This window comes from Bradyrhizobium sp. CSS354 (assembly GCF_029051725.1).
Taxonomy (GTDB): domain Bacteria; phylum Pseudomonadota; class Alphaproteobacteria; order Rhizobiales; family Xanthobacteraceae; genus Bradyrhizobium.
In genome coordinates, this window is sequence record NZ_JAACFU010000009.1 from 170,437 (window position 1) to 370,317 (window position 199,881).

Genomic DNA, 199,881 nt, shown 5'->3' on the forward strand with positions numbered 1-199,881 from the left:
CAAACCACGTCCTGTGGTTATGGGTCCCGGATCGGCGCTCCGCTTCGCTGCGCTTGTCCGGGACGACACCATTTGCTTTGAAGTTGCGTCCTATCCAGCGAGCCCTTTCTTCTCCAATTCCCGTCCCGTCTCCAACATCAGCCGCCTGAGCCAGATCGAGCCAGGGTCCATCTGTGCGCGGGTCGGGTAGAACATGAACTGCTCGTCGATCCCGGGGTCGAGCGGCGGCGTCACCGTGACGAGGCCGAGCTGCTTGGACAGCGCCGCGATCAGCCGGCGCGGCACGAAGGCGACGAGGTCGGTGCGGGCGACGACGTGCAGCGCTTCGAGATAACCCGGGACGACGAGAGCGATGTGCCGGTCGATGCCCTTGGTGCGCAGCCAAGTGTCGATGAGGTCCTCCGGCTGGCCGCGGATGATCACGCCGACATGGCGTGCGGCCAGGAACGTCTCGCGCCGCTTCAGCTTCGTGGTCGTGGGGTGGCCGCGCCGCACCGCCAGTGCGTCGCTGTCGGTGTAGAGCAGCTGGCGGTGAAAGCCCTTGAAAGCGTTGCCGATCGAAATCACCAGATCGATGGTGCGGGCGAACTCGGCGTGGAAGATCGCCGGTCCCCGCCACGGCACCACGTCGATGCGGACGTTGGGCGCAAGGCGTGTCACCTTTTCCATCAAGGGCGGCATCAACAGCTCGACTGCGAGATCCGGCATCATCAGGCGGAATTGCCGCTCGCTGCGCGCCGCATCAAATTCATCCGATAGGAACAGCCCGCGCACCTGATCGAGAGCCTGAGCCAGCGGTGCGCGTAGCGCTTGCGCCCGCGGCGTCAGCTCCATCCGCGCGCCTGTGCGCACCAAGAGCGGATCCCCGAAGATGTCGCGCAGACGCTGGAGTGCATGACTTGCCGCCGGCTGCGACAGACCGATCCGCAAGGCGGCACGGCTGACGCTGGCCTCGCGCAGCAGCGCGTCGAGCGCGGTCAGGAGATTGAGGTCGAGCGAATTCAAATTCATGAGGTGAATAGATATCATATCCACTATCGATTTGAAGAATTTAGCACCGGCGGCGATAATTTGCGTGTTCTCACAAAGGAGATGCCGCCATGAGCGCGAGCGCAAACAAGAAACTGATGCAGGATATCTTTGCAGCCGCCGCTAGCCCCGATCCGGCTGCGCGCGACCGCGCCTTGTTCACCGAAAGTCTTGCCGACGACGCCAAGTGGATCGTGACCGGCCAGTACTCCTGGTCGCGCACCTTTTCGGGCAAACAGGCGATCCTCAACGACCTGCACGCCTATGTGCGGACCCGCCTTGTCGACCGGACGCGGACGGAGGCCCACCGCTTTATCGCGGACGGCGATATCGTCGTCGTTGAAGCGAAGGGCGACAACGTCACGCCCGAAGGCGTGCGCTACGACAACGACTATTGTCTCGTGTTTCGGCTCGAGGACGGCAAGATCAAGGAGATCCGGGAATATTGCGACTCGGTGCTGACCGAGAAGGCCCTCGGTCCGTTTCCACAAACGGCCGTGAGGGTCGCGAGCTGAGCGCGCGGTCGGAGATCGGATACGAGCTGCGGAAGCCCCTACGGCGGACATAGCGGACGAGCGGGCCCGGGCCGCCCGTGCCCGGTTTTCCAGAGGGGTTCGGAACCTTTGGAATCCTCCTGCGTTCGTTCGGTTCCGGGGCAATCGCGCCCCGGCATTGCGCGCGTTTGGGAATTGCATGCTGGCTGGGGTTTCGGACGTTACTACACAGGTGGGCCGCAGCTTTCCAGGACTCCGCGAACGACTGAGAGATGCGACGGCGGCTGCGCACCGCGAACTCGATGCGCAGCTTTCGTCATTCGATCTCAGCGTGTTTTCCGGCTACCGCCGTTTCCTGCAAGCCAGCGCCGGGGCCTTGCTGCCGCTCGAAGCCGCGCTGATGGACGCGGATGTCGGTAAAATGTTTCCGGACTGGCCGGAACGGGCGCGCAGCGCTGCGATTGCGGACGATCTTGGCCGGCTCGGTGGTGCCGCACAATCCACAGTGACCGTGCTGCCGCTGACACGCAGCGGCGTGCTGGGCACCATGTACGTGCTGGAGGGCTCCCGGCTCGGGGCCAAGTTCCTGCTGAAGACGGTCGCGGACGCCGGCGATCCGCGCATCAGCGAAGCCACCGCTTATCTCAGCCATGGTGTAGGCAAGCGGCTCTGGCAGAGTTTCCTGGTGAAGCTCGCAAGCGAAGAGGCTTGCGATGAGGACGAGGCGATCGATGCGGCGCGCATCGCCTTCGCCGCGTTCGAGCAGGCGGCGGACCGGGCATGAACGAGGCTGTCAATCTCACCAATTGCGATCGCGAGCCGATCCACATTCCCGGCAGCGTGCAATCGTTCGGCTTCCTGCTCACGCTACTGTCGGATTTCACGATCTGTATGGCCTCGGACAATGTCGGGAGCTTTCTCGGGGCCGACGTCTCCGACCTGCTCCAGCAGCCGCTCTCGCGCGTCATCTCGGAAGCCGCTGTCGAGACCATTCGCAGCCGCGTCGATCATCTCAGCGGGCCGGACGCGACCGAGCGCCTGTTCGGCGTCGAGCTTAAGGCTGGCAAGCCGCCCTACGATCTCTCGATCCACTTCTCCGGCGCCTATCTCGTCGTCGAGGCGGAGCCCAGCGTCAACGAGCCCGGCGTCAATTCCGGCGAGCTCGTCCGTCTGATGCTGGAGCGTATCCGCAAGACGCGCGGCATGACCGAGCTCGCTCGCGAGGCCGCGCGGCAGCTCAAGGTGCTGACCGGCTTCGACCGCGTCATGGTCTACCAGTTTCACCCGGACGGATCGGGCGAGGTGATCGCGGAGGCCGCGGAAGCGGGACTCGAACGGTTTCTCGGCCTGCACTATCCGGCGTCGGACATCCCGAGGCAGGCCCGCATTCTCTATCAGCGCAACTGGCTGCGCATCATCGCGGACATCGATGCGCAACCCGCCGCGCTGGTGTCGACGGCCACGCACAATGCGGGGCTGCTCGACCTGTCGATGAGCGTGCTGCGCTCGGTGTCGCCGATCCACATCGAGTACTTGCGCAACATGGGCGTTGGCGCCTCGATGTCGGTGTCGATCCTGCGCGACGGCAAGCTGTGGGGCCTGTTCGCCTGCCACCATTATTCGCCGCGCTACATCTCTTTCGAGAAGCGTACGGCATCCGAGCTGTTCGGGCAGATGTTCTCCTGGATCGTGGAGGGACGCGAGCGCGAGGGCGACGTCGCCTATGAGGCGCGCGCCCACCATGTGCAGGAGCGGCTGATCGAGACCGCGGCCTCGCACGAGCACAGCCGGCGCGCGATCGTCGATTTCCTCGGCGACTACCGCAACATGATCGAGTGTGACGGCGTGGCGGTGTGGTCCGACAACAGGATCGTGCTCCAGGGCGAGACGCCGACCGAAGACGAGGTGAAGGAACTCGTAAGCTTCATCAATCGGACGTCGCCGGGACGGATCTTCGCGAGCGCCGAGATCGCCAAGGTCTATGCTGCGGGCCAGTCCTTCCGCGACCGCGCGGCGGGCTTTCTCGCCATCCCGATCTCGCGCGCCCCGCGCGATTGCCTGATCTTCTTCCGGCGCGAGGTCACGCGCTCGGTCCATTGGGCCGGCGATCCCAACGAGGTCTACGACCAGGGTCCGAACGGGCCGCGCCTGACGCCACGCAGGAGTTTCGAGCTGTGGCAGGAGACGGTGGCGGGCCAGTCGAAGCCGTGGTCGGCGGCCGACATCCGCATTGCCGAGAGCCTGCGGGTGACGCTGCTCGAGGTGATCCTGCAACTGTCCGATCTTGCCGCACGCGAGCGGCGCGGCGCGCAGGAGCGGCAGGAGTTGATGATCGCCGAGCTCAACCACCGCGTTCGCAACATCCTGAGCCTCGTCCGGGCGCTGGTGGCGCAGAGCAAGGATACCGCGACCACCGTCGAGGAGTTCGCCGGCGTCCTCGGCGGCCGCATCCAGGCCCTGGCGCGCGCGCATGACCAGATCACCAATCTGAACTGGGCGCCGGTCGCATTGCGCTCGCTGCTCGAGTCTGAGGCAGGCGCCTATCTCGGCGCGCGCGCAGACCGGGTCAAGATGGGCGGCCCCGACGTGGCGCTCGATCCCAAAGCGTTCGCGACGCTGGCCCTCGTCGTGCACGAGATGATGACCAACTCCGCCAAATACGGCGCGCTCGCCGATTCCACCGGCAGCGTAGAGGTGGCGTGGCGGCTCGATCCGTCGTCGAGCCTCGTGATCGACTGGAAGGAGACCGGCGGTCCGCCGGTGCAGCCGCCGTCGCGCCGCGGCTTCGGGACCACCATCATCGAGCGCTCCGTGCCGTTCGACCTCAAGGGCGAAGCCGAAATCCGGTTCGACCTGCTGGGGGTGCAAGCAACGTTCGTCATTCCCCCCAACTTCGTCGAACTCGTCCCATCCATCGCGGGAGCCGCCATGCGAATAGAAGAACAGCAATCCTCGCGTCCCAGGATTTCCGACACGGCGCTGATCGTCGAGGACAACCTCATCATCGCCATGGCCGCCGAGGTCATCCTGCTCGATCTCGGCGCCCGCCATGTCGATACCGCCGCAAGCGTCGATCAGGCGCTGCGGGCGATCGAGCGCACGCGCCCGGGCTTTGCCTTGCTCGATCTCAACCTCGGCAACGAGAGCAGCATAAGGGTGGCGCAGAAGCTGACGGAAATCGGCGTGCCCTTCATGTTCGCGACCGGCTATGGCGAGCGGGCGCCGATCCCAACGGAGCTGGCCGCCGCGCCTGTGATTCAGAAGCCCTACACGCTGGAAGTGGTCGAAAACGCGCTCGGCAAATTGCAGCAGGCCGGCAGCTGACAGATCGTCATCCGGATAAGCTGCAGCGGCCTGCACGGCGCTGCGGGCTTCGCGCCAAGCCCTTGCTCACCTGCCGATAAAATCAGCAGATGTTGGGCCGTCTGACCCATGCGCGCGCGAAAAATTTGAAGGTTCAATTAACGAGTGTCCCCCATTGTGTCGCGGTGCAGCGTGGGTCGCGAAAGACGCGACGCGCGGCTGCCAGGGTGGCCGGTGACAATCGCCGGATTAGGCCGGCCGCTCGAATTGACATGCATCTGGGTGGACAGTGGGAATGCCGAAGTTTCGTTTGCGGATCAGGGGACGCCTGTACGCAGGTTTCATGGCCTTGGTGGCGGTTGGTCTCGTGATGGCGGTGGTCGCCATCTGGAATTTGCGCTCCGTCCAGGATCAGGTCGCAAAACTCTCCACGTTGTCGGACAGCACGGCGCGCGTCCTGGAGATATCGACCCATCTTCAGGCCATCCAGCGGGCCAATCTGCGCTACATTTACGACGCCAACGAGCCTGCGATGCGGGAGGCTGCCGAGCGAGAGACCGCGGCGACCGGGCTGTTGCAACTCGGAGCAAAGGGCACCCTCTCGGAGGAGCGGCGGAAGCTCTACAACGATCTGATCGCCGACATCGCCAAAATGAAAACCCTGCGTGACAGTCTCGGCGACGCCGTCAACGAGGCGCGGACCGGCAAGGCGACGCTGTTGCCGAGTGGCGAAGAGCTGACCGTCAAGATGGCCAAGCTGGTCGATGTGGCCCGCGCGGCCGCCGATGACGACACGGTGTCGCTCGTCGCGGACGTCGAATCCCGGGTCCTGCTGGTTCGAATCGCGAACTGGCGCTTCCTCGCTCTGCGCGACACCAACGGGCCCACCGTCTTCAGAACCAATGTCGACAGGGCGGTGCAGCGGCTGGCAGCCGTCGAAAGGAGCCCGCAGGCGGCGGACCTTCGCTCGTCTCTGACGCCTGTGAAGACCGCCCTCGGCATCTACAAATCCGCGTTCGAAACGACCTCCGCCGCGATGCTGCGGTCCGACGAGATCTACCACAAGGATCTCGCACCGCTCATCTCCGCTAGCATCGCCAAACTCAAGGTCACGGAAACCGCCTTGAAGACGGACTACAAGGATTCGCGCACCGCGGCCGATGCTGTGATCGACGGCACGACGTCGCTACAGGGGATCGCGGGCGGCCTCGCCGTCCTGTTCGGACTGATCGTCGCCTTCCTGACCGCCCGCAGCATCGTGGGGCCGCTGACCTCGATGACGCGCGCTATGGGACTGCTTGCCGGGGGCAATCTCGCCGTCGAGATCCCCTCGCGCGGCAAGGCCGACGAGATCGGCGACATGGCAAAGGCGATCGACGTTTTCAAGAACAACATGATCGAAACCGAACGGCTGCGCCATGAGCAGACCGCAACCGAGGCCCGGCAGGCCGAGAGCCGCAAGGCCGACATGGCCCGGCTCGCCAGCCAGTTCGAGCAGGCGGTGGGCGAGATCGTCGATACCGTATCCTCGGCATCGCACGAGCTCGAGGGCTCGGCCGGCACCCTGACCGCGACCGCGAGGCGCGCTCAGGATCTCTCCACCGAAGTGCAATCCGCCTCCCAGGAAGCCTCGGCCAATGTGCAGGCGGTCGCCTCCGCGACCGAGGAGCTGTCCTCCTCGGTGACGGAGATCGCGCGCCAGGTGCAGGAATCGGCGCGGATCGCGGGCGAAGCCGTCGGTCAGGTGAGCAAGACCAACGCGCGCGTCAGCGAGCTCTCCAAGGCCGCGGCCCGCATCGGCGACGTGGTCGAACTGATCAGCACCATCGCCGGCCAGACCAACCTCCTGGCGCTGAACGCCACCATCGAGGCGGCGCGCGCGGGTGAAGCCGGCCGGGGCTTTGCCGTGGTGGCCTCGGAGGTCAAGGCGCTCGCCGAGCAGACCGCGAGGGCCACCGGTGAGATCGCCCAGCAGGTCTCGGGCATCCAGGCCGCGACGGAGGAGTCGGTCGGCTCGATCCGGGAGATCAGCGGCACCATCGAGCGGCTGTCGGAGATCTCGTCGACGGTCGCCGCCGCCGTGGAGGAGCAGGGTGCGGCGACGCAGGAGATCTCCCGCAATGTCCAGCAGGCCGCCCAGGGCACGCAACTCGTGTCGTCCAACATCGGCGACGTGCAGCGCGGCGCGTCCGAGACCGGCTCGGCCTCTTCGCAGGTGCTCTCGGCGGCACGCTCGCTGTCGGCCGACAGCAACCGCTTGAAGCAGGAAGTCGCCAACTTCCTGAACTCGGTCCACGCCGCCTGAGCCTCAAAGCAAAAGGCCACGCGCATGCGCGTGGCCTCGCATTGCGACGTGCCGCGATCAGGCCACTTTCGTCGTCATGTGCTTGAACATGTTGCTGCGGGCTTCGTCGTCCATCTCAGCCTTGAAGGTGAACTTGTCCTTCAGTGCGATCGCGCGCGTCGCCGCAGGCCGCGCCGTGACCTCGTCCACCAGCCGCTTGACGTTCGGATATCGCGCGAAGGCATCGTCGCCGAGCTTGAACGGCACCATCCGCGCCCAACCCCACAGCGCCATGTCCACGATCGAATAACTGTCGCCGACCATGTAGCTGCGGCCTTTGAGGTGACCGTCGAGAATTTTGTAGTGGCGATCGGTCTCGAACTGGTAACGGTTATGCGCGTAGTCGTGGTTCTGGTCTTTCGGCGCAAAATGCTTGAAGTGCACGGCCTGACCCGAATAGGGCCCGACGCCGGTGGCGATGAACATCAGCCATGACAGCATCTCGCCGCGAACATTGGCGGCGGGCAGGAATTTGCCGGTCTTCTCGGCCAGATAGAGCAGGATGGCGTTGGAATCGAACACGATAGTGCCGTTGTCGTCGATCGACGGCACCTTGCCGTTCGGATTGATCTTTAGATAGTCCGGCGTGAACTGCTCGCCCTTGCGGGTGTCGATCTTCACCGGCTCGAAGGGCAGACCGGCCTCTTCGAGATAGAGCGCGACCTTGGTCGGGTTCGGCGAGCCGTTGAAATAGAATTTAAGCATCGGGCATCTCCCCTGTGTTTGTTGGCCGAGAGTGGAGGCAGCAACATGTCCGCAAGCGGCCTTGTCTTGCCTGAACCTTATCGGGGAGGGCAACCGGCGAGTTTGCCGGGCGGTATCTGCGTGTCACGCAGATCAGCCGGCGTAACAAAGGCCGATCGCCGCCGTAATGACCATTGCCGCGCCCACGACCTCCAGGCGCAGCCCGAGCCGGGTAGCGATATGCATGTCGGAGGCCCGCGCCGCGCGCTCGGATCCGCGCGCGTAGCCGTGCACGATGACGTCGTGATTGAAGCTGTCATGGGCCTCGTTGCTGCTGGCGAGCCCGACACAGACCACGAGCACGCCGAACAAGGCGAGGCCGAAAAATCCCAGCAGCGCGATCAGGAACATCGGAAACATGCCGACCAGGAAGATCGGCAGCAGCGGCACCAGCAGCAATGTCTCGGACTGTCGTCGCATGCTCGACCGGTCAAGACGGGGCGTAGGCGGTTAATGTAGTCCCGGCGGCCGCCGGGTTCAACCAGTCTCGTCATTCCGGGCTCGCGCCAGGAGGCGCATACGGAATGACGAAGGGTAGCCTACCCCGCCGCCATACCGGCACGGATCTCGGCGCGGAGCTCGTCGATCAGCTTGAGACCCTTCTTGGTCTCGATATGCCAGAAGGTCCAGCCGTTGCAGGCTTGCGCCCCTTGCGCCACTGCGCCCATGCGGTGGATGGAGCCGACCTTGTCGCCGAACATGATGGCGCCGTCGGCGCGGACCAGCGCGCCGAGCTTCTTCTTGGCATCGAACAGCTTGGTGCCGGGCATGATCATGCCACGCTCGATCAATTCCGAGAACGCAACCCGCGGCGCTTCGCGCGCCGTCATGAACGGGGCGAGGCTTGCCTCCGGCAGCGGCTCGACCGCGGCGATGCGCGCTTGTGCCGCTTTCGCATAGGTCTTGTCGCGCTCGAAGCCGATATAGGAGCGGCCGAGGCGCTTTGCGACCGCGCCGGTGGTGCCGGTGCCGTTGAAGGGATCGATCACGAGATCGCCGGGTTTGGAGGACGACAGCAGCACGCGCGCGAGCAGGCCTTCCGGCTTCTGCGTCGGGTGCACTTTCTTGCCATCGGCGCCCTTGAGGCGCTCCTCGCCGGTGCAGAGCGGGATCAGCCAGTCGGACCGTGCCTGCACGTCCTCGTTGGCGGCCTTCAGCGCCTCGTAGTTGAACGTGTAGCCCTTGGCCTTCTCGTCGCGCGCGGCCCAGATCATGGTTTCGTGCGCGTTGGTGAAGCGGCGGCCGCGGAAATTCGGCATCGGGTTCGTCTTGCGCCAGACAATGTCGTTCAGGAGCCAGAAGCCGAGGTCCTGCATGATCGCGCCGACGCGGAAGATGTTGTGATAGGAGCCGATGACCCAGATCGTCGCCGATGGCTTCATCGCGCGGCGGGCGGCAAGCAGCCAGGCGCGAGTGAAATCGTCATAGGCGGAGAACGAATCGAACTTGTCCCAATCGTCGTCGACCGCATCGACATGGGATTCGTCGGGGCGCTTGAGATCGCCCTTGAGCTGAAGATTGTAGGGTGGATCGGCGAACACCAGGTCGACCGAACCAGCCTGAAGCTTCGACATCTCGGCGACGCAATCGCCGAGGACGATGCTGTGCGAAGGAGACTCAAAATTTGTGCGGGGCGCCCTTGCAGACGCCCCGCGACGCGACTCTACCATGACTCAAGAACTCTGACTCAGGCGACGCTGTCGGCGACGCGGGACCAAACAACCGACTGACCGTTACATTGAAGCGGCAAAGTAAAAATCGACTTAACCCGCCGCTTTCGTGAGCAGCCTTCACCTCGCGCCTCGCACGCGGTTCGCTCCGCGCATTCGCCGTGTTTTGCAGTGTATTTCGTGTTTGTTCGCGTTGCGGGAGTGGCCAGAGCGCAAAAAAGACTCCAAATTTCTCTCGGAAAAAATTGCACGACGCCCGGAAAAAATTGCTGGCATTGCCATGCTGTCGCACTAGGCAATAATTGCCGAGCGGGATATTGATTAATGCAATGGAAATTTTACGTGTATGGCGCGTTGAGCTTTCGCGCTCTTGCGCCGGATTGAGCCAGGACCGAGGGAAGCCGCCATGCGCTACGATGATTTCCGCCGCAGCGACGACATCGAGGATCGTCGCGACGATGGTGGCGGCGGCGGTGGAGGAGGCGGGTTCGGTCTCCCCATGGGCGGCGGCGGGCTCGGGATCGGCACCATCATCGTGCTCGGCCTGGTCGGCTACGCCTTCGGCATTGATCCGCGCATCCTGATCGGCGGCGCCGAGATCCTCACCGGCGGCGGCCAGGCGCCGTCCTACCAGACCGATCGCCAATCGTCGTCCAACGCCAAGCGCGGCGCGCCGACCGACGAGATGGGCAGCATGATCTCCGGCATCCTCGGCGAGATCGACGATCGCTGGAGCGAGATCTTCCAGGCCTCGGGCCAGACCTTTACCGGTCCGAAGGTCGTGCTGTTCCGCAACGTCACCAATGGCGGGCGCTGCGGCCGGGCGGAGTCGGCGATGGGACCGTTCTATTGTCCGCCCGACAGGACCATCTTCCTCGACACCGGTTTCTTCCGCGAGGTCGAGACGCGTTTTCGCGGCTGCTCCGGCAAATCCGCCTGTAACTTCACCACCGCCTACATCATCGCCCATGAGGCCGGCCATCACATCCAGAACCTGCTCGGCATCATTCCGCGCGTGACGCGGCTGCAGCAGCAGGCCGGCAGCAAGGCGGAGGCCAATGCGCTGCAGGTGAAGGTCGAATTGCAGGCCGACTGCCTGTCCGGCGTCTGGGTCAACCGCGAGGCGAAGAAGCGGCCGAACTTCCTCGAGCCGGGCGACATCGACGCTGCGCTGACCACTGCGAGCGCGATCGGCGACGATACGCTGCAGCGCCAGGCCACGGGCCGCGTCGTGCCCGATTCCTTTACCCACGGCTCGGCGGCGCAACGCAAGCAGTGGTTCATGACCGGATATCAGCAGGGCACCGTCCAGGCCTGCAACACGTTTGGCGGCGGACAGTAGGGGTTATCCGTGATCCTGAGGTGCTCGCCAATTGGCGAGCCTCGAAGGATGCGAGCCCGTGGCCCATCCTTCGAGGCGCGCAAGAGCGCGCACCTCAGGATGACGTCAGCAGGCCAGAAGAGAAGGTGCGTTGCAATGACCTCCATCGACGAAACAAAACAATTCGTCCCGCTCAATATCGCGGTGCTCACCGTGTCCGACACGCGCGCGCTCGCGGATGATAAATCCGGCCAGACGCTCGCCGACCGCCTCCTTGCGGCTGGCCATCATCTCGCCGCGCGCGAGATCGTCACCGACGACGTCGAGGCGATCCGCGCCATCATCCGCCGCTGGATTGCGGATGCGGGCGTCGATGTCGTCATCACCACCGGCGGCACCGGCTTCACCGGGCGCGACGTCACGCCGGAGGCGGTCGAGCCCTTGTTCGAGAAGCGCATGGACGGTTTCTCGATCGCATTCCACATGCTGAGCCACGCCAAGATCGGCACATCGACGATCCAGAGCCGCGCCACTGCCGGCGTGACCGGCGCGACCTACATCTTCTGCCTGCCAGGTTCGCCCGGTGCCTGCCGCGACGGCTGGGACGGCATCCTCAAAGCCCAGCTCGACTACCGCACGCGTCCCTGCAATTTCGTCGAGATCATGCCGCGGCTGGACGAGCACCTGCGCCGGCCGAAGGCCCAGGGCGCGACGGTGTGAGCGCTTGCGTCCCTTCCCCCCTTGTGGGGGAAGGTGGCGCGAAGTCCCGCAAGGGGCGAGGGCACATTTATGCGCATCTCGCCCGCTGTTGCAGCATCAGAGATCCCGCTCCCACGTTTCCCCAATCAGATGCTGCCCGAAGCTGTGATGCGGCTCGGTAGCGACGAGCTTGAATCCTGCACTTTGATAGATGCCACGCGCGGCGACCAGGATGCTTTGCGTCCACAGCGTCATCCTGCTGTAGCCCCTCTCGCGTGCGCCCTGGATGCATTGCTCGACCAGCGCGCGGCCGACACCGAGCCCCCGCGCTTTCTTCTCCACCTGCAACAGGCGCAGCTTGGCAATCTCGTCCGTGGCCTTGACCAGAAAGATCGAACCGACCGGCTCGCCATCCACTTCCGCAATCCAGCAGTGCTCGCGCGCGGCGTCATGATCCTTGATGAACTGTGCGCAGATATCGGCGACCAGGGCCTCGTAGCTGATATCCCAGTTGTAGTCGGCCGCATAGGCGGCGGCCTGCCGGGAGATAACCCAGCCCATGTCGCCGACGCGATGGCTGCGCAGCATGAAAGCCGCGGGTTGGCTTCGACGCTCCAGCACAGCCTTGATGGTCGCCATGGCCTGCGTGAGCCGCGTCGCATCGCTGGCCGAAAGCTGAGCCAGCATTACGGCGACCTCATTTTGCGAGCCCAGGTTCAGCTTGGCAAAGGTCTGGCGCCCCTTGGCGGTGAGGCTGAGCTGGTATTGCCTGCGATCCGCGGGCAGGGGCCTGCGGGTGATCAGGCCCTTTTCGTCGAAGCTTTGCACGATCCGGCTGAGATAGCCGGGGTCGAGGCCAAGCTCGTTGCCGATCTCCTTTGCGGCAAGGTCGTCCCGTTGCGCGAGCTCGTAGAGCACGCGGGCCTCGCTGAGCGAGAACGGGCTTTTTCCAAGGTGCTGGTCGAGCACGCCAAGTTTGCGGGTGTAGAAGCGGTTGAAGGCGCGGACCGCTGCGATGTGGTCGTCGGTAGGATTGAACGACATGGGTCACCTCGATATTTGCCATTGTCAAATAATTATTTGACTTTGGCAAGTATTGAGGTGCCTCAGCCGACCATGACGATCCGGCTGCGCAGCATGATCCGCGACGAGCGGCCGAGCCGCCGGAGCAGCCGCGCCTCGGAGCGGCGGGCCTGGGGCGGGTAGCCGCCGATGCGGTCGTAGTGATCACGCGCGATCAAAAGTCCCTGATCGCCGAAGGGACCGACGAGCTTGCGCATCAGGGCCCGGAGGATATCGCGGAAGCCGGCATCGGCGTAGGGCGAGCGCGCATAGCGGAAGACGGCCGCACGATCCCGGCCGCTGGTCGAGACGGACTGGATGAATTGGGTGGTTTCCTCGATCCAGCCGGTTTCCAGCACGGCGCCCGCAGGGAGGAACATTAGCCAGGACGAGCGGGCCTGGAGTGCGCCAGCGGCGAGCGCGGCGCCTTGCGTGGATCCTTCGAAGCCGATGAAACGGCAACCCGCGACGTCGGCAACGCGCTCGATGACGCCATTGCGGGTGCCGTCGACCAGGAGCACTTCCCGGATGATGCCCGCGGCGGCACCGGGTACCAACGCGGCCAGAGTTGCGACCGCCGTCTGCTCGACGCCTTCGGTCGGAATAATTACGCTTAGCATGATTGAGGCTTCAGTCTCCGCACTTCGGGAGAAACGTAGCTGTTATGATGTTGTCATAAACACGCGGCGCTGCCGAGTGCAACTTTTCGGTCGGGCCGCGGTCTACGATGGTAAACCGCTGTAGCGATCGCATCCAAATATGTCCCGTGCGGGGTGGCAATATTGCCGAATGTTTCCGCGCCAGCTGTCCTGGACCGTATTACTCCAGAGGAGCCGCGATATTGCGCGATGGGCGGGCCGTTCGCAATCCTGCAAAGGGAGGATGCGCCAGCGGACGAGCGCGAGAACGTGAACGTGCAATCACGCTGCTGACAAGGGCTTCGAAATGAACGCCGATCAACTTGCTGTTAACTCGCCGGCAACATCGCCCAGGCCGGACGGCGCGGCGGCCTTGCGGATCCGCGCCGTGATGCTGGGCGAACGCATCAATCCCTCCGGCCTCGAGATGGGGGCGACCGTCTCCTCGACGCCGGCCGCCTTCCGCGTTCATGCCGGCCTTGCGGTCATTTTCCGCTACGGCGTCGTGGTGCTGATCGGTCTCCTCCCATTGGAGGAGAAGGTACTGATCGACAGCCTGAAGACCCGCGTGATCGGCGAGCTCAGCCCCTACGAGGAGGAGATCGCGCATGCGCAACTCTGCAAGGACGAAAGCGCCGAGGCGATCCAGCCGGGAGGCCCGATCTGCCTCGCCAAATTCTCCGACGACCGGCTGCTGCTGATCGCGGACGCGCTTGCCAAGAGCACCTCGCTCGCGCGTGACGAGCGCCGCGTCGCCGCGGTCTTCGACGTGATCGAGCCGTTTGCGCGCATGCTCGCCGAGCAGGGCCGCACGCCGCCCCGGCGCAAGGGCATCCTGCAATTGATCGGCAATGCGCTTCTCGTCCAGCAGCGCGTGGCCGGCCGTGTTGCGGTGGCCGAGAAACCCGACGTGCTCTGGGAGAAACCCGAACTCGACCGGCTCTATGCTCGCCTTGAAGACGAGTACGAACTGAAGGAGCGCCTCGACACGCTCGAGCGCAAGCTCACCGCCGTGTCCGAGACCGCCAACGCGCTCACCGACATCATCGACACCCAGCGCTCGCTCCGCCTCGAGGTCGCGGTGGTGGTGCTGATCGTGATCGAGGTCGCGATCGGGTGTTTCCAGATTTGGTCGGGGACGCATTAGAACACGCGGGCCGCTGGATCAATTTACCCCGTGAGCGAGATGCTCGTGGCTGCGCCCTCGCCCCTTGCGGGAGAGGGCAGCACCGCAAGGAGACACAAACTCACAGGGGTGAGGGGTATTTCTCCGCATACTCACATGCATACGTGAGGGACGAAAGAACCCCTCATCTGGCGCTTCGCGCCACCTTCTCCCGCAAGGGGAGAAGGGAAGCAACGCCGATCCTACGCCGTTGATTACGAGCTGACGGCCCGCAGCACCGCCGCACAATGTCGTGCGATCATCAGTTCCTCATTCGTTGGAATGACGAAGACATCGACTGCGCTATCGCCATGGTTGATGCGCTCGCGCGCCGCAGCATTCGCAGCGGCATCGATGCGCACACCGAGCCAGTCGAGACGCTCACCGATCGCGCTGCGGATTTCCCCGGCATGCTCGCCGATGCCGCCGGTGAAGACCAGGCAGTCCAGCCCGGCAAGTGTCGTCGCCATCGCCGCCACCTCCTGCGCGGCGCGGAAGGTGAAGAGCTCGACCGCCTCCCGTGCCGCAGCTTCGCTGCTCGCAAGCAGCGTGCGCATGTCCGAAGCGATGCGGGAGACGCCGAGCAGGCCCGCTTCGTGATAGAGCAGGTGCTGGACATCTTCGACCGACATCTTCTCGTGCTGTTGCAGATAGAGCAGCACGCCCGGGTCGATCCTGCCGCAGCGCGTGCCCATCACCAACCCGTCGAGCGGCGTCAGTCCCATCGTGGTGTCGATGCTGCGGCCGTCGCGCAAGCCGCACAGGCTCGCGCCATTGCCGAGATGCGCGATCACGGTGCGCTTCGCAACGAGCCCCGGTGCGATTCCGGCGAGACGTCCCGCGACATATTCGAACGAGAGGCCGTGAAATCCGTAGCGCCGGACGCCGCGCTGTTCATAACGTCTCGGAATGGCGAAGCGGCTGGCGGGCGGCGCAATGCCGTGGTGGAAAGCGGTGTCGAAGCAGGCGATCTGCGTCAGGTCGGGCCTTATCGCCGTGATAGTGCGGACCGGCGCCAGACACCGCGGCTGGTGCAGCGGTGCCAGCGGCGTCAGGGCTTCAAGCTTTGCGGTGACATCGTCCGTCAGCTCGACCGGCGCGCAATAGTCCGGACCGCCATGGACGACGCGATGGCCGACGGCGCGCAAGCGATGGTCGCCGAAACGATCCTCGATGAAGCCGAGCACGTCGGCGAACAGATGATCGCTGTCCGCATCCGATGCTTCCCGCCGTTTCTCGAACAGGTCTTCGCCCGCGGGGCTCTTCACGACGAGCCGCGGCTGCGCTTCGTGCTCGTCGAGCAGGCCCTTGCAGAGCAGGGTGGGCTCGGCCGCCCAGATATCGAACAGGCCGAATTTGATGCTCGACGATCCCGAGTTGAGAACGAGAACCGTGTTCAACATGGCTGCCGTCAATCGCCTGCCTCCGCCGGCGTGTTGCCGCCGGCGCTGTTCTGCCAGACCCATTCCTGGATTTCCGGCATGTCCTCGCCGTATTCGCGCACATAGCGCGAATGCTCGATCAGCTTGTCGCGGAATTGCTGCTTCACCTGCGCCGCCTTGGTCGCGAGCCCCGGCACGCGCTCGATCGCCTCGATCGCGAGGTGATAGCGGTCGAGCTCGTTGAGCACGACCATGTCAAACGGCGTCGTCGTGGTGCCTTCCTCGGCAAAGCCGCGCACGTGCATGCCGGCGTGGTTGGTGCGGTTATAGGTCAGCCGGTGGATCAGATAGGGATAGCCGTGATAGGCGAAGATCACCGGCTTGTCGCGGGTGAACAGGCCGTCGAAGTCGCGGTCGGACAAGCCGTGCGGGTGCTGCTCCCTGGGTTGCAGCGTCATGAGGTCCACGACGTTGACAACGCGGATCTTCAGCTCGGGCAGCGCCTTGCGCAGCAGGTCGACGGCGGCGAGCGTCTCCAGTGTCGGCACGTCGCCGGCGCAGGCCATCACGACATCGGGCTCGCCATTCGCATCTTCGGTGCCGGCCCAGCTCCAGATGCCGATGCCGGCATCGCAATGCGTGGCTGCCTCCTGCATCGACAGCCATTGCGGCGCCGGCTGCTTGCCGGCGACGATGACGTTGATGCGGTCATAGGTACGCAGGCAATGATCGGCGATCCACAGCAGCGTGTTGGCGTCCGGCGGGAAGTAGATGCGAACGATGTCGGCCTTCTTGTTGGCGACGAGATCGACGAAACCGGGATCCTGATGGCTGAAGCCGTTGTGGTCCTGACGCCAGACATGCGAGGTGAGCAGGTAGTTGAGCGAGGCGATCGGGCGCCGCCACGGCAGATGCCGCGTCACCTTCAGCCATTTGGCGTGCTGGTTGAACATGGAATCCACGATGTGGATGAACGCCTCGTAGCAGGAGAAGAAGCCGTGCCGTCCGGTGAGCAGATAGCCCTCTAACCAGCCCTGACAGAGATGCTCGCTCAGGACTTCCATCACGCGTCCGTCCTGGGCGAGATGCACGTCGTAAGGTTTTGTCGGCTCCATCCAGACGCGTTCGGTGGCCTCGAACACCGCATCGAGCCGGTTTGACGCGGTTTCGTCCGGGCCCATGATGCGGAAATTGCGGGCCTCGGCGTTGAGGCGGATGACGTCGCGCAGGAATTTTCCGAGCTCGCGGGTTGCCTCCGCCGCGACGCCGCCCGGCTGAGCGACCTCGACGGCGAAGCTGCGGAAGTCCGGCAGCTTCAGCTCCTTCTTCAGAAGGCCGCCATTGGCGTGTGGATTGGCGCCCATGCGGCGATGGCCTTCGGGCGCGAGCGCCTGGAGCTCGGCAATGAGCGCGCCGTTCGCGTCGAACAGCTTTTCCGGCTCGTAGCTGCGCATCCACTCTTCGAGAATATTCAGATGCGCCGGGTTCTCGCGACAGTTCGCGACGGGCACCTGATGCGCACGCCAAAAACCTTCGACCTTCTTGCCGTCGACTTCCTTGGGGCCGGTCCAGCCCTTCGGGCTGCGCAGCACGATCATCGGCCAACGCGGGCGTTCGACGCTCTTGCGGCCGTCGCGGGCGTGCTGCTGGATCGACCGGATACTGGCGAGCGCGACGTCGAGCGCGTCCGCCATGATCTGGTGCATCAATTTGGGATCGTCGCCCTGGACGAACAGCGGCTCGTGCCCGAGCCCGCGGAAGAGATCGCGGATCTCGTCGTCGCGCATCCGCCCAAGCACGGTCGGATTGGCAATCTTGTACCCATTGAGATGCAGGATCGGCAGCACCGCGCCGTCATGCGCAGGATTGAGGAATTTGTTGGAATGCCAGGACGCCGCGAGCGGGCCGGTCTCGGCCTCGCCGTCGCCGACGACACAGGCGACGATCAGGTCGGGATTGTCGAATGCCGCGCCATAGGCGTGCACCAGCGCGTAACCGAGCTCGCCGCCTTCGTGGATCGAGCCCGGCGTTTCCGGCGCCGCGTGACTGGGGATGCCGCCGGGGAAGGAGAACTGCCTGAACAGCTTGCGCAGTCCGTCGGTATCGCGCGCGATATCGGGATAGATCTCGCTGTAGCTGCCTTCGAGATAAGTGTTGGCGACCATGCCGGGGCCGCCGTGGCCGGGACCGCAGACATAGATCATGCTCAGATCCAGCGCACGGATGACGCGGTTGAGATGGGCATAAATGAAGTTCAAACCGGGCGTCGTGCCCCAATGGCCGAGCAAACGCGGCTTGATGTGCTCGGGCCGTAACGGCTCGCGCAGCAGCGGGTTGTCGAGCAGGTAGATTTGCCCGACGGAGAGATAGTTCGCGGCGCGCCAATAGCGATCGAGGAGATCGAGGTCGCCGCTCGCGGCGGCCGATTGTTGTTGATTTGTCATATTCCTGCCGACCTTCACCCGGGATCGTCACCAACCGAGTTCCGGCGAGATCGATCCTTCGGCAGCATCAAACGGGATCGCCGTGACGCCACTGTTGCGTGAGGTCAAAAGCAAGCGCGCGAAGTTTGGGCAGCTCTACTGTGCATGGGATTGTTTTCACGATTTTTGTTTGCGTTCTTGATTTGTTCCTGCGGCGTGCTATCTTGGCTTCATGAGTCCAGCATCCTCTCATGCTCTCAAGCACCCGCCGGTCACGGCGCCCTCCGAGCCGGCGGGTGCGCCTTCTGACTTCCCTGAGCTGGCGGTCGCCATCGACCGCCAGCGCAGGCGAGGCCGGGGCGCGCAGTCCAACGCCAGCGGCCGCTTCGAGGCCGAGGCGCGCGTCGCATTCGACGATGGCTGGCAGAGTCTTGAAGAATTGCCGCCGTTCAAGACCAGTGTCGCGGTCGACACCTCGCGCAAGGTGATCACGCGCAACGATTCTCCCGACATCGGCTTCGACCGCTCGATCAATCCCTACCGCGGCTGCGAGCACGGCTGCGTCTATTGCTTCGCGCGGCCGACGCACGCCTATCTCGGCCTGTCGCCGGGGCTCGACTTCGAGTCGAAGCTGTTCGTGAAGCCCGAGGCGCCGGCGCTGCTCGAGAAGGAGCTTTCGGCGCCCGGCTACGAGCCGCGGATGATCGCGATCGGCACCAACACCGATCCCTATCAGCCGATCGAGCGCGAGCGCAAAATCATGCGCGGCATTCTGGAGGTGTTGGAGCGCGCCGGCCATCCCGTCGGGATCGTCACCAAGTCGGCGCTGGTGACCCGCGACATCGACATTCTCGCGCGCATGGCCAAGCGCAACCTCGCCAAGGTCGGGATCTCCGTGACCTCGCTCGATCCGAAATTGGCGCGCACAATGGAGCCACGGGCGTCAACGCCGCCGAAGCGGCTGGAGGCGCTGAAGCAGCTTTCCGAGGCCGGCATTCCGACCACCGTCATGGTCGCGCCCGTGATCCCCGCGCTGAACGATTCCGAGATCGAGCGCATCCTGGATGCCGCCGCCCATGCCGGCGTCAAGGAAGCCTCCTACGTGTTGCTGCGGTTGCCGCTCGAGGTGCGCGATCTCTTTCGCGAATGGCTGATGGCGAACTATCCGGACCGCTATCGCCACGTCTTCACGCTGATCCGCGACATGCGCGGCGGCCGTGACTACGACGCGAAATGGGGCGAGCGCATGAAGGGGACCGGCCCGATGGCCTGGACCATCGGTCGCCGCTTCGAGATCGCCTGCGACAGGCTCGGGCTGAACAAGCGGCGCCCCAAGCTGACGACGGATCATTTTGCCAAGCCGAAGCGGAACGGCGATCAGCTCAGCCTGTTCTGAGGGACGAAGTGGAAGAGGCGTCGTATGAGTCAGGAACTGGCAGCTCCAATCCCGCGGCTCACCGTCATCACGCTGGGCGTGAACGACATCCGCGCCAGCATTGCCTTTTACGACGCGCTCGGTTTCTCGCGCCGGCTGAAGGTGACCGGTGAGGCCGTTGCGTTCTATGATACTGGCGGTCCGGTGCTCGCGCTCTTTCCGTGGGATCAGCTCGCGGTCGACGCCAAATTGCCTGATCACCCGAGGCCATCGACGTTCCGCGGCATGACGCTCGCATGGAACTGCCGCGCGCGTGAGGAGGTGGACGCGGTGCTGGCTTTCGCCGTCGGCAAGGGAGCCGCGCTGCTGAAGGCCGCGCATGAGACCGATTACGGCGGCTATTCCGGCTATTTCGCCGATCCTGACGGCCATCCATGGGAAGTCGTGGTCGCGCCCGGCATCGAGGTAGGCGAGGACCGGCGGGTGCATCTGGCGGAATAGGGCGGCTGACTTGAATAACGGGAATTGTCCGAGGTTCCCGGTTGCGCAGGCCATGCCGCTTGCGCACGATCCCGGCCATGATTCGGGATCAATCCGCCAAGAAGCCGGTCAAAGACGCGCCCAAGAAGGCTGCGCCTGAGAACAAGAAGGCTGCGCCTAAGAACGACAAGGCTGCGCCTAAAAAAATTTCCAAGGCGCTGGCGGGCACAAAGGGCGCCATCATCGTCTCCCCAAGCTTCCGCCGCGAGCGCGCGCTGATCAAGCGTGGCGTCTGGCCGGTGGCAGGCTGCGATGAGGCCGGCCGCGGGCCGTTGGCCGGTCCTGTGGTGGCGGCGGCGGTGATTCTCGATCCCGACCGCATCCCGCGCGGCATCGATGATTCCAAGCGCCTGACGGCCGAGGAGCGCGAAAGGCTGTTCGACAAGATCTGCGCCACAGCCCAGGTCTCGGTGGCAGTCGCCTCGCGCGCCCGCATCGACCGCGACAACATCCTGCGCGCCTCGCTGTGGGCACTGAAGCGCGCCGTGGTGGCGCTGCCCGAACAGCCCCGGCATGTCTTCGTCGACGGCCGCGACCGGCTCGATACGGAATGCGATTGCGAGGCCGTGATCGGCGGCGACGGCATCGTCCTATCGATCGCAGCGGCCTCGATCATCGCCAAGGTGACGCGGGACCGCCTGATGTGCGCACTGGCTCAGGACTGTCCCGGCTACGGTTTCGAGCAGCACAAGGGCTACGCCGTGCCCGAGCACCTCGATGCGCTCAACCGCCTCGGCCCCACCGTCCACCACCGCAGCTTCTTCGCCCCCGTCGCCGCCGCACGCGCCAAGCACATGCCCTGGACGGTCGAGCCGGCGCAGGATCTGTTTGCGGTGACCGAGATCGAGCTGCAGGTGGATACGGGCTTGGAAGTCGACGCGTCGGCCAATCTCTAGCCGAGACTCGGTTGCCACGACGCGTCACGCCCTTTATCAAAACAGTCGTCAGCGAATAGGGCCGGCTTGACGGGTTGGCTGCATCTTTCGGACGTTGCATGCGGTTTACCTCCCTGGTCATCGAGCTCATTCGCGCGCGGCCGCGGCTGATCGTCTGGATCGTCGTGCTGCTCCAGGCCGCGATGTGGCTGTTCGTGGCGCTGGTGTTTTATCGCAGCCCGCCCGGCAGCCTCGCGACCCTGCTGGCCTTCGGCCGCGAATACCAGGTCGGCACTGATTTGGGCCCGCCCTTGCCGATCTGGCTCGCCGACATCGCCTATCGCGCCGCCGGCGGCCACGTGTTCGGCGTCTATGTCCTGGCCGAGCTCTGCGGGATCGCGACCCTCATCACGCTCTATCATCTCTCCCGCGCGGTGGTCGGCCCCCAGCAGGCAGTGCTGGCCGTGCTGCTGACCATGACGCTGCTGGCCTTCTCCTCGCCCACACTCGACTTCAGCCCCCTGGTGCTGGCGCGGCCACTCTGGGCGCTGCTGCTGCTGCACTCCTGGCAGATCATCGGACAGCGCCGCGGCAACGCCTGGTTCGCCTGGTCGATCGAGGCCGGCCTCTTGCTGCTGACGACGCCGGCTGCGATCTTCCTGCTGCCCCTGATCGTCGTCTTCGCGCTCGCCACCGCGGGTGGCCGCCGTACATTGCGCGCATTCGACCCGCTGTTTGCGCTGGTGGTCGTCGCGGTGCTGGCTTTGCCGTATGCCGTGTGGCTGATGCGGGCCGAGGCACTCGTCCTGCCGGCCTTGCCTGCGGTCAGCGAGCTCAATGCCCGCGCACTGCACGCGGCCTGGCTGCTCGGGGGTCTTCTGCTCGGCGCGGCGGCGATCCCGGCTCTGACGGTCCTCAACACCGGCTTGTTCGTTCCCAAGAGCGAGGAGGCGCCGATCATCTTCCGCCCGCCGGTCGAGCCGCTCGCGCGCAATTTCGTCTATTTCTTCGCACTCGCGCCGGCGCTTGGCGCGGTGCTGATCTCCGGTCTGCTGGGCCTCGACGCCGTCGTCGGCGGCGCCGGCGTCGTGCTGGTCTTGACGGGGCTTGCCGTGGTCGTGGGGGCCGGCGACCTCATCGCGATGCGTCGCGCGAGAATGCTGCGGATGGTCTGGGCGGCCGCCGTCATCGCGCCCGCAATCGGCGTCGTGCTCGCCGTCCTGCTCCTGCCGTGGACCGGTGCCAATGAGATCGCGACCTCGATGCCGGCGCGGGCGATTTCGGACTTCTTCGACGAGAGCTTTGCCCGCCGCACCAATCATCGTCTGCGTGCGGTCGCCGGCGAGACCCAGCTTGCGAGCTTGATCACGCTGCATTCCGGCCGGCCGCATCTCTTCATCGATGCCGAGCCCGCGCGCACGCCCTGGATCAATCAGGCCAAATTCACCGAGACCGGCGGCGTCGTGGTCTGGCGGGCCTCCGATACCGCCGGGACGCCGCCGCCGGACATCCTCGCGCGCTTTCCGGGCATCGTCCCGGAAGTCCCGCGCGCCTTCGAATGGCTGGTGACCGGACGCCAGCAACTCCTGCGTATCGGCTGGGCCATCGTGCGGCCGAAGGGGGCGTAGTCGCTCCCTCTTTCCGTCGTCATTGCGAGGAGCGCTTGCGACGAAGCAATCCAGAGTCCCTCCGCGGAAGGATTCTGGATTGCTTCGCTGCGCTCGCAATGACGGGGAGAGGTCATACGGCTCCTTACGCGCCCGCCAGCACCTTCGCGATCGCGCGCAGATCCTGCCAGGCCAGCCGCTTGTACGACGGCGAGCGCAACAGATAGGCGGGGTGGAAGGTCGGCAGCGCGCGGATGGTGCGCGCGTCCGTCTCGTAGTCGAACCAGCGGCCGCGGGTACGCATGATGCCTTCGCGGGTCGACAGCAGCGTCTGCGTCGAGGGATTGCCGAGCGTCACAAGCACATCCGGATTCACCAGCTCGATCTGGCGCTGGATGAACGGCAGGCAGATTTGCGTTTCCTGCGGCGTCGGCGTGCGATTGCCGGGCGGCCGCCAGGGGATCACGTTGGCGATGTAGGCGGTGCTGCGGTTGAGGCCTATGGCTCCTATCATCAAATCGAGCAGCTTGCCGCTACGTCCGACGAAGGGCAGCCCCTCGATGTCCTCGTCGCGGCCCGGTGCCTCGCCGACGAACATGATGCGCGCCTGCGGATTACCGTCGGCGAAAACCAACCGTGTCGCTGTGTGCTTCAGCGCGCAGCCGTCAAAGCTCTGCATCAGCTCGCGTAGCGCCTCCAAGGTCGGCGCGGTGCGTGCGGCCTCGCGCGCCGAGGCGATCGCGATGTCGGGCGCGGGTGCCGCCTCGCCGCGGATGACCGCGGGAGCCGCAACCGGCCGTGGCGCCTCGAGCGGAGGTGCGGCGCGCGGGGCCGGAGGCGGGGCGTCGACTTCCGCCAGGCGGTCAATCGGTTCCTCCACGAGCGCGCAATCGACACCCGCCTCCAGATAGAAGGCGAGAAGCTCTCGGACGGTGGGCGCGGGTTCGGGGATCATTTGGAAAGTCAGACTTTTATATCAGTTTGGAGCGCCTTGCACCCCGGCGGAACGCGATTCCGAGGTTGTCCTACCCGGAAAAATCGGAAACAAGAGGGCGCAATCGACCAAGGACCGTCTCAAGGGCTGAGATCAGATGAGCACCGAAGAACTACCCCCGCGCGAATCCATGGAATTCGACGTCGTCATCGTCGGCGCCGGCCCCTCGGGCCTGGCTGCGGCGATCCGGCTGAAGCAGATCAATGCCGATCTCAATGTCGTCGTGGTGGAAAAGGGCTCCGAGGTCGGTGCGCATATTCTCTCCGGCGCCGTGATCGACCCGGCCGGGCTCGACAAGCTGATCCCGGACTGGCGCGAGGATTCCGATTGTCCGCTCAAGACGCAGGTCAAGGACGATCGCTTCTACTGGATGACGGGCGGCGGTGCGATCAGGCTGCCGAACTTCATCATGCCGCCTCTGATGGACAACCATCACTGCTATATCGGCTCGCTCGGCAATGTCTGCCGCTGGCTCGCGCGCAAGGCAGAGGCGCTCGGCGTCGAGATCTATCCGGGCTTTGCCGCCGCCGAAGTGCTCTATGACGAGCAGGGCGCGGTGAAGGGCATCGCCACCGGCGACATGGGCATCGGCCGGGACGGCAAGCCGAAGGACTCCTTTACCCGTGGCATGGAATTGCTTGGCAAGTACACGCTGTTCGCGGAAGGCGCGCGCGGCAGCCTGACCAAGCAGCTCATCGCGAAGTTCGCGCTGGATACCAAGAGCGAGCCTGCGAAGTTCGGCATCGGGCTCAAGGAAGTCTGGCAGATCGACCCCGCCAAGCACCAGAAGGGCATGATCCAGCATTCGTTCGGCTGGCCACTCGATCTGAAGACCGGCGGAGGCTCGTTCCTCTATCACTACGACGACAACCTCGTTGCCGTCGGCTTCGTCGTGCATCTCAACTACGACGATCCGTATCTGTCGCCGTTCGACGAGTTCCAGCGTTTCAAGACCCATCCGTCGATCCGCTCCACCTTCGAAGGTGCCAAGCGGCTCGCTTATGGCGCACGCGCCATCACCGAGGGCGGCTATCAGTCGGTGCCGAAACTCAGCTTCCCCGGCGGCGCGCTGATCGGCTGCGCGGCCGGCTTCGTCAACGTTCCCCGCATCAAGGGCGTGCACAACGCGATGGGCACGGGCATGCTCGCCGCCGAGCACGTTGCGTCAGCCATTGCCGCCGATCGCGCCAACGACGAGATCGTCGACTACGAGAATGCCTGGCGCTCCTCCTCGGTCGGCAAGGATTTGTTCCTGGTCCGCAACGTCAAGCCGCTGTGGTCGAAGTTCGGCACGGTGCTCGGCGTTGCGCTCGGCGGCTTCGACATGTGGTGCAACACGCTGTTCGGCGGCTCGCTGTTTGGCACCCAGTCGCATGCGAAGCCCGATCGCGCGACGCTCGATCCGGCCAAGACCCACGCGCCGAGGGCCTACCCGAAGCCGGACGGCAAGATCTCCTTCGACAAGCTTTCGTCGGTGTTCCTGTCCAATACCAATCATGAGGAGGATCAACCGGTCCATCTCAAGGTCACGGACATGAACCTCCAGAAAACCTCCGAGCACGACGTGTTCGCCGGTCCCTCGAATCGTTATTGCCCGGCCGGCGTCTATGAGTGGATCGAGGAAGGTTCGGGCCCGCGCTTCCAGATCAACGCCCAGAACTGCGTCCACTGCAAAACCTGCGACGTGAAGGATCCCAACGGCAACATCACCTGGGTTCCCCCGGAGGGCGGCGGCGGTCCAAACTACGAGGCGATGTAGGCGGGGTCAGCAAGCCACGATCCATGTGACCCAAGCCCAATGTGACCAATATTGCGTGACATTGGCCCTATGACGCACGTTCGCGTGAGAACCCGGCCGCGGTCGCGGTCCGTGGTCACGATAAGGCCATACTGGCGGCGTCTTGGGGCGCTCTTGACCGGTGACTTGGCCGATTTGGGGCGTGCGGAGGCGATCGCCCGGCCCGAATCCTTGCGGTGAAGCGCCAAAAGCGGCATTGTCGGCCCGACAGTTCCGGGTCCCCATGCCACCGGCCGCGTTCGCATGCGATACGGCCTTCTGCAAACCCAGGCACTACCAACTCAAGGCGAGCCCTGATGCTTTCAAATCGTTTCAACCGTTGGACTGTTGCCGCCATTGCCCTCATGGGCTCAGCGATCGCGACGGTCCCCGGCGCGGTCCTGGCGCAGACGCCGGATCATCCGTCCGACACGGCGGCGCAGTTTCCGACCCGAAACGATCTGAAGGCGCTGACCACTTCCGGCAGCTATCTCGCCGCCCGCCACGCCAGCGTCGAGCGCGATGCGGCCTCTGCCGCCGCGTTCTATCGCTCGGCCCTGCGCACCGATCCCAAGAACAACGAGCTGCTCGACCGCGCCTTCATCTCCTCGGTTGCAGACGGCGACATCGATGAGGCCGTCAAGCTCGCCGAGCGCATCCTGACCATCGACAAGACCAACCGCGTTGCACGCCTCGTCGTCGGCGTGCACGATCTCAAGTTCAAGAAGTATGCGGCCGCGCAGACCAACATCAACCAGTCGATCCGCGGTCCGATCACCGATCTCGTCGCCACGCTGCTGTCGGGCTGGGCCGCCTATGGTGCGGGCGATGCCAAGGGCGGCGTCGCCGCCATCGACAAGCTGGCCGGTCCGGAATGGTATCCGCTGTTCAAGGACCTCCACGCCGGCATGATCCTCGAGCTCGCCGGCAAGGAGAAAGACGCGGGCACCCGGTTCGAGCGTGCCTACAAGCTCGACGATTCCATGCTGCGCGTCACCGAGGCCTATGCGCGCTGGCTGTCGCGCAACAAGGACTCGGCCGCCGCGACCACGGTCTACCAGGCTTTCGACAAGAAGCTCGCCCGCCATCCGCTGATCGTGGAAGGGTTGCGCGACACCAAGGCCGGCAAAAAGATGCCGCCGCTGGCCGATAGCGCGCAAGCCGGCGCCGCAGAAGCACTCTACGGCATCGGCGCCACGCTGACCCGCCGCGGCGGCGAGGATCTGGCGCTGGTCTATCTCCAGCTCTCGCTCTACCTCCAGCCAACCCATCCCCTGGCGCTGCTCTCGCTCGCCGATCTCTATGAATCGGTGAAGCGGCCGCAGATGGCGATCAAGGTCTATGAGCGGGTGCCGTCGTCCTCGCCGCTCAAGCGCAACGCCCAGATCCAGCTCGCCATCGATCTGGATTCCGCCGACCGCACCGAGGAGGCGATCAAGATCCTCAAGGGCGTCACCACTGAGGACTCCAAGGATCTCGAAGCGATCATGGCGCTCGGCAACATCGAGCGCGGCCGCAAGAAGTTTGGCGAATGCGGCGCAACCTATTCGCAAGGCGTCGACGTGCTGCCGGCCGGCAACGACAAGGCCAACAGCGTCTGGTACTATTATCGCGGCATCTGCGAGGAGCGCTCCAAGCAGTGGGGCAAGGCCGAAGCCGACATGAAGAAGGCGCTCGAGCTGCAGCCCGACCAACCGCACGTCCTCAACTATCTCGGCTATTCCTGGATCGACCAGGGCATCAATCTCGACGAAGGCATGAAGATGATCAAGCGGGCGGTCGAGCAGCGCCCGGATGACGGCTACATCGTCGATTCCCTCGGCTGGGCCTATTACCGCATCGGCAATTACGAAGACGCGGTGAAGAACCTCGAGCGCGCCATTGACCTCAAGCCCGAGGATCCCACCATCAACGACCACCTTGGCGATGCCTATTGGCGCGTCGGCCGCACGCTGGAAGCCAAGTTCCAGTGGGCCCACGCCCGCGATCTCAAGCCCGAAGCGGATGAGCTTCCGAAGATCGAGGCCAAGATTGCAAACGGTATGACCGACGACAATTCGAACTCCTCGGCTGCGCAGGCGGAGAAGGAGAAGAAGAAGGACGACGGCAAGGGCGGCTGAGTGAGTTGAAGTTGGGGGCGTGTCGTCAATGCCGGCGTTGATTGAAGAAGGGCGCGCGAAGGTCAATCTGAGCCTTCGTGTGGTAGGCCGTCGTACCGATGGCTATCATGATCTCGAAAGCGTCGTCGCCTTTGCCGACTGCGCCGACCGGCTCACGCTGGAGCCCGCCGGCGAGCTGAAGCTCACCACGACGGGGCCGCTCGCGGCGGCTTGCGGCGATATGGCCGACAACCTCGTGTTCAAGGCGGCCAAGCTCCTGGCCGAAGCCGTCCCGAACCTGAAGCTGGGCGCCTTCGCGCTCGACAAGGTGCTCCCGGTTGCGGCCGGTATCGGCGGCGGCTCGGCCGACGCCGCGGCGGCGCTGCGGTTGTTGGCGCGTCTCAACAATCTGGAACTCGACGACCCGCGGCTGCAGAAGGTTGCGCTTGCGACCGGTGCCGACGTGCCGGTGTGTCTGTTCTCGCGCGCCTGCGACATGACCGGTGTCGGCGAGCAGCTGCTGCCCTTGATGCTGCCGAGCATGCCCTGCGTGATGGTCAATCCGCGCGTGCCGGTCGCGACCAAGGATGTGTTTCAGGCGCTGGGCCTGCGCAACGGCGAGCTCCTGGTCGGCGCCACGTCCGTCTTCGACGCCCCGGCCTGGCCGGGCGAGGGCGCCTCCATTGACGATTGGGTCGACACGCTCAAGGCCGTCGCCAACGACCTCGAAGCGCCTGCGATGCGCATCGAGCCGGTGATTGGGGACGTGCTGGAAGCCTTGCGTGGCTCCGCCGGCGTCAAGCTCGCCCGCATGTCCGGCTCGGGTGCGACGTGCTTTGCGATCTATGGCACATCTGCTGAGGCGCATGCCGCCGCTGAGAAGATCCGGAGGGGTCATTCCGGCTGGTGGGTGCACTCGGGGACGTTGAGCTAAGCCAGCCCGAGAAACTCCCGGATCTCACTCAACACCTCCTGCGGCTTGTCATGTTGCAGCCAGTGTCCGGCCCCGGCGATGGTCTCGACGCGCGCCTGCGGAAAGTAGCGCTCCAGGCCCGCGGCCCTCGCGCCAGCCAGAAAGCTTTCGCCGGCATTCAAGAGCAGGGTCGGACAGGTGATGCGCGACCACAGCGCGATGTGATCGTCCGGCCAGAGCCGGTGCGGCGCAGAGGCGCGCTGGTAGGGATCGAACTTCCAGCTATAGGTGCCGTCCTCGTTCTGCCGCGCGCCGTGGGTGGCGAGATGCAGCGCGAGGTCGCGGGACAGTCGCTTGTTGTGAAGGACCATCTGCGCCGCCGCGTCTTCGAGGGTCGAATAGCGGCGCGGTGCGCGGTCGTGCAGCTTGTCGAGCTGACCGACCCATTTGCCGATGCGCTCATGCACCGGCTGTTTTGGTGTATCCGGCAACATCGTGACGCCGTCGAGCACGACCAGCTTCGAGACCTGTTCGGGGAATGCCCCTGTAAAGATGAGGCTGACCATGCCGCCCATGGAATGGCCGATGAGAGTGACTTGAGGTGCTGCGATGGCACGGACGAGCTGGACCAGATCGTACACATACTCCGTCAGCGCGTAGCTGCCGCCTTTTGTCCAGTCGGAATCGCCGTGACCGCGCAGGTCGGGTGCGAGCACGTGAAAGTGCGGCTGTAGCGACCGGGCGATGACGTCCCAGCTCCGGCAGTGATCGCGGCCGCCATGAACCAGGATGGCGACGGGCGCGCCGTCGTTGCCCCAGTCGGCATAATGCAGCCGCAGACCGTGAGACTCGTAAGTGCGGCTTTGCGGAGCGAGCATGGTGGCGCTATCCATTCACGGGCCGTCGGGCCAGTGCGAGCGACAGGCCGAGCCCTGCGATGAAGACGCCGGAGCCCTGGGTGAGACGTCGCATCAGGTGCGGCCTTCCGATCAACTGCGTGCGTGTCGCGGAAGCCATCAGCACCACCACGATGTCGGCGAGCGTGTTCAGCGTCACCGAGATCGCACCCAACGTGATGAATTGCAGCGTCGGGCTCGATCCCGTCGGGTCAAGGAACTGCGGAATGAAGGCGAGGAAGAATGCGGCGGTCTTCGGGTTCAGCGCCTCGACCAGCACGCCGTCGCGAAAGGCGCGCTTGTCGCCGACCGGCTCGCTGTCGAATGACAGCACACGACCGGCGCTGCGAAATGTCCTGATCCCGAGCCAGACCAGATAGAGTGCGCCGACAAATTTCACGGCGGCGAACAGCTCGGCGCTGGCAAGGATGATCGCGGAGATGCCGAGGCTGCCCGCGACCACATGAACCAGCCCGCCGAGCGCGGTGCCCGCGGTCGATGCAAAACCGCTGGCGCGCCCTTCCGACAAGGTCCGTGCCGCCACGTAGAAAATACCGGGGCCGGGAATGGCGGCGATGAGACAAGCGGCGGCCAGGAACAGCCAGAAATTCGTGTTGATCATCCTGCTTTGGTAGCGATGCTTGCCGCGATTGCAAGGCCCGTCAATTAAGGCCCGTCGTTTAGCCCATCCGGCGGAAGATCACGCTGGCATTCACCCCGCCGAAGCCGAACCCGTTCGAGATCGCGTGCTGCATCGGCATCGGGCGCGCCACACCGGCGACGATGTCGATGCCGTCAGCGCCGGGATCAGGGTTTTCGAGATTGAGCGTCGGCGGCGCGATCTGGTCGCGCAGGGCGAGCACGGTGAAGACCGCTTCCAGTCCACCGGCAGCACCGAGCAGATGGCCGGTGGCCGATTTGGTCGCGCTCACGGCGATGCCGCGATTGCGGCCGAACAGCGCGGCAATCGCGCCAAGCTCGCTCTCGTCGCCGGCCGGCGTCGATGTCGCATGCGCGTTCAGATGCTGCAAATCCGCGGGCGCAAGCTTGGCCTGCCGGAGCGCGATCTCCATCGCGCGCCGGGCGCCGTCGCCGTCAGGCGGACCCGACGTCATGTGATAGGCGTCGGCGGTCGTACCGTATCCGACGATCTCCGCGATCGGCGTCGCGCCACGCGCCAACGCATGCTCCAGCTCTTCGATCACCAGGATGCCGGCGCCTTCGCCCATGACAAAACCGTCGCGGTCGCGGTCGAACGGGCGCGAGGCGCGCGCGTCATTGAACCCGCTCGACAGAGCACGGGCCGCAGCAAAGCCGCCGAGGCTGACGATGTCGATGCAGGCTTCCGCGCCGCCGCAGATCGCCACATCAGTCTCGCCCGCGCGGATCATCCGCGCAGCATCGCCGATCGCCTGAACGCCGGCGGCGCAGGCCGTGACCGGTGTGCCCAGCGCTCCCTTGTAGCCATATTTGATCGAGATGTGGCCGGCGGCGAGATTGGCGAGGAAGGAGGGGATCGTGAACGGCGACAGCCGGCGCGGGCCGCGGTGTTCGGTGATGCGCACCGCCTCCGCCATGGCCGGAAAACCGCCGACGCCGGAGGCGATGATCGTCGCGGTTCGTTCCTGCGCCGCCGCGTCCTGCGGCATCCAGCCTGCCTGCGCCACAGCTTCTGCGGTGGCGAGCAGCGCGAACAGGATGAAGCGGTCCATCTTGCGCTGGTCTTTCGGCGCGGCGGCCTGCGCGGGATCGAAGCCGCCGTCCGCGTCATCGGCCTTGTCGGGCACGAGGCCGGCGATGCGTGCGGGCAGCGCCTGCGACCATTCCGGCAACGGGCGCAGCCCGCTTTGGCCGGCCAGTAGCCGGCGCCAGGACAGTTCGACACCGCAGCCAAGCGGCGACACCGCGCCCATTCCCGTCACGACGATACGACGCATGTCAGTCTCCAGCCGGCGCGACGGCCGGGTTCATGGCTTTGAGCGAGATCAGCCGCTTGCGCATGACACGGCTGGCGCGGGGACCCGCGATAATGACCGCATTGGTGAGCGTGATCGGCTGCATGTCGGCGGCATCGACCACGACCGGATTAAAGGGGCGACGATTGCGCCGGTTCGCGAGCAGGATGGCTTCGCCCTTCGGGGCGAGATGCTTGTTGCCCCAGGCGAGCAGGGTTGCGATCACGGGGAAGAAGTCCCGCGCCTTGTCCGTCAGCACATATTCATAGCGCGGAGGCCGTTCATTGTAGCGGCGGCGGACGAACATGCCGCTTTCGGTGAGATGGGCCAACCGCCGGGACAGGATGTTCGGCGCGATCCCGAGGCTTTGCGAAAACTCGTCGAACTTCGTTGCGCCCTGGAACGCATCGCGGAGGATCAAAATGCTCCACCATTCGCCGACCGTCTCCACGGCGCGGCCGACCGGACATTCCTGGATGGAGGGGGATTTGGGCTGCATGAGGGGAAGGTAGGAGAGTTACTTGCAAAATGCAAGTTAGCAGGCGAACCGTTGGAATACTCCGACGGAGGTGTGCCGCAAGACGGCGCATAGGATTTGAATGCAAGTTGGAAGGCGGCCCTCGCACACCTAGCTCGTCATTGCGAGCGCAGCCAAGCAATCTAGAGTCCCTCTGCGGGAAGATTCTGGATTGCTTCGCTGCGCTCGCAATGACGCTGTTGATGCAGTGGTGGCGCGTACCTCAACGATGTCGTCCCGGCGAAGGCCGGGACCCATACCCACGACTGTTGTTGTGATGCACGATGGTGGCCACAGCCGCTAAGACAACGCTGACCGGGGTAATGGGTCCCGGCCTTCGCCGGGACGATACTGAGGGTGTAGTTACCAGCAAGCGCTAAGGATGCGAGAAGCTAATGCGACCGTGCCAGGCAGAACGCCACAACCTGCTCCAGCGCGCTCTTCATCGGAGAGGACGGAAACAGCGCGAGCGCATCAACGGCCATGGCGCCGTAGTGCTGGGCGCGGCTCCGGGTGTCTTCGAGCGCACGATGCTTGTTCATCAACCCGATGGCGTGGTCGAGGTCGGTGTCGCCGATCTCGCCGCGCTCGAGCGCGCGGATCCAGAAGGCGCGCTCGGTGTCGTTGCCGCGGCGGAAGGCGAGCACGACCGGCAGCGTGATCTTGCCCTCGCGGAAATCGTCGCCGGTGTTCTTGCCGAGCTTGGCGCTCTTGCCGCCATAGTCGAGCACGTCGTCAACGAGCTGGAAAGCGATGCCGAGATTCATGCCGACCGAGCGGCAGGCGGTCTGCTCCGCCTTGGGGCGGTTGGCGATCACGGGGCCCACTTCGCAGGCGGCGGCGAACAGCTCGGCGGTCTTGCCGCGGATCACGGCGAGATATTCGTCCTCGGTGGTCGCGGTGTTCTTGGCGGCGGCAAGCTGCATCACCTCGCCCTCGGCGATGGTCGCGGCGGCCGCGGAGAGAATGTCGAGCGCGCGGAGCGAGCCGACCTCGACCATCATGCGGAAGGCCTGGCCGAGCAGGAAATCGCCGACCAGCACGCTCGCCTCATTGCCCCAGAGCATGCGCGCCGACAGCTTGCCCCGGCGCATCTCGCTCTCGTCGACGACGTCGTCATGGAGCAAGGTGGCGGTATGCATGAACTCGACGCTGGCGGCGAGCTTGATATGACCGTCGCCGGTGTAGCCGGCGAGGTTGGCCATGGCCAGCGTCAGCATCGGCCGCAGGCGCTTGCCCCCGGAGGAGATCAAATGGTTGGCGACCTCCGGGATCATGGTCACGTCCGAACCGGTCCGCGACAGGATCGTGGCGTTGACGCGCTCCATGTCTCCGGCGACAAGGGCAACCAGCTCTTCGATCGACGCGCCGGGAGTTTCGAAAGGTACGATGACGGCCACGCCGGTCTCCAATATTTGCCCCGGAAGGGCTATTCTGATGGAAAGACAATAGAAACTGGACGGGGATGCGGCAAGGGCCGTGGAACCATTGACATTTGGCGCTTAATCCCCGTCAGGCAGGAGGCCTGTGTTTTGCGAGAACTGGTTCGGACCAACGATATGGTGCTGGTGTCGGCGATCGGCGCGCTGCTCGACGGCGCCAACATCCATCATCTGGTGCTGGACCAGAACATGAGCATCATCGAGGGCTCGCTCGGCATTTTGCCGCGGCGGATCCTGGTCCATGAGGACGACGCCCTCGAGGCCCGGCAGCTCCTGACCGAGGCCGGCCTCAGCCACGAACTGCGCGGCGATGAGTGAAGCGCTGGCAGACCTCACCGAGGACGCCTTTCTTGGCGGGCAATTGCGGCTGAAGCAGAAGCGGTCCGGCCATCGCGCCGGGCACGACGCCATTCTGCTCGCGGCGGCGACGGAGGCGAGGGCGGGCGACCGTGTCGTCGATCTCGGCGCCGGCATCGGCACGGCGGGCCTTGCGTTGGCTCGGCGCGTTGCGGGGATCAGGCTCGGCCTGGTCGAGATCGATCCCGAGCTGGCGGAGCTTGCGCGCGCCAATGCGGCAGCGAATGCGATTGCCGCCGAGACGATCGTGCTCGACGTCACCGCGGACGCGCAGGCCTTCGTAGCCAGCGGGCTCGCGCCGGACAGCGTCGACGTGGTGCTGATGAACCCGCCCTTCAACGATCCCGCTCGCCATCGCGGTTCGCCCGATCAGGCGCGCCAGATCGCGCATGTGGCGACGGATGAGACGCTGAATGCCTGGGTGCATGCGGCGCGGCGCATCCTCCGATCGAATGGCGCGCTGACATTGATTTGGCGCGCAGATGGGATCGCGGAGGTTCTGGCGGCGCTGTCTCGCGGCTTCGGCAGCCTCGCGATTCTGCCGGTTCACGGTGAAGCCGGGCGGCCTGCGATCCGCGTGCTGGTGCGCGCGATCAAGGGCGGGAGGGCCCCGGCACGATTGTTGCCGGGCCTCATGCTCAACGAGGAGTCACGCGTGCCGAAAAAAGAGGTGATGGATATTCTGGAGGGAAGAGCGGTTCTACCCCTGGTGGAACCGTGCTGAGCTATTGCGGAAGCGATTCCGACTGCTGCTCTTGGGGAGTCGTCAAGCGGATCGCCATGAACAGCGCACCGATCAGCAGCATCAGCAGATAGATTTTCATGGTGTTCTCCGCTGGCCCATTGCAGCCTCTCAACGGGGTTTCTGCAAAACACGTTCCGGGCCCTTCCAATGACAGTCGCGTGATAAGAAATGGTTAATCAGAGGTAACGGCATGGCCGAACAATTGAACGATCGTGAGAGTTCCGGCCTGGCCGACAAGCTCATGCAATATCTGCCGGCGCGCTTCCGTCCCGGCACGGCCGTGGTGCCGGTGGTGCGGCTGTCCGGTGTGATCGGCGCGGTGACGCCGCTGCGCCCAGGTATGACGCTCGCGACCGTTTCGCGGGTGCTGGAGCGGGCGTTTTCGACGCGCAACGCCAAGGCGGTGGCGCTGGTGATCAATTCACCCGGCGGCTCGCCGGTGCAGTCGCGCCAAATCTACCTGCGCATCAAGCAACTCGCGGCGGAGAAGAAGCTGCCGGTGCTGGTGTTCGTCGAGGATGTAGCGGCCTCCGGCGGCTACATGATCGCCTGTGCCGGCGACGAGATCATCTGCGATCCGTCCTCGATCCTTGGTTCGATCGGCGTGGTCGGCGGCAGCTTTGGTTTCCAGGAGGCGATCAAGCGGCTCGGCATCGAGCGGCGCCTCTACACCGCCGGCGCGCACAAGGCGATGCTCGACCCGTTTCTTCCTGAAAACCCCGACGACGTCGCCAAGCTGAAGGCGCTCCAGCGCGAGATCCATCAGATCTTCATCGCGCTGGTGAAGGAAAGCCGCGGCGCACGCCTGAAGGGCTCCGACGACACGCTGTTCACGGGCGAATACTGGGCCGGCGAGAGTTCGATCGCGCTGGGGCTCGCCGACAGCATCGGCGATCTCCGCTCAACTCTTCGTGCCCGCTTTGGCGAGAAGGTTCTCACCCCCGTGATTGCCCAACCAACCGGTCTGCTCTCCGGCCTTTTGGGCCGGAAATCGCCCGGCGCGGGGCAGCTTTCGGCCATGGAATCAATGGCCGGCCTGCCGGACGACCTGATCTCGGCAGTCGAGACGCGGGCGATCTGGGCGAAATTCGGGTTCTAGATGGAGCCCTGCCGCGCCATTTGGCCCCAAGGAGACTTGAAGCCGAGCCAATTGCGGCGCGGCCCGGTCTGCGCAAGAATGTGCGTGGGGGCTGAGCACTGAACAAGGAACGACCGATGCCGCCGTTCGTCGCATTCGCGGGCGTCCTGGGCGGGCTTGCCGTGGTCCGCTGGGCCTACAAGACCGCTGTCAGGATCAACCAGGAGCTGGAGGAGATGCGCCTCTCGCGCGTCGCCGAGGCCGCCCATATGGGAGCCGTCCAGACCCTGAAACAGGATCCCGTGACTGGAGCCTATCGGCCGGGTTAGTTGGTGCAGTCGTCATGGCCGGGCTTGTCCCGGCCATCCGCGTCTTGCCTGACGCACGAAGAACGTGGATGCCCGGGACAAGCCCGGGCATGACGGACAACTGGGCCCGAATCCACCCCCTTTGCCTTGATTCCCACCCCTGCCGTCGATACGGTCCCGCGCGATTCAACCCCCCGCGAGAGCCCGATCTGACGATGGACGCCTCCTTGCCCGCCCATATGCGCCCGGAACGCTCGTTCCAGGGTTTTATCCTCGCGCTCCAGCGGTTCTGGGCCGAGCAGGGCTGCGTGATCCTGCAGCCCTATGACATGGAGATGGGCGCGGGTACCTTCCATCCGGCGACGACGTTACGCGCACTCGGGCCAAAGCCCTGGAATGCGGCCTATGTGCAGCCCTCGCGGCGGCCCAAGGACGGCCGCTACGGCGCGAATCCGAACCGGCTGCAGCACTACTACCAGTTCCAGGTGATCATGAAGCCGTCGCCGCCGAACCTTCAGGAGCTGTACCTGAAGTCGCTCGCCGCGATCGGCATCGATTCCGCCATGCACGACATTCGCTTCGTCGAGGACGATTGGGAGAGCCCGACGCTGGGCGCCTGGGGCCTCGGCTGGGAGTGCTGGTGCGACGGCATGGAAGTCAGCCAGTTCACCTATTTCCAGCAGGTCGCGGGTGTCGAATGCGCGCCGGTCGCGGGCGAACTCACCTATGGGCTCGAGCGGCTCGCGATGTACGTGCAGGGCGTCGATCGCGTCTACGACCTCAACTTCAACGGCCGCGACGGTGACGCCAAGGTCACCTATGGCGATGTCTTCCTGCAGGCCGAGCGGGAATATTCGAAACACAATTTTGAGATCGCGGACACCGCGATGCTGTTCGAGCAATTCAAGATGGCTGAAAGCGCGTGCAGAAAGTACCTAGAAGCTGGCTGGAAGGACGGCAAGCGCGAGGCCCATCTGATGTCGCTGCCGGCCTATGACCAGTGCATCAAGGCGAGCCATGTGTTCAACCTGCTCGACGCGCGCGGCGTGATCTCGGTGACCGAGCGGCAGAGCTACATTCTTCGCGTGCGCGAATTGGCAAAAGCTTGCGGCGAGGCCTGGATCCATACTGAAGCGGGCGGAGCTGGCTGATGCCCGATCTTTTGCTTGAACTGTTTTCCGAAGAAATCCCCGCGCGCATGCAGGCCAAGGCGGCGGAGGATTTGCGCCGCATGGTCACCGACAAGCTCGTCGCCGAAGGTCTCGTCTACGAAGGCGCCAAGGCGTTCGCGACGCCGCGCCGCCTCGCGCTGACCGTGCACGGCATCCCTGCGCGCCAGCCTGACCTGAAGACCGAACGCCGTGGACCGAAGATCGGCGCGGCCGATGCCGCCGTGCAGGGTTTTCTGAAAGCGACGGGTTTGACGTCGCTGGATGAGGCCAAGATCCAGCGCGACCCGAAGGGCGACTTCTACATCGCGCTGATCGAGAAGCCCGGCCGCGACGCCATCGATGTGCTCGCGGAAATCCTTCCCGTCATCATCCGCACCTTCCCCTGGCCGAAATCGATGCGCTGGGGCGCGCGCTCCGGCAAACCAGGATCGCTGAGCTGGGTGCGCCCGCTGCACGCGATCATTGCGACGTTCGGGCTCGAAACCGAAGAGCCCGATGTCGTCAAATTCTCGGTGGACGGCATCGAGGCCGGCCAGACCACCTACGGCCATCGCTTCATGGCACCTAGCGCGATTTCCGTGCGCCGCTTCGAAGACTACGAAGCGAAGCTGAAGGCGGCAAAAGTCATCCTCGATCCGCAGGCGCGCAAGGACATTATCTTTGCCGACGCCAAGGAGCTGACCTTCGCGCAAGGGTTCGAACTGGTCGAGGACCAGGTGCTGCTCGATGAGGTTTCGGGCCTCGTCGAATGGCCCGTCGTCATGATGGGATCCTTCGAAGCGGAATATCTCGCGATCCCCGATGAGGTGATCCGCGCCACCATCCGCAACAACCAGAAGTGCTTCGTCGTCAAAGATCCCAAGACGGGCAAGCTGACCAACAAGTTCGTCCTCACGGCGAACATCGAGGCGCCCGACGGCGGCAAGACCATCGTCGCCGGCAACGAGCGCGTGATCCGTCCGCGCCTGTCGGATGCGAAGTTCTTTTATGAGACGGATCTGAAGACGAAGCTGGAAGACCGGCTGCCGAAGTTCGAGCAGATCGTGTTTCACGAGAAGCTCGGCACCCAGGCCGCGCGCATCAAGCGGATCGAATGCCTCGCCGCCGAGATCGCCCCGCTGGTCGGCGCCGATGTCGCCAAGGCGACGCGCGCCGCGCATCTGGCGAAGGCGGATTTGCTGACCGAAGTCGTCGGCGAATTCCCCGAGGTGCAGGGCCTGATGGGCAAGTACTACGCGCTCGCGCAGGGCGAGGATGCCTCCGTCGCCGCGGCCTGCGAGGAGCACTACAAGCCCCAAGGGCCAGCTGATCGCGTGCCAACCGATCCGGTCAGCGTCGCAGTGGCGCTCGCGGACAAGCTCGACACGCTCGTTGGCTTCTGGGCCATCGATGAGAAGCCGACGGGAAGCAAGGACCCCTATGCGTTGCGTCGCGCGGCGCTGGGTGTGATCAGGCTGATCGCTGAGAACGCACTGCGTCTGTCGATCATGAAGATGGCGGCGTCCGCACTCGCCGGCTTGTCCTTGAAGCCTGCCGATGCGCAGAAGCTTCCGAGCGACCTGCTTGCCTTCTTCGCCGATCGCCTCAAGGTCCAACTCCGCGAGCAAGGCGCGCGGCACGATCTCGTCGACGCCGTGTTCGCGCTCGGCGACCAGGACGACCTTCTGATGATCGTCCGCCGCGTCGAGGCGCTCGGCAAATTCCTCGAGTCCGAGGACGGTAAGAACCTGCTCGCCGGCATCAAGCGCGCCAGCAATATCCTCGGCATTGAGGAGAAGAAGGACAAGCGCACGTTCGACGGGGCGCCCGATGCCGCGCTCTACGGTCTCGGCGAGGAGAAGGCGCTGGCCAAGGCGATCGGCGAAGTGAAGGCGGAGGCAAGCGCTGCTGTCTCCAAGGAAGACTTCGCGGCTGCGATGAGCGCGATGGCAAAGCTGCGCCCGCCGGTCGATGCGTTCTTCGAGAAAGTTCGCGTCAACGACGAGGATGCGAAGGTGCGTGAGAACCGCCTGAAGCTGCTCAACGAAATCCGCAGCGCCACGCGTGCGGTGGCGGATTTCTCGAAGATCCAGGATTGAGCGCGGTCTCGCGGCCGCCAACACTGTCATTCCGGGCTCGCGCTTCGCGCGCCCCGGAATGACGAAAGCACAAAAATGCCCCGCCCGGCGGGGGGAGGACCGGGCGGGGCCTGATGTCCGACTAAACTGCTCGCGTCAGCCTGATTGATGTGACGCGCCGGACACCTAGTTGATCCCTCACAACGCTAGTCCATCACCTCGACGATGCGCCGCGAGCGCGGCTCGACCAGGACGGTCTCGCCGTTCACGACGGTGTAGCGGTAGGTGGTGGCGCCGAAACGTTGCGGCACGTCATAATAGGTGACGCCGCTTTCAGGTAAGGTGGCACCGACCACCACGCGATCCGGGATACGGAAAGCCGGCACACGTTGTTCGACGACATAGTCGCGGAAAGCCGGCCGCTGCTCGACCGCAATGGTCGGGCCGCTGTCGACGACGACGGGCGCGCGTCCCACGGTGACGCTGCTTTGCGCCTGCGCCGCAAGGGGCGAACCGATCGCGGCCGCGAGCGCTGCAAGAGCAAGAATCCTGTTCCGCATGGGCAACTCCTTCGAGAAGGTTTTCGGGAAGCGCCAATGGCGCGACCGGTTGCCAATGCATGCGTCTTCGCGATGTTCCGGAAAACGCCCGCCGCATACGCGGCATTTTCGGGCAGTTTTCGCGAAGCCGGGAACTCGCGCGTGCCCAGTGCGTCTCTACCCGCGGAACCCAGTCCGCTATGATCCCGCCGCGATTCGCCCCCACCCCACGGAAAGAAAATTCATGCACATCACCGTCGCCCACATCTCGCCGATCCTGTCGCTGCTTGCGGGTGTGCTCATCCTGATCATGCCACGCCTGTTGAACCTAATCGTCGCGATCTTTCTCATCATAAATGGTGCGATCGGGCTCGGATTGTTGAAGTGGCTCCATCTCTAGGCCTTCATTCTACGGAACTCTCCGACTTGCGCGGACCTGCCCAAAGTGGTGTAAGGCCCGCAATTACCCATTCCTCTCGCAGGTTGTGTGCAAGCTATGGCCAAAGCCGCCTCGAAAACTCCAGCGAAAATGCCAGCGAAATCAAAGTCCTCCGCCAAGGCGAAAGCCGCGCCGGCGGCCCGCAAGGCACTTGCCAAGCGCGCTCCGAAGCCGATGGCCAAAGCCGCTGTTAAGCCGGTTGCCAAGGCTGCTGCCAAGCCGGCTGTGAAGCCTGCCGCCAAGGCTATTTCCAAGGCTGTTGCAAAGGCACCGACGAAGCCGGTTGCGCCGAAGGTCGCCGTGAAGTCGGCACCGAGCAAGGCTGCCCTAACCAAGGCTGCGCCTGTTGCGGCCAAGGCCGGCAAGTGGGTGTTCACCTTCGGGGACGGCAAGGCCGAGGGCAAAGCGGAGATGCGCGATTTGCTCGGCGGCAAGGGCGCCAACCTCGCCGAAATGGCTAATCTCGGCCTGCCGGTGCCTCCCGGCTTCACCATTCCGACCTCGGTCTGCACTTACTTCTACGCGCACGACAAGTCCTATCCGAAGGAATTGCAGTCGCAGGTTGAGAAGGCGCTCGACCATGTCGGCAAGTTGACCGGCAAGATCTTCGGCGATTCCAGGAACCCGCTGCTCGTCTCCGTGCGTTCCGGCGGCCGCGCCTCGATGCCGGGCATGATGGACACCGTGCTCAATCTCGGCCTCAACGACGAGACCGTGGAAGCGCTGTCGGAACTGTCAGGCGATCGCCGCTTCGCCTATGACAGCTATCGCCGCTTCATCACCATGTATTCGGACGTGGTGCTCGGCTTCGAGCATCATCATTTCGAGGAAATCCTCGACACCTTCAAGGACAGCCAGGGCTACACGCTCGACACGGATCTCACCGCCGACGACTGGGTCGATCTGGTCGGCAAGTACAAGGACGCGGTCGCGCGCGAAACCGGCAAGGATTTTCCGCAGGATCCGCACGACCAGCTCTGGGGCGCGATCGGCGCGGTGTTTTCATCCTGGATGAACGCTCGCGCGGTGACCTACCGCAGACTGCACGACATTCCGGAATCCTGGGGCACCGCGGTCAACGTGCAGGCCATGGTGTTCGGCAACATGGGCGAGACCTCGGCGACCGGCGTTGCCTTCACGCGCAATCCCTCGACCGGCGAGAGCAAGCTCTACGGCGAGTTCCTGATCAACGCGCAAGGCGAGGACGTGGTGGCGGGCATCCGCACGCCGCAGGACATCACCGAGGAAGCGCGCAAGGACTCAGGCTCCGACAAGGCGTCGATGGAATCGGCGATGCCGGAGGCCTTCAAGGAGCTGACGCGGATCTACACGCTGCTCGAGAAGCACTACCGCGACATGCAGGACATGGAGTTCACGGTCGAGCAGGGCAAGCTCTGGATGCTGCAGACCCGTGGCGGCAAGCGCACCGCGAAAGCGGCGCTGCGCATCGCGGTCGAACTCGCCAATGAAGGCCTGATCAGCAAGAAGGAAGCGGTGACGCGGATCGACCCCGCCTCGCTCGACCAGCTGCTGCATCCGACCATCGACCCCAACGCCAAGCGCGACGTGATCGCGACCGGCCTACCGGCCTCGCCGGGTGCGGCCTCCGGCGAGATCGTGTTCTCCTCGGACGAAGCGGCCAAGCTTCAGGCCGACGGCCTCAAGGTGATTCTGGTCCGGATCGAGACCAGCCCCGAAGACATCCACGGCATGCACGCCGCCGAAGGCATCTTGACCACCCGCGGTGGCATGACCTCGCATGCTGCAGTGGTCGCGCGCGGCATGGGCAAGCCCTGCGTCTCCGGTTGCGGCACCATCCGCGTCGATTACGGCCGCGGCACCATGAGCATCGGCTCGCGCACCTTCAAGACCGGCGACGTCATCACCATCGACGGCTCGCTCGGCCAGGTGCTGGCCGGCCGCATGCCGATGATCGAGCCCGAACTGTCCGGCGAGTTCGGCACGTTGATGAAATGGGCCGACCAGGTCCGCAAGATCGGCGTGCGCGTCAACGCGGACACGCCGGAGGACGCGCACACCGCGATCAAGTTCGGCGCGGAAGGCATCGGCCTCTGCCGTACCGAGCACATGTTCTTCGAGGAGACGCGTATCCGCACCGTGCGCGAGATGATCCTCTCCGAGGACGAGCAGTCGCGGCGCGCTGCACTGGCAAAGCTGCTGCCCATGCAGCGCGCCGACTTCGTCGAGCTGTTCGAGATCATGAAGGGTCTGCCCGTCACGATCCGTTTGCTTGATCCGCCGCTGCACGAGTTCCTGCCGCACACCCATGCCGAGGTCGAGGAAGTGGCGCGCGCCATGAACACCGACCCGCGGCGCCTGGCCGACCGCGCGCGCGAGCTGTCGGAGTTCAATCCGATGCTCGGCTTCCGCGGCTGCCGCATCGCGATCGCCTATCCCGAGATCGCCGAGATGCAGGCGCGTGCGATCTTCGAAGCGGCGGTCGAGGCCGAGAAGCGCACCGGCAAGGCCGTCGGCCTCGAGGTGATGGTACCGCTGATCGCCACCAAGATGGAGCTCGACCTCGTCAAGGCGCGCATCGACTCCACCGCAAAGGCGGTGATGCGCGACACCAACACCAAGCTGACCTATCAGGTCGGCACCATGATCGAGCTGCCGCGCGCCTGCCTGCTCGCAGCCGAGATCGCGGAGAGCGCCGAGTTCTTCTCGTTCGGTACCAACGACCTCACGCAGACGACGTACGGCATCAGCCGTGACGATGCCGCGAGCTTCCTCGGGACCTACGTGTCCAAGGGCATCCTGCCGATCGATCCCTTCGTCGCGCTCGACCAGGAAGGCGTCGGCGAGCTCGTCAAGATCGGCGTCGCGCGCGGCCGCAAGACGCGCGCCTCGCTCAAGGTCGGCATCTGCGGCGAGCACGGCGGCGATCCCGCCTCCGTCGCCTTCTGCCACGCGATCGGCCTCGACTACGTCTCCTGCTCGCCCTACCGCGTCCCGATCGCCCGCCTCGCCGCCGCGCAAGCCGCGCTCGGCAAGGCGATCGCGAGCCAGGCATAAGCGGGCGAGTTAAAATGTTGAGAGCGAAAGAGGCGGGGCAAACCCCGCCTCTTTCATTTGAAGCGATGCTCTCGCCACACTGTCATCGCGACCACCACACACTCGCTGTCATCGCCCGGCTCGACCGGGCGATCCAGTACGACGAGACGTCAGTGCTTGAACGCAGAAGCCTCAGCGTACTGGATGCCCGCCTTCGCGGGGCATGACAGCGGTTGTTGATGTGACGATGGAACCGAACCGCGCGGCCCGTAGCGATACGTGCGCGCAAGAGTTCCTTCACCATTCGCGTTGACCAATTGTTTACCCCGTCGCGTGAGGGCGCATTTACCAAGGCGCATCGTCACCCCGTGAAAACACCTGCGATTGCTTGCGTGTGCCGCATGCGCAACGCCGATTAACGCCCCGGCAACCTAAATTAGATACTCACGATAAAGATCGAATTGCACGGATGTACTGCGGCTCGATTTTTCTAGCGTAAGCGTAGCGTGAGCGTATCGATGTTTTTGTTGCGTACCCATCCGAAGGGCGCGCGGTTCGCGTCCTTCGGCATCGGTCTCTGCATCTTCGCATTGATGCCGAGAGAGACCGGCTATCAGGACATTGCCTCGCTGCTGGCGCGCCAACCCGGCGTCGCGGAGCGTTGGCAGAAGCAGGTGTTCTCTGCTGCGTCCTCCATACAGCTCGCCACCTACAGTTTTTCCCGGCCGATCGGCACTTCGGCGCCGCAGAGCGCGATGGTTCGCCTCGCGAGCCTCGACGGCCGCGACGTCACCGGCGCGATCAGCCGCAATCCGGCGCTTCAGGCGCCGCCGCGCTACCAGGCCGCCGATTTTCCCAAGGTCGATCGCTCCATGAAGGGTGATCGCCTCGCAACGGTCACACCGACGCAGGCTCCCGAAGCGGGCGCGCCGACGGCAGCGCCGACGCAGGAGGATCCCGCGACGTCGAACAGCTCGGTGTTCGGCGCCAAGACCGTCGCGCTGCCGCAGGCGATGTCGCCGGAATCCGCGGCCGCGCTCGATCCCGAACTCGCGGAAGCGCTACGCGCGCCGCCGCTGCCGCAATACACCAATGCGCCACAAGCCAGCGACGCTGCGCGCTCGCTCGCGCTCCAGCCGCTCGAAGCGCTGAAGCAGGCCACCATTCCGGCTGCACCGCCGCGCGATCCATTCCGCGTCAAAACCTCGAACCTGTTCTTCGGCAGCTCCTCGCTCGGCGGCAATGTCGAGAGCATCGAGAGCTGGCAACCCGGTGCGGAGCCGCTGATCGTGATGCCCGACTCCGACATGAAGGTGACGGCATCGCTGTCGCCGCCGTCGGTGGATATTGCGAGGGATATCGAAAGCGGCGAGAGCGTCGCGCCGAAGGGTGAGGTCAACGTCGACAACCAGCGCGCCAGGTCACCGGCGGAGCGGCTCGCGCTCGACGACAAGTCGCGCGCGAAGTCCGAAAAATGCCTCGCGGAAGCCGTCTATTTCGAGTCTCGCGGCGAGGCCGTGCGCGGCCAGATGGCGGTTGCGCAGGTGGTGATGAACCGCGTGTTCTCCGGAAAATATCCGGACACGGTGTGCGGCGCCGTCTATCAGAACAAGCACCGCCATCTCGCCTGCCAGTTCACCTTCGCCTGCGACAACAATGCCGACGTGATCCGCGAGCCCGAGATGTGGGAGCGTGCGAAAAAGATCTCGAAGGCCATGCTCGACGGCCAGATCTGGCTAGCCGAGGTCGGCAAGTCCACGCACTACCATGCCTATTGGGTGCGCCCGTCCTGGGTCGCCGAGATGAAGAAGATGTACAAGACCGGCGTCCACACCTTCTATCGCCCGCGCGCTTGGGGCGACGGCAGCGAGGAACCGAGCTGGGGCACACCCGCGCAGACCGCCGCGCTCTCCGCCGAGCTCACCCAGGAAGCCAAGAGCTCCGCCGAGATGGGCGTAAGCGAACGAAGGTAGTCCTTCACAAGAGTTCGTCATGCCCGGGCTTGTCCCGGGCATCCACGTTCTTTGTACCGAGTTGCAAGGCGTGGATGGCCGGGACAAGCCCGGCCATGACGGAGAAGGAAGCTCGCCTCACATCTCGATATCCAGCGCGCAGTCGAAATTCGGCGCAGAATGCGTCAGCGCGCCGACTGAGGCGTAGTCGACGCCGGTCGCCGCGATGGCTGGGATCGAGTCCAGGGTGACACCGCCGGATGCCTCCAGCTCGAGGCGTCCCTCGTTGATCCCAACGGCTTCGCGCAGCGTCGCAATGTCCATGTTGTCGAGCAGCACGGCATCGGCAAGGCCGGTGTCGAGCACCTCGCGCAACTGCGGAAGCGTGTCGACCTCGATCTCGATCTTGACGAGATGGCCGGCATGGGCGCGGGCGCGCTCCAGCACCGGACGGATGCCACCGGCGACCGCGATGTGGTTGTCCTTGATCAGGATCGCGTCGTCGAGCCCGAAGCGGTGATTGAAGCCGCCACCGCAGCGTACCGCGTATTTCTCCAACGCGCGCAGCCCAGGCGTGGTCTTTCGCGTGCAGCAGATTCGCATCCGGGTGCCCTCGGTGCGCGCAACATAGTCCGCCGTGAGCGTCGCAATGCCCGACAGGCGGCCGACGAAGTTCAGCGCGGTCCGCTCCGCCGTGAGGATGGCGCGTGCCGGCCCCGAGATCGTCAGCACCTGCTGTCCGCGGGCGACGCGCGCGGCGTCGCGAACATGTGCGCGTACCTCGATGTCAGGCGAAAGCTTTTGCAAGGTGGCGAGCGCCAGCGGCAAGCCGGCGATCACGCCGGATTGCCGTGCGACCAGGATCGCTTGCGCCTTGGTTGCCTCGGGAATCGTCGCAAGCGAGGTGATGTCGCCGGCGCGTCCGAGATCCTCATCGAGCGCGCGCAGCACGGCCTCGTCGATCGCGAGCGGGGAGAGGAAGGCGTCGGGATATTGCAGAGAGATCGGGGTGATCATGGGAAGAACTCCGTCAGACGGTCAAGGGTGGCGCGGTTCGTGATTTCGGACATTTGGTCAGGCTGTCCGCGATCTCGCGCACTGCTGCGAGCGTCGTCATCGTGCGTTGCGCGAGGGCGGGAACGTCCGCGGAATGGTCGGAGCGGAAATGCGCGCCGCGGCTCTCGCACCGGTTCGAGGCCGACGCCGCCACGAGCAGGGCTGCCGTTGCCATGTTGCGGACCGCAATGCTCGTGGCCTCGCGCTCGAGCGCGGCGAAGCTGCGAACCGCGTCCGCAAGCCCGTCATCATCGCGGATCACGCCGACATGCGCGCTCATCAGCATCCGCAGCTGCTTCACGGCCGCAGCATCCGGCGCGCCGCCCCGCGGTATCACCACGTCCGCAAGGCGGGCGGGCGAGGGGCTGGTGCGGCCGGCGATGTCATCGGCGATGCGTGCGGCGTAGACCACGGCCTCGAGCAGCGAATTCGACGCCAGCCGGTTCGCGCCATGCGCGCCGGTGGACGACACTTCGCCGCCGGCCCAGAGCCCGTCGATCGAGGTGCGGCCGCGATCGTCCACCGCGATGCCGCCCATGTGGTAGTGTGCCGCGGGTGCGATCGGGATGGCCTGCGTGGCGGGATCGATGCCGGCGGCGATGCAGCTTGCATGAACGGTCGGGAATTTGTCGGCAAAACGTGCGCCCAGCGCCTGCCGCGCATCGAGGAAGGCGCCGCGCCCCGCCGAAATCTCCGCGAACACGCCGCGGGCCACGATGTCGCGCGGAGCGAGCTCGGCGAGCGGATGCCGCGCCGCCATGAAACGCTCGCCACGGCCGTTGATCAGCGTCGCGCCTTCACCGCGCAACGCTTCGGTGGCGAGCGGCGCGGGATCGCGACCGACCATGATGGCGGTCGGGTGAAATTGCACGAACTCGGGATCTGCGATCACCGCGCCGGCGCGTGCGGCGATCGCAAGGCCGGATCCGCTGGCCTCGCGCGGATTGGTGGTGACGGCATAGAGATGGCCGATGCCGCCCGTCGCGAGCACCACCGTCCGCGCAGCGAGCAGGATTGGGCGTGCTTCGGCCTCGCCAGCTTGGCGCAGTTGAAGACCGGCGACCGCGCCGTCCCCGGTCAACAGCGCTTCGGCGAAAAAGCCTTCGATCAGCCGGATCGATGGCGTGCGCCGCACCGCATCGCTCAGCGCAGCGATGATAGCGGCGCCCGCGCCGTCGCCGCGCACATGCACGATGCGCCGCGCCGAGTGTGCGGCTTCGCGCCCGACTGCGAGCCGGCCTTCGAGATCGCGGTCGAACGGCACGCCATAGGCGAGAAGATCGTGAATCCGCGGTGCGGCCTCGCGCGCGATCCCCAGTGCGACAGCTTCGTCGACGATGCCGCCGCCAACGGCAACCGTGTCCGCGGCGTGCGCTTCCGGCGTATCGCCTTCAGCCATTGCCGCGGCGATTCCACCTTGCGCCCATGCGGACGACGCGCCCTGTCCGAGCGGCGCGGCCGAGATCAATGTCACCGGCCGCGGCGCGAGCTTGAGCGCGCAGAACAATCCGGCAAGGCCGCCGCCGACGACGACGACATCGTCGGTGCGGGGGAGGGTGTGGATGTTATCTTGCATGTTCCGCTCTCAATTCTTCAAATTGATCATCCGCTCGACCGAGCGCCGCGCGCGTTGCGCAAGCGTGGGATCGATCGTCACCTCCTCGCGAAGCGTCAGCAGGCTCTCCAAAATGTTGGCGAGCGTGATGCGCTTCATGTGCGGGCAGATGTTGCAGGGACGCAGCATCTCCACATCGGGCAGCTCGGCGCGCACATTGTCGGCCATCGAGCATTCCGTGATCATCACCAGCCGCCGCGGCCGCCGCTCGCGCACCCAGTTGATCATGTGCGCGGTCGAGCCGGTGAAATCGGCCTCGGCCAGCACATCCGGAGGGCATTCGGGATGCGCGATGATCTGAACGGAGGGATCGGCCTCGCGGTAGCTACGCAGCTCGGCGCCGGTGAAACGCTCGTGCACCTCGCAGGCGCCCTTCCAGGCGATGATCTTCACGTCGGTTTTCGAGGCCACGTAGGTGGCGAGATAGCGGTCGGGCAGGAAGATCACGCTTGGCGCGCCGAGGCTCTCGACCACCTGAACCGCGTTCGACGAGGTGCAGCAGATATCGACCTCGGCCTTCACCTCCGCGGAGGTGTTGACATAGGCCACGACAGGCACGCCGGGAAATTTTTCGCGGAGCAGGCGGACGTCGGCGCCGGTGATGCTGGCAGCGAGCGAGCAGCCGGCGCGCGTATCGGGAATCAGCACCGTCTTGTCCGGATTGAGCAGTTTCGACGTCTCCGCCATGAAGTGCACGCCGCACTGGACGATGATGTCGGCCTTCACCCTGGTGGCTTCGACCGCGAGCTGGAGCGAATCACCGCCGATGTCGGCGACGCAGTGGAAGATCTCCGGCGCCTGGTAATTGTGGGCGAGGATCACCGCGCCCCGCGCCTGCTTCAGCGCGTTGATCGCCTTGATCGTTGGGGCCATCAGCGGCCATTCGATCGGCGGGATGACGTGTTTCACGCGCTCGTAAAGCGGTGCGGTGGCTCGCTCGACCTCCGGAGTCCATTCCAGCGAAGGCATCGGCAGCGAAGGTCCGGTTCGCGCCTGCTCGGCCCGTGCCGTGGTGATGACGTGGCCCTGGGGCCGGTTGGCAAAGTCGTCGGGGCCGTAAATTCCAGTTAGCGGCATCCATGCCTCCCGTGCATGTCAATTATGCTCAGTATGAGTATATCATTAGCCTGAGAAATCCGGCCGAGGGGCTGGTGGACTATCGAATATGCTCAACTTGAGTAAATCGAACATAACACCCTCCGCGGCAGGCCGCCAGATCTCGCCGCACACATTTCCGTCAATGGACACCCGGCTCCGTTAGGTCGGACGCTCGGCGCGCGTCGGATAAGGCCGCGAGGAAATGCAATGCTCCGGCGCCAGCTCTTCGCGGAATGCAATCGTTTTTGACTTGGGGTTTTCATGCAGATGCATTAAACGAGCTGGCTCGCGGTTGCCATTTTGCGAAATCCGCGACGACGCACGAGGAACAGCATGTCGACACAGATGGGCGAACTCGGTTCGGTTTCCCGTTCCTCCACCTGGCGCACGCCGGCGATCATCATTCTCTGCGGCTGCGCGATCGGGATGCTCGGCTTCGGCCCGCGCTCGGCGCTCGGCTTCTTCGTGCAGCCGATGAGCCATGAATATGCCTGGGGCCGCGACGTGTTCGGGCTCGCGATCGCGTTTCAGAATTTGCTGTGGGGATTGGGCCAGCCCGTCGCCGGCGCGGTCGCCGATCGCTTCGGCCTGTTCCGGGTGATGTGCGTCGGCGCTCTGCTCTATGCCGGCGGCTTGCTCCTGATGCGCTATTCCTCGACTCCGCTGTCGCTGAACATCGGCGCCGGCGTCATGGTCGGCTTCGGTCTCGCCGGCTGCTCGTTCAATCTGGTGCTCTCGGCGTTCACCAAGCTCTTGCCGGCCGAGAAGCGCGGCCTTGCGCTCGGCGCCGGCACTGCGGCGGGATCGTTCGGGCAGTTCCTGTTCGCGCCGATCGGTGTGGCCTTGATCGACAATTTCGGCTGGCAGCAGGCGCTCACCGTGTTCGGTTTCCTGATGCTGCTGATCATCCCGCTGGCGCTGGCGCTCTCGACGCCGCCGGTCGCAAGCACGGCAAACGCGACGCCTGCGGACCAGCAGACCTTCACCAAAGCGCTCGCGGAAGCCTTCGGCCATCGCTCCTATGTGCTGCTTGTCCTCGGCTTCTTCACCTGCGGGTTCCAGCTCGCCTTCATCACGGTGCATCTGCCGGCCTTCCTGGTCGACAGCGGCATCTCCACGCAAATCGGCGGCTGGGTGATCGCGGCGATCGGCCTCTTCAACATCATGGGATCGCTAAGCGTCGGCTATCTCCAGAACAGCCTGCCCAAGCGCTATATCCTCTCGACCATCTATTTCACCCGCGCGCTTGCGACGCTTGCCTTCATCTCGTTCCCGATCACGCCGTTCTCGGCGATTGCGTTCGGAGCGGTCTCCGGCCTGACCTGGCTGTCGACCGTGCCGCCGACCTCGGCGCTGGTCGCGATCATGTTCGGCACGCGCTGGTTCGCCACCCTGTATGGTTTCGCCTTCGTCAGCCATCAGGTTGGCGGCTTCCTCGGTGTCTGGCTCGGCGGCATCGTGTTCGAGCGGTTCGGTTCCTACACGCCGATCTGGTGGCTCTCGATCCTGTTCGGCGTGCTCTCGGCGCTGATCAATCTTCCGATCGTGGAGAAACCGGTCCAGCGGGCGGTTGCGCAGCCTGCCTGATCGGCTAAACATCCCCTGAAACAAGTCAGGGAGTTTTGCTGTGGCCACTTTCAAGGCGATCCGGATCGACAAGGCGGACAAGGGCACCACCGCGCAGCTCACGCAGTTCGACGAAGCCGAGCTGATGGAGGGCGACGTGACCGTCCGCGTGGAATGGTCGACGTTGAACTACAAGGACGGCCTCGCGCTCACCGGCAAGGCGCCGGTGGTGCGCCGTTTCCCGATGATTGCGGGCATCGATTTCGCCGGCACGGTCGAGCAGTCCTCGCATCCGCAATGGAAGGCGGGCGACAAGGTCGTCTGCACCGGCTGGGGCATGGGCGAGACCCATCTCGGCGCCTATGCCGAGAAGGCGCGTGTGAAAGGCGACTGGCTGGTCGCTCTTCCGCAGGGCCTGTCCGCGCGCGACGCCATGGCGATCGGCACCGCCGGCTTCACCGCGATGCTGTCCGTGCTGGCACTGGAAAAGCACGGACTGTCGCCGAAGAGCGGTCCGGTCGTGGTGACGGGCGCGGCGGGTGGCGTCGGCTCGGTCGCAACCGCCGTGCTCTCGAAGCTCGGCTATCACGTCATCGCCTCCACCGGCCGTGCGTCCGAAGCGGACTATCTGAAAGAGATCGGCGCGACTGAGGTGATCGACCGCAACGAATTGTCGGCGGCCGCCAAGCCCATTGCCAGGGAGCGCTGGGCGGGTGGCGTCGATAGCGTCGGCTCGACCACGCTCGCAAATCTCCTGTCGATGACGAAGTATGGCGGCGCGATCGCGGCGTGCGGCTTGGCTGCCGGCATGGACCTGCCGTCTTCCGTCGCACCCTTCATTTTGCGCGGGGTGTGCCTTCTCGGCATCGATTCCGTGATGTGCCCGATCGAGCCGCGGAAAGCCGCGTGGCAACGCCTGGCGTCCGATCTGGATCGGACGAAACTAGCTGAAATTACTCATGAAATTCCGCTTTCCGACGTTCCGGAGTGGGGCGCTAAAATCCTGGCCGGCCAGGTCCGCGGTCGCACGGTGGTAAAAATTGTCTAACGGCGTTCAGACTTTACCAACCATGCTGCTTCAATGTCGCCATGGTTAGTATGGTAAGCAGCGGGTAAAGAGATAAGGCATAGCCCGCTGCGGGGTTGGTTCGGAGTTGAGCATGCTTGCGCGTATTGTGTTGGGGGCGGTCACGGCGGTAGCGACGTTTGCGCCGGCCATTGCTGGAAGCATGAACGCCGATGAGGCGCGCCGCTTCGTCGCGGGGAAGGTGTTTGCTTTCACCTGCTTTGACGGCACCCGGGGCGCGGGCCGCATCATGGACGACCTCGGCGCCGCCGGCGCCGTGCAGTTCTCGGGTGCAGGTCCGGTGAAACATCTCCGCCTGCCCGGCAACACGCTTCAGATCCGCGGCCAGAACGTCTGCGCCTCGATCAAGGGCATTCCGTTCGAGCCCTGTTTCAACCTTGAAAAGACCGACGATCGCAGTTTCCGCGGCTCGGTGTCGGGAATGGGCTTCGCCTATTGCGACTTCCATCACCAGGGCGGCAACCAGATGCTGATGGCGCGCGCTGTCGCGCGGCCGCGCTCGCTGCGCACTTCGGAACACACGGGTTCGGTCGGCACGCCCAACACCGAAGTCGCCGCGCGTGTCGAGACCCCGCGCGTCGAGAGTAGCCGGCTCGAGCCGGTGAAGCCGCAAGCCAAATCAGAGCCCGCCAGGGACGACGCCCCGCTGGAGCTGCGCCGCTCGACCCAGTGAGTTGGCTGCACGGGACACTCCGCGCACTTTACCGTTGAGAGCTGTCATCAGACACGAAGCCGCCGCGCCGTAGTCATACGGACGACGGCTTTCATGCGTTGGTAGCTGTTCGCGCCCCAGTTTGCGTACGGCCGGGGGGCGCGGCCCGATCAAAGGGTTCAACGATGTCGCTGTACTTCTTCCGTATCAGCACCGGCCGCTATTCCGGTGCTGCCGACCAGCCATATGAGTTCGAGGATCGCGCTGCGGCCTGGACCGAGATGACCGAAGTCTGTGCCAATTTGCTCGGCGGCATCTCGCGCGGCCTGAAGCAGAACGCCGAATGGCGCATGGAGCTGCTCGACGAGAACAAGGAGCCGGTGTTCCGGATCAGCCTGATCGGCGAGAGCCAGAAGGCCCTCGGTCGCACTGGCTAGAAATCGGGCATCCTACCGCCGCGTGTGGTTAACCTATTAAGCGCGCGGACCGTGCCGTATTTCAAGGGATTTCTGGCGAGTCCGGTATTTGTACGGGGGCTGTCGTTAACCGGATCACCACACCTGAAGCTCAGTTTTTAGGCAAGGGCGATCAACGCCGAGGGCGGCCTACAATGACTTGGCCGCGTAATCCCCGGGAAACGCGCCCATGTCGAAACTCATCCAGAATCTGCAAATCGGTACCAAGCTCGCGCTCGCTTCGGCGTTCGGCATTATTCTCGTCGGCGCCATGATCGCGAGCCAGGTCATCGGCAACAACACCGTGCGTCATTCCAACCAAGCAGCGATTGCGCAGCAGGAATTGGTGCGCGAGGCCACCGAAGCCAAGCTTGGGATACGCGGCATGCAGCTCGCCGTACGGGACATGCGTCTTGCCAACAATCAGGGTGACTTGCAAAAGGCGAGCGAGACTCTGCTGGAGCGGTCGAAAGCGCTGAACGGCGTCGTCGATTCCATGCTCAGATTGACGCACTCCCCGGAAAATCGCGCGCGGATGGAGAAGCTCAAGTCTACGTCAGCCGATTACCTGAAGGGCGCGCAGCAGAACGCCTCAGTTCGCAGCGAGGCCATTGCCGTGGCGGCCACGGACCCCGCCCGCGCCGCCAAGATTTCCGAGGAAGGCGCGCGCCATGTCCGTGAGGTGACGCTGCCGCTCGCTACGCAACTGGATAATTTGACCAGCGAGATTGCCGATTTCGCCAAGCATAAAAGCGAGGAAGAAATCGCTGCCGCGACACAGGAGATGGCCGCGAGCGAGCGTCTCGGCATGGTGGTCGGCGCGTGCGCCGTGCTCGTCCTCATAGGTTCGTGGCTGATGTCCTTCCTGACCATCGCCCGGCCGATCCGCGCGCTCACAGTTGCCATGGACAAGCTCGCTGGCGGTGACTTCTCTGTTGTCCTGCCGGGTCTCGGCCGCAAGGACGAGGTCGGCGGCGTCGCCGCGGCCGTCGAGAAATTCAAGATCGTGTCGGAGCAGAAGGCGCGCGAGGAAGCGGAAGCCAAGATGCGGCAGGACCAGATGGCGGCCGAGCAGCGCAAGGCGGACATGCGCAGGCTTGCCGACAGTTTCGAAGGCGCCGTCGGCGAGATCGTCGACACCGTCTCCTCGGCCGCGACGGAGCTCGAGGCTTCGGCCTCGACGCTGACCTCGACGGCGGAGCGGGCACAGGAACTGACGATAGTTGTGGCCGCGGCCTCCGAGGAGGCGTCGACCAATGTGCAGTCGGTTGCCTCTGCGACCGAAGAGCTGTCGTCCTCGATCACCGAGATCAGCCGGCAGGTGCAGGAATCGGCGCGGGTCGCGAGCGAGGCGGTTACCCAGGCCCGAACCACGACCGATCGTGTCGGCGAATTGTCCAAGGCGGCGGCTCGCATTGGCGACGTGGTCGAGTTGATCAACACCATCGCCGGCCAGACCAACCTGCTGGCGCTCAATGCCACCATCGAGGCGGCACGCGCCGGCGAGGCCGGTCGCGGCTTTGCCGTGGTGGCTTCCGAAGTGAAGGCGCTCGCCGAGCAGACCGCGAAGGCGACCGGCGAGATCGGCCAGCAGATTTCGGGTATCCAGGCGGCAACGCAGGACTCGGTCAGTGCGATCAGCGCGATCAGCAACACCATCGAAAAGCTGTCCGAGATATCGTCCACGATCGCGGCGGCCGTCGAGGAGCAGGGCGCGGCGACGCAGGAGATTTCCCGCAACGTGCAGCAGGCGGCCGAAGGCACCCATCAGGTCTCGTCCAACATCACCGACGTGCAGCGCGGTGCAGGCGAAACCGGCTCGGCATCCTCGCAGGTGCTGGCGGCGGCGCAGTCGCTGTCGGGCGACAGCAATCGCCTCAAGCTCGAGGTCGGCAAATTCCTCGACACCGTGCGCGCAGCCTGACGCGGCATGTCCTGAGAGAACTGCAACCCCCGCGCGTAGAGGCGCGGCATTTGCGCGCGTGAATATCGCGGAGACGCGACGGAGACCGCGCACGGTTAACCTTCCGGAAAACCGATGCAGTCATGATCTCCGCAATATTCCGGGCGCTGAGTCGCCCTGCTTGTATTGCGTATCGATCGTATTGGAGCACATCCCATGAGTGGCCCTTCCATTCGCCTCACCCATAAGGTCATGGCGATCGGACTGTTCGGATTGTTGGGTCTCGTCGCCTTCGGCGCGATCTATCAGATTGGCAGCCTCTCCCAGGACGCCTCCCGCGCCGTCGCCAACCGGGCTCGTGCGATTGCCGATCTCGACAAGCAGCTCTCGATCGAGATGCTGGAGGCGCGCCGCAACGAGAAGAACTTTCAGCAGCGCCGCAACGAGAGCTACGCCAAGGCGCACGCGGAGTTGATCGGGCCGATCAACCGCGATTTCGAGGAGGTCGAGCGTCTGATGGCGGCCGGCGGCATGAGCGCGCTCTCCGAACGGATGAAGCAGGCCCAGGACGGCTTCAAGCGATACGCGTCGGACTTCGGAAAATTGGTTGCCGCGGAGACCCGGCTCGGCCTGAACGAGACGCTGGGCCTGTCCGGCTCGCTCCGCGCCGCGGTGCACGACATCGAAGCCAAGCTCAAGGAGATCGACGATCCCAGGACCACGAGCTGGATGCTGATGATGCGCCGGCATGAGAAGGACTTCATGCTGCGGCGCGACCAAAAATACATCGCCGAGATGAAGAAGGCGGCGGTCGAATTCTCCAAGGCGATAGAGGTCGTCGCAGTTCCTACGGCTGTGATGAACGACATCACGGCCAAGCTGCAGAAATACCAGTCCGAGTTCACGGCGTGGGCCGACACTGCACAGCAGAGCGCAGCCCTCGACGCCAGCATGATGAAGATCTTCCGCGAGCTCGAGCCGGGTATGGTCGAGGTGCGCAATACAGTCGAAGGACTCTACAAGAAGGCCGAAGCTGCAGAGGCTGCGACCCGCGATGCCGTGCGCATGTGGATGATGGTCGCCTTCGCCATTACCGTCGTCGTGCTCGCCGCGGTCGGCTTCCTTCTGGGACGTTCGATCTCGAAGGCGCTTGCCGGCATGGTCGATGCGATGACGCGGCTTGCGCGCGGCGAGCTTTCGATTTCCGTTCCCGGCATCGGGCGCAAGGACGAGATCGGCGAGATGGCTGGTGCCGTCGAGGTGTTCAGGACCAACATGGCGGAGGCGGAGCGGCTGCGCACCGAGCAGATCGAAGCCGAGGCGCGCGGGCGCCAGCAGCGCAAGGCCGACATGCGCCGGCTTGCCGATAATTTCGAAGGCGCGGTTGGCGAGATCATCGATACTGTCTCGTCGGCTGCAACCGAGCTGGAGGCGTCCTCGAACACGCTGACGCAGGCCGCCGAGCGCGGCAACGGGCTTGCTACCGTCGTGGCGGCCGCCTCCGAAGAGGCCTCCGCAAACGTGCAGTCGGTGTCTTCAGCGAGCGAGGAAATGACCTCCTCGATCTCCGAGATCAGCCGTCAGGTGCAAGAATCGGCGCGTGTCGCCGATGTCGCCGTCGAGCAGGCCCAGCGCACCAATGCGCGCGTCGCCGAGCTGACCAAGGCCGCCTCCCGCATTGGCGACGTGGTCGAGCTGATCAACACCATCGCCAGCCAGACCAATCTGCTGGCGTTGAATGCAACGATCGAGGCGGCGCGGGCGGGCGAAGCCGGCAAGGGTTTTGCGGTGGTCGCGACCGAAGTGAAGGCGCTCGCCGAGCAGACTGCGAAGGCCACCGGCGAGATCAGCCAGCACATAGGTGCGATCCAAAACGCAACGCAAGACTCAGCCGGTGCGATAAAGGAGATCGGCGATACCATCGCGCGGATGTCGGAGATCTCGTCGACCATCGCCGCCGCGGTCGAGGAGCAGGGCGCCGCTACGCAGGAGATCTCCCGCAACATCCAGCACGCCGCGAATGGCACTTCCGAAGTCTCGGCGAATATCGGCGACGTCCAGCGCGGGGCAGGCGAAACCGGGGCTGCCTCGGCGCAGGTGCATTCGGCTGCGCAATCGCTGTCGCAGGAGAGCAACCGGCTCAAGAGCGAAGTCGCGCGTTTCCTGGAATCGGTACGGGCGGCGTAGCGGCGGCCGCCTCGCATGTTGCGGCGCAAGCGGGCGCGCTCGCGTCGCGGCATGAGGGCGCTGCGCAGGTGCAACGGATGGTTGCAGGAGAAATAGCGACTATCAGGCTTGTCCCGTAATTTTACGTAGCTCCCTGTTAACGCCTGCTTGCAACTATGGGTGCAATCTCACGGGATAAGAACCAGCCAGCATTGTTGAACTGACCTCCGTCTCGCCACCGTCGTGGTGATTTGCGGCGCAGACAATTTGCGCGTTGCTAGGTAACATCGGGATTTGTCGTGATGTCGAAATTGTCCATCGTCTTCAAGCTTCTGGCCGTGCTGTCGGTCCTCGTCCTTTCGCTCGCCGGTGTCGGCGTGACGGCGATCGGCACCATGCAGAACATCAATTCCCATACTATCGAGATCGCGGAGAGCTGGCTGCCCAGCGTGCGCGCGCTCGGCTCGCTTCGCGCCGACATCAACGAGCTGCGCGTCGCGCTGCGCCTGCATCTGATGCAGGACACCGCCGAGGGCAAGGACGCCGCCGAGAAGCGCTTGGCCTCGCTGCGGGCGCGGATCGACCAGACGCGCAAGGTCTATGAGCCGCTAATCACCACCGCCGAGGAGCGCTCGCTCTATGGGCAATGGAGCACGGCGTGGGCCGAGTATCTGAACGGCGTGCAGGACGTGATGGCGCTGTCGCGCAAGAATGTCGGCCGCTTCCCGACCGACGCCAACGAGCTGTTGCAGACCAAGGTCGCGAAGATGGCCCAGGCCGCCGACCCGCTGCTTCAGAAGGGCATCGAGATGAACAATCGCGGCGCCGAGCTGGAGACCAAGCAGGCCGCCGACAGCTACGCCATGATCTTCCGCGTGCTGGTCGGCATCATCGTGTTCTCGGTCGTGATCGCGATCGGCGCCGCCTATTATCTCGTGCGCGACGTTTCTCGTGGCATTGCCTCGATCATCCGCCCGATGCAGTCGCTCGGCGAAGGTGACCTCTCGGCCGAGGTGCCGCATCGCGGCGAGCGCACCGAGATCGGCTCGATGGCGGATGCGCTGCAGATCTTCAAGGAGGCGCTGATCGCCAAGAAGGCCGCCGACGAGGCTGCTGCGCGCGACGCCGAGGCCAAGATCGAGCGCGGCCGCCGCGTCGACGCCATCACCCGCAAGTTCGAAGCCATGATCGGCGAGGTCGTCGGCACCGTGTCTTCGGCCTCGACCGAGCTCGAGGCCTCCGCCTCGACGCTGACCAACACCGCGCAGCGCGGACAGGAACTCGCGACCGTCGTCGCAGCCGCCTCCGAGGAAGCCTCGACAAACGTCCAGGCGGTGGCATCGGCTTCGGAGGAGCTGTCGTCCTCCATCACCGAGATCAGCCGCCGCGTGCAGGATTCAGCGCGAATGGCGGCGGAGGCCGTCGAGCAGGCGACGCGGACCAACGACCGCGTCAACGCGCTGTCGCAGGCGGCGTCCCGCATCGGCGACGTCGTCGAGCTCATCAACACCATCGCAGGCCAGACCAATCTGCTGGCGCTGAACGCGACCATCGAGGCCGCGCGTGCCGGCGAGGCGGGCCGCGGCTTCGCGGTCGTCGCCTCCGAGGTCAAGGCGCTGGCCGAGCAGACTGCAAAAGCCACCGGCGAGATCGGGGCGCAGGTCTCGGGCATCCAGGCGGCGACGCAGGAATCGGTCAGTGCCATCCAGGAGATCGGCGGCACCATCGAGCGGCTGTCCGAGGTGGCTGCGGCCATCGCCGCCGCCGTCGAGGAGCAGGGCGCGGCGACGCAGGAAATCTCGCGCAACGTGCAGCAGGCCTCGGTCGGCACGCAGGAGGTCTCGTCGAACATCACCGACGTGCAGCGCGGTGCGATCGAGACCGGCGAGGCATCGACCGAGGTGCTGTCGGCGGCGAAATCGCTGGCGACCGACAGCACCCGTCTCAAGGTCGAAGTCGCGCAATTCCTGGAATCGGTTCGCGCGGCCTGACCCTCAAGTGCTCGTTTGCGGAGCCGGCGGCGGTGCGACCTGCCGCCGGAACAGGATGCGCTGGTAGAGCCAGCCGATCGCGACCAGCACGATGCCGAGGCACATGAAGGACAGCGCGCGGTAGACGCCCGTCAGCGTCGACATGTCGATGACGAAAGCCTTCAGGATCGTCAGCGCGATCACGACGGCCGACGCCAGTCGCGCCCGCTCGGAATTGACGAGAATGCCGACGCCGAGCAGCACCACGCCGAAGCCGAGCCAGCCGATCGAATAGGTATATTGCTCGGCGCCAGTGGTCACCCCGGTGGAGAGGATCGGGCCATGATAGAAGCGGCGGATCTCCAGCGTGACATAGGCAAGCGCGAACAGCAGCGCGCCGCCCGCAATCGTGTTGGCGTAGGCCTTGCCGCGTCCGCCAGCCACGGCATAGGACAGCAGCAGCATCAGCACCGCCGGTAGCGCGTAGCCGAGCAGCAGCAGGTTGAACACGGCGCCGCCGACGTCGGTGCGCCACAGCAGCGGGTTCTCCAGGATCAAGAGGCCGAAAACGCTGATGAGCCCGGCGATCGCCGTGAGCACGACCGCGCCGACATTGTGCACGACGCTGCGGCTGCGTTGCCTCAGGCGCTCCAGCCCGATCGCCATGGCGAGCGTGATGCAGACTTGGAGGGCGAATTCGAGCAGCGATGGTGCTGACGTCATGTTGCCGCCGGTCGCAAAATGGCGGATCTCCATGAAGGCGAGCAGCGCGGTGAACAGGATCGCGGCGCTCTCGACCATGCGCAGAGGGGCGTCGTCACCGCGGCGGCGCAGGAACAGGCTCGCCGCCCAGAACGATGCCGCCGGCAGGCCGTAGCCCCACAACAGCCAGTTGAAGATCGGCGTGGTTCCGACGGCGTCGCCGACGATGCGCGGATCATAGCCGATACGAGCGGTGACCAGGCCTGCGAAGATCGCGGCCAGCCAGCGCAGGAACGGGATCGGCCGCTGCATTGAGATCCAGGCGGTGCCGAGCGACATCAGCGCCAGTGCGATCGTGAGCCAGCCCTTCTCCAGCGCAAACGTCAGCGCCAGCGCCAGCGCACCGAGCGTGCCGGTCGCGAACAAGGCCGTGGAGATCATGGCGCCCGGCCGGGTCTCGCGGCGCGCAAGCGCTTCGGTGGCAGCGCCAAAGGCGGCGGCGAGCAGCACCGCGAGAATGGCGAACGGGATCGAGCGGTCGAGATGCGCGATGCGTGCGTAGAGCGCGACCAGGATCGCGATCGGCGTCGCGACACCCGCGACCGACCACACCACCGGAATGATCGCCGAGTTCGAACGTCCCTGCGCGAGGAAGCCCGCGATGCCGAAGCCGGCGGCGAAGATCGCCGCCATCACCAGATGCAGCGTCACCGCGCCGTCGATCGCCGTCGGTGCGATGCCGGCGATGGGGCCGCCCGGCAGCACCAGCATGTCCGGGTTGGCGCGCACCGCCCATTCGGCGAACACGACGAAGACGGACGCGGCGGCCGCGCCGAGCGCGCCGGTGGCCGCCGGCGCCCGCCAGGCGACCAGCAGCGTCGCGCCGACGAGCAGCGTGAAGGCGATCAGCGCCAGGTCCGCATGCGCGCTCGACAGCACGATCAGCATCGCGCCGAACAGATAGGCACCGAGCGATCCCGACGAGACCGGCTCGATCTCACCGTCCTCGATCGTCGGGCCGAACATGAAGCCGCAGACGACGAGAAGAGCGGCAAGAATGAAGCCTGCAATCACATGGAAAGCGTGCGGCGCGACCTGCAAGTCGCTGGTGTCGAGACCCGGAAAGATCCAGAGCACGGCAAAGGCGATGGTAGTGACCGCAAGCCAGCGCCACAGCCGGATACGCGCGAGACCAAAACTCGCGGCGGTGACGATGGCGAGATAGATGTAGAGCGCCCAATAGTCCGGTTTGCCGCTGGAGACGAGGATCGGCGTCACGAACGCGCCGACCACGCCGAGGCCCGCAAGTGCGGGCCCGTGCAGAAGCGCCGCGGCCAGCGTGCCGAGCGCGACGAGGCCGAGCAGCACGAAGGCGGTCGCGGGGACGAGGAAGCCATAGAGCGCGTAAGCCGCGTAGATGGTCGCAAATGCCACCGCCGTACCGGCCGCGGTGAGGATCGCGGGAATGTTGGCGATCGGCAGCGCGGCGATGCTGGAGATGCTCTCCTTGCGCCGCGACCATTCGCCGGCGCCAAGCAGCGCAAGCGCGAACACGCCGCCAAGGAACACGCGCACGCCGGGGCCGACGAGGCCGGCCTCGATCGAATAGCGCACCATGAAGAAGCCGCCGAGCGCGAGCGCAAGGCCGCCGATCCACACCACCCAGCGCGTGCCGAGCCGTTCCTCGAAGCCGGGCGCGGGTGCGGGCAGCGGCGGCGTCGCGTCGGCCTCGGTGCTCGCTTCGAGCGGGGGCGGTGAAACGTCCTCCGTGGCGAGCAGGGGCGGCGCCTCGGCTTCCGCTTCGGCTTGGGGCACAAGCGGCGGCGGCGCTGTGGAAGTCGTCGCGGACGCTTCAGCCCACACATCTGCCGGGATACGCGGCGGCTGCACGGGCCGTTGCGCGTGGAACGTCTCTTCGAGCGAGCTCAGCCGTCGTCGCAGCTCAGCCGTCTGGCTGGAGGCCTTGATCGCGATGATGAAAGCGATGATCGCAATGATCAGCGCGAAGACGTCAAACGGGCCGTCAGACATAAAGCCTCCAGGCAATCGGCGGGCAGGGGCCGATCACGCATATCTCGGGTTAGCGCCGGGAGCGTACGCGCAAGCCCGGCGCGGGCCGCTCCTGGAGCACGTCGCGACGGAAGCGGTAGAGCGCCGCCGGACGTCCGCCCGTCTGTGTCGACATCACCCCGGTCGGTTCGACCAGGGCTTCCATTTCGACCAGGCGGCGGAAATTTTGTTTGTGCAGGTGTCGGCCGGAGATCGCCTCCACCGTATACTGCAATTCGGTAAGTGTGAACTCGGCGGGCAAAAGTTCAAAGACCACAGGACGATACTTCAGTTTTGCACGCAGTCGCGCGATCGCTGTCGCAAGAATCCGGCGGTGGTCGAAGCGCATGGATGTGCCGAGCGCGGACAGCGCCTTGCGCGCTAATGCCGCAGGGCGGCCGTCGCGCCGTGCTTCCTCGACCAGCCCGGCCTCGTACAGGAGCTCGTAGCGGTCGAGCACGCGCTCCTCGTCCCATGATGCGCCGTCGAGACCGAAATAGAACCGCACGCGATCCTTGCGCGGCAATGCGCGCGTCGTCTCCGGCGTCTCCTCTTCGGCCCACTCGGTCAATGCGGGAATGATGTCGCGCGCGATGGTCGCCGGCGGCCCCTCGCGCCGGTCCTCCCAGGGTAGAAAGCCATACCACGGCGCGAAGCTCGCACTCGTGTCTGCCAGTTCGCCGCCGATGGCGCGCGTCAGTGCGAGATAGCCGATCGACACCATGTGCGCGCCGGTGTCGCCGGCCTCGGCATGCCGGCCGCGATCGCCGAACGTGTAGAGCTGTTCGACATAGCCGAGCCGCAGGCCCGTCTGTTCCTCGACCCAGGCCCGCAGGCCGATCTCGAAAGTGCGATGGCTCGGCGCATCGAACGGGCCGAACGGCAGGCCGGCCAGTCCGTCACTGTCGCGCGCGGTGAGGATCAGCGGCTCATGATTCTCGATCGCGACGATCGCGGCAGTCAGGCCGATCTCGATCGGCGTCAGCAGCTTTTCGCTCATGCGATGGCGATCGCCGGTGTCATTCGAGCTCGATCACGAAGGGGCGGCCCTCGACCATCATCGCGCCCGGACCCATCTCGTCGAGCGCGCGCAGCATGCGGCCGTTGCGCCCCAGCGCACGGTCGGCAAGGCCGACGATGCGGCGGTTCGGCGAGGCGATCGGGGAAGCCGCCCGGATCTTCTTTGCGATCTCGGTCTCGTCGCGATCCGGATTGAGTGCGCATACGGCGGCGAAGGCGCTCGCGGTGGAGCGGCTGATGCCGGCATAGCAATGCACCACCAGCGGCGCGTCGCGGTCCCAGCTGCGTACGAAGCTCAGCACCTGCTCGATATGCGTTTCCGATGGCGCGACGAAACCGTCCATCTCCTCGGTGATGTCGTCCATCGACACCTTGAGATGGTTGGCCGGCAGCACCGACACCGGCCGCGCGACCTGCTCGACATTGGCCATCACGGTCAGCACATGGCTGGCCTTGGTGAGGCGGACGGTTTCGGGAAGGGCGGCGAGGGAACAGACGTGGATCATGGCGGACCTTTTTCCGCAGATTATAGCGAGCGTTGGCGGGGTGGGCAAAGCGAAGCGTACCCACCACTTTCGTCTCATTTGCGAAAAATGGGTGGGCACGGCGCAAGGGCGCCCCTACCCGCCCCGCAGGACTTTAACCCACGACAACGATCAGGCAAACACTGCGCCAAACCGCTCCAGAAACTGCTTCTCGGCCCGGGCAGCCGTCCAGGGAGTGAGATAGTCGCGCCGGACGCTGTCGGAGAGGCCGGGATCCTTGCCGAACAGGCGCTTGGCCTCGCTCTCGCTAAAACCGGCGAGCGTCGTCGCCTCCAGATAGGCCGCGCCGCGATCGGCGGCCTTGATCGCCAACGTGATCTCCTCCGGCAGCACCGGCGGCAGGCCAAAGCGGATGTGGATGGCTCCGAGCAGGCGTTTCTCGACCGCCTTGTAATGGCCGTCCAGAACCGCCTTGAACGGCGATATCATATCGCCGATCACATATTCGGGCGCATCGTGCAGCAGCGCGGCGAGCCGCACGCGCAGATCCACGCGCGGGTTCTCGTGCCGCATCACGGTTTCGACCAGCAGCGTGTGCTGCGCGACCGAGAAGATATGCGCGCCGATGGTCTGGCCGTTCCAGCGGGCGACACGCGCCAGCCCATGCGCGACGTCGGCGATCTCGATATCGAGCGGGGAGGGATCGAGCAAATCGAGCCGCCGGCCCGACAGCATGCGCTGCCAGGCACGAGACGCCACATCGCGTGACGACTTCCTGGCCGTCATTTGGACTTGAGGCGCGGCTTGCGCTGCGTCTTGCCGCAGCTCGCGTGACAATGGCAGTCGACGAGATGATCGTTGACCATGCCGGTCGCCTGCATGAAGGCATAGACGATGGTCGGGCCGACGAATTTGAAACCGCGCGAGGACAGCTCCTTGGAGATCTGCATGGAGAGCGGCGTCGAGGCCGGCACGCTCGCGGTGGTCTTGAAATGATTGACCTTGGGCCTTCCGTCCATGAAGTCCCACAGGAATTTTGAGAAGCCGGGGCCCTTCTCCATGATGTCGAGATAGGATTTCGCGCTCGCTATCGCGCCGTCGATCTTGGCCTTGTTGCGCACGATGCCGGCATCGTTCATCAACGCGTGAACTTTCTTCTCGCTGTAGCGTGCGATCTTTTCCGGCTGGAAATCGTCGAAGGCTTTGCGGAAATTATCGCGCTTGCGCAGGATCGTGATCCAGGACAGGCCGGCCTGGAAACCGTCGAGGATCAGCTTCTCATAGAGCGCGCGGTCATCATATTCCGGCACGCCCCATTCGGTGTCATGATAGGCGACGTAGAGCGGATCTTCGCCGGGCCAGGGGCAGCGGGTCTTTCCGTCGGGATGCAGGCGGGGAGCACGGCTCATGCGATGGGTTGCTTCGTTGGAATGCGCACGACGTCTGGTTCCGCAAGTGTCAATGTCAAGCCGCCGGCGGTGAGCGGCTGGCCGGCATCGAGCGCGTCGGCAACGCGGTCGATGCGCACCAACGCAATGCCCTTTCCTTTCGCCGACGAGCCCATCGTGCCGACGGGCTTGTCGCCGGCCATGACGCTGACGCCGGGCTCTGGCGAGGAGTCCTCGAGCAGCACCTTCACGCTGCGGGTGCGCGCGGTGCCGCGATGCTGCATGCGCGAGACGACCTCCTGACCGACATAGCAGCCCTTGTCGAAATCGACGCCGGAAAGGCGGTCCATGTTGGTCTCGTGCGGGAACGCATCGCTGTACGTGAAATCGAGCCCGCCGCGCGGCACGCCGAGCGCGATGCGGTGGGCTTCGTATGCGGCGGCATCGACGAGCTCGGCGCCGATCAGATCGGACAGCTTCTGTTTGAGATCTTCGGGGATCAGGATGCGGTAGCCGAGGCCCTCATTGCGCGGATCGGCGAAGGCGAGGTCGGGCTGGGCCGCGGGCTTGCCGTCCCAGGCCGCGAGCACGCCGAGATCGTCGGACAGGTTTTCCACCGTGACCTTGGCGCGCAGCTTGTAGAATTTCAGCTTGGTAGCGAGACCGTCGGCAAGCGGCTTCGGGCAATCGATCAGGAACCCGCCTCCATGGCCGGCAGGCGCTTCCGTGATCAGGAAATCCACGATGATCTTGCCCTGCGGCGTCAGCAGCGCGCCGAATCGACCCAGGCCCGGCTTCAGCTTGTCGACATCGGTCGTGACGAGGCCATTGAGGAAGTTGCGCGCATCCTCGCCCGCGACCTTGATCACGCCCCGGTCCGGAAGAAACGCTGATTTCATACGAAAATCTCTTGCGACATGTTGCTCCGGAACGTAAGCCCGCAAGGCAAAAACGACAAGACCTCAAGCCCTGCGCTTGGGGACGAGAGAGGCCTTCAGCCATGACCCAGCGTTTCGACGTGATCCTCAAGGGCGGCACTGTCGTCAACCAGGACGGCGAGGGAGCCCGCGATATCGGCGTCGTCGACGGCCGCATTGCCGAGATCGGTGCGCTGTCGCAGGCTTCCGCCGCGGAGGTGATCGACTGCAAGGGCCTGCACATCCTGCCCGGCGTGATGGACACGCAGGTGCATTTCCGCGAGCCCGGGCTGGAGCAGAAGGAAGACCTCGAGACCGGCTCGCGAAGCGCCGTGATGGGCGGCGTCACCGCCGTGTTCGAGATGCCGAACACCTCGCCATTGACCGTGACCGAGGCCACCTTCACCGACAAGGTGAAGCGTGCCCATCACCGCATGCATTGCGACTTCGCCTTCTTCATCGGGGGCACCCGCGAGAACGTGCAGGACCTGCCGGTGCTGGAGCGAGCGCCCGGTTGCGCCGGCGTCAAGGTGTTCATCGGCTCCTCGACCGGCGCGCTCTTGGTGGAAGACGACGAAAGCCTGCGCCGCATCTTCCAGGTGATTCGCCGCCGCGCAGCGTTCCACGCGGAGGACGAATACCGCCTCAACGAGCGCAAATCGCTGCGCATCGAGGGCGACACGCGCTCGCACCCGGTGTGGCGCGACGAGACCGCGGCGCTGATGGCGACGCAGCGGCTGGTGAAGCTCGCGCACGAGACGGGCAAGCGCATCCATGTGCTGCACATCTCGACCAAGGAAGAGATCGAATTTTTGCGCGACCACAAGGATGTCGCCTCCTGCGAGGCGACGCCGCATCATCTCACGCTGGTCGCGCCCGAATGCTACGAGCGGCTCGGCACGCTGGCGCAGATGAACCCGCCGGTGCGCGGCGCCGATCATCGCGCCGGGATCTGGCGCGGCATCGAGCAGGGCATCATCGACGTGCTCGGCTCGGACCACGCCCCGCATACGCTTGAAGAGAAACAGAAGACCTATCCGGCCTCGCCCTCCGGCATGACCGGCGTGCAGACGCTGGTGCCGCTCATGCTCGACCACGTCAATGCGGGTCGGCTGTCGCTGGCAAGATTCGTCGATCTCACCAGCGCCGGCCCAGCGCGTCTCTACAACATGGCCTGCAAGGGGCGGATCGCGGCCGGCTACGACGCCGATTTCACCATCGTTGATCTCAAGCGCAGCGAGACCATCACCAACAAATGGGTCGCGTCCAAGGCCGGCTGGACCCCCTATGACGGGTTGCGCGTCACCGGCTGGCCCGTCGGCACCTTCATCCGCGGCCGCCGTGTGATGTGGCAGGGCGAGCTCGTGACCGCCGCGCAAGGTGAGCCGGTGCGGTTTCTGGAGACGTTGAAGGCGTAAGTAATTTGCGGTGAGGCAGCACGCGCGCGCAGCACACTCGATGTCGTCCCGGCGAAGGCCGGGACCCATACCGCGAGGTGTCTCGGTTGCGAAAGTCGCAGTACCGAACGACTAGCCTCCACATAATTTCTTCCCGGGGCTATGGGTCCCGGCCTTCGCCGGGACGACATTGGGAGACATGGGAGCGCACAATGACCCAACCGACATCCCTCATCAGCACCGAGCAACTCGCAGCCCAGCTCGGCGATCCGAATCTCCGCCTCTACGACGGCACGACCTACAACGAGCCGGTGCCGCCAGGCAGCGACGTGCCCTATCGTGCCGTGCCCGGCGACAAGACGTTCGAGGCCGGCCACATCCCGGGCGCCGATTTTCTCGACCTGCAAGGCGAGTTCTCCGACGCCTCTGCGCAGCAATTCTTCATGATGCCTGATGTGGCCCAGCTGGAGGCCGCCTTCGGCCGCCACGGCCTCGATGCATCCAAGTCCGTCGTGCTCTACAGCATCGGCACCATGATGTGGTCGACGCGGTTCTGGTGGATGCTGCGCTCGCTCGGCGTTGACGCGCGGGTGCTCGACGGCGGCCTCGACAAATGGAAGGAAGAGGGACGGCCAGTCGTAACAGGCGCCCCGAAAGGCTATCCGGCCACGACCTTCAAGGCCACACCGCGCGCAGGCTTCTTCGTCGACAAGAATGCAGTGAAGGCACGGCTCGGCGATCCCGCGACTGTTATCGTCAACGCGCTCGGTCCGCAGTTTCATCGCGGCCTCGAGCCGAGCCGCTACGGGCGGCCCGGCCGCATTCCAGGCAGCGTCAACGTATCAGCGGCAACGCTCGTCAATGCCGACAAGACTCTGACGACGCTCGCCGATGCCGAAGCCAAATTCGTCGCCGCAGGCGTCACCCGCGACAAGGATGTGATCTGCTATTGCGGCGGCGGCATCTCGGCGACGATCGACCTGCTGCTGCTGACGCAGCTCGGTTACGACAAGCTGACGCTCTACGACGCCTCGATGGGCGAGTGGGCGAGGGAACCAGCGCTCCCGATCGAGACTGATTAGGACATTCCCTGGTCCCTCCCCAAGGGAGGGACAGAAACTTGGGAACCTTTCCCTTGGGGCGGCATCCAATGTCCGGAACGAAGCCAAACCAGCAGGTGACCGCCATGCCACGGACCGCAGCCGGCCTGTCCGCCAGCGCCAAAACATCAGAAGTCAGGACATTGGAAGCCGAACTGGTCGAGCGGGCGCGGGGCCGTGACGAGGCCGCGCTGCGCGAGATCATGCAGACCAACAACCGCAGGCTCTATCGTTTGGCGCGCGGAATTCTGCGCAGCGACAGCGAAGCCGAGGATGTCGTTCAGGAAACCTATGTCCGCGCCTTCACCCATCTCGACGGCTTCCGCGGCGAGTCCGGACTGTCGACCTGGCTGTCGCGCATCGCCATCAACGAGGCGCTAGGCCGGGCGCGAAGCGCCAGGCCGCATGTCGAGCTGGGCTCGGTGCCCGAAGCGACGCTCGAGGCGCAGATCATCAAATTTCCCGCTTCTCCCGCAGGCGATCCGGAAAGGACCATGGCCCAACGTGAAATCCAGCGCGTCGTCGAGCGCGCCATCGATGAATTACCGGATGTCTTCCGCATGGTCTTCGTCGCACGCGTCATGGAAGGCATGAACATCGAGGAGACCGCCGAGTTGCTCGGCGTCAAGCCCGAGACCGTGAAGACGCGACTGCACCGTGCGCGCACCATGTTGCGCGAGAACGTCGAGAAGGAGATCGGTCCGGTGGTAATGGATGCGTTCCCGTTCGCCGGGTGGCGCTGCGAGCGGCTGACCGTGTCAGTGCTGAAGCGGCTCGGCATCGGCGGCTGAAGTTTTTCGGGAACGTTCGCGCCATAGTCCCATCCAACGCCTGTGAAGCAACGCGCCGGCAAAACGTCCGGCACCACAGGAGTTTCAAACCATGTTCGTTCGTTGGAGCGCGGCGATCGCCGCTGCAATTTTGTTGTCGAGCCCTGCGCTGCTGCAAGGCGCCAGAGCCGCCGACAAGCTGACCGATCCGCAGATCGCCCATATCGCCTACACCGCGGGCGTGATCGACATCAACGCAGCCAAGCAGGCGCAGAAGAAGGCCAGGAACAAGGACGTGAAGGCGTTCGCCGAGGACATGCTGCGCGACCATGAGGCCGTCAACAAGCAGGCGCTCGCGCTGGTCAAGAAGCTGAACGTCACGCCTGAAGACAACGACACCAGCAAGGCGCTGTCAAAGCAGGCGAGCGAGAAGCTCGCCGAACAGGACAAGCTGAGCGGTGCGGCCTTCGACAAGGCCTATGTCGCAAACGAGGTCGCCTACCACAAAACGGTCAACGGCGCGCTGGAAACCCAGCTCATTCCATCCGCCAGCAATGCCGAACTGAAGAGCCTGCTGCAGACCGGTCTGAAAATCTTCCAGGGCCATCAGCAGCACGCCGAGCACGTCGCGGCGGAGCTGAAATAGGGAGGCGATGATGCCGGGACGATTGTCTGCGATCGCGTCAGCGGTCCTGCTCGTGGCGTCGGCCGTCCCGGCGCACGCTGCGACCATAGAGATCACGATGGAGAATCTCGAGGTGTCGCCGAAAGACGCTTCGGCCGAGGTCGGCGACACCATTGAATGGATCAACAAGGACGTCTTCGCCCACACTGCGACCGCTGGGAACGGCGATTTCGACGTGAACCTGCCGGCGAAAAAATCAGGGACGTTGGTTCTGAAGAAGGCGGGCACGGTCTATTATTACTGCCGCTATCATCCCAACATGAAAGCGACGCTCAAGATCGAGCCGTAACGGGCCGGGAGCATGCCCGCTTGCGGCGGAAACCGGCCCCGCCTGCGTGGCGGGGTCATTTTCGGACGCGCTTACTGTCGGGAGATGTCGATCGAGAATTCGCCGTTGCGGATGCGGCCAGGAAAGCCTTCGACGAACTTCGCCACCGCATCCTCGCCATAGGTGCCGACGAGCTCGGCAAGAGCCGCGAACAGGCTGGCCTGCGCCAGGCAGTCGCCGTCGACGCCATCATGGCGCGCTTCGGCCCAGGCCTCGTTGAGATAGCTCAGTGCGGCCTGCTTCTGCTCGTGATCGGGCAGCGGCGCGCGTGCGGGGGCGTAGGACACTGGATGGCTCATGAGACTCGATCAGGGCTGGGGCGCGATCCACGGCGATGCGCTGTGCGAGAGGTGTAGCACGCGCGTTAACGCCCGCTAGGCCACATCTTTAGGAACGGTTAACGGCTGTGTACAAAGTCGATGACAGGGTTCCCGCCGCCGTCATTCCGGGCTCGCGACTTTCGTCGCGCCCCTGAATGACGAATGGAGAGTTCAGTTCGCGTAACGCGCCGTGAGATCGCGCGAGATCTTCGAGCCTTCCTCGATGTAGCGGCGGATCGCCACCGTCGCGGCCGGCGTGCAGCTCCGGTAGGTCTGCTGAAAACCGTTATAGCCGCGGTTGAAGCCGGCGATCATGCGGGTGCGGCGTTCGCCCGCGGGTGTTTCGGCATCGATCAGCGCCTGCATCTCGCTGCGCCATTTGTTGCCCTCGTTGGACCCGCAGATGCCGCGCAGATAGTGCAGCCCACCGAGGATCTCGGCCAGCCGCTGCAAATCGCCGTCAAACGGCGCTGCCCCGTCCTGAGCCCTCGTGGGCACCGAGGCGCAGGCGAGAATCAGGACAAAAATGGCCAGAAATCGCGTCGACATCGGCCGGGTGTATGCCTCCTCAAGGCGGTGGACGCAAGGCGCCGGGCCGTCAGGGGCCGATCAGCCGGTGGGCGGACTGGATGACCTCTTCCAGCCCGCCGGTCAGCTTGAGGTCGCCAAGGCTCGCCAGGGCCTCCGGGGCGATCCAGCGGTAGTCGTCGAGCTCGTCGTTGAGAACCGGCTCCCGGGCCACCCAGCGGGCAGCAAAGGACATGATCAGGTAGTGGCCGGCGCCGGCCGCGGCGGGGAGCACTTCGCGCCAGCCCGCGAGGCCGATGATGTCGATATTGAGCCCGGTCTCCTCCTCGATCTCGCGGCCCAGCGCTTGGTGCAGCGATTCGCCGAATTCGACCCGGCCGCCCGGCAGCGAATAAAACCCCTTTGCCGGCGAGCGCGCGCGACGGGTCAGAAGCACTTTGCCGTCACGAAAAATCGCGGCACTGACCGCGATCTGGGGACGGGTGGGCTGAACGATCGCGGCCATGACGTCACCTGTTCGGGCTCAGTTCGCCATGATGGTGTCGATGTCGGCTTCCGCGCCGCCATTGATGATGCCGCCGCAAGCCGCGATCAGCGGCTTGACCCAGTGGGCGGCCTGCTCGGCGAGGCGAACGCGGGTCGTGTCCTTCTCGACCTCGCGCATGGCCGAGCCGACCGCCGTCAGGATCGAGGTCATGGTGTCGGCGAGGTGGTCGAACTGGGCGCGCACATTCGGGTCGGCCTTTTCATAGGCTTCGATCGCCAGATCCCGCGCCTTGAAATTCGAGGCGGTGAAATGCTCGGCATAGGACAGTGGCGACCAGGTCAGAAAATCTTCCGCGCATTCCGGCATGTCCGGGACCATTTCCAGCAGCATCACGGCTTCATTGAAATGGTTGAGATAGTCGGTGGCAAGCCCGGTCCGCGGGTTGATGTTGGCCACGCGCAGCCGCTCGGCCCAGGCCGCTGCCTCGGGCGCCGTCTGTCCATGCATTCGCGCCGGCTGGGAGACCGTTGAGCTCATCTGCCGCAGTGTTAACGTTCGGGGTTAAAAGGACCTGAACGGACCCTATATAGGCCCTCAAGGATGTGTGGACGCTTCGTCATAACTTCGGCCCCCGCGGCTTTGCGGCAACTGTTCGGCTACATCGAGCAGCCGAACTTCCCGCCCCGGTTCAACGTGGCCCCGACACAACCGATTCCGGTCGTGCTGGTCGAGAACGGCGCGCGCCATTTTCGCCTGATGCGCTGGGGCCTGCTGCCGGGCTGGGTGAAGGATCCCAAGGGATTTACGCTCCTGATCAATGCGCGTTCCGAGACTGTGCTGGAGAAGCCCGCCTTCAAACGCGCGATTCGCCGGCGCCGCGGCCTGATTCCCGCCGACGGCTATTACGAATGGAAGACGGAGGATGGCCGCAAGCAGCCCTTCTACATCCATCGCGCCGACGGCGCGCCGCTCGGCTTCGCCGCATTGTTCGAGACCTGGGCCGGGCCGAACGGCGAGGAGCTCGACACGGTCGCGATCGTCACGGCGGCCGCGGGCGAGGATCTCGCCACGCTGCATGACCGCGTGCCCGTCACCATCAGCCCGCGCGATTTCGAGCGCTGGCTCGACAGCCGCAGCGACGACGTCGATGCCGTGTTACCGCTGATGACAGCGCCGCGCATCGGCGAATTCGCCTGGCACCCGGTCTCCACCCGCGTCAACCGCGTCGCCAATGACGACGACCAGTTGCTCCTTCCGATCAGCGCGGAGGAGATCGAGGCGGAGGTAGAGGCCGCGAAACCGAAGCGGGCGGTGCGGAAAGCGGCGGCCGGGTCGGCCGATGACGGGCAGGGGTCGTTGTTCTAGGCGGCTTCGGCCTCACACAATCTCCCTCGCCCTCAGCTCCGCGATCTCCGCCGCGTCAAATCCCAGCTCGCCCAGCACCGCATCCGTATCCGCCCCCAGCTCCGGCGCCATCCGGTCCAGCCTGCCGCCGCCATGCGCGAGCTTGAATCCGCTGCCGGCGAAACGAAGCCGCCCGTAGGGCGTATCCAGCTCCTGGATCGCGCCGCGCGCCTTGATCTGCGGATGGTCGATCACTTCCTCGACCTTCCAGATGCTGGCGCAGGGCGCGCCGGCATCTTCCAGAATGGTTTCCCATTCGCGCGCCGGCCTTGCCGCGAGCGCCTCTTCGATGATGGCGCGCAGCGCCGGCTCGTTCTCGTTGCGCGCGAACCAGTCGGCAAAGCGCGGATCGCCGAGCGTGTCCTCGCGGCCGAGCGCAGACATCAGCGCGCGATATTGCTTCTCGTTGTTGACGGCAAGCAGGATGTGACCGTCGCCGCATCTAAACAAATTCGCCGTGGTCCTGCGGCTGACGGCCTGATTGCCCGACAGCTGCTGGCGATGGCCGGCGACCGACCAGTCCGCGATCTGCCCCGACAGGAACGCCATCGTCGCCTCCAGCATGGAGACGTCAATGAGCTGCCCCTTGCCGGTGCGATCGCGCTGGTACAGCGCGCTCGACACGCCGAACGCAGCCGTGGCGCCCGACAGCACGTCGCACACGGCAAAGCCTGCACGCGTCGGGCCGGTTTCGGGATGACCCGTGATCGCCATGATGCCCGACAGCGCCTGCATCTTGCCGTCATAGCCGGGGCGCAGCCGATCCGGACCGGTCTGGCCGAAGCCTGATACCGCGCAGTAGATCAGCTTCGGATTGATCGCGGACAGCGCCTCATAGCCGATGCCGAGCTTGTCCATCACGCCGGGGCGAAAATTCTCCATGACCACGTCGACCTGGCTCGCGAGCTTCTTCACGATTGCGATCGCATCGGGCTTTTGCAGATCGAGCGTCAGGCTGCGCTTGTTGCCGTTGATGGCCTGGAACGCCGGCGCGAGCCCGCGCTCCGCCCATTCGCGGCTGAGCGGCGTGCGGCGCATGTCCTCGCCCTCGCGCCGCTCGACCTTGATGACGTCGGCGCCCAGGAGCGCGAGCTGGTAGCTCGCATAGGGGCCGGCCAGCACTTGCGTGAAGTCCAGGATCTTCACGCCCTCGAACGGTCGCGTCACGTCGCTCTCCCTTTTTGTTTTTGGTTGTCGGAGGACGTCAGGCGGCGCGATTGCCGCGCGCGATCTCCTTCTGCTTGTCGAATTCGGCACGGCGGCGCGCCAGCTCTTCAGGCGAGAGCTGCGCGACGTTGTTGTAGTCGAGCTTCCAGGAAGCGTCCTCGCTCCAGCGCAGCGGTGACTGCATCGTGGTCTGCGGGCCGCTTGCGGTCTCCAGCAGCGTGAGCGCCAGCTCGATCGTCTGTGCCTGCGAGGCCACGTCGTGCGGCTTGCCGGCGGAATTGCCGAGCGGAAAATCCGAGAACAGGAAGCGCGGCACAGCGGCGTGCTCGATGATGTCCTTGGCGCAGCCCATGATCACGGTCGGAATGCCGTTGGCCTCGAGATGCCGCGCCACCAGCGCCGTAGTTTGGTGACAGACCGGGCAGTTCGGCACCAGCACGGCGACGTCAACCTTGTCGGCAACGGCCCGCGCCAGGATTTCGGGCGCGTCGGTGTCGAGGGTGACGCGATGGCTGCGGTTGGTCGGCGCGCCGAAGAACCGCGGGGCCACCTCGCCGATGCGCCCGGCGGCGCTCGCCTTCAAAAGCTGCGGCAGCGGAAACCAGGTGCCGTTGTCGGTGGCCGTGGTGTGCTTGCGGTCGTAGCCGATATGGGAGATGCGAAGGTCGTGCTGCTTCGCCGTGTCGCCGTCATAGACCTGGTAGAATTTCGCGCCGCCATTATACGCCGCGCCCGGTCCCTGGTCGCCCTTGTCCGGATCGTACGGCGCGGCCGTCGTGATGATGGTGACGCGTGATTGCGCCAGCGGCTTCTTCAGCGGCTGGAACGGCGCCTCGGTGTAATGAGCCCAGCGATACGCCGTGGTGTAGCCAATCGCGGCGTAATAGTCCCGCGTGCGCTGCATATAGGGAACGGGGGCGTCATAGTCGGGCGCAAAGCCGAATTCGTCGTCGCGCGAAGCGGTCATGGGGCGCGTCTCCTGGTTCTTGTTGGCGACAGACTAGAGATAGTCGGGGGTGAGCTCAAGAGTAAGCGAGCTCACCGAAACACATGCAGCGCCACATGCTGCAGCAGCATGATGGCCTTGGCGTCGATGATGCGGCCGTCCGCGATCATCGCCAGCGCCTCGTCGATGCCGAGCTCCAGCACCTCGATGTCCTCGCCTTCGTGTTCGAGACCGCCGCCGTCGCTGACCCGCATCTCCGGCTCGTACTCGGCGACAAAGAAATGCAGCTTCTCGGTGATGGCGCCGGGACTCATGAACGCCTCGAACACCTTGTGGACGTGGTGCAGGCGATAACCCGTCTCCTCCTCGGCCTCGGCGCGGATGCGCATTTCGGGCGAGGCGTCGTCCAGCACGCCGGCGGCGGCTTCGATCAGGAGATCGTCGTAGCCGCGAATGAACGCCGGCAGGCGGAATTGCTTCACCAGGATCACGGTACGGCGTGCCAGATTATATGGCAGCACGGCGGCTGCGTTGTCGCGCTCATAGGTCTCGCGGTGCTGCGTCTGCCATTCGCCATTGGCGCGCCGGTACTCAAACGTGGTGTTCTTCAGCGTGGTCCAGCCGTCCGAGAGCACGCGGACGTCCTTGATGCGGACGCGGTCGGAAATGGTCATGGCTCGATCTCAATTGCTTGGCGTTGTGGTGCGGCCGTCGAGCCACTTCTGGAACATCACCGAGGTCGATTCCTCGAAACCCAGCGACTGGTAGAACGCATTGGCCTGCTCATTCCCGCGCCGGACCAGGAGCTGGAGCTTCAGAATTCCAGCCGCGCGCAGCCAGTCCTCGGCCGCTGCCATGATGACGCGTCCGTAGCCACGCTTCTGTCTATCCGGGTCGACGGCGACGTAATAGACCCAGCCGCGATGGCCGTCATGGCCGACCATCACGGTGGCGACGATGGCGCCGCCGTCGCGGCCGAGCAGGATGGTGGAATTGTCGCGCCGCCGCGCCAGCGCGATGTCGGCATGCGGATCGTTCCAGGGCCGGGTCAGGCCGCAGCGCTGCCACAGCGCGACCACGGGCTCGACATCGGGGTCGGTGATCGCATCGATCCTGAGCGCACTCACAGCACTTTTCCCGGGTTCATGATTCCGAGCGGATCGAGCATCGCCTTGAGCTGTCGCATCAGCTCGATTGCGGTCTTGTCCTTCACGTCGGGCAGCTCGTCGCGCTTGAGCACGCCGATGCCGTGCTCCGCCGAGATCGAACCGCCCATGCGCAGCACGATCGCGAACACGACCGCGTTCATCTCGTGCCACCGCGCCAAATAATCCGCGGTGTTGGCGCCGATGGGCTGGCTGACATTGTAGTGCAGATTGCCGTCGCCGAGATGGCCGAACGGCACCGGCCGCGCGCCGGGGATCAGTTTGACCACGGCTTCATTGGCCTCGGCAATGAAGGCGGGCACCGTGGCCACCGGCACGGAAATGTCGTGCTTGATCGAGCCGCCCTCCGGCTTCTGCGCCGACGACATCTCGTCGCGCAGCTTCCAGAAGCCGGCTCGCTGGGTGAGGTTGGCCGCGATCACCGCGTCGTCGACGATCTCGTCCTCCATGGCGCGGCCGAGGATCGCTTCCAGCGGCGTGCGGGCATCGTCACCCGGCGAAGACAATTCCATCAGCACGTACCAGGCATGCTTCTGCGCGAGCGGATCGCGCACGTCGATGCCGTGGCGGATCGAGAAATCGACCGCCATCTCCGAGAGCAGCTCGAAGCTCGTCAGCGCATTGGCGGCCTCGCTTTGCGCGATTGCCAGCAGTTTCAGCGCGGCGTCCGGCGACTTCAGCCCGACGAAGGCGGTCTCGATCGACCGCGGCTTCGGAAACAATTTTAGCGTCGCCGCGGTGATGATGCCGAGCGTGCCTTCGGCGCCGATGAAGAGGTTATGCAGATTGTAGCCGGTGTTGTCCTTCTTCAGCTTGGAGAGCACGTTGAGCACGCGCCCGTCCGCCAGCACCACCTCGAGCCCCAGCGCCATCTCGCGCGCGACGCCATAGGCGAGCGCGGCCGTGCCGCCGGCATTGGTCGAGAGATTGCCGCCGATGGTGCAGCTCCCTTCCGCGCCGAGCGAGAGCGGAAACAGCCGGTCGACGTCCGCGGCCTTCTGCTGCGCGATCTGCAGGACCACGCCGGCCTCGCAGGTCATGGTGTTCGACGCAGTGTCGATCTCACGGATCTTGTCGAGCCGCCGCAGCGACACCACCACCTCGCCATTGTGCGGCGTCTGGCCGCCGACGAGCCCGGTGTTGCCGCCCTGCGGCACCAGCGCGATTCTGTGCGCGGAGGCGAGCTTGCAGATTGCGGCCACTTCGGCGGTCGAGCCCGGGCGCAGCACCAGTGGCGAGCGGCCGTGGAACAGATTGCGCTCCTCGGTGACATAGGCCTCGATGTCGGCCGCATCCGTGATGGCGTGCCTCTCGCCGACGATCTTGCGGAATTGTTCGATCAAATCGGGGGCAAGCGGAGGGGTGGCGGGATGATTAATGTTCATTGTCTTGTCTCTTCTCAAGCTTCTTACTCTTTGCGCATGATCTTGCCGGAAAACCGCTACACACTTTTCCGGATCATGCGCTATCGCGCCACGGCCGCCCGGCGCAGCCGATCATTGATCGCTTCGCCCAGATCCTGTTCGGGGATCGCCATCACCGCAATCGCCCGCGGGCTCCTCACATCGAGGGCGCGAAGATAGCCGAACAGATTGGCGGCGGCTTCATCGAGATCGCCGGTGGGGGACAAATTCATGACGGCGGTGGCAGCCTCCAGGCCAGGCAGGCGCGCGGGGCCGAACGCCAGCAGCGCTTCGCCCGGCGCGACATCCTGCGCATTGAGCCGCACATTGGCGCGTGGCGCGTAATGCGAGGCCAGCATGCCCGGCGCCAGCGGCTGGCTGTCGTCGCTGTCGGCCTCCGCCGGCAGTCGCGCCAGCGGCGTGCCGAGCACGACCTCGATCCGCTCGCGTGACAGCCCGCCGGGCCGCAGCAGCATCGGCGCCGCGAAGCAGCCGACGATGGTCGATTCGACGCCGACCGTAACCGGCCCGCCGTCGACGATCAGGTCGATCCGCCCCGCAAGGTCGCCCTCGACATGGGCAGCCAGCGTCGGCGAGACGTGGCCGGAGAGGTTGGCCGACGGCGCCACCACAGCCCCGCCAAAGGCGCGCAGGATCGCCTGCGCCACCGGATGGGCCGGAATGCGGATCGCGACCGTATCGAGGCCCGCGGTGGCAAGCTCGGCCACGGGGCAGTTTTCCGTCTTCGGCACCACCAGCGTCAGCGGCCCCGGCCAGAACGCCTCCGCAAGGCGCAAGGCGCAGGCGTCGAATCGCCCGATCCTCCGCGCCGCCGCGAGGTCGGCGACATGCGCGATCAGCGGATTGAAGGCCGGCCGCCCCTTGGCGGCGTAAAGATGGGCGATCGCGCCGGCATTTCCAGCGTCCGCCCCGAGCCCGTAGACCGTCTCGGTCGGGAACGCGACCAGCCCGCCGGCGGCCAATGTCCGGGCGGCAGCTTCCGCGCCGGCCTCGCCGGCCGGTAAAATCAGCGTTTCAAGACCCGTTTTCACAGGGATAAGATTCCTCAGCTCGGCCGCTTGCGGTGCGCCAAACCCGACGCTATAAGCCGGCCTCTTGTCGGAGTGTGGCTCAGCCCGGTAGAGCACTGCGTTCGGGACGCAGGGGTCGCAGGTTCGAATCCTGCCACTCCGACCATTCTTCCAAAAGTCGACGTTTTCCTAGAGGCTCGTTCCCCAAAGGCTTGGCGGACCGGCCGCCGGCGCCCGGGAGCGCCTTCTTGCAACGATTTTCAGGGCGGGTCCACGGCCGATTTGGCCGGACAGGGCGGCGTGTTGCGAAGGCATGGCTCGGCGTTTGCCGATATCGATAACTCGGCGTTGCAAGCTAGGTCAGAGGACTACCGCCTGGCCACCAGCACACCGACCATGAACGCAATCATCAGCGCCGGCAGCGGCGCCTCGCGGACCATGCCGCGAACGATTTGCGTCCAATCTTGCTCCGGGACGAGTTTCGGAGACCTGATCTCGGGCGCTGGCTTGATGCCCCATTCGGAGGCGAGTTCGGCAATTTCGCCTGAGGCAAGCCGCACGCCGTCGCGGAAGATGGCGGCGTCCGCGCGCTCGCGCGGTGCCAGCAACATCATCGTCGTGACGGCGGTACGCAAGGTCATCTCGCCGTAGCCTTGCAGCCTGACCGATTCCTCGGGGTCGGACGTCATCGCAAATACCTCACAGCGCCAAATGCTTTACAATGCGAAGTGGCGCGCGATGGTGAAGGCCATCGCCGCGCACAGGACCAGCGTGGATACCGCGCCGGCCACGCCGCGCGCGAGATCGGCCCGCGTCAGGTGCCTGGTCATGATTTTGCTCCATGCTCGGCATGGCAATGGCGGGGAGGCGGCGTTGGTTCCTTGCGCGGCGGGCGAATCGCGCGAACGCTGGCTACTTCCGCAGCAGCTCGCTCAGCGCCGCCGTCGCTTCGGCGCAGCGGATCTCGTCGATTTCGCGCGACAGGCTGAGCGCGCTCGATCTGAGCTCTTCGACTTTCCAGCTATCAGGGTGCTGGGTCTCGAGTTGACCGAGCCGCTTGTTCAGATCGTCCAATCTGGTTTGCAATTGTTCGACGCTGGCGGCCCCATTCACCACCCAGACTCGTTGCGCACGCATCGTAGTTCCCCTGCTCGTCTCACGGCGTTGTGAGAGGGGTTCGTGGCCGCAATGGGAATTTCTTTTGTCGGGCTTCAGACGAACGGGAACCGTTGCAGATCGGCAACGCGAGTTCCTTCGCGTCGGCGTGCGTCTGGAGGTCGGCCCGTCACGGCATCAGGCCGCGCGCGGCCACTCGGTCGATTGCTTTTCAAGCCGGCTTTCGAGAATGGCGATGCTCACCCGGATATTGTCGCGCCGGGCCCGCAGGTTCTGCGCGAGCATGGGGTAGGCGACGTTCTGGGGATCGGAGTTTCCAGCCTTCCGCTCTTCCTCCAGAATGTCGGCGTCGATCATTCGCATGCGCCAGCGCAGATCGGAGATCAATGCGTGGAGCTGGGTCGGCATGGTCGCTTCGAAACGGGACGTCGGATGCATGATCGCCTCACGATGAGACAGACCCACTGCGGGTCTGAGGGATTTGCCTCCCTTGCAGCAAGCGGAATGCCAGTGACGACTGAGCGAGTTTCTCCGCGATTGCTCGCCCTCGCGCCGGAACGTTTGCCACTCTTTCCCGTTGCTGCAGGGGCCTCGATAACGAGGCGATCGAGGGACCCATGCCGCTCATCCGCTATTTCGTCTTCACCGGCGGCGCTCTGCTCGCCCTCCTGTACCTTGCTGATTACTACCTGGCCGGCCCCGTGAGCGCGGCCGCCGACACCGGGCCGGACCTCTCGATCGCCCGGATTCATTCCGCGCAGACATGGCCGGAGAAGATCGTCTTCGACACCAACGTACGACAGATTCCGTTGACCAAAACTGTGGCGTCATCGACATCGGACGCGGCGGCGCCGGCCGCGCCGGAAGGTACACGCCAGGCATTTGCGATGGCGGCGCAGCCCGCCACGGAGCTCAAGACTTCGGAGTCCAAGGCTTCGGACGCCAAGGCCGCAGAGCCCAGGCAGGCCAAGGCGGCCGCCCCGAACAAGCGCGTCGCGGAGCGGCATCGTCGCCGCCCGCCGTCGCGCATGGCGGCGCGCGATCAGTTCTTCAACGAGCCCGCCGCCGCAGGATGGTGAGCGGCGCGTTCGGCGTGACGGTCGGGCTGCCTCTCGGTTGGGCACCGTGCCGGACAGCGAGGCTGTGCGCGCGACGCATCGCGCGATAGTCTCTGCCGCGACTTGACGGGAAGCGGCCGAGGAAGAATTCGTGGCAAGATTTGTGACTGTGGCAGCCGGCCAGCTTGGCCCTGTCGCGCGGACCGAGACCAGAACCGCGGTCGTGGCGCGCCTGCTGACCTTGATGCGCCAGGCGCACGCCAACGGCTGCGACCTGATCGTGTATCCCGAGCTCGCGCTGACCACGTTCTTTCCGCGCTGGTATTTCGAGGATCAGGCGGAGATCGACAGCTTTTTCGAACGCGAGATGCCGGGGCCGGAGACCAGAGGTCTGTTCGATCTCGCGCGCGAGATCGGCATCGGATTTTACCTTGGCTATGCGGAGCTGACGGTCGAGTCCGGAATTGTCAGGCGCTACAACACCTCCATCCTGGTCGAGAAGAGCGGCGCCATCGTCGCGAGATATCGCAAGGTTCATCTGCCCGGGCATGCCGAGCACGAGCCCTGGCGCGAATTCCAGCATCTGGAAAAGCGCTATTTCGAGCCCGGCGATGGGTTTGGCGTGACCGAGGCCTTTGGCGGCGTGATGGGGATGGCGATCTGCAATGACCGCCGCTGGAGCGAGACCTACCGGGTGATGGGCCTGCAGGGCGTCGAGATGGTGATGATCGGCTACAACACGCCAGTGCACAATCCGCCCGCGCCCGAGCATGACGATCTCTCGCTGTTCCACAATCATCTGGTGATGCAGGCCGGCGCCTACCAGAACGGCACGTTCGTGGTCGGCGTCGCCAAAGCGGGTATCGAGGAGGGCATCGATCACATCGGCGGAAGCTGCATCATCGCGCCCTCCGGCGAAATCATCGCGCGGTGCACGACCAAAGGCGACGAGATCGCGCTCGCCCGCTGCGATCTCGATCTCTGCAACTCCTACAAGCGCACCACCTTCAATTTCGACGTTCACCGCCAGCCGCAGGCCTACGGGATGATCGTCGAACGGAAGGGCGTGACCCTCATGGCCGACGGAACGCCGGTGCGAACGAAGGAGTGATGTTTCTTTTCTCTGTCGGCCACACCCACCGCTGTGCGCAATTGCGCACTAGGCCGGGACGACGGTCGAGCTTGTGACTTGATGCGAGCGCCTCACTGCCCGACGGGCAAAACACCTGCAGGGGTGTCAATCCCACCGCGCAAAAATATTCCACTTTACCGAAATTCGGAAATGGCGTATGTGTCGGTCATCCCGGCTCATCCTTGAGGGGCGATCTCGTTGTCGTCTTGATTGCGAGCCGGGTTGCGATGGACGCGGCAGCGTCGGCATGAGAGGTGCGGGCAGGGCGGGTAGTCCTTGTGAGCCCGTGGCCACGTGCGGACGAGCGGCGCTGTGAAGTTCGTCTCGTCGGTATTTCGATGGCTACGTGCACGATGCCGTCGAACCCTGCGGCGAAATGGCGAATGCGCGTACGGCAAAACCGTGTGGTCCTGGCCGTCGTTGCTACGGTCAAGCTGTCGCGGAGGTGTGTGCGAGCCCAACCGGGCAGACAGCATCATCCAATTCGCGAGGCGAGGGAGGCCAGAAGGAAAGTTCGGCTCCCGGGAGAGCACGGCATAAGCCGTCCGACCATCGCGCAGGGAAGGCCGAGTGATTGGCTACACCTGTATGCTGCTGTGCGGTTTTCCTGCGTGTGCTTTTCGCGCAGCGGACCGCGGGTGCCAGCCGGCACCCGGCCTTCCCTGCGCCCTCTTGGACAAGAGGGTGAAGTGACGAAGCAAGGCTCGGGCGAATTGCGCCGCGAGGACGCGAAGCTGTGTCTGCGGCTACACACTCCCTGTCATCGCCCGGCTTGACCGGGCGATCCAGTACTCCGAGACAGTTATGATTGAATCGCGAAGCCGCGGCGTACTGGATTCCCCGCTTTCGCGAGGAATGACAGTGGTGCTGGGAGGACGAAGCCGTCACCTCAAACTCCGTCATTGCGAGCGCAGCGAAGCAATCCAGTCTGCCGCCGCAGAGGGATTCTGGATTGCTTCGCTGCGCTCGCAATGACGATCTAGAGAGAGTGTCCGGCAAACCCTCCCTGGGACGACGCCGGAGTTGGTGGCGATCAGTTCGACTCAAACCCCGATCACAACCAATTGCTTTTCGAGCGTCTTATTTGGAAACAATCATTCCCTATTATCCCGCAATGCAAAAGACCGCCCGCAAATCCCGTTCCGTCGTCCGTCCGCCCGGCCGTCCCCGGGAGTTCGACATGGACACTGCGCTCGACAGGGCGGTCCGCGTGTTTTCCGAGCGTGGTTATCATGCCACCTCGATCGGCGATCTCACCGCGGCGATGCGGCTGGCGACCGGCAGCGTCTACAAGGCGTTTCGCGACAAGCATGCGGTGTTTCTCGCCGCCTTCGAGCGCTACGTCGTGTTGCGCCAGGAGCAGACGCGCCGCGCCGCGGCGCAGGGCGGCACTGGCCGCGAGCGGCTCCGCAACCTGCTGCTGTCGTATGTGGAGCACTCCCAGGGCAGCGAGGGGCGGCGCGGCTGCCTCGTGGTCGGCAGCGCGGTCGAATTGTCCGCGGTCGATCCGGTGGTCGCCGCGCTCGTCAGCGCGCGGCTCGAGACCAACGAAGGCTTCATCGCCGGCCTCATTCGCGAGGGGCAGGCCGACGGCTCTATACCCCGCCATGTCGCCGCCGACGACACCGCGCGGCTGATGATCTGCATCACGCAGGGTCTGCGCGTCGTCGGCAAGGCGCGTCTTTCGCTCGACGGCAAGCGCCTGGTCGCCGTCGCGATGAAGCTGCTCGCCTGAATTTTTTGTCATATTAGGAAACAATCGTTTCCGATATCTGGAGACCGCGTGAATGACGATGAATGCCACGATCGAGACCGCGCCCGAGCCGGATGCGGTGTCGCAGCGACTGACCTTTGTGCTTGCCGCGGCCTGTGGCATGGTCGCCGCCAACATCTATTACGCCCAGCCGCTGATCGCCCCGATCAGCGCCGCGCTCGGCCTGTCGCACGCGGCGGCGGGGCTGATCGTCACCATGACGCAGATCGGCTACGGCGTGGGCCTTCTCTTCATCGTGCCGCTCGGCGACCTCGTCGAGAACCGTACCCTGATCTGCTCCGTCATCACGCTCGGTGCGGCAGCCCTGCTCGCTGCGGGGTTCTCGTCCCACGCGCTGCCGTTCCTGATCGCCGCGCTGTTCATCGGGCTCGGCTCGGTCGCGGTGCAGATCATCATTCCCTATGCGGCGCATCTCGCGCCGGCAGCCATTCGCGGCCGCGTCGTCGGTAACGTCTCGACCGGCCTGATGCTCGGCATCATGCTGGCGCGGCCGGTGTCGAGCTTCGTCACGGCGATGCTGTCGTGGCACGCGGTGTTCTTCTGCTCGGCCGCGCTGATGATCGTGCTCGCAGCCGTGCTCTGGATGACGCTGCCGAAGCGCAACCCGGTCGCGCGCATGCACTACGGCGAGTTGCTGCTGTCGATGCCGCATCTGGTGCGCACCACGCCGCTGCTGCGCCGACGCGCGCTCTACCAGGCCAGCCTGTTCGGCGCCTTCAGCCTGTTCTGGACCGTGACGCCGCTGCTGCTCGCGAGCGAATTCGGATTCACGCAGCGTGGCATCGCGCTGTTCGCGCTTGCCGGTGTCGCCGGCGTGTTCGCGGCCCCGATCGCCGGGCGGCTTGCCGATCGCGGCCATAGCCGCATGGCAACATTGGTCGCGCTGCTGCTCGCGGCCGTGGGCTTCCTGATCACGCATGTCGGCGCGGCTGGATCGGTGTTGAACCTCGCCTGCCTGGTCGTGGCCGCGATCGCGATCGACATCGGCGTGCAGGGCAACGTCGTGCTCGGCTTCCGCGCGATCTTCGCGCTGGGGCATGAGCATCGCAGCCGCCTCAACGGCCTCTACATGGCGACGTTCTTCACCGCGGGCGCGGCGGGCTCGGCGGTCGGCGCCTGGGCATTTGCGCAAGGCGGCTGGACGCTCGCATCGGCCATTGGCCTCGCGCTGCCCATCGCAGGCCTGATCTATGCGGCCACCGAGTAGGGGGCGCGGTGGTCCAAATTGTGCGATCCGGCCCGTTTACCAACGCCGTCCGGCCGGCAATTTCCGCCTCGCAGTTTCCCTGCCGGTGTAGTACTTTGGTCGCAAGCGAGCCTGGTTAACGGGCGGCAGGGGGAGGCTGATGAGGCGTGCGGGGCTGGTTGGCGTAGCGCGGGTACGACCGTGGTCGTGGCAGGCGTTCCTGCTTGGATTCGTCGTTGTCGCAATGTCGGCTGCGCTCCAGGGCGTCTGTGTCTCGCTCGGCGCAAAACTCTATTTCGCGGCGTTCCTGCCCGGCCTGTTCGTGCTCGGTCTTGTCGCGGGCGCACCGGCGGCGGCGTTCGCCTCGGTGCTCACCATTCCGCTGGTGTGGTGGGCGTTCATGCCGCCCTTCTTCGAGTTCAGTTCGCTGACCAGCGCGCATGCCGATTCCATCAAGCTGTTCTGCCTGCTCGCCGTGCTGGTGATCGGCCTTGCCGATCTCTGCCGCGCGACGATGGCGATCATCAGCCGCGGCGGGTTGAAACCGCGAAACGAGAGCGCGGCAACGAATTCGCAATAGATCGGCACTGCGCGGCCGCGCGCGTTGCGCGCAGGCAACAGTCCGGAAACCATTCGCGCGCTTGCCGCGCGACGCTAACTTTTCGAAAAAGATTTGGCCGCAATTTCTCCCCCGGGAATGACGAGGGAGTTTTCGGACATGAACGGCCAAATCACCGGCCAAGTCACCGGTCACGCCATCTTGGAGAATGTGCGCCGCTACCGCGGCATCGCATCGCTCTATCGCCAGACCGCTGCATTCCGCCCGGGCCAGAGCTGGTCGCTGCTGGAGCAGGCGAGGGATTGGGAAGCGCGGGCGCTGCTGGAGCTGGAAGCCTATTTCGCCGCGCGGATGGATTACGCCGCGACGCGTGCGGCCTGATCGTTAACCATCGGCGCGGCCTTGGGCAGGCCCGCCGAAGGCTCGGTCGTGGGGGCGTGCACGGAAAACACGGGGCGACTACGGAGTTATCTCGACGCCCGCTTATGCTAGCAACGTCCCGACCGAGACATCCCAATTCGGCCGGGGCAAGCGATGACCACCTTCAACCGCATCTTCACGACCGAGCGCCTCCTCCAGATCATCGTCATTCTGGCGGCCACGGTCGCGATGAAGCTGATGGGCTGAATTTCGACGGGCTATTGCGCGCCGAATTCGGGCAATTCGGGCAGATAGTTCGCCCCCTCCGAGCCCAGAAAATCGAACATCGCCTGCGCCGGCGGCAACAGCACCTTGTCGCTGCGGCGGATCACGTACCATTGCCGCACGATCGGCAGCCCCGCGACGTCGAGCACGACGAGCCGGCCCTCGGTGAGCTCGTGCGCCACGGTGTGGGCCGAGATGAAGGCGATGCCGAGCCCGGCGATCACAGCCTGCTTGATGGTCTCGTTGCTGCTCATCTCCATGCCGATGATCGGCTCGAGATCCGACCTCTGGAACATGCCTTCCATCAATGTCCGCGTGCCCGAGCCGGGCTCGCGGGTGAGGAAGGTCTCGTGCACGAGGTCGGTCAGGTTGAGGCCGGAATCCTTCTCCAGCCAGTGCCCCTTGCGTGCGACGATGATATGCGGATTGCGCCCGAGCTGACGGACGTCGACGCTGACATCGGCCGGTGGCCGACCCATCACCGCGAAGTCGAGGTCGTAGCCGTGCATGGCCTCGCGGATCTCCTCGCGATTGCCGATGGTGAGCTTGAGCTCGATCTTCGGATACCGCTTCGAGAACGCCGCGATCGCGTGCGGCACGAAATATTTTGCGGTCGAGACCGCGCCGAGATGCACCGTGCCGCCGGTCCGCCCGGCGAGCAGGTCGAGCGCGCCCTGGCAGTCGGCGATTGCGGCTTCGACGCGCTCGGCGAGGGTAAGCACCTCCTTGCCCGCCTCCGTGAGCAGCATGCCGTCGCCGGTCCGCTGCAGCAGCGGCAGGCCGGCGAGATCCTGAAGCTGGCGCAGTTGCTGGGTCACGGCCGGCTGCGTCAGGCCGAGCTGGGTCGAGGCTGCCGTGACGCTGCCCTTCGCCGCTAGCGCCCCAAGCGAGCGAAGCTGCCGGATCGTCAGATGCCGGAGCTGTGCCGCTGAATGGGCATTATAAGATATTTCTTTGGCGCTCATTATGAATAGAAATTTTCCTTATTAAGCCGCCCCTGTCAATCTCGTCGTTGTTGGCACTGACCGCACCGACCTCCAGCGAGGAGGGAACTGGATACGGCACCAGCAAAGGGATGGACGCAGATGACCGGGCAATTCAGGCTGGACGACCACCTTCAACGGTATTCGGAGACGGCGCCGCATGCGCTGGCCGTGGCGGCCGCGGTCGACGCCATCGCGGCGGCCGCGATCGAGATCGCCGATCTCATCGCCACGGGAGATCTCGCCGACGCATCGGGCCTGACCACCGGCCGCAATAGCGACGGTGACGTCCAGCGCGATCTCGACGTGCAGGCGGATGCGATCCTGCGCCGCTGTCTCGGCAAGCTGCCCATCGCGGCACTGGCGTCAGAGGAGATGCGCGAACCCCAGATCGGTGACCGCGCGGCGAAGATCTGCGTTGCGATCGATCCGCTCGACGGCTCCTCCAACATCGACATCAACATGACCGTGGGCACGATCTTCTCGATCCTGCCTGCGCCCGATGATCTCGCGCTCGCCTTCCACCAGCGCGGCTCGGCGCAGCTCGCAGCGGGGTTCGTCACCTACGGCCCGCAGACCTCGCTGGTGCTGACGCTCGGCGAGGGCGTCGACATCTTCACGCTTGACCGCAAGTCCGGTTGCTTCCGTCTCGCCCGCAGCGCCGTGCAGATCTCCGAGACCTGCGAGGAGTTCGCGATCAACGCCTCGAACCGGCGGCATTGGGAACAGCCGGTGCGCGCCTTCGTCGACGAATGCCTCGCCGGTGTGGAAGGGCAGGCCAACCACAATTTCAACATGCGCTGGGTCGGCTCGCTGGTTGCCGAGGCCTATCGCATCCTCACCCGCGGTGGCGTCTTCCTCTATCCCTCCGATGCACGGCCCGGTTATGGCGACGGCCGCCTACGCCTCGTCTACGAGGCGCACCCGATGGCTTACATCATCGAGCAGGCCGGCGGCTCTGCTTCGACCGGGCGCGAACGCATTCTCGAACTCTCGGCGCAGAGCCTGCATCAGCGCGTGCCGCTGATCATGGGTTCGAGCAACGAGGTGCAGCGCGTCGAGGAACTGCATTGCGATCCCTTGCTGGTCGCCAGCGTCTCAGCACCGCTGTTTGCGCGGCGCGGCTTCTTCCGGCTGTAAGCGAGGCATCCCATGTCCAGGAAGCATCCGATCATCTCCATCACCGGCTCCTCCGGCGCCGGCACGACGTCGGTCAAGAAGACCTTCGAACAGATCTTCTTCCGCGAGAAGGTCAACGCCGCCTACATCGAAGGCGATGCCTTCCATCGCTACGATCGCGCCGAAATGCGCATGCAGATGGCCAAGGAGGCCGATCGCGGCAACAGGCATTTCAGCCATTTCAGCCCCGAGACCAACCTGTTCGAGGAGCTGGAGCGGGCGTTCCGCGACTATGGCGAGACCGGCACGGCGACGACGCGGCACTATGTCCACGATGCCGAGGAATCCGCGCTGCATGGCGCCGCACCCGGCACCTTCACAGAATGGAAACGGCTGCCGGAGAGCTCCGACCTGCTGTTCTACGAGGGCCTCCATGGCGCCGTCGTCACCGACAAGGTCAATGTCGCGCGCTATGCCGACCTCAAGATCGGCGTCGTGCCCGTCATCAATCTCGAATGGATCCAGAAGCTGCACCGCGACCGCAGTGCGCGAGGCTACTCGACCGAGGCCGTCACCGACACCGTTCTGCGGCGGATGCCCGACTACATCCACTACATCTGCCCGCAGTTCTCCGAGACCGACATCAACTTTCAGCGCGTGCCGACGGTGGACACCTCCAATCCGTTCATCGCGCGCTGGATCCCGACGCCGGACGAATCGATGGTCGTGATCCGCTTCAAGAACCCGCGCGGCATCGACTTCCCGTATCTGCTCTCGATGCTGCCGCAAAGCTGGATGTCCCGCGCCAATTCGATCGTGTGTCCCGGCGCGAAGCTCGATCTTGCCATGCAGCTCATCCTGACGCCGCTGATCATGCAGCTGATCGAGCGCAAGCGAAACCTGAAGTGAACGAGGGGAGAATCCGATGAACATCTCCGTCCACGCCGACGCCGACCTCACGGCGGTATCGCATAGCGATGTCGCCAACGCCGTCCGCTTCCTCGCGGTCGACGCCATCGAGACTTCGCAGTCCGGCCATCCCGGCCTGCCCATGGGCATGGCCGATGTCGCGACCGTGCTGTTCTCGCGATTCCTGAAATTCGACTCGGCTCACCCCAATTGGCCAGACCGGGATCGCTTCGTGCTGTCGGCGGGCCATGGCTCGATGCTGCTCTACGCGCTGCTGCATCTGACCGGCGGCGATGTCAGCCTCGACGACATCAAGGCCTTCAGGCAATGGGGCTCGAAGACGCCGGGCCATCCGGAATATGGCCATACGCCGGGCGTCGAGACGACGACCGGTCCGCTGGGGCAGGGGATTGCGACCGCGGTGGGCATGGCACTCGCCGAGCGGATGGGCAATGCGCGGCATGGCGACGGCCTCGTCGATCACTTTACGTATGTGATCGCCGGCGACGGCTGCCTGATGGAAGGCATCAGCCAGGAAGCGATTTCGCTCGCCGGCCATCTCGGGCTCGGCCGCCTGATCGTGCTGTTCGACGACAACGGCATCTCCATTGACGGGCCGACGTCGCTTGCGACGTCCGACGACCAGCTCGCGCGCTTCGCTGCCTCCGGCTGGTCGGTGCGCCGTGTCGATGGGCACGATCCCGAAGCAGTTGCGCAGGCGATTGCCGAGGAGCGTGAGAGCGCAAGACCGTCGCTGATCGCCTGCCGCACCATCATCGGCTATGGCGCGCCGGATCGTCAGGGCACGGAGAAGGCGCATGGCGCGCCGCTCGGCATCGAGCAGACGGCGGCGGCGCGGCGAACTCTCGGCTGGGACTATCAGCCCTTCGTGGTGCCCGTCACGATCATCAAAGCATGGCGGATGATCGGACAACGCGGGCAGGTCGAGCGTCTCGCCTGGCTCGATCGCTATGAATGCGCGACGCCCGAGCAGCGCGATCTGTTTGTCGAGGGCAAGGCGGTTGCCCTGCCGAACGCCTATGCCCAGGCCTCGGCGAAATTACGCGAACGCTTTGCGACCGAGCGTCCAAAGCTCGCGACGCGGCAGGCTTCGCAACAGGTGCTCGACGGCATCGCCGGGACCATTCCCGGATTCGTCGGTGGCTCGGCGGACCTGACGCATTCGAACCTGACGCATGCGAAGGCGCAGACCCCGGTCAAGCGCGACGCGTTCGCCGGCGATTACATCCATTATGGCATCCGCGAGCATGGCATGGCCGCCGCAATGAACGGGCTCGCGTTGCACGGCGGCTTCGTTCCCTATGGCGGCACCTTCCTCGCCTTCTCCGACTATAGCCGGCCGGCGATCCGCCTTGCCGCCTTGATGCGGATCCGCGTCATTCATGTGATGACCCATGACTCCATCGGGCTGGGCGAGGATGGCCCCACGCACCAACCGGTCGAGCATCTCGCAGCGCTCCGCGTCATTCCGAACCTGCTTGTGTTCCGGCCGGCCGACGCGGTCGAGACGCTGGAAGCATGGGACTGCGCGCTCCAAGCTGAAAATCGTCCCTCCGTGCTGTGCTTGTCCCGCCAGGCCCTGCCGACTTTCCGCAGCGATGCGCGCGGTAGAAACCGGGTCGCGCGCGGCGCCTACCTCATCGTCTCGCCCGAGGGCGGCCGCGACGTGACGCTCATCGCAACGGGTTCGGAAGTGTCCATCGCGCTGGAAGCGGCTCGCCTGCTCGCCACCGAGCACGTCCGCGCGGCCGTGGTCTCCGCGCCCTGCTTCGCGTTGTTCGAGGAGCAGCCGGAGGACTACCGCGCTGCCGTGCTCGGCACGGCGCCACGGATCGGCATCGAGGCGGCAGTCGCCGGTGGTTGGCATCGATGGATCGGCACTGACGGCGAATTCGTCGGCATGCGAGGCTTCGGTGCTTCGGCGCCCGCGCCAGTGCTCTACCGCGAATTCGGCATCACGCCGCAAAGCGTTGCGGAAGCCGCCCGGCGGGCGATTGCCCGCACAGACAAGCAATAACAGGAGGAATTGTCGTGGCCCGTATCACCCTTCGTCAGCTGCTCGACCACGCCGCCAGTCACGGCTACGCGGTGCCGGCGTTCAACATCAACAACATGGAGCAGGGCATCGCGATCATGCAGGCGGCGGCCGAGGTCGACGCGCCGGTCATCATCCAGGCTTCGCGCGGCGCGCGCAGCTATGCCGGCGACCTCATGCTCTCGCACATGATCGACGCGCTGGAGCGGACCTATCCGGACATCCCGCTCTGCATGCACCAGGACCATGGCAATGACGAGGCGACCTGCGCGTCCGCGATCGCCCATGGTTTCACCTCGGTGATGATGGACGGCTCCCTCAAGGCCGACGCCAAGACCGCGGCCGATTACGACTACAACGTTGCGATCACCCGCCGCGTCGTCGATCTCGCGCATTGGGTCGGTGCCTCCGTCGAAGGCGAGCTCGGCGTGCTCGGCTCACTCGAGCATGGCGGTGGCGAGCAGGAAGACGGTCACGGCGTCGAAGGCACGGTCAGTCACGACCAGCTGTTGACCGATCCCGACCAGACGGTCGACTTTGTCCGCGCCACCAAGGTCGATGCGCTCGCGATCGCGATGGGCACCTCGCACGGCGCCTACAAGTTCAGCCGCAAGCCGGACGGTGACATTCTGGCGATGCGGGTGGTCGAGGAGATTCATCGCCGGCTGCCGAACACGCATCTCGTGATGCACGGCTCTTCCTCTGTGCCGCAGCCGCTCCAGGACATGTTTAACCAGTTCGGCGGCGAGATGCCGCAGACCTGGGGCGTGCCGGTCGAGGAGATCGTCCGCGGTATCAAAAGCGGCGTGCGCAAGGTCAATATCGACACTGACTGCCGGCTGGCAATGACCGCGGTGTTCCGGAAGGTCGCCGCGCAGACGCGATCCGAGTTCGATCCGCGCAAATTCCTCAAGCCCGCGATGGATGCGATGCGCGAGCTCTGCCGCGACCGCTTCGAGCAGTTCGGCACCGCTGGCCACGCCAGCAAGATCAAGGTCATTCCCTTGAGCGAGATGGCGCGGCGCTACCGCGCCGGAGAACTCGATCCCAGCGTCGACGCCCGCGAGTCCGTCGCGGCCTAATCATTCAGAGAGAGAAGAGCAGGAGAGAGCCATGAATGCACATGCAGGAACCGTCCGCGGCAAGGAAAGATATCGCTCGGGCGTCATGGAATACAAGCGCATGGGCTATTGGGAGCCTGACTATGTGCCAAAGGACACCGATGTCATCGCGCTGTTCCGCGTTACGCCGCAAGAGGGCGTCGACCCGATCGAGGCCTCGGCCGCAGTCGCCGGCGAATCCTCGACCGCAACCTGGACGGTGGTGTGGACCGACCGCCTGACCGCCGCCGAGAAGTATCGTGCGAAATGCTACCGCGTCGATCCGGTGCCGGGCACGCCGGGCTCGTATTTTGCCTACATCGCCTATGACCTCGACCTGTTCGAGCCTGGTTCGATCGCCAACCTCTCGGCCTCGATCATCGGCAACGTGTTCGGCTTCAAGCCGCTGAAGGCGTTGCGGCTGGAGGACATGCGCTTCCCGGTCGCTTATGTGAAGACGTTCCAGGGACCGGCAACCGGTATCGTGGTCGAGCGCGAGCGGCTCGACAAGTTCGGCAGGCCGCTGCTCGGCGCGACCGTCAAGCCCAAGCTCGGCCTCTCGGGCCGCAATTACGGTCGCGTGGTCTACGAGGCGCTGAAGGGCGGGCTCGACTTCACCAAGGATGACGAGAACATCAACTCGCAGCCCTTCATGCACTGGCGCGACCGCTTCCTCTATTGCATGGAGGCGGTGAACCGCGCGCAGGCGGCTTCCGGTGAGGCGAAGGGCACCTACCTGAACATCACCGCGGGAACGATGGAGGACATGTACGAGCGCGCCGAGTTCGCGAAGGAGCTCGGATCGTGCATCGTCATGATCGATCTCGTGATCGGCTACACCGCAATCCAGTCGATGGCGAAATGGGCGCGGCGCAACGACATGATCCTGCATCTGCATCGCGCCGGTCACTCGACCTACACGCGGCAGAAAAGCCATGGCGTGTCGTTCCGCGTCATCGCAAAGTGGATGCGGCTTGCCGGCGTCGACCACATCCACGCCGGCACGGTGGTCGGCAAGCTCGAAGGCGACCCCAACACCACGCGCGGCTATTACGATGTCTGCCGTGAGGACTTCAATCCGACCAAGCTCGAACACGGCCTGTTCTTCGACCAGTCCTGGGCGAGCCTGAACAAGATGATGCCGGTCGCTTCCGGCGGTATCCACGCCGGCCAGATGCACCAGCTGCTCGACCTGCTCGGCGAGGACGTCGTGCTCCAGTTCGGCGGCGGCACCATCGGCCATCCCATGGGCATCGCGGCCGGCGCGATCGCCAACCGCGTGGCGCTGGAAGCGATGATCCTCGCCCGCAACGAGGGCCGCGACTACGTCCATGAAGGTCCCGAAATTCTGGCCAGGGCGGCCGAGACCTGCACGCCGCTAAAGGCTGCGCTCGAGGTCTGGAAGGACGTCACCTTCAACTATGAATCCACCGACACGCCGGACTTCGTGCCGACCGCGCTCGAAACCGTTTGAGGAGATTTGTCATGAAGCTGACCCAAGGCTGCTTCTCGTTCCTGCCGGATCTGACCGACGATCAGATCACCAAGCAGGTGCAGTATTGCCTGACCAATGGCTGGGCGGTGAACATCGAGTTCACCGACGATCCGCATCCCCGCAACACTTATTGGGAGATGTGGGGCCTGCCGATGTTCGATCTCCAGGACGCCGCCGGCGTGATGATGGAGCTCGCCGAATGCCGCAGAGTGTATGGCGACCGCTACATCCGCCTCAGCGGCTTCGACTCCAGCCATGGCTGGGAATCGGTGCGGATCTCGTTCATCGTGAACCGCCCGCCGCAGGAGGCCGAGTTCGAGCTGGTGCGGCAGGAGGTGGGCGGACGCGCGATCCGCTACACCACCGTGCGCCGGCAGCCCGCGCACGCGCCAACCTAAGTCATTCTCCTCCGCGCGGAGCACTCCCTGCTCCGTTTCCTTGGCGGACCACTGCTTCGCCGCTCCCCCGCGGCGAAGCCCTTTTCTTCGAGGTGCCGATGCTGGATGTCCCCCACCCCTTGACCACTGAACCCGGCGAGACCAGTTTCGATCTCCGCAAGGAGGCCGAAGCGGCTGGAATCACCGGCACGCTGCAGCAGCTCGAGCAGGAGCTGATCGGATTGAAGCCGGTGAAGAACCGCGTGCGCCAGATCGCGTCGCTCCTGCTGATCGAACGCATCCGGCAGCGTGCGGGGTTGGCTTCCTCGCCGCCGACGCTGCATATGTCGTTTACCGGAAATCCCGGCACCGGCAAGACGACCGTCGCGCTGCGCATGGCAAAGATCCTGCACGGCCTCGGCTTCGTGCGACGCGGGCAGGTGATCTCGGTGACGCGCGACGATCTCGTCGGCCAGTATATCGGCCACACCGCGCCGAAGACCAAGGAGATCCTGAAGAAGGCGATGGGCGGCGTGCTGTTCATCGACGAGGCCTATTATCTGCACCGTCCCGACAACGAGCGCGACTACGGCCAGGAGGCGATCGAGATTCTGCTTCAGGTTATGGAAAACCAGCGCGAGGACCTCGTCGTGATCCTTGCCGGCTATGGCGAGCGGATGACGAGCTTCTTTGCGTCAAACCCCGGCTTCCGCTCGCGCATCGCGCATCACATCGACTTTCCGGACTATGCGGAGGCCGAGCTGCTCGTCATCGCGGAGCTGATGCTGAAGGAACGGGGTTATCGCCTCTCGGCGGCGGCGCGTGAGGCGTTCGAGAAATACATCGCACTGCGACGGACCCAACCGTTCTTCTCCAATGCGCGCTCGATCCGCAACGCCGTCGACCGCATCCGCCTGCGGCAGGCCGATCGCCTGGTGTCCGATCTCGATCGCATGCTCGAGATCGCCGACCTCGAAACGATCGATCCCATGGACGTCCTGGCGAGCCGCGTGTTCAGCGGCGGTGCGGACGCGCAGAGGAGTGCGAAGCCATGACGAGAGAAATCCTCATCGCGCCGTCGATCCTGGCCGCGGATTTTGCGCGCCTCGGCGAGGAGATCGTAGCGATCGACGCAGCGGGCGCCGACTGGATTCATTGCGACGTCATGGACGGGCATTTCGTTCCGAACATCAGTTACGGCGCCGACGTCATCAAGGCGATCCGGCCGCTGACGAAGAAAATGTTCGACGTGCATCTCATGATCGCGCCGGCCGATCCCTATCTCGAAGGGTTCGCGAAGGCCGGCGCGGATATCATCACGGTGCATGCCGAAGCCGGTCCGCACCTCGATCGCTCGCTCCAGGCCATCCGCGCGCTCGGCAAGAAAGCCGGCGTCAGCCTGTGTCCCGCGACTCCCGAAAGCGCGATCGAATATTTGCTCGATCGTCTCGACCTCGTTCTGGTGATGACGGTCAATCCGGGTTTTGGCGGCCAGTCCTTCCTCGAGTCCCAGTTCGAGAAGATCGGGCGCATTCGAAGCATGATCGGCGACCGGCCGATCCGGCTCGAGGTTGACGGCGGCATCACCCGCGACAATGCCGCTGCCGTGGCCGCTGCGGGCGCCGATACGCTTGTGGCGGGATCAGCGGTGTTTCGCGGCAGGAGCAGCGCGGACTATGCCGGCAACATCGCGGCCATCCGCGCTGCTGCGGAGGCCGGCAGGGTTCCGAACCTGCAACATAGTTCGGCGCGGACGCTCCGAGCCGGTGAACCCGCGCTCATCCGATGACCCGCAACGCCTGGCCATTGGCCCGCGGTAAGGTTCCCAAGCGTTGAACCCGCGCTGATTGGAACTTTCCCCTGAATGCGCCTTTGCCTAAAACAGGCGAGTCGAGGCGCGTGGCGGGCGCAGCAAATCTTTTGCATAGCCGCCATCGCCCTGACGCAAATTAGGGCAATAAGCTCTCTGTGAATGCGAGGGAGGGTCTCATGGATAACGTACGTCGCTACCGTGCGCTGGCGTCCCTCTGTCGTCAGCAGGCCGCCTATCGGCCGCTCCAGAGCTGGGAACTGCTCGGCCAGGCCGAACATTTCGAGTATCTCGCCGAAGTCGAACTCAAGGCGCATTTCGACGCGTGCAATGCGCCACACGAAGAGGACGGCGTCGAGGCCACGGCGTGGGAGAGGCCCGCCGCGGCGTGACGGTCCAAATTGTTCGAATATGACCTGAACTTGCCGACGCCGACACCGCTCTAGGACGCGGTTGTCAGCCGGAACGACAGGGCTTGTACCGGCCCGACCTGGGTCTGCCCTCGATTAATGCGACATCAGCGTCGGGACGGTCATGGCTTCCAGCATGGCGCGGGTGACGCCGCCGAGGAACCGCTCCTGCAATCGCGAATGGCCGTAACCGCCCATGACCAGAAGATCGAGGCTCTCATCGGCTGCCAGCGACAGCATGGTCGGCTGAATGTGAGAGCGCGCGGCCCACAGGTTGACCGTGCGGGTCGATAGTCCACGCCGGCCGAGATGCCTTGCCAGATTGCGCGTCGAGACCTCGTCGGGAATCGTGTCTGTTTCGTTGATCGCAATGATCACGATCTGCTCGGCGCGGGCCAGGAATGGTGCGGCGTCGCGCACAGCGCGCGCGGCGAGGCGGCTGCCATCCCAGCAGATGCCGATCCGTTTCGCCTTGAACGCTCCATGGAAAGTGTAGGGCAGGAAAAGCACCGGGCCGCCCGCCTAGAACAGGATCTCGCGGGGCACATCGTTGTCGAGTGAGCCTTGCGCCGGATCCGGCTGGAGCACGATGCTGAGATCGTGCAGCCGCGCCATCTCGCCGAGCAAGCCGACCGCATCCCCCGGCATCGCCCCGAGTGGGTGGCATGTGTAGGAAATGCCGGCGTTCATCGCTTCGATCTTGAACACCGCGAGCGCCGCCTCGGCCCGCTCCACTGCGCTTTCGCGCTCCATCTCGAACACCGCGGCCACGGCGGCGCCGCCCTCCATGATATAGGCCGCGCTGGTTGCCACATAACCAACCGCGACTGCATCCAGATGGGCGTTGAGACCCGCTGCGAGCGAGATCGAGCCATCGATCACCGGGCGCATCGGGCGCTCGGTGGGGATGTGGACGAGAATGTCTTTGTACATGACGCGCCTCCGATGGATTCCATCCGGTGGCCGCAGTCTTTCACGGTGCGCAGGGCTCGCGTTGAGCTGCATCAAATGTGCAGCCTCGACTTTTGTCGACGGCCCCGGCCACTTTGCCAAGATTTAATCGCGTGGACGGGACGCTGTAAGGTGGCGTCCGCCATGTTGGGTGCAAGGCGACTTACCCAACATGGACATATCGACATGAACGATCGCGTCAATTCCGACACCACCGCGTCCCGCAAGATCCTTAGACCGCGCCGGCTCGCGCTGCTCGGCACCGTGGCCGCGCTTGGCCTGGCCGTGCTGGCGACTGCCCCCGGCTCTTCGCCGTTCAGCGCGACCTCCTTCATTGCGCCTGCCCAGGCCGCGGAGAGCGCCGCGACACCGCCGGGCTTCGGCGACCTCGTCAGCAAGGTCAAACCCGCCGTCATCTCGGTCCGGGTCAAGATCGACCAGGACAACGATAAGAGCGCGATGCTGAAACAGAACCGCATGGATTCGGACGAGCAGACGCCGTTCGACCAGTTTTCGCGGCAATTCGGCTTCCGCGGCCCGGGTGGCATGGAGGGCATGCCGCGCCAGCGCCGCCAGATGATCACGGGTGAGGGCTCCGGCTTCTTCATCTCCGCCGACGGCTATGCCGTGACCAACAACCACGTCGTCGATCACGCCGAGTCGGTGCAAGTGACGATGGACGACGGCACGATCTACAGCGCGAAAGTGGTCGGCACCGATCCGAAGACGGATCTCGCGCTGATCAAGGTCGAGGGCAAGAAGGACTTTCCGTTCGTCAAATTCTCCGACCAGAAGCCGCGTATCGGCGACTGGGTGGTCGCGGTTGGCAATCCCTTCGGCCTCGGCGGCACCGTGACCGCCGGCATCGTCTCGGCCAGCGGCCGCGACATCGGCAACGGTCCTTATGATGACTTCATCCAGATCGACGCGCCGATCAACAAGGGTAACTCCGGCGGCCCGGCCTTCGACATGAATGGCAACGTGATCGGCGTGAACACTGCGATCTTCTCGCCCTCCGGCGGCTCGGTCGGCATCGGCTTCGACATTCCGGCCTCGACCGCAAAGCTCGTCGTCGCACAGTTGAAGGACAAGGGCGCGGTCACACGCGGCTGGCTCGGCGTGCAGGTGCAGCCGGTCACGTCGGACATCGCCGACAGCCTCGGCCTCAAGGAGGCGCGCGGCGCGATCGTCGACAATCCGCAGGACGGCAGTCCGGCGGCGAAAGCGGGCATCGAGGCGGGCGACGTCATCACCGCCGTCAACGGCACCGCGATCAAGGATTCCCGCGATCTCGCCCGCACCATCGCCACCCTGGCGCCGGGCACGTCCGTGAAGCTCGATGTCGTCCACAAGGGCGACAGCAAGACGGTGACACTGGCGCTCGGCGAGTTGCCGAACGAGCGGCAAGCTAGAGCCGACGAGGGCAAGTCGCAGCCAGATGCCGGCATGCCGCCGCGTCTCGGGCTCAGCCTGGCTCCGGCCGGCGACGTGCAGGGCGCCGGCCAGAAGGGCGTCGTCGTCACTGAAGTCGATCCGCAAGGGCCGGCCGCGCAACGCGGCATCCAGACCGGCGACGTCATCCTCAATGTGGGCGGCAAGGCCGTCGCCAATATCGGCGATGTCCGTTCGGAGCTGGCGCAGGCGAAATCGTCCGGCAAGCGCAGCGTGCTGCTGCAGGTCAGAAACGCGCAGGCGACCCGGTTTGTCGCGGTGCCGCTCGCATAAATCGAACGTCGATCAGCGCAAATCCAAAAAGGCGGCCCTCGGGCCGCCTTTCCTGTTCGCCTCCAGGATTCCGGATGCCCGCCGATAACATTCTCGTTAACGGCAGGGAGGATGACCCGGTTCGTCCGAAAAAGCCGTGTTCGCTCGTCACAGTTGCGGATGTTGTGGACTCGGCGGCAATGAAGCCGCCGGGACGATTGCAAGCGTGGAACTTCGAACTTGCCGCCGCTGAGCCGGCCGGCAATTCGTATTTGATCGGTGCCGACATGGATCGATTGAAGCTCTCGCTGAGGACTGCGCTGCTCGTGGCGCCCCTCGTGCTATGGGGTGGAAACGCTCTCGGGCGCGACGACGGCCGCTACGCGGACTCACCTCTCAAGCCGTGGTTCGACGGCCTGCGCAGCCATCTCGGTCCGTGCTGCTCGGATGCGGATGGGTTTGCCGTCGCCGATCCCGACTGGGACTCGCACAATGGACATTATCGCGTACGGCTCGACGGCGAATGGGTCGAGGTGCCGGACGAAGCCGTGATCACCGAGCCGAACCGGGCCGGCCGCACCATGGTGTGGCCGGTGAAGACCGCGTTCGGCGTTTCGATCCGCTGCTTCATGCCGGGCAGCATGATCTGACAGAGGTTAGCGCGACCGTTTGGAGGATTTGCGCTTCGACGTTTTCTTCGAACTCTTCTTGGATGTTTTCCGAGTTGTCTTCTTGGACGATTTCTTCGACGTTTTCTTTGACGTCTTCCGCTTTGCGGCTTTCTTTGGGACCTTCTTGCCCTTCTTGCGCGCTTTCGACAGGCCGATCGCGATTGCCTGCTTGCGGCTCTTCACGCGTCCGCCTCGACCGCCCGGTCCGCTTTTCGCGGTACCCTTCTTGTAGCGCTTCATCTCGCTTTCGACATCGCTGCCGGAGCTGCGCGAGTAGCGGCGCTTCTTTGGCTTGCGTGCCATGCATGTTCTCCCTTGGCCGGGGAAAACCATCCGGGACAGGCATAGTTCCGAAAGCGCGCATGCAACGGGGATACGCGACCTACCTAGAACGAATCCGCCAACTCGATCTCCGCTTCCAGCACCTGAATGCGCCGTGCTGCCTCGCTGGAGGACAGATCCCGCGCATATTGCGCGGGTTGATACGCCTCTTCGCTCAGCCGTTTCAGCCGGAGGCCCTGCGCCCGCGTCATCTGCTCGGTGAGGAAAGCCTTGGCGGTGAGGGAAGTCTTGTCGGTTAGGAAAGTCTTGGCGTCGTATTTACCTTGAACCTGCATGTCGCTTCTCCCTTCTGAAATCGTGACTTGACTATATGTTCTTATTTTGTTCTAACAAGTCATGGACAACAGAATTAATGAAATTCGACGTAAAATCAGCGCCTTGAGGCTGGAAATGGCCGATATCGAGGTGTCCGTCCGCGAACTCGTCGACCGCGAGCACGACTGCACAGAGAAGGCCCTGGCGCAGATGGATCTGCGCCGGAAAATCAATCTGCTGATCTGCGAATGGAAGGCTGCGGGTGGCGGCGATGTCTTGCCGAATGTCCGCGACAGGATGCGCCTTCGTTCCGCGAAGACGTCAGGTAGTCCTCTGCGCGTGATCGCGCGCCGCTGAGAGCTTTGGGAGCGCACGGTGGAGGAAGACCCGGATGCGTACCGGATTCTCAAGCTGCGCGCCGAGATTCTCGAACTGGGCTCTGCGATCCGGCAGCTGCAACGCGAGGGGCTCGACGACGCCGCGGCCCAGCTCTTGATCGCGCGCAAGCGAGCGCGACTCGATCATCTGGTGAAATCCGATCCCGCCGGCGTTCATCCTGACATCCTGGGCAGCCATCGTAGCTGAAGCCTGCGCGCAGCGCGACATGCGGGGCTCCTCGATACCGCATGTTGACGAACCGGCCCGAGAAAAGTTCGTTCGAACGCCAAAGCAAAAAGGCCCCGCGGTAGCGGGGCCTCCGTGAGTTCGACGAACAACACCTACTTGGTGTTGCTCATGCCGCTCTTGTTGTTCGTCATGGTGCCGCCCTGGTCGGAGCCGGGGCCAGAGCCGCCCTGACCGGAGGGATCAGCCCCCTTGGAGGACTTGGTGTTGGCGCCCGTGGTGGTCTGCGACGACGACATCGAGGATCCGTGTTTTGCCTTGTGCGACTTGGCCTGCACGGCGAACGGTGCGGCGGCGAGGCCGGTGGCCAACATCACGGCAAGAGCGAGCTTGGTGGTCTTCATGTGCGGGAACTCCCTGAGTTGAATTGACGCAGGCAGCCAACCGCTATTCGTCGCAGGAGTTCCGAACAAAGGAGTTCCGGCAAATCACCAAGACTTCAAGATTGCTTGTCTTCTGTGAGGATGAATACGAGGCCGGTGAGTGTCGCGCCGATCGCGAACGTCGTCACCAATGTGAGGGCAAAAACGGCAACGGCCTGTCTTCCGCCGTGGCTCAGCAAATTGGCGACGTCTGGATTGGACAGCACGAGCAGGAGACTGAAAGCCAGCCCTAAGGCTGCGCCCATCATCGCGTGCGTCATCAGCTTGACGAGCCCGCTGGGAGAGATCAGGTCCGACGACTTTTTCGTGCGCATGGAACTCTATCCCGATCTCGCATGCAACGCATGCGACACGCGCCGGTTCCACCCGCATGAACGAATTGTCATCGCCCGCTTCATCCGACGTTCATGCCGGGCCTGCAAGAATGAGCGCGCAACACGGGAACATTCGATATGGGTAAGGTGGTCTTTCTCTATCGCTCTCTGGCTTATCGCAACGCCGCCGCGGACATCCTCCGCAAAGCGCGCAAGCTGCCCCGCGGCGCGGAGCGAAGCGCAGCGCGCCGCTATGCCAAGGCGCTGCGCGATCTCGCCCAAACTGAAGCCTGGCTCGAAGGACGCGTCGCGCGCGAAGCGCGAACGACGCAACGCAGGAAGAGTGCGGCGTCCGCTTAACCGGATGCGCGCTGCAATTCGGCGGAGCTGGCGGCTTCAAAGTTGCCGGGCCCGGTTGTCGCGGCAGTCTTGCGGACCAACGGCACCTCGAGCCGGCACAACAGACCCTCGGCGCGCCAATCGAATCGCGCCTGCCCGCCGAGCTGGGACTCGACGCTCGCAAGCAAGCTCCGCGTACCAAAGCCGCGGGATTTCGGCGTCATCACGAGCGGACCGCCGGATTCCTCCCAGGTCAGCGTGAGCAGCTCTTCCTCGACCTGCCAGCCGATCGCGAGCCGTCCCGTCCGCGTCGAGAGCGCGCCATACTTCGCCGAGTTGGTGAAAAGTTCATGCAGCGCCAGCGCCAGCGTCTGGGCGGTTGCCGGCAGCAACTGAACTTCGGACCCCGCCAATTTGATCTGGCCACCGAGGGAATAGGGCGCGAGCTCCTCGTCGATCAGCTTCGAGAGTTCGGCACCCTGCCAGCTCGACAGCGACAGGATCGTATGCACGCGCGCCAGTGCATTGATGCGTCCCTCGACGGCGCTGACATAGGCTTTGACCTCGTCGGCGCGGGTGAGGCGCACGATCGATTGCGCCAGCGCCAGCGCATTCTTGGCGCGATGATCGACTTCCCGCGCCAGGAGAGTCTGCCGTTCCTCGGCGCGCTTGCGTTCGGTGATGTCCACCGTCACGCCGCTGACGCGCATGACCCGACCGCTATCGTCAACCGTGGCGGCGGCCGTGCCGACACACCAGCGCACATCGCCGCCGGGCCGCACGATGCGGAACTCCGTTTCATAGGAGCGTGTGCCCTTGTTGAATTCGGCGATCGCCTTGCGCAACTGATCGACGTCATCCGGATGCAACAGCGCCTGAACGTTGGCCGGGTTCACCTCGAAGCTCTCCGGGCCAACACCAAAAATGCGGTATTGTCCCTCATCCCACATCCAGTCGCCGGTGATCCAGTCCCAGTCCCAGGAGCCCATCTTGCCGGCGGCGATCGCCATGCTGCGCCGCTCTTCGCTCTCGCGCAGCTTTGCGGTGGAATTCTCCAGTTCGGCGGTGCGTGCACGCACGCGGTCCTCGAGATCCTGGTTCAGCCGTTCGAGTTCGCGCGTCTTGCGATAGAGCTCTGCAAACACCTTGACCTTGGCGCGCAGCACCTCCGGCACGACCGGGACCGGGACGTAGTCGACGGCGCCCATCTCGTAGCCGCGCAGACGGTCGATGTCGCTGACTTGAATGGCGGAGATGAAGATCATCGCGGTCTTCTGGAAGCGCGGGTGCTCGCGGATCATCGCGGCGAGCTCGAAGCCGTCGAGCTCGGGCATGCAGACGTCGACCAGGATCACCGCGATCTCGGTCTTGAGCAGCACCTCCAGAGCCTCGCGACCGGACGAGGCGATCACGAGGTTCTGGCCGAGATCCTTCAGGATCACCTCATAGGCGAGCAGCTTGGCCGGCTGGTCGTCGACGAGGAGGATGTTGACCTTTTCGTGGTCCATACGGGCATCCAACTCAGCGGTGCAGCCACATGCGGATTGCAAGCAGCAATTGATCGGTGTTGACGGGTTTGGCGAGGTAGTCGGACGCGCCGGCCTCGAGGCATTTCTCGCGGTCGCCCTTCATGGCCTTGGCCGTCAACGCGATGATCGGAAGACGGGCGAAGGTCGGATTTTCACGAATGACGCCGATGGTCTGATAGCCATCCATCTGCGGCATCATAATGTCCATCAGCACGATGGCGATCTCCGGGTTGGATTCGACCAAGGTCACCGCCTCGTTGCCGGTCGTGGCCGTCAGCACCTTCATGCCGCGCCGCTCCAGCACGCTCGACAGCGCGAAGATGTTGCGGGCGTCGTCGTCGACGAGCAGGGCGGTCTTGCCGATCAGGTCCTCGTCGGAACTGTTCAGCTTCTCGAGCATGCGCTGCTTCTCCACCGGCAATTCCGTGATCACGCGATGCAGGAACAGCGCGGTCTCGTCAAGCAGGCGCTCCGGCGATTCCACGCCCTTGACGACAATGCTCCGCGCCATGGTGTGGAGTTCCGCATCTTCCTCGGCCGACAGCTCGCGGCCGGTGAAGACGACGACCGGGACATTCGACAGCGCGTCGTCGTTGCGGATCTGGTCCAGCACCTCGAAGCCGGTCATGTCGGGCAGGCGCAGGTCGAGCACAACGCAATCACAGGGGTTCTCACGCAGCATCGAGAGCGCGTCGGCACCGGTGCCGGTGGTCACGATCTCGATGTCGTCGTGATGCAGGAGCTCACGGATCGAGAGTTGCTCGGCCTCGTTGTCCTCGACGATCAGCAGCCGCTTGCGCCGCGGCCGCGCATATTCCTTGATCTGCGTCAGCGCGGCCGAGACACCCTCGGTCGTCGTCGGCTTGTTGACGAAGGAGAAGGCGCCGCGCGCCAGCGCATGCTGGCGGTCCTCGTCGAGCGTGATGATCTGAACGGGGATGTGGCGGGTCAGCGGATTGTGCTTGAGCTGGCTCAGCACGGTCCAGCCGAGCATATCAGGCAGGAACACGTCGAGCGAGACGGCCCTCGGCTGGTACTGCTTTGCAAGCTCCAGCGCCTCCGCGCCGCGGGCGGCGACCAGCACCTTGAATCCCTTGTCGCGGGCGAGGTCGACCAGCACGCGCGCGTAGTGCGGGTCGTCCTCGACGATCAGGAGGATGCTGTCGCCGGGTTCGAGGTTGAGCCGGTCGTCGGGGAGCTGCTCGATGACGCGCTGCGGTTCGGCTGTCGCGGGCTGCAGCGCCGGCGGCTGGCTCTGTTGGGGCGCCGCGCGGGGCGCGAGCGTCGGGCCGGAATATTTCAGCGGCAGGTAAAGCGTGAAGCACGAGCCTTTGCCCGGCAAGCTGCGCAGGTGGATCTCGCCGCCGAGCAGGCTTGCGAGCTCGCGGCTGATCGCAAGGCCGAGGCCGGTGCCGCCATATTTGCGGCTGGTGCCGGCATCGGCTTGCTGGAACGCCTCGAAGATCAGCTTCTGCTTCTCCAAGGGAATGCCGATGCCGGTATCGGACACTTCGAATGCGATCACCGCCGGCGCCGAGTTCAGCACGGGATGATCCGTGCCCCAGCCGCCGACCGCGGCGGCGACCTTCAGGCGCACCTCGCCTTCGGCGGTGAACTTGAAGGCGTTGGAGAGCAGGTTCTTCAAAACCTGCTGCAGGCGCTTGGAGTCGGTGACGAGGCTGCGTGCGAGATTCGGATCGACGTCGATCTTGAACGATAGGTTACGGTTCTCCGCCTCGTGACGGAACGGTCGCCCGACCGTATCGAGCAGGTTCGCGGTCAGGATTTCCTCGGCGTCGACCGTCACGGTCCCGGACTCGATCTTGGAGAGATCGAGAATGTCGCTGATGAGATTGAGCAGGTCGGTGCCGGCGCCATGGATGGTGCGGGCGAATTCGACCTGCTTACCGGTAAGATTGCCGTCCGGATTATCGGTGAGCTGCTGGCCGAGGATCAGGATCGAGTTCAGCGGCGTGCGCAGCTCGTGGCTCATATTGGCCAGGAATTCGGACTTGTACTTCGAGGTCAGCGCGAGCTCGGTCGCCTTTTCCTCCAGTGCGCGGCGGGCCTGCTCGATCTCCTGGTTCTTGCGCTCGACTTCGACGTTGCGCTCGGCGAGCTGCTGGGCCTTCTGCTCGAGCTGGTCGTTGGTCTGCTGCAATTCGCGCTGCTGGGTCTGGAGTTCGCCGGCGAGCTGCTGCGACTGCTTGAGCAGGCCCTCGGTCTGCATCGTCGCCTCGATCGAGTTGAGCACGATGCCGATCGAGTCCGTAAGCTGCTCCAGGAAGGTCATCTGCGAGGTCGTGAAGGAGGTGAGCGAGGCGAGCTCGATGACCGCCTTGACCTGGCCTTCGAACAGCACCGGCAGCACCACGAGGTTCTTCGGCGCGACGCGAAGCAACGCCGAATTGATCGGCACCACGTCGGGCGGAATGTCCGCAATCACGCGCGGGCGCCGGTCGAGCGCGCATTGGCCGATCAGGCCGTCGCCGAATGGCAGCACCCGCGGGTACGGATAGACGCCGTCACCGGCATAGGAGGCAAGCAGCAGGAGCCGCGGACTGTCTTCGTTCTCGACCTGATAGATCACGCCGGTATGCGCGTTCACCAGCGGCGACAATTCGGTGAGCAGCAGGCGACCGACCGTGGTGAGGTCCCGCTGGCCCTGAAGCATGTTGGTGAATTTCGCCAGATTGGTCTTCAGCCAGTCCTGCTCGGTGTTCACGTCCGTCGTGAGACGGAGGTTCGTGATCATCGTGTTGATGTTGTCTTTCAGCTCGGCGACCTCGCCCCGGGCGTCGACCTGGATCGACCGCGTCAGGTCGCCCTTGGTCACGGCGGTGGCCACTTCCGCGATCGCGCGCACCTGCGAGGTGAGGTTGGCTGCCAGCAAATTGACGTTGCCGGTGAGATCCTTCCAGGTGCCGGCGGCGCCGGGCACGTCGGCCTGACCGCCGAGCCGGCCCTCGACGCCGACCTCGCGCGCCACCGACGTCACCTGGTCGGCGAAGGTCGCGAGCGTCTCGGTCATGTTGTTGATGGTGTCGGCGAGCGCCGCGACCTCGCCTTTCGATTTCACGGTGAGGTTCTGCTTGAGGTCGCCGTTGGCGACCGCGGTCACCACCTTGACGATACCGCGGACCTGCTCGGTCAGGTTCGCCGCCATGAAGTTGACGGTGTCGGTGAGATCCTTCCAGGTGCCGGCGACGCCGGGCACCTGGGCCTGGCCGCCGAGTTCGCCTTCGGTGCCGACCTCGCGTGCAACGCGCGTGACTTCGCCGGCGAACGCATTGAGCTGGTCCACCATGGTGTTGATGGTGTTTTTCAGCTCGAGGATTTCGCCCTTCACGTCGACGGTGATCTTGCGCGACAGGTCGCCGCGCGCCACGGCGGTGGTGACTTCGGCGATGTTGCGGACCTGGGTGGTGAGGTTGGCGGCCAGCAAATTGACGTTGTCGGTGAGGTCCTTCCAGGTGCCGCCGACGCCGGGCACGACGGCTTGGCCGCCGAGCCGGCCCTCGGTGCCGACCTCGCGTGCGACGCGCGTCACTTCGGCGGCGAAGGAGCGGAGCTGCTCGACCATGGTGTTCAAGGTGTCCTTGAGCAGCAGAATTTCGCCGCGCACGTCCACCGTGATCTTCTTCGACAGGTCGCCGCCGGCGATCGCGGTCGCGACCTCGGCGATGTTGCGGACCTGCGCGGTGAGGTTCGAGGCCATGAAGTTGACGTTGTCGGTGAGATCTTTCCAGGTGCCGGCAACGCCGGGCACCTCGGCTTGGCCGCCGAGCTTGCCTTCGGTGCCGACCTCGCGCGCGACGCGGGTGACTTCACCGGCGAAGCCGTTGAGCTGGTCCACCATGGTGTTGATGGTGTTCTTCAGCTCGAGGATTTCGCCACGGACGTCGACGGTGATCTTGCGCGAGAGGTCGCCGCGCGCCACGGCGGTGGTGACTTCGGCGATGTTGCGGACCTGGGCGGTGAGGTTACCCGCCATGGAGTTGACGCTGTCGGTGAGGTCCTTCCAGGTGCCGGCGACGCCGGGCACGTTGGCCTGACCGCCGAGCCGACCTTCGGTGCCGACCTCGCGCGCGACGCGCGTCACCTCGCCCGCGAAGCGGTTGAGCTGGTCGACCATCGTGTTCAGCGTGTCCTTGAGCTGAAGGATCTCGCCGCGCACGTCCACGGTGATCTTGCGCGACAAGTCGCCGCCGGCGATCGCGGTCGCGACTTCGGCGATGTTGCGGACCTGGGCGGTGAGGTTGCCCGCCATCGAGTTGACGCTGTCGGTCAGGTCCTTCCAGGTGCCGGCGACGCCGGGCACTTCGGCCTGGCCGCCGAGCTTGCCTTCGGTGCCGACCTCGCGCGCGACGCGCGTGACTTCGCCGGCAAAGGCGTTGAGCTGGTCCACCATGGTGTTGAGCGTTTCCTTCAGCTGAAGGATTTCGCCTGATACGTTGACGGTGATCTTCTTCGACAAATCGCCCTTGGCCACCGCGGTGGCGACTTCGGCGATGTTGCGGACTTGACCGGTCAGGTTCGAGGCCATCGAGTTGACGCTGTCGGTGAGATCCTTCCAGGTGCCGGCGACGCCACGCACCTGGGCCTGGCCGCCGAGCTTGCCTTCGGTGCCGACCTCGCGGGCAACGCGCGTGACTTCACCGGCAAAGGCGTTGAGCTGGTCCACCATGGTGTTGATGGTGTCTTTCAGCTCCAGGATTTCGCCGCGGACGTCGACCGTGATCTTCTTCGACAAATCGCCGCCGGCGACCGCGGTCGTCACCTCGGCGATGTTGCGGACCTGCGCGGTCAGGTTCGAGGCCATCGAGTTGACGCTCTCGGTCAGGTCCTTCCAGGTGCCGGCGACGCCGAGCACGTTGGCCTGGCCGCCGAGCCGGCCCTCGGTCCCGACCTCGCGAGCGACGCGCGTGACTTCGCCGGCGAAGGCGTTGAGCTGGTCGACCATGGTGTTGAGCGTTTCCTTCAACTGAAGGATTTCGCCCGAGACGTTCACCGTGATCTTCTTCGAGAGGTCGCCGCTCGCGATGGCGGTGGCAACGTCGGCGATGTTGCGGACCTGCGCGGTAAGGTTCGACGCCATGAAGTTGACGTTGTCGGTGAGGTCCTTCCAGGTACCGGCGACGCCCGGCACCTGGGCCTGGCCGCCGAGCTTGCCTTCGGTGCCGACCTCGCGCGCGACGCGCGTCACTTCCGAGGCGAACGAGTTGAGCTGGTCCACCATGGTGTTGATGGTGTCCTTCAGCTCCAGGATCTCGCCGCGCACGTCCACCGTGATCTTGCGCGACAGGTCGCCGCGCGCCACGGCGGTCGTGACGTTGGCGATGTTGCGCACCTGTGCGGTGAGGTTGCCGCACATCGCGTTGACGCTATCGGTGAGATCCTTCCAGGTGCCGGCAACGCCGGGCACGATGGCTTGGCCGCCAAGCTTGCCGTCGGTGCCGACCTCGCGCGCGACGCGCGTGACTTCCGAGGCAAAGGAGCGGAGCTGGTCCACCATCGTGTTGATGGCTTCCTTGAGCTGAAGGATCTCGCCGCGGACGTCGACCGTGATCTTCTTCGAGAGGTCGCCGTTCGCGACCGCGATCGTCACCTCGGCGATGTTGCGAACCTGGTTGGTCAGGTTGTTCGCCATCGAGTTGACGCTCTCGGTCAGATCCTTCCAGACGCCGGTCACTTCCGGCACCTGGGCCTGGCCGCCGAGCTTGCCTTCGGTACCGACCTCGCGCGCCACGCGCGTCACCTCGGAGGTGAACACGCCGAGCTGCTTGATCATGGTGTTGACGATGGTCGCCGACTGCAGGAATTCGCCGCGCAGGGGGCGGCCATCGACGTCGAGCTTGACGGTCTGGAGCAGGTCGCCCTGCGCCACGGCTGCGACCGCGCGCGTCACCTCGCGCGTCGGCCACAGCAGATCGTCGATCAGCGTGTTGACCGAGCCTTCCATGTCGGCCCAGGAGCCGGAGGCCAGCCCGAACTTCACGCGCTGGCGCGTCTTGCCCTCGCGGCCCACGACCTGGCCGACCAGCTCGAGCTGCTGCGCCATGCGCTGATTGGCGGCGATGATGTCGTTGAAAGTGTCGGCGAGCTTGCCGTCGATGCCGAGATAGTCGCCGCTCATGCGCACGGAGAAATCGCCGTTTCGCATGGCCTGCAGGGCGAGCAGCAATTCTGCCCGGGAATCCGGCTCCGACATGCCGTTGGTCTTTGGCTTTGGAACGCGACGACCGGAGCGTGATGCAGATCCGGGATCGAGGTCGCTCATACTGATTCCCCCGCAGGCGTCGGCCGAATCCCAGGCAAGACGCGATTTATCAAAATAGAGCGTCAGCCAAATTCGAAATCAAGCGCCAACGTCAAGGCGCCCGGAAGTGGAACCTGCTTTGCTCAGCCCGATTAACATAAGTGCCATCCCCCGGAATGGTTCCATCCGGTTCCAGTCTTTCCGGGCCAGCAGACCGGTTTGTTTTCAGCGACTTGGTCATCTGCCTTCCGGAACGGAGCGCCGGGCGTGCCGTTAGCCCGCAGATACAGGGAGAGCGCATATGAAAGCAGGATTTGCCGTCATCGGGACCGTGATGTTGTTGGCCGGATCGGCGTTCGCGCAGGGCGGGGCCCCCAGCGGCCGCGGGGCCGTCACCGGCGATCCCGCCGCAAGCTCCGCGACCCCACGCGCGGACACACCAACCACGGGTACGTCAACCCGGTCTAATCCCAGTGGTAGCGGCACGTCGAGTTCGGGCGGCAAGGATGACAATGGGGATGCCGGCCGCGACAAGATGCTGGAGGGCAGCCGCAGCGCGCAGCCGGAGAGCCGACAAAAGTAAGGGGTTGCTTGGCAGCCCTACTTGTCCGCCATGGTGCGCTCGGCGTCCTTAACCTGCGAGCGCAACATCGGGAGCTGCTCGCGCGCGAACGCTGCAAGCGCGGCGTTGTCGGGTGCCTTGAGATAGCGTTCGAGCAGGTCGATCACCGCTTCATACTCGGGGATCTGCGCGGCATAGAAGCTTCTGACGAAAGTGGGTCCGTCCGAGGTTTCGGGCTCGACCAAGCTCGCGCTCGCCGGGGTCGTCTTGGTGACGCGCGGTTCGGTACCGATCGCCTCCTGAATCTCCTTCAAGGCCTTGTCGCGCCGGGCCGCTTCTTCGGCGCGCAGGGCGGCGAGGTTCTTGACCTCGGCATTGCCCTTGAGGTCGGTGCTCTCCAGCAGGCCCTGCTGGAAGCGGCTGAAGGTGTAGAGTTCGCTGATGGTCTCGGTTGCGGTCGGCGTGCGGCCGGCCGGCCTTCGCTCCCCGGTGCTGTCGGCAAGCGCTGCCGTGCTGATGAACGCCAAAACGATCGCGAGAAGAATCCGCATGGATATCCAATGGCGGACGGAGGTGGAAAGTTCCGCAGATGTTACGATCCGGTAAGGGCGGTTGCGACGTGACGGTTCCGTCCCCAATTCATCTTCATGAAACAGTCTGAGATCTTCAGGGATAACGCCGACAACTGCCTCCAGCTCGCCGAGCGGTCCGAAGGACAGCCGGCGCACAATCGTTTTCTGCGCATGGCAAACGCGTGGACGGCACTCGCCAACGAGCAGGATTGGCTCGACGGCGAGGTCCCGCCCGTTCCAGCCCGCGTCCTTCAAAAGCAGGATGCGTAACGCTCTCGTTTCGTGGATCTGCGTGTGAGACTGCTCACGGACGGCAAGCAGGATCATTCGTAACAGTCGATCGCGTTGATTTCCTATCCAGGAGGTTTTTGCAATGGCTCCACGTCTGGCTCTTCTTTCGCTCATTCTTGCCTTTGGCGTGTCGGTCGCGTTCGCCACGGTGACGACGGTGCGGCAGGTGCATCATGAGAACGCATCGGCCCCGGTGCACTCGGCGCACAGTTAGCCGCAGTCTCGTCTCGCGCGTCCGGAACCTTCGACGCTCCGGCGCGTAAGCGCTTCGAGACAGCAAAGAGGCGAGAGCTATCATGGCCCATTCCGACCAAGGCATCATCAGAGATCAGCGCGGTGAACAGCAGCCGCGGGACAAGCAGCGCGCGCAGACCGTGCACAAGTCGGAGCCAAAGGGCTCGCCCTCTCGTGAGGCCACGCGCGATCCCAAACTGAACGACAACAGCAAGACGCCCGGCTCCGGCATGGCGCCGGATGATTCCGGCGACGCCCCGAGCGGCTAATTCCATCAGGAACGAATCGGCGCGCAAAGAGTCGAGGGATTGCTTCCGGTTGTCATGCCCCCGGTGATCCGGAAGTAATCTCCAAGGACGGCCCTGGCACCCGTGCCGGGGCCGTTTTGTTGAGCATCAGGCTGGACTAATCTTCTGTGTCGCGCTGCGGATGCGGTTGTGTGTGGCCGTCCGGGCCGCGTCCGAAAACCCCGAACCTGCTCGATTTGACATTAGGCCCTGCATCGACAGCGGCGGTGGCCAGTCCGAGCTTGAGGAGCTCGCGCACAGCCGCGGCTCGCGTCGGCATGCGATGTTTGAACCGGAAGTCGTCGACCGCGGCCAGTTCTTCCGGTGACAGCATGACCTGGAGCCGCTCGGCGCGAAGGTCGTTCATGATCAATCATCCAAATGAGCAAGTTGAGTAGTTTACTCAACGAACTCATTCCACCGCGGTTCCATAAGATGCTTCTATGGCGCCAAGTGAGTAAAATAATCGAACGAAATCAATAAGTTATATGATGCAGAGGTCGTTGGGCAGGTGTATGCTTCCCGCAAATGGGAGAGACGTCATGACCAACGAAGTCAGATTGCCCCGCAAACATGTCGAAGAGAGCGACGCACCCAAACCGGTGCGCCCGAGCCACCAGAAGGTCATCGAGCAGGTCGAGCGCTGGGCCAACAGCCCGGGCCTTCAACCGCCGAGATTGCAGCCGTCGACGCAGGCCAAAGCGGGCTAGCGCTTCGCCAGGGGAGAGCCTTTTGCCGATAGCGAATGAGCTGATCGGTGCGGTTTGCGGGAGACGCTGCGCAGCTTGCGCCTGAGCCACCAGGCCGATACCGAAACGACGGCCCAGGCTATCAACGCGGCAGCGAAAGCGCCCGTAACGCTGGCAGCCACGGTGAAATGAAAGACGGTGGCGAATGCCAGGAGACCGATGCTTCCCCAGGCGGCACCCGCTGCGTCGAGCCCGGCGGCCTCTTGCCCGCGGCGCGTGCCGCTGAGGCCGGCCTTCTCCTTGGTGCGGCGTTCATGGCTTTCGACCAGCGTGGCGCTGGCGCAGAAGATGGCGGGAAGCGCAAGGAAAAGTCCGCCGACGGACACACCGAAGCGCGCTCCCAGAACCCCCGTGAGCACGGTCGCCAGGCCGCCGAGCAGGAAACGAATGCCGTATTCGTACCAGCGTGTCTGCTTGAGTGCGGAGAGCGACAGCTTGACCGGCATCAGGCCGCACCTCCGAAGCCGGCGAGCAGGCCGAAGGCGACCGCAAGCCACACGATGAGAGCGAGGACGGTCGCGGGCAGCGCGGACACACGGTATCTGATCAGCAGATGGCAGACGACGACGCTGTAGCAGCCGAGCGCGACCGCGCCATAGATCATCGTCCAGCTTTCGGCCGCGGCATATTGCGGTCCGTGCTGGACGACGGCGATGCCGAGCGTCGCCAATGCGACTGACGGTGCTGCGCCGAGCAACCCCGCAAAGCTTTTGGGTTTGAGCATATCGCCCAGGATCGCAAAAGCGGAGACGATGATGCCACCGGCGATGAAGCGCACGATATATTCGGTCACGGCTTTTCCCGCCGATTGACTTGCTTGCGGAACGATTGCGTCAGTGTCCATGGCCGCAAGAGTCTCTCTACGGCCGCGCCAAGCGCAAAGCCTGCGATCACGTCGCTTGCCCAATGCGCGAGTACTGCGATCCGGGTCAGCGACAGCGCGATCGCGACCGTGCGCAGCAATCGGCGCGGCGTCTTCGGCAGCAAGCCCGCCGCCGAGGCAAGGGCGCCCATATGGACGGCGTGACCGGACGGGAAGGCGTCGCGCGCCCGTCCTGAGACGGGTACTCCATGCCCGTGCCCGCGTACGGTCAGCCGGTCTGGCCTGGTCTGATCGAACACGGATTTCAGGAGATGCGGCAGGACGGCCGTTGCCAGCGACACGGCCAGCATGTGATTTGCCACGGGCCGCTGTTGCGGCTGCCGAATGTGAGTATAGAGCCACCCTATTGCGGCCAGCACGAGCAGCACGTGCTCGTCGGCGGCCCAGGTTAATGTCTGCGCCGTGTGCTCGACGCCTGAATTGGTGTGATCAGCGATCGTATCCGCGATCGCGGTGTCGATCCGGCTGGGTTTGACCTCTACCAATGCCATCTGTCTGCAAGCGTGATGTCCTTTGTGACAGTTTTGTAAAGCCCGGAGACTAAGAAGGTTCCTGGGCTCAACTTTGCGGCATCAGCCTGCGGCCAGACCAAAGCGCCGTTTACGGCTGTCCCGAACCGCCAGCGGACCCATACACTTGGCCGGTCGCATAGCTCGCGTCGGCCGCGGCAAGCTGCACGTAAATGGAGGCCAGTTCGGCGGGCTGGCCGGGACGGCCGAGCGGCGTCATGCCGCCGAATTTTTCGAGCTTCTCCATCGTGGCGCCGCCGGAGACCTGGAGCGGCGTCCAGATCGGTCCCGGTGCGACGCCGTTGACCCGGATGCCCTTGGAGGCGAGCTGCTTCGCCAGCGACTTCACGTAGTTCATCGTCGCCGCCTTGGTCTGCGCATAATCGTAGAGATCGGGCGAGGGGTCGTAAGCCTGCTCCGATGTCGTGCCGATAATGCACGAGCCGGGCTTCAAATGCGACAGCGCCGCCCTGATGATCCAGAACGGCGCGTAGATGTTGGTCTTCATGGTCGCGTCGAAGTCTTCCGAGGAGACGTCGAGAATGGACGCACGTGTCTGCTGCCGCGCCGCGTTGCAGACGACTATGTCGAGTCCGCCGAGACCTTGGACGGCCTGCTCGACCAGCGTCTTGCAGAAAGCCTCATCCTTGAGGTCGCCGGGAATGGCGAGCCCGGTACGCCCTTCCTTCTTGATCAGCGCGATGACGTCCTGCGCATCCGGCTCTTCCGCCGGCAGATAGTTGATGGCGACGTCGGCGCCTTCGCGTGCGTACGCTATCGCGGCGGCGCGGCCCATGCCGGAATCGCCTCCGGTGATCAGCGCCTTGCGTCCGGCGAGCCGGCCGGAGCCCTTGTAGCTGGTCTCGCCGTGATCTGGAGGCGGCTCCATCTTGCCGGCGAGGCCAGGCCAGGGCTGCGACTGTTTTTTGAACGGCGGCTTTGGAAAACGGCTGACGGGATCGACGAGTTTCTGCTCGGCCATGGATGTGTCTCCTTTCGCTGTCGAAGAGGCCAGCGAAGCAGCAGCAAGCGTTGCGCTCGCCGCTTGGACGACGTGCCGGCGGGATATGGAAGCCTTGTCTTGATGTGTCATGACGGTCTCCGCGATCTCGCGATCCCAATGCGCGGAGAGAGGCATCGTTGCAAAACGGGAGGACGCCGACCCACGAGCCGGCGTCCTCGGAAGATGTTTACTTGGTCTGACCGACGCTCGGCGCCTTGCCGAGCTCCTTGGCCATGTCGAGGTGGTGCTTGAGCGCCGGCAGCGTCTTGCCGGCCCAATCCTTCAGCTCGGAATTGTCGCCGCCCTTGGCGTAACGCTCGAACAGCGAGACCGCGTCCTCATGGGCGCTGACCTGGTACGAATTGTAGTCCGAGCTGAAGTCCTTGCCGTTCGCGCTCTTGAGCTTGTCGAGCTTGCTCTGATGCGAGCTGTCGAGTGCTGTCGGCAGGGTGGCCTGCACCTTGCCGCCGCTGACGAGGCCCTTGAGTTCGCTGCTGGTCTTGGTGTGGTCGGTCACCATTTGCTGCGCAAAGGTCTTCTCCTGCGCGTTGCCTTTCTGCTGGGCGAGCTTGCTCGACTCGATTTCGAACATGTCGCTGATGGCGACTTCCTTGACGAAGTCGGCGGTAGCGGGCGCGACGCCGAGCGCCGAGTTGACGCCGGTCTTCTCGCCAAGCGACTGGGCGAGCGCGGGGCCTGCGAGAAGCACGCAGGCAGCTGCGATGATGGTACGTTTCATGGTCCGATCCCTCCAAATGGGCGCGCAGCCTCTCGCCGCGCGACGTTGCGCCCACCAACACGTTGCAGCGGCCGGAGTTCCTAACGGCTAATCCGTCGGTCTCCTCCCGCTCCGTGGGTTGATTGGATCGGTCGGCTTGCGCCGAAGCCGTTCAGGCAGGAACGGCTCGGTCGGCGTGGCGGTGGCCTCGGCACGTACGTCTGCATGGCGTTGTGCCCGCTCGTGCGGCGTCCGGTTGTCGTTGATCTGCCGCTTCACGTCGAGGCCATCGACGGGATCGTTCACGCCATGCTGGATATCGCGGAAATCGCTCATGCTTCACCTCATTCACTTCCAGGCAGGATCTTTTCCAACACCTGCCGCGCCGCGCCCTTGATTACTCCGCTCTCGTTGGGGTCGCCCTTCATCAGCGCAAGAGAGAAGTTCTTGGCCTGCTGCAAGGTGATGTGCGGCGGCAGCGGCGGCACTTCGGGGTCGGTCTTGACCTCCAGCACCACCGGCATCTCGCTCGCGAGCGCCTGGTCCCAGGCCGAGCCTAGTAGCTGCGGGCTGTCGACATAGATGCCGGAGAGGCCGATCAGCTCGGCAAAGCGCGAATAGGACACGTTTGGGATGCGCTGCGATGCCTCGAATTTCGGATCGCCGTTGATGACGCGCTGCTCCCAGGTCACCTGGTTGAGGTCTTCGTTGTTGAAGACGCAGACGATGAAGCGCGGATCCTTCCAGTCGCGCCAATACTTCGCGGCGGTGATCAGTTCGGCCATGTTGTTCATCTGCATCGCGCCGTCGCCGACGAGGGCAATCACCGGGCGGTCGGAATGGGCGTATTTCGCGGCGAGTGCATAGGGCACCGCCGCACCCATCGAGGCGAGGCCGCCTGAGAGCGAGGCCGTCATGCCGCGGCGCATCTTCAAGTCGCGCGCGAACCAGTTGGCGCAGGAGCCGGAATCGCTGGTGATGATGGCACGGTCCGGCAGGCGCGGAGACAGCTCCCAGGCGACGAGCTGCGGATTGACCGGTGCTGCGGGCTGATGTGCCCGATCATCTAGCGTCTTCCACCATTTCGCGACGTCGTCCTGGATGCCCTGGCGCCAGGCGCCGTCGGTCTTGGGTGCGAGCCGCGGCAGCAGGGCGCGCAGCGTCTCGGCGGCATCGCCGACCAGGCCAACCTCCATGGGGAAGCGGATCGACATCATGCTGGCGTCGATGTCGATCTGCACGCCGCGCGCCGCGCCTTCCTTCGGCAGGAATTCGGCATAGGGAAAGGCGGAGCCGACCATCAGCAGCGTGTCGCATTCCATCATCATGATGTAGCTGGGTTCGGTGCCGAGCAGGCCGATCGAGCCGGTGACCCAGGGCAGATCGTCGGGGAGCGCTGCCTTGCCGAGCAGCGCCTTGGCGCAGCCGGCTGACAAGCGGTCGGCGACCGCGATCACCTCCTCGGTGGCGTGGAGCGCGCCGGCGCCGATGAGCATCGCGACCTTCTTGCCGGCGTTGAGCACCTCGGCGGCACGGTCGAGGTCAGCGTCACGAGGCTTGATGCTTGGAGGACTATAGCCGACGCCGGAGTGCAGGGTGCCGTGAGCGCGGGGCGGATCCTCGTAGGGCTCCTCCTGGATATCGTTGGGTAGGATGATCACCGTTGGCGTCCGCCGTGCCAGCGCGATCCGGATCGACCGATCGATCAGATGCCGGATCTGCGCCGGCGAGGAGGCCTGCATGACATAGGCGCCAGCCACATCCTTGAACATCGAGACCAGATCGAGTTCCTGCTGATAGTGTCCGCCCAGTGCATTGCGCGCCTGCTGACCGACGATCGCGAGCACGGGCTGGTGATCGAGCAGGGCATCATAGAGCCCGGTGATCAGATGCGAGGCGCCGGGGCCCGAAGTTGCGATACAGACCCCGAGTTGGCCGGAGAACTTCGCATAGGCGGTCGCCATGAAGGCGGCCATCTCCTCATGCCGCGCCTGGACAAAGCCGATCTTGCCCTCAGCGCGCTGAAGGGCCCCGAACACGCCGTTGATGCCGTCGCCGGGATAGCCAAAGAGGTGGCGCACGCCCCATTGATGCAGACGTTGAACGATGAAGTCGGAGACGGTCTGGGACATCGAGGGCGGCCCTTCGTTTTCCGGTATTTGGTTTCCGGGATTTGAATTTGAGAGAACCGCCCGTTTCCGGCGATGTTCCTCAAGTCTGGCGGAACATGCCGGAACGATCGAGCACCTCTTCGGGTTGTCTCCACACTGGCTGAGTGGAGAATTGAGATGTTGAATCAGGGTGAACTGGACAGAGACGAGATGGGTCGGTTGATCGGCAGCGACAAGGTCGAGGGAACATCGGTCTATGGCGCCGATCGCAACAAAATCGGCTCGATCGAACGCGTGATGATCGACAAGATCAGCGGTAAGGTGTCCTACGCCGTGCTCGGCTTCGGCGGATTTCTGGGCCTCGGCAACGACCATTACCCGCTGCCGTGGCAGTCGCTGAAATACGACACGGAGCTCGGCGGCTATGTCACCGGCATCACCACCAAGGAGCTGGAAGGCGCGCCGAAATACGGCGAACGGAGCGATTGGAACTGGGGTGATGACGCCGCGGTTCGCGGCATCAACTCCTATTACGGCGTCCCCTTCGCGTAAGCGTTTCCACCGAAAGGAAGCTCGATGAGCAAGGAACGGCCTAACGACGATCCCCGGCAGCAGAGCGACTGGGGTTCGCACAAGCAGACAGACAAGCCCTGGAAGGGCACTCCGGAAAAAGAGCAGGGATCGGACGAGGTGAAGCCCGATCTCGAGAAATGGCAAGCGACGAAGACGCACTGACACAAGGTGCGCTGCCCATAGATATCGCGGCGAGCGCGGCACGCACTGTGCCGCGCTCGCTTTTTGGGCAGGCCGTTCACGAACGCGATGGCGCTCGCAACAAGCGGAACCATGATCAGGAGTTGTAGTTGGGCTCGCGGCGCGTGTGCCGGCTTTGGCGGCTCTGCCGCCAGTTTGATCCCCGAGAAAGGTGTTCACCGTGGATGCTCAGACACGGGAGCGTGGACCGTCCGCGGAGCAGCCGCAGAGGGCGAAAGAAGCTCCGAAGACATCTCCTGATCAGGCCCGCGACGCCGAGGGCTCGAAACCGGAGCAGGCGCCGTCGCTGCGAGACCGGATTCGCGAGCATTGGCTGGTGGCAAGCGTTGGCGCCATCGTCTTGCTCGCAGCTCTGATCGGCGGATTGCTCTATTGGCTCCAGATACGCCACTATGAATCCACCGACGATGCCTTCGTCGCGGCGCGCAGCTTTTCCGTGGCCTCGAAGGTCGGCGGCTACGTGACAGACATCCCGGTCACGGACAACCAGCATGTCAACGCCGGGGACATTCTTGCCAAGATCGACGAGCGCGACTATCGCATCGCCATCGATCAGGCCAATGCTCAGGTCGCGGTCGCCAGGGCGAACATCGCCAATGTCGAGGCGCAGATCGTTTCGCAGCAGGAGCAGATCAAGCAGGCGGAGGCGCAGCTCGAACAGGCCCAGGCCCAGCTCCAGTTCTCGCAGGAAGAATTCGCGCGCGCCCAGGATCTGGTCGAGAAGGGCGCCGGCACCGTTCAGCGCCAGCAGCAGACCCGCTCCGATCTTCAGGCGCAGCAGGCCAATACCGAGCGCGCGAAGACCGCGGTGACGGCTGCGCAAGTCGGCATCAAGACGCTGCAGGCGCAGCTCGAGGGCGCCCGGGCGCAGCTCGAGCAGTCGCAGGCGCAGCTCGATCAGGCCAAGCTGAATCTCCAATATACCGGCGTCGTTGCGGCGCAGTCCGGCCGCGTCGTCAAGCTCAGCGGCGCCAAGGGCACCTTCGTCAACGCGGGCCAGAGCTTGATGATGTTCGTGCCCGATGAGGTCTGGATCGTCGCCAACTACAAGGAGACGCAGCTCAATGACATGCGGCCTGGCCAGCCGGTCGAGATCCGCATCGACGCCTATCCCGGGCGCAAGCTCACCGGCCATGTCGAGTCCGTGCAGCCTGGCTCCGGCACCGCGTTCAGCCTGCTGCCGGCGGAGAACGCCACCGGCAATTACGTCAAGGTGGTGCAGCGCGTGCCGGTGAAGATCGTGGTCGATAGCTGGCCGGCCGATTTGCCCGTTGGTCCCGGCATGTCGGTCGTGCCCTGGACCAGGGTGCGATGACCGACACGGCGCAAGGCGGCGCGTCCGCGGGCGGCTGGTCGCCGGAGCGCTCGGCGGCGGGCGGTCATAATCCCTATCTCATCGCGTTCGTCGTCTCGATCGCGACCTTCATGGAGGTCCTCGACACCACCATTGCCAATGTCGCCTTGCGCCACATCGCTGGTGGGCTTGCCGTCGGCATCGACGAGAGCACCTACGTCATCACCAGCTATCTCGTGGCCAACGCCATCGTGCTGTCGATCTCGGGATGGCTGTCGACCGTGATCGGCCGCAAGCGCTTCTACATGATCTGTGTTGCGATCTTCACGGCCTCCTCGCTTTTGTGTGGCTTCGCCTGGAATTTGCAGTCGCTGGTGCTGTTCCGCATCCTTCAGGGCCTTGGTGGCGGCGGCATGGCGACCAGCGAGCAGGCGATCCTCGCCGACTCCTTTCCGCCGCACAAGCGCGGCCAGGCCTTCGCAATCTATGGCGTCGCCGTCGTGGTCGCGCCCGTGGTCGGTCCGACGCTCGGTGGCTGGATCACCGACACCTATACCTGGCACTGGGTGTTCCTGATCAATGTCCCCATGGGATTGCTGTCGCTGTTCCTGGTCGGCACGCTGGTCAAGGAGCCGTCGGGTGCGGAGGAGGAGAGGGAGAAGCTGCTGAGCAAGGGCCTGCGCGTCGACTATGTCGGCTTCCTGCTGGTCGCGATCGGGCTTGGCTCGCTCGAATACGTGCTCGACGAGGGCCAGCGCAACGACTGGTTCGGCTCGAACATGATCGTGTTCTTCGCGGTGCTTGCGGCCGTCTCGCTGCTTGCGCTGATCCCGTGGGAGCTGACGCGCGAGGATCCCATCGTCGATCTCCGCCTGCTCGGCCGTCGCCAGTTCGCCGCCTGCTTCCTGGTCATGCTTGCGACCGGCGCGGTGCTGATCTCGACGACGCAGCTCTTGCCGCAACTCCTCCAGAGCGATTTGAACTACACCGCCATGCTGGCGGGGCTCGCATTGTCACCGGGCGGAATCGCGACCCTGGTGCTGATGCCGGTGGTGGGCCGTCTCGTCAGCAGCGTTCAGCCGAAATACCTCATCATGCTTGGCGCTACCATCGTCGCGTTCTCGATGTGGCATCTCACAGGCCTCACCGGCGACATCACCTACGGCTATGCAGCGATGTCGCGCATCTTCCTCGCGCTCGGTCTGCCTTTCCTGTTCCTGCCTGTCACGACCGCGTCCTATGATGGCGTGCCGCCCGACAAGACCAACCAGGCCTCGGCGCTGATCAACGTCGCCCGCAATATCGGCGGCTCCATGGGCGTCGCGCTGGCGCAGACAATTCTGGCGCAGCGCCAGCAATTCCACCAGAGCCGCCTGATCGAGCACGCCGCGCCGTCGGACCTCGGCTACCAGCAGACTATCGAGACGATGACCCGCTTCTTCCAGGCTCAGGGCTCGAATGCGAGCGATGCGGCCGCGCAGGCGGTCGCCTGGGTCGGCCGCACCTTGCAGCATCAGGTCGATTTGCTCGCCTATATCGACGTGTTCTGGACGCTCGCGATCATCGCGGTGCTGATGATCCCGACCGCCGCGGTGCTGCGCCCGATCAAGCTGGGCGCCCCCGCGCGGGGGCATTGAGCCAACGGCCGTTCGGAGAGAAATGGTGACCGCGGCGCAAAAGTCCGGCTAGACTGGTCCGAACGTCAAGCAAAAGCCCGGGAGGTAATTTAAGTGAAGACCGCGATCACCGAACTGTTCGGCATCGAGCACCCCATCATCCAGGGCGGCATGCATTTCGTCGGCTTTGCCGAGCTGGCGGCTGCCGTCTCCAATGCCGGCGGGCTCGGCATCATCACCGGTCTCACGCAGAAGACGCCGGAGCTGTTGGCCAAAGAGATCGCGCGCTGCCGTGACATGACCGACAAGCCGTTCGGCGTGAACCTCACCTTTCTGCCGACCTTCGCCGCGCCGCCTTATCCGGAATACATCGCCGCCATCGTCGAAGGCGGCATCAAGTCCGTGGAGACCGCGGGCCGCAGCCCGGAAGCCTACATGCCAGCGCTGAAGGCCGCCGGGATCAAGGTCATTCACAAATGCACCTCGGTGCGCCACTCCCTCAAGGCCGAGCGCATCGGATGCGACGCCGTCAGCGTCGATGGTTTTGAGTGCGGCGGCCATCCCGGCGAGGACGACATTCCCAACATGATTCTGCTGCCGCGCGCGGCAGAGGAATTGAAGATTCCGTTCGTTGCCTCCGGCGGCATGGCCGACGGCCGCAGCCTCGTCGCGGCACTGTCGCTGGGGGCGGCCGGCATGAACATGGGCACGCGCTTCATCGCCACCAAGGAAGCCCCAGTGCATCAGAACGTCAAGAACGCGCTGGTCGCCGCGACCGAGCTCGACACCCGCCTGATCATGCGGAGCCTGCGCAACACCGAGCGCGTGCTGAAGAACGCCAATGTCGACCGTCTGCTCGAGATCGAACGCGAGAAGGGCGACAAGCTGAAGATCGACGACATCCACGACCAGGTCGCGGGCGTCTATCCCAGGATCATGCTGGATGGTCAAATGGACGCGGGCGCGTGGAGCTGCGGCATGGTCGCAGGCCTCATCCACGACATCCCCACCTGCAAGGAACTCGTCGACAGGATCATGGCTGAGGCGGAAACCATCATCCGTACCCGCCTGATGGGGTTTCTTGAAGGGGCGGGTGCACCGCGAAAGGTCGCCTGACACCGCCAAACTTCTTAACCACGGCGGCAGTTGACCGCTGGAATTGCGCGCGACGCCTCCTAAATAGAGGTAAATTACCTCTTAACAATCAATTTCAGGAGGCGTCCGTGATTCCAAAGAGCGCTCCTTTTGCAATTGCCGTTGCCCTCGTGCTCGCATGGGCCGGCGTCGCGCGCGCTGACGACTACAAGCCCGACGAATATCTCGGCCTCGATCTTTCCAAGGCGGTGCTGTCGCCGAAGCGGCTCGGGCCCGAAACCCAATTCGCGCCGGTCGCGCTGGAGGCGCGCGGCAGCAACGAGGCGCAGGCGCGCGCCGAGCCGGTCGACGTGCCGAAGAAGGTCGCCGCCGAACGCGTGCGCGTGCCGGTGCCGAAGGTCGCGCACGCCAAGCCCGCGCAGCCACGCGGTGCGGCACGCACCAAGCTCGCGCATCGCCACGGCAATCCGCTCGACGCGCAGGCGATGGACACCCGCATCCAGACCTGGCCCTGTCGCACCGGCGGCATCTGCAACTGGAAGCATTAGCTCAGTTCCGAGCCGTCATCCGTACGTCGCAAAACCGTAGGCCCGCGGTCAAGAAACCGTAAGCCGGGGGTCAAACGACGCAGGCACCTTCCGTCGCGATTCGACGAAGGTTTCCTGAATGGTAGCGCTCCGCGCCTCGCGCGCCTGGACCCGGCGGCAATTCCTGGTCCGTTCCACCTCGAGCCTCGCCGTCGCCGCGCTCGCAACGCCACATCTCAGCCGTGCCGCGGATCGTCCGCAGATCGCAGGCGGCATCCAGTCCGGCGACGTCTCGGATGGCTCCGCCGTGATCTGGGCGCGCGCCGACCGGCCCGCGCGGATGCAGGTGGATTATTCGACCGTGGAAAGCTTCAAGACCGTCATTGCGTCGGCTTCGCGCGATGCGTCGCCCGATGCCGACTTCACCTCAAAACTGCTGCTGGAAGATCTGCCGCCCGGGCAGGACATCTTCTATCGTGTGCGCTTCGACGACATCGCGACCGGCATCGCCGGCGAAAGCCGCATCGGCCATTTCCGCACTGCGCCGGCTGCCGGCCGGTCGATCTCGTTCCTGTGGTCCGGCGATACCGCGGGGCAGGGCTGGGGCATTGACACATGCCGCGGCGGCTACCGCAGCTATCGCACCATGCTCGAAAATAGCCCGGACTTCTTCATCCACTCCGGCGACCACATCTATGCCGACTGCACGATTCCCTCCGAGCAGACGCTGCCGAACGGCGAGATCTGGCGCAATGTCGTGACCGAGGAGAAATCCGAGGTCGCGCACACGCTGGCGCAGTTCCGCGGCAATTACAAATACAACCATCTGGACGAGCACTTCCGCGCCTTCCATGCCGAAGTGCCGATGTTTGCCCAATGGGACGACCACGAGGTCACCAACGATTGGTCGCCGTCCGGCAGCTATGACGGGGCCGGCCATGAGGATGACGGCACCCCGCGCCTGGTCTCGCGCGCCCGCCGCGCCTTCTTCGACTCCATGCCCATCCGCGACATCGGCGCGCGAAAGGGGCGGGTCTATCGCAAGATCGCTTATGGTCCGCTGCTCGACGTGTTCATGATCGACATGCGCAGCTATCGCGACGATAGCTGGAACAAGGGCGACGATGACCGCGGCTGGATCCTCGGTGCCGAACAGCTCGCCTGGCTGAAGCGTGAGCTCGCGGCCTCGCGCGCGACCTGGAAGGTGATCGCGGCCGACTTGCCGATCGGCCTGGTCAGCCTCGATGCGGTTGCGCTGGGTGATGGGCCGCCCAACCGGCGTGAGCACGAGTTCGCCGATCTTCTCGCCTCCATCAAGCGCGCCGGACTCCGCAACATCGTCTGGCTCACCGCCGACATGCACTACACCGCCGCGCACTATTACGATCCGAACAGGGCGCAATTCCAAGACTTCGAACCGTTCTGGGAGTTCGTCTCGGGGCCCTTGCATGCCGGCACCTGGGGGCCGGGCGAGCTCGACAACACCTTTGGTCCGGTCGCGATATACCAGAACGGATGCAGTGAAGCGCAGGGCGAGAATTTGGCCCCCTGTTTCGGACTCCAGTTCTTCGGCAAGGTCGACATTGAAGGCCGAACCGGCGTGATGACAGTGACGCTGAAGGACGTCGACAACCGGGACCTCTGGTCGGTCGATATCGTGCCGCAACCGCAGGTGCGTCCAGCCGTGGTGGCGCAGCATTCGTAGGTCGCTAACCCGATCTTGATTGGCCGCCGTGCACCTGCCGCGCTATGCTGTCCATTCCCGCCACCTCTTTTCCATCCCCGAAGAGTCTGCTCACGCAGCATCGCTGCTGGCCTCCGGCGGGCTGAACGACGTCAGGAGCCTTTTCATGGATACTCTCAAGACACAGGGCATCAGCATGCCCAAGCTCGGCCTCGGGACCTTCCGCATGCAGGGCGATGCCTGCCGCGCGGCGGTCGAGAGCGCGCTCTCGATCGGCTATCGCCATATCGACACCGCCGAGATGTACGGCAACGAAGAATCGATCGGCGCGGCGCTCGCCGCGGCCCGGCTGCCGCGCGGCGAGCTGCACGTCACGACAAAAGTCTGGCACGAGAACCTCAGCCCCGACGCCATCCGCCGCGCCTTCGACACCAGCCTGAACAAGCTGCGGCTCGACCATGTTGACCTCTATCTCGTGCACTGGCCGTCCAGGGCCGCGAACTGGGGTGCGGTGTTCGAGACCTTGATGACGCTGAAGGAGGAGGGGCGCACGCGGGCGATCGGCGTTGCCAACTTCACCACGGCGCTGCTCAAGATCGCGGTCGAGGACATCAAGGCGCCGATCGCCTGCAATCAGATCGAATATCACGCCATGCTCGATCAATCGAAGGTGCTGGCCTATCTCAACGCCAAGTCGATCCCGCTGGTCGCCTATTGCCCGCTGGCACAGGGGCGCGTCGCCTCCGATCCGGTGCTGGCCGAGATCGGCGCCAAACACAATGCAAGCGCCGCGCAGGTCGCGCTGAAATGGCTGCTCGACCAAGACGGTGTCGCCGCGATCCCGAAAGCCTCACGCCGCGAGAGCCAGCAGGCCAATCTCGACGCGCTGAAGATCACGCTCGACGATGCCGACCGCAACAAGATCGCCGCGCTGCCGAAGGACAGGCGCTGCGTCAATCCCGGCTTTGCGCCGGCATGGGACTGACCTCGCCGACCGTTTCGTACACGCAAAGAAATGGCCCCGTGAGGGGCCATTTCCGTATTGCGTTGCGCATTAGTCCCAATGATGGCGGTGACCACGCTTGATCACGACGACTCGGTCGCGATGGCGCCAGCCGCGATGCCAGCCGTGATCGCGATGCATGCCGTATTCGGCGCGGGCGCCGTACGCGCCGTGATGATGACCTCCGCGCTTGATCACCACCGTCTCCGCGCTGGCGAGCGTCGGCAATGCAACCGCGAGCGCGCCGACAGCGGCAAGCACATAACCAAACTTCTTCATGATGTCCTCCTCCAATGGAATGCAAATCTAAACGGCGCATTCGCGTGAACGTTCCGGAGGAATCGCAGAGAATTCTGAACGCCTGTTCAGGTGGGTTAATCGCAGCGCTGTTGTGCGGGTGTTGGCGCGCCTGTCGCGACGTATTTGCCGTCCCTGATCGTGTACTCGCCGCGCTCACTGCGATTGTAGATTGCGCGCAAGCTGCCTTGCTTCGAGAGTAGCAGACCGAACTCGCGCGTCTGCTGCAGCAAGGGGAAGTACACCATCACATCGAGCAGGCCGTCGGCGTTAACCGTCGCGGATACGACTTCGTTCTCGTCCTTGGCCTCGCCGAAATTGCGCCGGTACATCACCCTTCCGTCCTTCCGGATCTCGTAAGTCAAGAGCGCGCCCTTGTCGCGGTCCGGCCGGACCGCGCAGTCGACCGCCCATGAGCCGAGCAGGCCCCATTGCTCGATGGTCGCCGCAAGCGACTCGGCACCGGCCGCGGGCGTGAAAGCAACCCACAGCACTGCTGCCGCGATCCAGCGGCTCAAACAACGCCTCATGTCCTGAAAAGCCCCACCTCCAAATAATTCCGAAGTGTAGCATCCTGCGCGCGATCGTCCACGCTGACCGCCATTCGCGCGCGAATTTGATCCGCGTCAATGAGGCCGGCCACTTCCGGGGTAGGATGGCGCTCCCGAAGGCGAAATTGGATAGACCGATGCTGAATCAAGTCAGGGATTTCGCAGGCGAGGTGCTGCCGGGGAGCTGTGCCGTGCCGCCTTATTCCGAGACCGCGTTTCTGACCGAGCTGGGCGACCGCTTGAAGTCCTCGCGCATGCGCTGCGACCTGTCGCGGCGGGAGCTTGCCCGCCGCTCCGGCATATCCGAGCGCTACATCGCCCAGATCGAGGCCGGCAAGGGCAATGTCTCGATCGTGCTGCTGCTGCGGCTGGCCTCCGCGATTCACGGCAGCCAGCCCCAGATCGTCTGAAGGCTCAGGCTCGCTTCTCCACATTGGCACTGCGGGCCGGCACACCGAACTCCTTGCGGCAGATCTCGGCCAGCACGGCGATGCCCTCGCGGATCTGCTGATGTGAGGGGCTCGCAAAGCACAGCCGCAGGCGCGATCTGGAATGGTTTTTGTCAGTCGACCATTCCGGCCCCGGATTGATCGAGACGCCGGCGGCAAGCGCGGCCTGGTACAGCTTCAGCGTATCCACCTGATCGGGCAGTTTCACCCACAGGAAGATGCCGCCCTTGGGCTCCTCGAACTCGGCAGTCGTCCCGAACTGCTCGTTGAGAGCTTCCATCAGCGTGTCGAGCTTGGTGCGCAGTGCCTTCGTCAGCGCCGGCACGTGGGTGGAAAAATGCGGCTTGCAATAGGCGGCGAGCACCATCTGCTCCAGCGCGCCCGAGCCAGCGTCCGTCTTCAGCGCCAGCATCCGCGACATCACATCCCATGGCGCGACGATGAAGCCGACGCGCAGCGCGGGCGCGATCGACTTCGAGAACGAGCCGATATGGATCACGCCGCCGTTCGGGCTCATCGCATGGATCGCCGGCGGCCGCTGTCCTGACCAGACCAGATCGGCATAGCAATCGTCCTCGAATACAGGCACGCCGTAGTCTGCCGACAGCCGCAACAGCTCGGTGCGGCGACCCTCCGGCATGATGCTGCCGGTTGGGTTCTGCACTGTCGGAATGGTGTAGATGTATTTCGGCCGGATGCCGCGGCCCTTCAGGTCGGCCAGCGTGGTGGCCAGCACGTCCATGCGCATGCCGTCCTTGTCGAGCGGGATGCCGACCACGTTGACGCCGAGCCGTGCCAGGCGGGTGAGCGAGCCCTGATAGCTATCCTGCTCGAAGATCACGGTATCGCCGCGCGTCAGCAGCGTGGCGTTGACGAGGTCGAGCGCCTGCAGCGAGCCGGAGACGATCAGGAGATCGTCGACCGTGCAGTTGATGCCGGCATCGCGCTTCAGTTTCGTCACCAGGAATTCGCGCAGGGGCAGATAGCCCTGGGGACCATGTGCCAGCCCGTAGGTGGCGAGCGAGCGGCCTTCGCGTTGCAGAGCCAGGTTGGCCGCCTCGATCAGATGATCGAGCGGCACCTGCTCGGAGTCGTTGTTGCCGCCGACAAAACTGTATTTGGCGAGGCCCGTCCAGCGCGCAGAAGGGGCCGGCAGCCCTGCGGGAAACAGGGGCGCAAAATCGAAGCTGGACGTCATGGGAGTGTTCCTCGTTCTATTCTTTCTTGTCAGGGCTGCCGACTTTGCGCCGGTCAGTCGTATTTCTTGCTTATTTCTTGCCGACCGTCCGAGTCGGACGGCCCTGGCTGATGAAAGCGTAATGCGCATTGGCGACGCCGCCAACCATCAAGGCCTCGACAGCAGGCTCTGCAATCTCGCTTGCTGCGGCCCAATCGACGAGGAAATTGGCTCCGGTCCCGCCGCGTACGTCGTCGGTCGGAATGAAGATCGAGACGGTGGCGAGGGGCTTCAATGCGACGGGTGCCTTCAGATAGCTCTCGACTTGCTTGCCCGCGGTATCGAAATAGGCGATGCGCTTGACCACCAGCGGCTGGGTCTCGGAGGCGTTGTGCACGCTCAAGGTCACCGAGAAGTCGACGCGCAGCTTGCCCTGGCTCATCGCGACGCTGGAATAAGCGGGCACGTAGAACCCACCGGAGACGGCGAGTTCTTCCTTCGGCAGCGCGGTGAGGGAATCGGCAAAGCTTTGTTCGATATTGACCTTGGATTGAGCGGCTGCGGGGATGACGGAGGCGAGGGGGCATAGCAGCATTGCAATGGCGAGCCCGATCCGCATGTGACGAATTGCTCGCTTGCCGCGCCGCACTCGATCACTAGGGTGCGGCAAAACGGACCAATCTGGCATGCACGAGCTCATTCGCGACATCACTCTCTGTATCCTGTTCGCCTGGATGCTGGGCCTGCTTGCCCACTTCTCCAGGCAACCGCTGATCCTGGCCTATCTTATCGCCGGCTTCTGCATAGGTCCATTTGGCGCCGGCTGGGTCAAGTCGCAGGAATCGATCAGCGTCATTTCCGAGCTCGGCCTGATCTTCATGCTGTTCATGATCGGCCTGGAGATCGACCTGAAGAAGATCGTGCGGGCGGGAAAGGTCATCCTGTTCGCCGCGGGCGGCCAGCTCCTCGGCGGCTGCTTGCTCGGGGTGCTATTCTTCGCCGGCATCGGCCTGTCGCTCGGGGGCGGACAGTTTGATGCGGTTTACCTCTGTGTCGCCTGCGCGCTGTCGAGCACCGTGATCATCGTCAAGGTGCTCTACGAGAAGCGCGAGCTCGACACGCTGCCGGGCCGCATCACCCTCGGCGTGCTGGTGCTCCAGGACATCTTCGCGATCCTGTTCCTGGCCGTGCAGCCGAGCCTTGCCAATCTGGAAATCAGCGTCATCCTGCTCTCGATCGGCCGCGTCGCGGTGCTGGTCGCCGCCGCGCTGCTGGTGAGCCGCTACGTGCTGCCGCGCCTGTTTCACCAGATCGCCCGCCGCCCCGAGCTGATCCTGCTCGGCGCGCTCGCCTGGTGCTTCCTGGTCGCCGAGACCGCCGAGCGGCTGTCGCTGTCGCGCGAGATGGGCGCCCTGATCGCCGGCGTCTCGCTCTCGACCTTTCCCTACGCGCTCGACGTTACGGCCAAGGTCACCACGCTTCGCGATTTCTTCATCACGCTGTTCTTCGTTGCGCTCGGCATGACCATTCCCGTGCCCGGCCTCTCCGTAATCGGGCTTGCTCTGATGATCGCGGCGTTCACGGTGGTGAGCCGCCTCGTCACCACCTTCGCGCCGCTCTATCTGATGAAACAGGGCCTGCGCGCCAGCCTGTTGCCGGCACTTAACCTGGCGCAGATCTCCGAGTTCTCGCTGGTGGTGATCCAGACCGGCGTCGCCGCCCACCACATCGCGGCCGAGACGGCGAATGCGGCCTCCTTCGCCTTCGTGGTGCTGGCGGTGCTCTCGACCTTCGTGATGACCCGCAGCGACGAGATCACCCGCTGGGCGATCGGCCCCCTGAAGCGGATCGGCCTGCGCGATCTCGACCACGGCAATGGCCATGGTGAGGAAGGGCACGAAGGCCATGGCGAGGCCCGCCGCATCGTCATCCTCGGCTTTTTCCGCGCGGCTAGCGCGCTGCTCGCCGAGATCGAACGGCAGGCACCGGTGCTGCTCGAGCAGATCACCGTGATCGACTTCAATCCCAATGTGTACCAGACGCTGCTATCGCGCGGCCTGCACGTGATCTATGGCGATATCAGCAGCGCCGACACGCTGCTCCATGCCGGCGTCAGCAAGTCCGAGATGATCATCCTCAGCGTACCGGATGCGCTTCTGAAGGGGGCCAGCAACGAGAAGCTGGTCCGCCACGTCCGCACCCTCAACCCGACCGCCATGATCATTGCCACGGCCGATCTGTTGTCGGATGTGGATGAACTCTACGCGGCTGGCGCCAGCTATGTCACCGTGACCCGGCTCAGCGACGCCCATGAGCTGTTCACGGTGATCGAGGCCGCCCAGGCTGGCCTGTTGGCCGACAAGCGTGCCGAGCTCGATCAGCGGCTCGGCGAACGGCGCGAAGTGCTGCCCTGACCGCGCCCGGCCGGCTTCTCGCCGGGCTTCTCCGCGCCCATATCGCTGGTATGCCCGGTGCAAGTCGCCCCCCGGGGCAGGGCTGCGGTCCGGCATATGTGGTTGCGCCGGGGACACTAGCGCCCCGGCCCAAGTCCGGCTAAGCCTCCGGGCCATAACCGTTAGAGATTGGGAAATGCCCGATAACGTCCAGGAAGTCTTGCAGGCCTTTGCCCGGGGTGAGCTCGTGGTCGTCACCGACGACGATGACCGCGAGGGCGAGGGCGATCTGATCGTCGCCGCCTCGTTCTGCACCGCCGAGAAGATGGCGTTCATCATCCGCCACACCTCCGGCATCGTTTGCGCGCCGATCACCACCGAAGATGCGCGCCGCCTGCGGCTCGACCCGATGGTGGCCCACAACGATTCCGCGCACACCACCGCATTCACGGTCTCGATCGACTACAAGCCCGACGGCGGCACTGGCATCTCGGCCGAAGAGCGCGCCTCGTGCTGCCGCGCGCTGTCCAATCCCAACGCCGGTGCCAACGACTTCGCCCGTCCCGGTCACATCTTCCCGCTGATCGCCAAGGACGGCGGCGTGCTGCTGCGCTCCGGCCATACCGAGGCCGCGGTCGATCTGTGCAAGCTCTCCGGCCTGCCGCCGGTCGGCGTCATCAGCGAGTTGATGAACGACGACGGCAGCGTGATGAAGGGCGAGCAGGTCGCCCGCTTCGCCGCCCAGCACAAGCTCAAGCACGTCACCATCGCCGACATGATCGCCTACCGCCAGGTGCGCGAGAAGCTGATCGAGCGGGTCTCGACCTTCGTCACCGAGAGCCCGATCGGGCCGCTGCAGGGCTATGCCTACCGCTCGCCGTTCGATTCCATCGCCCACGTTGCCTTCGTCTACAACGGCGTCGGCGACGGCAAGAACGTCCTGACGCGCTTCCACAAGCCGAACATCGTCAAGGACATCTTCACCGGCCACAAACGCATGGCGGCGGTGCTCGAGCACTTCAAGAAATCCGGCCGTGGCGTTCTGGTCTATCTGCGCGACGGTGCTGCCGGTGTCCCCGTGGCGCCGCTGCCCGATGAGAGCGCGACCGAGGCCGACCGCAACCGCCAGTGGCGCGAAGTCGGTGTCGGTGCACAGATCCTGCGCGATCTCGGCGTCACCTCGATCCGGCATCTCACGTCCTCGGTGCACGACTACAAGGGCCTTTCGGGTTTCGGCATCGAGATCGTCGCCAACGAACAGCTCGAAAGCTAGCGCTGTCATCCCGGGGTGCGCGAAGCGCATCCCCCGAGGTGCGCCTCGCCGGCCCCGGGATTCACGCAGACCCATACATCTGCAACGCAATTGCACTTGTTGCCGCGGCGCTTTACTTTGTCGGGCAAATTGACGGAACCAGACGAAAGGACGTTTCATGACCGCGCGCCCTCAGGCCAAGGACAAGCCGACTTCGGCTTCTTTCCAGTGGGACGATCCGTTCCTGCTCGACGAGCAGCTCACTGAAGACGAGCGCATGGTGCGCGACACCGCGCGCGCCTACGCCCAGGACAAGCTGCTGCCGCGCGTCGCCAAGGCCTATCTCGAAGAGAAGACGGATCGCGAGATATTCAACGAGATGGGCGAACTCGGCCTGATCGGCATCACGTTGCCGGAGGAATATGGCTGCGCCAATGCAGGCTATGTCGCCTATGGTCTCGTAGCGCGCGAAATCGAACGGGTCGATTCCGGCTACCGCTCGATGAACTCGGTGCAGTCCTCGCTGGTGATGTATCCGATCTACGCCTACGGCGACGAGAACCAGCGCAAGAAGTACCTGCCGAAGCTCGCCAGCGGTGAGTGGGTCGGCTGCTTCGGGCTGACCGAGCCTGACGCCGGCTCCGATCCGGCCGGCATGAAAACCCGCGCCGAGAAGGTTTCGGACGGCTATCGGCTGACCGGCAGCAAGATGTGGATATCTAACGCGCCGATCGCCGACGTGTTCGTGGTCTGGGCCAAGTCGGCCGCGCACGACAACCAGATCCGCGGCTTCGTGCTGGAGAAGGGCATGAAGGGCCTGTCGGCACCGAAGATCGGCGGCAAGCTGTCGCTTCGCGCCTCCATCACCGGCGAGGTCGTGATGGACGGCGTCGTGGTCCCGGAAGACGCGCTGCTGCCCAACGTCTCCGGCCTCAAGGGCCCGTTCGGCTGCCTCAACCGCGCCCGCTACGGCATTTCCTGGGGCGTGCTCGGCGCGGCTGAGGACTGCATGCACCGCGCCCGCCAATACACGCTCGACCGCAAGCAGTTCGGCAAGCCGCTCGCTGCGACCCAGCTCGTGCAGAAGAAGCTCGCGGACATGCAGACCGAGATCGCGCTGGGCCTTCAGGGCTCGCTGCGCGTCGGCCGCCTGATGGACGAGGGCAAGTTCGCGCCAGAGATGATCTCGATCATGAAGCGCAACAATTGCGGCAAGGCGCTCGACATCGCCCGCGTCGCGCGCGACATGCACGGCGGCAACGGCATCTCGATCGAATATCACGTGATGCGCCACGTCCATAATCTCGAGACCGTCAACACCTACGAGGGCACCCACGACGTCCACGCCCTGATCCTGGGCCGCGCGATCACGGGCATTCAGGCGTTTTTCTGAGCAAACCGCCTGAATGGGCGATGCGGCTGAACTCTCGAATTGCGTCATGGCCGGGCAGAAGCGCGAAGCGCGTCTTCGCGCTAGACGTCCCGGCCATCCACGTCTTAGACCACGCGAAGAACGTGGATGCCCGGCACAAGGCCGGGCATGACGAAGTCAGCAAGGTATGAGCAAGCCATGTCCGACAACGACGACGTCCCGTTCAACCGCGACTTTCCGCTGAAGCCCGGCGTCGTCGAGCAAGTCCGTCCCGGCGTACGGCGGGTGCTCTGCAACAATCCGAGTCCGTTCACTTTCACCGGTACGGTCAGCTACATCGTGGGCCGCGGCAACGTCGCGATCATCGATCCCGGTCCGGACGACGAGGCGCATGCAGCGGCGCTGCTCGATGCCGTCAGCGGCGAGACGGTGAGCCATATCTTCGTCACCCACACCCACCGCGACCATTCGCCGAACACCGCGCGGATCAAGCGGGCGACCGGCGCGCCAGTTTACGCCGAAGGCCCGCACCGCGCCTCGCGCCCGCGTTTCGAGAGCGAGAAGCACAACCCGGAATCCGGCGCCGACCGCGACTTCGCGCCCGATATCAGGATCGCCCACGGCGACGTGGTCGAAGGAGACGGCTGGCGGCTCGAGGCCGTGGCGACACCTGGCCATACCGCCAATCACCTCGCGTTTTCCTGGCCCGAGCGGAAATTCAACTTCGTCGGCGATCACGTGATGGGGTGGTCGACTTCGATCGTGGCGCCGCCGGACGGCTCGATGATCGACTACATGGAATCGCTGGATCGTCTCGCCGCGCGCGAAGAGGATGTGTATTTCTCCGGCCACGGCCCTGAAATTCCGGACGGTCCGCGCTTCGTGCGTTTTCTGATCCGTCACCGCAAGGCGCGCGAGGCCTCCATCCTGCACCGCCTTGCCAAGGGCGAGACCGACATCCCGACCATGGTCCGGGCGATCTATATCGGCATCGATCCGAGGCTCACCACTGCGGCGGGCTATTCCGTGCTGGCGCATCTGGAAGACCTGGTCGCCCGCGGCGTGGTGGCGACCGACGGCGATCCCGTGATCGGCGGGACGTATCGGATGGCGAGCTAGTCTCTCGTCATTCCGGGGGGCGTGTTAGCGCGAACCCGGAATCCATTTATATGCGGATGCTGCGGCCCGATGGATTCCGGGCTCGCCGCTTCGCGTCGCCCCGGAATGACAGAATCCTACTTCTTCACCGTCTTTGCCGGCGCCTTCGGCGGTGTCACCGGCGTCTTCTTCACCGGCTTGAGTGCGTCGGCATCGGCGGCGGTGTTGAGATCGTCGATGAATTTCTTCACACGCGCGGCGTTGCTGCCGAGGTCGCTCTCGAAATAGCGCGAGGCGGATCGGATATCGACGCGGGAATCCTCGCCGTCAGGCACGACCCGGATCGCGATGTCCTCGCGAAACCCCATGATCGGCGAGCGCGCCACCGCCTCGATGCGACCGATGCGGCGCGGCGGCTGCGGCGCGCGCTCGTCGATCACCAGCCATTTGCGCTTGTTGACGAGCTGAAGCGCGATCGCATAGGCGCGGTCGACCGAGATCTCGAGCTCGATCGGCTCGATATCAGGATAGAATTGACGCTGCTGCTCGGCCGAATAGAGGCCGGCATACACCGCGGTGTTGGCACCATCGCCGGTGCGCAGGCGGGCCAGTGCGTCGAAGCGCGGCGGGTCGATCGGGTCGGTGGTGATGTCGTGGATCGCCGGCAGCTTGCGGTATTGCAGGCCGAGATAGGCCGGGTAGGCGAGGATCGCGCCGTCGATCAGGAACGCAAGCAGGATGCGCGCCATGCCGCGCGAGCCGTTCTGCCAGATCGCGGCAAAGCCGGCGAGCCCGAACAGGATCGAGAGCGCCGCAATCCCAAGCCCGCCGAAGAAGGTCGCGAGTGCCGGCTTCATCTCCAGGAAGCCGAACCGGAGGATGATGATCGAGACCACCACCGCCACCACGGAGAACACGGCCAGATTGCGCGCCCAGCTCGCGAGGCTGGACACGGGCTCCGACTGATAGGGAGCGGAAAACCTGCGGGCCATCGGGTAAGCTCTGCCGGAGTCTTGGGGACGGTGCCGGCCGATCTGGCACGACTATGGGCCGTTGAGACCACGGCCCCGAGGCAAATTCAAGGGTTCCCGGGATGTTACGGCCTGTCATTCCGGGCTCGATGCCGTTGGCATCGCCCGGAATGACGGTGTTTGGTTTGGCCGCCTACGCCGCCGCGTTCGGGAAGCGGTATTCCTTGAACTGGTCGCGCAGCGCGGTCTTCAGGATCTTGCCCGTCGCCGTGTGGGGGATCCCGTCGACGAAGGCAACGTCGTCGGGCATCCACCATTTGGCGATCTTGCCGTCCATGAACTTCAGGATGTCCTCGCGGCTGGCCTGCTGGCCCTGCTTCAGCTGCACGATCAGCAGCGGACGCTCGTCCCATTTGGGATGGAATACGCCGATCACGGCGGCTTCCGCCACGGCCGGATGGCCGACTGCGAGGTTTTCCAGCTCGATCGAGGAGATCCATTCGCCGCCGGACTTGATCACGTCCTTGGAGCGGTCGGTGATCCGCATGTAGCCGGCCTCGTCGATGGTCGCGACGTCGCCGGTGTCGAAGAAGCCGTCCTCGTCGAGGATGTCAGTGTCGACCCGGTAATAGGCCTTGGCGACGGCCGGGCCGGCGACCTTGAGGCGACCGAAGGTCGTGCCGTCCCACGGCAGTTCCTTGCCGGCATCGTCGGTGATCTTCATCTCGACGGCGAACGGCGCGTAGCCCTGCATCTGCAGCACGTCGAGCCGCGCCTCGCCGGTCGCGTTCTGGAACGGCGGCTTCAGCGCCGCGACGCTGCCGATCGGGCTCATCTCGGTCATGCCCCAGGCGTGGCGGACGTTCGAGCCTATGTCGAGGAAGGCCTTGATCATCGAACGCGGCATCGCCGAGCCGCCGCAGATCACCATCTTCAGGTCCGGCAGCTTCAGATTGTTGGCGGTCATGTGCTGGAGCAGCATCAGCCACACCGTGGGCACGCCGGCGGTATGTGTCACCCTCTCGGTCGAGAGCAGCTCATAGACCGAGGCGCCGTCGAGCTTGGCGCCGGGCATGACGAGCTTGGTGCCCTGCGAGGGTGCCGAGAAGGCGATGCCCCAGCTGTTGGCGTGGAAGAGCGGCACCACGGGAAGCATGGTCTCGGAGGCGCTGGTACCGAGCGCGTCGACATTGTTGGCCATCAGCGCGTGCAGCACGTTGGAGCGATGCGAATACAGCACCCCTTTAGGATCGCCGGTGGTGCCTGACGTGTAGCACATCGCGGCCGCCGTGTTCTCGTCAAAGTCCTTCCATTTAAACTTGCCGTCGGCCTCCGCAATCCAGTCCTCGTAGGCGACCACGTTCTTCAGCGTCGTCTGCGGCATGTGCGCCTTGTCGGTGAGCACGACGTAGCGTTCTACGCTTGTCAGCTTGTCGGCGATCTTCTCCAGGACCGGAATGAATGTGATGTCGGTCATCACGATGCGGTCCTGGGCATGGTTGATGATCCAGGCGATCTGCTCGGGGAAAAGGCGGGGATTGACGGTATGGCAGATGGCGCCGATCCCCATGATGCCGTACCAGACCTCGAGATGGCGCCAGGTGTTCCAGGCGATCGTTGCGACACGGTCGCCGAGCTTGATGCCGTCGCGCTCCAGCATCTGCGAGACCTTGAGCGCGCGCTTGTGGATATCGGCATAGGTGGTGCGATGGATCGGTCCCTCGACCGAGCGCGTCACGACCTCCTGCTTGCCATGAATCCTGGCGGCGTGTTCGATGATCCGGTGGCAGAGCAGGGGCCAGTCTTGCATCAAACCAAGCATTCCGTCGTTCCTCCGAGAAGCCGCTGGGCGGATTGTCGCTCTCAGCGTTGGGCCAAAGAATTGTCATGAGTTTTAGCCTGCCCGCCTTTCGCCGCAAATGGTCTTGTCGCGGCTATATGTCCGTCGGCGCGGCAATGGTTACCGTCACGCTCGGGCTCGCGGATCGGGCAGAGGCGCGCAAATATGGGTCCCCACTCGATATCTTTGGTATTGCTGCACCACGGCCCCACGCGACGGTTCATTCTGCCAAGATATCTGGCAAGGTCCCGCTCCCAAGGTCTCGCCCCGAGGAGGCCCCCAAGGCGTCGGACGATGCTCCTGCGGAGACCGGCGGCAAGCCTTCCGCGGAAATGCCTTCTCCCGGCAAACCTGCTCCCGACAAGCCTTCCGCGGACAAACCTGGCGCCAACAAGCCCGCCGAGGCTGCGCCGCCGCCCGAGAAGCAGGCCTCGGCGTGCCGCCTCGCGCTGACCGAGGAGATCGCTATCGCGCCCTCGATCCCGGATATCCGGGGGCCTGGCGCCTGTGGCGGTGAGGATCTGGTGCGGCTCGAAGCCATCGTGCTGCCGGACAAGCGCAAGGTGGCGGTCAAGCCGGCGGCGATCCTCCGCTGCACCATGGCGTCCGCCATCGCCGATTGGGTGCGCAAGGACGTGGTGCCGCTGGCCGCGAGCCTCGGCTCGACCATCAGCGATCTCGACAATTTCGACAGCTTCGAGTGCCGCGGCCGCAACCGCGTTGTCGGCGCCATGCTGTCCGAGCACGGCAAGGCCAACGCGATCGATGTCCGCGCCATCAAGCTCGCCAACGGGCAGTCGATCGGCCTGACCGATCGCACCATGCCCCGCGAGGTGCGGGAACGCGTGCTGCATTCGGTCTGCTCGCGCTTTTCGACAGTGCTCGGCCCCGGCTCGGATTGGTACCACGAGGACCATATCCATCTCGACCTGGCGCAGCGGCGCAACGACTACCGGATCTGCCAGTGGAACGTCTGGGATCCCCTGCCGCAGGTTGCCCCGCTGCTGCCGGCGGAACGGCCCGAGGAGGCGCCGCCGCGTGAGGTCGCGGCCAAACCTGAAGCGAAGCCCGAGACCAAGCAAGGAGTTGATGACGAGGCGGCGGAGAAATCTCCTGCCTCTGCGCGCAAGCCGGCGGCCGACGGCAACAAAACCCAGGCGCACAAGCCGGCAACAAAAAAGCGCCGGTGAAACCGGCGCTTTTGAGTATCTGAGATCAGGAACCTGATCAGTAGCTGCCCGCCTGGCCAGTCTGGCTGCCGCCGAGCGCAAGCCGTGAATTGTAGGGCGAATCACCGTGCTTGGGCTCGAGCACCACAACGAGGGTGCCGACCTTGACGCGGTCATAGAGATCGATCGCGTCCTCGTTGGTCAGGCGGATGCAGCCCGACGAAATCGAGGCGCCGATATATTCCGGCTGATTGGTGCCGTGAATGCGGAACAAGGTGTCCTTGCCGCCGGAGTAGAGATACATCGCGCGCGAGCCCATCGGATTGTCCGGGCCGGGTGCGACATAGGTCGGTACGCCCAGGCGCGAAATCTCGCCGGGGGTGGGGTGCCAGGCCGGCCACTCGGTCTTGCTGCCCACCTTGGCGATGCCCGACCAGGCCATGGCCTCTTCGCCAACCGTGATGCCGTAGCGGATCGCCTTGCCGCCATCCAGCACGTAATAGAGATAGTGGTTGTCGGAATCGACCACGATCGAGCCCGGCGTTTCCTTGCGGTGGTAATCGACAATAGCGCGGCGGAAAGGCTCTGCGACCGCAGTCTTCTCGTACCTGACCTTGGCGAGGAGTTCCTTGTCCTTCGGCTTGAAGGCCTTGGTGTCGGTCGCTTCAAAATGCGTGGCTTGCATGCAGCCCGACAGCATCAGGCCAGCGGCCAAAATACCCAGCGTAACTTTCAGCGACGACATGATTTGGTTCCAATCGACAACAACAAGCTTTCGTGGGGCTTGAGCAAGCCCAATTCCACGATTCCGATGGCTCCATTATCGTTGAAATCTGCCACAATTCCAGCCTTACGAAGCTTCTCCCGCGCTGCAAAACCTTACCTGTGGCTTTTCTGCCGCAAGTTTTGCGGGCCAGCGGCGGTTTCTGGACAAAACGGGGGTATGTGTCGATTCTCTGCCACAGTTGGGCCATGGCGCCGCCACAAATGCAAACGCTCCGTTAATGTGCTCGTCATCATCAACTTGTCAGAATCGCGCTAAGGGCTGTCCGTTCTGTCGCAAGCCCTTGCTGGAGTAGTGCATGTTTTCTGTGTTCGTTCCCTCCGAGTCCTCCCTCAAGAAGGCCATCGTCGAGGATCTTGCGGCAGTGCCGGAGCATGCGGTCTGGATCGACCTGGTCAACCCGACCGCGGCCGAGGACAAAGCCGTCGAGAAGCTGTCGGGGATCGCGATCCCGACCCGGGAGGACATGCAGGAGATCGAGATCTCCAGCCGTCTCTATATGGAGAACGGCGCGCGCTACATGACGGCAACGCTGATGTGCCACTCCGATACCGATATGCCCCGGACCACGGCGGTGACCTTCATTCTCGGCGACCACCGCCTGGTAACGGTGCGCTATGATCAGCCCAAGCCCTTTGCGCTGGTCGAGGCCAAGCTGGCCCGTTCCTGCACGCCGGCCATCACCGGCGAGATGGTGCTGATGGAACTGCTCGATGCCGTGATCGACCGCTGCGCCGACATCCTGGAGCGCTGCGGCGCCGAGATCGACCAGGTCTCGCATGACATCTTCGAGCCGGAGAGCGAGCGCCACGGTCACGCCAAGCAATATTCCCAAATCCTGATCTCGATCGGCCGCAAGGGCGATCTGACCTCCAAGGTTCGCGAGAGCCTGGTCTCGATCGGCCGCGTCGTCGCCTTCCTCTCGGCGGTGGTGGAGGGCGTGAAATGGTCGAAGGACATGCGCGAGCAGCTCAAGACCATGCAGCGCGACGTCGTCTCGCTGACCGATCATGCCTCCTATCTCTCCAGCAAGATCACCTTCGTACTCGACGCCATGCTCGGCGTCGTCAATCTCGAGCAGAACAACATCATCAAGCTGTTTTCGGTCATGGCGGTCGTCCTGATGCCGCCGACGCTGATCGCCTCGATCTACGGCATGAATTTCAAAGCGATGCCGGAACTCGAATGGGCGCACGGCTATCCGTACGCGCTGGTCCTGATGCTGATCGCGGCGATCGTTCCGTACTGGATCTTCAAGTGGAAGAAGTGGCTGTAATAGCTACCGAGACCTTACGCGGGACCCAGAGACACGGTGTCTGGTGTTGCAGAATAGAGCGGGATTGCGGCCGCACGGCGATGTGTGCTCGCCGCCCCAATTCCTCCGGTAAAATTTGAGCGGTGGGCTGAACGTTTGCGCGAAACTTGTCTGCGATAAGGAGCAGGTTAGCCGCGAGGAACAGCCATGGTTGAAAAACACATAACGACGCCCCCCAACGTCATCGATCTGGCGAGTTATCGCCACGTCGTGACGAGCGGCAAGGCGTCGTCGATGTCGGCACGCATGTGCCGGCACTGTGGTGCTCCGCTGCTCGACGGCGAGAACGACGACGATTGCTCGACTGCAATCAGCACGGCTGCTCCGCAGCCACGCGAGAGGTCACGTCGGATTCGACTCGATTGAGGAACGGAAGCTAAGGGCGATCCAGGTCTTGCGGCGGCGTTGTCTGGATCGCCTTGCTTCCCCGGCGTTGTTTCCAACATCTCATTGCAAGGAGCGCTTGCGCTCGCAATGACCGAGGTAGCCTACACGTGCTGGCCGCCGTTGATGTGGATCTCGGCGCCGTTGACGTAGGACGAGGTGTCCGTACACAGCACGTAGATGATTTTGGCAACTTCGTCGGGTGTGCCGAGCCGGTGCATCGGGATCTGCTGGTCGACGATCTTCTCGGTGCCCGGCGACAGGATCGAGGTGTCGATCTCGCCCGGCGCGATCGCGTTGACGCGCACGCCGACGCGGCCGAAGTCGGACGCCATCTCGCGCGTCAAGGATGCCAGCGCGGCCTTCGAGGTGGCATAGGCCGCGCCCGCGAAGGGATGCACGCGCGAGCCCGCGATCGAGGTGACGTTCACGACAGAGCCCTTGGCCGTCTTCAGTTCCTCGATCAGCCCGCGCGCCATCATGATTGGCGCGAAGAAGTTGACGTTGAACACGTGCGTCCAGGTGTCGAGGTCGGTGTCGATCGAGCCGAGCCTGGAGCCGCCGGCGCCCTTCGGTGAGATCGCGGCGTTGTTGACCAGCGCGTGCAGCATGCCGCCTTCGAGACGGTCGCGGATGTCGGAGATCGCGCGGGTGGTATCGGCGGGGGTGGCGAGGTCGACCTGGATATGGTCCTCAGGGCCCGCATCCCACGGACAATCCTCCGGGAACGGATGTCGCGAGCAGGTGATCACGCGCCAGCCGGCCGAGGAAAATCGGATGACGGTGGCATGCCCGATGCCGCGACTCGCCCCGGTCAGGAGCAGCGTGCGGCGCGGCGCGTTGGAAGGCTGCGGCATGAAGGTCTTTCAGGCTGGAGCATGATCCGGACCCGGAGGGCCGCGTTAGCGCAAAGCGTGCAGCGGCTTTCCGAAAGGATCATGCTCGAACAAAATACTAAGGATACATCCGCGTCTTGGACCATTTCTGGCCGGCCGCGTCACGGCGAAATTCGATGCGGTCGTGCAGGCGGAATGGGCGGTCGTGCCAGAACTCGATACGCGACGGCGTGATACGCCAGCCGCTCCAGCCCGGCGGACGCGGCACCTCGCCGATGATGTGCTTGGCGGCAACCTTGGCGATCGCCTGCTCGAAGGCGAAGCGGCTCTCGAGCTCTTGCGACTGCTTGCTCGCCCAGGCGCCGATCTGCGCCTGCTTTGGCCGGGTCGCGAAATAGGCGTCGGCCTCGGCCTCGGTCACCGGCGTCACGTTGCCGCGGATGCGGACCTGACGTCGCAGCGACTTCCAGTGAAAAAGTAACGCCGCCTTAGGATTTGCGGCGAGTTCGCGGCCCTTCTGGCTGGCGACGTGGCTGTAGAAGACGAAACCATCGGTATCGAAGCCCTTCATCAGCACCATGCGCACGTCCGGCAGGCCATCGGGATCGACGGTTGCGAGCGCCATGGCGTTCGGATCGTTCGGCTCGCTCTTGATGGCTTCGTTCAGCCAGGCCTCGAACAGCGCAAACGGCTCGTCGGCGGCAGTGAAATCACCGGATGTTAAGGGTGTCTGGTGTTTCATCGAGGTCGTGTCGGTCATGTCTGGGGTCCGAGTTGCGTTCTGCGGTCCAAAACGCGCTGTTGTCTGCTACCGCCCTATATAGGGTATGGGGACGCGTTGGCCTATCGGCGATCCGGCCGTCCGGCTTCGTCATGACGATCATTCTGATCGGGCTCGGCACCGGCGGCTGCAGCTTTTCCCGCAATGACAAGAGTGCCTACGCCAAGGCCGAGGACAGCGACCTCACCGGCTCGATCGCAATGCCGGCCAGGGCACCGACCGAGACCGATCTCGCCTTCGCCCGCAACGCCGCCTCCGACGTCCTCAGCAAGAACGACAAGGATTCCAGCCAGCATTGGGAGAATCCGGACACCGGGGCGCGCGGTTCGGTCACGCCGATCGCGCAATCCTATGCCGCCGAGGACGGCCGCAAGTGCCGCGACTTCCTGGCGAGCTACGTCAACGGCAGCACCGAAAGCTGGCTCCAGGGCGCCGGCTGCCAAAGCAGCCGTGGCAGTTGGGAGATTCATACGCTAAAGCCGTGGCGGAGCTAGGAATCGCTTCACCAGGCTAGTTGCAAAAATACCACTCGCCCCCCACATGAGGCTCAAGTGGGGCGGGGAGCCCTTTGAACAATTCGATTTCTTGAAGGAGACGTGACGGATGCGCGACCCCTATGAGGTCTTGGGGGTGCCGCGGAGCGCCAACGCTGCCGCGATCAAGAGCGCCTATCGCAAGCTTGCCAAGAAGCACCATCCCGACAGCAACAAGAACGACCCGAAGGCGGCCGAGCGCTTCGCCGAGCTCAATACGGCCAACGAGATCCTCGGCGACGAGGACAAGCGCAAGCAATTCGACCGCGGCGAGATCGACGCCGACGGCAAGCCGCGCTTCCAGGGCTTTCCGGGCGGCGGCGGGCCGCGCGGTCGCGCGGGTCCCGGCGGGTTCGAAAGCTATACGTTCCGCGGTGGCGGCGCGGGCCCTGGTCCGGGCGGCGGCGCGTTCGAGGACATCCTCAACAGCATGTTCGGCGGTGCGCAGCGTCCGCGCCCCGGAGCTGGCGGCGGTGCCCAGTTCGAATTCGACACCGGCGGGATCGGGCTCGATCTCGACGTCAATGTCGCCATGACCGTCTCGCTGGAGGAGGCGGTCAAGGGCGGCGAGAAGCGCGTCCGGCTGCCGAATGGCAAGGAACTCAACGTCAAGATTCCGGCCGGAGTCACCGAGGGCCAGCAGATCCGGTTGCGGGGACAGGGCGAGAGCGCGCAGGGCCATCCGCCCGGCGATCTCCTGATCACGATCGGCATCGCGCCGCATCCGTTCTTCAAGATCGAAGGCGCCGATCTCAGGATCGACCTGCCGGTCACGCTTTATGAGGCGGTGCTTGGCGGCAAGGTCCGCGTGCCCACCCTCGGCAATGCCGTGGAGCTTTCGGTCCCGCAGAACACCTCCAGTGGCCGGACCTTCCGCCTCAAGGGCAAAGGATTGCCAAAAGCTGGCGGAACCGGGGATCTCTTCGTCACCATCAGGATTATGCTACCGGACGGGAACGACGCCGAGCTTGAAGCATTGATGGAGAAGTGGCGGGACCAGCACCCCTACAATCCACGTAGTGGGCTTGGTTGACGCGTGATCCGGAAAAGTGCGTAGCGGTTTTCCGAAACGATCATGCACGAACAAGAGCTAAAGCGCGACTGATCGCGCTTTAGGGCGAGATCGGTAGCTGAAGGGGTTCTCCTAAAAGACTGAGAGCGTCGTCCATGGAGATGATGCTCATCATATGCCCGAGGCGTGGTAGCCCTTCTTGGCTCACGTGCTCGACATGTCGGCTGTCCGGCGGGGCAGCCGATAAAAAGGTGCGGCCTCGAGAGGGGGACCAGCGCGGTACCAAAAACCCCAATCGAGGCCGCCCGCGTCGATCGGCGGATCGAACGCTGCTCATTTTCGCGTGATCATCCGGTGCGATAATGAGACGCGCCGATGTCTTCATTCCAAATTTTCAATGTCGGAATCGAGGCACCGCGGTTGCGTGGTTGTCTAGGTGCCGTTTTTCTCTGCCTGGTCGTACACCGCCTGCGCCACTTTGGTCAGCCGGTCGCGGTCGCCGCCACCGCTGACGACGTAGCCGACGTTTCGCTCCGACCAGAACAGCGCCCCATCCTTGTCCGTTCTGGCGTAGCGCATCTGCGTCGCGCCGTTCTCGGTCTTGGCGGTGTAGATCGTGTATCGCTCGCCCGAGGCGCCCTCATACATCAGGAACGACGCCGGCCCGTTCGGCCCCGGCAAAAGGCGGCCACCGACGAGCTTCAGTCCACTCGCCTCCAGGTTCGGTGCAAACACGGTCCAGCCGCAGCGTCTGGTCAGCCAGGCCTGGAGGTGGTCGCGCTCGTTGCCGCCGACCTCGACCGGATGGCGAACCTCGACGACATAGAGGCGGTGGGCGTCGAGCGCGTCAGTCGTAAAGCTCTGGAAGGTCGAGGGCGCGTTGGCGGCACCATGCGCCAGCCAGCCGGCGGAGCCGCCGGCAACGAAGGCCACCAGCACGGCCGCGGCGGCCCCATAGAGCCAGTGCCGCGGGCGGCGCTCCAGCCGCTCGAGCTCCAGCCGCGCCGGCACCGGCTCCTGGGCGACGGAATCGTAGCGGGCGTGCAGCATCTCGGCCATGGCGCGCCAGGACTGCACGCGCTCGCCATCCTCAGGCTGCGCGGCAAGCCAGGCCTCGACGTCGGCGCGGCGCTCGGCCGGCAGCTCGCCGTCGACATAGGCGTGCAGTTCGTCCTCGGTCACTGGAATCTTGCGGTCGTTCATATCGATCGTCTCTGGCTCTGCGGCCCAAAATGTTCTTCGTGGTTCAACTGCGCCGCTCCCCACGCCATGCAGGAGAGACGACCGGCGCGATGCATTAATCCTGCCATCATTTCACCCGCCTGAGCGCCGGGCGCTCACCCTCCAGCGAGGCTTTAACGTGGGCGCGGGCGCGTGCCAGGCGCGACATCACGGTGCCGATCGGCACGCCCTGGATGTCGGCGACCTCGCGGTAGCTCATGCCCTCCAGCATGACCAGGAGCAGCACCGAGCGTTGCTCCTCGACGAGCGTCGCCAGCGCCCTCTCGATATCGCGCCCTTCGGCTTCGGTCCCGCTGGCATCGGGATTGTTCTCCGTCAGCTGCATGAATTGCGGGCGCCGTGCCAGCGAACGCCGCCGGTTCTTGTTGAGGTTGGTCAGGATCGTATAGAGCCAGCTCCTGACGTCGCCCCCGAGGAAGAGGCGCTCCGAACGCAGCGCCCGCACCAGCGTATCCTGCACCAGATCGTCGGCCGCATCCGCCTCGCGCGTGAGCGCACGGGCGTAGCGGCGCAACGCCGGGATCATGGCTTCAACACTCTGGCGAAACGCACTCATTGCGATCTTGACGTCCTGATGTTCGGCGCGAGCGCCACAACGATCATAACACCCGAGCGGAACGGCTATTCCGGCGCTTGAAACAGCGTTAACGCCGCGTATTAGGACTGTACCGCAACGGAGGGCTGGTGTACCTCCAAACCTCACCGGGAGCTCGACGGGACGTTAGCAAAATGGCGCAGAATTCAGGTCTGATGCAGGGCAAGCGGGGCGTGGTCCTCGGCGTTGCCAACAACCGCTCGATCGCCTGGGGCATTGCCAAGGCATGCCACGCAGCCGGTGCCGAGCTCGCCTTCACCTATCAGGGCGATGCGCTGAAGAAGCGCGTCGAGCCGCTCGCCGCTGAGATCGGCGGGCTCGTGCTCGGCCATTGCGATGTCACCGATGCCGCGACCATCGATGCGGCCTTCACGGTGCTGAAGGAGAAGTGGGGCAAGATCGATTTTCTGGTGCATGCGATCGCCTATGGCGAGCAGCTCGACGGGCGCTACGTTGACACCACGCAGGAGAATTTTTCGAAGTCCCTGCTGATCTCCTGCTATTCGTTCACGGCCGTGGCGCAGCGCGCCGAGAAGCTGATGACCGACGGTGGCTCGCTCATCACGCTCAGCTATTACGGCGCCGAGAAGTGGATGCCGCATTACAACGTCATGGGCGTCGCGAAAGCGGCGCTCGAAGCGAGCGTGCGTTATCTCGCCGCCGATCTCGGTGAGAAGAACATCCGCGTCAACGCGATCTCCGCGGGGCCGATCAAGACCCTCGCGGCGTCCGGCATCGGCGATTTCAGATATATCCTGAAGTGGAACGAGGCCAACGCACCGCTGCGGCGCAACGTCTCCACGGAAGACGTCGGCGGCAGCGCGCTGTATTTCCTTTCCGACCTCTCGCGCGGCGTCACCGGCGAGGTGCACCACGTCGATTCCGGATATCACGTGCTCGGCATGAAGCGCCCGGACGCGCCTGACATTTCGTTCGGCGGGAAGGACTAACTTTTCAACCAGCAATGCCCGTGCCCACGATCTATTATCTGCGCCACGGCGAGACCGAGTGGAATGCGCTCGGCAGGCTTCAGGGCATCAAGGACATTCCGCTGAACGCGCGCGGTCGCGATCAGGCCGTGCAGGCCGGCGGCATTCTCGCCGATCTATTCAAGCGCGAGGGCCGCGACAAGGCTGCATTAGCTTACGTCTCGAGTCCGCTTGGCCGCGCGCGAGAGACCATGGAACTGGCTCGGAGCAAGCTCGAACTGCCGATTGCAGACTATGCGCTCGACGACCGCCTGCGTGAGATCGGTTACGGCGTCTGGGAGGGGCTGACGCTGGCCGAGAGCGAGGCCTCCGATCCCGACATCTACGCCCGGCGCCTCGCCGACAAATGGACGGTCGGCCCCGCGGGCGGGGAGACCTACGCCGATGTGCAGGTCCGCGTGCGCGCCTGGTACGACCAGCTCCGGACCGACACCGTTGCGGTCGCCCATGGTGGGACCTGCCGGGCTCTGATGGTTTCACTTGGCCTGGAGACGCCGGCGAGCGCCGCCGAACTCTATATCGAGCAGGGCGCCGTCTACGTGTTCCGCGACGGGCGGCTGGAGAAGTTCAGTTAAGCAGTTGTCATTCCGGGCGCCCGAAGGGCGAACCCGGAATCTCGAGATTCCGGGTTCGATGCTTTGCATCGCCCCGGAATGACGGAACTAGGGTTGAACCCAATGCTCCTCGGCGCTACGACTTGACCAACGTCCGTGCAAAACGTCAACGCCAAGCGGCAGTTCGCGATGTCCTTCAACACCTTCGGCCACATGTTCCGCGTCACGACCTTCGGCGAGAGCCATGGGGTGGCGATCGGCTGCGTGGTCGACGGCTGCCCGCCCATGATCCCGCTCGTCGAGGCCGACATTCAGGGTGATCTTGATCGCCGCCGGCCCGGCCAGTCGCGCTTCACGACCCAGCGTCAGGAGCCGGACCAGGTCAAGATCCTCTCCGGCGTGATGGCGCATCCGGAGACCGGCGTACAGGTGACGACGGGCACGCCGATCGGGCTCCTGATCGAGAACACCGACCAGCGCTCGAAGGACTATTCCGAGATCAAGTACAAGTTTCGCCCTGGCCATGCCGACTTCACCTATGAAGCGAAGTACGGCCTGCGCGACTATCGCGGCGGCGGCCGCTCCTCGGCGCGCGAGACCGCGACGCGCGTTGCCGCCGGCGCGATCGCGCGAAAAGTATTGCCCGACGTGAAGGTGCGCGGCGCGCTGGTGCAGATCGGGCCGCACAAGATCGACCGCGCGAAGTGGGACTGGGACGAGATCGCGAACAATCCGTTCTTCTGTCCCGACAAGGACAAGGCCGCGTTCTTCGAGACCTATCTCGACGGCATCCGCAAGAGCGGCTCCTCGATCGGCGCGGTGATCGAGGTCGTCGCCGAAGGTGTGCCGGCCGGCCTTGGCGCGCCGATCTACGCCAAGCTCGACGCCGAGCTCGCCTCCGCAATGATGAGCATCAATGCGGTGAAGGGCGTCGAGATCGGCGCCGGCTTCGGCGCGGCCGAACTCACCGGCGAAGAGAACGCCGACGAGATGCGCACCGGCAATGACGGCACGCGTTTTCTGTCCAACCACGCCGGCGGCGTGCTGGGCGGTATCTCCACGGGACAGCCGGTGGTGGTGCGTTTCGCGGTCAAGCCGACCTCGTCGATCCTGCAGCCGCGCCTCACCGTCGATCGCAACGGCGCCGACACCGAGATCATGACCAAGGGCCGCCACGATCCCTGCGTCGGCATCCGCGCCGTCCCCGTCGGCGAAGCCATGATGGCTTGTGTGTTGGCCGATCATTTCCTGCGCGATCGCGGTCAGGTCGGGCGCTAGCGTTGCGCGAGGCGCTTGTATCGCGCCACTAGCCCACCGCGCAGCTTGACGATCCCACAACTTCGTCCGCAAATGCCGACATGGAAAGCTCCGAGCTCCAACGTATCACCAGCTGGCTGATCGACGGCGCCTGGTCGTCGAAGGCCCCGGCCGAGATGACGGCGGAAGCCTGCGAACGGATGGTCGCAGCCGGTCTGCCGCTATGGCGGTTCGGCATCTTCATCCGCACGCTGCATCCCGAAATTTTCGGTCGCAACTTCATCTGGCGGGAGGGCGAGGAGGTCGAGATCGGCACGGTCGATTTCGCGATCCTGGAGACGCCGGAATTCGCCAGAAGTCCGCTGCGGGTCGTGTTCGAGCAGGGACTTGAGGTGCGGGGACGCATGGACGATCCCGGCAGCAAGCATTTCCCTTTTTTCGACGATATGCGTGCCGAAGGCGTAACCGACTACGTCGCGACGCCAATGCAGTTTCTCGACGGCTCGGTCCACGCGACGAGCTGGACCACGCGCCATCCAGGCGGCTTCACCGATGAACACATCGCGGCGATTCACGCCATCGTCAAACCGCTCGCGCGCATCACCGAGATCATCAGCCTGCGCCGCACTGCCGAGATGCTGCTGGACACCTATGTCGGCAATCGCGCGGGCGCGCGCATCCTTGGTGGTCAGATCCGCCGCGGCCACAACGACACCATGCAGGCTGCGATCTGGCTCTCCGATCTGCGCGGCTTCACCGCACTGTCGGACCGGCTGCCGGCCGAGACCGTGGTCGAGATCCTCAACCATTATTTCGACTGCCAGGTCGCGGCGATCCGCGGCCATGGCGGCGAGGTGCTGAAATTCATGGGCGACGGCCTGCTCGCGGTATTCCCGATCGACGAATATGTCGGCGATGCCGCCCATGTCTGCACGCGGGTGCTGGAGGCGGCGCGCGAATCCCGCGCCAGCGTCGAGGCGCTCGCGTATCCTGTCGGCGACGTCGTCGAGCGCTTCCGCTTCGGCGTGGCGCTCCACGTCGGCAACATCCTCTACGGCAATATCGGCGGCGGCAACCGCCTGGATTTCACCTGCATCGGCCCCGCCGTGAACCTTGCCGCCAGGCTCGAAAAGATCACGGGTCGCATGGGGCGGACCGTCGTCGCCTCGGAAGGCTTCGCCAATGTCTGCCAGCACGACTGGCACGAACTCGGCGAATTCCCGATCGCGGGATTTTCCAAGGCGCAGCGCGTGTACGGGCTGGCGGAGGAGACGCCGGTGGTGATGGCCTGAGGTCGTCCTCGGAGGTCTGCCGCCGCCAAGCCAGTAAGCAGAATTCAGGCGTTCGACGCCATCACCGACTTCAGCGGTACATCCAGCTGATAGACAAATCCGGACGGTTCGTAGGCCAGCCGCACCTGTCCGTTCAGTTGCTGGCCGAGCGACTCGATCATCCGGGTGCCGTAGCTCCGTCGTGTTGGCGGCGCCACCGCAGGGCCGCCGCTTTCGCTCCACTTCAGGCGCAGCCTTTGCTCGATCTCGTCCACCGTCCATGCGATCTCAACATGCCCGGAGGAACTGGACAGCGCGCCGAACTTCGTGGTGTTGGTGCAGAGCTCGTTGAACGTCATGGCGAGCGCTATCACGGCACCGGACGTGATCCGGAGATCCGGCCCATTGAAATGGAATCGTCGGCCCCCCTGACTGTCAAAGGGATCGGTGGCGCCGCTCAGGGTATGAGTGAGGCTCGCATTTGACCAGCTGACCTGTATCAACAGGTCGTGGGCACGCCCCAACGCCAGCAAGCGGCCATCCATGGCTTTTTGGCCTTGCTCGAGATTGATTGCGGCCCGGAAGCTCTGGGCTGCGATTGCGCTCACCGTCGCAAGCGTATTCTTGATGCGGTGATGCAGCTCTCCGAGGATCAGCTTTTGCAACTTGTCGGCCGCCTCGCGCTCGTGGGCTTCGATGCCGGCTTGAGCGAGCAGGACCTTGGCGTCGGTGTCGGCCTGTTCCAGCAAAAGGCGCAGATTGTCGTTCTCCGCTACCAGAACCGATTCCTGTGGCGATCGAGCACCCTCAGGGTTTTCCCCGGGATCCGTCGTTGTGGTCGGGAGGATTTTTAGCGCGCCCGCTCCGATCATCGTTTGTAACTGCGAGATCATTTCGTCGACGGCGAGCGGCTTGCGAAAGAAGCGGCTGTCCGCCGGCGTTTCGTTTTCAGACGGCTTTACCTGACCGGAGACGAGCACGATCTTGATGGCAGGCCAGCGATCGTGCACCGCGTGGGCCAGCTTCAGGCCGTCCATGGTCCCGGGCATCTGTATGTCGCTGAACAGAAGCGAGATGTCCGACCGCGACTCGAGGATTGCGATGGCTTCGTCGGCGTTGACGGCCTGCACAGGGCAGAAGCCTGCATCCTCCACGATATCGACTGCGCGCATGCGCAGGATCATCTCGTCTTCGACGACGAGAACATTCGGCAAGGAGGTTGGAGGTGTTGACATCTGTGCACGACACTTTCCTGGATCATCCGACAAGCCCGGTCGGCGCTTTGCGATTGTTGGTCTAGCGGCGCGCCGTCACCAAACGAGCTTCATGAATCCTGACATCGGATTCACCTCGGCGTAGACACGATGCTTCGAAGTCCGGCCAGACCTGGCCTACGCAATTCCTGGCCACCGGATGGCTCGCCAGCCGGTCCGCCTTCGCCAAAGCAACGGTCTCGCGCGCTTTTACTTGCGGAGCAAAACCGGGCAACACCATTGCGGACACTCCGAGGAGCGCGAACATCGCGAACGCGATAAGAGATTTCATCATTTGGGGCTGCTTTGGCTGTTGACCGCCCCACCTCATTGGGGACGCTGTTACAACAACCAAAATGAAATATAGTTCATTTCATACAACTTATATTTGAGGCGTGATTTGAAGGCGGACGCCGCCCATAGCCCGGATCATCACTCGACGTGAAGAGGCCGCCGACCAGGTTGGCTTGCCGCTACCTCGGTGTTTTGGAGCCAGGCAGGCTTATCCAGTCATGAATGTGCGAGGCCGTTTCGCTCAATCGCGCCGCTTTGAGCAGCGCTTCTCGCTGAACACCGGGCGGGGCAATCTCTGCGCGACGGCGAGCCTCGGCCGCCAATTGGGCAAGGCGATTGCTCAGCGGGATATTTCTTTTGGTGGTGTCTTGCACGGGACGCTCCGCATTGGGCGGGAGCGCAAAGACTCTCTCAGTCACCGATGGATGCCGTGACGGGCCGGTGATGGCTCACCATGCGCCTGTTGACCGCCAATAGATACACTATTCGGAAGAGCAGTTTCGGCGCCGAAATCGAAAGAGGGCGCCAAAGCACCAAAGCCTGACCGGTGCCACTATTCCTCCGGCTCCGTGGTGAACAGCAGTGGATAGCCCTTGGTGCGGCCGGCGTCGGTGGCGCGGGTGGCCTTGGTCTCTGCGACGTCCTTGGTGAACACCGCGACCACGCAGGCGCCGAGCTTGTGGGCGGTGATCATCACCTTGTAGGCCTGATCCTCGGTCATGCGGAACTCGGCCTTGAGGATCATCGTGACGAATTCGCGGGGCGTAAAGTCGTCGTTGATCAGGATGACTTTATGCAGCTTCGGCCGCTCGACCTTGGTCTTCGTCCTGGTTTTGGGTTTGGTAACGGTATCGTTCATTCCGCCTCCCGGATATGGCGGGCTCCGGTTCCTGCCGGCGCGCTCAGCGCGCGGCCTTCTCACCATATTGCAGGACCTGCACCTTCTCCAAGGTGATCAGGCCGCTCGACATCATGCCATCCAGGATGGGCAGGAATGCATGGATGTTGTCCTCGCTGTCGACGATCTCGATCAGCAGCGGCAGGTCTTCCGAGAGCCGCAGAATCTTCGAAGTGTGCAGCCGGCTCGACTTGCCGAAGCCCATGGGGCCGCGCAGCACGGTGGCGCCGGCCAGATGCCGCTCGCGCGCCGTCATCACGATCGCTTCATAGAGCGGCTTGCCGTCGAAATGGTCGTTCTCGCCAATGAAGATCCGGAGCGAAACTGCCTGGTTGGGGATTTGCATGGTCACCTCCTTGTCAATCGGTTGGTGCCGCTGGCTATCATATGGCCTGCCCATACCGACACCAGCCAGCAAATGACGGATGCCGCGATATAGGCGAGCGCCGTATATTTCATGCCGCCGTGGAACAGGCGGAAGGTCTCCAGGCTGAAGGTCGAAAAGGTCGTGTAGCCGCCGCAGAACCCGGTCATGACGAACTGCCGGTGCTCGGGCCGCGCCAGCAGGCGGCCGTCGGGCCCGGTCAGCGTCGCGTAGAAGCCGATGATCAGTGAGCCCGTGGCGTTGATGAACAGCGTCGCGACGGGGAAGCCGGAGCCGGTGCCGAGCGCAAGCCCGACCAGATAGCGCGTCAGCCCGCCGACCATGCTGCCGGCGGCAACCCAGGCATAGAGCGTCGCGGCGCGCCAGCGATCGGCAGAGGAGGGGGACTTCATCTGCCTAGCCTCCCAGAGCGTCCGCGAGGAGGAAGCCGCAACTGACGGCGGCGAGGCAGGGCACGACCGAGACCGCGACATTCCCCAGCGCGTGCATCGGCTCGCCGTTGCGCGCCAGCGTCAGCGTTTGCAGACTGAACGAGGACACCGTGGTGTAGCAGCCAAGAAAGCCGGTGACCGCGAACAGCCATGGATCGGGCGCGGCGAAGAGCGAGCCGGGATGGGTCGCCAATGCGCCAAAAATGCCGATCAGAAAGGCGCCGGTGACGTTGATGGTCACGGTGCCCCACGGAAACGTCTCGCCCAGCCGCCGGGCGATCGCGCCGGAGATGAAATAGCGCGCGCAGCCGCCGAGCACGCTGCCGATCATGATCGCTAGCACTCCGCTCAGCACGGCGAACAGCCCCCCGTCATCGTTTCTCCTCCGTTGCCAGCCCGTTGCCGACGGCAAATAGTCCCGTGAGCGCGACCAGCGCGAAGCCGAGCCCCGCCAGGAAGGTGCCGGCCGGACCATAAGCATCCCACAAGGCGCCGGCGATCACGCTTGCGGCCAGCAAGGCAAGGCCGGTGAACAGGTTGAAATAGCCGAACGCAGTGCCGCGCAGACTCGGTGGCGCTGCGTCGGCGACGAGGGCCGAGAGCAGGCCTTGCGTCAATCCCATATGCAGCCCCCACAGCACGACACCCAGGGCGAGGCCCCCAAGGTTTGGCAGCAGTGCAAGCGCGAGATCGGCGCCGGCGAGGAAGACGAGGCCGAGCGCGAGCAGGCTGGTGCGGTTGATCCGGTCCGAGAGCACGCCGGCCGGATAGGCCGACAACGCATAGACGATGTTCATCAGCACCAGCACGGCCGGCACCCACATCGCATTGAGCCCGATATTCTGCGCGCGCAGGATCAGGAAGGCCTCGCTGAAACGTGCCAGCGTGAACACGACGCCAACCGCGACGACACGCCAGTACACGGATCCAAGCTGGCGCATCGCGGCGGTATTCAGCGGATTCCTTGACGGCTCCCGGCCTGGGTCCGGCTCCGGCTCGCTCACCGCGAACGCGATCAGTCCGAACGACAGGAAGCCCGGCAGCACGGCCACCCAGAACACCACCGTAAAATTGTCCGCCGTCCACCACATCAGGCCGATTGCCATGAGCGGCCCGACGAACGCACCGATGGTGTCGAGCGACTGCCGCAGGCCGAAGCTCGCGCCACGCAGGCCGATAGGTGCGATATCGGCGATCAGCGCATCGCGCGGTGCGCCGCGAATGCCCTTGCCGACGCGGTCGATGAAGCGCGCGGCGACCAGCCATCCGACACTGGGGGCAAGCGGGAACAGCGGTTTTGTCAGTGCGGCGAGCCCGTAGCCAAGCGCAGCGAGCAATTTGCGCCGGCCTAGCCAATCGGACAACGCGCCGGAGAAGATCTTCGTGATCGAGGCGGTCGCCTCCGCAATGCCCTCGATGAAGCCCACGGTGAGCGTGGAGGCGCCGAGCACGGTGACGAGATACACCGGCAGCAGTGCGTGGATCATCTCGGAAGAGACGTCCATCAGCATCGAGACGAAACCGAGCACCCAGATCCCCTTGGGCAGCCCTGCACGCGCAGCGTTCGGTGTTGTCGTCGTCACGTCCAGGACTTCTCCTCGGCCTCTGCTTGACCTCTGCTTGACCTCTCCTTGGCCTTCGCATCCAGGCAACAAAAAACCCGCCAGCGGCGGGTTTGTCCATGCTCCCGCCGAAGGCAGAGACCTAGAAGTTGCCCCTCCTCAAGCAGGAGTCATCAGCCCACTACGGTCACGGGCGGTTGTCGGGGGACTCCATCCCCATCTGTGTCGCCAGCCTAGCATGGAAATCGCGCCGGACAAGTGGGCGAGGGTGCTGTGTCCAGTGGCCCGTCATTCCGGGAGCGGCGCGAACGGGGCAATATGGCGGCAGCTTTGCGTAATGCTTCATAATTCCCGAGCCGCAAATGCTAACTCGCAAATCCCTAACTGGAATGTGAAGCGCAAGCGATCTTCGGACTTTGCGGCAAGGCGATTGCATGTCACCATCGCGTCATACGACGGGAGGCTGCGATGCGCTTGCTGTTCTCGATCGGGGCTGTGCTGATGACCGGCATGTTTGCCGGAGGGGACGTCGCGGGCATCGCGGCACCAGGACCCAAGTTTGAGTCGCCTAAAATTCAGCCGCAGCGGCAAGCAGCCGACAGGGACGCCCAGACGGTCGATGTCGAGCTGATCCTCGCCGTCGACGTCTCCTACTCCATGGACATGGACGAGCTCGCGGTCCAGCGCGAAGGCTATGCGCAGGCGATCCAGTCGAAGGAATTCCTGCAGGCGCTGAAGCTCGGCCCGAACGGCCGGATCGCGGTGACCTATTTCGAGTGGGCCGCCTCGACCGACCAGAAGATCATCATTCCCTGGCGGCTGGTCGACGGACCGGAGACCGCCGATGCCGTCGCCGCCGAAATCCTGAAGACGCCGATCCGGCGCGCCTCGCGCACCTCGATCTCCGGCGCGATCACTTTCGCGATGCCGCTGTTCGACGAGGATCCCTATCGGGGCTTGCGCCGCGTGATCGACATTTCCGGCGACGGTCCCAACAACAATGGCACGCCGGTCACGATTGCGCGCGACGCCGCGATCGAGAAGGGCATCGTGATCAACGGTCTGCCGATCATGGTCAAGGAGCCGTCCTATTCGACCATGGATATCGACAATCTCGACTTCTACTATGAGGATTGCGTCATTGGCGGCCCCGGTTCCTTCGTCATCACGATCAAGGACCGCGACAAGTTCAAGGAAGCCATCCGCACCAAGCTCCTGATGGAGGTTGCGGGCCGTATGCCGGAACGCCCGGTGATGCGCGTTGCGGAGAAGGACAAGGAGCCGCGTGTGAACTGCATGATTGGCGAGAAGATCTGGTCGGACCGCTGGGGTCGCTGAGCGCAGCCTACCGGACGAGACCTTTTGCCCTATTTGCCTGCGATGGAATTTTAACCATGCGTTAACTGTTGCGTGGCCCTAATCGGCTGCTTCCAATTGTTTCCGGATACTGTTCTGACGTTCCTGTCGGGGCGCGAACGAAGCGGGCCTGTCAGACAAATCCGCCGAGCAATCCAATGGCTATCGTCACGTCGAGCACCAGCCAGATTTCTCCCGCTCTCGAGCGGGTGTATCATCAGAGCTCTCTGCTCGGCGAGTGGAAAGGCAATTGGGCCGGCAACAACCAGCCCGTCAGCTTCAAGGTCGTGAACATCCGCGGTGCCCGGGCGCAGGTCGAGTACACCCATAACGGACGCACGGAGCGCGGTTTTGGCGAGGTCGCCGGTTCGCTTCTCACCTTCGGCACGGTCACGGTCGGCACCAAGGACGGCAAGAGTCTGGTGCTGTTGTCATCTGCAGGCGCGGGCAAGCAGACCGCGACTCTCGAGAAGCAGGCGCCGCCGGCCTCCGACAGCCGCCTGATGGGAAGCTGGGGCGGCTATTCCAGTGACAATGGCAAGAGCGCGAGCTTCAGGGTGCTCGCTGTCAACGGCAACGAAGCGCAGGTCAGCGTCACCACCGATGGCGTCACTCGTCAGGGCACCGGCACCGTCTACAAGAACGTCATCATGTTCGGGCAGGCGCAGATTGCGACCGACGACGGGCAGAATGGCAAGATCATCTACCAGGTCCGCAACAAGTCGTTCGTGGTGCCCGTGACGAAATATCCGCCGTCGGATACATCGTCCGCGGTGGACAGGACGGCGTAGCCGATCACGGCTGCTGCTCGCTGGACCGCGTCAGCGCCTTCAATTGCCGGTCGATCTGACGCAAGACGTCGCAGGCGGGCGCCAAAGCGCCATTGCCGATCATTTGCGGCGGCCAGCTTTCGTTGCGGCGCGAGCGAGGCAAGGATGTCGGCGCCAGGCGTGGCTGCAGCATCGGTATGGCCTATGCCGTAGCCACGCGCCGGAATGGGGAAGATCAGATCCGCGCCTCCAGAATCAGATTGAAGGGCGTTTCAGCGGCGCGACGGAAGCGCGTCAGTCCGCCCTCTCGCGCGACCTTGCGCAGCCTTGCCTCGCCCGCTTGCGCGCCCAGTGCGAGGCCCACCTCCTGGTCGAGCGAGGCCGGCGTGCAGATCATGGTCGACGCCGCATAATAGACCCGCCCGACCGGGTTGAGATTGTCCTCGAGGCGGTCGCCTGCGAACGGCTCAACCAGCATGCAGGTGCCGTCCTTTGCCATGGTCTCGCGCACGTGGTCGATGGCGCCGACGGGATCGCCCATGTCATGCAGGCAATCGAAGAAGCAGACGAGATCATAGCCCTCGGCCGGATAGGTCTTGGCGGAATGAACAGCGAAGCTGACCCGGTCGCCCAATCTGGCTTCGGTGGCCGCCTTTCGCGCGGCCTCGATCGAACCCTCGTGATAGTCGAAGCCGTAGAAGCGGGAGTTCGGGAAGGCTTCCGCCATCAGCCGTGTCGAGACGCCGTGCCCGCAGCCGACATCGGCGACCTTGGCGCCGCGCTTCAGCTTGTCCACGACGCCGTCGAGCGCGGGCAACCATTCCTGCACCAGATGATGCATGTACCCGGTCCGGAAGAAGCGGGCGGTGCCGCAGAACAGGCATTCGCTGCGCCGGTTCCAGCCGACGCCCTTGCCGGATTTGAATGCGTCCGAGACCTTCGGCTCGTCGAGAAACGCCGAGGCAATGACATTGCCGAACGCGCCGAGGAACACCGGACTGTCCTCATCGGCAAGCGCCATCGCCTGCTCCGGCAGCATCGAGAATTTTGCCGAAGCGGAATCGTATTCGATGTAGCCGGACGCCGCCTGGCTCGCGAGCCATTCGCGGACATAGCGCTCCGCCGTTCCGGTAGCGCTTGCGAGCTCGGACGAGTTCATCGGTCCCTTGGCGGCAAGGGTACGATAGAGACCGAGCTTGTCCCCGAGCAGGACCAGCGACGCATTCATCGCTGCCCCGAATTCGGTGACCATCTTGCCCATAAAGGCATTCAACCTGTCGGAATTGACCTCCATGAGAGCCTCCGTGCTGACGCGCCCCCTTAGGTGGGTCAATCGGGCATGCGGGAAGTTCAAATTGGCAGGAAAACGTGATCCCGGAACTCAAGGGAAGACTGGTGTCGCTTTGCTGGCATTCATGATGTCTGGTGGGTATAATTCGCAAGCTTTTCGACGGTATTTGGATGTCCAGGCTTACACGCTCTCGCGGTCTCGCGGGTTTTCTTGCCCTGCTCTGCCTCGGCGAAGCGCCGGCTCATGCGCAAGGCGCACCGCTGCAATATTGGATCCCCGGCGGACCTTTCGGCTTCGGCGGCGTTGCCGGCCAGAGCGCCGACAGCTACGGCAATTTCCCGAGCTTCAATGGCGGCGACGCAAGCGGCCGCAGCAATTTTGCGAACGGCTTCTTTGTCGGCAGCCAGCATGGCAATCTCAATTGGAGCGGCCTCAGCCCGGCCGGACTGAGCGGCAACTACAGCGCGCTCTCCTACGACAGCACGCAGTTCGGCTACAACACCAAGACCGCGGGCGGCATGCCCGTCACGTTCTTTGCCGGTTTCGACACACTGAAATACGGCGGCGGCATTGGCAGCTCGCTTGCGCCGCTCACCTCCAGCGCCTCGCCGGGTTACGGCGCATTTGCGGGTGTCGAGTTCAAGCCGACCTCCAACCTCAGCCTGTCGTTCGGCGCCGGTTTCACCCAGCAGCAATCGGGGCGCATGGACAGCGACATCAACTCGTCGATGTTGCCCGGCGAGTCACCCGCGCTGGGCGGTCTTCGGCGCTAGACTGGATCATCCGCGCATCACCTGCTCCGGGCTGCGCCTCAGCGATTTCGGCAAATCTGGCCCCTCTCCGAAGCGGATCACAATGTCGGGACGCCGCTCGCCGAGTCCGAGTGACGCTGCGAATTGCGACCTCAGTGTCGGCACCTCGACCGGCTGGTTGACGAAGGAATATTTCAGCCCCAGTGCGGTCGCCTGCAAACCGAACCGCTGGCAAGCGCGTCCGACCGCGATCCACTGCGATATGTCGCTCCGGTCGGCGGCAAGCACGAGGACCCCCGCGGAGCTGTCGAGTTCGTCACGGTACTTTCTGTTCTCGCTCTGCTCGGTGAAGACGAGCTTCAGCAGCGGCCGCGCGACCCATGCCGGCAGTGACGGGCTGCCTGACGCGCGCGAGAATAGTCCGTCCATGGACGCGACCGCATCCGCCTCGTTGAAGCGCATCCAGCTCACGAGTTCGCTCATGAAAGCCTTGTCGCGCATTTGCGCGGAATTGCCTTCGAGCACATAGTCGGTGACTTTGGCGATGGCTGCGCGTTCGGTCAGCAGGATTGCCGACACGTGCGGCTCGCGACAGGCGTCCTCGAGCTGGCGCAACATCTCGGGCGCGACCGGCCTGCCGTCGAATGCCGCACGGGTGCATTGCCTGACTGGAATTGCGGCCGCCAGCGCCGATGCGGCAGGCGGAGCTTGGTCGAGTGCGATCACAATCCGGTCGCCTTCGGCCGTCTGGTTTGCGCGCCAGCCCAGCGTTGCCGCCGCAAGCGCGAGATTTTCGGCGGCGCAGCCGAGGCTGACAAAGAGGTGGTGATCGTCCGGGTCGACCGCGGGACAGCGGCGCGCGACGTCGGGCCTGATCACGATTTCATTGTCATGGGCAGAAAAAATCCAGGGCTGCGTGTTGTGGCTGTTGGTCGCGAGTGTCGCAAAACGCACGAGCTCGCGATCTCTCGGGGTCGATCGCAGCGGTGCCCGTGCCGCCTGCACCGCGTCCTCATAACTCCTGGTCGAGGCCTCCGCGGGACTGGCCGTGAGCGCCGCCGCGGAAACGCCGAACGTGTTGGTCATGAATTGTCGTCGGTCGATCGCCATCATCCGCTCCGCGGCCATTCCCGCGCGAGCTTAGCGCAATGGCAGAGCCGGTCGGTTGACCGGCATCAAAGTCGGGAGGGACGCGGTTATCTCACAAACCGCGCCACCAGCTCGACGTGCGGCGTATGCCGGAACTGGTCGACTGGCACCACGGCATCCATCTTGTAGCCGCCATCGATCAATAGCCGCGCGTCGCGGGCAAATGTCGCGACGTTGCAGGAGACCGCGACCACCACAGGCACCTTGCTCGCGGCGAGCTTCAAGGCCTGCGCCTGCGCGCCCTGGCGCGGCGGGTCGAACACGACGGCTTCGAAATCGCGCAGCTCCGGCGCCACCAGGGGACGGCGGAACAGATCGCGCGGCTCGGCCTTGATCGGCTTGAGCCCCGGCGTGCGTGCGGCCTTTTCGAGCGCTGCAATGGCGCCGGCGTCGTTGTCATGGGCGGTGACGCGGGCCTTCTCGGCGAGCCGCAACGCAAACGGCCCGACACCGCAGAAGAGGTCGAGAACGTTCTTCGCCTTGCCGACGCGCTCCGCGACGAGCGACGCAAGCGTCTCTTCGCCCGCGACGGTTGCCTGCAGGAACGAGCCCGGCGGCAGCGTCACTTCAGCACGGCCCATCTGCACGGTCGGAGGCAGTCGTTGCAGCACCAGTTCGCCGTGCCGTGTCAGCCGCGCCAGGCGGTGCTGCTCGGCGACGCGCGACAGCGCCGTCACGAGCGGCGTTGGCAGCGGGCCGGAGCCGCGCACGTCGACGTCGAGACCGTTGGCGGTCGCGGTGACCTGGATGTCCAGCGGTTTCGTGACCGGCATTTTGGACGTCAGCAGCTCGGCGAGCGCCCAACCGGCATCGAGTGCACCCTCGAGCCCGGGATCGAGGATCGGGCAGCGATCGATCGGGATGACGTCGTGCGAGCTGGCAGCCGAGAAGCCGACCTTGAGGATGTCATGCGTGCCGAACCGGCCGTGCAGCGTGATGCGCCTGCGCCCCGCACCGTGGGCGTCGACCAGCGACGCCACTTCGCAGTCGATGCCGGCCTGGGCCAGGGTCTCGACCACGATGCCGCGCTTCCAGGCATGGTACGGATCAGTCGCCCAGTGCTGGATCGCGCAGCCTCCGCAGACGCCGAAATGCGGACAGAACGGCGCGACGCGCTCGGGGCTGGCGACGTCCACCGCCAGCAGCTTGCGGCGGTCAGGATGGTTGCCGACGACATGATCGACCTCGACGGTCTCGCCGCCGAGCGTATAGGGCACATAGACGGCATCGCCGGCGCCGAGCGAGACGCCGTCGCCGCGATGGCCGACGTGATCGATCGTCACGCGCTCAACCACGGCGCGCGCCCAGGAAGAATTCGATGTTGCCGTCGCCGCCGGTGATCGCCGACGGGAACACCTCGATATCGGTGCAGCCGAGCGAGGCCGCAAAGGCTGCGATGTCGTCGCAGATCTCGCGGTGCACGGCGGCGTCGCGGACGATGCCCTTCTTGTTGTGCTTCCGCTCCGCCTCGAATTGCGGCTTGATCAGGGCCAGCAGGCTCATCGGCGCGGCCGCCAGCGACAGTGCGACGGGCAGCACCGTCTTGAGCGAGATGAAGCTGACGTCGATCACGACGACATCGGGCCGCGCCGGCAAACGCCTGCCGTCATAGGCGCGGATGTCGGTCTCCTCCATCGACACGATTTTGGAGTGACCGCGCAACGAGGGATGCAGCTGGCTGGTGCCGACATCGACGGCAAAGACGAGACTCGCGCCGTTCGCCAGCAGCACCTCGGTGAATCCGCCGGTGGAAGCGCCGACGTCGAGGCAGACATGATCCTCGATCTCGATCGGGTAGCGCTCCAGCGCGCCGGCGAGCTTGACGCCGCCGCGGGAAACGTAGGGGTGCGCGGCCTCGGCCTGGATCATGGCGTCCTCGGCGATGGTCTCCGACGGCTTTGCCACCTGCTTGTCGTCGGCGGTGACGAGCCCGGCCTCGATCGCCGCGCGCGCCCGCGCCCGGCTCTCGAACAGGCCGCGCTCGACCAGCAGAACATCCGCGCGCTTGCGGGCAGGGGACATAATCTCTCCGAAGACGCCTGAGGCGCTTATGTAGCGATCAATCGCGCGGCCGCCATCCGGACGCAAGCCTCGAACGCGGCCAGATCGTGCCAGACGTCGATCGGCATCTGCGCCGGCGTCACCAGCGGGCAACCATGCAGCTCCAGCGCGTGGATCATCATGAGATTGTCGACGAGGCCGAAATCCTCGACCGTCAGCCCCTGCGCATCGACCAGCCGCCCGTCCTCGGGCGTCACGTCCATGAAGCGACTGAGGCGGTCGGCATAGGCGGCGCCGTCATTGGAATAGGCGAGGCAGAACTTGCGGCGGCCGGCCATGTAGCCGAGCTCGTAGACGGTGCCGGGATCGGCGCCGGCGCCGCGGAACGGCGTGAGGTTGGCGATGATCGCATCGGCCGCGTCCATCATCGCCTCGTTGCCGCAAAAGATCTGGCGCGAGGCGTCGGGAGCGGCGAGGTCGATCTCGTTGTCGAGGGGATAGAGCCCGGTGAGGCCGTTCGCGGCACAAATCGCAGCCTTCTGCCGGCCGATCTCGACCGCATCTGGCAGGAACACGTCGGGACCTGCCAGATAGATCTTCATGAGAGCTGCTTCGCAGAAGGTCGAAGCTCGCTCTTAGGCGAGCTTGACCGTCTCGGCCTTGACGTCCTTGCCGAGCGCCTCGAACACCTTGGCGACGATGCCCTTGGCGTCGAGACCGGCACGACCGTACATCGCCGCCGGGGTGTCGTGGTCCTGGAACACGTCGGGCAGCACCATGGTGCGGAACCGCACCAAGCCGCTGTCGAGCGCGCCCTGGTCGGTCAGGTACTGCGCGACATGCGAGCCGAAACCGCCGACCGAGCCTTCCTCGATCGTGATCAGGATCTCGTGGTCGCGCGCGAGCTTGAGCACAAGCTCGGTGTCCAGCGGCTTCATGAAGCGCGCATCCGCGATCGTGGTCGAAAGGCCGTGGGCTGCGAGCTCGTCGGCGGCCTTCTCGCATTCGGCGAGGCGCGTGCCGAACGAGAGCAGGGCGATCTTGCTGCCCTGGCGGACGATGCGGCCCTTGCCGATCTCGAGCGGAACGCCGATCTCGGGCATCTCGATGCCGCGGCCTTCGCCGCGCGGATAGCGCAGCGAGCTCGGACGATCGTTGATCGCGACCTGGGTTGCGACCATGTGCACCAGCTCGGCTTCGTCAGCCGCGGCCATGATCACCATGTTCGGCAGACAGCCGAGATAGGCGTTGTCGAACGAGCCGGCATGGGTGGCGCCGTCGGCGCCGACGAGGCCGGCGCGGTCGATGGCGAAGCGCACGGGCAGGCTCTGGATCGCGACGTCATGCACGATCTGGTCGTAGCCGCGCTGCAGGAAGGTCGAGTAGATCGCGCAGAACGGCTTGTAGCCTTCGGTGGCCAGACCGGCGGCGAACGTCACTGCGTGCTGCTCGGCGATGCCGACGTCGAAGGTGCGGTCCGGGAACGCCTTGTTGAAGATGTCGACGCCGGTGCCGGACGGCATCGCCGCGGTGATGGCGACGATCTTGTCGTCCTTCTCCGCTTCCTTGACGAGGCTCTGGCCGAACACGTTCTGATAGGCCGGCGCGTTCGGCTTGGACTTGGCCTGGGTGCCGGTCGCGACGTCGAACTTGACGACGGCGTGGTATTTGTCGGCGGAAGCTTCCGCCGGGCCGTAGCCCTTGCCCTTCTGCGTCACGACGTGAACCAGGATCGGGCCGGTCTCCATGTCGCGCACGTTCTTCAGCACGGGCAGGAGATGGTCGAGGTTGTGGCCGTCGATCGGGCCGACGTAATAGAAGCCGAGCTCCTCGAACAGCGTGCCGCCGTCCATCATGAAGCCGCGGGAATATTCCTCGACGCGGTTGGCGCGGCTGGCGATGATCTTGGGCAGGCGCTGGTTGATCTGCTTGGCCACATCGCGCAGCGTGCGATAGGTCTTGCCCGAGTAGAGCCGCGACAGATAGGCGCTCATCGCGCCGACCGGCGGCGCGATCGACATGTCGTTGTCGTTGAGGATGACGATCAGGCGCGAGTTCATTGCACCCGCATTGTTCATGGCCTCATAGGCCATGCCCGCCGACATCGCGCCGTCACCGATCACGGCGATAACGTTGTTCTTGCCGCCGGCGAGGTCGCGCGCGACCGCCATGCCGAGGCCCGCGGAGATCGAGGTCGAGGAATGCGCGGCGCCGAACGGATCGTAATCGCTCTCGCTGCGCTTGGTGAAGCCGGACAGGCCGCCGCCGGTGCGCAGCGTGCGGATGCGATCGCGCCGGCCGGTAAGGATCTTGTGCGGATAGGCCTGGTGGCCGACGTCCCAGATCAGCCGGTCGCGCGGGGTGTCGAAGACGTAGTGGATCGCAGTGGTGAGCTCGACCACGCCGAGGCCTGCGCCGAAGTGACCGCCGGTCACCGAGACGGCATCGATGGTCTCCTGACGCAGCTCGTCGGCGACCTGGCGAACCTGCTCGATCTTGAGCTTGCGCAGGTCGTCCGGCGTCCGGATGGTGTCGAGAAGCGGCGTTTTACTATATGCGTTCACGGCGATTTCCAATTTGTCAGCGCCGGAAGATCGTTCCGGTGCGCGATGGGTTTGCTCAATATCGGCGCAGCGCGAGTCCTTAAACCGTCGGAGCCACCTGCATGGGGCAAAGCCCCGTCTTCAAGCTTAGGTGAGCTTAAGTGCTCTCCGGTTCAGTCTCTGTGATCCCTGTCACTTAGATCGGCTTCGTCCATCCCAGCCAATTCATCAGCAGTTTGAAGCGCTTGTCGTCGGTAATCAGTGCCCACGCAAGGCTTACAAAAAGCCACACTCCGCGCAGCTTTACACCAAAGCTTGGGCCAAAGCCAACCCGCTCGGCCGATTACGGGCATGCACCTGCAACCCCCGGGCCAGAGTGGTTAATTCTGGCGCCAGCAGAAGGGTTCCAAGCCCGCTTGGCTCCTCGGCAGGTTTTGGCGGGTGGAAAGCTCTTTTACACGGGTTTCACAAGGGCCGAGGGGTCCCCGTGAGGGAGTTCCGTGATCTCTAGAGCGCCGGTTCCCCTGGACCCAAAGCAGCAGCAACTGCCCCGACGGCGGCATGCGAGCATGAAAAATTGCGGGTGGCCGATGCGTAAGAAGGGCGCCTTTGGAGGCCGCCCTTACTGGACGTCGAGCGGCGCGGTGCCCGTGGCCTGGCCGCTGGCATCGGTGGTGATCTTGTCGACGCGCGCCTCGGCCTGGCGCAGCAACTCCTCGCAGCGGCGCTTCAGGGCCTCGCCGCGCTCGTAGATCGTCACGGATTCCTCGAGCGGCACCTTGCCGTCTTCGAGCCGCTTCACGATCGTTTCGAGCTCCTCGATGGCGCGTTCGAAGGTCAGCCTGGAGACGTCGATTTGGGTATTTTCGGCCATATAAGTTTCCGATTGCCCGATTCGCTTCACGTCGGAGAAAGCAAAGTTTTGCGGGCGCAATGTGGCGGGTGCGTCAAGCGCCCATCAGGGCGCCGACATGCGCCGTAACAGATTCTTTCAGTCCTTGCAGGTCGTAGCCGCCTTCGAGCACAGAAACAACGCGCCCCCCGGCGGTCTTGTCGGCGAGGTCCATCAGCTTGCGCGTCACCCAGGCATAATCCTCCGCGCGCAAATTCAGCGACGCCAGCGGATCGCGATAATGCGCGTCGAAGCCGGCAGAGATGACGAGCAGCTCCGGGCTGAATTTTTCGAGCTGCGGCAGGATCAAATTCTCGAACGCGATGCGGAATTCCGGCCCGCCGTCCTCGGAGGCGAGCGGCGCGTTGACGATGGTGTCGTGGTCGCCGCGCTCGCTCTTGGCGCCGGTGCCCGGAAACAGCGGCATCTGGTGCGTGGAGCAGTACATCACGGTCGGGTCCGACCAGAAGATGTCCTGCGTGCCGTTACCGTGATGCACGTCGAAATCGACGATGGCGGCGCGCGTGATGCCGTATTTGCGCTGCGCGTGACGCGCGGCGATTGCGGCGTTGTCGAAGAAGCAAAAGCCCATCGGCTTGCCGATCTCGGCATGGTGGCCGGGCGGGCGCACCGCGACGAAGGCGTTGCGATGCTCGCCCGCCATCACCGCTTCGGTCGCCGCGACCGCGCCGCCGACGCCGCGCATCACCGCTTCCCACGTGCCCGGCGACATCGAGGTGTCGCCATCGATATAGACCAGTCCGCTGGTCGGCGCGATGTGGCGCAGCTCCGTGACGTAGTGCTCGTTGTGGCAGAGCGTGACGAGGTCGAGATCGCCCTCCGGCGCCTGGTCGCGCACCAGGAACTGGAAGCGCTCATGCGAGAGCGCCTCCTCCACCGCGCGCAGGCGGTCCGGCCTTTCAGGGTGTCCCGGCGGCGTGACGTGGTCGAGGCAGGCCTTGTGGGAGAGGAGAAGCGTACTCATCAGTCGGCCTCATGGGATGCGGGCTCTCGACGTCGCTTGGCGCATCCGGCGCCAAAACGCAAATGCAAAACCCAATCTATGCGTTCCCCCGGGAATGGCAAAGGGTGGTCCGGACCGGTCCGTTTGATCCGGATCAATTCACACGCAGGATGCGGCTCAGCGGCAGAGGCCCGACCGGTCCGTGCGCCCTGAAGAACGCGAACAGCGCGTCAGCGTCGTAGCCGCCATATTGCAGCCCCGTGCCCTGTTTGACGACCGTAAAGCCGTCGCCACCGACTGCGAGGTAATCGTTGAGGGTGACGCGGTAGCCGCTTCCGGCTTCGATCGTTCTGCCGTTCAGCGTCATCTTCTCGTTGATCACGCGCTCGCCGAATGGCTTCGCCGCATCCCAGGCGTAACTGAACCCGTTCGAGACCTGGAGAATCCGCGGCCGCTTCGGATCGAGCCATTGCTGCTCCAGCATGTCCTTGAGCTGGCTGCCCGTGAGCGTCATGGTGACAAGCCGGTTGCGGAATGGCTGGCTGGCGAAAACGTCGCCGAAGGTGATCGCGCCGTTCTCCTTCGGAATGATGTCGGTGCGGATGCCGCCGGGATTGGTGAACGCGATGACGGCCCCGCCGTCCTTGGCGTCCCTGGTCGCGGCGAGCTGCGCGTCCGCGATGACGTCGCCGAGCGCGCTTTCGCCGGCGTCGTTCGGCACGCGTGACAGCGTCTGCGTCACCGATCCAGCCGGGCGATTGGCGATCGGCGCCGAAAGCTTGTCGTAGGCATCGATCAGTGCGGTCTGCTCGGGATCCTTTGGCAGTGACGCATTGGCGACGAGGACGTTCTCGGCCCTGGCGCTGATGACGTCGCGCGTTACAGGATCGAGCTTGAGGTCGATCGCAGTGACCAGGGTCCCGTATTTGTCGCCGCTGGTGACGAGCCGCCCGTCGACCTGGCAAACATAAGCACGATGCGTGTGGCCGCTGACGACGACGTCGACGGCGCGATCGAATTTTTTCACGATGTCGACGATCGGCCCCGTAATGGCAGGGCATTCGTTGTAGTCGCCGGCCGGCTCGCCGCCCTGGTGGATCAGCACCACGATCGCCTCGACCCCGCGCGCCTTCAGTTGCGGCACCAGCGCGTTCACCGTCTCGGCTTCGTCGCGGAATTCGAGGCCGGTGATGCCCGCGGGCGAGACGATGCCCGCGGTCTCCTTCAAGGTCAGCCCGATGAAGGCGATGGGGATGCCCTCGAATTCCCTGATCTCGTAAGGCGGCAGCACGCTCCTGCCGGTCGCGGTCTCGATGGTGGACGCCGCGAGATAATGGAATTTGGCGCCCGTAAAGGGATGCGGTGCCTGACAGCCGTCTACGGGATGACAACCCCCGTTCTGCATCCGCAACAGCTCGGTCTTGCCCTCGTCGAATTCGTGATTGCCGACCGAGGTGATCGCGAGCCCCATCATCGAGAGCGATTCGATCGAAGGCTCGTCGTGGAACATCGCCGACAGGAACGGGCTCGCGCCGATCAGGTCGCCGGCGGCGACGAAGATCGTGTTCTTGTGGCCCTCACGCAGCTGCTTCACCAGCGTCGCCATGTATTCGGCACCGCCGGCAGCCACCATCACCTTCCTGGACTTGTCCTCGGGATCGCTGATCCGGATGCCGTCCGGCGGCGGGCGAAGATTGCCGTGGAAATCGTTGATCGCGAGGATGCGCAGCTCGACGGGGGCAGCGGTTTGGGCGGACGCGGGCAGGGCGGCGAGCGCGAGCGAGAAGACGGTCAGGCGGAGAACATGTCGCATGGAACCAGACTAGTCGTTCCGCACGAAGATTTCACGAAAGTTCTCGCCGTCGCTCAGGGGCGCCGGATGGTACCTACTTTTTCTTCTTCCTGTTCGCGAACGCGTTGAACGCGGCGGTGGCTTCTTCCGACTTCAGCCGCTCGCCGAACAAATGGGCCTCCTGGTCGATGCGGCGGGTAAGCTCTTCGGATGCGACGCGCAGCAATTTGCGCGAGGTCGCCACCGCTTCGGCGGGGAGCCGGCAGATATCGCGCGCCACCTTGCGCGCCTCGACCTCGGTATGACCCGGCGAGACCACGGTGTTGACGAAGCCGGCGGCATGCGCTTCCGCGGCCGTAAAAGTCCGTCCCATCACCAGCATCGCGAAGGCGCGCTGGTAACCCATCGTGTTCGGCATCAAGAGGCTGGACGCGCCGACCGGCACGAGCCCGAGATGGATGTAGGGTGCGGAGAAGGTTGCCGCGTTCGAGGCCAGCACATAGTCGCAATGGAACAGCATCACGGTGCCCATGCCGATCGACGCGCCATCCACGGCCGCGATCACCGGCTTGGCGTTGAGGGCGAGCGAATAGAGAAACTTGGCGCCGTCGGACAGCGTCTCGGGGCGCGACGTGTCGGCGTGCATGAAATCGTCGATGTCGTCGCCGGCGGTGAACACGCCGGAGCCCCCGGTGATGATCATGCAGCGGATCTCGGGATTGTTCTGCGCGGTGTCGATCGCGCGGCTCATCTCCCGATACATGTCCTGCGTGATCGCGTTCTTCTTGCTCGGACGGCGCAGGGTGATCACGCGCGTTCCGCGCTCTTCGGTGACGACGATATTGCCATTCGGCATGAGAGGCCCCTGCGGTCGCCGCGATACTGACATTGGCTAGACTCGCGAAACGTCAGCCTACATCATCTTGCAGGCGTGCCAATGCGCTCGCTCGACCTTTTGGGGACCGAATCGCGTGAGACGGGCGCATCAGCCCGCTGCTGTGTTACGCGTTGCAATAATTAGCTACCCATTTTCGATTGAAAAACCCCTGGTTGTGGTGCACGATCGGCTCGCGCCGCTCCATTTGGCCGATTGCTCGATTGATGATTGCCGCCACTTGTGTTGATGAATCCTCGCTGCACTACCGCGGCTGGCGTGTCGTGCTGGCCTGCTTCCTGATGGCCTTCTTCATGTTCGGCTTCGGCCTGTACGGCCAGGGCGTCTATCTCGCCGAGCTCCAGCGCGCGCATGGCTGGCCGGGCACGCTGGTCTCTGCGGCCAGCACCTTCTCCTTTCTCCTGACTGCCGTCCTCGTCATCTTCACCGACGATCTGCTCGCCCGCATCGGGCTGCGGTCGCTGATCCTGTGCGGCCTGTCGGCGCTCGGCGCCTCGACGGTGCTGCTGGCATTGCTGCAGACGCCCTGGCAGCTCTATCTTGCCTATGCGCTAATGTCGGTCGGCTGGACCGGCATGGGCACGGTGGTGATCGCGACGGTGCTGAACTCCTGGTTCGAACGGCGCCGCGGGCTTGCGCTCAGCCTCGCCTACAACGGCGCGACCTGCGGCGGCATCGTCCTCGTCCCGCTGCTGCTGTCGCTGAGCAGCAGCATCGGCTTCCGTTCAGCGATGCTGGCGGCCACGCTAGCCATGGTGGTACTGGTGTTGCCGGTGGTGGTGATCTTCACCGGCTGGCGGGCCGAAATGCCGTCGCCGTCGGGCGGAGACTTGTCCGCTGGCGGCACCGCTGCGCCTGCGGTTCACTCGCGCAGGACGCTGCTCGCCAACGCGGCGTTCTGGACCATGGTGCTGCCGATCGCGATCGCGCTGCTGGCGCAGATGGGATTCATCATTCACCAGGTGACGTTCCTCGAACCGCTGATCGGCCGCGCCAGTGCTGGCCTTGCCGTCACCATCATGGCGGCGATGGCGGTGGTCGGGCGCCTGTCGCTCGGCCTGTTTGTGGACCGGCTCGATCCGCGGCTCGCCTGCGCGGCATCGATGACGAGCCAGGCGGCGGCGCTGTTTGTGATTCTGCAAAGCACGAACCCGACCGTGCTGCTCGTGTGCTGCGCCGTCTACGGCTTCTCGATCGGCAACATGATTACGTTCCCGCCGCTGATCATCCATCGTGAGATCGGCGCGAGCGCCTTCGCCGCCGCGATGGGACTGGGCACCTCGATTAGCGGCATCGTCAGCGCCTTCGGCCCCGGCATCGTCGGCCTCGTGCGCAGCGTAACCGGCGATTACACGAGCGCGTTTGCGATGTGCGTGGTGCTCGATCTGGTGGCGGCGGGGATTGTGCTGTGGCGGCCGGGGAGACGTACGAAGCTCGCAGCTTCGTAGCCCTGATGGAGCGCAGCGCAATCCGGGATTCGAGCCACGAACGATGAAGGCCCCGGATTGCGCTGCGCTCCATCCGGGCCACGCGTCCCGCTTACCCCAACAGCACTGCATCCGCCGCGGCGACTGACTCCGCGCTCTCCGTCACGGTGCGTTCGAGCGCGCCGGCCTGCACGGCGATGTTCTCGGCGAAGAAGCGCGCCAGCGAGACGTAGCGCGCGGCGTCCGTGATGCCATCGGATTTCGCGGCGAGCGCTTCGGATGCAAGCATGCAGCCGCCGAGCGTGGCGCCGAACTGCTGCAGATACGGCGTCGCGCCGGCCAGCGCCTCGTTCGGCGCAGACGCAACCCGCTCCAGCAGCCATTTGCTGGTGCGCGTCAGCGCCTGCAGCGCCTCGCGCAATTTCACGCCCGTGGTGCCGAAGGCGGGATCGTTGGAGGCTTCGACCTGCTTCACGATTGCCGAGAGTTCGTCGAGCAGCGCCCACACCGATGCGCCGCCATTGGCCGCGAGTTTTCGCGTGACGAGGTCGATGGCCTGTATGCCGTTGGTGCCTTCGTAGATCGCGGTGATGCGGGCATCGCGATAGTGCTGCGCCGCGCCGGTCTCCTCGATGAAGCCCATGCCGCCATGCACCTGCACGCCGAGATAAGCGACCTCGTTGCCAATATCGGTGGAATAGCCTTTGGCCATCGGCGTCAGCAGCGCCGCGCGCGCGGCAGCGTCGGCGCGAACCTTCGGATCGCTGGCACGCGTCGAGACGTCGATCGCCACCGCGGTCGCATAGCAGATGGTGCGCGCCGCTGCGGTCTGCGCCCGCATCCGCATCAGCATGCGCTTGACGTCGGGATGCACGAAGATCGGATCGGAGCCGTCACCCTTGTTGCCGAGGGCGCGGCCCTGCTTGCGCTCCTGTGCGTACGACAATGCCTGCTGGTAGGCGCGATCGGCTACACCGACGCCTTCGAGGCCGACGCCGAGGCGGGCCTGGTTCATCATCGTGAACATGCAGCGCATGCCCTGGTTCTCTTCGCCGACGAGGAAGCCGATCGCGCCGCCATGATCGCCCATGGTCATGGTGCAGGTGGGGGAGGCGTGCATGCCGAGCTTGTGCTCGACGCCGGAGGCAAAGATGTCGTTGCGCGCGCCGAGCGAGCCGTCTTCGTTGACCATGAATTTGGGAACGAGAAACAGCGATATCCCCTTGGTCCCGGCGGGCGCGTCCGGCAGGCGTGCCAGCACGAAATGCACGATGTTGTCGGTCATGTCGTGCTCGCCATAGGTGATGAAGATCTTCGTCCCCTTGATGCGATAGGTGCCGTCGGCCTGCTTCTCGGCGCGGGTGCGCAGCGCGCCGACATCGGAGCCGGCCTGCGGCTCGGTCAGCTGCATCGTGCCGGTCCATTCACCGGAGACGAGCTTCTCGAGATAGATTTTCTTCAGCTCGTCGCTGCCATGCGCGTCCAGCGCCTCCATCGCCGACGCCGTCAGCAGCGGGCAGAGGCCGAAGGCGACGTTGGCGGCGCTCCAGATCTCGGTGCAGGCCGCGTTGATCGCGAGCGGCAGGCCCTGGCCGCCAAAATCCTCGGGGCCGGAGACCGCGTTCCAGCCGCCCTCGGTCCAGCGCTTGTAGGCGTCCGGCCAGCCCGGCGCCGTCGTGACCTTGCCGTCGCTGAGCTTGATGCCGTGCTCGTCCCCGACCTTGTTGAGCGGCGCCAGCACGTCGGTTGCGAACTTGCCGGCTTCTTCCAGCACGGCGCTCACGATATCGCCGTCGAAATCGCCGTAATGGCCGGCCTCCATGGCAGCCTTCAGGCCGGCGCCGTGGTTGAGCGACAGCAGCATGTCAGAGATCGGCGCGCGGTAGGTCATGGCTCACTCCCGGGGAGACAGTTCTTGCCGCCGTATTCCCATGAAACGGCAGCGGTCTCAACTGTCAGGAGGGGTGGCGGAGCGCCCGTTGGGAACGGGGTGGCGTAGCGCTCATATAAGGCATGGCGCGGCGCCACCGGCGCCTGTGGTAATTTGCCCCTCCGGGCGGTTGAAATGCCGCGCCTCTCCCTATAGACCGGCACCACTCGAGGGAATCCGCGGACGGTCGTGCCGCCGCCGTTCCCGAAGGGCCTGATGGGGCGTAGCCAAGTGGTAAGGCAGCGGATTTTGATTCCGCCATTCGGAGGTTCGATCCCTCCCGCCCCAGCCAGGAGCCCCGCTTCCCCTGAAATTCCTGACGAAACCGGCCTGGCTGGGGAGCTGATGCACAGCTCTGCGACACATCACTGCTGCACAGAGTGTCGCTCGAACATGGCTTTCCACATCTTTCGCCGCCAATCCGTCTACTATTGGCGGCGTCGTACGCCTCCCACACTTGCCAATTGCATGGGCCGCCAGCATGTTTCCATGAGCCTGAGAACGACGAGCCGTATGACGGCGCGGCGCCTGGCCAACCAGCTCAACCTTGTTCTGGACGACATCGCGATGCTTGCCGACGGCGCCGACCTTCATCTGTCGCGGTCCCAAATTGAGACAATGCTTCATGCTGTCGTCGAGAAGCAGCTGGCCAAGCTAGAGCAGGTGGCACTTGCCGCGAAAAGTGCGCGGGGCTTCGTTGCCGATCGAGCAAGGAATGACGATCTGCGGGCGTTGTGGACCTACACGCTGCTCGACGCGCAAGGACATGGCGCTGCTGTGCACCCCGAAGATCGCGACCGCATGATCGCCGAAGGCCTTTCGGAAGCCGACATCGAGGCCGTCAAGCGTCACCTAGCGATGCTCCGGGATAGCGACATGGTGCCAACGAAGTACCACGTCCTGCGGCAAATGGTTGAAGGCGTTCGGGCCGTGCCGACCGCAATGAACATGGATGTGGCACAAGGTATCTACTTTCGCGGGATGAGGCTTGCGCTCGCTCAGTCCGAGCGCCGCTATGGCGGAACGAGAATTGAAGATGCGGGGCTGGTGGATCGCCTTTTGCTCGCGAGGAGTGATCCACCAACGCCAATTTTCCCGACGGTAAGCCTGGCAGCGGATCGCTCCGATGGTCCACCGCGGATCGAAGCTCCGCCTGTCACGCCGTTCATTCCTATGGCAGACTTCCTTCAGTTTGCGGACCGCATCGCCCGGCAGAATGCCGCCGACAATCTTTGGGACGACAAGACGCAGCGGCAGGCCAAGAGCGTTGCAAATCTGTTCGTTAAGTTCGTGGTGCAGGATCAGCGCATTCTTGATCTGGGCCTGCTGCGCCAGGAGCAAGTCGGCAAGTTCGTCGATTTCCTCCGCTTCGACATCTACAAGCACTACGGCAAATCGGTGCGGGACGAGGCCCTGACGATCGAGCAACTCCGCGAGAAGGGGAAATCGGTCGAACGAGGCAAGCGGGGTGTTTCCGGAGACACCCTCAACAGGCACCTGACTTTCCTGGGACAGATCTTCGACTATGCCATCGCGCGCGGCTCGAAGAGCCTGGAGGGTATCGACGTCACGAAACTGCGCGCAAAGGGGCGCGGCAAGAACAAACGTCCCCGCGACGAGAGGGCGAAGCTGCCTCTCGACAAGGTCAAAGCGATGTTTCTGACGGCGCCGTTCATCAACTGCGCCGGGTGGGACGAGTTGGGGGAGTGGGGCAAGGAAGGCGACTCGCAGGTCTTCCACTGCGCGCTCTATTTCGTCCCGATCCTCATCTACTATACCGGTGCAAGGCGCGAGGAGCTTTGCGGCGCTATGGTAGACGACATCATCTTCGATCGCGAAGGCTGCAGGCCGTACGTCCACATTGCGGCGAACGAGCAGCGGCGCATCAAAAACGCTCAGTCCCAGCGCAATATTCCCGTCCACCCGGAGCTCATCCGATTGGGCTTTCTCGACTATGTCAGGAAGATCAAGGCGCTCGGATACAAGCTCCTCTTCCCGGACTTATACTCGCCCAGCAGTCGCTCGCCGCTAGGCAACCGGTTCTACAAGCTGTTCAAGCCCATCCTCGTCGCGGCTGAAATCACCGAGGAGGGCCTCGGTGCTCATGCTGTGCGGCATCTTTTCGGTGCGCAGCTGAAGAAGAGACTGCTGACGAAAGAGGATCGTGCGGATCTTCTTGGGCACGGCGGCGACAGCGAGACCACCGAGCGCTACTGCGAGCCCCATGAACTCGACACCTTGTTCGAGTTCATCATGAAGTTGGAGGTGATTACAAGCCATATCGAGGCGCGTGACATCAACCTTATTCCATGGGTTGAGAAGAAAGAAGTGGCGCCTTTTTCGCAGCCGTCTCGTGCAAAACGCTAGGATGGAAGCGTTGGCCTCGTTACCTGATTGGCCGCCGTGGCCCCGATACGGCAGAATATATGGCGATGCTCATCTCTGGTTTTGTTCCGTTACTCTCGCACGCATCACTGACGGCGCCGGGCGCTGCGATGCCGAGCAAATGCGAAACCGTTTCGCATTTGTCAGACGAGCAGAGGGGCCGAAGGGATGTACCAAGGGTACGTCGTATGTGAAGCTAAGCCGAATTAGCTGCCTCTCCACATAAATTAAGGCCCCATTCGGCATTTTTTAGTTGCGATCCTGCGCTTGTCTTCCGCAAGATAAGGAGGTCTAGCCTCGGATGCCAACCGCGTCCTTGGCCTTTCAGTTGAGCGTTGTACCACGGTGGCGTCGTTTCTGAGTCATGCTTCCGTTCGCGCATTTGCGATGAATCTCGCAATGCGCAGCTCACCTGTGAGGTCATCATGGCTTTCGACTACTCGGATATCCCTCCCAACGAAACACAGCAATTGCGGCTCATAGCGCAGCGCATCAAGAAGTTGCTTCCCACCATTATTCCGACCATCATCCAGGTGGGTACGCATTTGGAAGAGGCCAAGGCGCTGCTCCCGCACGGGCGCTTTGGCGCCTACTGCCTAGAGGAGATGGATATCTCCGATAAATCAGCGCAGAACTATATGAACCTGGCTAGACTTTCGCGCACCCAAGATCCCGCCGAATTGGCGCAGTTAGCTGCGGGTGCAGCATACGAACTGGCCGCAAAGAGCACTCCCGAGAGGTGGTTTCGGAGGTTCTGTCCGACGTGCGTGCTGGACATGCAGTTTCTGAGGATGACGTCAAAGAGCGTATTGCCGAAGCCAGGGGCCGTTTGCATATGCTCCAGATCGATCAGATCGCTGATTTGCTGATTGATGCATTCGATCCTGAGCGCGTCCGCGAAATCGAATTGTTTCTTCGCCTTGCACGCAAAAATGCGATTACGGCCCTTGCTGGCAGGCTGAGGGAAGCCCTGAACGTTAACGTCGCGCCTCCTTCCCGCAGCCTGAACTAGACTAGCGACGCCGAAAGTCTCCTAGCGGTTGCGTCGATACTAATCTGCTTTTAACGAAAGTGAGCCGATGCCCAGAACACTGGAATCATAATCCTGGGGTCGGGGGTTCGAGTCCCTCTCCCGCTACCAAGAATTTCCAATCGGTTTTAAGACGTTATGGGCGTTCGTCACTGGATGAAGCGCGATCCAAAAGGGGACTTGTACCCGCTTTTGTACCCAAGGGCTGGGGCAAGCATTATCCGCGAGCGCTTGGCGGAGCTTGCCCGCGCGACGGCCCGATGGGCCCATGGCTGGATCGCCGGGACGCGATCATGCGCTCGAGGATAAGGTTGAACTTCGATCGGCTGCCACCCTGCTGCAGCTGGCGCAGCGGGCCCGCCATCCGGATCCGGAGACCTGACCTTGTGCAATCTCTATTCCATCACCACCAACCAGGCCGCCATCAGCGCGCTGTTCCGCGTCGTCAACCGCTACGTCGGCAACCTCGCGCCGATGCCCGGAGTCTTTCCGGATTACAAGGCACCCATCGTTAGGAACGGAGCCGAAGGTCGTGAGCTCGCCACCGCGCGATGGGGTATGCCGTCCTCGTCTAAAGCTTTGATGGACGCGACGAAGAAGCGCGCGGAGAAGCTGCAAGCGAAGGGCAAGACCGTCGATTTCAAGGAATTGCTCCGAATGGAGCCGGACGGCGGCACCACCAATATTCGCAACGTGAAGAGCAAGCACTGGACGCGCTGGCTCGACGTCGAGAATCGCTGTGTCGTGCCGTTCAACAGCTTCAGCGAGTTCAACAAGGCCGAGGGCGGCGACATTTGGTTCGCGCTCGACGAGACCCGTCCGCTACTCTGCTTTGCCGGCATCTGGACCAACTGGACGTCCGTCCGGAGGGTCAAGGAGGGCGAGACTACGAACGACCTCTACGCTTTCCTGACGACGGAGCCCAACGCAGAAGTCGGCGCAATCCATCCGAAGGCGATGCCCGTGATCCTGACGACGCCCGCCGAGGTCGAGACCTGGATGATGGCGCCGGCGGACGAGGCGCTGAAGTTGCAGCGACCGCTTCCGGACGCAGCGCTCCGGATCGTTGCCCGAGGTCTGAAGGAAGATACCCCTGCTTCGCCTTCCTAACTCCGCAGACACCGAACCGTCGGCGAATAGGGGAGCTGGAGCCCGTCGAGGTGCTTGACTTCACGCTCGCCATTCGAACAAAAATAGAACAAACGATTCCAGCCGCGAAGGTCCGCTTGGCCAAACTGCCGCAACTGCCCGTCTATTATTATCTCGACCATTTCGCCGAAATGCTCGAGTTCGTGCAGCGAACGTACGAACCCGTTCTTGGCCCGGAGCATCACGCTTTCATAGCGCGCTTCGAGGGTCTTTCGAGAGATGCCCGATGCCTGTTGATCCGCATGATCAACCGGAGTGGTGCGATATTCAATCGGTCCCTGTTCGAGTACCCCGAGATCGACGATATCGAGCAGGCGACGTCGGAACTGATGACGGTCGGTCATGCCCGGGTGATCGGTGAAGCCGACTACGCTGGGTTCCTCGCGTGTCTTCCCAAAGATGTGCTCTTTACCGGTGCACAGGCGGCTGGGCGCAAAGACGTCCGTAAGTCCTGGGCCAAAGCCAAGCTCATCGACTATTATCTCGAACAGATCCCCTTTTCGACGGCCGCGCAGCACTGCGGCGCCCGGAAATTCATCGCTCTCGACGGCACGCGGCCCATCGAATTCCTGCTGTATCTCTACTTCGGCAAGACCGAGGTGAACCTCAAGAACTTCGCGCTGCGGGACCTGGGTATCCTCCGCACGAATCGAGAGAATGCGTTCAGCGCACGCTTCACCGATGCCGAGGAGGCGCTTGCCTCGTTCCACTACAGCCAGATTCTCGACAGCCTTGAGGACGGATCGGAGCCTGTCCACAGGCGGGCCGCCATCGACGTGCTGTCCGGGCCTGCCTGCGGGACACAGTACGCCAACGACCTACGCAGCCGAGCGGCTCATCAGACCGGACTTTTCTTCGAGAAAGCGGGCGAGAGCGATCTTGCCCGTCAGCTCTATCTCGCGGGGTGCTCGCCGGACTGCAACGAGCGTGGTCCGCCTGCTTTACAATACCGGGGATCGCACCGGAGCCGAAGAGCTGCTGCAGCGGATGATCGATGATCCCGCCAGCGACGGGGAGCACGTTTTCGCAACTGACTTTTACGCTCGCAAGTTCGGAGGGAGGCGCACAGGCATTTACACCGAGCTGCTGCGGTCCGGGCGAACGATCACCGTCGACGATACCCATCGCGGCAATCCAGAAGCAGGCGTCGCCGGCGTTCTGCGGCGCGAGGGCACCAAGGTTTTCTTCACCGAGAATATGCTGTGGCACACGCTGTTCGGGCTTCTCTTCTGGGACGAGCTCTTCGAGAGCACTCGAATGCCCAGCGGGTTCGACTGGCTACCCCATTGCCTGAAAGACCGAAGCTTCCGTCGGCTCTTCGCCGTGACGATCGACGAGAAGCTGGCCGCCATCGCGTCCGGAGCTTCTCTTCCGTTGATCCTCCGCACCGTCGCAGCAAAATGGGGCCGCCCGAACGGGATCTTCGGCTGGGATCATGTGCAAGTGGAGGCGCTCCGCGAGCTGCTCGAAGGATTCGATCCAACCGCCATAGCCAGCATCGTCCGCAGCATGTGCGACGATTTCCGCGGCATGGGGGACGGTTTCCCCGATCTGATGCTGGTGCAGGACGGCAAAGCGTCCTTCTTGGAGGTCAAGGCCGAGGGGGACGTGATCCGCCGCAACCAGCTGACCCGCCTCCGCCAGCTCGGCGCCGCCGGCATCATCGCCGAGATCGGTCGGGTGGATTATCGTTTCGACCCCGAGCAGGACTACGTGGTGGTCGATATCGAGACGACCGGCTCCTGGTCGAATGGCGATCGCATCACCGAGATCGGCGCGGTGAAGGTTCGCAATCACTGTGTCGTCGACGAGTGGCATTCTCTCATCAATCCTCAGCGTTCCATTCCCGCAAAGATCGTTCACTTGATCGGCATCACGAACGAAATGGTTCGGGACGCACCTGTGTTCGCGGAGATAGCCGATCGTTTCATGGAGTTTATGGGGGACGGCATTTTCGTCGCCCATAATGTCAGCTTCGACTACGGTTTCATGGCCTACGAATTCGAAAGGATCGCGCGGCGCTTCAGATTCCCAAAGCTCTGCACGTGCGCCGGAATGCGGCGGCGCTATCCGGGACACAAGTCCTACGGACTTGGGAAGCTTTGCGAGATATATGGCATCTCGCTCGACAATCATCATCGAGCCTTATGCGATGCGCGGGCCACGGTGCAGTTGTTGAATCTCATCAATAAGAAGCGGAGCGAAGAGGGGCACCTCGAAGCAGCGTAGGAAATCATAACCAAGCAGGTGCCTGGACTGCGGCCACATCTGAGAGTTCGAAAGCTTCCGGCCAAGTTCCACTGCGATCATGTTATTTCTGATAACGCGAAATAATCACTTGCTCCGTCGGGCAAAACAGTGGTTCATAAGGCGCTGGTCCTAGCAAGACGAAGGAGCCAGCTCGATGGCAAATGACGTCGATACTTCCTCGGAATTATCCAAGATTGCGAAACTGAATGGTGACTTCCGAAGGAACTACGGCACTCTCATTGGAGCGGTTTTGTATCTCCGCACCGTGAGCGCCGCCCGCCGAAGCCCTTGGCTCTGGGCCGGCCTGATTTCGATCGCTTTTTCGACGGTGCTGAGCTGGTTGGGGCGGCACGGTTGGTTTTTGCCAGCGTTGTCTTGATGGCACCGAACAATGCCCCCTTTTCCTGATAAAGCGCGCCCCGATGTCGAGGAAGGGAATCAGATGAGAGCCAGACGTAGCGTCCTGACCTCAACGGGGAAGGCAACAGCACGTAGTCCTCGATCTCCCGATTCCCCGCATCCAACCGCATCACCGCAAGTAGGCCCGATGAGATCTGCCTACGGCAGGCTTTCCATTGCGCTGCGTGGTCCTTTCCACGATGCGCCAGTCGTCGCGCGACCAGAAACGAAATCACGCGCGCGCCTCCGACATCAAGCCCTATGCCGTCCGGAACTAGATCGGCCTGGAGGCCGAGGTCGGCTCGCAGCGCCTCCGCGAGTTCGGTGGCATGCCTCGATTGTTCGGCGGCCCAAAAATCCCGGGTATCGATCCAGTCGCAGTCGCGCGGCGACACGTATCCGATCAGCGCATAGGCCTTCCGCAGCGAACCGAAGTGCTTCACGTACGAGGAGACGTGATTGAGACCCAGCGTCGTATTGATGATGCGCGAGTTGAGTTTACCGCGCCGGCGGAGCGTGAGACGAAGGCGCAACAGCATCTCTTCTTCCGGAATCTCCACGCGGCGCTCGGCCAGCAGCTTCTCGGCGCGAGCGAAGATTCCTTGGTCTACGATTGACTCGATCGCCGCAGCGCCCCGGACCCAAGCGTTATCCGGATTCTTGACCAGCTTCTGGCCCAAGCGTCTTGAGATACGATTGTAGATGGTCTTTTAGATGTAGTTCTCGTTCCCGAGAATGGTGGGTATCATGCGATCGGTCCAGGGCCGACCGTTGTGATTGGCGATGCCCGCGTCGTTCAGTTGGCGACTGATGTCGCTGTAGGATTTCCGGCAGTTGACGAACTGATCGAAGATTTCCCGGATCACGGCGGCCTCTCCGCCGAGCCGTGCTGCAGCCCTGCTAAATCGTACTGCGTCCAAATCATGAGCGGCTTCTAGTACTTGTAGAATCCGAATATCGTACGGGACCGCGCGCTATTTCAAGGCATCGTTCAGAAGACGCGCGAGCCGCGCGGCTCCCAGCGCCGCCTGGCTCCGCGCGATGTTGCGGGCATTGGTCTCGTACTCGCGCGTAAGAAGTACGGGATTGGGTCCCAGGCTGACCGGCGGTGCATAGGCATATTGTTTGGCGAGTTCCGCGCCTTCGTCGATCCAGGCCTGGGGGTCGGCGATCTGTGACGAAGTCTCATTCACCGCGATATGCGCGAGACCATCCTTTTCATCGGCGTCGAAAATTGCCCCGAAAGGCGAGACGTACCCGCCAAAGACACTGTCCCAATAGGCATGCAGCGCGACCACCTCACCGTTTGCCGGGATTACCTGCTCGGCATTACCGCCCGCGTCCCCTTTTGGAATTTGCCGGGTATAGCGGCCGATCGCATGGAGCGGCTGGTGCGCATCACCGACCAGATGCAGCATCCAGACGAGATCATACGAGCGCACGTCGTCCGGCGCGCCGGACGATGCCGGAAGTGCCGCGATCATAAGCTTGAGCTGGCTAACCAGGTCGACTGCATCAGGCGGCGGCAGCGGCGTGCCATCCGGCGAAAAATTAGTGTCCTTGTAATGCCAGTAGGCATGCTGGTTTTTGTCGGCATAGCCAATGTTCTGCCCGGCGGTTGCGCTCTCAACCTTATCGCGGGTGTAGTTATAGTCCTTGGTCTTAATATCATCAGCCCAGGTGGCTGCGCGCACGAAGGCATAGATCTTCCCGGTGCGATCGTCAGGCGCTCCCGCCGTCCACTTTGCGTAGTCCTTGTTGAGCTTGAGAAGTACGTCGACCTTGTCTTTCACGGGCGGGTCGAGCTTCTTATAAGCCGTGTAGGCTATTTGCATGTGGCCTGCGTCCCACCAAGCATTGGCCGGCGCGGCAATAGAAGCGAGCCAGAAGGCAAGTGCCGTGATCTGGACTACTTGGCGCAACAGCATATTGCCTCCTATATCCTCTTGAGCCACCTGGACGTGGTGATCGATTTGCTTCCTGCCCATGATCAAACAGAGTGTGAAATCTGAATGACGAAAAGGCGCGATTGGCGGGAAGCGGTGTACGTACGAATAGCCCATTTTCACACTGAGATTAAAACGCACGCCCGTCCCAATCCCTTTCGATCGCATCTGACAGGCGTGTTCTGCCACAAACAGAACTCGGCTTCTCAGCCTTCTTTACCTTTCACAATACTAATTGATGCAAGAAGCGCGGCCAGCTCCGCCTGACCTCTCGTATCGGTCTTGGCAAAAACGCGTCTGAGGTGGGTCTTCACGGTATTTGGTGACAAACCAAGATCGATTGCTGCTTCCGCTGTGGTCCCGCCGCCGTGCGCTCTGACCGCGACGCGCGCTTCCGCCCAGGTCAGCCCATAACCATCAATCAACTGCTGCGCGTTCGCGCTCTTTCGTCGGGACTGATCGATTATGAAGGCCGCGCAAGCGGCATTGGAAAGCCCGGCTTCATCGAGAGTGCTGGCCTCAACACCTCTCAATCCCACAATCACGACAGCAAGGAGCCGCTTCCCGTCCGCTGACGGCAAACTCATCGTGCCGCCCGCACGACCTGCCAATGCTGACCTCACGAGGCTGGCCAGACGTCGCGAGTGCGCTGGGGACCATGTGGCCAGGGGGGAGAGCTTGAGAGTGCCCTCAAGTTCCAGGTGGCGAACTGCCCCGTTCGCAAAGAGTATTTGTGCGCGTCGGCCCATGACGACAACACCGTCAGCCAGCTTGTCGATAACGTCAAATGCGGCATTACGCAGGGCCAAATAGCTCCTGAGACGGAAGCCCAGCGTGACGGAGCGCCGGAGGTGCGGCGCAAGCGCCTCAAGTGTACTGCGGTCTCCTGAATCGAACTCGCCGCGGCTTCTGCTCCGGCAGATGTTGAAGGCGACCCGAAAATCGTCTTTGGCCGCAAGGGCGATCATCGCATTGTGACCGATGCCCTGCGGATGGAGCACCTCCTGGTAGAAGCTGGACTCCTGAAGGCTGCTCAAAGGAACGACGTCATCGGACAACACAAGACGGCCGACGGGCTTGTCTTCCATGGCGAGCGACCAGGCATTCTGCATATGGCGTTCCTGGTAGACCCTGTTGCACTCCTGGTCTAACCGGCCGTTGTAATCGAAATAGACCTGCTCGGCCGCGAGGGATTGGCCAAATAGTATCCCCCCTTCACTCCCGGTCAGATCTGCGATTGATGTCAAGATGGCGGGCCACAGCTCGTGCTCGCCCGCCGCGTCGTAGATCAAGTCGAGAATGTGTTCCATCTGCAGGGCCGACGTTACTTCCCCTGGGCATGGTCTGCGGGGTCCGAGCGCGCAAGCTGGACATCCCCGCGGGGTACGAATGAGAGGGCCACAATCAGCGCCAGCAAGGATCCGTAGAAGCCGACGGCAGCAAGGCGCCATCTGCGGGTAACGCGTGTCTCCTCGGTGGTGAGGTCGTGAGGATATTTTTGCATCAGCAATGCTCCAAAAGGCCTAGAGCGAAATGACGAATCCCAGTCCAGCAATAATCAGGAACAGCCCCACAATGCGATTGAACGTAGAAGTATCGACCCGCTCAAAAATGAAGAGGCCCAGATATGCGCCAACAACCGCGGGTGCCGCATAGCGTATTGCGCCGACAGGCATTATCTGCTCAGGCCGGACTGCCATCAGAAAGGATAGCGACAATACCTGGTTGACCAGTATGAAGGGTTGAATAATCGCGCGGGCGCGGTGTTTGTCAAAGCCCTGAATAAGACACCACATCGTGACGAACGCGGCAGGAAAAGCGGCAAGTCCGCCTGTGATGCCACCCAGTGCGCCGACTGCCACCTGTCCCCACCAGCCGTTGGCGCCAGCACGTGCATCCGGCTTGAAGATTGCAAACGCTCCGTATGAAATAAGCAGCACACCAAGGAACGGCAGAAACGTGGACGCCGACGTCTTGCAGAGGAGAAGAAGCCCAATTGGTAATGTAACTACGCTCCCGAGGAGATATGGTCCGCATTCCCCAAGCCGGATTCCTAGACGAAGGCGCCACACGCAGTAGAGTTGCTGCGCAATCGAACTTACCAGCAGAATCTGGACCACTGAGAGTGGCTCGCCAAGAAGAGGAAAGAGGAGCGCACCAGCGATGGGTGAGAACGCGAAGCCGGCAATACTTGAAAGCAGCGCCGAGAACAGAACAATCCACGAAGCTGCGTTGCTGGTAATACTTCCCATCGTGCTCGGAACGGTAAGCGTCAAAACGAACAGCAACAGACAGACCGTTGCGAACGCAGGAAATGGCCGAAGCACGGAAAACACTGAAGCCGCTTTCTGATCCGCGGGCCGCATGAGAAATCTCCGAACAGCAATGCTTCCATCGTCGGCGATATAAACGGCAATCTAGCTGTAACAGGACCAGGCGCGTGTGAACCAATTCACGACAGCCGCCGATTGTCGAACATTTATTGAATCGCAACGTAGCTTGCGCATAGGGGCGAGACGTCATCCGATCGGGTGAAAAATCGCGGAACACTTTTGAATTGAATGGCTTGGCGACGTATCGCAAGGCTGCTCATTGCTTACTCACCTGGCCGACTTAAAAATGCGCGTTACGTTTTTATTTGAGCACAATCCGGACAATTGCAATTCGAGGGAATGCAACCTGCTGCTTCTTTTCTGGTTTAATATTGATTGTCATCTTTTCGTCGCACCGAGATCGGCATCATGCAGTCACTCGCGGCAATCAGTTCACGAAACTTCTCCTTTCAATCCAGCTCTACTCAGTGTCGTTATTATGCACTCACCATCTATCGTTCGTCTTTTGCTACTGACTGGGGGGCTGGCTGTTGGCATCGCGATGCTGGCAGGCAAGCCTGCTCCCGACGGTTATCATAAAGGTCTTCTGCGCGTGCACTTCGTGGCCAATTAGCTCCGATCACGATCAGAATTCTTCGAACCGAGGAGTTCGGCCACAGCTGCATCTGCAAGGTGAGGACGCCAAGGTCTATTCGCGTACGGGCCTGGACTGGACCGAACAGTTCTCCTCGATCGCAGCCGGCGCCCGCCTGCTCAAGGCAAACAGCGCGATCATTGACGGGGAAGCGGTGGTGTACGGCAGTGGCGGCCTGCCGGATTTCCAGCAGCTCAGGAGGGAGCTCGGGCCTAAGCAAAGCGAGCGCGTGCGCTACCACGCCTTCGATCTCCTCTACCTCGACGGCTATGACCTGCGTGGCGTCGTGTACGAAGAACGCAAGCGGTTACTGCAGCGGCTTCTGAAGGGCGCGCCCGAGACGTTCATGTACGTCGAGGCGCTTGCGGGCGACGGCAACGTAATCTTCGAAAAAGGGTGCCAGCTGGGGCTGGAAGGCCTGATCGGCAAGAGGCTCGGCGAGCCCTATCGCTCGGGGCGGCAGGAGAGCTGGATCAAGCTCAAGTGCAAGAAAAGCGAGACCTTTCCGATCATCGCGTTCGTGGAGAAGCTGGGCGCGCGACCGCGCAAGGTGGCCTCGCTCTATGTCGGCCGGCGCGAGAACGGCAAGCTGCTCTATGCCGGCAAGGTGCGTACCGGCTACACCGAGACGACGGCGCGCGAATTGCGCGAGCGGCTTGATCCGTTGATCCGCAAGACTTCTCCGCTCGACGTGGCGGTCAAAAAGCCGAAGGCGACCTGGGTCGAGCCGACCCTGGACATCGAGGTCCAGTATGGCGCGCTGACCGATGATGGCCTGCTTCGTGAAGCCGTGTTCAAGGGCTTTCGCGATGATCTTGGGGTGCGCAAGGTCAAGGCGCCGCGGCTTGTGCCGTCCGTAGCCGGCCGGCCGAAGCTGGGCGTCCCCCGAGAGAACATCCTGCAGCTTCTGCCCGACGCCGTTGTGCCGTCGAAAGAAGAACTCGCCGACTACTGGCGCAGGGCATGGAAGAAGGCCGTCCCGTATCTCGGGCATCGTCCGCTCAAGCTGGTGCGTCACGTGCACGGCACGACCTTCTATCACAAGGGGCCGCTGCCGAAGGACATTCCGGCCGCCGTGCACCAGCTCCGGATTCAGAAGCGCGAGGGCGGGCAGGGAACGCGTCTGTGGGTCGACAGCCTGGACGGTTTTCTCGGTCTCGTCGAGATCGGGGCGGTCGAGCTGCACCCGTGGAATGCGAGCGTCGAGGACTTCGAACATGCCGACCGCATCGTGATCGATCTCGATCCCGGAGAGGGCGTCGACTGGGATGCCGTCGTGGAGACCGCGCTCGCTCTGCGCACGCTGATGAAACGCGAGGGCTTCGAGACCTGGCCCAAGCTCACCGGCGGCAAAGGAGTCCATCTGATGGCGCCACTGGATCAGCCGGTGCTGCACGACGAGGCGCATCGGGTGGCGCATCAGCTGGTGGCCGCTTGCGCAGCGCGCGACCCCGATCGATACATCCTGTCCGCCCAGGCCAAACGCCGCGGCCGCATCTTCCTCGATTATCTGCGCAACGGCCGCGGCACCACCGCGATCGGCACCTATTCCCCGCGAGCCCGGGAGGGATTTCCGATCGCAGCGCCCGTGACCTGGAAGCGCATCGAGAGCGGGATCGCGCCGGATGCCTTCTCCATCGACAGTCCATTCCGCGTCAAGCCAAGGAGGTGAGCCGCATGTCGGATGCATTCGATCAATGGCTGGAATGGCGCCACAAACCTCCGGGCGACAGGCGGAGCATTCCTGCCGAACTATACGCCGCGGTGATGTCGCTGCCTGAGGCCGATCGCTCCGACCGGCAAAGGGTGAACGAGGTGGTCCGCAGCCATGATGAAGCTCGCCGCGACGGTAGAACCGTATGGCTGTACCTCGACTATCACGACCGCGCACCGCCCATCATGGAGGATCCAGGCTGCGTGAAGGTGTTTGCATCTGCCGACGTCGCCGAGAGGTGGTTCAAGGAAAACGACCCCGAAGGCGTAGCCTGGGAGTACGAAGTGGAAGGCGGTCGGGCCCGAGGATCGGTTTGGCTCCACTCGCACGATCCGGATTCCAGAGACATTGGGGACGTCGATTGGGTCAGGCTCTTTGCCTCGCAAGCGTGTGCGGAAAAGTGGGTTGAGCAGAACGATCCGACGGGCAAGATTTGGGAGCATCCGGTTCAGGAGTGACGCGCATGAGTGCCTTCGTCGACGCAACGGTATGGTTCGTCGCGACTGCCAAGCGGGATGCTCAGAATGAGCGCGCTAAGTCGATTCTTTGGAGCATCGAGCGGCACCTCACCACGGACCTGGTGCTGGTCGAGACATGCCAGCTTCTGAAAGCCCAATTCGGCAGCGACATTGCGGAGATCTTCTGGGACCGGCTGCGTGACAGCGGAGTTCGGATCCAACCCATTGTCCGCGCCGATCTGGAGGCGGCTGCGGAGACACAGGCGAGCTCTCCCGAGGAGGCTTTTCCTTCGTTGATCGGACCAGTTTTGCGATGATGGAGCGCATCGGGATCACCCAAGCCGCGACCTTCAACCCGGACTTCGCCGCGTACCGACCCCGCCGCGATCGCAAGCGACCGTTCCAGATCCTGAGCGAAGGCCGCAGCCGTTGGAACGTGGCCTTGGGCTAAGCTTTGCGTAAACGCCTGAGGAGAATAGGGAAGGTATCCTCGGCCTCAGGTCCGCCCCGTCCTGAGGCCGTCTTTTTTGGCCAGTCGACGGGACTTGGCATACTGCTCTGCAGGACCCAAGCTTCCCCTTGGAACTCGGCTCCAGCTCCGGAATTACCGGACGTGCCTAGAGAGATCAGGATAACACTGTGGTCATTAGCAGCCGCCTGCGTGGTGGCCTTTGGCGTGGCGGCTATCGTCTCTCCTCACTAACCTGCTGCCGCGAGTGGCTTAGCTGCTCGACCGGAGCAGTATCGGAGCCTTTCCGGTCGGTCTGGGTGCTATTTTCGCGTCCGGATACTCAAACTGGCTTATGGCCGAGAGCTTCGCGACCCCAAAATCGCCAGTTACCTGAGCCGCTCTTGGCCAAGCCGAGTGCCCGCCGCCATTTTGCGATCGGCCCAGCTCTTGATATTGCCGACTGTCATCGCCTTGAGGAACGTATTGGCGTTGACCAGCTTTTCGCGTGTGGTCCGACCCGTCATGTCAGCGGCGGCCATAACTAAAGCAGCGTCGGCACTTTCTGCCCCGGATAATAGCGCGACGGCGCCCGCCGGTCCCGCGAAATGGGCAAGGTAGAGAGAACCGGGCGTCACGGGCAGACCGCGCTTGGTCAGCATCGCGGCATGTTCCTCGACCAGCCGTGCGGCAATGTCGCGTGTAAGCTCGGCATTTCCCCGCAGGTCCAAGACTCCCTTGTCGCTGCGGCCTTGGATCAGATCGCGTCGGTGCCTTCGAACGGCTTCGAGCCACGTATCATCGAGAAACTGGGCGGCGCCGGTGGCGCTCGACCGCTTGTTCTTTGCATTCGGGTCACCGTTGGACTCGGCTATGATAATGCGCTCGACCAATGCCTTCGCAGCCGCTCTGTCGATCGATTTCCCCTTCAATTGAGCATCGCGAAACAGGACGAAACTTGCGACGAAAGCCAGGCCGATTGCCAGTCCAACAACGAGCGTGATGAATTCCGCGGACAACCACTTCCGCGCGGCGACAACGGATCCACGCTCGTCGGGGCGAGGCGGTCGGATTTCCTCGTCGCGGCGTATTTGCTCTGACACATGCGGCGGGAGCCGCGGGTTGCCATCGGCTGTCGTCCCAACGTAGAGGAATCCGTGCTCTAGGTCTGGCATCGCGTCTGCAGGTTTAATGCTTTAAAAACGCCATCGAAGGCACCTGACAGGCACGGCTTCGCCTCCGCGACTGGTTTAGCGCGACTGGCGCCTGCGCTTGCCTTGGAAATTCTGTGCCGGGGCCGAGGTCTGGGCAGCATGATCGCGGATTTTCGGCTTGCGTTGCCTTTCTGCTCGACGATCTCCGAATGTGCTCGTGCAACGATCGCAATGTGGTCCGGCGGATGCGTCAGTTCGCTCGAGGAAAGCGGCTGCGGCGACGCGTCGAATTGCGGAATGTCGAGCCGGTCTGCCTTGGTCAGTGTATCGTGTGAGGGACGTAATCCGACCGTTGCCAGTGCCAGCGGCTCGTTCACAGGGTCTGTGATGCGCGGCGGCGCCTCGAGCTCCATCACGGCGAGTGTACCGAGGCCAATTAGGAAGAGAGCCACTCTCATCTGATTTCACGCTCTCCGCACGAGAAAAACTCAAATCCTCTTAGAAATGCGCTCCAGAAATCAAGAACGGATTGCAAAGGTGTAATAAGGCCGCTTAGCGGCAGAGGTGAACCGGGAAGCGCTGCTATGGGAGAAGATCAAAGACAGGGTTAACGCGGATCATGCGAACTCGCCGAGTGAAGGGGATAGTCAAACCCGATGTGGCGCCGGCGGCTTCTCACCTCGAAAATGTCACCGAACCCCAGCTCGACGCCGTCTCGTCCTCACTACGCCCTGGCAAGTTCGCGACTGCATGTTGCAGCGGGGAGGTGTGCGTCTGTGCGTTGGTTCAACCCAGCAAGGGGACGGCGGACGGACGTACATGTCCGCAGTGACTCTGGCAGCTTGGCAGGACGTAAGTGTGAGCTACGGATTCGTGAGCGATCACTGCAAACCGTCGGCAGGTTATCTGAGACTTCTAAGCGAGGCCGCCGGTCCACGCGGTGGAAAGCACCGGGTCAAAATGGACAAGTAGAATATCGGGCCAGCCCCAGTGTCGAAGTTTTTAGCGCTAAATTCGTCCGGATGGCAAATAATTCGCTGGAACCGAAATGGTGGTTACTGGGCATTCAGGGTAGGAGGGCCGCTGGCTGCTGCGTCGACCTTCCACCCTGGGACATCACCGGCCTCGAGCGTTCACCTCCGTCGGAAAGCGCGCGGTCACGTTGGCGGTCATTGTTCGAACCCGAGCAAGCGGCGATCAGTCCCAACCAACCAAACAGACTTGTCCGTTGGCTCCTGCCGATGTCATAGAGATTTGCAATGGGGAACACCGGCCGCCGGTCTACTTGACGTAGATCATTCGTTCCTTAGTGGCCCGCAGGCTGCGGATGTAATAGCCTTGTGCCTGAACGGCTGACTTGATTTCGTTGCTAACCTTGAGAACTCGTTTTCTGCTCTTGCGCCAGGTATGTGCAGAGTAAAGCGCAGGTACGGCAGAGCCTGTACTTAGAACGAGCAAGCCGCGCTTGTCATTGCGATAGACATCAAACATCGTTCGTCCACGCTGACCATATTGAACTAAGAATGAAACATGTTTCGGTTGTCTCAATGGCCGAGCTTAGTATTTCGGTCGGCTGTGCGGGTTGTAAATCTGCAACGCCAGCGACTTTCCTTCAGTTCGTTCCGGATACGGAACGAACTGAAGCAAGCCCCGGCCGCCGTCAAATTGCTGCGTATGCAATTACTTCAGTCACGATGTGTTTCGGATGTTGTTGATTGAGGGCGGAATCGAGCGGGAAGCGGCAGCCGCCTTCTTCACGGATTCGCCCCGTGTGGTTGCTCTTGCACGACAGCGCCGACACGTCACCGTGGGCCGGCGATGCATCTGGCCCGTAGGCGATCTAGGTACATCTTTCGCTGACTGCCTGTTCAGTAAGAATAGCCGGCTCTCAGGAACGATGAGAACCTCACGTACTTGAAATTGGGAAGTTTGCGGATATTCTGACCGAAATGTTTAGCCTTTCCAAGCAGTCGATAAAGATGCGCAAGGTGGACGACCTGCACGACCGGGCCGTGCAAGTCGCAGCAGACACCTACCGGCTGAATTTGTTCAATCAGCTTACGGGGCGAACGACCCCCAAGGGACCATCTGTCAGCGATGGTGAACTCGCCGAAGCCATACGCCAAAGCTTCACGCAGGTGAGCGATGCGCGGTTCCGAGAAATGATCGTACTATCGACCGACGCTGCGCTCGAAGCCTACGACAGGATCGTATCTGCTGCCTCCAAGTTTTCCCGTTCCCGGCGCTCCAACTGATTGCATCGCTCGCGGTGCCGATAGAGAAGCTGGTTGGAAAGCCAGACCCCGAACTAGTCCTAGCAACGCGCTCGCCAACGTCGGCTCTTGGGCCCGTTGCCGACGTTGCGCGAAGCCCGGCAGCCGTCAGCTTGTGACCCGCAGCGGACCTCAAGCTCCCGGCACGACGCCCGAAAGGGTGTTACGCGATAAGCCTGCACGTGTTAAGTGTAGGCCGACCGTCGCCCTGGTTTTCATAGTTGGTTAGTTTCGGAGATTGGAATGTCAGGTGGCTGCACGCGCGAACTGAACTGACGACACCAGTTCCACCACAGGAAATTCATTGCAAGGAGGAAGACGATGAAACGTCGAGAATTCTTGGAAGCAGCCGTCGCAACCACCGCCATTGTTGCAACGGCCGCGCCGGCCATCGCGCAGACTTCTGGAACAACATTCTTAGTCTGTACGGGTGCGTGGTCTGCGGGATGGTCGTGGAAGAAGATGCACCCGCTAATGGCCGCCAGCGGCGATCGCCTGGTCACTCCGACCTACACAGGTCTCGGCGAGAGGGAGCACCTAGCCAGCCCGTCAAACGATCTTGAAACCCATATTCAGGATGTTCTGGCGGTCATCAAATACGAAGACTTGCGCGACATTGTGCTAGTCGGCCACAGCTACGGTGGCTTGGTCGCAACGGGGGTTGCCGACCGGGCGCGAGACCGTATCACTCGATTGGTTTATCTGGACGCATTTGTGCCAACGGATGGACAATCTCTGATGGACGCAGGGCCCCCGATGGCACGGCAGCGCATGCAGCAGCTCGCGAAGGCGGGCGATGGCTGGCGGGTGCCATCGAACCCCATTCCGCCTGACACATCGGATGCCGACGTGAAGTGGATTTCTGAACGCCGGCTCCCCCAATCCATCAAGTGCTTCGAGCAGCCGCTGAAGATGCACGGTGGGGATCTGTCCTTGCCGCGTAGCTATATCTATCTCACGCGCGTAACTCCTGCGGATCCTTTCCGACCATTTGCCGACCGCGCAAAAAACGATCGCAATTGGCGTTACTACGAACTCGACGCCAGCCATTCAGCGCACATAACCGCGCCTGTAGCACTTACGCAGCTGCTGCAAACAATCGTGTCGCAGCCCACGTAAGTGCGCGTGCTGTAAGGCCCTCACGTCGGCGAGCCTCGAACCTGCATTGTCGTGCGCCATAGAAGCAGCCTCTGGCCATGTCCGGTTTTGGGCGTATCCCGCGGTGCGCAGCCGGCGAGGACCGCTTGTCACGCAGACCGCACGTCGTTGCATCGCGAGACCTTCGCTACGTCGGGATGTCCTGTTACAGAAGTGCGGGACATCAAGGGCTAAGGGTTAAGCCATGTCATCCGAGGCTAGAGTCTGCCGGGCCGCCTTTCCTTGTGCGATAATTCCTTCCAGCCGCGATATGTTCTCAAGCAAGCGCTGGCTGGTCAGCACAAGACAGTAATAGCCGAATTGTGGATTCTGGAAAAAAATCTCGAGCACTTTTTCATAAGTAATGGTCATCACTTGCCCGTCTTCGATGCATTCAACGGTAGCGGTTCTCCGCTGATTGGGAGTAAGGAAACCGAGTTCGCCCATGAGACGTCCCGGCGGAAGCTCGACGTTAATTTCCTTGACCAAAAACGTTCCTGTGACCGTTAGAAACATTTCGGAAGCTGCATCATTCTTCTTGAACAATCTGTCCCCCCGGCGATATCTCCGCTCAGTCATGAACGGTTTGAGCAATTCCAATGAGGTATCTCCTTCCGTGGCAACACGTGCCCTTTTGATCAGATTGAGTATTTGACGGAGGCGGATTGCATTGATCGGCAGCAAGAGCAGATAGAGGATGAAAGCCCCGACATTTCCCGAGAGCGCGCCATAGGCAACGAAGAACATACAGCCGAGCATGTTCGTAATGCGCAGTGGCACGATTGTATGCATCAGCAAGGTAGCGACAAGAAAGATCGCGCCAACCACGGCGAACATATTGGCAAGCGTGATGTTGGCCAGCACAATTTCCAGCAGCCGGTTCAGTAGTCCGTCGTAGGTGATGTTGTTCGGATCGAGACCCATCTGAACCAGAATCTTTGCGATCCTGAGATTATCCGCCGCCGTATCAAGAATGCGGTCTGATATCGAAGCTGCACTGTTGGACCCCATCGGATCATCCTCCGCTCAAAGCGGTCGGCATTCGTCCGGTATTCCGGATACTGATAATCAAAGTCGAATAGAAGCTCCCTGAAATTAGTGATCTCAAGTTTCATCAAGGAATGTATTCTGCGGACAATCGAAAAATGTGTCGCCCGCAGGACTTCTGCTTCGCGGATATCTCACCTTAGCCCCGACCCCAGGCCGCACTATGTGAAACTGTTCACTATCGGTGTCTTGTAAATCCGGCAAAGGTGCATCGGATCGCGTGCTCGATAAGGTCAACAAGGCTTATTTCTCGCGCAAGGCTTGTTGCGTTGGTCCGCAGTTGGCCCGGAGCCGTCTGTGAGGGCAGCGCAGAGCACGTCTGCTCTACCCCCGAAGTCAGACGTCAACTTGTTCTGCTATCGCGAGGGCGTCGTCGACCTCGATGCCTTGATATCCGACGGTGCTCTCGATCTTGGTATGCCCCAAAAGGAGCTGTACGGCTCGCAGGTTGCCGGTTCGGCGATAGATCAAGGTCGCCTTGGTCCGGCGAAGGCAATGCGTCCCGAACAGGTGCGGGTCCAGTCCGATATCAGCGATCCAGTAAGATAGGAGTCGGGCGTACTGGCGGGTCGTCATATGCCCACTCCGCCGCCGGCCAGTGAACAAGTATTCTCCTGACTTCTTGCCAGTAAGTCGCAGGTAGTCGTCGATTGCCTGCCGGCTCGATTCCGTCAGTCCAAATTTTACGGGCCGGCCGGTCTTCTTTTGTCGGACAGTCGCGCGGTCGGCGGCATATCCGCCCGGCGCAAGATCATCGACTTTCAAGGCTACGACGTCGCAGCCGCGCAGCTTGCTATCGATGGCGACGTTGAACAGCGCCAAATCGCGCATTCGGCCTTCGACCTGGAGCTTGGTTCGGATTGACCAGACGTGCTTCGGACGGAGCGGCGGCTTTGCGCCGACGATCTTGCCCTTGTTCCAAGGAACGTGTTTCGAGACAGCAGGGATGGTGCTTGGAATATCGGTCATGTTGACCTCCTCAGCTAGTGAGGCTGGTCATTTTCAGCCCGGAGCCCTTCCGATACCGCGTCCGCTTCTAGACGATTGGAGACGTACTTGTGTCCATTTCGATCTATGACAAGACCGATTATGACCCGGAGCCGCCATCGTTCGGTTCGAGGGCAGTCAGTCAACGCGACATCAATGCTTCGACAGGAAATTCAACGTGACCTTGTTGAAGACCTCAGCATTCTGTCTCTGCATACCGTGCCCTGCATTTGGTATCACGACCGTTGCAGGAAACTCCCGACACTTGCGCATTTCATTGTAAAAAAACTCGAACTTCTTGGGACTCTTGTCCCCCGTCATGAACAGCACTGGAAAATCAAATTTCTTGACGTCGGCGCATGTGCTGATCGGGCGGTCTTTGTCCCCCAAAGCCGTGTAAATATTTGCCAGAAACATCTGCTTCGTTGGTTCGGGAAACTTTTGCCATGTGCCAGGGCCATTCAACATATCAACGAAGACCTCCGCAGCTTTGGCTGGTTCTCCTGCTTTCAGGTTTTCCTGGAGGGTCCCAATCACCTTTTTTGTGAAATTTCCGGCTGCTTTGCCCTCGGCAGTCTCAGGCACCAACATCTCGATGCTGCCATCCGGCAGCACCAGTGTTCGAATGAGGTCGGCGTGCGATTTCGCTACCTCGACTGCAACAGCGCCACCCCGGGAATGCCCGACGAGGTGCACCTTCCCGAGGTTCAATTTCTCGATCAGCGCAGCAACATCCTGAGCGTGCTGTTCGATCGAAAAATCGGTGCCGGCGCCATCCCAGCGTTCCGGATAAGAGTGCCTTAGGCTAACCGCAACCACGCGGTAAGATGCGCCAAAAACTCTGAATTGGACGTCCCAAATGCGGTAATCGGCCGTTGACCCGTGCACCAGAACGATGGACGTACCCTCGCCCGCAGCCCGGTAAGCCATGGGATATCCGTTGATTACTTCCCATTTCCGTTCCGGGGGAATCGGCCAGTGGGGCTTAACCTCTTGTGCCCACAGCTGTGCGCTCGTGCACGCGGCAAATAGAAACGACACCACGACGCGCCGCACTTCAAATCCCTCCTCAGGCAGTTCTCCGAGAGGATCAGGCTTGCGGCAAGCATAATTATCCTAAAGGCGCATGGTAGCAAGCCATAAACCCAAGGGCGCATAGCTTTCTTGACTCAAGAGAGTTATGGCCCGGAGCCTCTGTGAGGGCCGCACCGAGCCCGTCTGCTCTGCCCCCGAAGTCAGACGTCAACTTGTTCTGTTATCACGAGGGCGTCGTCGACCTCGATGCCGAGATATCGAACGGTACTCTCGATCTCAGTATGCCCCAGAAGGAGCTGTACGGCTCGCAGGCGACAGTGCCGACTTCGATCCCGGTTTAGCCCTATCAACGTGCCCGCCTTAACCGCTAAGATGTCAAATCCTGAGCCTTGGGGTTGCAATGAAGAGGCGCGAGTTCATCACACTTATCGGCGGCGCAGCGGTAACATGGCCGCTCGCCGCTGACGCCCAGCAGAAGAGAAGGCTTCCCGTTATCGGCTTATTGCACCCCGGCTCGACGGGTGGCCCAGCGGCAGTTGGATTTTACGAAGGGCTGCGGGAGCTTGGCTACGCCGAAGGCCTGAACATAGCGATCGAGCGTCGCTATGGGGATTGGAATACAGATCGATTCCAGCAATTGGCGGCTGATCTGGTTCGGCTCAAGCCTGAAGTTATTGTCGTGGTGAGTACATCACCAGCTCGCGCAGCGAAGCAAGCAACCAGCACAATCCCTATCGTCGTGGGCGGCATGGCCGATCCTGTCGGTGATGAATTGATCGTCAGCCTCGCACGACCAGGCGGGAATATTACAGGAAATACTTTCCTTGGCCCAGAACTGATTGCCAAACGCTTCGAACTGCTCAACGGCGCCATTCCTGGACTCTCGCGCGTTACCGCCCTCTGGCATCCTTCTGCATACGGTGAACGTACGATGGATGGCATGCTGAAGGAGACCGAGGCTGCGGCCCAGATGTTAAGAATGCAGCTTCAACTCGTGCCAGCCGCTGGTCCGGGCGACCTCGACGGCGCCTTTCTCAAAATCACCCGAGAGCACGCCGATGCTGTCATTCTGTTGCCTAGCCCGATGTTATATGCTGAGCACAAACGCATCGTGGAATTGGCGGCGATAAGCCGACTCCCGGCAATGTACGCCGCGAGGGAGTTCGTGGAGGATGGGGGGCTGATGTCCTATGGGGCGAGCCAGCAGAATCTGTTTCGACACGCCGCCATGTATGTGGACAAAATCCTCAAGGGGGCTAACCCAGCCGACCTACCGGTCGAGCAACCGACAAAGCTGGAGTTCGTCTTCAATCTGAAAACCGCGAAAGAACTGGGACTGGTAATCCCTCGCGATTTCCTGTTGTTGGCCGACGATTTAATCGAATGAACAGAGCGATGTCTGTTCATGGCCCGGAGCCGTCTATGAAGGCAGAGCAGAGCGCGTCTGCTCTACCCCCAAAGTCAAGTCGTCAACTTGTTCTGCTATCGCGAGGGCGTCCCTCAATGCCGAGATATCGGACCGTACTTCCGAGCTTGGTATGCCGAGAAGGAGCTGGACGGCTCGCAAATTGCCGGTTCGCCGGTAGACTAGGGTCGCCTTTGTGCGACGAAGGGAATGGGTCCCGAACAGGTGCGGGTCCAGACCGATATCGGCGATCCATTGCGATAAGAGCCGGGCATACTGGCGCGTCGTTATGTGTTGAGTCCGCCGCCGGCCCGTGAACAGGTAATCGCCAGATTTCTTTCCGGTCACCCGCAAGTAGTCATCGACCGCCTGACGGGTCAATTCCGTCAGTTCAAACTTGAGTGGTCGGCCGGTCTTCTTCTGTCGGACGGTTGCGCGGTCGGCTGCATAATCGCCCGGCGCAACGTCATCGACCTTCAATGCTACGACGTTCGCAGCCACGCAGCTTGCTGTCTATGGCCAGATTGAAAAGCGCCAATTCGCGGATCCTGCCTCCGACCTGGAGCTTGGTCCGGATTGACCAGACGTGTTTTGGACGGAGCGGCAGCTTTGCGCCGACGATTCTTCCTTTATTCCACGGAGTGTGTTTCGAGACGACAGGGGTAGCGCTTATCTTATCGGTCTCATGTTGACCTCCTCAACTCGTGAGGCTGGTCATTTTCGGCCCCGAGCCCTTCCGATTTTTCTTCCGCTTTCAGACGATTGGAGACGTACTTGCGTCCAATTCGAGCGATGAGAAGACCGATTTTGACCCCGAAGCAGACGTGCAATCGGAAGCTCGGGACGCGCCTGGTCGTCGGGCGCGTCCCTTGGCCGCAACGCACTGCGCAAATCAGTCGTCGCGAACGCCGGCCGAACGCAATCCTTCCGTATAGTCGTTCAAGAACCGGGCGTCCCTACAGAAGAAGAGCTCTCGTCCGGCGGTTCCTGTCGTGTAATCGCTCTTGCGCTCCATCAATTCTGCCACAGCGGCGTTTGCCTGCGCGTAGTCACCAAGGCGTCCGAGCGAAGCGGCCAACGTTGCATAGGCACGATACGTGGCGTTCGCTTGGCGCGTCGCTCTGCGGGCGAATTCCGCAGCGATGTCGTACTCTCCAAGCGAGAAGTGTGCCCACGAACGCGTGTGGTGGAAGCTCCACAGGTGGCTGTCGCGTGGACTCAACATCGTGGCCTGGTCAAGCAGCGTTTCCGCTTCGATCTCGCGTCCGCACCACAGGAGATTGAAGCCTTGCGCGAAATAGCCTTGTGCGAAGCTTGGATTGAGTTCCAACGAAAGGCCGATTGCCGCGAACGCCTCCTCGTTCCGCCCCGTGAGGCATAGCGCACGCCCGAGCGCGCAATGGCAGAAGCAATCGAGCTCGTCGAGAGATACGGCGGTTCGGGCTTGATGCAAAGCGACTTTTAGCCGAGGCCCCCGGGCTTCGGGCGCATCGTAGAGAGAGCGTTGAATGTTCACGTAGCTGAGCGCGCCGTGTCCTCTCGCGAAAGTCGGATCGGCCGCGATCGACCGCTGAAAGTATTCTTCCGCGGTGTCGAAGCCAGGCGTCGTGAAACGCCACAAATTCCAGAGTCCGCGCTGGTAGCAATCCCAAGCGTCCAGGCTCTCCGGCGGCTTGCGGGCCGCCAGCTGCTGTTCCACTTTCGACAGCTCGGGCTCGATCGTGGCGGCGATCTGTCGCGCCATCTCGTCCTGAATGTCGAAGATGTTCAGCAGCTGAAATTCGTACTTTTCGGACCAGAGCTGCTGTCCGTCCGCGGCTCTCGCGAGTTCCGCGGCGATACGCACCGAGCCGTCGCTTTTTCGCACGCTTCCCGACATGACGTAGGTCGCACCAAGTTGCGCGCCCACTTCGCGAGCGTCGACGGCGCCGCCCAGAAAGCCAATCGTGGAATGGCGGGAGATCACGGAAAGCCATCGGTTTCGGGCGAGTAGCCGGATGATGTCTTCAGTGAGCCCATAGCTGAAGTATTCGTTTTCGGGATCGTTCGATATGTTTTCGAACGGGAGCACGGCAATGCATGGTCGGGTGATCGCCTCAGCTTTGACAGCCTCCGAAACGACGTCGCCCAGCCGCGAAATCTCAGCGTGAACGGAATTACTCGGCGGACAACATTCCGGGCCGACGGCCTCGCCAGGTACGAGCTTGACCGCATCGGCGTCCGAGCTCGGCACTTGTTCGACGTCTCCCACGAAGCGGAAGCCGCGGCGATGCAAAGTTTTGATGAATTGTTGTTCGGTGCCGCTGTCGCCGAGCACGCGTCTGGCGCCGTTGATGCGGCTCGAAAACGCGGCTTCCGAGATGATCCGGCCATTCCAGATGTTGTCGATCAGCTCATCCTTGCTGACGACCCGGTCGTGGTTTCGCACGAGATGGACGATAAGGTCGAAAACCTGCGGTTCGGCATGAACCGGCGAGCCGCGCCGGCGCAATTCATGCTGCCCCAGATCGATCTCGAATTCCGCGAAACGGTATTTCATTACCAATGTTCCTCAAGCCGCCGGGCGGACGAACGATCCTCAAGCAAAGGAAAAATGAGAGTTTCCTCAAGGAGTCCACCAAGCAGTTCGGACAAGACCAATCTACAGACCGGTGAAATGGCGTTCAACAGGAGAAGCCATATGACCGGCCTACCTCGAAACTACACCCGTGCTTCGGGCAAATTCTGTGCCGTGAAGCGACCAGCCCGACCCGGATCGTCGTTGCTTGTACTTCGTTTCGAGCCGAAGCCTTCCCTGTCGCGGCGCGTTCTGGTCGTGGCCGCTCGGCTAAGGCGGGCGACAAACGAGGCGATCGCGGCCGCAATAGCCGAACAGGCCAAGCATGCGGTGACGCGGCAGCAGTGGCGAGCCGAGAGTTCGCACCTCGTCCAGAGATTAACTCCCTACAGTCCGCTCGACCAGCTGATCGCTTGGGCGGCAGCACGACTAGGCAGCGGCCGACGACTCTGAAGCGCACGCATCCCGAGATAAATTTTAGAAGTGATGGAGATTCACATGACTATGACTTTGCATCCCGATCAAAATTCCGCTTTTCCGGCTAGGCCATCTCGCGCGACACGATTGCTCGGCCTCGTGTACGGCCTCCTCTCGTATGCCGTTTTTCTGGGTACATTTCTCTACGCGATCGGCTTCGTTACGGGCGTCTTGGTGCCGAAGACGATCGACGACGGCACGACTAGGTCGTGGAGCACGGCCTTGATGATCGACCTAGCGTTGATGTCGGTCTTCGCTGTGCAGCATAGCGGGATGGCACGGCGCACTTTCAAGTCGTTCTTCGCGCGTTTCTTTTCTCCGGCCATCGAGCGCAGCACCTTCGTCTTGCTCGCGAGTCTTAGCTTGATCTTGCTGTTCTGGCAGTGGCAACCACTATCCACCCTCGTGTGGGGCATCGATGGCCCGGTCATCGCCGGCGCCGTCGCCGCAGGAGGCGTCATCGGCTGGATCATCGTGCTGTACAGCACGTTCCTGATCAGCCATTTCGAGCTGTTCGGATTGACCCAGGTGATCACGCAGTTCATGGGACGGGTTGCCCAGCCTATCAAGTTCAGGACGCCTGGACTCTACCGACTGGTTCGGCATCCAATCTATCTCGGCTTCATCATCGCCTTTTGGTCTACTCCGTTGATGACGGTCGGCCATTTGCTCTTCGCGTCGGTCACGACAGGCTACATCTTTGTCGGAATTTGGTTGGAAGAAAGGGATTTGGTCGCTTTCTTTGGGGACGAGTACCGCAAGTATCGCGAGCGGGTCGCAATGCTGCTCCCCGGTTTGTTTTGATCGAGCGATATCGTGCGAACGGCCCGCCGATGAGCGGGCCGTTTGCCGCGCCGGCGGCGGGTTTAACATTCAGCCGAAATCGCGGATCTTGTCGACGGTCCGTCCGTCTATTGGCGCTCCTGACCCGTAGCGGTGATTGAACGGGCCCGACTGCACCATTCCCATAACAGGTAGCCATCGCGAGAGCTTCAGGACGTGCAATGCAGGGCGGGCCATTCCGCTGGTCCTGCGTTGAGGATGCGCAAAGTCGCAGCCGGGTCGACCATCAGTAGAGGATTCTGTAGTTCTGCCACGAGGGAAGCCGACTGGATTTGAGTCAGAACCCAAGCGCGATCTCGGCCCATTTCAACATGCGGTCGCTATTGAGGAACGCCAGCACCGCCGATTCCAGTGACGCGGGCGCGCCCGGTGCGAGCAAAGCCGTCGCGGCTACCATGTCGCAGCGTTGATTGAAGGCGAGTGAGAGCGCGGCCTTGGGGTTCCCTTCGACGCGGTATGCCCGGCTGCGGCCGCGCATCGGACCGACGACGATCTCTCGGCCGGCAGCCGTCGGCGTTGCCCTCCCAATCAGCGCCAGGTCGCCCATCTGTTCGAGGTCGCCGTCGTCGGCGACGCCGGTAGCGCAATTGCAAAAGCCGAGCTTGGGGCGAACGTAGAGCTGGACCTCGCCGCCGCAATCTTCGGCCTTGCAGCGGAACGCTTTTCCTTTCCCCCAGGGATCCGCGCCGAAAGGCCAGTCGATTTCCGTCCACA

198 protein-coding genes, 2 tRNA genes, 3 pseudogenes and 1 riboswitch are annotated in these 199,881 nt (G+C 63.8%); of the genes and pseudogenes, 103 read left to right on the top strand and 100 right to left on the bottom strand.

Annotated elements, in window-relative coordinates:
- Positions 1 to 90: 90 nt before the first annotated feature.
- A complete protein-coding gene (locus GWG67_RS22915) occupies positions 91 to 1,011 on the bottom strand; it encodes a LysR family transcriptional regulator (RefSeq protein WP_275171564.1) in 921 nt (306 codons plus the stop codon).
- Positions 1,012 to 1,100: 89 nt separating this feature from the next.
- On the opposite strand from GWG67_RS22915, the gene GWG67_RS22920 reads away from it, so the two are divergent.
- From GWG67_RS22920 to GWG67_RS22935, 4 genes are all read left to right on the top strand, one after another.
- Entirely contained in the window at positions 1,101 to 1,544 is a 444-nt protein-coding gene (locus GWG67_RS22920) for a nuclear transport factor 2 family protein (protein WP_275171565.1), read from the top strand.
- Between the two features lie 178 nt (positions 1,545 to 1,722).
- Positions 1,723 to 2,307, top strand: coding sequence for a biliverdin-producing heme oxygenase (locus GWG67_RS22925; RefSeq protein ID WP_275171567.1), 585 nt, complete (start codon positions 1,723 to 1,725; stop codon positions 2,305 to 2,307).
- On the top strand, positions 2,304 to 4,847 hold the full coding sequence (locus GWG67_RS22930) for an HWE histidine kinase domain-containing protein (protein WP_275171568.1): 2,544 nt from the start codon (positions 2,304 to 2,306) through the stop codon (positions 4,845 to 4,847). The genes GWG67_RS22925 and GWG67_RS22930 overlap by 4 nt, the downstream gene beginning before the upstream one ends.
- Before the next feature lie 274 nt (positions 4,848 to 5,121).
- Complete coding sequence (locus GWG67_RS22935) at positions 5,122 to 7,131, top strand: methyl-accepting chemotaxis protein (protein WP_275171570.1); 2,010 nt, start codon at positions 5,122 to 5,124, stop codon at positions 7,129 to 7,131.
- A gap of 57 nt (positions 7,132 to 7,188) precedes the next feature.
- On the opposite strand, the gene GWG67_RS22940 is transcribed toward GWG67_RS22935, so the two are convergent.
- The 3 genes from GWG67_RS22940 to GWG67_RS22950 form a co-directional block, all read right to left on the bottom strand.
- The gene (locus GWG67_RS22940; RefSeq protein ID WP_275171571.1) at positions 7,189 to 7,875 is read right to left on the bottom strand and encodes a glutathione S-transferase family protein; all 687 of its coding nucleotides are present in this window, start codon (positions 7,873 to 7,875) and stop codon (positions 7,189 to 7,191) included.
- A gap of 132 nt (positions 7,876 to 8,007) precedes the next feature.
- A complete protein-coding gene (locus GWG67_RS22945; RefSeq protein ID WP_018454920.1) occupies positions 8,008 to 8,334 on the bottom strand; it encodes a hypothetical protein in 327 nt (108 codons plus the stop codon).
- 119 nt (positions 8,335 to 8,453) lie between these two features.
- Complete coding sequence (locus GWG67_RS22950; protein ID WP_007607106.1) at positions 8,454 to 9,584, bottom strand: site-specific DNA-methyltransferase; 1,131 nt, start codon at positions 9,582 to 9,584, stop codon at positions 8,454 to 8,456.
- Between the two features lie 406 nt (positions 9,585 to 9,990).
- Here GWG67_RS22950 and GWG67_RS22955 point away from each other — a divergent pair, with 406 nt between their 5' ends.
- Both GWG67_RS22955 and moaB read left to right on the top strand, forming a co-directional pair.
- Entirely contained in the window at positions 9,991 to 10,926 is a 936-nt protein-coding gene (locus GWG67_RS22955) for a neutral zinc metallopeptidase (protein WP_275171573.1), read from the top strand.
- 135 nt (positions 10,927 to 11,061) lie between these two features.
- Positions 11,062 to 11,625, top strand: coding sequence for a molybdenum cofactor biosynthesis protein B (moaB, locus tag GWG67_RS22960; RefSeq protein WP_275171574.1), 564 nt, complete (start codon positions 11,062 to 11,064; stop codon positions 11,623 to 11,625).
- A 96-nt stretch (positions 11,626 to 11,721) separates the two neighbouring features.
- Here moaB and GWG67_RS22965 read toward each other — a convergent pair whose 3' ends face one another.
- Both GWG67_RS22965 and GWG67_RS22970 read right to left on the bottom strand, forming a co-directional pair.
- Positions 11,722 to 12,648 carry a helix-turn-helix domain-containing GNAT family N-acetyltransferase gene (locus GWG67_RS22965; RefSeq protein WP_275171576.1) on the bottom strand — a complete coding sequence of 309 codons (927 nt, stop codon included), beginning with the start codon at positions 12,646 to 12,648 and terminating at the stop codon, positions 11,722 to 11,724.
- Between the two features lie 62 nt (positions 12,649 to 12,710).
- Positions 12,711 to 13,286 (bottom strand): hypothetical protein, encoded by a 576-nt coding sequence (locus GWG67_RS22970; protein WP_007607113.1) that lies wholly within the window; start codon positions 13,284 to 13,286, stop codon positions 12,711 to 12,713.
- A gap of 325 nt (positions 13,287 to 13,611) precedes the next feature.
- Here GWG67_RS22970 and GWG67_RS22975 point away from each other — a divergent pair, with 325 nt between their 5' ends.
- Positions 13,612 to 14,451, top strand: coding sequence for an RMD1 family protein (locus GWG67_RS22975; protein ID WP_275171577.1), 840 nt, complete (start codon positions 13,612 to 13,614; stop codon positions 14,449 to 14,451).
- Between the two features lie 233 nt (positions 14,452 to 14,684).
- On the opposite strand, the gene GWG67_RS22980 is transcribed toward GWG67_RS22975, so the two are convergent.
- Both GWG67_RS22980 and GWG67_RS22985 read right to left on the bottom strand, forming a co-directional pair.
- Positions 14,685 to 15,872 carry an acetate/propionate family kinase gene (locus tag GWG67_RS22980; RefSeq protein WP_275171578.1) on the bottom strand — a complete coding sequence of 396 codons (1,188 nt, stop codon included), beginning with the start codon at positions 15,870 to 15,872 and terminating at the stop codon, positions 14,685 to 14,687.
- Positions 15,873 to 15,880: 8 nt separating this feature from the next.
- Positions 15,881 to 18,295 (bottom strand): phosphoketolase, encoded by a 2,415-nt coding sequence (locus GWG67_RS22985; protein ID WP_275171580.1) that lies wholly within the window; start codon positions 18,293 to 18,295, stop codon positions 15,881 to 15,883.
- Between the two features lie 211 nt (positions 18,296 to 18,506).
- Here GWG67_RS22985 and GWG67_RS22990 point away from each other — a divergent pair, with 211 nt between their 5' ends.
- From GWG67_RS22990 to GWG67_RS23005, 4 genes are all read left to right on the top strand, one after another.
- Positions 18,507 to 19,670 (top strand): PA0069 family radical SAM protein, encoded by a 1,164-nt coding sequence (locus GWG67_RS22990; protein WP_275171581.1) that lies wholly within the window; start codon positions 18,507 to 18,509, stop codon positions 19,668 to 19,670.
- Positions 19,671 to 19,694: 24 nt separating this feature from the next.
- The gene (locus tag GWG67_RS22995; protein WP_275171583.1) at positions 19,695 to 20,150 is read left to right on the top strand and encodes a VOC family protein; all 456 of its coding nucleotides are present in this window, start codon (positions 19,695 to 19,697) and stop codon (positions 20,148 to 20,150) included.
- A gap of 77 nt (positions 20,151 to 20,227) precedes the next feature.
- Positions 20,228 to 21,085, top strand: coding sequence for a ribonuclease HII (locus tag GWG67_RS23000; RefSeq protein WP_275171585.1), 858 nt, complete (start codon positions 20,228 to 20,230; stop codon positions 21,083 to 21,085).
- Positions 21,086 to 21,183: 98 nt separating this feature from the next.
- The gene (locus GWG67_RS23005) at positions 21,184 to 22,692 is read left to right on the top strand and encodes a glycosyltransferase family 39 protein (RefSeq protein WP_275171586.1); all 1,509 of its coding nucleotides are present in this window, start codon (positions 21,184 to 21,186) and stop codon (positions 22,690 to 22,692) included.
- A 124-nt stretch (positions 22,693 to 22,816) separates the two neighbouring features.
- Here GWG67_RS23005 and GWG67_RS23010 read toward each other — a convergent pair whose 3' ends face one another.
- Positions 22,817 to 23,626, bottom strand: coding sequence for a uracil-DNA glycosylase family protein (locus tag GWG67_RS23010; protein WP_275171587.1), 810 nt, complete (start codon positions 23,624 to 23,626; stop codon positions 22,817 to 22,819).
- A 136-nt stretch (positions 23,627 to 23,762) separates the two neighbouring features.
- Here GWG67_RS23010 and GWG67_RS23015 point away from each other — a divergent pair, with 136 nt between their 5' ends.
- The 3 genes from GWG67_RS23015 (at position 23,763) to GWG67_RS23025 (ending at position 28,475) form a co-directional block, all read left to right on the top strand.
- Complete coding sequence (locus tag GWG67_RS23015) at positions 23,763 to 25,424, top strand: electron transfer flavoprotein-ubiquinone oxidoreductase (RefSeq protein WP_275171588.1); 1,662 nt, start codon at positions 23,763 to 23,765, stop codon at positions 25,422 to 25,424.
- A gap of 335 nt (positions 25,425 to 25,759) precedes the next feature.
- A complete protein-coding gene (locus tag GWG67_RS23020; RefSeq protein WP_275171590.1) occupies positions 25,760 to 27,562 on the top strand; it encodes a tetratricopeptide repeat protein in 1,803 nt (600 codons plus the stop codon).
- Between the two features lie 28 nt (positions 27,563 to 27,590).
- Positions 27,591 to 28,475, top strand: coding sequence for a 4-(cytidine 5'-diphospho)-2-C-methyl-D-erythritol kinase (locus tag GWG67_RS23025; RefSeq protein ID WP_275171591.1), 885 nt, complete (start codon positions 27,591 to 27,593; stop codon positions 28,473 to 28,475).
- On the opposite strand, the gene GWG67_RS23030 is transcribed toward GWG67_RS23025, so the two are convergent.
- The 5 genes from GWG67_RS23030 to GWG67_RS23050 all read right to left on the bottom strand — a co-directional run bounded on the left by GWG67_RS23030 (position 28,472) and on the right by GWG67_RS23050 (position 33,222).
- The gene (locus GWG67_RS23030; protein ID WP_275171593.1) at positions 28,472 to 29,332 is read right to left on the bottom strand and encodes an alpha/beta fold hydrolase; all 861 of its coding nucleotides are present in this window, start codon (positions 29,330 to 29,332) and stop codon (positions 28,472 to 28,474) included. The genes GWG67_RS23025 and GWG67_RS23030 overlap by 4 nt on opposite strands.
- Positions 29,333 to 29,339: 7 nt before the next feature.
- On the bottom strand, positions 29,340 to 29,972 hold the full coding sequence (locus GWG67_RS23035) for a LysE family translocator (protein WP_275171595.1): 633 nt from the start codon (positions 29,970 to 29,972) through the stop codon (positions 29,340 to 29,342).
- Between the two features lie 58 nt (positions 29,973 to 30,030).
- Positions 30,031 to 31,287: a beta-ketoacyl-ACP synthase II gene (fabF, locus tag GWG67_RS23040; RefSeq protein WP_275171597.1), complete on the bottom strand. Its 1,257-nt coding sequence runs from the start codon at positions 31,285 to 31,287 to the stop codon at positions 30,031 to 30,033.
- A 1-nt stretch (position 31,288) separates the two neighbouring features.
- Positions 31,289 to 31,804, bottom strand: coding sequence for a helix-turn-helix domain-containing protein (locus GWG67_RS23045; protein ID WP_275171598.1), 516 nt, complete (start codon positions 31,802 to 31,804; stop codon positions 31,289 to 31,291).
- Between the two features lie 410 nt (positions 31,805 to 32,214).
- A complete protein-coding gene (locus GWG67_RS23050; protein ID WP_007594965.1) occupies positions 32,215 to 33,222 on the bottom strand; it encodes a polyprenyl synthetase family protein in 1,008 nt (335 codons plus the stop codon).
- Positions 33,223 to 33,354: 132 nt separating this feature from the next.
- Between GWG67_RS23050 and GWG67_RS23055 the strand changes: the two genes are divergently transcribed.
- The 6 genes from GWG67_RS23055 (at position 33,355) to glyS (ending at position 39,002) form a co-directional block, all read left to right on the top strand.
- Positions 33,355 to 33,582 (top strand): DUF2007 domain-containing protein, encoded by a 228-nt coding sequence (locus GWG67_RS23055; RefSeq protein WP_007594964.1) that lies wholly within the window; start codon positions 33,355 to 33,357, stop codon positions 33,580 to 33,582.
- Entirely contained in the window at positions 33,575 to 34,345 is a 771-nt protein-coding gene (locus GWG67_RS23060; protein WP_275171599.1) for a tRNA1(Val) (adenine(37)-N6)-methyltransferase, read from the top strand. Before GWG67_RS23055 ends, GWG67_RS23060 begins: the two co-directional genes overlap by 8 nt.
- 211 nt (positions 34,346 to 34,556) lie before the next feature.
- Entirely contained in the window at positions 34,557 to 35,465 is a 909-nt protein-coding gene (locus GWG67_RS23065) for a S49 family peptidase (protein ID WP_275171601.1), read from the top strand.
- A gap of 116 nt (positions 35,466 to 35,581) precedes the next feature.
- Positions 35,582 to 35,773 (top strand): hypothetical protein, encoded by a 192-nt coding sequence (locus GWG67_RS23070; RefSeq protein WP_085352613.1) that lies wholly within the window; start codon positions 35,582 to 35,584, stop codon positions 35,771 to 35,773.
- A gap of 194 nt (positions 35,774 to 35,967) precedes the next feature.
- On the top strand, positions 35,968 to 36,903 hold the full coding sequence (locus tag GWG67_RS23075; protein WP_275171603.1) for a glycine--tRNA ligase subunit alpha: 936 nt from the start codon (positions 35,968 to 35,970) through the stop codon (positions 36,901 to 36,903).
- Entirely contained in the window at positions 36,903 to 39,002 is a 2,100-nt protein-coding gene (gene glyS / locus GWG67_RS23080; RefSeq protein ID WP_275171605.1) for a glycine--tRNA ligase subunit beta, read from the top strand. The genes GWG67_RS23075 and glyS overlap by 1 nt, the downstream gene beginning before the upstream one ends.
- 185 nt (positions 39,003 to 39,187) lie before the next feature.
- On the opposite strand, the gene GWG67_RS23085 is transcribed toward glyS, so the two are convergent.
- A complete protein-coding gene (locus GWG67_RS23085) occupies positions 39,188 to 39,541 on the bottom strand; it encodes a DUF1236 domain-containing protein (RefSeq protein WP_007594952.1) in 354 nt (117 codons plus the stop codon).
- Positions 39,542 to 39,764: 223 nt separating this feature from the next.
- Between GWG67_RS23085 and GWG67_RS23090 the strand changes: the two genes are divergently transcribed.
- From GWG67_RS23090 to GWG67_RS23100, 3 genes are all read left to right on the top strand, one after another.
- Positions 39,765 to 39,920 carry a DUF3096 domain-containing protein gene (locus tag GWG67_RS23090; protein ID WP_007594951.1) on the top strand — a complete coding sequence of 52 codons (156 nt, stop codon included), beginning with the start codon at positions 39,765 to 39,767 and terminating at the stop codon, positions 39,918 to 39,920.
- Positions 39,921 to 40,016: 96 nt separating this feature from the next.
- On the top strand, positions 40,017 to 42,995 hold the full coding sequence (ppdK, locus tag GWG67_RS23095) for a pyruvate, phosphate dikinase (protein WP_275171606.1): 2,979 nt from the start codon (positions 40,017 to 40,019) through the stop codon (positions 42,993 to 42,995).
- Between the two features lie 497 nt (positions 42,996 to 43,492).
- Complete coding sequence (locus GWG67_RS23100; protein WP_275171607.1) at positions 43,493 to 44,947, top strand: cell wall hydrolase; 1,455 nt, start codon at positions 43,493 to 43,495, stop codon at positions 44,945 to 44,947.
- 117 nt (positions 44,948 to 45,064) lie between these two features.
- Here GWG67_RS23100 and nadC read toward each other — a convergent pair whose 3' ends face one another.
- From nadC to nadA, 3 genes are read right to left on the bottom strand one after another with little or no spacing between them, the layout of a single operon-like run.
- Positions 45,065 to 45,943: a carboxylating nicotinate-nucleotide diphosphorylase gene (gene nadC / locus GWG67_RS23105; protein ID WP_275171608.1), complete on the bottom strand. Its 879-nt coding sequence runs from the start codon at positions 45,941 to 45,943 to the stop codon at positions 45,065 to 45,067.
- 13 nt (positions 45,944 to 45,956) lie between these two features.
- Entirely contained in the window at positions 45,957 to 47,558 is a 1,602-nt protein-coding gene (locus tag GWG67_RS23110; RefSeq protein WP_275171609.1) for an L-aspartate oxidase, read from the bottom strand.
- 9 nt (positions 47,559 to 47,567) lie between these two features.
- Positions 47,568 to 48,674, bottom strand: a complete 1,107-nt coding sequence (nadA, locus tag GWG67_RS23115; RefSeq protein WP_275171611.1) for a quinolinate synthase NadA — start codon at positions 48,672 to 48,674, stop codon at positions 47,568 to 47,570.
- 354 nt (positions 48,675 to 49,028) lie between these two features.
- Between nadA and GWG67_RS23120 the strand changes: the two genes are divergently transcribed.
- The 7 genes from GWG67_RS23120 (at position 49,029) to GWG67_RS23150 (ending at position 58,515) form a co-directional block, all read left to right on the top strand.
- A complete protein-coding gene (locus GWG67_RS23120; RefSeq protein ID WP_275171613.1) occupies positions 49,029 to 50,282 on the top strand; it encodes an MFS transporter in 1,254 nt (417 codons plus the stop codon).
- A 40-nt stretch (positions 50,283 to 50,322) separates the two neighbouring features.
- On the top strand, positions 50,323 to 51,309 hold the full coding sequence (locus tag GWG67_RS23125) for an MDR family oxidoreductase (RefSeq protein ID WP_275171614.1): 987 nt from the start codon (positions 50,323 to 50,325) through the stop codon (positions 51,307 to 51,309).
- Between the two features lie 112 nt (positions 51,310 to 51,421).
- Entirely contained in the window at positions 51,422 to 52,021 is a 600-nt protein-coding gene (locus tag GWG67_RS23130; RefSeq protein WP_275171616.1) for a hypothetical protein, read from the top strand.
- A gap of 164 nt (positions 52,022 to 52,185) precedes the next feature.
- Positions 52,186 to 52,437, top strand: coding sequence for a hypothetical protein (locus GWG67_RS23135; protein ID WP_247298960.1), 252 nt, complete (start codon positions 52,186 to 52,188; stop codon positions 52,435 to 52,437).
- A 208-nt stretch (positions 52,438 to 52,645) separates the two neighbouring features.
- On the top strand, positions 52,646 to 54,379 hold the full coding sequence (locus tag GWG67_RS23140; protein WP_275171618.1) for a methyl-accepting chemotaxis protein: 1,734 nt from the start codon (positions 52,646 to 52,648) through the stop codon (positions 54,377 to 54,379).
- A gap of 195 nt (positions 54,380 to 54,574) precedes the next feature.
- The gene (locus GWG67_RS23145; protein ID WP_275171620.1) at positions 54,575 to 56,545 is read left to right on the top strand and encodes a methyl-accepting chemotaxis protein; all 1,971 of its coding nucleotides are present in this window, start codon (positions 54,575 to 54,577) and stop codon (positions 56,543 to 56,545) included.
- A 281-nt stretch (positions 56,546 to 56,826) separates the two neighbouring features.
- Positions 56,827 to 58,515, top strand: coding sequence for a methyl-accepting chemotaxis protein (locus tag GWG67_RS23150; protein WP_275171622.1), 1,689 nt, complete (start codon positions 56,827 to 56,829; stop codon positions 58,513 to 58,515).
- A 3-nt stretch (positions 58,516 to 58,518) separates the two neighbouring features.
- Here the strand turns inward: GWG67_RS23150 and GWG67_RS23155 are convergent, their stop codons facing one another.
- From GWG67_RS23155 to GWG67_RS23180, 6 genes are all read right to left on the bottom strand, one after another.
- A complete protein-coding gene (locus GWG67_RS23155; RefSeq protein ID WP_275171624.1) occupies positions 58,519 to 61,227 on the bottom strand; it encodes a DUF2339 domain-containing protein in 2,709 nt (902 codons plus the stop codon).
- Between the two features lie 49 nt (positions 61,228 to 61,276).
- Positions 61,277 to 62,245: an NAD regulator gene (locus GWG67_RS23160; RefSeq protein WP_275171626.1), complete on the bottom strand. Its 969-nt coding sequence runs from the start codon at positions 62,243 to 62,245 to the stop codon at positions 61,277 to 61,279.
- 19 nt (positions 62,246 to 62,264) lie between these two features.
- Positions 62,265 to 62,771, bottom strand: a complete 507-nt coding sequence (locus GWG67_RS23165) for a tyrosine phosphatase family protein (protein WP_275171628.1) — start codon at positions 62,769 to 62,771, stop codon at positions 62,265 to 62,267.
- Between the two features lie 150 nt (positions 62,772 to 62,921).
- A complete protein-coding gene (locus GWG67_RS23170; protein WP_275171630.1) occupies positions 62,922 to 63,536 on the bottom strand; it encodes an HD family hydrolase in 615 nt (204 codons plus the stop codon).
- Positions 63,533 to 64,159, bottom strand: a complete 627-nt coding sequence (locus GWG67_RS23175) for a DNA-3-methyladenine glycosylase I (protein ID WP_275171632.1) — start codon at positions 64,157 to 64,159, stop codon at positions 63,533 to 63,535. Before GWG67_RS23175 ends, GWG67_RS23170 begins: the two co-directional genes overlap by 4 nt.
- A complete protein-coding gene (locus tag GWG67_RS23180) occupies positions 64,156 to 65,037 on the bottom strand; it encodes a folate-binding protein YgfZ (RefSeq protein WP_275171634.1) in 882 nt (293 codons plus the stop codon). Before GWG67_RS23180 ends, GWG67_RS23175 begins: the two co-directional genes overlap by 4 nt.
- A 101-nt stretch (positions 65,038 to 65,138) precedes the next feature.
- Here GWG67_RS23180 and GWG67_RS23185 point away from each other — a divergent pair, with 101 nt between their 5' ends.
- The 5 genes from GWG67_RS23185 (at position 65,139) to GWG67_RS23205 (ending at position 69,296) form a co-directional block, all read left to right on the top strand.
- Positions 65,139 to 66,473: a dihydroorotase gene (locus GWG67_RS23185; RefSeq protein ID WP_275171636.1), complete on the top strand. Its 1,335-nt coding sequence runs from the start codon at positions 65,139 to 65,141 to the stop codon at positions 66,471 to 66,473.
- A 191-nt stretch (positions 66,474 to 66,664) separates the two neighbouring features.
- Complete coding sequence (locus GWG67_RS23190; protein WP_275171638.1) at positions 66,665 to 67,534, top strand: sulfurtransferase; 870 nt, start codon at positions 66,665 to 66,667, stop codon at positions 67,532 to 67,534.
- A 104-nt stretch (positions 67,535 to 67,638) separates the two neighbouring features.
- Complete coding sequence (locus GWG67_RS23195; RefSeq protein WP_275171640.1) at positions 67,639 to 68,343, top strand: RNA polymerase sigma factor; 705 nt, start codon at positions 67,639 to 67,641, stop codon at positions 68,341 to 68,343.
- 91 nt (positions 68,344 to 68,434) lie between these two features.
- Positions 68,435 to 68,968 carry a DUF4142 domain-containing protein gene (locus GWG67_RS23200; RefSeq protein ID WP_275171642.1) on the top strand — a complete coding sequence of 178 codons (534 nt, stop codon included), beginning with the start codon at positions 68,435 to 68,437 and terminating at the stop codon, positions 68,966 to 68,968.
- 10 nt (positions 68,969 to 68,978) lie between these two features.
- The gene (locus GWG67_RS23205; protein ID WP_275171644.1) at positions 68,979 to 69,296 is read left to right on the top strand and encodes a cupredoxin domain-containing protein; all 318 of its coding nucleotides are present in this window, start codon (positions 68,979 to 68,981) and stop codon (positions 69,294 to 69,296) included.
- A 71-nt stretch (positions 69,297 to 69,367) separates the two neighbouring features.
- Here the strand turns inward: GWG67_RS23205 and GWG67_RS23210 are convergent, their stop codons facing one another.
- The 4 genes from GWG67_RS23210 to GWG67_RS23225 all read right to left on the bottom strand — a co-directional run bounded on the left by GWG67_RS23210 (position 69,368) and on the right by GWG67_RS23225 (position 71,207).
- Positions 69,368 to 69,634: a hypothetical protein gene (locus tag GWG67_RS23210; protein WP_275171645.1), complete on the bottom strand. Its 267-nt coding sequence runs from the start codon at positions 69,632 to 69,634 to the stop codon at positions 69,368 to 69,370.
- Between the two features lie 192 nt (positions 69,635 to 69,826).
- A complete protein-coding gene (locus GWG67_RS23215; RefSeq protein ID WP_275171646.1) occupies positions 69,827 to 70,204 on the bottom strand; it encodes a TIGR02301 family protein in 378 nt (125 codons plus the stop codon).
- A gap of 49 nt (positions 70,205 to 70,253) precedes the next feature.
- Complete coding sequence (locus GWG67_RS23220) at positions 70,254 to 70,688, bottom strand: NUDIX hydrolase (RefSeq protein WP_275171648.1); 435 nt, start codon at positions 70,686 to 70,688, stop codon at positions 70,254 to 70,256.
- Between the two features lie 18 nt (positions 70,689 to 70,706).
- Positions 70,707 to 71,207, bottom strand: a complete 501-nt coding sequence (locus tag GWG67_RS23225; RefSeq protein ID WP_275171650.1) for a hypothetical protein — start codon at positions 71,205 to 71,207, stop codon at positions 70,707 to 70,709.
- Between the two features lie 63 nt (positions 71,208 to 71,270).
- On the opposite strand from GWG67_RS23225, the gene GWG67_RS23230 reads away from it, so the two are divergent.
- Positions 71,271 to 72,035: an SOS response-associated peptidase gene (locus GWG67_RS23230; RefSeq protein WP_275171652.1), complete on the top strand. Its 765-nt coding sequence runs from the start codon at positions 71,271 to 71,273 to the stop codon at positions 72,033 to 72,035.
- A 12-nt stretch (positions 72,036 to 72,047) separates the two neighbouring features.
- Here GWG67_RS23230 and GWG67_RS23235 read toward each other — a convergent pair whose 3' ends face one another.
- The 6 genes from GWG67_RS23235 to GWG67_RS23260 form a co-directional block, all read right to left on the bottom strand.
- On the bottom strand, positions 72,048 to 73,241 hold the full coding sequence (locus GWG67_RS23235) for a CaiB/BaiF CoA-transferase family protein (protein WP_275171654.1): 1,194 nt from the start codon (positions 73,239 to 73,241) through the stop codon (positions 72,048 to 72,050).
- Positions 73,242 to 73,278: 37 nt separating this feature from the next.
- Entirely contained in the window at positions 73,279 to 74,208 is a 930-nt protein-coding gene (locus GWG67_RS23240) for a glycine/sarcosine/betaine reductase selenoprotein B family protein (RefSeq protein ID WP_275171656.1), read from the bottom strand.
- Between the two features lie 71 nt (positions 74,209 to 74,279).
- Positions 74,280 to 74,861, bottom strand: a complete 582-nt coding sequence (locus tag GWG67_RS23245) for a GDP-mannose pyrophosphatase (RefSeq protein WP_027568647.1) — start codon at positions 74,859 to 74,861, stop codon at positions 74,280 to 74,282.
- A 9-nt stretch (positions 74,862 to 74,870) separates the two neighbouring features.
- Positions 74,871 to 75,314, bottom strand: a complete 444-nt coding sequence (locus GWG67_RS23250; RefSeq protein WP_275171658.1) for a GNAT family acetyltransferase — start codon at positions 75,312 to 75,314, stop codon at positions 74,871 to 74,873.
- Positions 75,311 to 76,738, bottom strand: coding sequence for an FAD-binding oxidoreductase (locus GWG67_RS23255; RefSeq protein WP_275171660.1), 1,428 nt, complete (start codon positions 76,736 to 76,738; stop codon positions 75,311 to 75,313). The genes GWG67_RS23250 and GWG67_RS23255 overlap by 4 nt, the downstream gene beginning before the upstream one ends.
- Positions 76,739 to 76,818: 80 nt before the next feature.
- On the bottom strand, positions 76,819 to 77,808 hold the full coding sequence (locus GWG67_RS23260) for an L-threonylcarbamoyladenylate synthase (RefSeq protein WP_275171663.1): 990 nt from the start codon (positions 77,806 to 77,808) through the stop codon (positions 76,819 to 76,821).
- Positions 77,809 to 77,876: 68 nt separating this feature from the next.
- On the opposite strand from GWG67_RS23260, the gene GWG67_RS23265 reads away from it, so the two are divergent.
- A tRNA-Pro gene (locus GWG67_RS23265) sits at positions 77,877 to 77,953 on the top strand.
- Positions 77,954 to 78,155: 202 nt separating this feature from the next.
- Here the strand turns inward: GWG67_RS23265 and GWG67_RS23270 are convergent.
- The 3 genes from GWG67_RS23270 to GWG67_RS23280 all read right to left on the bottom strand — a co-directional run bounded on the left by GWG67_RS23270 (position 78,156) and on the right by GWG67_RS23280 (position 79,341).
- Entirely contained in the window at positions 78,156 to 78,476 is a 321-nt protein-coding gene (locus tag GWG67_RS23270; RefSeq protein WP_275171665.1) for a hypothetical protein, read from the bottom strand.
- Positions 78,477 to 78,699: 223 nt separating this feature from the next.
- The gene (locus tag GWG67_RS23275; protein WP_275171667.1) at positions 78,700 to 78,924 is read right to left on the bottom strand and encodes a hypothetical protein; all 225 of its coding nucleotides are present in this window, start codon (positions 78,922 to 78,924) and stop codon (positions 78,700 to 78,702) included.
- A 156-nt stretch (positions 78,925 to 79,080) separates the two neighbouring features.
- Positions 79,081 to 79,341, bottom strand: a complete 261-nt coding sequence (locus tag GWG67_RS23280; protein ID WP_275171669.1) for a hypothetical protein — start codon at positions 79,339 to 79,341, stop codon at positions 79,081 to 79,083.
- A gap of 179 nt (positions 79,342 to 79,520) precedes the next feature.
- On the opposite strand from GWG67_RS23280, the gene GWG67_RS23285 reads away from it, so the two are divergent.
- The 6 genes from GWG67_RS23285 to GWG67_RS23310 all read left to right on the top strand — a co-directional run bounded on the left by GWG67_RS23285 (position 79,521) and on the right by GWG67_RS23310 (position 84,993).
- Complete coding sequence (locus GWG67_RS23285; RefSeq protein WP_275171671.1) at positions 79,521 to 79,982, top strand: hypothetical protein; 462 nt, start codon at positions 79,521 to 79,523, stop codon at positions 79,980 to 79,982.
- Between the two features lie 130 nt (positions 79,983 to 80,112).
- Entirely contained in the window at positions 80,113 to 81,072 is a 960-nt protein-coding gene (locus GWG67_RS23290) for an N-carbamoyl-D-amino-acid hydrolase (protein WP_275171672.1), read from the top strand.
- 1,201 nt (positions 81,073 to 82,273) lie between these two features.
- Positions 82,274 to 82,828, top strand: coding sequence for a TetR/AcrR family transcriptional regulator (locus GWG67_RS23295; protein WP_275171674.1), 555 nt, complete (start codon positions 82,274 to 82,276; stop codon positions 82,826 to 82,828).
- 52 nt (positions 82,829 to 82,880) lie between these two features.
- On the top strand, positions 82,881 to 84,074 hold the full coding sequence (locus GWG67_RS23300; protein ID WP_275171675.1) for an MFS transporter: 1,194 nt from the start codon (positions 82,881 to 82,883) through the stop codon (positions 84,072 to 84,074).
- 139 nt (positions 84,075 to 84,213) lie between these two features.
- On the top strand, positions 84,214 to 84,633 hold the full coding sequence (locus GWG67_RS23305; protein ID WP_275171676.1) for a DUF4118 domain-containing protein: 420 nt from the start codon (positions 84,214 to 84,216) through the stop codon (positions 84,631 to 84,633).
- Positions 84,634 to 84,783: 150 nt separating this feature from the next.
- A complete protein-coding gene (locus tag GWG67_RS23310) occupies positions 84,784 to 84,993 on the top strand; it encodes a hypothetical protein (RefSeq protein WP_275171812.1) in 210 nt (69 codons plus the stop codon).
- 257 nt (positions 84,994 to 85,250) lie between these two features.
- Here the strand turns inward: GWG67_RS23310 and GWG67_RS23315 are convergent, their stop codons facing one another.
- Complete coding sequence (locus tag GWG67_RS23315; RefSeq protein WP_275171677.1) at positions 85,251 to 86,222, bottom strand: LysR family transcriptional regulator; 972 nt, start codon at positions 86,220 to 86,222, stop codon at positions 85,251 to 85,253.
- Positions 86,223 to 86,342: 120 nt separating this feature from the next.
- Between GWG67_RS23315 and GWG67_RS23320 the strand changes: the two genes are divergently transcribed.
- The 9 genes from GWG67_RS23320 to GWG67_RS23360 all read left to right on the top strand — a co-directional run bounded on the left by GWG67_RS23320 (position 86,343) and on the right by GWG67_RS23360 (position 95,498).
- Complete coding sequence (locus tag GWG67_RS23320; protein WP_275171678.1) at positions 86,343 to 87,380, top strand: class 1 fructose-bisphosphatase; 1,038 nt, start codon at positions 86,343 to 86,345, stop codon at positions 87,378 to 87,380.
- Positions 87,381 to 87,392: 12 nt separating this feature from the next.
- The gene (locus GWG67_RS23325; protein ID WP_275171679.1) at positions 87,393 to 88,268 is read left to right on the top strand and encodes a phosphoribulokinase; all 876 of its coding nucleotides are present in this window, start codon (positions 87,393 to 87,395) and stop codon (positions 88,266 to 88,268) included.
- A 16-nt stretch (positions 88,269 to 88,284) separates the two neighbouring features.
- Entirely contained in the window at positions 88,285 to 90,306 is a 2,022-nt protein-coding gene (gene tkt, locus GWG67_RS23330) for a transketolase (protein WP_275171681.1), read from the top strand.
- A 14-nt stretch (positions 90,307 to 90,320) separates the two neighbouring features.
- Positions 90,321 to 91,406 carry a class II fructose-bisphosphate aldolase gene (fba, locus tag GWG67_RS23335; protein WP_275171682.1) on the top strand — a complete coding sequence of 362 codons (1,086 nt, stop codon included), beginning with the start codon at positions 90,321 to 90,323 and terminating at the stop codon, positions 91,404 to 91,406.
- A gap of 31 nt (positions 91,407 to 91,437) precedes the next feature.
- Entirely contained in the window at positions 91,438 to 92,898 is a 1,461-nt protein-coding gene (locus tag GWG67_RS23340; RefSeq protein ID WP_007594836.1) for a form I ribulose bisphosphate carboxylase large subunit, read from the top strand.
- 11 nt (positions 92,899 to 92,909) lie between these two features.
- Positions 92,910 to 93,317: a ribulose bisphosphate carboxylase small subunit gene (locus GWG67_RS23345; protein ID WP_007594833.1), complete on the top strand. Its 408-nt coding sequence runs from the start codon at positions 92,910 to 92,912 to the stop codon at positions 93,315 to 93,317.
- Positions 93,318 to 93,415: 98 nt separating this feature from the next.
- Complete coding sequence (gene cbbX, locus GWG67_RS23350) at positions 93,416 to 94,351, top strand: CbbX protein (protein WP_275171684.1); 936 nt, start codon at positions 93,416 to 93,418, stop codon at positions 94,349 to 94,351.
- Positions 94,348 to 95,085 carry a ribulose-phosphate 3-epimerase gene (rpe, locus tag GWG67_RS23355; RefSeq protein WP_275171686.1) on the top strand — a complete coding sequence of 246 codons (738 nt, stop codon included), beginning with the start codon at positions 94,348 to 94,350 and terminating at the stop codon, positions 95,083 to 95,085. The genes cbbX and rpe overlap by 4 nt, the downstream gene beginning before the upstream one ends.
- Positions 95,086 to 95,285: 200 nt before the next feature.
- Entirely contained in the window at positions 95,286 to 95,498 is a 213-nt protein-coding gene (locus GWG67_RS23360; RefSeq protein WP_275171687.1) for a hypothetical protein, read from the top strand.
- 114 nt (positions 95,499 to 95,612) lie between these two features.
- On the opposite strand, the pseudogene GWG67_RS23365 reads toward GWG67_RS23360, so the two are convergent.
- Positions 95,613 to 96,449, bottom strand: a pseudogene (locus tag GWG67_RS23365) (universal stress protein).
- Between the two features lie 204 nt (positions 96,450 to 96,653).
- Between GWG67_RS23365 and GWG67_RS23370 the strand changes: the two are divergent.
- Together GWG67_RS23370 and GWG67_RS23375 are read left to right on the top strand one after the other, a co-directional pair.
- Positions 96,654 to 98,192, top strand: coding sequence for a Do family serine endopeptidase (locus GWG67_RS23370; RefSeq protein WP_275171688.1), 1,539 nt, complete (start codon positions 96,654 to 96,656; stop codon positions 98,190 to 98,192).
- Positions 98,193 to 98,443: 251 nt separating this feature from the next.
- Positions 98,444 to 98,821 carry a hypothetical protein gene (locus tag GWG67_RS23375; protein WP_275171813.1) on the top strand — a complete coding sequence of 126 codons (378 nt, stop codon included), beginning with the start codon at positions 98,444 to 98,446 and terminating at the stop codon, positions 98,819 to 98,821.
- Between the two features lie 6 nt (positions 98,822 to 98,827).
- On the opposite strand, the gene GWG67_RS23380 is transcribed toward GWG67_RS23375, so the two are convergent.
- Both GWG67_RS23380 and GWG67_RS23385 read right to left on the bottom strand, forming a co-directional pair.
- Positions 98,828 to 99,145 (bottom strand): DUF6496 domain-containing protein, encoded by a 318-nt coding sequence (locus GWG67_RS23380; protein WP_275171689.1) that lies wholly within the window; start codon positions 99,143 to 99,145, stop codon positions 98,828 to 98,830.
- An 83-nt stretch (positions 99,146 to 99,228) separates the two neighbouring features.
- On the bottom strand, positions 99,229 to 99,459 hold the full coding sequence (locus GWG67_RS23385) for a DUF3072 domain-containing protein (RefSeq protein WP_275171690.1): 231 nt from the start codon (positions 99,457 to 99,459) through the stop codon (positions 99,229 to 99,231).
- A gap of 115 nt (positions 99,460 to 99,574) precedes the next feature.
- On the opposite strand from GWG67_RS23385, the gene GWG67_RS23390 reads away from it, so the two are divergent.
- Both GWG67_RS23390 and GWG67_RS23395 read left to right on the top strand, forming a co-directional pair.
- Complete coding sequence (locus GWG67_RS23390; protein WP_275171691.1) at positions 99,575 to 99,796, top strand: hypothetical protein; 222 nt, start codon at positions 99,575 to 99,577, stop codon at positions 99,794 to 99,796.
- A gap of 18 nt (positions 99,797 to 99,814) precedes the next feature.
- The gene (locus GWG67_RS23395) at positions 99,815 to 100,024 is read left to right on the top strand and encodes a hypothetical protein (protein ID WP_039799669.1); all 210 of its coding nucleotides are present in this window, start codon (positions 99,815 to 99,817) and stop codon (positions 100,022 to 100,024) included.
- A 134-nt stretch (positions 100,025 to 100,158) separates the two neighbouring features.
- Here GWG67_RS23395 and GWG67_RS23400 read toward each other — a convergent pair whose 3' ends face one another.
- Both GWG67_RS23400 and GWG67_RS23405 read right to left on the bottom strand, forming a co-directional pair.
- Positions 100,159 to 100,407 carry a hypothetical protein gene (locus GWG67_RS23400; protein ID WP_275171693.1) on the bottom strand — a complete coding sequence of 83 codons (249 nt, stop codon included), beginning with the start codon at positions 100,405 to 100,407 and terminating at the stop codon, positions 100,159 to 100,161.
- Between the two features lie 95 nt (positions 100,408 to 100,502).
- Positions 100,503 to 100,760: a hypothetical protein gene (locus GWG67_RS23405; protein WP_275171695.1), complete on the bottom strand. Its 258-nt coding sequence runs from the start codon at positions 100,758 to 100,760 to the stop codon at positions 100,503 to 100,505.
- Positions 100,761 to 100,898: 138 nt separating this feature from the next.
- On the opposite strand from GWG67_RS23405, the gene GWG67_RS23410 reads away from it, so the two are divergent.
- Positions 100,899 to 101,120, top strand: a complete 222-nt coding sequence (locus tag GWG67_RS23410; protein ID WP_275171697.1) for a hypothetical protein — start codon at positions 100,899 to 100,901, stop codon at positions 101,118 to 101,120.
- Here the strand turns inward: GWG67_RS23410 and GWG67_RS23415 are convergent.
- Both GWG67_RS23415 and GWG67_RS23420 read right to left on the bottom strand, forming a co-directional pair.
- Entirely contained in the window at positions 101,117 to 102,607 is a 1,491-nt protein-coding gene (locus GWG67_RS23415) for an HWE histidine kinase domain-containing protein (protein ID WP_275171698.1), read from the bottom strand. The genes GWG67_RS23410 and GWG67_RS23415 overlap by 4 nt on opposite strands.
- Positions 102,608 to 102,620: 13 nt before the next feature.
- Positions 102,621 to 108,908 carry a HAMP domain-containing protein gene (locus GWG67_RS23420; protein WP_275171700.1) on the bottom strand — a complete coding sequence of 2,096 codons (6,288 nt, stop codon included), beginning with the start codon at positions 108,906 to 108,908 and terminating at the stop codon, positions 102,621 to 102,623.
- A 280-nt stretch (positions 108,909 to 109,188) separates the two neighbouring features.
- Here GWG67_RS23420 and GWG67_RS23425 point away from each other — a divergent pair, with 280 nt between their 5' ends.
- Positions 109,189 to 109,470: a hypothetical protein gene (locus GWG67_RS23425; protein ID WP_275171702.1), complete on the top strand. Its 282-nt coding sequence runs from the start codon at positions 109,189 to 109,191 to the stop codon at positions 109,468 to 109,470.
- A 17-nt stretch (positions 109,471 to 109,487) separates the two neighbouring features.
- On the opposite strand, the gene GWG67_RS23430 is transcribed toward GWG67_RS23425, so the two are convergent.
- Positions 109,488 to 110,000: a DUF4142 domain-containing protein gene (locus GWG67_RS23430; protein ID WP_275171703.1), complete on the bottom strand. Its 513-nt coding sequence runs from the start codon at positions 109,998 to 110,000 to the stop codon at positions 109,488 to 109,490.
- Positions 110,001 to 110,096: 96 nt separating this feature from the next.
- Between GWG67_RS23430 and GWG67_RS23435 the strand changes: the two genes are divergently transcribed.
- The 3 genes from GWG67_RS23435 to GWG67_RS23445 all read left to right on the top strand — a co-directional run bounded on the left by GWG67_RS23435 (position 110,097) and on the right by GWG67_RS23445 (position 110,815).
- On the top strand, positions 110,097 to 110,291 hold the full coding sequence (locus GWG67_RS23435; RefSeq protein ID WP_275171706.1) for a hypothetical protein: 195 nt from the start codon (positions 110,097 to 110,099) through the stop codon (positions 110,289 to 110,291).
- Between the two features lie 103 nt (positions 110,292 to 110,394).
- A complete protein-coding gene (locus tag GWG67_RS23440) occupies positions 110,395 to 110,526 on the top strand; it encodes a hypothetical protein (RefSeq protein WP_256379041.1) in 132 nt (43 codons plus the stop codon).
- Positions 110,527 to 110,608: 82 nt separating this feature from the next.
- Positions 110,609 to 110,815, top strand: coding sequence for a hypothetical protein (locus GWG67_RS23445; protein WP_007594775.1), 207 nt, complete (start codon positions 110,609 to 110,611; stop codon positions 110,813 to 110,815).
- A gap of 136 nt (positions 110,816 to 110,951) precedes the next feature.
- Here GWG67_RS23445 and GWG67_RS23450 read toward each other — a convergent pair whose 3' ends face one another.
- Positions 110,952 to 111,200 (bottom strand): hypothetical protein, encoded by a 249-nt coding sequence (locus tag GWG67_RS23450; RefSeq protein ID WP_275171708.1) that lies wholly within the window; start codon positions 111,198 to 111,200, stop codon positions 110,952 to 110,954.
- Positions 111,201 to 111,375: 175 nt separating this feature from the next.
- Between GWG67_RS23450 and GWG67_RS23455 the strand changes: the two genes are divergently transcribed.
- Positions 111,376 to 111,543 carry a hypothetical protein gene (locus GWG67_RS23455; protein WP_275171710.1) on the top strand — a complete coding sequence of 56 codons (168 nt, stop codon included), beginning with the start codon at positions 111,376 to 111,378 and terminating at the stop codon, positions 111,541 to 111,543.
- Here the strand turns inward: GWG67_RS23455 and GWG67_RS23460 are convergent.
- From GWG67_RS23460 to GWG67_RS23490, 7 genes are all read right to left on the bottom strand, one after another.
- Positions 111,540 to 112,028, bottom strand: a complete 489-nt coding sequence (locus tag GWG67_RS23460; RefSeq protein WP_275171712.1) for a DUF3147 family protein — start codon at positions 112,026 to 112,028, stop codon at positions 111,540 to 111,542. The two genes, GWG67_RS23455 and GWG67_RS23460, sit on opposite strands and share 4 nt — an antisense overlap.
- The gene (locus GWG67_RS23465; protein WP_275171714.1) at positions 112,028 to 112,375 is read right to left on the bottom strand and encodes a DUF3147 family protein; all 348 of its coding nucleotides are present in this window, start codon (positions 112,373 to 112,375) and stop codon (positions 112,028 to 112,030) included. Before GWG67_RS23465 ends, GWG67_RS23460 begins: the two co-directional genes overlap by 1 nt.
- Entirely contained in the window at positions 112,372 to 112,956 is a 585-nt protein-coding gene (locus GWG67_RS23470) for a phosphatase PAP2 family protein (RefSeq protein WP_275171716.1), read from the bottom strand. The genes GWG67_RS23465 and GWG67_RS23470 overlap by 4 nt, the downstream gene beginning before the upstream one ends.
- A 109-nt stretch (positions 112,957 to 113,065) precedes the next feature.
- On the bottom strand, positions 113,066 to 113,956 hold the full coding sequence (locus GWG67_RS23475; protein ID WP_275171718.1) for an SDR family oxidoreductase: 891 nt from the start codon (positions 113,954 to 113,956) through the stop codon (positions 113,066 to 113,068).
- Between the two features lie 208 nt (positions 113,957 to 114,164).
- Positions 114,165 to 114,716, bottom strand: coding sequence for a DUF4142 domain-containing protein (locus GWG67_RS23480; RefSeq protein ID WP_275171719.1), 552 nt, complete (start codon positions 114,714 to 114,716; stop codon positions 114,165 to 114,167).
- 87 nt (positions 114,717 to 114,803) lie between these two features.
- Complete coding sequence (locus GWG67_RS23485; RefSeq protein ID WP_007594757.1) at positions 114,804 to 115,031, bottom strand: hypothetical protein; 228 nt, start codon at positions 115,029 to 115,031, stop codon at positions 114,804 to 114,806.
- An 8-nt stretch (positions 115,032 to 115,039) separates the two neighbouring features.
- Entirely contained in the window at positions 115,040 to 116,827 is a 1,788-nt protein-coding gene (locus GWG67_RS23490; protein WP_275171720.1) for a thiamine pyrophosphate-requiring protein, read from the bottom strand.
- Positions 116,828 to 116,983: 156 nt separating this feature from the next.
- On the opposite strand from GWG67_RS23490, the gene GWG67_RS23495 reads away from it, so the two are divergent.
- The 8 genes from GWG67_RS23495 to GWG67_RS23530 all read left to right on the top strand — a co-directional run bounded on the left by GWG67_RS23495 (position 116,984) and on the right by GWG67_RS23530 (position 124,781).
- Positions 116,984 to 117,358 (top strand): PRC-barrel domain-containing protein, encoded by a 375-nt coding sequence (locus GWG67_RS23495; RefSeq protein ID WP_275171722.1) that lies wholly within the window; start codon positions 116,984 to 116,986, stop codon positions 117,356 to 117,358.
- Positions 117,359 to 117,382: 24 nt separating this feature from the next.
- Positions 117,383 to 117,541, top strand: coding sequence for a hypothetical protein (locus GWG67_RS23500; protein ID WP_275171724.1), 159 nt, complete (start codon positions 117,383 to 117,385; stop codon positions 117,539 to 117,541).
- Positions 117,542 to 117,740: 199 nt separating this feature from the next.
- The gene (locus tag GWG67_RS23505; protein ID WP_275171725.1) at positions 117,741 to 118,895 is read left to right on the top strand and encodes an HlyD family secretion protein; all 1,155 of its coding nucleotides are present in this window, start codon (positions 117,741 to 117,743) and stop codon (positions 118,893 to 118,895) included.
- Complete coding sequence (locus GWG67_RS23510) at positions 118,892 to 120,511, top strand: DHA2 family efflux MFS transporter permease subunit (RefSeq protein ID WP_275171728.1); 1,620 nt, start codon at positions 118,892 to 118,894, stop codon at positions 120,509 to 120,511. The genes GWG67_RS23505 and GWG67_RS23510 overlap by 4 nt, the downstream gene beginning before the upstream one ends.
- A 93-nt stretch (positions 120,512 to 120,604) precedes the next feature.
- A complete protein-coding gene (locus tag GWG67_RS23515) occupies positions 120,605 to 121,606 on the top strand; it encodes a nitronate monooxygenase family protein (RefSeq protein WP_275171730.1) in 1,002 nt (333 codons plus the stop codon).
- A 107-nt stretch (positions 121,607 to 121,713) separates the two neighbouring features.
- On the top strand, positions 121,714 to 122,133 hold the full coding sequence (locus GWG67_RS23520; protein ID WP_275171732.1) for a hypothetical protein: 420 nt from the start codon (positions 121,714 to 121,716) through the stop codon (positions 122,131 to 122,133).
- A gap of 118 nt (positions 122,134 to 122,251) precedes the next feature.
- On the top strand, positions 122,252 to 123,817 hold the full coding sequence (locus GWG67_RS23525) for an alkaline phosphatase (RefSeq protein ID WP_275171733.1): 1,566 nt from the start codon (positions 122,252 to 122,254) through the stop codon (positions 123,815 to 123,817).
- Positions 123,818 to 123,962: 145 nt separating this feature from the next.
- Positions 123,963 to 124,781 carry an aldo/keto reductase gene (locus tag GWG67_RS23530; RefSeq protein ID WP_275171735.1) on the top strand — a complete coding sequence of 273 codons (819 nt, stop codon included), beginning with the start codon at positions 123,963 to 123,965 and terminating at the stop codon, positions 124,779 to 124,781.
- Positions 124,782 to 124,850: 69 nt separating this feature from the next.
- On the opposite strand, the gene GWG67_RS23535 is transcribed toward GWG67_RS23530, so the two are convergent.
- Positions 124,851 to 125,078 (bottom strand): hypothetical protein, encoded by a 228-nt coding sequence (locus tag GWG67_RS23535; protein WP_275171737.1) that lies wholly within the window; start codon positions 125,076 to 125,078, stop codon positions 124,851 to 124,853.
- A 95-nt stretch (positions 125,079 to 125,173) separates the two neighbouring features.
- Positions 125,174 to 125,626, bottom strand: a complete 453-nt coding sequence (locus tag GWG67_RS23540; RefSeq protein WP_275171739.1) for a hypothetical protein — start codon at positions 125,624 to 125,626, stop codon at positions 125,174 to 125,176.
- Between the two features lie 158 nt (positions 125,627 to 125,784).
- On the opposite strand from GWG67_RS23540, the gene GWG67_RS23545 reads away from it, so the two are divergent.
- On the top strand, positions 125,785 to 126,057 hold the full coding sequence (locus tag GWG67_RS23545) for a helix-turn-helix domain-containing protein (RefSeq protein ID WP_275171740.1): 273 nt from the start codon (positions 125,785 to 125,787) through the stop codon (positions 126,055 to 126,057).
- Between the two features lie 4 nt (positions 126,058 to 126,061).
- Here the strand turns inward: GWG67_RS23545 and GWG67_RS23550 are convergent, their stop codons facing one another.
- Together GWG67_RS23550 and GWG67_RS23555 are read right to left on the bottom strand one after the other, a co-directional pair.
- A complete protein-coding gene (locus GWG67_RS23550; RefSeq protein WP_275171741.1) occupies positions 126,062 to 127,294 on the bottom strand; it encodes a PLP-dependent aminotransferase family protein in 1,233 nt (410 codons plus the stop codon).
- 70 nt (positions 127,295 to 127,364) lie between these two features.
- The gene (locus tag GWG67_RS23555) at positions 127,365 to 127,892 is read right to left on the bottom strand and encodes a DUF3124 domain-containing protein (protein ID WP_275171742.1); all 528 of its coding nucleotides are present in this window, start codon (positions 127,890 to 127,892) and stop codon (positions 127,365 to 127,367) included.
- 67 nt (positions 127,893 to 127,959) lie between these two features.
- Between GWG67_RS23555 and GWG67_RS23560 the strand changes: the two genes are divergently transcribed.
- The 4 genes from GWG67_RS23560 (at position 127,960) to GWG67_RS23575 (ending at position 133,409) form a co-directional block, all read left to right on the top strand.
- Complete coding sequence (locus GWG67_RS23560) at positions 127,960 to 129,687, top strand: cation:proton antiporter (protein WP_275171743.1); 1,728 nt, start codon at positions 127,960 to 127,962, stop codon at positions 129,685 to 129,687.
- Positions 129,688 to 129,862: 175 nt separating this feature from the next.
- The gene (gene ribB, locus GWG67_RS23565; RefSeq protein ID WP_007594722.1) at positions 129,863 to 130,939 is read left to right on the top strand and encodes a 3,4-dihydroxy-2-butanone-4-phosphate synthase; all 1,077 of its coding nucleotides are present in this window, start codon (positions 129,863 to 129,865) and stop codon (positions 130,937 to 130,939) included.
- A 157-nt stretch (positions 130,940 to 131,096) separates the two neighbouring features.
- The gene (locus GWG67_RS23570) at positions 131,097 to 132,311 is read left to right on the top strand and encodes an acyl-CoA dehydrogenase (RefSeq protein WP_275171744.1); all 1,215 of its coding nucleotides are present in this window, start codon (positions 131,097 to 131,099) and stop codon (positions 132,309 to 132,311) included.
- Positions 132,312 to 132,488: 177 nt separating this feature from the next.
- The gene (locus GWG67_RS23575) at positions 132,489 to 133,409 is read left to right on the top strand and encodes an MBL fold metallo-hydrolase (protein WP_275171745.1); all 921 of its coding nucleotides are present in this window, start codon (positions 132,489 to 132,491) and stop codon (positions 133,407 to 133,409) included.
- A 116-nt stretch (positions 133,410 to 133,525) separates the two neighbouring features.
- Here the strand turns inward: GWG67_RS23575 and GWG67_RS23580 are convergent, their stop codons facing one another.
- Complete coding sequence (locus GWG67_RS23580) at positions 133,526 to 134,380, bottom strand: DUF1499 domain-containing protein (RefSeq protein WP_275171746.1); 855 nt, start codon at positions 134,378 to 134,380, stop codon at positions 133,526 to 133,528.
- A gap of 172 nt (positions 134,381 to 134,552) precedes the next feature.
- Positions 134,553 to 136,181, bottom strand: a complete 1,629-nt coding sequence (locus GWG67_RS23585) for a fatty-acid--CoA ligase (RefSeq protein WP_275171747.1) — start codon at positions 136,179 to 136,181, stop codon at positions 134,553 to 134,555.
- A 65-nt stretch (positions 136,182 to 136,246) separates the two neighbouring features.
- Here GWG67_RS23585 and GWG67_RS23590 point away from each other — a divergent pair, with 65 nt between their 5' ends.
- Positions 136,247 to 137,389, top strand: a complete 1,143-nt coding sequence (locus GWG67_RS23590; protein ID WP_275171748.1) for an extensin family protein — start codon at positions 136,247 to 136,249, stop codon at positions 137,387 to 137,389.
- Between the two features lie 37 nt (positions 137,390 to 137,426).
- Here GWG67_RS23590 and GWG67_RS23595 read toward each other — a convergent pair whose 3' ends face one another.
- Entirely contained in the window at positions 137,427 to 138,113 is a 687-nt protein-coding gene (locus GWG67_RS23595; protein ID WP_275171749.1) for a L,D-transpeptidase, read from the bottom strand.
- A 337-nt stretch (positions 138,114 to 138,450) separates the two neighbouring features.
- Between GWG67_RS23595 and GWG67_RS23600 the strand changes: the two genes are divergently transcribed.
- Both GWG67_RS23600 and GWG67_RS23605 read left to right on the top strand, forming a co-directional pair.
- The gene (locus GWG67_RS23600; protein ID WP_275171750.1) at positions 138,451 to 139,428 is read left to right on the top strand and encodes a magnesium transporter CorA family protein; all 978 of its coding nucleotides are present in this window, start codon (positions 138,451 to 138,453) and stop codon (positions 139,426 to 139,428) included.
- 186 nt (positions 139,429 to 139,614) lie between these two features.
- Positions 139,615 to 139,833 carry a hypothetical protein gene (locus GWG67_RS23605; protein ID WP_106942821.1) on the top strand — a complete coding sequence of 73 codons (219 nt, stop codon included), beginning with the start codon at positions 139,615 to 139,617 and terminating at the stop codon, positions 139,831 to 139,833.
- 122 nt (positions 139,834 to 139,955) lie between these two features.
- On the opposite strand, the gene GWG67_RS23610 is transcribed toward GWG67_RS23605, so the two are convergent.
- Positions 139,956 to 140,708 carry an SDR family NAD(P)-dependent oxidoreductase gene (locus tag GWG67_RS23610; RefSeq protein WP_007607375.1) on the bottom strand — a complete coding sequence of 251 codons (753 nt, stop codon included), beginning with the start codon at positions 140,706 to 140,708 and terminating at the stop codon, positions 139,956 to 139,958.
- A gap of 97 nt (positions 140,709 to 140,805) precedes the next feature.
- Entirely contained in the window at positions 140,806 to 141,447 is a 642-nt protein-coding gene (pdxH, locus tag GWG67_RS23615) for a pyridoxamine 5'-phosphate oxidase (protein WP_275171751.1), read from the bottom strand.
- A gap of 113 nt (positions 141,448 to 141,560) precedes the next feature.
- On the opposite strand from pdxH, the gene GWG67_RS23620 reads away from it, so the two are divergent.
- The gene (locus GWG67_RS23620; RefSeq protein ID WP_275171752.1) at positions 141,561 to 141,962 is read left to right on the top strand and encodes an RT0821/Lpp0805 family surface protein; all 402 of its coding nucleotides are present in this window, start codon (positions 141,561 to 141,563) and stop codon (positions 141,960 to 141,962) included.
- A 109-nt stretch (positions 141,963 to 142,071) separates the two neighbouring features.
- Positions 142,072 to 143,034 (top strand): J domain-containing protein, encoded by a 963-nt coding sequence (locus GWG67_RS23625; protein WP_275171753.1) that lies wholly within the window; start codon positions 142,072 to 142,074, stop codon positions 143,032 to 143,034.
- Between the two features lie 411 nt (positions 143,035 to 143,445).
- Here GWG67_RS23625 and GWG67_RS23630 read toward each other — a convergent pair whose 3' ends face one another.
- Together GWG67_RS23630 and GWG67_RS23635 are read right to left on the bottom strand one after the other, a co-directional pair.
- Complete coding sequence (locus GWG67_RS23630; protein ID WP_275171754.1) at positions 143,446 to 144,216, bottom strand: anti-sigma factor; 771 nt, start codon at positions 144,214 to 144,216, stop codon at positions 143,446 to 143,448.
- 106 nt (positions 144,217 to 144,322) lie between these two features.
- Positions 144,323 to 144,811: a sigma-70 family RNA polymerase sigma factor gene (locus GWG67_RS23635; RefSeq protein WP_007594679.1), complete on the bottom strand. Its 489-nt coding sequence runs from the start codon at positions 144,809 to 144,811 to the stop codon at positions 144,323 to 144,325.
- A 173-nt stretch (positions 144,812 to 144,984) separates the two neighbouring features.
- On the opposite strand from GWG67_RS23635, the gene fabI reads away from it, so the two are divergent.
- The 4 genes from fabI (at position 144,985) to GWG67_RS23655 (ending at position 148,942) form a co-directional block, all read left to right on the top strand.
- Entirely contained in the window at positions 144,985 to 145,800 is an 816-nt protein-coding gene (fabI, locus tag GWG67_RS23640) for an enoyl-ACP reductase FabI (protein ID WP_275171755.1), read from the top strand.
- A 14-nt stretch (positions 145,801 to 145,814) separates the two neighbouring features.
- Positions 145,815 to 146,414, top strand: coding sequence for a histidine phosphatase family protein (locus GWG67_RS23645; protein ID WP_275171756.1), 600 nt, complete (start codon positions 145,815 to 145,817; stop codon positions 146,412 to 146,414).
- Positions 146,415 to 146,582: 168 nt separating this feature from the next.
- Positions 146,583 to 147,671, top strand: a complete 1,089-nt coding sequence (gene aroC / locus GWG67_RS23650) for a chorismate synthase (RefSeq protein ID WP_275171814.1) — start codon at positions 146,583 to 146,585, stop codon at positions 147,669 to 147,671.
- A gap of 80 nt (positions 147,672 to 147,751) precedes the next feature.
- The gene (locus tag GWG67_RS23655; RefSeq protein ID WP_275171757.1) at positions 147,752 to 148,942 is read left to right on the top strand and encodes an adenylate/guanylate cyclase domain-containing protein; all 1,191 of its coding nucleotides are present in this window, start codon (positions 147,752 to 147,754) and stop codon (positions 148,940 to 148,942) included.
- A 44-nt stretch (positions 148,943 to 148,986) separates the two neighbouring features.
- On the opposite strand, the gene GWG67_RS23660 is transcribed toward GWG67_RS23655, so the two are convergent.
- The 8 genes from GWG67_RS23660 to GWG67_RS23695 form a co-directional block, all read right to left on the bottom strand.
- Positions 148,987 to 150,156, bottom strand: coding sequence for a sensor histidine kinase (locus GWG67_RS23660; RefSeq protein WP_275171758.1), 1,170 nt, complete (start codon positions 150,154 to 150,156; stop codon positions 148,987 to 148,989).
- 61 nt (positions 150,157 to 150,217) lie between these two features.
- On the bottom strand, positions 150,218 to 150,469 hold the full coding sequence (locus GWG67_RS23665; protein WP_275171759.1) for a hypothetical protein: 252 nt from the start codon (positions 150,467 to 150,469) through the stop codon (positions 150,218 to 150,220).
- Between the two features lie 178 nt (positions 150,470 to 150,647).
- Complete coding sequence (locus GWG67_RS23670) at positions 150,648 to 150,842, bottom strand: hypothetical protein (protein ID WP_275171760.1); 195 nt, start codon at positions 150,840 to 150,842, stop codon at positions 150,648 to 150,650.
- Positions 150,843 to 151,021: 179 nt separating this feature from the next.
- Entirely contained in the window at positions 151,022 to 151,327 is a 306-nt protein-coding gene (clpS, locus tag GWG67_RS23675; RefSeq protein WP_275171761.1) for an ATP-dependent Clp protease adapter ClpS, read from the bottom strand.
- A 43-nt stretch (positions 151,328 to 151,370) separates the two neighbouring features.
- Positions 151,371 to 151,712 carry a DUF190 domain-containing protein gene (locus tag GWG67_RS23680; protein ID WP_275171762.1) on the bottom strand — a complete coding sequence of 114 codons (342 nt, stop codon included), beginning with the start codon at positions 151,710 to 151,712 and terminating at the stop codon, positions 151,371 to 151,373.
- 2 nt (positions 151,713 to 151,714) lie between these two features.
- Complete coding sequence (gene crcB / locus GWG67_RS23685; protein ID WP_275171763.1) at positions 151,715 to 152,143, bottom strand: fluoride efflux transporter CrcB; 429 nt, start codon at positions 152,141 to 152,143, stop codon at positions 151,715 to 151,717.
- A 4-nt stretch (positions 152,144 to 152,147) separates the two neighbouring features.
- Positions 152,148 to 152,546: a fluoride efflux transporter CrcB gene (crcB, locus tag GWG67_RS23690; protein ID WP_275171815.1), complete on the bottom strand. Its 399-nt coding sequence runs from the start codon at positions 152,544 to 152,546 to the stop codon at positions 152,148 to 152,150.
- A gap of 7 nt (positions 152,547 to 152,553) precedes the next feature.
- Positions 152,554 to 153,765: an MFS transporter gene (locus GWG67_RS23695; RefSeq protein WP_275171764.1), complete on the bottom strand. Its 1,212-nt coding sequence runs from the start codon at positions 153,763 to 153,765 to the stop codon at positions 152,554 to 152,556.
- Between the two features lie 136 nt (positions 153,766 to 153,901).
- Positions 153,902 to 153,971, bottom strand: a riboswitch (Fluoride riboswitch).
- 241 nt (positions 153,972 to 154,212) lie between these two features.
- Here GWG67_RS23695 and GWG67_RS23700 point away from each other — a divergent pair.
- Together GWG67_RS23700 and GWG67_RS23705 are read left to right on the top strand one after the other, a co-directional pair.
- A complete protein-coding gene (locus tag GWG67_RS23700) occupies positions 154,213 to 155,082 on the top strand; it encodes a DUF1194 domain-containing protein (RefSeq protein ID WP_275171765.1) in 870 nt (289 codons plus the stop codon).
- A 176-nt stretch (positions 155,083 to 155,258) separates the two neighbouring features.
- Positions 155,259 to 155,891 (top strand): hypothetical protein, encoded by a 633-nt coding sequence (locus GWG67_RS23705; protein ID WP_275171766.1) that lies wholly within the window; start codon positions 155,259 to 155,261, stop codon positions 155,889 to 155,891.
- Between the two features lie 4 nt (positions 155,892 to 155,895).
- On the opposite strand, the gene GWG67_RS23710 is transcribed toward GWG67_RS23705, so the two are convergent.
- Both GWG67_RS23710 and GWG67_RS23715 read right to left on the bottom strand, forming a co-directional pair.
- Positions 155,896 to 156,063: a hypothetical protein gene (locus GWG67_RS23710; protein WP_275171767.1), complete on the bottom strand. Its 168-nt coding sequence runs from the start codon at positions 156,061 to 156,063 to the stop codon at positions 155,896 to 155,898.
- Positions 156,064 to 156,105: 42 nt separating this feature from the next.
- Positions 156,106 to 157,164, bottom strand: a complete 1,059-nt coding sequence (locus tag GWG67_RS23715) for a class I SAM-dependent methyltransferase (protein ID WP_275171768.1) — start codon at positions 157,162 to 157,164, stop codon at positions 156,106 to 156,108.
- A 167-nt stretch (positions 157,165 to 157,331) separates the two neighbouring features.
- Here GWG67_RS23715 and GWG67_RS23720 point away from each other — a divergent pair, with 167 nt between their 5' ends.
- Complete coding sequence (locus GWG67_RS23720) at positions 157,332 to 157,934, top strand: hypothetical protein (protein WP_275171769.1); 603 nt, start codon at positions 157,332 to 157,334, stop codon at positions 157,932 to 157,934.
- 6 nt (positions 157,935 to 157,940) lie between these two features.
- Here the strand turns inward: GWG67_RS23720 and GWG67_RS23725 are convergent, their stop codons facing one another.
- The 9 genes from GWG67_RS23725 to GWG67_RS23765 form a co-directional block, all read right to left on the bottom strand.
- Positions 157,941 to 158,999, bottom strand: coding sequence for a nitroreductase family protein (locus tag GWG67_RS23725; protein WP_275171770.1), 1,059 nt, complete (start codon positions 158,997 to 158,999; stop codon positions 157,941 to 157,943).
- A 110-nt stretch (positions 159,000 to 159,109) separates the two neighbouring features.
- A complete protein-coding gene (locus GWG67_RS23730; protein ID WP_275171771.1) occupies positions 159,110 to 160,357 on the bottom strand; it encodes a class I SAM-dependent RNA methyltransferase in 1,248 nt (415 codons plus the stop codon).
- Positions 160,350 to 161,084, bottom strand: a complete 735-nt coding sequence (locus GWG67_RS23735; protein WP_275171772.1) for a TlyA family RNA methyltransferase — start codon at positions 161,082 to 161,084, stop codon at positions 160,350 to 160,352. Before GWG67_RS23735 ends, GWG67_RS23730 begins: the two co-directional genes overlap by 8 nt.
- Before the next feature lie 26 nt (positions 161,085 to 161,110).
- Positions 161,111 to 161,665, bottom strand: coding sequence for a nucleoside 2-deoxyribosyltransferase (locus GWG67_RS23740; RefSeq protein WP_275171773.1), 555 nt, complete (start codon positions 161,663 to 161,665; stop codon positions 161,111 to 161,113).
- A gap of 33 nt (positions 161,666 to 161,698) precedes the next feature.
- On the bottom strand, positions 161,699 to 163,627 hold the full coding sequence (dxs, locus tag GWG67_RS23745; protein WP_275171774.1) for a 1-deoxy-D-xylulose-5-phosphate synthase: 1,929 nt from the start codon (positions 163,625 to 163,627) through the stop codon (positions 161,699 to 161,701).
- A gap of 601 nt (positions 163,628 to 164,228) precedes the next feature.
- Positions 164,229 to 164,480, bottom strand: a complete 252-nt coding sequence (locus GWG67_RS23750) for an exodeoxyribonuclease VII small subunit (protein ID WP_027516568.1) — start codon at positions 164,478 to 164,480, stop codon at positions 164,229 to 164,231.
- 73 nt (positions 164,481 to 164,553) lie between these two features.
- A complete protein-coding gene (locus GWG67_RS23755; RefSeq protein ID WP_275171775.1) occupies positions 164,554 to 165,483 on the bottom strand; it encodes a histone deacetylase family protein in 930 nt (309 codons plus the stop codon).
- Between the two features lie 133 nt (positions 165,484 to 165,616).
- Entirely contained in the window at positions 165,617 to 167,275 is a 1,659-nt protein-coding gene (locus GWG67_RS23760) for a bifunctional UDP-sugar hydrolase/5'-nucleotidase (RefSeq protein WP_275171776.1), read from the bottom strand.
- Positions 167,276 to 167,348: 73 nt separating this feature from the next.
- Entirely contained in the window at positions 167,349 to 168,110 is a 762-nt protein-coding gene (locus GWG67_RS23765; protein ID WP_275171777.1) for an enoyl-CoA hydratase-related protein, read from the bottom strand.
- A gap of 245 nt (positions 168,111 to 168,355) precedes the next feature.
- Here GWG67_RS23765 and GWG67_RS23770 point away from each other — a divergent pair, with 245 nt between their 5' ends.
- Positions 168,356 to 169,597, top strand: coding sequence for an MFS transporter (locus tag GWG67_RS23770; protein ID WP_275171778.1), 1,242 nt, complete (start codon positions 168,356 to 168,358; stop codon positions 169,595 to 169,597).
- 91 nt (positions 169,598 to 169,688) lie between these two features.
- On the opposite strand, the gene GWG67_RS23775 is transcribed toward GWG67_RS23770, so the two are convergent.
- The gene (locus GWG67_RS23775) at positions 169,689 to 171,467 is read right to left on the bottom strand and encodes an acyl-CoA dehydrogenase (protein WP_275171779.1); all 1,779 of its coding nucleotides are present in this window, start codon (positions 171,465 to 171,467) and stop codon (positions 169,689 to 169,691) included.
- 256 nt (positions 171,468 to 171,723) lie between these two features.
- Between GWG67_RS23775 and GWG67_RS23780 the strand changes: the two genes are divergently transcribed.
- The 7 genes from GWG67_RS23780 to GWG67_RS23810 all read left to right on the top strand — a co-directional run bounded on the left by GWG67_RS23780 (position 171,724) and on the right by GWG67_RS23810 (position 178,299).
- A tRNA-Gln gene (locus tag GWG67_RS23780) sits at positions 171,724 to 171,798 on the top strand.
- 101 nt (positions 171,799 to 171,899) lie between these two features.
- Entirely contained in the window at positions 171,900 to 173,873 is a 1,974-nt protein-coding gene (locus GWG67_RS23785; protein ID WP_275171780.1) for a DUF6538 domain-containing protein, read from the top strand.
- 443 nt (positions 173,874 to 174,316) lie between these two features.
- Positions 174,317 to 174,760, top strand: a complete 444-nt coding sequence (locus GWG67_RS23790; protein WP_275171781.1) for a DUF3102 domain-containing protein — start codon at positions 174,317 to 174,319, stop codon at positions 174,758 to 174,760.
- Positions 174,727 to 174,903 (top strand): hypothetical protein, encoded by a 177-nt coding sequence (locus GWG67_RS23795; RefSeq protein WP_275171782.1) that lies wholly within the window; start codon positions 174,727 to 174,729, stop codon positions 174,901 to 174,903. The genes GWG67_RS23790 and GWG67_RS23795 overlap by 34 nt, the downstream gene beginning before the upstream one ends.
- A gap of 402 nt (positions 174,904 to 175,305) precedes the next feature.
- Positions 175,306 to 176,031 carry an SOS response-associated peptidase gene (locus GWG67_RS23800; protein WP_275171783.1) on the top strand — a complete coding sequence of 242 codons (726 nt, stop codon included), beginning with the start codon at positions 175,306 to 175,308 and terminating at the stop codon, positions 176,029 to 176,031.
- Positions 176,032 to 176,081: 50 nt separating this feature from the next.
- On the top strand, positions 176,082 to 177,068 hold the full coding sequence (locus GWG67_RS23805) for a hypothetical protein (RefSeq protein WP_275171784.1): 987 nt from the start codon (positions 176,082 to 176,084) through the stop codon (positions 177,066 to 177,068).
- Complete coding sequence (locus tag GWG67_RS23810; RefSeq protein ID WP_275171785.1) at positions 176,998 to 178,299, top strand: exonuclease domain-containing protein; 1,302 nt, start codon at positions 176,998 to 177,000, stop codon at positions 178,297 to 178,299. The genes GWG67_RS23805 and GWG67_RS23810 overlap by 71 nt, the downstream gene beginning before the upstream one ends.
- A 257-nt stretch (positions 178,300 to 178,556) precedes the next feature.
- Here GWG67_RS23810 and GWG67_RS23815 read toward each other — a convergent pair whose 3' ends face one another.
- From GWG67_RS23815 to GWG67_RS23835, 5 genes are all read right to left on the bottom strand, one after another.
- Entirely contained in the window at positions 178,557 to 179,399 is an 843-nt protein-coding gene (locus GWG67_RS23815; RefSeq protein ID WP_275171786.1) for a hypothetical protein, read from the bottom strand.
- A 30-nt stretch (positions 179,400 to 179,429) separates the two neighbouring features.
- On the bottom strand, positions 179,430 to 179,585 hold the full coding sequence (locus tag GWG67_RS23820) for a recombinase family protein (RefSeq protein ID WP_275171787.1): 156 nt from the start codon (positions 179,583 to 179,585) through the stop codon (positions 179,430 to 179,432).
- A 108-nt stretch (positions 179,586 to 179,693) separates the two neighbouring features.
- A complete protein-coding gene (locus GWG67_RS23825) occupies positions 179,694 to 180,647 on the bottom strand; it encodes a S1/P1 nuclease (protein WP_275171788.1) in 954 nt (317 codons plus the stop codon).
- Between the two features lie 224 nt (positions 180,648 to 180,871).
- Positions 180,872 to 181,975 carry a helix-turn-helix transcriptional regulator gene (locus tag GWG67_RS23830; protein WP_275171789.1) on the bottom strand — a complete coding sequence of 368 codons (1,104 nt, stop codon included), beginning with the start codon at positions 181,973 to 181,975 and terminating at the stop codon, positions 180,872 to 180,874.
- A 213-nt stretch (positions 181,976 to 182,188) separates the two neighbouring features.
- On the bottom strand, positions 182,189 to 183,031 hold the full coding sequence (locus tag GWG67_RS23835) for a sulfite exporter TauE/SafE family protein (protein WP_275171790.1): 843 nt from the start codon (positions 183,029 to 183,031) through the stop codon (positions 182,189 to 182,191).
- Positions 183,032 to 183,606: 575 nt separating this feature from the next.
- Between GWG67_RS23835 and ligD the strand changes: the two genes are divergently transcribed.
- From ligD to GWG67_RS23855, 4 genes are read left to right on the top strand one after another with little or no spacing between them, the layout of a single operon-like run.
- The gene (gene ligD, locus GWG67_RS23840) at positions 183,607 to 185,304 is read left to right on the top strand and encodes a DNA ligase D (protein ID WP_275171816.1); all 1,698 of its coding nucleotides are present in this window, start codon (positions 183,607 to 183,609) and stop codon (positions 185,302 to 185,304) included.
- Positions 185,305 to 185,309: 5 nt separating this feature from the next.
- Positions 185,310 to 185,804, top strand: coding sequence for a hypothetical protein (locus tag GWG67_RS23845; RefSeq protein ID WP_275171791.1), 495 nt, complete (start codon positions 185,310 to 185,312; stop codon positions 185,802 to 185,804).
- Positions 185,805 to 185,809: 5 nt separating this feature from the next.
- Positions 185,810 to 186,121: a PIN domain-containing protein gene (locus GWG67_RS23850; RefSeq protein ID WP_275171792.1), complete on the top strand. Its 312-nt coding sequence runs from the start codon at positions 185,810 to 185,812 to the stop codon at positions 186,119 to 186,121.
- Positions 186,118 to 186,255: a hypothetical protein gene (locus GWG67_RS23855; protein WP_275171793.1), complete on the top strand. Its 138-nt coding sequence runs from the start codon at positions 186,118 to 186,120 to the stop codon at positions 186,253 to 186,255. Before GWG67_RS23850 ends, GWG67_RS23855 begins: the two co-directional genes overlap by 4 nt.
- 386 nt (positions 186,256 to 186,641) lie before the next feature.
- On the opposite strand, the gene GWG67_RS23860 is transcribed toward GWG67_RS23855, so the two are convergent.
- From GWG67_RS23860 to GWG67_RS23870, 3 genes are all read right to left on the bottom strand, one after another.
- Positions 186,642 to 187,271 carry a lytic transglycosylase domain-containing protein gene (locus GWG67_RS23860; protein ID WP_275171794.1) on the bottom strand — a complete coding sequence of 210 codons (630 nt, stop codon included), beginning with the start codon at positions 187,269 to 187,271 and terminating at the stop codon, positions 186,642 to 186,644.
- Between the two features lie 143 nt (positions 187,272 to 187,414).
- Entirely contained in the window at positions 187,415 to 187,864 is a 450-nt protein-coding gene (locus GWG67_RS23865) for a hypothetical protein (RefSeq protein ID WP_275171795.1), read from the bottom strand.
- A gap of 823 nt (positions 187,865 to 188,687) precedes the next feature.
- Complete coding sequence (locus tag GWG67_RS23870; RefSeq protein WP_219681358.1) at positions 188,688 to 188,897, bottom strand: hypothetical protein; 210 nt, start codon at positions 188,895 to 188,897, stop codon at positions 188,688 to 188,690.
- A 458-nt stretch (positions 188,898 to 189,355) separates the two neighbouring features.
- On the opposite strand from GWG67_RS23870, the gene GWG67_RS23875 reads away from it, so the two are divergent.
- Together GWG67_RS23875 and GWG67_RS23880 are read left to right on the top strand one after the other, a co-directional pair.
- Positions 189,356 to 189,661 (top strand): hypothetical protein, encoded by a 306-nt coding sequence (locus GWG67_RS23875; protein ID WP_275171796.1) that lies wholly within the window; start codon positions 189,356 to 189,358, stop codon positions 189,659 to 189,661.
- Positions 189,662 to 190,000: 339 nt separating this feature from the next.
- Positions 190,001 to 190,798 carry an alpha/beta fold hydrolase gene (locus GWG67_RS23880; protein ID WP_275171797.1) on the top strand — a complete coding sequence of 266 codons (798 nt, stop codon included), beginning with the start codon at positions 190,001 to 190,003 and terminating at the stop codon, positions 190,796 to 190,798.
- 216 nt (positions 190,799 to 191,014) lie between these two features.
- On the opposite strand, the gene GWG67_RS23885 is transcribed toward GWG67_RS23880, so the two are convergent.
- The 4 genes and pseudogenes from GWG67_RS23885 to GWG67_RS23900 all read right to left on the bottom strand — a co-directional run.
- On the bottom strand, positions 191,015 to 191,827 hold the full coding sequence (locus GWG67_RS23885) for a Crp/Fnr family transcriptional regulator (protein WP_275171798.1): 813 nt from the start codon (positions 191,825 to 191,827) through the stop codon (positions 191,015 to 191,017).
- 372 nt (positions 191,828 to 192,199) lie between these two features.
- Positions 192,200 to 192,832 (bottom strand): tyrosine-type recombinase/integrase, encoded by a 633-nt coding sequence (locus tag GWG67_RS23890; RefSeq protein ID WP_275171799.1) that lies wholly within the window; start codon positions 192,830 to 192,832, stop codon positions 192,200 to 192,202.
- A gap of 171 nt (positions 192,833 to 193,003) precedes the next feature.
- Positions 193,004 to 193,906, bottom strand: coding sequence for an alpha/beta fold hydrolase (locus GWG67_RS23895; protein ID WP_275171800.1), 903 nt, complete (start codon positions 193,904 to 193,906; stop codon positions 193,004 to 193,006).
- A 179-nt stretch (positions 193,907 to 194,085) separates the two neighbouring features.
- Positions 194,086 to 194,196: pseudogene (locus GWG67_RS23900) on the bottom strand (integrase); the annotation flags it as partial.
- 89 nt (positions 194,197 to 194,285) lie between these two features.
- On the opposite strand from GWG67_RS23900, the gene GWG67_RS23905 reads away from it, so the two are divergent.
- Positions 194,286 to 195,272, top strand: a complete 987-nt coding sequence (locus GWG67_RS23905; RefSeq protein ID WP_275171801.1) for an ABC transporter substrate-binding protein — start codon at positions 194,286 to 194,288, stop codon at positions 195,270 to 195,272.
- 33 nt (positions 195,273 to 195,305) lie between these two features.
- On the opposite strand, the pseudogene GWG67_RS23910 reads toward GWG67_RS23905, so the two are convergent.
- Both GWG67_RS23910 and GWG67_RS23915 read right to left on the bottom strand, forming a co-directional pair.
- Positions 195,306 to 195,963: pseudogene (locus GWG67_RS23910) on the bottom strand (tyrosine-type recombinase/integrase).
- Positions 195,964 to 196,182: 219 nt separating this feature from the next.
- Positions 196,183 to 197,829 carry a winged helix-turn-helix domain-containing tetratricopeptide repeat protein gene (locus GWG67_RS23915; RefSeq protein ID WP_275171802.1) on the bottom strand — a complete coding sequence of 549 codons (1,647 nt, stop codon included), beginning with the start codon at positions 197,827 to 197,829 and terminating at the stop codon, positions 196,183 to 196,185.
- Between the two features lie 516 nt (positions 197,830 to 198,345).
- On the opposite strand from GWG67_RS23915, the gene mddA reads away from it, so the two are divergent.
- Positions 198,346 to 199,128 (top strand): methanethiol S-methyltransferase, encoded by a 783-nt coding sequence (gene mddA / locus GWG67_RS23920; protein ID WP_342761055.1) that lies wholly within the window; start codon positions 198,346 to 198,348, stop codon positions 199,126 to 199,128.
- Between the two features lie 316 nt (positions 199,129 to 199,444).
- Here mddA and GWG67_RS23925 read toward each other — a convergent pair.
- Positions 199,445 to 199,881 (bottom strand): hypothetical protein (locus GWG67_RS23925; protein ID WP_275171803.1); only part of this gene is annotated, 437 nt, incomplete at its 5' end.

Bases quoted from the DNA above. Each gene is read 5' to 3' on its own strand.
- GWG67_RS22915 (WP_275171564.1), bottom strand. From the start codon at position 1,011: ATGAATTTGAATTCGCTCGACCTCAATCTCCTGACCGCGCTCGACGCG.
- GWG67_RS22920 (WP_275171565.1), top strand. From the start codon at position 1,101: ATGAGCGCGAGCGCAAACAAGAAACTGATGCAGGATATCTTTGCAGCC.
- GWG67_RS22925 (WP_275171567.1), top strand. From the start codon at position 1,723: ATGCTGGCTGGGGTTTCGGACGTTACTACACAGGTGGGCCGCAGCTTT.
- GWG67_RS22930 (WP_275171568.1), top strand. From the start codon at position 2,304: ATGAACGAGGCTGTCAATCTCACCAATTGCGATCGCGAGCCGATCCAC.
- GWG67_RS22935 (WP_275171570.1), top strand. From the start codon at position 5,122: ATGCCGAAGTTTCGTTTGCGGATCAGGGGACGCCTGTACGCAGGTTTC.
- GWG67_RS22940 (WP_275171571.1), bottom strand. From the start codon at position 7,875: ATGCTTAAATTCTATTTCAACGGCTCGCCGAACCCGACCAAGGTCGCG.
- GWG67_RS22945 (WP_018454920.1), bottom strand. From the start codon at position 8,334: ATGCGACGACAGTCCGAGACATTGCTGCTGGTGCCGCTGCTGCCGATC.
- GWG67_RS22950 (WP_007607106.1), bottom strand. From the start codon at position 9,584: ATGGTAGAGTCGCGTCGCGGGGCGTCTGCAAGGGCGCCCCGCACAAAT.
- GWG67_RS22955 (WP_275171573.1), top strand. From the start codon at position 9,991: ATGCGCTACGATGATTTCCGCCGCAGCGACGACATCGAGGATCGTCGC.
- moaB (WP_275171574.1), top strand. From the start codon at position 11,062: ATGACCTCCATCGACGAAACAAAACAATTCGTCCCGCTCAATATCGCG.
- GWG67_RS22965 (WP_275171576.1), bottom strand. From the start codon at position 12,648: ATGTCGTTCAATCCTACCGACGACCACATCGCAGCGGTCCGCGCCTTC.
- GWG67_RS22970 (WP_007607113.1), bottom strand. From the start codon at position 13,286: ATGCTAAGCGTAATTATTCCGACCGAAGGCGTCGAGCAGACGGCGGTC.
- GWG67_RS22975 (WP_275171577.1), top strand. From the start codon at position 13,612: ATGAACGCCGATCAACTTGCTGTTAACTCGCCGGCAACATCGCCCAGG.
- GWG67_RS22980 (WP_275171578.1), bottom strand. From the start codon at position 15,872: ATGTTGAACACGGTTCTCGTTCTCAACTCGGGATCGTCGAGCATCAAA.
- GWG67_RS22985 (WP_275171580.1), bottom strand. From the start codon at position 18,295: ATGACAAATCAACAACAATCGGCCGCCGCGAGCGGCGACCTCGATCTC.
- GWG67_RS22990 (WP_275171581.1), top strand. From the start codon at position 18,507: ATGAGTCCAGCATCCTCTCATGCTCTCAAGCACCCGCCGGTCACGGCG.
- GWG67_RS22995 (WP_275171583.1), top strand. From the start codon at position 19,695: ATGAGTCAGGAACTGGCAGCTCCAATCCCGCGGCTCACCGTCATCACG.
- GWG67_RS23000 (WP_275171585.1), top strand. From the start codon at position 20,228: ATGATTCGGGATCAATCCGCCAAGAAGCCGGTCAAAGACGCGCCCAAG.
- GWG67_RS23005 (WP_275171586.1), top strand. From the start codon at position 21,184: ATGCGGTTTACCTCCCTGGTCATCGAGCTCATTCGCGCGCGGCCGCGG.
- GWG67_RS23010 (WP_275171587.1), bottom strand. From the start codon at position 23,626: ATGATCCCCGAACCCGCGCCCACCGTCCGAGAGCTTCTCGCCTTCTAT.
- GWG67_RS23015 (WP_275171588.1), top strand. From the start codon at position 23,763: ATGAGCACCGAAGAACTACCCCCGCGCGAATCCATGGAATTCGACGTC.
- GWG67_RS23020 (WP_275171590.1), top strand. From the start codon at position 25,760: ATGCTTTCAAATCGTTTCAACCGTTGGACTGTTGCCGCCATTGCCCTC.
- GWG67_RS23025 (WP_275171591.1), top strand. From the start codon at position 27,591: ATGCCGGCGTTGATTGAAGAAGGGCGCGCGAAGGTCAATCTGAGCCTT.
- GWG67_RS23030 (WP_275171593.1), bottom strand. From the start codon at position 29,332: ATGCTCGCTCCGCAAAGCCGCACTTACGAGTCTCACGGTCTGCGGCTG.
- GWG67_RS23035 (WP_275171595.1), bottom strand. From the start codon at position 29,972: ATGATCAACACGAATTTCTGGCTGTTCCTGGCCGCCGCTTGTCTCATC.
- fabF (WP_275171597.1), bottom strand. From the start codon at position 31,287: ATGCGTCGTATCGTCGTGACGGGAATGGGCGCGGTGTCGCCGCTTGGC.
- GWG67_RS23045 (WP_275171598.1), bottom strand. From the start codon at position 31,804: ATGCAGCCCAAATCCCCCTCCATCCAGGAATGTCCGGTCGGCCGCGCC.
- GWG67_RS23060 (WP_275171599.1), top strand. From the start codon at position 33,575: ATGAGTGAAGCGCTGGCAGACCTCACCGAGGACGCCTTTCTTGGCGGG.
- GWG67_RS23065 (WP_275171601.1), top strand. From the start codon at position 34,557: ATGGCCGAACAATTGAACGATCGTGAGAGTTCCGGCCTGGCCGACAAG.
- GWG67_RS23070 (WP_085352613.1), top strand. From the start codon at position 35,582: ATGCCGCCGTTCGTCGCATTCGCGGGCGTCCTGGGCGGGCTTGCCGTG.
- GWG67_RS23075 (WP_275171603.1), top strand. From the start codon at position 35,968: ATGGACGCCTCCTTGCCCGCCCATATGCGCCCGGAACGCTCGTTCCAG.
- glyS (WP_275171605.1), top strand. From the start codon at position 36,903: ATGCCCGATCTTTTGCTTGAACTGTTTTCCGAAGAAATCCCCGCGCGC.
- GWG67_RS23085 (WP_007594952.1), bottom strand. From the start codon at position 39,541: ATGCGGAACAGGATTCTTGCTCTTGCAGCGCTCGCGGCCGCGATCGGT.
- GWG67_RS23090 (WP_007594951.1), top strand. From the start codon at position 39,765: ATGCACATCACCGTCGCCCACATCTCGCCGATCCTGTCGCTGCTTGCG.
- ppdK (WP_275171606.1), top strand. From the start codon at position 40,017: ATGGCCAAAGCCGCCTCGAAAACTCCAGCGAAAATGCCAGCGAAATCA.
- GWG67_RS23100 (WP_275171607.1), top strand. From the start codon at position 43,493: ATGTTTTTGTTGCGTACCCATCCGAAGGGCGCGCGGTTCGCGTCCTTC.
- nadC (WP_275171608.1), bottom strand. From the start codon at position 45,943: ATGATCACCCCGATCTCTCTGCAATATCCCGACGCCTTCCTCTCCCCG.
- GWG67_RS23110 (WP_275171609.1), bottom strand. From the start codon at position 47,558: ATGCAAGATAACATCCACACCCTCCCCCGCACCGACGATGTCGTCGTC.
- nadA (WP_275171611.1), bottom strand. From the start codon at position 48,674: ATGCCGCTAACTGGAATTTACGGCCCCGACGACTTTGCCAACCGGCCC.
- GWG67_RS23120 (WP_275171613.1), top strand. From the start codon at position 49,029: ATGTCGACACAGATGGGCGAACTCGGTTCGGTTTCCCGTTCCTCCACC.
- GWG67_RS23130 (WP_275171616.1), top strand. From the start codon at position 51,422: ATGCTTGCGCGTATTGTGTTGGGGGCGGTCACGGCGGTAGCGACGTTT.
- GWG67_RS23135 (WP_247298960.1), top strand. From the start codon at position 52,186: ATGTCGCTGTACTTCTTCCGTATCAGCACCGGCCGCTATTCCGGTGCT.
- GWG67_RS23140 (WP_275171618.1), top strand. From the start codon at position 52,646: ATGTCGAAACTCATCCAGAATCTGCAAATCGGTACCAAGCTCGCGCTC.
- GWG67_RS23145 (WP_275171620.1), top strand. From the start codon at position 54,575: ATGAGTGGCCCTTCCATTCGCCTCACCCATAAGGTCATGGCGATCGGA.
- GWG67_RS23150 (WP_275171622.1), top strand. From the start codon at position 56,827: ATGTCGAAATTGTCCATCGTCTTCAAGCTTCTGGCCGTGCTGTCGGTC.
- GWG67_RS23155 (WP_275171624.1), bottom strand. From the start codon at position 61,227: ATGTCTGACGGCCCGTTTGACGTCTTCGCGCTGATCATTGCGATCATC.
- GWG67_RS23160 (WP_275171626.1), bottom strand. From the start codon at position 62,245: ATGAGCGAAAAGCTGCTGACGCCGATCGAGATCGGCCTGACTGCCGCG.
- GWG67_RS23165 (WP_275171628.1), bottom strand. From the start codon at position 62,771: ATGATCCACGTCTGTTCCCTCGCCGCCCTTCCCGAAACCGTCCGCCTC.
- GWG67_RS23170 (WP_275171630.1), bottom strand. From the start codon at position 63,536: ATGACGGCCAGGAAGTCGTCACGCGATGTGGCGTCTCGTGCCTGGCAG.
- GWG67_RS23175 (WP_275171632.1), bottom strand. From the start codon at position 64,159: ATGAGCCGTGCTCCCCGCCTGCATCCCGACGGAAAGACCCGCTGCCCC.
- GWG67_RS23180 (WP_275171634.1), bottom strand. From the start codon at position 65,037: ATGAAATCAGCGTTTCTTCCGGACCGGGGCGTGATCAAGGTCGCGGGC.
- GWG67_RS23185 (WP_275171636.1), top strand. From the start codon at position 65,139: ATGACCCAGCGTTTCGACGTGATCCTCAAGGGCGGCACTGTCGTCAAC.
- GWG67_RS23190 (WP_275171638.1), top strand. From the start codon at position 66,665: ATGACCCAACCGACATCCCTCATCAGCACCGAGCAACTCGCAGCCCAG.
- GWG67_RS23195 (WP_275171640.1), top strand. From the start codon at position 67,639: ATGCCACGGACCGCAGCCGGCCTGTCCGCCAGCGCCAAAACATCAGAA.
- GWG67_RS23200 (WP_275171642.1), top strand. From the start codon at position 68,435: ATGTTCGTTCGTTGGAGCGCGGCGATCGCCGCTGCAATTTTGTTGTCG.
- GWG67_RS23205 (WP_275171644.1), top strand. From the start codon at position 68,979: ATGCCGGGACGATTGTCTGCGATCGCGTCAGCGGTCCTGCTCGTGGCG.
- GWG67_RS23210 (WP_275171645.1), bottom strand. From the start codon at position 69,634: ATGAGCCATCCAGTGTCCTACGCCCCCGCACGCGCGCCGCTGCCCGAT.
- GWG67_RS23215 (WP_275171646.1), bottom strand. From the start codon at position 70,204: ATGTCGACGCGATTTCTGGCCATTTTTGTCCTGATTCTCGCCTGCGCC.
- GWG67_RS23220 (WP_275171648.1), bottom strand. From the start codon at position 70,688: ATGGCCGCGATCGTTCAGCCCACCCGTCCCCAGATCGCGGTCAGTGCC.
- GWG67_RS23225 (WP_275171650.1), bottom strand. From the start codon at position 71,207: ATGAGCTCAACGGTCTCCCAGCCGGCGCGAATGCATGGACAGACGGCG.
- GWG67_RS23230 (WP_275171652.1), top strand. From the start codon at position 71,271: ATGTGTGGACGCTTCGTCATAACTTCGGCCCCCGCGGCTTTGCGGCAA.
- GWG67_RS23240 (WP_275171656.1), bottom strand. From the start codon at position 74,208: ATGACCGCTTCGCGCGACGACGAATTCGGCTTTGCGCCCGACTATGAC.
- GWG67_RS23245 (WP_027568647.1), bottom strand. From the start codon at position 74,861: ATGACCATTTCCGACCGCGTCCGCATCAAGGACGTCCGCGTGCTCTCG.
- GWG67_RS23255 (WP_275171660.1), bottom strand. From the start codon at position 76,738: ATGAACATTAATCATCCCGCCACCCCTCCGCTTGCCCCCGATTTGATC.
- GWG67_RS23270 (WP_275171665.1), bottom strand. From the start codon at position 78,476: ATGACGTCCGACCCCGAGGAATCGGTCAGGCTGCAAGGCTACGGCGAG.
- GWG67_RS23275 (WP_275171667.1), bottom strand. From the start codon at position 78,924: ATGCGTGCGCAACGAGTCTGGGTGGTGAATGGGGCCGCCAGCGTCGAA.
- GWG67_RS23280 (WP_275171669.1), bottom strand. From the start codon at position 79,341: ATGCATCCGACGTCCCGTTTCGAAGCGACCATGCCGACCCAGCTCCAC.
- GWG67_RS23285 (WP_275171671.1), top strand. From the start codon at position 79,521: ATGCCGCTCATCCGCTATTTCGTCTTCACCGGCGGCGCTCTGCTCGCC.
- GWG67_RS23295 (WP_275171674.1), top strand. From the start codon at position 82,274: ATGGACACTGCGCTCGACAGGGCGGTCCGCGTGTTTTCCGAGCGTGGT.
- GWG67_RS23300 (WP_275171675.1), top strand. From the start codon at position 82,881: ATGACGATGAATGCCACGATCGAGACCGCGCCCGAGCCGGATGCGGTG.
- GWG67_RS23305 (WP_275171676.1), top strand. From the start codon at position 84,214: ATGAGGCGTGCGGGGCTGGTTGGCGTAGCGCGGGTACGACCGTGGTCG.
- GWG67_RS23315 (WP_275171677.1), bottom strand. From the start codon at position 86,222: ATGAGCGCCAAAGAAATATCTTATAATGCCCATTCAGCGGCACAGCTC.
- GWG67_RS23320 (WP_275171678.1), top strand. From the start codon at position 86,343: ATGACCGGGCAATTCAGGCTGGACGACCACCTTCAACGGTATTCGGAG.
- GWG67_RS23325 (WP_275171679.1), top strand. From the start codon at position 87,393: ATGTCCAGGAAGCATCCGATCATCTCCATCACCGGCTCCTCCGGCGCC.
- tkt (WP_275171681.1), top strand. From the start codon at position 88,285: ATGAACATCTCCGTCCACGCCGACGCCGACCTCACGGCGGTATCGCAT.
- GWG67_RS23340 (WP_007594836.1), top strand. From the start codon at position 91,438: ATGAATGCACATGCAGGAACCGTCCGCGGCAAGGAAAGATATCGCTCG.
- GWG67_RS23345 (WP_007594833.1), top strand. From the start codon at position 92,910: ATGAAGCTGACCCAAGGCTGCTTCTCGTTCCTGCCGGATCTGACCGAC.
- cbbX (WP_275171684.1), top strand. From the start codon at position 93,416: ATGCTGGATGTCCCCCACCCCTTGACCACTGAACCCGGCGAGACCAGT.
- rpe (WP_275171686.1), top strand. From the start codon at position 94,348: ATGACGAGAGAAATCCTCATCGCGCCGTCGATCCTGGCCGCGGATTTT.
- GWG67_RS23360 (WP_275171687.1), top strand. From the start codon at position 95,286: ATGGATAACGTACGTCGCTACCGTGCGCTGGCGTCCCTCTGTCGTCAG.
- GWG67_RS23370 (WP_275171688.1), top strand. From the start codon at position 96,654: ATGAACGATCGCGTCAATTCCGACACCACCGCGTCCCGCAAGATCCTT.
- GWG67_RS23380 (WP_275171689.1), bottom strand. From the start codon at position 99,145: ATGGCACGCAAGCCAAAGAAGCGCCGCTACTCGCGCAGCTCCGGCAGC.
- GWG67_RS23385 (WP_275171690.1), bottom strand. From the start codon at position 99,459: ATGCAGGTTCAAGGTAAATACGACGCCAAGACTTTCCTAACCGACAAG.
- GWG67_RS23390 (WP_275171691.1), top strand. From the start codon at position 99,575: ATGGCCGATATCGAGGTGTCCGTCCGCGAACTCGTCGACCGCGAGCAC.
- GWG67_RS23400 (WP_275171693.1), bottom strand. From the start codon at position 100,407: ATGAAGACCACCAAGCTCGCTCTTGCCGTGATGTTGGCCACCGGCCTC.
- GWG67_RS23405 (WP_275171695.1), bottom strand. From the start codon at position 100,760: ATGCGCACGAAAAAGTCGTCGGACCTGATCTCTCCCAGCGGGCTCGTC.
- GWG67_RS23410 (WP_275171697.1), top strand. From the start codon at position 100,899: ATGGGTAAGGTGGTCTTTCTCTATCGCTCTCTGGCTTATCGCAACGCC.
- GWG67_RS23415 (WP_275171698.1), bottom strand. From the start codon at position 102,607: ATGGACCACGAAAAGGTCAACATCCTCCTCGTCGACGACCAGCCGGCC.
- GWG67_RS23420 (WP_275171700.1), bottom strand. From the start codon at position 108,908: ATGAGCGACCTCGATCCCGGATCTGCATCACGCTCCGGTCGTCGCGTT.
- GWG67_RS23425 (WP_275171702.1), top strand. From the start codon at position 109,189: ATGAAAGCAGGATTTGCCGTCATCGGGACCGTGATGTTGTTGGCCGGA.
- GWG67_RS23430 (WP_275171703.1), bottom strand. From the start codon at position 110,000: ATGCGGATTCTTCTCGCGATCGTTTTGGCGTTCATCAGCACGGCAGCG.
- GWG67_RS23435 (WP_275171706.1), top strand. From the start codon at position 110,097: ATGAAACAGTCTGAGATCTTCAGGGATAACGCCGACAACTGCCTCCAG.
- GWG67_RS23440 (WP_256379041.1), top strand. From the start codon at position 110,395: ATGGCTCCACGTCTGGCTCTTCTTTCGCTCATTCTTGCCTTTGGCGTG.
- GWG67_RS23445 (WP_007594775.1), top strand. From the start codon at position 110,609: ATGGCCCATTCCGACCAAGGCATCATCAGAGATCAGCGCGGTGAACAG.
- GWG67_RS23450 (WP_275171708.1), bottom strand. From the start codon at position 111,200: ATGAACGACCTTCGCGCCGAGCGGCTCCAGGTCATGCTGTCACCGGAA.
- GWG67_RS23455 (WP_275171710.1), top strand. From the start codon at position 111,376: ATGACCAACGAAGTCAGATTGCCCCGCAAACATGTCGAAGAGAGCGAC.
- GWG67_RS23460 (WP_275171712.1), bottom strand. From the start codon at position 112,028: ATGCCGGTCAAGCTGTCGCTCTCCGCACTCAAGCAGACACGCTGGTAC.
- GWG67_RS23470 (WP_275171716.1), bottom strand. From the start codon at position 112,956: ATGGCATTGGTAGAGGTCAAACCCAGCCGGATCGACACCGCGATCGCG.
- GWG67_RS23475 (WP_275171718.1), bottom strand. From the start codon at position 113,956: ATGGCCGAGCAGAAACTCGTCGATCCCGTCAGCCGTTTTCCAAAGCCG.
- GWG67_RS23480 (WP_275171719.1), bottom strand. From the start codon at position 114,716: ATGAAACGTACCATCATCGCAGCTGCCTGCGTGCTTCTCGCAGGCCCC.
- GWG67_RS23485 (WP_007594757.1), bottom strand. From the start codon at position 115,031: ATGAGCGATTTCCGCGATATCCAGCATGGCGTGAACGATCCCGTCGAT.
- GWG67_RS23490 (WP_275171720.1), bottom strand. From the start codon at position 116,827: ATGTCCCAGACCGTCTCCGACTTCATCGTTCAACGTCTGCATCAATGG.
- GWG67_RS23495 (WP_275171722.1), top strand. From the start codon at position 116,984: ATGTTGAATCAGGGTGAACTGGACAGAGACGAGATGGGTCGGTTGATC.
- GWG67_RS23500 (WP_275171724.1), top strand. From the start codon at position 117,383: ATGAGCAAGGAACGGCCTAACGACGATCCCCGGCAGCAGAGCGACTGG.
- GWG67_RS23510 (WP_275171728.1), top strand. From the start codon at position 118,892: ATGACCGACACGGCGCAAGGCGGCGCGTCCGCGGGCGGCTGGTCGCCG.
- GWG67_RS23525 (WP_275171733.1), top strand. From the start codon at position 122,252: ATGGTAGCGCTCCGCGCCTCGCGCGCCTGGACCCGGCGGCAATTCCTG.
- GWG67_RS23530 (WP_275171735.1), top strand. From the start codon at position 123,963: ATGGATACTCTCAAGACACAGGGCATCAGCATGCCCAAGCTCGGCCTC.
- GWG67_RS23535 (WP_275171737.1), bottom strand. From the start codon at position 125,078: ATGAAGAAGTTTGGTTATGTGCTTGCCGCTGTCGGCGCGCTCGCGGTT.
- GWG67_RS23540 (WP_275171739.1), bottom strand. From the start codon at position 125,626: ATGAGGCGTTGTTTGAGCCGCTGGATCGCGGCAGCAGTGCTGTGGGTT.
- GWG67_RS23545 (WP_275171740.1), top strand. From the start codon at position 125,785: ATGCTGAATCAAGTCAGGGATTTCGCAGGCGAGGTGCTGCCGGGGAGC.
- GWG67_RS23550 (WP_275171741.1), bottom strand. From the start codon at position 127,294: ATGACGTCCAGCTTCGATTTTGCGCCCCTGTTTCCCGCAGGGCTGCCG.
- GWG67_RS23555 (WP_275171742.1), bottom strand. From the start codon at position 127,892: ATGCGGATCGGGCTCGCCATTGCAATGCTGCTATGCCCCCTCGCCTCC.
- GWG67_RS23560 (WP_275171743.1), top strand. From the start codon at position 127,960: ATGCACGAGCTCATTCGCGACATCACTCTCTGTATCCTGTTCGCCTGG.
- ribB (WP_007594722.1), top strand. From the start codon at position 129,863: ATGCCCGATAACGTCCAGGAAGTCTTGCAGGCCTTTGCCCGGGGTGAG.
- GWG67_RS23570 (WP_275171744.1), top strand. From the start codon at position 131,097: ATGACCGCGCGCCCTCAGGCCAAGGACAAGCCGACTTCGGCTTCTTTC.
- GWG67_RS23575 (WP_275171745.1), top strand. From the start codon at position 132,489: ATGTCCGACAACGACGACGTCCCGTTCAACCGCGACTTTCCGCTGAAG.
- GWG67_RS23580 (WP_275171746.1), bottom strand. From the start codon at position 134,380: ATGGCCCGCAGGTTTTCCGCTCCCTATCAGTCGGAGCCCGTGTCCAGC.
- GWG67_RS23585 (WP_275171747.1), bottom strand. From the start codon at position 136,181: ATGCTTGGTTTGATGCAAGACTGGCCCCTGCTCTGCCACCGGATCATC.
- GWG67_RS23590 (WP_275171748.1), top strand. From the start codon at position 136,247: ATGAGTTTTAGCCTGCCCGCCTTTCGCCGCAAATGGTCTTGTCGCGGC.
- GWG67_RS23595 (WP_275171749.1), bottom strand. From the start codon at position 138,113: ATGTCGTCGCTGAAAGTTACGCTGGGTATTTTGGCCGCTGGCCTGATG.
- GWG67_RS23600 (WP_275171750.1), top strand. From the start codon at position 138,451: ATGTTTTCTGTGTTCGTTCCCTCCGAGTCCTCCCTCAAGAAGGCCATC.
- GWG67_RS23605 (WP_106942821.1), top strand. From the start codon at position 139,615: ATGGTTGAAAAACACATAACGACGCCCCCCAACGTCATCGATCTGGCG.
- GWG67_RS23610 (WP_007607375.1), bottom strand. From the start codon at position 140,708: ATGCCGCAGCCTTCCAACGCGCCGCGCCGCACGCTGCTCCTGACCGGG.
- pdxH (WP_275171751.1), bottom strand. From the start codon at position 141,447: ATGACCGACACGACCTCGATGAAACACCAGACACCCTTAACATCCGGT.
- GWG67_RS23620 (WP_275171752.1), top strand. From the start codon at position 141,561: ATGACGATCATTCTGATCGGGCTCGGCACCGGCGGCTGCAGCTTTTCC.
- GWG67_RS23625 (WP_275171753.1), top strand. From the start codon at position 142,072: ATGCGCGACCCCTATGAGGTCTTGGGGGTGCCGCGGAGCGCCAACGCT.
- GWG67_RS23630 (WP_275171754.1), bottom strand. From the start codon at position 144,216: ATGAACGACCGCAAGATTCCAGTGACCGAGGACGAACTGCACGCCTAT.
- GWG67_RS23635 (WP_007594679.1), bottom strand. From the start codon at position 144,811: ATGAGTGCGTTTCGCCAGAGTGTTGAAGCCATGATCCCGGCGTTGCGC.
- fabI (WP_275171755.1), top strand. From the start codon at position 144,985: ATGGCGCAGAATTCAGGTCTGATGCAGGGCAAGCGGGGCGTGGTCCTC.
- GWG67_RS23645 (WP_275171756.1), top strand. From the start codon at position 145,815: ATGCCCGTGCCCACGATCTATTATCTGCGCCACGGCGAGACCGAGTGG.
- aroC (WP_275171814.1), top strand. From the start codon at position 146,583: ATGTCCTTCAACACCTTCGGCCACATGTTCCGCGTCACGACCTTCGGC.
- GWG67_RS23655 (WP_275171757.1), top strand. From the start codon at position 147,752: ATGGAAAGCTCCGAGCTCCAACGTATCACCAGCTGGCTGATCGACGGC.
- GWG67_RS23660 (WP_275171758.1), bottom strand. From the start codon at position 150,156: ATGTCAACACCTCCAACCTCCTTGCCGAATGTTCTCGTCGTCGAAGAC.
- GWG67_RS23665 (WP_275171759.1), bottom strand. From the start codon at position 150,469: ATGATGAAATCTCTTATCGCGTTCGCGATGTTCGCGCTCCTCGGAGTG.
- clpS (WP_275171761.1), bottom strand. From the start codon at position 151,327: ATGAACGATACCGTTACCAAACCCAAAACCAGGACGAAGACCAAGGTC.
- GWG67_RS23680 (WP_275171762.1), bottom strand. From the start codon at position 151,712: ATGCAAATCCCCAACCAGGCAGTTTCGCTCCGGATCTTCATTGGCGAG.
- crcB (WP_275171763.1), bottom strand. From the start codon at position 152,143: ATGAAGTCCCCCTCCTCTGCCGATCGCTGGCGCGCCGCGACGCTCTAT.
- GWG67_RS23700 (WP_275171765.1), top strand. From the start codon at position 154,213: ATGCGCTTGCTGTTCTCGATCGGGGCTGTGCTGATGACCGGCATGTTT.
- GWG67_RS23705 (WP_275171766.1), top strand. From the start codon at position 155,259: ATGGCTATCGTCACGTCGAGCACCAGCCAGATTTCTCCCGCTCTCGAG.
- GWG67_RS23710 (WP_275171767.1), bottom strand. From the start codon at position 156,063: ATGCTGCAGCCACGCCTGGCGCCGACATCCTTGCCTCGCTCGCGCCGC.
- GWG67_RS23715 (WP_275171768.1), bottom strand. From the start codon at position 157,164: ATGGAGGTCAATTCCGACAGGTTGAATGCCTTTATGGGCAAGATGGTC.
- GWG67_RS23720 (WP_275171769.1), top strand. From the start codon at position 157,332: ATGTCCAGGCTTACACGCTCTCGCGGTCTCGCGGGTTTTCTTGCCCTG.
- GWG67_RS23725 (WP_275171770.1), bottom strand. From the start codon at position 158,999: ATGACCAACACGTTCGGCGTTTCCGCGGCGGCGCTCACGGCCAGTCCC.
- GWG67_RS23735 (WP_275171772.1), bottom strand. From the start codon at position 161,084: ATGTCCCCTGCCCGCAAGCGCGCGGATGTTCTGCTGGTCGAGCGCGGC.
- GWG67_RS23740 (WP_275171773.1), bottom strand. From the start codon at position 161,665: ATGAAGATCTATCTGGCAGGTCCCGACGTGTTCCTGCCAGATGCGGTC.
- GWG67_RS23750 (WP_027516568.1), bottom strand. From the start codon at position 164,480: ATGGCCGAAAATACCCAAATCGACGTCTCCAGGCTGACCTTCGAACGC.
- GWG67_RS23755 (WP_275171775.1), bottom strand. From the start codon at position 165,483: ATGAGTACGCTTCTCCTCTCCCACAAGGCCTGCCTCGACCACGTCACG.
- GWG67_RS23760 (WP_275171776.1), bottom strand. From the start codon at position 167,275: ATGCGACATGTTCTCCGCCTGACCGTCTTCTCGCTCGCGCTCGCCGCC.
- GWG67_RS23765 (WP_275171777.1), bottom strand. From the start codon at position 168,110: ATGCCGAATGGCAATATCGTCGTCACCGAAGAGCGCGGAACGCGCGTG.
- GWG67_RS23770 (WP_275171778.1), top strand. From the start codon at position 168,356: ATGATTGCCGCCACTTGTGTTGATGAATCCTCGCTGCACTACCGCGGC.
- GWG67_RS23775 (WP_275171779.1), bottom strand. From the start codon at position 171,467: ATGACCTACCGCGCGCCGATCTCTGACATGCTGCTGTCGCTCAACCAC.
- GWG67_RS23785 (WP_275171780.1), top strand. From the start codon at position 171,900: ATGGCTTTCCACATCTTTCGCCGCCAATCCGTCTACTATTGGCGGCGT.
- GWG67_RS23790 (WP_275171781.1), top strand. From the start codon at position 174,317: ATGGCTTTCGACTACTCGGATATCCCTCCCAACGAAACACAGCAATTG.
- GWG67_RS23795 (WP_275171782.1), top strand. From the start codon at position 174,727: ATGCTCCAGATCGATCAGATCGCTGATTTGCTGATTGATGCATTCGAT.
- GWG67_RS23825 (WP_275171788.1), bottom strand. From the start codon at position 180,647: ATGCTGTTGCGCCAAGTAGTCCAGATCACGGCACTTGCCTTCTGGCTC.
- GWG67_RS23830 (WP_275171789.1), bottom strand. From the start codon at position 181,975: ATGGAACACATTCTCGACTTGATCTACGACGCGGCGGGCGAGCACGAG.
- GWG67_RS23835 (WP_275171790.1), bottom strand. From the start codon at position 183,031: ATGCGGCCCGCGGATCAGAAAGCGGCTTCAGTGTTTTCCGTGCTTCGG.
- GWG67_RS23845 (WP_275171791.1), top strand. From the start codon at position 185,310: ATGTCGGATGCATTCGATCAATGGCTGGAATGGCGCCACAAACCTCCG.
- GWG67_RS23850 (WP_275171792.1), top strand. From the start codon at position 185,810: ATGAGTGCCTTCGTCGACGCAACGGTATGGTTCGTCGCGACTGCCAAG.
- GWG67_RS23855 (WP_275171793.1), top strand. From the start codon at position 186,118: ATGATGGAGCGCATCGGGATCACCCAAGCCGCGACCTTCAACCCGGAC.
- GWG67_RS23865 (WP_275171795.1), bottom strand. From the start codon at position 187,864: ATGAGAGTGGCTCTCTTCCTAATTGGCCTCGGTACACTCGCCGTGATG.
- GWG67_RS23870 (WP_219681358.1), bottom strand. From the start codon at position 188,897: ATGTTTGATGTCTATCGCAATGACAAGCGCGGCTTGCTCGTTCTAAGT.
- GWG67_RS23875 (WP_275171796.1), top strand. From the start codon at position 189,356: ATGTTTAGCCTTTCCAAGCAGTCGATAAAGATGCGCAAGGTGGACGAC.
- GWG67_RS23880 (WP_275171797.1), top strand. From the start codon at position 190,001: ATGAAACGTCGAGAATTCTTGGAAGCAGCCGTCGCAACCACCGCCATT.
- GWG67_RS23885 (WP_275171798.1), bottom strand. From the start codon at position 191,827: ATGGGGTCCAACAGTGCAGCTTCGATATCAGACCGCATTCTTGATACG.
- GWG67_RS23890 (WP_275171799.1), bottom strand. From the start codon at position 192,832: ATGACCGATATTCCAAGCACCATCCCTGCTGTCTCGAAACACGTTCCT.
- GWG67_RS23905 (WP_275171801.1), top strand. From the start codon at position 194,286: ATGAAGAGGCGCGAGTTCATCACACTTATCGGCGGCGCAGCGGTAACA.
- GWG67_RS23915 (WP_275171802.1), bottom strand. From the start codon at position 197,829: ATGAAATACCGTTTCGCGGAATTCGAGATCGATCTGGGGCAGCATGAA.
- mddA (WP_342761055.1), top strand. From the start codon at position 198,346: ATGACTATGACTTTGCATCCCGATCAAAATTCCGCTTTTCCGGCTAGG.